Annotated in this window: 164 protein-coding genes, 3 tRNA genes and 6 pseudogenes; 104 read left to right on the top strand and 69 right to left on the bottom strand. The window is 73.9% G+C overall.

The genetic code is table 11. The features are described 5' to 3' along the window. Positions 1-67: 67 nt before the first annotated feature. The 3 genes from ACY34I_RS16915 to ACY34I_RS16905 all read left to right on the top strand — a co-directional run bounded on the left by ACY34I_RS16915 (position 68) and on the right by ACY34I_RS16905 (position 3,921). On the top strand, positions 68-1,069 hold the full coding sequence (locus tag ACY34I_RS16915) for an ABC transporter permease (protein WP_462755951.1): 1,002 nt from the start codon (positions 68-70) through the stop codon (positions 1,067-1,069). A 12-nt stretch (positions 1,070-1,081) separates the two neighbouring features. After that, positions 1,082-2,068 carry an ABC transporter permease gene (locus ACY34I_RS16910; protein ID WP_462755950.1) on the top strand — a complete coding sequence of 329 codons (987 nt, stop codon included), beginning with the start codon at positions 1,082-1,084 and terminating at the stop codon, positions 2,066-2,068. A gap of 107 nt (positions 2,069-2,175) precedes the next feature. After that, the gene (locus ACY34I_RS16905) at positions 2,176-3,921 is read left to right on the top strand and encodes an ABC transporter substrate-binding protein (RefSeq protein WP_462755949.1); all 1,746 of its coding nucleotides are present in this window, start codon (positions 2,176-2,178) and stop codon (positions 3,919-3,921) included. Positions 3,922-3,978: 57 nt separating this feature from the next. On the opposite strand, the gene ACY34I_RS16900 is transcribed toward ACY34I_RS16905, so the two are convergent. After that, a complete protein-coding gene (locus tag ACY34I_RS16900) occupies positions 3,979-6,123 on the bottom strand; it encodes a S9 family peptidase (RefSeq protein WP_462755948.1) in 2,145 nt (714 codons plus the stop codon). Positions 6,124-6,209: 86 nt separating this feature from the next. On the opposite strand from ACY34I_RS16900, the gene mshB reads away from it, so the two are divergent. From mshB to ACY34I_RS16885, 3 genes are all read left to right on the top strand, one after another. Then, positions 6,210-7,133 (top strand): N-acetyl-1-D-myo-inositol-2-amino-2-deoxy-alpha-D-glucopyranoside deacetylase, encoded by a 924-nt coding sequence (mshB, locus tag ACY34I_RS16895; RefSeq protein WP_462755947.1) that lies wholly within the window; start codon positions 6,210-6,212, stop codon positions 7,131-7,133. Positions 7,134-7,150: 17 nt separating this feature from the next. Then, complete coding sequence (locus tag ACY34I_RS16890) at positions 7,151-7,624, top strand: hypothetical protein (RefSeq protein ID WP_462755946.1); 474 nt, start codon at positions 7,151-7,153, stop codon at positions 7,622-7,624. 608 nt (positions 7,625-8,232) lie between these two features. Further along, on the top strand, positions 8,233-8,697 hold the full coding sequence (locus ACY34I_RS16885) for a hypothetical protein (RefSeq protein ID WP_462755945.1): 465 nt from the start codon (positions 8,233-8,235) through the stop codon (positions 8,695-8,697). A gap of 21 nt (positions 8,698-8,718) precedes the next feature. Here the strand turns inward: ACY34I_RS16885 and ACY34I_RS16880 are convergent, their stop codons facing one another. Beyond that, complete coding sequence (locus ACY34I_RS16880) at positions 8,719-9,693, bottom strand: GNAT family N-acetyltransferase (protein WP_462755944.1); 975 nt, start codon at positions 9,691-9,693, stop codon at positions 8,719-8,721. A 79-nt stretch (positions 9,694-9,772) separates the two neighbouring features. On the opposite strand from ACY34I_RS16880, the gene fdxA reads away from it, so the two are divergent. Next, a complete protein-coding gene (gene fdxA, locus ACY34I_RS16875) occupies positions 9,773-10,099 on the top strand; it encodes a ferredoxin (RefSeq protein WP_148795702.1) in 327 nt (108 codons plus the stop codon). After that, a complete protein-coding gene (dapC, locus tag ACY34I_RS16870; protein ID WP_462755964.1) occupies positions 10,096-11,205 on the top strand; it encodes a succinyldiaminopimelate transaminase in 1,110 nt (369 codons plus the stop codon). Before fdxA ends, dapC begins: the two co-directional genes overlap by 4 nt. A 158-nt stretch (positions 11,206-11,363) precedes the next feature. Here dapC and ACY34I_RS16865 read toward each other — a convergent pair whose 3' ends face one another. Beyond that, positions 11,364-13,205 carry a M48 family metallopeptidase gene (locus ACY34I_RS16865; protein WP_462755943.1) on the bottom strand — a complete coding sequence of 614 codons (1,842 nt, stop codon included), beginning with the start codon at positions 13,203-13,205 and terminating at the stop codon, positions 11,364-11,366. 280 nt (positions 13,206-13,485) lie between these two features. On the opposite strand from ACY34I_RS16865, the gene ACY34I_RS16860 reads away from it, so the two are divergent. Together ACY34I_RS16860 and ACY34I_RS16855 are read left to right on the top strand one after the other, a co-directional pair. Continuing rightward, positions 13,486-14,511, top strand: a complete 1,026-nt coding sequence (locus ACY34I_RS16860; RefSeq protein ID WP_462755942.1) for a prephenate dehydrogenase — start codon at positions 13,486-13,488, stop codon at positions 14,509-14,511. Positions 14,512-14,516: 5 nt separating this feature from the next. Next, complete coding sequence (locus ACY34I_RS16855) at positions 14,517-15,170, top strand: nucleoside/nucleotide kinase family protein (protein ID WP_462755941.1); 654 nt, start codon at positions 14,517-14,519, stop codon at positions 15,168-15,170. A gap of 12 nt (positions 15,171-15,182) precedes the next feature. Here ACY34I_RS16855 and ACY34I_RS16850 read toward each other — a convergent pair whose 3' ends face one another. After that, entirely contained in the window at positions 15,183-15,737 is a 555-nt protein-coding gene (locus ACY34I_RS16850; protein ID WP_462755940.1) for a sugar O-acetyltransferase, read from the bottom strand. 115 nt (positions 15,738-15,852) lie between these two features. On the opposite strand from ACY34I_RS16850, the gene ACY34I_RS16845 reads away from it, so the two are divergent. Next, a complete protein-coding gene (locus ACY34I_RS16845) occupies positions 15,853-19,221 on the top strand; it encodes a S8 family serine peptidase (RefSeq protein ID WP_462755939.1) in 3,369 nt (1,122 codons plus the stop codon). A 117-nt stretch (positions 19,222-19,338) separates the two neighbouring features. Here the strand turns inward: ACY34I_RS16845 and dapD are convergent, their stop codons facing one another. Further along, the gene (gene dapD / locus ACY34I_RS16840; RefSeq protein WP_462755938.1) at positions 19,339-20,298 is read right to left on the bottom strand and encodes a 2,3,4,5-tetrahydropyridine-2,6-dicarboxylate N-succinyltransferase; all 960 of its coding nucleotides are present in this window, start codon (positions 20,296-20,298) and stop codon (positions 19,339-19,341) included. 24 nt (positions 20,299-20,322) lie between these two features. Between dapD and dapE the strand changes: the two genes are divergently transcribed. Beyond that, positions 20,323-21,396 (top strand): succinyl-diaminopimelate desuccinylase, encoded by a 1,074-nt coding sequence (dapE, locus tag ACY34I_RS16835; RefSeq protein ID WP_462755937.1) that lies wholly within the window; start codon positions 20,323-20,325, stop codon positions 21,394-21,396. A gap of 68 nt (positions 21,397-21,464) precedes the next feature. Here dapE and ACY34I_RS16830 read toward each other — a convergent pair whose 3' ends face one another. After that, a complete protein-coding gene (locus tag ACY34I_RS16830; protein ID WP_462755936.1) occupies positions 21,465-21,626 on the bottom strand; it encodes a hypothetical protein in 162 nt (53 codons plus the stop codon). A 155-nt stretch (positions 21,627-21,781) separates the two neighbouring features. On the opposite strand from ACY34I_RS16830, the pseudogene ACY34I_RS16825 reads away from it, so the two are divergent. The 7 genes and pseudogenes from ACY34I_RS16825 to ACY34I_RS16795 form a co-directional block, all read left to right on the top strand. Further along, positions 21,782-22,615 (top strand): annotated as a pseudogene (locus ACY34I_RS16825) (LOG family protein); the annotation flags it as partial. A gap of 110 nt (positions 22,616-22,725) precedes the next feature. Continuing rightward, on the top strand, positions 22,726-23,271 hold the full coding sequence (locus ACY34I_RS16820) for an LOG family protein (protein WP_462755935.1): 546 nt from the start codon (positions 22,726-22,728) through the stop codon (positions 23,269-23,271). A 139-nt stretch (positions 23,272-23,410) separates the two neighbouring features. Next, positions 23,411-27,088 (top strand): ATP-dependent helicase, encoded by a 3,678-nt coding sequence (locus ACY34I_RS16815; RefSeq protein ID WP_462755963.1) that lies wholly within the window; start codon positions 23,411-23,413, stop codon positions 27,086-27,088. Between the two features lie 16 nt (positions 27,089-27,104). Beyond that, positions 27,105-30,602 carry an ATP-dependent helicase gene (locus tag ACY34I_RS16810; protein ID WP_462755934.1) on the top strand — a complete coding sequence of 1,166 codons (3,498 nt, stop codon included), beginning with the start codon at positions 27,105-27,107 and terminating at the stop codon, positions 30,600-30,602. 202 nt (positions 30,603-30,804) lie between these two features. Next, positions 30,805-31,008: a transcription antiterminator/RNA stability regulator CspE gene (gene cspE, locus ACY34I_RS16805; RefSeq protein WP_007464836.1), complete on the top strand. Its 204-nt coding sequence runs from the start codon at positions 30,805-30,807 to the stop codon at positions 31,006-31,008. 216 nt (positions 31,009-31,224) lie between these two features. Continuing rightward, positions 31,225-32,535 carry a DEAD/DEAH box helicase gene (locus ACY34I_RS16800; RefSeq protein WP_462755962.1) on the top strand — a complete coding sequence of 437 codons (1,311 nt, stop codon included), beginning with the start codon at positions 31,225-31,227 and terminating at the stop codon, positions 32,533-32,535. 168 nt (positions 32,536-32,703) lie between these two features. Continuing rightward, on the top strand, positions 32,704-32,895 hold the full coding sequence (locus tag ACY34I_RS16795; RefSeq protein ID WP_148795725.1) for a hypothetical protein: 192 nt from the start codon (positions 32,704-32,706) through the stop codon (positions 32,893-32,895). A gap of 23 nt (positions 32,896-32,918) precedes the next feature. Here ACY34I_RS16795 and ACY34I_RS16790 read toward each other — a convergent pair whose 3' ends face one another. From ACY34I_RS16790 to ACY34I_RS16775, 4 genes are read right to left on the bottom strand one after another with little or no spacing between them, the layout of a single operon-like run. Then, positions 32,919-33,362, bottom strand: coding sequence for an RrF2 family transcriptional regulator (locus ACY34I_RS16790; protein WP_462755933.1), 444 nt, complete (start codon positions 33,360-33,362; stop codon positions 32,919-32,921). Positions 33,363-33,364: 2 nt separating this feature from the next. Next, positions 33,365-34,249 carry an ABC transporter permease gene (locus ACY34I_RS16785; protein WP_148795730.1) on the bottom strand — a complete coding sequence of 295 codons (885 nt, stop codon included), beginning with the start codon at positions 34,247-34,249 and terminating at the stop codon, positions 33,365-33,367. Next, positions 34,239-35,018, bottom strand: coding sequence for an ABC transporter ATP-binding protein (locus ACY34I_RS16780; RefSeq protein WP_148795732.1), 780 nt, complete (start codon positions 35,016-35,018; stop codon positions 34,239-34,241). Before ACY34I_RS16780 ends, ACY34I_RS16785 begins: the two co-directional genes overlap by 11 nt. Next, positions 35,015-36,073 carry an ABC transporter substrate-binding protein gene (locus ACY34I_RS16775; protein WP_462755932.1) on the bottom strand — a complete coding sequence of 353 codons (1,059 nt, stop codon included), beginning with the start codon at positions 36,071-36,073 and terminating at the stop codon, positions 35,015-35,017. The genes ACY34I_RS16780 and ACY34I_RS16775 overlap by 4 nt, the downstream gene beginning before the upstream one ends. Positions 36,074-36,302: 229 nt before the next feature. On the opposite strand from ACY34I_RS16775, the gene ACY34I_RS16770 reads away from it, so the two are divergent. The 3 genes from ACY34I_RS16770 (at position 36,303) to nudC (ending at position 40,066) form a co-directional block, all read left to right on the top strand. After that, entirely contained in the window at positions 36,303-37,613 is a 1,311-nt protein-coding gene (locus tag ACY34I_RS16770; RefSeq protein ID WP_462755931.1) for a M16 family metallopeptidase, read from the top strand. Between the two features lie 109 nt (positions 37,614-37,722). After that, complete coding sequence (locus ACY34I_RS16765; protein WP_462755930.1) at positions 37,723-39,060, top strand: M16 family metallopeptidase; 1,338 nt, start codon at positions 37,723-37,725, stop codon at positions 39,058-39,060. A gap of 61 nt (positions 39,061-39,121) precedes the next feature. Then, on the top strand, positions 39,122-40,066 hold the full coding sequence (gene nudC / locus ACY34I_RS16760) for an NAD(+) diphosphatase (RefSeq protein ID WP_462755929.1): 945 nt from the start codon (positions 39,122-39,124) through the stop codon (positions 40,064-40,066). A 309-nt stretch (positions 40,067-40,375) separates the two neighbouring features. Here nudC and ACY34I_RS16755 read toward each other — a convergent pair whose 3' ends face one another. The 3 genes from ACY34I_RS16755 to ACY34I_RS16745 all read right to left on the bottom strand — a co-directional run bounded on the left by ACY34I_RS16755 (position 40,376) and on the right by ACY34I_RS16745 (position 42,144). Continuing rightward, on the bottom strand, positions 40,376-40,642 hold the full coding sequence (locus ACY34I_RS16755) for a hypothetical protein (protein WP_462755928.1): 267 nt from the start codon (positions 40,640-40,642) through the stop codon (positions 40,376-40,378). Between the two features lie 209 nt (positions 40,643-40,851). Then, the gene (locus ACY34I_RS16750) at positions 40,852-41,091 is read right to left on the bottom strand and encodes a DUF397 domain-containing protein (RefSeq protein WP_462755927.1); all 240 of its coding nucleotides are present in this window, start codon (positions 41,089-41,091) and stop codon (positions 40,852-40,854) included. A gap of 72 nt (positions 41,092-41,163) precedes the next feature. Further along, the gene (locus tag ACY34I_RS16745) at positions 41,164-42,144 is read right to left on the bottom strand and encodes a helix-turn-helix domain-containing protein (protein ID WP_462755926.1); all 981 of its coding nucleotides are present in this window, start codon (positions 42,142-42,144) and stop codon (positions 41,164-41,166) included. 225 nt (positions 42,145-42,369) lie between these two features. Between ACY34I_RS16745 and ACY34I_RS16740 the strand changes: the two genes are divergently transcribed. Continuing rightward, complete coding sequence (locus tag ACY34I_RS16740; protein WP_462755925.1) at positions 42,370-43,674, top strand: MFS transporter; 1,305 nt, start codon at positions 42,370-42,372, stop codon at positions 43,672-43,674. Between the two features lie 88 nt (positions 43,675-43,762). Here the strand turns inward: ACY34I_RS16740 and ACY34I_RS16735 are convergent, their stop codons facing one another. Further along, the gene (locus ACY34I_RS16735; protein WP_462755924.1) at positions 43,763-44,005 is read right to left on the bottom strand and encodes a mycoredoxin; all 243 of its coding nucleotides are present in this window, start codon (positions 44,003-44,005) and stop codon (positions 43,763-43,765) included. 91 nt (positions 44,006-44,096) lie between these two features. On the opposite strand from ACY34I_RS16735, the gene ACY34I_RS16730 reads away from it, so the two are divergent. From ACY34I_RS16730 to ACY34I_RS16720, 3 genes are all read left to right on the top strand, one after another. Then, positions 44,097-46,250, top strand: coding sequence for an ATP-dependent DNA helicase UvrD2 (locus ACY34I_RS16730; protein WP_462755923.1), 2,154 nt, complete (start codon positions 44,097-44,099; stop codon positions 46,248-46,250). A gap of 130 nt (positions 46,251-46,380) precedes the next feature. Further along, entirely contained in the window at positions 46,381-46,632 is a 252-nt protein-coding gene (locus tag ACY34I_RS16725) for a hypothetical protein (protein ID WP_462755922.1), read from the top strand. Positions 46,633-46,764: 132 nt separating this feature from the next. Next, positions 46,765-47,130 (top strand): WhiB family transcriptional regulator, encoded by a 366-nt coding sequence (locus tag ACY34I_RS16720; protein ID WP_148796457.1) that lies wholly within the window; start codon positions 46,765-46,767, stop codon positions 47,128-47,130. 291 nt (positions 47,131-47,421) lie between these two features. Here the strand turns inward: ACY34I_RS16720 and ACY34I_RS16715 are convergent, their stop codons facing one another. The 3 genes from ACY34I_RS16715 to ACY34I_RS16705 all read right to left on the bottom strand — a co-directional run bounded on the left by ACY34I_RS16715 (position 47,422) and on the right by ACY34I_RS16705 (position 50,259). Continuing rightward, positions 47,422-48,768: an ABC1 kinase family protein gene (locus ACY34I_RS16715; protein WP_148796453.1), complete on the bottom strand. Its 1,347-nt coding sequence runs from the start codon at positions 48,766-48,768 to the stop codon at positions 47,422-47,424. Between the two features lie 10 nt (positions 48,769-48,778). Next, positions 48,779-49,891 carry a TOMM precursor leader peptide-binding protein gene (locus ACY34I_RS16710; RefSeq protein WP_462755921.1) on the bottom strand — a complete coding sequence of 371 codons (1,113 nt, stop codon included), beginning with the start codon at positions 49,889-49,891 and terminating at the stop codon, positions 48,779-48,781. 200 nt (positions 49,892-50,091) lie between these two features. Further along, complete coding sequence (locus tag ACY34I_RS16705; protein ID WP_165945332.1) at positions 50,092-50,259, bottom strand: DUF5679 domain-containing protein; 168 nt, start codon at positions 50,257-50,259, stop codon at positions 50,092-50,094. A gap of 523 nt (positions 50,260-50,782) precedes the next feature. Between ACY34I_RS16705 and ACY34I_RS16700 the strand changes: the two genes are divergently transcribed. Both ACY34I_RS16700 and ACY34I_RS16695 read left to right on the top strand, forming a co-directional pair. Next, a complete protein-coding gene (locus ACY34I_RS16700) occupies positions 50,783-51,313 on the top strand; it encodes a M48 metallopeptidase family protein (RefSeq protein ID WP_462755920.1) in 531 nt (176 codons plus the stop codon). A gap of 274 nt (positions 51,314-51,587) precedes the next feature. Then, positions 51,588-52,205 (top strand): hypothetical protein, encoded by a 618-nt coding sequence (locus ACY34I_RS16695; RefSeq protein ID WP_462755919.1) that lies wholly within the window; start codon positions 51,588-51,590, stop codon positions 52,203-52,205. A gap of 66 nt (positions 52,206-52,271) precedes the next feature. Here ACY34I_RS16695 and ACY34I_RS16690 read toward each other — a convergent pair whose 3' ends face one another. Further along, positions 52,272-53,477 carry a zinc-dependent metalloprotease gene (locus tag ACY34I_RS16690; protein WP_462755961.1) on the bottom strand — a complete coding sequence of 402 codons (1,206 nt, stop codon included), beginning with the start codon at positions 53,475-53,477 and terminating at the stop codon, positions 52,272-52,274. 184 nt (positions 53,478-53,661) lie between these two features. Between ACY34I_RS16690 and ACY34I_RS16685 the strand changes: the two genes are divergently transcribed. The 7 genes from ACY34I_RS16685 (at position 53,662) to ACY34I_RS16655 (ending at position 60,036) form a co-directional block, all read left to right on the top strand. Further along, on the top strand, positions 53,662-54,675 hold the full coding sequence (locus tag ACY34I_RS16685) for a YlbL family protein (RefSeq protein WP_462755918.1): 1,014 nt from the start codon (positions 53,662-53,664) through the stop codon (positions 54,673-54,675). A gap of 125 nt (positions 54,676-54,800) precedes the next feature. After that, complete coding sequence (locus ACY34I_RS16680) at positions 54,801-57,782, top strand: UPF0182 family membrane protein (protein ID WP_462755917.1); 2,982 nt, start codon at positions 54,801-54,803, stop codon at positions 57,780-57,782. A gap of 150 nt (positions 57,783-57,932) precedes the next feature. Further along, complete coding sequence (locus ACY34I_RS16675; protein WP_462755916.1) at positions 57,933-58,442, top strand: RNA polymerase sigma factor; 510 nt, start codon at positions 57,933-57,935, stop codon at positions 58,440-58,442. Beyond that, entirely contained in the window at positions 58,432-59,346 is a 915-nt protein-coding gene (locus ACY34I_RS16670; protein WP_462755915.1) for a hypothetical protein, read from the top strand. The genes ACY34I_RS16675 and ACY34I_RS16670 overlap by 11 nt, the downstream gene beginning before the upstream one ends. 49 nt (positions 59,347-59,395) lie before the next feature. Beyond that, a tRNA-Met gene (locus ACY34I_RS16665) sits at positions 59,396-59,472 on the top strand. Between the two features lie 122 nt (positions 59,473-59,594). Beyond that, positions 59,595-59,668 (top strand) — tRNA-Met (locus ACY34I_RS16660). A gap of 116 nt (positions 59,669-59,784) precedes the next feature. Then, positions 59,785-60,036, top strand: coding sequence for a hypothetical protein (locus ACY34I_RS16655; RefSeq protein ID WP_462755914.1), 252 nt, complete (start codon positions 59,785-59,787; stop codon positions 60,034-60,036). Positions 60,037-60,090: 54 nt separating this feature from the next. On the opposite strand, the gene ACY34I_RS16650 is transcribed toward ACY34I_RS16655, so the two are convergent. Then, positions 60,091-61,410 carry an ABC transporter substrate-binding protein gene (locus ACY34I_RS16650; protein ID WP_462755913.1) on the bottom strand — a complete coding sequence of 440 codons (1,320 nt, stop codon included), beginning with the start codon at positions 61,408-61,410 and terminating at the stop codon, positions 60,091-60,093. A 160-nt stretch (positions 61,411-61,570) separates the two neighbouring features. On the opposite strand from ACY34I_RS16650, the gene ACY34I_RS16645 reads away from it, so the two are divergent. Together ACY34I_RS16645 and ACY34I_RS16640 are read left to right on the top strand one after the other, a co-directional pair. Continuing rightward, entirely contained in the window at positions 61,571-62,404 is an 834-nt protein-coding gene (locus ACY34I_RS16645; RefSeq protein WP_148796434.1) for a phosphoribosylaminoimidazolesuccinocarboxamide synthase, read from the top strand. A gap of 84 nt (positions 62,405-62,488) precedes the next feature. Next, the gene (locus ACY34I_RS16640) at positions 62,489-63,427 is read left to right on the top strand and encodes a ribose-phosphate diphosphokinase (protein WP_462755912.1); all 939 of its coding nucleotides are present in this window, start codon (positions 62,489-62,491) and stop codon (positions 63,425-63,427) included. Positions 63,428-63,514: 87 nt separating this feature from the next. Here ACY34I_RS16640 and ACY34I_RS16635 read toward each other — a convergent pair whose 3' ends face one another. Then, positions 63,515-63,949, bottom strand: a complete 435-nt coding sequence (locus ACY34I_RS16635) for an ATP-binding protein (RefSeq protein WP_462755960.1) — start codon at positions 63,947-63,949, stop codon at positions 63,515-63,517. A gap of 115 nt (positions 63,950-64,064) precedes the next feature. Here ACY34I_RS16635 and macS point away from each other — a divergent pair, with 115 nt between their 5' ends. Next, complete coding sequence (gene macS, locus ACY34I_RS16630) at positions 64,065-65,189, top strand: MacS family sensor histidine kinase (RefSeq protein ID WP_462755911.1); 1,125 nt, start codon at positions 64,065-64,067, stop codon at positions 65,187-65,189. After that, positions 65,186-65,839, top strand: a complete 654-nt coding sequence (locus ACY34I_RS16625) for a response regulator (RefSeq protein ID WP_462755910.1) — start codon at positions 65,186-65,188, stop codon at positions 65,837-65,839. The genes macS and ACY34I_RS16625 overlap by 4 nt, the downstream gene beginning before the upstream one ends. Position 65,840: 1 nt before the next feature. Here the strand turns inward: ACY34I_RS16625 and ACY34I_RS16620 are convergent, their stop codons facing one another. The 3 genes from ACY34I_RS16620 to ACY34I_RS16610 all read right to left on the bottom strand — a co-directional run bounded on the left by ACY34I_RS16620 (position 65,841) and on the right by ACY34I_RS16610 (position 68,347). After that, complete coding sequence (locus tag ACY34I_RS16620; protein ID WP_462755909.1) at positions 65,841-66,416, bottom strand: DUF5709 domain-containing protein; 576 nt, start codon at positions 66,414-66,416, stop codon at positions 65,841-65,843. Between the two features lie 111 nt (positions 66,417-66,527). Continuing rightward, positions 66,528-67,316 carry an ATP-binding protein gene (locus ACY34I_RS16615; protein WP_462755908.1) on the bottom strand — a complete coding sequence of 263 codons (789 nt, stop codon included), beginning with the start codon at positions 67,314-67,316 and terminating at the stop codon, positions 66,528-66,530. Next, complete coding sequence (locus ACY34I_RS16610) at positions 67,316-68,347, bottom strand: SDR family oxidoreductase (RefSeq protein ID WP_462755907.1); 1,032 nt, start codon at positions 68,345-68,347, stop codon at positions 67,316-67,318. The genes ACY34I_RS16615 and ACY34I_RS16610 overlap by 1 nt, the downstream gene beginning before the upstream one ends. A gap of 202 nt (positions 68,348-68,549) precedes the next feature. Here ACY34I_RS16610 and ACY34I_RS16605 point away from each other — a divergent pair, with 202 nt between their 5' ends. Beyond that, positions 68,550-69,746 carry a glycosyltransferase gene (locus tag ACY34I_RS16605; protein ID WP_462755906.1) on the top strand — a complete coding sequence of 399 codons (1,197 nt, stop codon included), beginning with the start codon at positions 68,550-68,552 and terminating at the stop codon, positions 69,744-69,746. On the opposite strand, the pseudogene ACY34I_RS16600 reads toward ACY34I_RS16605, so the two are convergent. The 4 genes and pseudogenes from ACY34I_RS16600 to aroA all read right to left on the bottom strand — a co-directional run bounded on the left by ACY34I_RS16600 (position 69,701) and on the right by aroA (position 73,930). Continuing rightward, a pseudogene (locus ACY34I_RS16600) lies at positions 69,701-70,638 on the bottom strand (hypothetical protein). The gene ACY34I_RS16605 and the pseudogene ACY34I_RS16600 overlap by 46 nt on opposite strands. 60 nt (positions 70,639-70,698) lie before the next feature. After that, positions 70,699-71,508 carry a histidinol-phosphatase gene (gene hisN / locus ACY34I_RS16595; protein ID WP_462755905.1) on the bottom strand — a complete coding sequence of 270 codons (810 nt, stop codon included), beginning with the start codon at positions 71,506-71,508 and terminating at the stop codon, positions 70,699-70,701. Between the two features lie 50 nt (positions 71,509-71,558). After that, positions 71,559-72,659, bottom strand: coding sequence for a ribosome small subunit-dependent GTPase A (gene rsgA, locus ACY34I_RS16590; protein ID WP_462755904.1), 1,101 nt, complete (start codon positions 72,657-72,659; stop codon positions 71,559-71,561). Further along, positions 72,629-73,930: a 3-phosphoshikimate 1-carboxyvinyltransferase gene (gene aroA, locus ACY34I_RS16585; RefSeq protein ID WP_462755903.1), complete on the bottom strand. Its 1,302-nt coding sequence runs from the start codon at positions 73,928-73,930 to the stop codon at positions 72,629-72,631. Before aroA ends, rsgA begins: the two co-directional genes overlap by 31 nt. A 102-nt stretch (positions 73,931-74,032) precedes the next feature. Here aroA and ACY34I_RS16580 point away from each other — a divergent pair, with 102 nt between their 5' ends. The 5 genes from ACY34I_RS16580 to rsrA all read left to right on the top strand — a co-directional run bounded on the left by ACY34I_RS16580 (position 74,033) and on the right by rsrA (position 77,780). Continuing rightward, positions 74,033-74,743, top strand: coding sequence for an SOS response-associated peptidase (locus tag ACY34I_RS16580; RefSeq protein ID WP_462755902.1), 711 nt, complete (start codon positions 74,033-74,035; stop codon positions 74,741-74,743). Positions 74,744-74,953: 210 nt separating this feature from the next. Next, a complete protein-coding gene (locus ACY34I_RS16575) occupies positions 74,954-75,346 on the top strand; it encodes a WhiB family transcriptional regulator (protein WP_462755901.1) in 393 nt (130 codons plus the stop codon). 385 nt (positions 75,347-75,731) lie between these two features. Further along, entirely contained in the window at positions 75,732-76,373 is a 642-nt protein-coding gene (locus ACY34I_RS16570; protein WP_462755959.1) for an alpha/beta hydrolase family protein, read from the top strand. 307 nt (positions 76,374-76,680) lie between these two features. Continuing rightward, positions 76,681-77,490 carry a sigma-70 family RNA polymerase sigma factor gene (locus ACY34I_RS16565; RefSeq protein WP_148796407.1) on the top strand — a complete coding sequence of 270 codons (810 nt, stop codon included), beginning with the start codon at positions 76,681-76,683 and terminating at the stop codon, positions 77,488-77,490. Between the two features lie 2 nt (positions 77,491-77,492). Further along, positions 77,493-77,780 carry a mycothiol system anti-sigma-R factor gene (gene rsrA / locus ACY34I_RS16560; RefSeq protein WP_462755900.1) on the top strand — a complete coding sequence of 96 codons (288 nt, stop codon included), beginning with the start codon at positions 77,493-77,495 and terminating at the stop codon, positions 77,778-77,780. A 111-nt stretch (positions 77,781-77,891) separates the two neighbouring features. Here the strand turns inward: rsrA and ACY34I_RS16555 are convergent, their stop codons facing one another. Further along, complete coding sequence (locus ACY34I_RS16555; RefSeq protein WP_369700219.1) at positions 77,892-77,966, bottom strand: 50S ribosomal protein bL37; 75 nt, start codon at positions 77,964-77,966, stop codon at positions 77,892-77,894. Positions 77,967-78,183: 217 nt separating this feature from the next. On the opposite strand from ACY34I_RS16555, the gene ACY34I_RS16550 reads away from it, so the two are divergent. Together ACY34I_RS16550 and ACY34I_RS16545 are read left to right on the top strand one after the other, a co-directional pair. Next, positions 78,184-78,399 carry a biotin/lipoyl-binding carrier protein gene (locus ACY34I_RS16550; RefSeq protein WP_073834949.1) on the top strand — a complete coding sequence of 72 codons (216 nt, stop codon included), beginning with the start codon at positions 78,184-78,186 and terminating at the stop codon, positions 78,397-78,399. Beyond that, entirely contained in the window at positions 78,396-78,908 is a 513-nt protein-coding gene (locus ACY34I_RS16545; RefSeq protein ID WP_462755899.1) for a GNAT family N-acetyltransferase, read from the top strand. Before ACY34I_RS16550 ends, ACY34I_RS16545 begins: the two co-directional genes overlap by 4 nt. Before the next feature lie 52 nt (positions 78,909-78,960). Here the strand turns inward: ACY34I_RS16545 and ACY34I_RS16540 are convergent, their stop codons facing one another. Continuing rightward, positions 78,961-79,530 carry a TetR/AcrR family transcriptional regulator gene (locus ACY34I_RS16540; RefSeq protein WP_148796402.1) on the bottom strand — a complete coding sequence of 190 codons (570 nt, stop codon included), beginning with the start codon at positions 79,528-79,530 and terminating at the stop codon, positions 78,961-78,963. Between the two features lie 114 nt (positions 79,531-79,644). Between ACY34I_RS16540 and ACY34I_RS16535 the strand changes: the two genes are divergently transcribed. Next, positions 79,645-81,234: an MDR family MFS transporter gene (locus ACY34I_RS16535; protein ID WP_462755898.1), complete on the top strand. Its 1,590-nt coding sequence runs from the start codon at positions 79,645-79,647 to the stop codon at positions 81,232-81,234. Between the two features lie 481 nt (positions 81,235-81,715). On the opposite strand, the gene ACY34I_RS16530 is transcribed toward ACY34I_RS16535, so the two are convergent. Then, the gene (locus ACY34I_RS16530; RefSeq protein WP_462755897.1) at positions 81,716-83,539 is read right to left on the bottom strand and encodes a tetratricopeptide repeat protein; all 1,824 of its coding nucleotides are present in this window, start codon (positions 83,537-83,539) and stop codon (positions 81,716-81,718) included. A 182-nt stretch (positions 83,540-83,721) separates the two neighbouring features. Between ACY34I_RS16530 and ACY34I_RS16525 the strand changes: the two genes are divergently transcribed. Together ACY34I_RS16525 and ACY34I_RS16520 are read left to right on the top strand one after the other, a co-directional pair. After that, positions 83,722-84,753: an SIS domain-containing protein gene (locus ACY34I_RS16525; RefSeq protein ID WP_462755896.1), complete on the top strand. Its 1,032-nt coding sequence runs from the start codon at positions 83,722-83,724 to the stop codon at positions 84,751-84,753. A 25-nt stretch (positions 84,754-84,778) separates the two neighbouring features. Next, on the top strand, positions 84,779-86,326 hold the full coding sequence (locus ACY34I_RS16520; RefSeq protein ID WP_462755895.1) for a sensor histidine kinase: 1,548 nt from the start codon (positions 84,779-84,781) through the stop codon (positions 86,324-86,326). A 25-nt stretch (positions 86,327-86,351) separates the two neighbouring features. On the opposite strand, the gene ACY34I_RS16515 is transcribed toward ACY34I_RS16520, so the two are convergent. Continuing rightward, positions 86,352-88,043: a glycosyltransferase family 39 protein gene (locus ACY34I_RS16515; RefSeq protein WP_462755894.1), complete on the bottom strand. Its 1,692-nt coding sequence runs from the start codon at positions 88,041-88,043 to the stop codon at positions 86,352-86,354. A 380-nt stretch (positions 88,044-88,423) separates the two neighbouring features. Between ACY34I_RS16515 and ACY34I_RS16510 the strand changes: the two genes are divergently transcribed. From ACY34I_RS16510 to ACY34I_RS16495, 4 genes are all read left to right on the top strand, one after another. Continuing rightward, entirely contained in the window at positions 88,424-90,130 is a 1,707-nt protein-coding gene (locus ACY34I_RS16510; RefSeq protein WP_462755893.1) for a nitrite/sulfite reductase, read from the top strand. A 76-nt stretch (positions 90,131-90,206) separates the two neighbouring features. Next, entirely contained in the window at positions 90,207-90,365 is a 159-nt protein-coding gene (locus tag ACY34I_RS16505; RefSeq protein WP_148796392.1) for an IS1 family transposase, read from the top strand. Then, positions 90,362-91,126: a phosphoadenylyl-sulfate reductase gene (locus ACY34I_RS16500; protein WP_462755892.1), complete on the top strand. Its 765-nt coding sequence runs from the start codon at positions 90,362-90,364 to the stop codon at positions 91,124-91,126. The genes ACY34I_RS16505 and ACY34I_RS16500 overlap by 4 nt, the downstream gene beginning before the upstream one ends. After that, positions 91,108-91,857 carry a sirohydrochlorin chelatase gene (locus tag ACY34I_RS16495; protein ID WP_462755891.1) on the top strand — a complete coding sequence of 250 codons (750 nt, stop codon included), beginning with the start codon at positions 91,108-91,110 and terminating at the stop codon, positions 91,855-91,857. Before ACY34I_RS16500 ends, ACY34I_RS16495 begins: the two co-directional genes overlap by 19 nt. Before the next feature lie 156 nt (positions 91,858-92,013). On the opposite strand, the gene ACY34I_RS16490 is transcribed toward ACY34I_RS16495, so the two are convergent. Together ACY34I_RS16490 and ACY34I_RS16485 are read right to left on the bottom strand one after the other, a co-directional pair. Continuing rightward, on the bottom strand, positions 92,014-92,271 hold the full coding sequence (locus ACY34I_RS16490) for a WhiB family transcriptional regulator (protein WP_073834718.1): 258 nt from the start codon (positions 92,269-92,271) through the stop codon (positions 92,014-92,016). Positions 92,272-92,816: 545 nt separating this feature from the next. Next, on the bottom strand, positions 92,817-93,767 hold the full coding sequence (locus ACY34I_RS16485) for a diacylglycerol/lipid kinase family protein (protein WP_148796387.1): 951 nt from the start codon (positions 93,765-93,767) through the stop codon (positions 92,817-92,819). 42 nt (positions 93,768-93,809) lie between these two features. Here ACY34I_RS16485 and ACY34I_RS16480 point away from each other — a divergent pair, with 42 nt between their 5' ends. Then, positions 93,810-94,199, top strand: coding sequence for a hypothetical protein (locus tag ACY34I_RS16480; RefSeq protein ID WP_462755890.1), 390 nt, complete (start codon positions 93,810-93,812; stop codon positions 94,197-94,199). Positions 94,200-94,232: 33 nt separating this feature from the next. Here the strand turns inward: ACY34I_RS16480 and ACY34I_RS16475 are convergent, their stop codons facing one another. The 3 genes from ACY34I_RS16475 to sodN all read right to left on the bottom strand — a co-directional run bounded on the left by ACY34I_RS16475 (position 94,233) and on the right by sodN (position 95,591). Continuing rightward, on the bottom strand, positions 94,233-94,637 hold the full coding sequence (locus tag ACY34I_RS16475; protein ID WP_148796487.1) for an ATP-binding protein: 405 nt from the start codon (positions 94,635-94,637) through the stop codon (positions 94,233-94,235). A 31-nt stretch (positions 94,638-94,668) separates the two neighbouring features. After that, positions 94,669-95,121 (bottom strand): N-acetyltransferase family protein, encoded by a 453-nt coding sequence (locus ACY34I_RS16470; protein WP_462755958.1) that lies wholly within the window; start codon positions 95,119-95,121, stop codon positions 94,669-94,671. A 65-nt stretch (positions 95,122-95,186) separates the two neighbouring features. Continuing rightward, complete coding sequence (sodN, locus tag ACY34I_RS16465) at positions 95,187-95,591, bottom strand: superoxide dismutase, Ni (RefSeq protein WP_148796383.1); 405 nt, start codon at positions 95,589-95,591, stop codon at positions 95,187-95,189. Between the two features lie 132 nt (positions 95,592-95,723). Between sodN and ACY34I_RS16460 the strand changes: the two genes are divergently transcribed. From ACY34I_RS16460 to ACY34I_RS16450, 3 genes are all read left to right on the top strand, one after another. After that, a complete protein-coding gene (locus ACY34I_RS16460) occupies positions 95,724-96,032 on the top strand; it encodes a S26 family signal peptidase (RefSeq protein ID WP_462755957.1) in 309 nt (102 codons plus the stop codon). A 140-nt stretch (positions 96,033-96,172) separates the two neighbouring features. After that, positions 96,173-97,348, top strand: a complete 1,176-nt coding sequence (locus ACY34I_RS16455; protein ID WP_462755889.1) for an NAD(P)-dependent malic enzyme — start codon at positions 96,173-96,175, stop codon at positions 97,346-97,348. 76 nt (positions 97,349-97,424) lie between these two features. Beyond that, positions 97,425-98,387 carry a zinc-binding dehydrogenase gene (locus ACY34I_RS16450; protein ID WP_462755888.1) on the top strand — a complete coding sequence of 321 codons (963 nt, stop codon included), beginning with the start codon at positions 97,425-97,427 and terminating at the stop codon, positions 98,385-98,387. Positions 98,388-98,431: 44 nt separating this feature from the next. On the opposite strand, the gene ACY34I_RS16445 is transcribed toward ACY34I_RS16450, so the two are convergent. The 3 genes from ACY34I_RS16445 to ACY34I_RS16435 all read right to left on the bottom strand — a co-directional run bounded on the left by ACY34I_RS16445 (position 98,432) and on the right by ACY34I_RS16435 (position 101,298). Further along, positions 98,432-99,391 (bottom strand): alpha/beta hydrolase family protein, encoded by a 960-nt coding sequence (locus ACY34I_RS16445; protein ID WP_462755887.1) that lies wholly within the window; start codon positions 99,389-99,391, stop codon positions 98,432-98,434. Positions 99,392-99,560: 169 nt separating this feature from the next. Then, positions 99,561-100,082, bottom strand: coding sequence for a nucleotidyltransferase domain-containing protein (locus tag ACY34I_RS16440; RefSeq protein ID WP_462755886.1), 522 nt, complete (start codon positions 100,080-100,082; stop codon positions 99,561-99,563). Positions 100,083-100,269: 187 nt separating this feature from the next. Beyond that, positions 100,270-101,298 carry an alpha/beta hydrolase family protein gene (locus tag ACY34I_RS16435; RefSeq protein ID WP_462755885.1) on the bottom strand — a complete coding sequence of 343 codons (1,029 nt, stop codon included), beginning with the start codon at positions 101,296-101,298 and terminating at the stop codon, positions 100,270-100,272. 158 nt (positions 101,299-101,456) lie between these two features. On the opposite strand from ACY34I_RS16435, the gene ACY34I_RS16430 reads away from it, so the two are divergent. Further along, a complete protein-coding gene (locus tag ACY34I_RS16430) occupies positions 101,457-101,627 on the top strand; it encodes a hypothetical protein (protein ID WP_462755884.1) in 171 nt (56 codons plus the stop codon). Positions 101,628-101,724: 97 nt separating this feature from the next. Here ACY34I_RS16430 and ACY34I_RS16425 read toward each other — a convergent pair whose 3' ends face one another. The 4 genes from ACY34I_RS16425 to ACY34I_RS16410 all read right to left on the bottom strand — a co-directional run bounded on the left by ACY34I_RS16425 (position 101,725) and on the right by ACY34I_RS16410 (position 106,298). Continuing rightward, positions 101,725-102,846, bottom strand: coding sequence for an acetate/propionate family kinase (locus ACY34I_RS16425; RefSeq protein ID WP_462755883.1), 1,122 nt, complete (start codon positions 102,844-102,846; stop codon positions 101,725-101,727). After that, a complete protein-coding gene (gene pta / locus ACY34I_RS16420) occupies positions 102,843-104,915 on the bottom strand; it encodes a phosphate acetyltransferase (RefSeq protein WP_462755882.1) in 2,073 nt (690 codons plus the stop codon). The genes ACY34I_RS16425 and pta overlap by 4 nt, the downstream gene beginning before the upstream one ends. A 68-nt stretch (positions 104,916-104,983) precedes the next feature. Then, complete coding sequence (locus ACY34I_RS16415; RefSeq protein WP_462755881.1) at positions 104,984-105,691, bottom strand: hypothetical protein; 708 nt, start codon at positions 105,689-105,691, stop codon at positions 104,984-104,986. A 103-nt stretch (positions 105,692-105,794) separates the two neighbouring features. Continuing rightward, the gene (locus tag ACY34I_RS16410; RefSeq protein WP_462755880.1) at positions 105,795-106,298 is read right to left on the bottom strand and encodes a GNAT family N-acetyltransferase; all 504 of its coding nucleotides are present in this window, start codon (positions 106,296-106,298) and stop codon (positions 105,795-105,797) included. A 49-nt stretch (positions 106,299-106,347) separates the two neighbouring features. Between ACY34I_RS16410 and ACY34I_RS16405 the strand changes: the two genes are divergently transcribed. After that, positions 106,348-106,923: a TetR/AcrR family transcriptional regulator gene (locus ACY34I_RS16405; protein WP_462755879.1), complete on the top strand. Its 576-nt coding sequence runs from the start codon at positions 106,348-106,350 to the stop codon at positions 106,921-106,923. A 19-nt stretch (positions 106,924-106,942) separates the two neighbouring features. Here the strand turns inward: ACY34I_RS16405 and ACY34I_RS16400 are convergent, their stop codons facing one another. From ACY34I_RS16400 to ACY34I_RS16380, 5 genes are all read right to left on the bottom strand, one after another. Next, entirely contained in the window at positions 106,943-107,122 is a 180-nt protein-coding gene (locus ACY34I_RS16400; protein WP_091347424.1) for a DUF6104 family protein, read from the bottom strand. Between the two features lie 90 nt (positions 107,123-107,212). Continuing rightward, positions 107,213-110,956 (bottom strand): multifunctional oxoglutarate decarboxylase/oxoglutarate dehydrogenase thiamine pyrophosphate-binding subunit/dihydrolipoyllysine-residue succinyltransferase subunit, encoded by a 3,744-nt coding sequence (locus tag ACY34I_RS16395; protein WP_462755878.1) that lies wholly within the window; start codon positions 110,954-110,956, stop codon positions 107,213-107,215. Positions 110,957-111,254: 298 nt separating this feature from the next. Continuing rightward, a complete protein-coding gene (locus ACY34I_RS16390; protein WP_462755877.1) occupies positions 111,255-112,067 on the bottom strand; it encodes an ABC transporter permease in 813 nt (270 codons plus the stop codon). Further along, positions 112,064-113,002, bottom strand: coding sequence for an ABC transporter ATP-binding protein (locus tag ACY34I_RS16385; protein WP_462755956.1), 939 nt, complete (start codon positions 113,000-113,002; stop codon positions 112,064-112,066). Before ACY34I_RS16385 ends, ACY34I_RS16390 begins: the two co-directional genes overlap by 4 nt. 158 nt (positions 113,003-113,160) lie before the next feature. Then, entirely contained in the window at positions 113,161-113,820 is a 660-nt protein-coding gene (locus ACY34I_RS16380; RefSeq protein ID WP_462755876.1) for a hypothetical protein, read from the bottom strand. Between the two features lie 242 nt (positions 113,821-114,062). On the opposite strand from ACY34I_RS16380, the gene ACY34I_RS16375 reads away from it, so the two are divergent. The 16 genes and pseudogenes from ACY34I_RS16375 (at position 114,063) to ACY34I_RS16300 (ending at position 132,236) form a co-directional block, all read left to right on the top strand. Further along, the gene (locus ACY34I_RS16375; RefSeq protein ID WP_462755875.1) at positions 114,063-114,881 is read left to right on the top strand and encodes a GNAT family N-acetyltransferase; all 819 of its coding nucleotides are present in this window, start codon (positions 114,063-114,065) and stop codon (positions 114,879-114,881) included. Further along, positions 114,878-115,696, top strand: a pseudogene (locus ACY34I_RS16370) (lysophospholipid acyltransferase family protein); the annotation flags it as partial. The gene ACY34I_RS16375 and the pseudogene ACY34I_RS16370, both read left to right, overlap by 4 nt. Positions 115,697-115,960: 264 nt before the next feature. Continuing rightward, positions 115,961-116,797, top strand: a complete 837-nt coding sequence (locus ACY34I_RS16365) for a DUF4097 family beta strand repeat-containing protein (RefSeq protein WP_462755874.1) — start codon at positions 115,961-115,963, stop codon at positions 116,795-116,797. Beyond that, the gene (locus ACY34I_RS16360) at positions 116,794-117,411 is read left to right on the top strand and encodes a PadR family transcriptional regulator (RefSeq protein WP_462755873.1); all 618 of its coding nucleotides are present in this window, start codon (positions 116,794-116,796) and stop codon (positions 117,409-117,411) included. The genes ACY34I_RS16365 and ACY34I_RS16360 overlap by 4 nt, the downstream gene beginning before the upstream one ends. An 85-nt stretch (positions 117,412-117,496) precedes the next feature. Next, the gene (locus ACY34I_RS16355) at positions 117,497-118,198 is read left to right on the top strand and encodes a response regulator transcription factor (RefSeq protein WP_073834697.1); all 702 of its coding nucleotides are present in this window, start codon (positions 117,497-117,499) and stop codon (positions 118,196-118,198) included. Next, positions 118,195-118,351, top strand: a pseudogene (locus tag ACY34I_RS16350) (two-component sensor histidine kinase); the annotation flags it as partial. The gene ACY34I_RS16355 and the pseudogene ACY34I_RS16350, both read left to right, overlap by 4 nt. A 287-nt stretch (positions 118,352-118,638) precedes the next feature. Further along, positions 118,639-119,751, top strand: a pseudogene (locus ACY34I_RS16345) (HAMP domain-containing sensor histidine kinase); the annotation flags it as partial. A gap of 62 nt (positions 119,752-119,813) precedes the next feature. Then, positions 119,814-121,457: a S1C family serine protease gene (locus ACY34I_RS16340; protein WP_462755872.1), complete on the top strand. Its 1,644-nt coding sequence runs from the start codon at positions 119,814-119,816 to the stop codon at positions 121,455-121,457. Between the two features lie 166 nt (positions 121,458-121,623). Beyond that, a complete protein-coding gene (locus tag ACY34I_RS16335; protein ID WP_462755871.1) occupies positions 121,624-122,295 on the top strand; it encodes a BON domain-containing protein in 672 nt (223 codons plus the stop codon). A 112-nt stretch (positions 122,296-122,407) separates the two neighbouring features. Further along, entirely contained in the window at positions 122,408-123,469 is a 1,062-nt protein-coding gene (locus tag ACY34I_RS16330) for a glycosyltransferase family 4 protein (protein WP_462755870.1), read from the top strand. A 168-nt stretch (positions 123,470-123,637) separates the two neighbouring features. Then, positions 123,638-124,471, top strand: a complete 834-nt coding sequence (locus ACY34I_RS16325) for a patatin-like phospholipase family protein (protein ID WP_148796352.1) — start codon at positions 123,638-123,640, stop codon at positions 124,469-124,471. Beyond that, entirely contained in the window at positions 124,471-125,505 is a 1,035-nt protein-coding gene (locus ACY34I_RS16320) for a 1-acyl-sn-glycerol-3-phosphate acyltransferase (protein WP_462755869.1), read from the top strand. The genes ACY34I_RS16325 and ACY34I_RS16320 overlap by 1 nt, the downstream gene beginning before the upstream one ends. A 35-nt stretch (positions 125,506-125,540) precedes the next feature. After that, positions 125,541-125,861, top strand: a complete 321-nt coding sequence (gene cutA / locus ACY34I_RS16315; RefSeq protein WP_148796348.1) for a divalent-cation tolerance protein CutA — start codon at positions 125,541-125,543, stop codon at positions 125,859-125,861. Between the two features lie 47 nt (positions 125,862-125,908). Next, positions 125,909-129,694, top strand: a complete 3,786-nt coding sequence (locus tag ACY34I_RS16310) for an SCO7613 C-terminal domain-containing membrane protein (RefSeq protein ID WP_462755868.1) — start codon at positions 125,909-125,911, stop codon at positions 129,692-129,694. 123 nt (positions 129,695-129,817) lie between these two features. Next, positions 129,818-130,870 (top strand): fatty acid desaturase family protein, encoded by a 1,053-nt coding sequence (locus ACY34I_RS16305; protein ID WP_462755867.1) that lies wholly within the window; start codon positions 129,818-129,820, stop codon positions 130,868-130,870. A gap of 217 nt (positions 130,871-131,087) precedes the next feature. Then, positions 131,088-132,236: an FHA domain-containing protein gene (locus tag ACY34I_RS16300; protein WP_462755866.1), complete on the top strand. Its 1,149-nt coding sequence runs from the start codon at positions 131,088-131,090 to the stop codon at positions 132,234-132,236. Positions 132,237-132,295: 59 nt separating this feature from the next. On the opposite strand, the gene rocD is transcribed toward ACY34I_RS16300, so the two are convergent. The 3 genes from rocD to ACY34I_RS16285 all read right to left on the bottom strand — a co-directional run bounded on the left by rocD (position 132,296) and on the right by ACY34I_RS16285 (position 135,137). After that, positions 132,296-133,510 carry an ornithine--oxo-acid transaminase gene (gene rocD, locus ACY34I_RS16295; RefSeq protein WP_462755955.1) on the bottom strand — a complete coding sequence of 405 codons (1,215 nt, stop codon included), beginning with the start codon at positions 133,508-133,510 and terminating at the stop codon, positions 132,296-132,298. Then, complete coding sequence (gene ddaH, locus ACY34I_RS16290; RefSeq protein ID WP_462755954.1) at positions 133,510-134,325, bottom strand: dimethylargininase; 816 nt, start codon at positions 134,323-134,325, stop codon at positions 133,510-133,512. Before ddaH ends, rocD begins: the two co-directional genes overlap by 1 nt. Positions 134,326-134,498: 173 nt before the next feature. Next, complete coding sequence (locus tag ACY34I_RS16285) at positions 134,499-135,137, bottom strand: NAD(P)-dependent oxidoreductase (protein ID WP_462755865.1); 639 nt, start codon at positions 135,135-135,137, stop codon at positions 134,499-134,501. A gap of 107 nt (positions 135,138-135,244) precedes the next feature. Here ACY34I_RS16285 and ACY34I_RS16280 point away from each other — a divergent pair, with 107 nt between their 5' ends. Further along, entirely contained in the window at positions 135,245-135,589 is a 345-nt protein-coding gene (locus ACY34I_RS16280; protein WP_462755864.1) for a winged helix-turn-helix transcriptional regulator, read from the top strand. A 118-nt stretch (positions 135,590-135,707) separates the two neighbouring features. On the opposite strand, the gene ACY34I_RS16275 is transcribed toward ACY34I_RS16280, so the two are convergent. Beyond that, positions 135,708-136,382, bottom strand: a complete 675-nt coding sequence (locus ACY34I_RS16275) for a thrombospondin (protein ID WP_462755863.1) — start codon at positions 136,380-136,382, stop codon at positions 135,708-135,710. Between the two features lie 160 nt (positions 136,383-136,542). On the opposite strand from ACY34I_RS16275, the gene ACY34I_RS16270 reads away from it, so the two are divergent. After that, a complete protein-coding gene (locus tag ACY34I_RS16270; RefSeq protein WP_462755862.1) occupies positions 136,543-137,352 on the top strand; it encodes an Fpg/Nei family DNA glycosylase in 810 nt (269 codons plus the stop codon). 142 nt (positions 137,353-137,494) lie between these two features. On the opposite strand, the gene ACY34I_RS16265 is transcribed toward ACY34I_RS16270, so the two are convergent. Further along, positions 137,495-138,331 (bottom strand): helix-turn-helix domain-containing protein, encoded by an 837-nt coding sequence (locus ACY34I_RS16265; protein ID WP_462755861.1) that lies wholly within the window; start codon positions 138,329-138,331, stop codon positions 137,495-137,497. 114 nt (positions 138,332-138,445) lie between these two features. Between ACY34I_RS16265 and ACY34I_RS16260 the strand changes: the two genes are divergently transcribed. After that, on the top strand, positions 138,446-139,039 hold the full coding sequence (locus tag ACY34I_RS16260) for an NADPH-dependent FMN reductase (protein ID WP_462755860.1): 594 nt from the start codon (positions 138,446-138,448) through the stop codon (positions 139,037-139,039). Between the two features lie 48 nt (positions 139,040-139,087). Here ACY34I_RS16260 and ACY34I_RS16255 read toward each other — a convergent pair whose 3' ends face one another. Continuing rightward, a complete protein-coding gene (locus tag ACY34I_RS16255; RefSeq protein ID WP_462755859.1) occupies positions 139,088-139,957 on the bottom strand; it encodes an aminoglycoside phosphotransferase family protein in 870 nt (289 codons plus the stop codon). Between the two features lie 89 nt (positions 139,958-140,046). Between ACY34I_RS16255 and ACY34I_RS16250 the strand changes: the two genes are divergently transcribed. Both ACY34I_RS16250 and ACY34I_RS16245 read left to right on the top strand, forming a co-directional pair. Next, positions 140,047-140,562, top strand: coding sequence for a SigE family RNA polymerase sigma factor (locus ACY34I_RS16250; protein WP_462755858.1), 516 nt, complete (start codon positions 140,047-140,049; stop codon positions 140,560-140,562). 2 nt (positions 140,563-140,564) lie between these two features. Further along, the gene (locus tag ACY34I_RS16245; protein WP_462755857.1) at positions 140,565-141,818 is read left to right on the top strand and encodes a hypothetical protein; all 1,254 of its coding nucleotides are present in this window, start codon (positions 140,565-140,567) and stop codon (positions 141,816-141,818) included. Positions 141,819-141,861: 43 nt separating this feature from the next. Here ACY34I_RS16245 and ACY34I_RS16240 read toward each other — a convergent pair whose 3' ends face one another. Continuing rightward, positions 141,862-143,283, bottom strand: coding sequence for a WGR domain-containing protein (locus ACY34I_RS16240; RefSeq protein ID WP_462755856.1), 1,422 nt, complete (start codon positions 143,281-143,283; stop codon positions 141,862-141,864). A 140-nt stretch (positions 143,284-143,423) separates the two neighbouring features. Then, positions 143,424-144,797 carry an FAD-dependent oxidoreductase gene (locus tag ACY34I_RS16235; protein ID WP_462755855.1) on the bottom strand — a complete coding sequence of 458 codons (1,374 nt, stop codon included), beginning with the start codon at positions 144,795-144,797 and terminating at the stop codon, positions 143,424-143,426. Between the two features lie 236 nt (positions 144,798-145,033). Here ACY34I_RS16235 and lysX point away from each other — a divergent pair, with 236 nt between their 5' ends. The 5 genes from lysX to ACY34I_RS16210 all read left to right on the top strand — a co-directional run bounded on the left by lysX (position 145,034) and on the right by ACY34I_RS16210 (position 152,878). After that, positions 145,034-148,357 carry a bifunctional lysylphosphatidylglycerol synthetase/lysine--tRNA ligase LysX gene (gene lysX, locus ACY34I_RS16230; RefSeq protein WP_462755854.1) on the top strand — a complete coding sequence of 1,108 codons (3,324 nt, stop codon included), beginning with the start codon at positions 145,034-145,036 and terminating at the stop codon, positions 148,355-148,357. Between the two features lie 130 nt (positions 148,358-148,487). Further along, positions 148,488-148,781 (top strand): DUF6412 domain-containing protein, encoded by a 294-nt coding sequence (locus ACY34I_RS16225; RefSeq protein WP_462755853.1) that lies wholly within the window; start codon positions 148,488-148,490, stop codon positions 148,779-148,781. Between the two features lie 125 nt (positions 148,782-148,906). Beyond that, positions 148,907-149,641 (top strand): YidC/Oxa1 family membrane protein insertase, encoded by a 735-nt coding sequence (locus ACY34I_RS16220; protein WP_462755852.1) that lies wholly within the window; start codon positions 148,907-148,909, stop codon positions 149,639-149,641. A 77-nt stretch (positions 149,642-149,718) separates the two neighbouring features. Further along, positions 149,719-151,134, top strand: coding sequence for a carbohydrate-binding protein (locus ACY34I_RS16215; protein ID WP_462755851.1), 1,416 nt, complete (start codon positions 149,719-149,721; stop codon positions 151,132-151,134). 187 nt (positions 151,135-151,321) lie between these two features. Next, complete coding sequence (locus ACY34I_RS16210) at positions 151,322-152,878, top strand: cellulose binding domain-containing protein (protein WP_462755850.1); 1,557 nt, start codon at positions 151,322-151,324, stop codon at positions 152,876-152,878. 12 nt (positions 152,879-152,890) lie between these two features. Here the strand turns inward: ACY34I_RS16210 and ACY34I_RS16205 are convergent, their stop codons facing one another. Further along, the gene (locus ACY34I_RS16205) at positions 152,891-153,562 is read right to left on the bottom strand and encodes a DedA family protein (RefSeq protein WP_462755849.1); all 672 of its coding nucleotides are present in this window, start codon (positions 153,560-153,562) and stop codon (positions 152,891-152,893) included. An 88-nt stretch (positions 153,563-153,650) separates the two neighbouring features. Continuing rightward, on the bottom strand, positions 153,651-154,250 hold the full coding sequence (locus tag ACY34I_RS16200) for a DUF1349 domain-containing protein (protein ID WP_462755848.1): 600 nt from the start codon (positions 154,248-154,250) through the stop codon (positions 153,651-153,653). 77 nt (positions 154,251-154,327) lie between these two features. Between ACY34I_RS16200 and ACY34I_RS16195 the strand changes: the two genes are divergently transcribed. Further along, positions 154,328-155,980 carry an alpha-amylase family protein gene (locus ACY34I_RS16195; protein WP_462755847.1) on the top strand — a complete coding sequence of 551 codons (1,653 nt, stop codon included), beginning with the start codon at positions 154,328-154,330 and terminating at the stop codon, positions 155,978-155,980. A 70-nt stretch (positions 155,981-156,050) separates the two neighbouring features. Further along, positions 156,051-156,809 carry a 3-oxoacyl-ACP reductase FabG gene (gene fabG / locus ACY34I_RS16190; RefSeq protein ID WP_462755846.1) on the top strand — a complete coding sequence of 253 codons (759 nt, stop codon included), beginning with the start codon at positions 156,051-156,053 and terminating at the stop codon, positions 156,807-156,809. Here fabG and ACY34I_RS16185 read toward each other — a convergent pair. Both ACY34I_RS16185 and ACY34I_RS16180 read right to left on the bottom strand, forming a co-directional pair. After that, positions 156,782-157,264: pseudogene (locus ACY34I_RS16185) on the bottom strand (hypothetical protein). The gene fabG and the pseudogene ACY34I_RS16185 sit on opposite strands and share 28 nt — an antisense overlap. Next, positions 157,257-157,652 carry a hypothetical protein gene (locus ACY34I_RS16180; protein ID WP_462755845.1) on the bottom strand — a complete coding sequence of 132 codons (396 nt, stop codon included), beginning with the start codon at positions 157,650-157,652 and terminating at the stop codon, positions 157,257-157,259. Before ACY34I_RS16180 ends, ACY34I_RS16185 begins: the two are co-directional and overlap by 8 nt. Positions 157,653-157,823: 171 nt before the next feature. Between ACY34I_RS16180 and ACY34I_RS16175 the strand changes: the two genes are divergently transcribed. Further along, on the top strand, positions 157,824-158,729 hold the full coding sequence (locus tag ACY34I_RS16175; protein ID WP_462755844.1) for a Gfo/Idh/MocA family protein: 906 nt from the start codon (positions 157,824-157,826) through the stop codon (positions 158,727-158,729). A gap of 426 nt (positions 158,730-159,155) precedes the next feature. Beyond that, positions 159,156-159,941 carry an ErmE/ErmH/ErmO/ErmR family 23S rRNA (adenine(2058)-N(6))-methyltransferase gene (gene erm, locus ACY34I_RS16170; RefSeq protein WP_462755843.1) on the top strand — a complete coding sequence of 262 codons (786 nt, stop codon included), beginning with the start codon at positions 159,156-159,158 and terminating at the stop codon, positions 159,939-159,941. A gap of 6 nt (positions 159,942-159,947) precedes the next feature. Here the strand turns inward: erm and ACY34I_RS16165 are convergent, their stop codons facing one another. Continuing rightward, positions 159,948-160,139: a DUF2795 domain-containing protein gene (locus ACY34I_RS16165; protein WP_148796297.1), complete on the bottom strand. Its 192-nt coding sequence runs from the start codon at positions 160,137-160,139 to the stop codon at positions 159,948-159,950. Between the two features lie 69 nt (positions 160,140-160,208). On the opposite strand from ACY34I_RS16165, the gene ACY34I_RS16160 reads away from it, so the two are divergent. Further along, positions 160,209-161,465: an erythromycin esterase family protein gene (locus ACY34I_RS16160; RefSeq protein WP_462755842.1), complete on the top strand. Its 1,257-nt coding sequence runs from the start codon at positions 160,209-160,211 to the stop codon at positions 161,463-161,465. A 22-nt stretch (positions 161,466-161,487) separates the two neighbouring features. On the opposite strand, the gene ACY34I_RS16155 is transcribed toward ACY34I_RS16160, so the two are convergent. The 3 genes from ACY34I_RS16155 to ACY34I_RS16145 form a co-directional block, all read right to left on the bottom strand. Continuing rightward, on the bottom strand, positions 161,488-163,662 hold the full coding sequence (locus ACY34I_RS16155) for an MMPL family transporter (protein ID WP_462755841.1): 2,175 nt from the start codon (positions 163,660-163,662) through the stop codon (positions 161,488-161,490). Positions 163,663-163,696: 34 nt separating this feature from the next. Next, positions 163,697-164,242 carry a TetR/AcrR family transcriptional regulator gene (locus ACY34I_RS16150; protein ID WP_462755840.1) on the bottom strand — a complete coding sequence of 182 codons (546 nt, stop codon included), beginning with the start codon at positions 164,240-164,242 and terminating at the stop codon, positions 163,697-163,699. A gap of 105 nt (positions 164,243-164,347) precedes the next feature. Continuing rightward, positions 164,348-164,743 carry a winged helix-turn-helix transcriptional regulator gene (locus tag ACY34I_RS16145; RefSeq protein ID WP_462755839.1) on the bottom strand — a complete coding sequence of 132 codons (396 nt, stop codon included), beginning with the start codon at positions 164,741-164,743 and terminating at the stop codon, positions 164,348-164,350. An 80-nt stretch (positions 164,744-164,823) separates the two neighbouring features. Between ACY34I_RS16145 and ACY34I_RS16140 the strand changes: the two genes are divergently transcribed. Continuing rightward, positions 164,824-166,356 (top strand): MFS transporter, encoded by a 1,533-nt coding sequence (locus tag ACY34I_RS16140; RefSeq protein WP_462755838.1) that lies wholly within the window; start codon positions 164,824-164,826, stop codon positions 166,354-166,356. Between the two features lie 191 nt (positions 166,357-166,547). Here ACY34I_RS16140 and pdxR read toward each other — a convergent pair whose 3' ends face one another. After that, positions 166,548-167,951, bottom strand: coding sequence for a MocR-like pyridoxine biosynthesis transcription factor PdxR (pdxR, locus tag ACY34I_RS16135; protein WP_462755953.1), 1,404 nt, complete (start codon positions 167,949-167,951; stop codon positions 166,548-166,550). Positions 167,952-168,004: 53 nt separating this feature from the next. Here pdxR and ACY34I_RS16130 point away from each other — a divergent pair, with 53 nt between their 5' ends. Genes ACY34I_RS16130 through ligD form a run of 3 tightly spaced genes read left to right on the top strand, consistent with a single transcriptional unit; the run spans position 168,005 to position 170,287 of the window. Beyond that, a complete protein-coding gene (locus ACY34I_RS16130) occupies positions 168,005-168,793 on the top strand; it encodes an isocitrate lyase/PEP mutase family protein (protein ID WP_462755837.1) in 789 nt (262 codons plus the stop codon). Further along, positions 168,790-169,269 (top strand): cupin domain-containing protein, encoded by a 480-nt coding sequence (locus ACY34I_RS16125; protein WP_462755836.1) that lies wholly within the window; start codon positions 168,790-168,792, stop codon positions 169,267-169,269. The genes ACY34I_RS16130 and ACY34I_RS16125 overlap by 4 nt, the downstream gene beginning before the upstream one ends. A gap of 58 nt (positions 169,270-169,327) precedes the next feature. Next, positions 169,328-170,287 carry a non-homologous end-joining DNA ligase gene (ligD, locus tag ACY34I_RS16120; RefSeq protein ID WP_462755835.1) on the top strand — a complete coding sequence of 320 codons (960 nt, stop codon included), beginning with the start codon at positions 169,328-169,330 and terminating at the stop codon, positions 170,285-170,287. Between the two features lie 54 nt (positions 170,288-170,341). Here the strand turns inward: ligD and ACY34I_RS16115 are convergent. The 4 genes from ACY34I_RS16115 to ACY34I_RS16100 form a co-directional block, all read right to left on the bottom strand. Then, positions 170,342-170,413 (bottom strand) — tRNA-Arg (locus ACY34I_RS16115). A gap of 163 nt (positions 170,414-170,576) precedes the next feature. Then, positions 170,577-171,272, bottom strand: coding sequence for a winged helix-turn-helix domain-containing protein (locus ACY34I_RS16110; protein ID WP_462755834.1), 696 nt, complete (start codon positions 171,270-171,272; stop codon positions 170,577-170,579). A 186-nt stretch (positions 171,273-171,458) separates the two neighbouring features. Beyond that, positions 171,459-172,127 carry a DUF305 domain-containing protein gene (locus tag ACY34I_RS16105; RefSeq protein ID WP_462755833.1) on the bottom strand — a complete coding sequence of 223 codons (669 nt, stop codon included), beginning with the start codon at positions 172,125-172,127 and terminating at the stop codon, positions 171,459-171,461. 10 nt (positions 172,128-172,137) lie between these two features. Then, positions 172,138-172,959 (bottom strand): DUF3105 domain-containing protein, encoded by an 822-nt coding sequence (locus ACY34I_RS16100; protein WP_462755832.1) that lies wholly within the window; start codon positions 172,957-172,959, stop codon positions 172,138-172,140. A 98-nt stretch (positions 172,960-173,057) separates the two neighbouring features. Between ACY34I_RS16100 and argS the strand changes: the two genes are divergently transcribed. The 9 genes from argS to ACY34I_RS16055 all read left to right on the top strand — a co-directional run. Then, positions 173,058-174,725 carry an arginine--tRNA ligase gene (argS, locus tag ACY34I_RS16095; protein ID WP_462755831.1) on the top strand — a complete coding sequence of 556 codons (1,668 nt, stop codon included), beginning with the start codon at positions 173,058-173,060 and terminating at the stop codon, positions 174,723-174,725. 2 nt (positions 174,726-174,727) lie between these two features. After that, a complete protein-coding gene (gene lysA / locus ACY34I_RS16090) occupies positions 174,728-176,113 on the top strand; it encodes a diaminopimelate decarboxylase (RefSeq protein ID WP_148796271.1) in 1,386 nt (461 codons plus the stop codon). After that, positions 176,110-177,429, top strand: coding sequence for a homoserine dehydrogenase (locus ACY34I_RS16085; protein WP_148796269.1), 1,320 nt, complete (start codon positions 176,110-176,112; stop codon positions 177,427-177,429). Before lysA ends, ACY34I_RS16085 begins: the two co-directional genes overlap by 4 nt. Positions 177,430-177,543: 114 nt before the next feature. Beyond that, positions 177,544-178,593: a threonine synthase gene (thrC, locus tag ACY34I_RS16080; protein ID WP_462755830.1), complete on the top strand. Its 1,050-nt coding sequence runs from the start codon at positions 177,544-177,546 to the stop codon at positions 178,591-178,593. Positions 178,594-178,769: 176 nt separating this feature from the next. Beyond that, complete coding sequence (locus ACY34I_RS16075; protein WP_462755829.1) at positions 178,770-182,030, top strand: efflux RND transporter permease subunit; 3,261 nt, start codon at positions 178,770-178,772, stop codon at positions 182,028-182,030. A 302-nt stretch (positions 182,031-182,332) separates the two neighbouring features. After that, positions 182,333-183,142, top strand: coding sequence for a polysaccharide deacetylase family protein (locus tag ACY34I_RS16070; RefSeq protein ID WP_462755828.1), 810 nt, complete (start codon positions 182,333-182,335; stop codon positions 183,140-183,142). A gap of 23 nt (positions 183,143-183,165) precedes the next feature. Further along, positions 183,166-184,410, top strand: a complete 1,245-nt coding sequence (locus ACY34I_RS16065) for an MFS transporter (protein ID WP_462755827.1) — start codon at positions 183,166-183,168, stop codon at positions 184,408-184,410. Positions 184,411-184,493: 83 nt separating this feature from the next. After that, a complete protein-coding gene (gene thrB / locus ACY34I_RS16060; protein WP_462755952.1) occupies positions 184,494-185,432 on the top strand; it encodes a homoserine kinase in 939 nt (312 codons plus the stop codon). A gap of 294 nt (positions 185,433-185,726) precedes the next feature. Further along, a partial coding sequence (locus tag ACY34I_RS16055) for a Rho termination factor N-terminal domain-containing protein (protein ID WP_462755826.1) occupies positions 185,727-186,854 on the top strand: 1,128 nt, incomplete at its 3' end.

The following is a 186,854-nucleotide window of genomic DNA, read 5'->3' as shown; positions in this document are numbered from 1 at the left end:
TCCCGGAGACGGGAACGATCAGCCAGGACTCCGGGCCGGTCGGCGCGACCGCCGAGGAGGTGTCGAAATGAGCCTGTCCCCGGTCGAGGGCGTGGCACTCGCCGAGATCGAGTCCACCGGTGAGGGTTCGGAGCAGAAGGGACTCGTCGGGCGTTCACCCGGCCAACTGGTCTGGAACCGGCTGCGACGCGACCGCACCGCGCTGGTCAGCGGCATCGTGCTGGTCCTGCTCATCCTGGCGGCGGTGGCGGCGCCGCTGATCTCGCGGCTCTACGGGACGTCGCCGAGCCAGCAGTTCGGGGACCTGCTGGACGCCACCGGCATGCCGCTCGGCTACGTCGGCGGGGTCAGCGGCGACCACTGGTTCGGACTCGAACCGGGCCTGGGCCGGGACATCTTCATCCGGATGATCTACGGCATCCGCACCTCCCTGCTGATCGCGCTCGGCGCCGCCGTGGTGACCACGACGATCGGCGTGGTGCTCGGGATCATCGCCGGCTACCTGGGCGGCGTGGTCGACGCGGTGATCGGTTGGTTCACCGACGTCGCGCTGGCGATGCCGTTCCTCGTCTTCGCGCTGGCCGTGGTGCCGACGTTCTCGCTGCGCTTCTACGGTCCCCGCGACGCGATCCCGACCTGGTTCGCGGTCACCACGCTGATCGTGGTCTTCGCCGCGTTCGGCTGGACCGGCACCGCCCGACTGGTACGCGGACAGGTGGTGTCGCTGCGCGAGCGGGAGTTCGTGGAGGCGGCCCGGGCCAGCGGGGCCGGGCTGTGGCACATGCTCTTCCGGCAACTGCTGCCGAACATCTGGGCCCCGATCCTGGTGGCGTTCTCGCTCGCCGTGCCGTCGTACGTGACGGGCGAGGCGGCACTGTCCTTCCTCGGCGTCGGGTTGCCCGAGTCGGTGCCCAGCTTCGGCCGGATGATCTACCGCAGCATCGACTACCTGCAGACCGACCCGGCGTACGTCTTCTTCCCCGGCATCACCATCTTCGCGCTCGTGCTGGCGTTCAACCTCTTCGGCGACGCGCTGCGCGACGCGCTCGACCCGAAGTCGTCACGGTAAGGGGTTCGGCACATGGTGCGGTTCCTGCTGAAGCGGCTGCTGCTGGCGGTCTCGGTGCTGCTCGCGGTGAGCGTCGTCAGCTTCCTGATGTTCTTCGCGCTGCCCCGCGATCCGGTGACCGGCATGTGCCCGAAGAACTGCAACGCCGAGCGCCTGGAGCGGGTGCGTACCGAGCTGGGGCTGAACGATCCGAAGCCGCAGCAGTACGTCAACTACATGAAGGGCATCTTCGTCGGCCGCGACCTGGGCAGCGCGCAGGGCGGCAAGTGCGAGGCGCCCTGTCTCGGCTACTCCTACGTCAACAGCGAGGCGGTCAGCGACACCTTCGCCCGGGTGCTGCCGGTGACGCTGAACATCGTGCTCCCGGCGGCGGTGCTGTGGCTCGCCATCGGGGTGGGGCTCGGGATGATATCGGCACTCCGGAGAGGTTCGCTGCTCGACCGCGTCTCGATCGGGCTCACGCTGACCTTCGCCTCGTTGCAGCTCTACTTCGTCGGGGCCGTGCTGCTGCTGATCTTCGTCTACTCGCTGAAGATCCTGCCGACACCGCGGTACACGCCGATCTTCGACAATCCGGTGGAGTGGGCCCGTGGGTTGGTGCTCGCCTGGTTGACCCTGGCCCTGCTCTTCTCCGCGATCTACGCGCGGCTGTCCCGGGCCCAGATGCTCGAGACGCTCTCCGAGGACTTCGTGCGGACGGCCCGGGCCAAGGGCGTGGCGAAGCGGAAGGTCTACGGGCGGCACGCGCTGCGGGCGGCGATCACGCCGATCGTGACGATCGCCGGCCTGGACGTGGGCGCCGCGCTCGGCGGCACCGTCATCACCGAGACCACCTTCGGCATCCAGGGGCTGGGGCGTACCGCGGTGGAGGCGGTCCGTCAGGGTGACCTGCCGACCATCATGGCCACCGTGTTGATCTCCGCGCTCTTCGTGGTCATCGCGAACATCGTGGTCGACCTGCTCTACGCGTTCATCGACCCGCGGGTACGCCTCGGCTGACCCCCCGTAGCCCGGGTGCCGATCGTTGTGCCCCCGTTATCTGCTCGAAATTTACCGCGAGCGAAAGCTAGGCGAAGCTTTCCTTCATCGGACCCGGAGGAGTGAGTATGCGAGCAAGACTCGCCACCGCCATGGGCGGTGCGATGGCACTGGTGGTTGCCCTCAGTGCATGCAGCAAGAACACCGGCGACAACGCCGACAGCGTGGACAACAACAAGCCGCGCACCGGCGCCATCGCGACCGACCCCAAGGACTCGCTCGGCCCGGCGCCGGAGGTGCCCGGCGCGGCCAAGGGCGGGACCTTCTACATCCTGCGGGAGAACAAGATCTCCCACCTGGACCCGCAGCGGGTCTACTCGTTCGCCGGCCTGATGGGGAGCCAGCTCTACGCCCGCTACCTCACCACGTTCAAGGACGACGGCAAGGGCAACGTGACCCTGGTCGGCGACCTGGCCGAGACCCCCGGCAAGAACGTCAACAACGACTGCAAGGTCTGGGAATTCAAGATCAAGCAGGGGGTGAAGTTCGAGGACGGCCGCCCGATCACGTCGAAGGAGATCGCGTACGGGATCGCCCGCTCGTTCGACCCGGACCTCACCGGCGGCCCGACCTACCTGCAGGAGTGGCTGGTCGACAGCCCGCAGTACGACACCAAGTGGAACTTCAAGGCCAACAAGACCTCGCTGCCGCCGGGCCTGACCACGCCGGACGACCACACGCTGCGCTTCGAGTTCAACAAGCCGCGCTGTGACCTGCCGTTCGCCGTGTCGCTGCCGGCCACCGCGCCGCTGCCGCCGGACAAGGACACCGGCGTCAACCTCGACCTCCAGCCGTTCTCGTCCGGGCCGTACAAGATCACCAGCCACAAGCCCGGCGTGGAGATGGTGCTCGAGCGCAACCCGAACTGGGACCCGGCGACCGACGCGGTGCGGCACGCCTACCCGGACAAGTTCATCTGGTCGTTGGGCGCGGACAACGCCACCCAGACCAACCGGGTGCTCGCTGGCACCGGCAACGACGCCGCGGCGGTGGCCACCGGTGGCGTTCCCTCCGAGCTGATCGCCAAGGTCACCGGCGACGCCACGCTCAAGGAGCGGATGATCGTCGCGGCGACGCCGAACGCGTACCGGCTGAGCATCAACACCTCGCGGGTCACCGACCTGTCCGTGCGGCAGGCGATCAACTACGCGATCGACCGCAGCAGCATCACCAAGAACCTCGGCGGCCCGTACGGCGCCGTGCCGCTGACCACGCTGCTGCCGCCCACCACGCTCGGCTACAAGAAGTTCGACGCGTACCCGGCCGGCGAGAGCGGCAACCCGGACAAGGCGAAGGAACTGCTCGCCGGCAAGACGGTGAACCTGGTGCTCGGCACCTCCGACGACACCCCGTCGCAGGAGACGGCGACCCAGGTCAAGAACGCCCTGGAGAAGGCCGGCTTCACCGTCACCATCAAGCCGATCCCCGAGGACGGCTACCTCGACTTCGTGAAGAAGAAGACCAACCCGTGGGACATCTGGGTCGACTCGTGGGCGGCGGACTGGCCCAGCGGCGCTTCGATCCTGCCGGTGCTCTTCGACGGCCGGAACATCAAGGCCGAGGGCAACAGCAACACGTCCCAGCTCAACAACGACGCCATCAACGCCGAGTTCGACCGGGTGCTCGCGGAGGACCCGTCGAAGCAGGCCGAGGAGTGGAGCAAGCTCGACGAGCGGCTCATGAAGGAGTCGGCGCCGGCGGTGCCGCTGTACAACGAGGTGGTCTCCGTCGCCCACGGCGAGAAGGCCGGCGGCCTCTTCATCGGCAGCATCTTCGGCTGGCCCAGCTTCGTGGACGCCTACGTGAAGCAGTGACGGCCTGAGAGAGGGGCCCCTACCTGACGCCCGGCGTCAGGGAGGGGCCCTTCTTCGTCACAGGTTCCGGCGGAGGAAGTCCAGCTCCAGGCGGAGCAGCCGTTCCGCGACGCCCCCGGCGGCCATGTGGCTGGCCCCGGTGAGCGGCAGCACGGCGTGCGGCCGGCCGGCGGCCAGCAGCGCCGCGGAGAGCCGCAGCGTGTGCGCGGCCACCACGTTGTCGTCGACCAGGCCGTGCACCAGCAGCATCGGCCGGGCCTGCGCCGGGTCGCCGACCGGTTCGGCGGCCAGCTCGACCAGCGAGTGGTGGGCGTAGACGTCCATCCCGTCGTCCGGCATGCCCAGGTAGCGCTCGGTGTACGCGGTGTCGTACAGCGCCCAGTCGGTGACCGGGGCGCCGACGATCGCGCAGCGGAACAGCTCCGGGTGGCGCAGCACCGCCAACCCGGCCAGCCAGCCGCCGAACGACCAGCCCCGCACCGCCACCCGGGCCAGGTCGAGATCCGGGTGCTTGCCGGCGAGCGCGGTCAGCGCGTCCACCTGGTCGCTCAGGATCACGTCGGCCACCCGGCGGTGGATCGCCTTCTCGAACGACGGGGCGATGCCCGGGGTGCCGCGGTTGTCGATGGTCACCACGGCGAAGCCCTGCTCCGCCCACCACTGCCGCTCCAGCCAGGCCGCCCGGGTGGCGATCACCTCCTGGTGCCCCGGCCCGCCGTAGACGTCCAGCAGCACCGGCAGCTTCGTGCCCTTGACGTGCTCGCCCGGGTAGAGCACCGCGCTCGGCAGCCGCCGGTCGGTCACCCGGACCATCATGGGCCGCGGCGCGTACGGCGGGACCGCGGCCAGCGAGCGCAGCTCGCCCACCTCCCGGTCGCCGTGCCACACCGACCAGCGGATGCCCGGGTGCTCCAGCGAGGCGGCACCGACCACCAGCGTGGCGCCGCCGATCGCGGCGGTGTGCCAGCCCGGGTCGCTGCCCATCCGGCGGGCGTCCACCCCGCCGCCGATCACCGTGCGCACCCGGTAGAGGTGGCGCTGGCTCGGCTCGCCCTCGCTCGCCTCCACCAGCAGGTCGGTCGGCCCGCCGCCGCTGGTGGGCAGCCGCCCCACCACCCGGCGTACGTAGAGCGAGGGCGGGGTGAGCAGGGTGCCGTCGGCGAACAGGCACCGCGCGTCGTACCCGTCGTGGGCCAGCTCGCCGCCGACCAGCACCCGGCCGTCCGGCAGGTGCGCCGGGGTGCCCGGGATCGGCTCCACCCAGCGCGGGTCGGCCAGCTCCGCGTGCACCTGCGTCTCCCCGGTACGCGGGTCGACCGCGAGCACCAGCCCGTGCTGCTGCGAGCGGCGCAGCACGGTGATCAGCGGCCCGCCGTCCGCCCAGTCGACCGAGGTCAGGTACGGGTAGGTCTCCCGGTCCCAGTGCACGTCGACCCAGCCGCCGTCGAGGTCGAGCAGGTGCAGGCTGACCTCCGCGTTCGGTCCGCCCGCCCGGGGGTACGCGACGGTCGTCGGTGGGCTCGCCGGGTCGGCCGGGTCGTGCAGGTGCCAGTGCGGCAGCCGGGACTCGTCCACCCGGGCGGCCAGCACCGAGCGCCCGTCCGGGGCCCACCAGTAGCCGCGGAACCGGTCGAACTCCTCCGCCGCGATGTGCTCGGCGAGCCCCCAGGTCACGCCGCTGTCCTCACCGGCGAGGAGGTTGTCGGTGCCGTCCGGCTCGACCACCCGCAGCTGGCCCCGGCGTACCCCCTCGGCGGCGTCGGTGACGTAGGCCAGCCGCTCGCCGGTGGGGTCGGGGCGGGGGTCGATCACCGGGCCGATCGCGGCCACCTCGACCACGTCGCCGTGCAGCAGGTCGGCCCGGAACAGGCGGCCGGCCAGCGCGAACGCGGCCACCCGGCCGGCGGCGTCCAGGGCGTACGAGCCGATGCCGCCGGCGGCGAGCCGCAGCCGCTCGCGCAGCGCCCGCTCGCCCGGGGCCAGCGCGGCCGGGTCGCTCTCCGAGCCGAGCAGCACCCCCGGGTCGGCGACCAGCCGCTCCTCGCCGGATGCGACGTCCAGCAGCCAGAGCGCGTCGGCCGGGTCCTCCGGCCCAGAGGAGCGCAGGAAGATCACCCGGGAGCCGTCGTCCGCGACGGAGACGGCGCGCGGCGCCCCGTGGCTGAACCGACGGGTACGGGCGGCCAGCTCGGGATAGTCCACGCCTCGGATCGTAGAGGCGCGCCGGGCGTGATGTGGCCGACCTGCGCGGACGCGCCAGCCTCGGTGGAGGAGGACCGCCGGATAGAGTGACGGTCGTGACGAAGCTGCCCGATCGACGCCTCCTGCTGGTCCACGCGCATCCCGACGACGAGTCCATCGGCACCGGCTCGACGATGGCCCACTACGCGGCCACGGGCGCTCACGTCACCCTGGTGACCTGCACGCTGGGCGAGGAGGGCGAGATCCACGTGCCGGAGCTGACCCAGCTCGCCGCGGCCGAGGCCGACCAGCTCGGTGGCTATCGGATCGGCGAGCTGAGCGCCGCCTGCGCCGCGCTCGGCGTCACCGACCACCGCTTCCTCGGCGGCGCGGGCCACTACCGCGATTCCGGCATGATGGGCCTGCCCACCAACGAGCACCCCCGGGCCTTCTGGGGTGCCGACCTCGACGAGGCCGCCGGCCACCTCCTGGAGATCATGCGCGAGGTCCGCCCGCAGGTCATGATCACGTACGACCCGAACGGCTTCTACGGCCACCCGGACCACATCCAGGCGCACCGGGTGGCGATGCGCGCCCACGAGCTGGCCGTCGCGGAGGGGATCGCCCCGGCCAAGGTCTACTGGACGGCGATGCCGCGCAGCGTGCTGGAGGCCGGCCTGGACGCCTTCACCGAGGCCTCGGACAACCCCTTCGCCGGCATCGACAGCGCCGACGACCTGCCGTTCGGCACGCCGGATCCGGAGATCGCCGCGCGGATCGACGCCACCGAGCGGCACGCCGCCAAGGAGGCGGCCATGCGCGCCCACGCCACCCAGATCCCGGCCACCTCCTGGCTCTACTCGATCGCCGGCAACTTCGGCGCCGAGTTCATGGGCGTCGAATACTTCACCCTCGCGGTCGGCGAGAAGGGCCCGGGCAACGGCCCGTACGGCTGGGAGGACGACCTCTTCGCCGGGCTCCCGCTGGACCGGCCGGACCGGTCCCCGGTCGCGGCGGCCGGCCTCCGGTGACGCTGCCGGCCGTACCGATGTCGGTCGCCCCCGAGCAGCAGCCCGCCGCGCCGCCGGCCCGGCCGGCGCGGGCACTGGACGTCGCCCTGCGCGTCGCCGGCGGCGTGGTGGCGGTCTGGGCCGGCGTGCTGGCCGCGGTGCTGGATCTGCTCTTCGCCACCTGGGCGTGGCAGGTGGTCAAGGGCCTGTCCGGCGGTGCGGCCAAGGGCCTGGTCGGCACGGCGCTCGCGGTGGGCGGAATCGCCGCGGTGGTGGTGCTGACGATGCTGGTGGCCTCGTTCGCCCACGCCGCGGTCGGCGCCCGCTGGGCGGTCGCGCTGCCGGCCCTGCCCTGGTTCGTGGTGATCGTCGCCGGCGGGCTCCGGACCACCGAGGGCGACCTCGGGCTGAGCGGCGACAACCTGCTCGGCGTGGCGCTGGTCGTGGCCGGCGCGATCACCTTCGCGGTGCTGGGTTTCCGGCAGCTCGTGGTGCCCCCGACCGCCCGCTGAGGCCGTCACCGCCTGAGATGAGCCGTGCGAGGTCGACGCGGCACGGATCGAGGGCGGGCAGCAGCGCCCCGTCCCGGTGGGCGCATCCGGCGGCCCGGCCCGGGCCGTAGATCGACGAAGCTCGGGGCGCGTCGGTGGGCGCGTCCGGTGGATCGGCCCGGGCTGCAGGTCGATGACGCTCGGTGATTTCGGAGTCGGAGAGGGCGGAAGGTCTTCGCTGCCTTTGCTCTGCAGCCATCGACGCAGCAGTAACGTTGCGTAACTTCGCTCGGGTCAGTGCGCGATCCTGCTTGCGACGGAAAGGCCAGTTCAGAGCGGTGCTGCGTCCGTGGCTGCAGAGCAAAGGGCCGAGAGAGGTCTTCCGGCTGCGATGCGGGCTCTCACGCTGAGTGATCGACAGTCGGTCGTTGCGGAGCGTAGTCGGTCACGGCGGCCGTGACGGGCGGAGCGGCCGACCCGACCGGCGCGGGCCCGGATCGGGCCGGCCCCGAAGACCCGGTGCGACGCACTTCGGCCCGGACGGGTGCAGACGTCGCACAGGCTGCGGTGGTAGATATTCCTGCCAGGGAGCCCGCCGCGAGGGCGGGCGCTACGGCGGGAGGCGTGCGATGAGGGAGCGGTGGCGCGCGGTCGGCGTGCTGGCGGCGGCGCTGTTCGTGGTCAACGTGGTGGCCCGGCTGGTGTCCAAGTTCGCGTTCCCGAACGACGACACCGCCAACGACCGGGTGTCCCTGGCGATGTTCATGGCGATCGGGCTGGTCCTCGCGGTGCTGGCCTTCCGCTGGGGTGCCGACCGGCCGCTGGGCAGGCTGGCCGGTGACCTGGGCGCCGCGGTCGCCGTGGCGCTGGCGCTGACCGTGTTCGTCGGTCCGCTGCTGGTCGGGGACAACCCGTTCGGCGGGGGCGCCGGGCTGTTCTTCGCCCAGATCTGGCTCTACCTGGCGGCCACCGTGGCCGGCGTGCTGGTGGGCTACCTGAGCCTCACCGCGCTGGGTCGGGACTACCGCTCGCAGCAGCTCAAGCGGTTCGCCGAGCTGAAGGCGGCCAAGCCGCGCAAGGTGGTCCGCCGCTGATCCTGGCCCCGCCCCGGCCGGTCAGGCCGAGGCGACCCGGGTCAGATAGGTGTGGTGGGTGGTGAAGCCGAGCCCCCGGTAGAGGTTCACCGCCGGGGTGTTGCGCTGCTCCACCTGGAGGAACGCGCGCGTGGCGCCCTCCGCCGCGCCCCAGTCGACCAGCGCTCGGATCACCCGGCCGGCGAACCCCTGCCGGCGCGCCTCGGGCAGCACCTCGATCAGGGTCAGGCCGAGCCAACGGCCCTCGCCGGTCACCGTGCCCCGGCCGACGGCGAGCAGCCGGCCGTCGGCGTACAGGTGGGCGAAGCGGATCTTCTCCACGGCGGTGAGCACGTGCCGGGCGGCATCCGGCAGGCCGCCCTTGCGGCCCGCGGCTATCGCCAGCCAGTCGTCCGACGGGCTCGGGGTGAGCTCGACCGGGGGCAGGCCGGCGCCGGCCCGCCGGGCGGGTGGCGCCGCGGGTGCGGCCAGCGCGGCGAGCGGGGCGGTCTGCACCAGCACCGGGGGTCGGGCCGCCCAGCCGCGGGCGTCCAGCTCCGCTCCGACCGGCGCGGCGAGCGGCAGCGGGGTGTTCACCAGGGCCGGCTGGCCGTGGTCGGCGTACCAGCGTTGCACGGCGTCCAGCGCGGCGGGCAGCGGACGGTCGGGATCGCCCACCGGCAGCGCCGAGTTGGCCCGGCCGGTCCAGCCCGCGGCGCTGCGCAGCAGCCAGTCGCCGAGCCGCCCGCGTACCGGGGCGGGCCAGGCCTCGTCGGCGGCCAGTTCCAACGCGGCCACCGCGGTGGCGGTGGGCCGGCGGGCCGCCGGAACCCGCTTGGCCCGGTGCACCTCGCCGACCGGGACCCGGAGCCGCCCCTGGTCGGTGGCCAACGTGATGTGGGTCTCGCTCAGCTCGACCAGATCGCCGAGCGCGTCGGAGAAGAGCGGTCTGCCCTCGCGAATCCCCACAATCCGGCGGACCACGATCCGGTGTCCTACGTCCTGCTGTCGGAGCACGATCGACCCCCTCCCCGGCGAGATACTAGGCTCTTACCGTCGCGGGTGATCGCGATGAGTCTTGCGGAGGAGAAGACCGGTGACCTACATCATCGCCGAGCCGTGCGTGGATGTGCTCGACAAGGCATGCATCGAGGAGTGCCCGGTCGACTGCATCTACGAGGGCAACCGGATGCTCTACATCCACCCCGACGAGTGCGTCGACTGCGGTGCCTGTGAGCCGGTCTGCCCGGTCGAAGCGATCTTCTACGAGGACGACGTCCCGGAGCAGTGGAAGGACTACACCGGGGCCAACTACGAGTTCTTCGAGGACCTGGGCTCGCCCGGCGGCGCCTCCAAGATCGGCAAGGTGGACAAGGACGCGACGTTCGTGGCCGCCCAGCCGCCGCGCGGAGAGGGCCACTGAACCGGCCCGCGCCGGTCTCGTCGCGGCTGCCCGAGTTCACCTGGGACACCCTGGACGCCGCGGCCGCGACGGCCGCGGCGCACCCGGACGGTCTCATCAACCTCTCCATGGGCACGCCCGTCGACCCGGTGCCGCCGGTGATCCGGCAGGCGCTGGCCGACGCGTCGAACGCCCCGGGCTACCCGCTCACCGCGGGCACCCCCGCGCTGCGCGACGCCATCGCGGCCTGGGTGGCCCGGGCCTGCGGTGCGGGCGTCGACCGGCTCGGAGTCCTGCCGACGATCGGCTCCAAGGAACTGGTCGCCTGGCTGCCCACCCTGCTCGGCGTCGGGCCGGGTGACGTGGTGGTGGTGCCGTCCATCGCCTACCCGACCTACGAGGACGGGGCCCGGCTGGCCGGCGCCACCACGATGCGCACCGACTCACTGACCGCGGTCGGCCCCACCCCCCGGGTACGGCTGGTCTGGGTCAACTCGCCCGGCAACCCGACCGGGCGGGTGCTGCCCGCCACCCATCTGCGCAAGGTCGTCGACTGGGCCCGCGAACGCGGCGCGGTGGTGGCCAGCGACGAGTGCTACCTGCCGCTGGGCTGGGACGCCGAGCCCGTCTCGATCCTCTCGCCCGAGGTCTGCGGCGGGTCGTACGAGGGGGTGCTGGCGGTGCACTCGCTCTCCAAGCGCTCCAACCTGGCCGGCTACCGGGCCGGGTTCGTCGCCGGTGACCCGGCGCTGGTGGCCGAACTGCTCAAGATCCGTAAGCACGCCGGCATGATCGTGCCCGCCCCGGTGCAGGCGGCGATGGTGGCCGCGCTCGGCGACCAGGCGCACGCCGACGAGCAGCGGGAGCGCTACCGCGCCCGGCGCGAGCGGCTGTACGCGGCGTTCACCGGCGCCGGCTTCACGGTCGAGCACTCGGAGGCCGGGCTCTACCTGTGGATGACCCGGGACGAGGACTGCTGGGAGACCGTCGACTGGCTGGCCCGGCGGGGCATCCTGGTCGCCGCCGGGATCTTCTACGGCCCCGCCGGCGCCCGGCACGTCCGGGCGGCGCTGACCGAGTCCGACGAGCACATCGCGGCCGTTGCCGATCGTCTCGCGCGGCCCTGACCGTCGCCGGGGCGGCCGCCGCATCGGTTGACTCAGCCGTCGCCGGGCGGCTCGCCCAACCCTGACCGTCGACCGCGGCCGGCCCCGCGTGGGATCCACGCGGCGGCCGGCCGCCCTCGCGCGGCGGCCGGCCCGCTGGGGTCGGCCGCCGCGTCCGGTCAGTCGTCGAACTGCTCGAACACCCGCAGCAGGGTGTCCCGGCTGTGCTTCTCCAGCAGCTCGCTGGCCATCAGCTCCTGCACCTGCACCGTCCGGCCGTCGTGCAGGGTCAGCGTCGCCTTCAGCGGCACCCGCTTGGTCACCTCCACCGAGCGGATCTCCTCGTACGGCAGGTACGGGTGGCGGCTGGCCAGCTCGGCGATCGGCGTCGCGCCGAGCACCTGCTTGAGCCGCTTCTCGCCCTCGTGGGACTTCCCCGGGTCGGGGACCAGGACCAGCCCGTTGTCCAGCACGAACACGTCGTGCTCCCGGCCGTCGATCTTGATGTTGGCGAGGGCGCCGATCAGGTCGGCGTTGCGCGCGGAGGCGCGAGCCTGCACCACCGTCGACTGCCGCACGTCGACACCGCGCTCGGCCAGGCGGGCGAGCGCCTCGTCCAGGGTCTCCGGGGAGACCGCCAGCTTCGCGATCTCGGCCAGGTCCCAGGGCTCGCCGGAGCGGCCGACCAGCTGAGCCGGACCGGACCAGGAGAGCTGCCAGTACGCCTGCCCGGAGCGGACGGCCGCGTTGTCGAGCAGTGTCTCCATCGGCCCGGCGAAGGCGGCCGCGGCCTCCTTGCGGGTGGCGCCGGTGAAGAACTGCTCGGCGAACTCGCCGAGCCGGCCGGCGCGGACCAGGTCCAGAATGGCCGGCAGCCCCGGCGACGGCGTACCGGTGAACCGGCCGGCCGCCCGGTAGAGGTGGTCCGCCCGCTCCTGCACCGAGGCGGCCACCGACTCCGCGGTGAACTGGGCCCAGGGCAACGAGCGCCGTGACCCGTACGCCACGACGGCGCCCTGCAGGGCGCGGCCGGCGGCGGCCACGTCGGCCAGCATGAGCGACGCGGGCCGGTCGTCCGGGGCCACCGGCACCGGGGCCATCTGGGCGATCGCGGCCACTCGAACCCCGACCGGCGGGTGGGTGTCCCAGCGGGACGGCTCCCGGTCCGGCGCGTTCTCCCGCAGCTCGTCGATCTCGTCGCGGCGGGCCTCGAGCAGGTGACCGAAACCGCCGAAGAAGTCGTCCGGCGCCAGCCCGGCCGCCCAGCCCGGGTCGATGTACCGGGTCTCGTAGAAGTTCCAGGCCGCGCCGAGCACGGGCAGCGTACGCAGCGCGGAGGTCATCGCCTCGTGGCCGGCGAGGCGCACCGCGGCCTGGTCCGCCTCCAGCTCCTGCCGCCGCACGTTGGCCCGGTCGACCAGCAGGTAGAGCTTCGAGTAGCCCTTGAAGACCCACCCGATCGGGTTGCGCGGGCTGATCCGCTCGATCGTCTCCTCGATGGCCAGGCGGCCCCGGTAGGCGACCCCGCCCAGGCGGGTGTGGCTGCCCGAGTAGTGGCCGAGCTCGTGGGCGAGCACCGCCCGGAGCTGGTCGACCCGCATCCCCTGCAGCAGCGGCAGGCCGACGTAGAGGGTGCGCCGGCCGCCGAGCAGGCCGAGCAGGCGGCTCTGCTCGCTGACCGCCGCGTTCACGTTCGGCACCAGGCGGATCTCGTCCGGCGCCCGGGTGCCGACCGCCTGCGCCAGCTCCCGTACGGTCGCCCAGAGCAGCGGTGCCCCCTGCTCGCTCAGGATCAGGCCGGGCGCCGGTTCGCTCTTGGTGCTGATCGCCTTCCACATCCCGACGGCCACCGCACCGAGGGCGAGCAGCAGCGGGAGCAGCAGCTTCACGGTCACCGCGCCGGTGGTGTGGTGGAACAACCACACGCCGAGCGCGGCCACCGCGGCGAGCTGCAGCAGCGCGACGACGTAGAAACCGATCAACATGACCACCGAGGCGAGTGCCCGGTACGTCGCGGACATGTGCTTCCTTTCCCCGTGAGAAGAGCCCGCCGTCGATGCCGGGCGGGTCGCCGGGGACCGTACGACGTACGGGCTGCGCGGACAACCCCCTTCCGTCCCCATCCGACCGCCCTTTGGATCTTCGAAGAGGATCACGGCGGGCCGATGGGCGGTTCGGGCACCGGGCCGGCGGCACGGTGCCGGGTGACCGGGGGTGGGGGCCGGGGCCCGGGCGATATCCTCGGCGGGACTTCCAGCGGGGCCGACCGGGCCCCGTACGACGGGACGCCGAGGTGGGCCGATGACGGGCGGGGTCGGCGGGCAGGTGCGGGTGGCGGTGGTCGGCACCGGCCTGATCGGTGGTTCGGTGCTGCTCCGGCTCCGGGACGCCGGCCTCGACGTGACCGGCTGGGACCCGGACCCGGCGATCCGGCGGTACGCCCACCGGCAGGGCGTCCCCGCCCCGGACACGGTGGAGGAGGCGGTCGCCGGCCGGGACGTCGTCTTTCTCTGCGGCCCACTGCCGACGCTGCCCGGCACGTTGGCCCGGGTGGCCACCGCCACCGACGACCGGTGCGTGCTCACCGACGTGGGCAGCACCAAGTCGGACGTCGCCACCGCCGCCATGATGCACGGGCTCGGGCACCGGTTCGTGCCCGGCCATCCGATGGCCGGCGCCGACCGGGCCGGCCTCGCCGCCGCCAGCCCGACGCTGCTCGACGGGGCCGCCTGGGTGCTCTGCCCGGGGCCGACCGGGCTGGACGCGTTCCGGCGGCTCGCCGCGCTGGTCATCGACGTCTTCCACGCCCGGGTGGTGCCGATGTCCGCCCCGGAGCACGACATCGCCGCGGCGCTCGCCTCACACGTGCCGCACCTGCTCGCCGCCGCGCTGGCCGGGGCGGTGCAGCGGTCCGCGCTGCGCGACGCGGTGCTCGCGCTCGCCGCCGGCAGCTTCTCCGACGGCACGCGGGTGGCCGGCGGCCCGCCCGAGCGGACCGCGAACATGCTGCTCGGCAACCGGGAGCGGGTGCTGATCGAGCTGGACGCGGTCCGGGACGTCCTCGACGAGCTCGCCGACGCGCTGCGGACCGGGGACGCCGGGGCGCTCGCCGGCCGGCTCGACGAGGGACGGGCGGCCCGGGCGGCGCTGGGTGAGCGTTCGTTCACCACGCACCGGTGCGAGTTCCCGGCCAGCGCGGAGCACGCGGGGGAGCTGGCCTATCTGCGGGAGCTGGGCGCGGCCGGCGGCCACCTGACCGGCTGCCGGGTCGAGGCCGGAGCGGTCACCTACACGGCGCATCTGCCAACTGCCGCGCCACTAGGGTGAGCAGCATGGCGGACGCTCCGGCGCAGGTGCTCCCCGTCGAGGAGCTGGTGGCCCGGGCACGTGCCCTCGCGGACGCCGGCCCACGACAGCTGCTCGGCATCGCCGGTGCGCCCGGTGCCGGCAAGTCGACTCTGGCCGAGCGGATCGTCGGCGAGGTCGGTCCGCTCGCCCGGCTGGTCCCGATGGACGGTTTCCACCTGGCCCAGTCGGCGCTGGTCGGGCTGGGCCGGGGCGGGCGCAAGGGCGCCCCGGACACGTTCGACGTCAATGGGTTCGTCACCACGCTGCGCCGACTGCGCCGGTTGGAGCCCACGTCGGTGTGGGCGCCGGCGTTCCGGCGCGACCTGGAGGAGCCGATCGCCGGGTCGATCGAGGTGCCGCCGGAGGTCCGCCTGGTGGTGACGGAGGGCAACTACCTGCTGCTCCGCGACGAACCGTGGGACGAGGTACGCACGCTGCTGCACGAGGTCTGGTTCCTCGACCTGGACGCCGAGCTGCGGGTGCGCCGGCTGACCGCCCGGCACGAGGCGTACGGGAAGACCCCGGAGCAGGCGCGGGCCTGGGCGCTCGGCAGCGACGAGACGAACGCCGCGCTGGTCGCCCGGACCGCCGGGCATGCCGACCTGGTGGTCCGGCTGGCCGACCCGCTGCCGGAGTGACGGGCCCGTCGGTCAGAGGGTGCGTACGGGGCGAGCGGGGTTGCCCACGGCCACCACGTTGGCGGGCAGGTCCCGGGTCACCACGGCGCCCGCGCCGACCACGGTGTTCTCCCCGATGGTGACCCCGGCCAGCACGATGGCGCCGCCCCCGAGCCAGGCGTTGTCTCCGATCGTGATCGGTTTCGCCGCCTCCCACTTGGCCCGCCGCGGTTCCGGCTCGATCGGGTGGGTGGCGGTGAGCAGCTGCACGTTCGGTCCGATTTGCACGTCCGCGCCGATGGTGATCCGGGCGACGTCCAGGAAGACCGCGTTGAAGTTGACGAAGGTACGCGGCCCGAGGTGGGTCTGCCAGCCGTAGTCGCAGTGGAACGGTGGCCGGACCCAGGCGCCCTCGCCCACCGAGCCGAGCAGTTCGCGCAGTGCGGCGAGCCGCCCCTCCGGGTCGTCGGCGGAGCTGCGGTTGAACCGTTCGGTGAGCCGGGCCGCCCGGTCCAGGTCGGCGATGATCTCGGGGTCGTCCGCGATGTAGAGCTCGCCGGCGAGCATCCGTTCCCTCATGGATTCCACCGGCCGATCATGCCCGGTTCGCCCTGCTTCTCGTGCGGCGACAGTCAGGTTGGCGACTTCCTTTTGCATACGCGGTATGTAATTCTGGCGGTTCGCATCGATGGATCCCTCATCGATGAAGACGCTTCCGGAGGAGGAATCGTTGCGCGGAAACAGAAGAAAACTGGCCGGCCTCGGCCTCGCCGTCGGACTGGTGCTCGGCGTGCCGGCGGCGGCCGGCGCCGCCCCGGCCGCGGTACCGACCACCCCGGCCGCCGGCGAGCGCGCGGCTACGACCGCCGGGCGCCCGGTCACCGTCACCCTGCTCACCGGTGACCGGGTCACCGTCACCGACACCGGCCAGGCTGCGGTACGCCCCGGCTCGGGCCGGACGGGCATGGAGTTCGTGGTCGGCCGGGACCGGGGCCACCTCTCGGTGGTGCCCCGGGACGCGCTGCCACTGATCCGCTCGGGCCGGGTCGACCGGCGGCTCTTCGACATCACCGAGCTGGTCTCCGCCGGCTACGACGACGCCCACCGGGACAGCCTGCCGCTGCTGGTCGCGTACCCCAAGGGGCTGGCCAGGCGGAGCGGCGCCCCGGTGACCGGCACCCGGGTGACCCGCGACCTCCCGGCGATCGGCGGCGCGGCGCTCAGCGCGGCGAAGTCCCAGGCGGGGACGGTCTGGGCCGCCCTCACCACCGGCGGAGCCGGCGCCCGGATCGACGCGGCGGAGGGTGTCGACCGGATCTGGCTGGACGGCCGGCGGAAGGTCACGCTGGACCACAGCGTGCCGCAGATCGGCGCGCCATCCGCCTGGGCGGCCGGCTTCACCGGAAAGGGCGTCACCGTCGCGGTACTCGACACCGGAGTGGACGCCACCCATCCGGACCTGGCCGGCAAGGTGGCCGACTCGCGCAACTTCAGCGAGTCCGACGCGGACGACACGGTCGGCCACGGCACCCACGTCGCCTCCATCATCGCCGGCAGCGGCGCCGCCTCCGGCGGGAAGTACCGGGGCGTCGCCCCCGACGCCACCCTGCTTTCCGGCAAGGTGTGCGAGGACTACGGTTGCACCGAATCCGCGATCCTGGCCGGCATGGAGTGGGCCGCCGCGGAGAAGCGGGCCACCGTGGTCAACATGAGCCTCAGCGGCTGGGACACCCCGGAGACCGACCCGCTGGAGCAGGCCGTGGAGACGCTGACCGCGCAGCACGGCACCCTCTTCGTCGTGGCGGCCGGCAACGACGGCTCGGACGGTTCGGTCGGCTCGCCGGCCACCGCCGACGCCGCGCTGGCCGTCGGCGCGGTCGACCGGGACGACGAGCTGGCCGTCTTCTCCAGCCGGGGGCCACGCGTCGGTGACGGCGGCCTCAAGCCGGACATCACCGCGCCCGGTGTCGACATCGTGGCCGCCCGGGCGGCCAAGGGCGCCATCGGCGACCCGGTCGGGGAGAAGTACGTGTCACTCTCCGGCACCTCGATGGCCACCCCGCACGTGGTCGGCGCGGCGGCGCTGCTGGCCCAGCAGCACCCCGGCTGGACGGCCGGGCAGTACAAGGCCACCCTGATGGCCTCGGCGAAGCCGCACCCGGACCAGACGGCGTTCCAGCAGGGCGCCGGGCGGGTCGACGTGGCGCAGGCGATCAACCAGCAGATCACCAGCGAGCCGGCCAGCGTCTCGTTCGGGTTGGCGGCCTGGCCGCACAACGACGACCAGCCGATCGCCCGGACCCTCACCTACCGAAACGCCGGTACCGCGCCGCTGACCCTCGACCTCGCGCCCGAGGTCACCGGTCCGGACGGGCGCTCCGCGCCGGCCGGCATGTTCACCCTCAGCGCGTCCCGGCTCACCGTGCCGGCCGGCGGCACCGCCCAGGTCACGGTCACCGCGGACACCCGCCTCGGGGTGGACGGCTACTGGACCGGGCGGATCCGGGCCCGCTCCGGCGGCCTGGTCGCGGTCACCCCGCTGGCCGTCAACCGGGAGGTGGAGAGCTACAACCTGACCGTCAGCCACCGCGACCGCGCTGGTGGCGCCCCCGAGTTCTACTTCACCACCCTGGTCGGGCTGGACGAATACCGCTCGGCCGACGTCTACGACGCCGACGGCGAGGCCCAGGTGCGCGTCCCCAAGGGCCGGTACGGCCTGAACAGCGTGATCTTCGAGACGGACGCGCAGGGCGAGCCGGCCGGTGCTGGCATGCTCGCGCAGCCGCAGTTGGTGGTGGACCGGGACCTGCGGATCACCGTGGATGCCCGATCCGCGAAGCCTGTCCTCGCCACTGTCCCGCAGCGTGACGCCAAGGTGGCGCTGATCGACGTGTCCGCCAACTGGTTCAGCGCGGATGCCATTTACGGCTTCACCCTGTGGTCGTCCGACTTCGAGGGGCTGACCAGCGGCCAGCTCGGCCAGGCGGCGACGGCCAGCACGTTCGTCGGCGCGATGAGCGTCCAGTGGGCCGACTGGGACGCGACGAGCAGCCCCTACCTCTACGCGACCAGCGAGGTCCTGCCGGGCCGGTTCCCGACCGGCTTCGTCAAGCACTACCAGCAGCGGGACCTGGCGACCGTGGTGCAGCGGTTCCGCGGCGGCTACCCGGGTCTGGCGGCCGAGCGCGTCGTCTTCCCCGAGAGTGACTACAACATCGGTGGCTCGGCGATCGTCCTGCCCACCACCGCACCCGGCCAGCGGGTCGAGCACTACAACACGGCCGGGATGAGCTGGAGCTCGGAGATCAACTTCGGGGCGCTGGACGAGGACGGCTGGCTGGTGCCGAAGGTCGGCCTCAGCTCGGTGCAGGCCGGCTACCGGCCGGCGCGTACCGTCCGGGAGGACTGGAACGCGGCGCCGTACGGGCCGTCCTTCCCCCAGCCGCGCCTCCCGTACCAGGGCATCACCCGCAACGGCAACACGCTGCTGGTCAGCCTGCCGGTGTTCAGCGACGCCGCCGGGCACGGCGGTGGGTCGCTGGTCGACACCGAGCGGACCGCCCTCTACCGCAACGGCACGCTGGTCGCGGAGCAGCCCTATCCCGGGTACGGCGAGTTCGAGGTGCCCCCGGGCCTGGCGAACTACCGGGTCGAGACCTCGGCCACCCGGAGCGTCACCGACCTGAGCACCGAGGTGTCGGCCGCCTGGACGTTCCGCTCCGGGCACGTCTCGGGTGAGGACTGGGCGCGGATGCCGGCCATGGCGGTCCGGTTCGCGCCGCCGCTGGCGGTCGACAACAGCGCGCCCGCCGGTCGGACCTTCACCATCCCGGTGACGGTCGAACGGCAGCCCGGCGCACCGGCCGCCACGGTCGCGGCGCTCACCGTCGACGTCTCGTACGACGGCGGCAAGACCTGGCGGAAGGCGGACCTGCACCGGCAGGACGCGGGCTGGGCGGCCACCGTCCGGCACCCGGCCGGCCCCGGCTACGTCTCGCTGCGCGCCACCGCCCGGGACAGCGCCGGCAACACGGTGTCCCAGCGGATCATCCAGGCGTACCGCCTGCGGTGAGAGACCCGTCCGGGTCCGCGGTCTCCCCGCCGCGGGCCCGGCCGGCGGACGGGCCGGGGCCAGCGGCCCCGGCCCGGGGCCGCTGGCGGCGGGGTCGAAACCCCGGCCCGGGCCGCGTCAGTCGTTGGCGTGCAGGGCCGCGTTCAGCTCGATGCCCCGGCCGGTACGCGGCTTCGCCTCCAGCGCACCGGTGACCGAGTTGCGCCAGAAGAGCAGGCCGTCCACCCCGGAGAGGTCGCGGGCCTTGACCACCCGGCCGTCCGGCAGGGTGATCTTCGAGGCGGCCGTGATGTAGCAGCCGGCCTCCACCACGCAGTCGTCGCCGAGCGAGATGCCCACGCCGGCGTTCGCGCCGATCAGGCTCCGCTCGCCGATCCGCACCTTCGCCGTGCCGCCGCCGGAGAGCGTGCCCATGATCGACGCACCGCCGCCGATGTCGGAGCCGTCGCCGACCAGCACCCCCTGCACGATCCGGCCCTCCACCATCGAGGTGCCGAGGGTGCCGGCGTTGAAGTTGACGAAGCCCTCGTGCATGACGGTGGTGCCGGAAGCCAGGTGCGCGCCGAGCCGGACCCGGTCCGCGTCGGCGATCCGCACGCCGGAGGGGACCACGTAGTCGGTCATCCGGGGGAACTTGTCCACCCCGTACACGGCGAGGTGGCGGCCGGCGGCCCGCTCGATGACGCGCAGCTCGTCCACCCGCTCCGGCGGGCACGGCCCGGCCGAGGTCCAGGCCACGTTGGCCAGCTTGCCGAAGATGCCGTCGAGGTTGAGCTCGTTGGGCCGGACCAGCCGGTGGGAGAGCAGGTGCAACCGGAGGTACGCGTCGGCCGCGTCCTTGATCGGGTCGTCCAGCGAACCGATCACCGTGGTCACCTCGACGGTACGCAGGCCGGGCAGCGCCCGCTCGCCGATCGCGCCGGGCGGCAGGTCGAGCACGTCGGCCTGGTCCTCCCCGGGCACCAGCGGCAGCTCGCCGAGTCCCAGCTTGCCGGTCGGGTACCAGGTGTCGAGCACCTGGTCGTCAGCGGTGATGGTGGCCAGGCCGATGCCCCAGGCGGGTTGTGCGGTCGTCACGAAATTGACGGTACCGTGCCAACCATGCAGAACCCGCTGACCCCCGAGGTCTTGGCAGATCCGGTGGCGCTGACCCGCGCCCTGGTCGACATAGAGTCCGTCTCCCTCAACGAGAAGGCCATCGCCGACTGCGTCGAAGCGGTGCTGCGGGGCGTACCGCACCTGACCACGTTCCGGCACGGCAACACGGTGATGGCGCGCACCGACCTGGGCCGGGCGCAGCGGGTGGTGCTCGCGGGCCACCTGGACACCGTCCCGCTCAACAACAACTTCCCGTCGACCATGCGCGGCGACCTGATGTACGGCTGCGGCACCTCCGACATGAAGTCCGGGGTGGCCTTCGCGCTGCACCTGGCGGTGACCCTGCCCGACCCGCGCTACGACGTCACCTACTTCTTCTACGAGGCCGAGGAGATCGAGTCGAAGTACAACGGGCTCACCCTCGTCTCCCAGGCCCACCCTGAATGGCTCCAGGCCGACTTCGCGGTGCTGCTGGAGCCGACGTACGGGATCGTCGAGGCCGGTTGCCAGGGCACCATGCGGGCGATCGTGTCGACCGCCGGCGTACGCGCCCACTCGGCGCGCTCCTGGCACGGCGTGAACGCCATCCACGCGGCCGGCGAGGTGCTCCGGCGGCTGCAGGCGTACGAGGCGCGGCGGGTCACCATCGACGGCTGCGACTACCGGGAGGGCATGAACGCGGTCCGCATCCACGGCGGGGTGGCCGGCAACGTGGTGCCGGACCGGTGCGAGGTCGAGGTCAACTACCGCTTCGCCCCGGACCGTACGCCGGAGCAGGCCGAGGCGCACCTGCGTGAGGTCTTCGCCGGCTTCGAGCTGGCGGTGACCGACGCGGCGGCCGGCGCGCCGCCCGGCCTGACGGCCGCACCCGCGCAGGAGTTCCTCGCGGCGGTGGGCGCCGCCCCGATCGGCAAGCTCGGCTGGACCGACGTGGCCCGGTTCGCGGCCATGGGCATCCCGGCGCTGAACTTCGGCCCCGGCGACCCGAACCTGGCCCACCACCCGGACGAGCACGTCGAGCTGACCAAGATCCGCGACGGTGCGGCCACCCTGCACCGCTGGCTCGCCCCCGCCTGACCCCCGGGTACGCGACCGGGGGGCCCGCGTCGGTGACGCGGACCCCCCGAGGTCGTTCCGGCGGACGGTCAGCCGGCCGTCGTCAGCGTGGTGTCCGGCTCGGTGGTCTCGCCGGTGAGGTCGGTGTGGTGGGTCTCCATCATGCGGGCGCGGCGGCGCTCGGCCACCACGTCGCGGATCCGCCGCTGCATCTGCCGGCGGATCCGGATCATCTCGGTGTTGCTGATCAACGCTTGCTCCCTCCCCCGAAGGTCGCGCCGGGGCATACCCCGTATGTGAATAGTAAGACGTACGAGCGACCGAATTAGTTGCCCAAGATCGCGAAGAATTTCTCCGGCTGGCCCGGCTCCGCACCGTGCCGTCGTGGCTCCACTACGGTGGCTCCATGAGTCAGAGCAACGGGCGGCAACTCGGCCGCGGGCCGAGCGCGGAGCGGCACCGGGGTGCCGTCACGCTGCGCAACCGGGCCATCCCGACCAGCACGGCGGATCAGCGGCTGCTGGACTCCCGGGGCCGGGGTGACTGGAAGACCAAGGACGCCTGGCGGGCGCTGCGGATCCTCTCCGAGTTCGTCGAGGGCTTCGACACCCTCGCCGACCTGCCGCCCGCGGTCAGTGTCTTCGGCTCGGCCCGGGCCAAGCCGGACAGCCCCGAGGGCCGGCTCGCCGAGGAGTTGGGCGCCGCCCTGGCCCGCGCCGGTTACGCGGTGATCACCGGCGGCGGCCCGGGGGTGATGGAGGCGGCCAACCGCGGGGCCAGCGAGGCGGGCGGGCTCTCCGTCGGGCTCGGCATCGAGCTGCCGTTCGAGCAGGGCATCAACGAGTGGGTCGACCTGGCCATCGACTTCCGCTACTTCTTCGCCCGCAAGACCATGTTCGTCAAGTACGCCCAAGCGTTCGTGGTGCTGCCCGGCGGCTTCGGCACCATGGACGAACTCTTCGAGGCGCTCACCCTGGTGCAGACCGGCAAGGTCACCCGCTTCCCGGTGGTGCTGATGGGCATCGACTACTGGCGGGGCCTGATCGACTGGCTGCGGGAGAGCATGGCCGCTGAGGGCAAGATCGGCCCGACCGACCTGGAGCTGATCTGCCTCACCGACGACGTGGACGAGGCGGTCCGGCACATCGTGGAGGCCGAGGCGGTGCTCTCCGCCGAGCAGGAGGCGATCCGCGAGGAGGCGGTCGCCCGGGCCGCCGCCGATCAGCAGGCCGCCGCGGAGAGCGCACCCGAACCCGCCCCCGAGTCGCCGGCCAGGGCTCCTGCCGAGCCGTCGGCCGAGACCCCGGCCGGGGACCAGCCCGGGTCGCGCCCGGCGGGGCGGGGCTGACCGTGGCCGCCATCTGCGTGTTCTGCGCCTCCTCCCGTACCCTCGACCAGCGCTGGCTGGACCTGGCGCGGGAGACCGGCGCGGAGCTGGCCCGGCGCGGGCACACCCTGGTCAGCGGCGGCGGCTGCGTCGGCATGATGGGCGCGGTGGCGGACGCCGCGCGGGCCGCCGGTGGCTACACCCTCGGGGTGATCCCGCAGGCCCTGGTCGACCTGGAGGTCGCCGACCTGGCCGCCGACGAGTTGCTGGTCACCGACGGGATGGCCAGCCGCAAGACCCTGATGATCGACAAGTCGGACGCCTTCATCACGCTGCCCGGCGGGCTCGGCACCCTCGACGAGTTGTTCGAGGTGTGGACCACGGCCACGCTCGCCCTGCACGCCAAGCCGATGGTGCTGGTTGACGCGGACGGCTTCTACCGCCCGCTGCTCGACTGGCTGCGCACCCTCGCCGACCGCCACTTCCTCAAGCCGGCGGGCCTGGACCTCCTCCTGGTCGCCGACTCGGTCCCCGCCGCCCTGGACCTCCTAGACACCCACCTCACCTGACCCACGCCCCCGGGGCCGCCCCGGTGATCATGAAGTTAGCGGCGAAGTCGATCTCCCTGAGTGCCGCCAACTTCATGATCACGCAGGAAGGGGCGGGTGGGGGCGGTGGGGTGTCGGAGGGGCGTGGTGGGATGAGGTGGTGCAGGCGTACCGGTTGGTGCGCCGGCCCGACGGGGCGGGGGCGGGGGTCGCCCACTCCGGCGGGGCGGGGCAGGGGGTCGGTCGACCCGGTGGGGCGACCGTGGCGGAGCCGCGATCCGGGGGGTCGGCGGGCGATCCCGCGCACCCGCCGCCACGCCGGCCCGACCCGGTGCAGGCCGAGGTGGTCGCGCACACCGACGGGCCGATGCTGGTCGTCGGCGGTCCGGGCACCGGCAAGACCAGCACCCTCGTCGAGGCGGTCGCCGCGCGGGTGGCCGAGGGCGTCGACCCCGAGCGCATCCTGGTGCTCACCTTCAGCCGGCGGGGCGCCACCGACCTGCGCCAACGGATCGAGGCGCGGATCGCCGGCGCGGGCCAGTTTTCCGAGACCGGGCGGGCGACCAGCAGTCCGCCGGCGGCGAGCAGCGCCGCGGCCCGGCCCGCCCGAGTGGTCCGCGAGCCGCTGGTCCGCACCTTCCCGGCGTACGGGTTCGGCCTGCTCCGCCGGGCCGCCGCCGAGCGGGGCGAGCCGTCGCCCCGGCTGCTCACCGGCCCCGAGCAGGATCTGATCATCCGGGAGCTGCTCGACGTGGTCGGTGCGGAGCCGGAGGACGATCCGGTCGGGTGGCCGGAGGATCTGCGTCCCGCGCTGCGCACCCGGGCGTTCGCGCAACAGCTGCGCGACCTGCTGATGCGCGCCGCCGAGCGGGGCGTCGGCCCGGTTGAGCTGGCCCGGCTGGGGGAGAAGCTGGGCCGCGCCGACTGGCCGGCCGCCGCCCGCTTCCTCCGGGAGTACGTGGCCGTCCTCGCCCTGCGCGACGTGAGCAACCGCGGTTCCATCGCGTACGACCCGGCGGAGCTGGTCCGGGCCGCCACTGGCATGCTGCGCGACGATCCGGAGCTGCTGGCTGCGGAGCGCCGCCGGCTGGCCCACGTCTACGTCGACGAGCTCGCCGACACCGACCCCGCCCAGCTCGAGCTGCTCGCCGTCCTGGTCGGCGGGGGCAAGTCCCTGGTCGCCTTCGCCGACCCGGACTCCTCCACGTACGCCTTCCGCGGCGCCGACCCGGCCGGCGTCACCACCTTCCCGCACCGGTTCCGCACCGCCTCCGGGGCGCCGGCCGCGCAGGTCGTGCTGACCACGTCCTACCGGGCCGGTCCGGAGCTGCTCGCCGCGACCGCCCGGCTGGCCCGCCGGCTGCGCGGCCCGGCGGCCCACCGGCGGCTGCGCCCGCTGCCCGACGCGCCACCCGGCACCGTCGAGGTTCGCACCTTCCGTTCGGCGACCAGCGAGTCCGCCTGGCTGGCCCACGCCCTGCGCGAGGCGCACCTGCTCGACGGGGTGCCCTGGTCCCGGATGGCGGTGCTGGTCCGCGCCACCGGCCGGCAGCTGCCGTCGCTGCAACGCGCCCTGCACACCGCCGGGGTGCCCACCGTGGTGCACGGCGAGGACCTGCCGCTGCACCTCCAGCCCGGGGTGGCCCCGCTGCTGCTCCTGCTCCGCTGCGCCCTGGAGCCCGACCGGCTGAACGAGGAGGCGGCGGTCGCCCTGCTGCACTCGCCGCTCGGTGGCGCCGACCCGCTCGCCGAGCGGCGGCTGCGCCAGGGGCTGCGCGCGCTCGCGCTGGCCGCCGGCGACCGCCGCCCGTCCGGCGAGCTGATCGTCGAGGCGCTGCGCGACCCGGCCGAGCTGGCCACCATCGAGCGGCGCTGGGCGGCGCCCGCGCAGGCGGTGGCGCACCTGCTGGCGACCGCCCGGCAGGCCGCGGCCACGCCCGGGGCCACCGCCGAGGACGTGCTCTGGGCGGTGTGGCGGGAGAGCGGGCTGGCCGAGCGCTGGGCCGGCGCGATCACCCGGGGCCGGGCGGCCACCGGCGAGCACGAGACCGCGCAGCGCTGGCGGGCGGAGGCCGCCGACCGGGACCTCGACGCCGTGCTGGTGCTCTTCGACGCGGCGGCCCGGTTCACCGACCGGCTGCCCGGTGCGCGTACCGAGGTCTTCCTCGACCACGTGCTCGGGCAGGACCTGCCGGCCGACACCCTGGCCGCCAGCGCCGACCGGGGCGAGGCGGTACGTCTGCTCACCGCGCACGCCGCCAAGGGCCTGGAGTGGGACCTGGTCGCGGTCGCCGGCGTGCAGGAGGGCGTCTGGCCGGACCTGCGGCTGCGCGGCAGCCTGCTCGGCTCGGAACGGCTGGTCGACGTGCTCGCCGGCCGGGCCGACGGCACCGGGGTCCGGGCCAGCCTGGTCGGGCAGACCTCGGCGCTGCTCGACGAGGAGCGGCGGCTGTTCCACGTCGCGGTCAGCCGGGCCCGGCATCGACTGCTGGTCACCGCGGTCGCGTCGGCGGCGGTGGGCGGCGACGACCATGAGGAGCAGCCCAGCCGCTTCCTGCACGAGTTGGGCGCCACCGAGCCGCCGACGACCGGCGGCGGCACCACCCCGGCCGGCCCGGATCCCGCGCCACGGCCGACCGGTCCGGGCGCTACCCGCCCGAAAGACGGCGCCGCGTTGGCTGAGCCCGGGACCCACCCGGCCGGCGGGCCGGGAGACGGCACCGCGTCGACCGGCGCGGGCGCCGCGCCGAGCGGGTCCGGTGGCTCGGACGGGCCGGTGCCGACCGTCGAGGAGGAGCCGCAGGACCCGCCGCCCGCCGCCCTGCCGGTCACCCTGCCGCCGCGCGGGCTCACCCTGTCCGCGCTGGTGGCGGAGCTGCGTACCGCGGTCACCGACCCGGCGGCGCCGTCCACCCGGCGGCACGCGGCGGCGGCCGAACTGGCCCGGCTGGCCGCCGCCGGGGTGCCCGGCGCGCACCCGGACGACTGGTGGGGGCTGCGCGGCCTCTCCGACGACCGGCCGCTGGTCGACGAGGGCGAACCGGTCCGGGTCACCCCGTCGGCGATGGAGAGCGCACTCCGGTGCAGCCTGCGGTGGCTGCTGGAACGGCATGGCGGCAGCGCCCCGGCCAGCGCCGCGCAGGGCGTCGGCAACCTGGTGCACGCCGCCGCGATGCTGGCCGAGGACGCCAGCGTCGACCGGACCGCCCTGCTGGACTACGTGGCCGCCCGGTTCGACGCGATCGAGCTGGCCGCCCGCTGGATGGTCGGCCCGGAACGCACCCGCGCCGAGGCCATGGTGGACAAGCTGCTCCGCTGGCTGGCCGGCAACCCGCGTCGGCTGCTCGCCATCGAGCACGAGTTCGCGGTACGCCTCGACGACCCGCACCGGCCCGTCGAGCTGACCGGCCGGGTGGACCGGCTGGAGGTCGACGCCGAGGGGCGGCTCGTGGTGATCGACCTGAAGACCGGCAAGTCGACCGCGGTCACCGAGCGGGAGGTGGCCGAGCACCCGCAGCTCGGCGCGTACCAGGCGGCGGTGGAGGCGGGGGCCTTCGCCGAGTTCGGCGACGAGCCCGGGGGTGCCGCGCTGGTGCAGCTCGGCACGTCGGCCAAGGACGCGAAGGAGCAGACCCAGGCCGCGGCGGGGGAGGGGCCGGAGGCCGGCTGGGCGACGGCGCTGGTCCGGCGTACCGCGGATACCATGGCCGCGGCCACCTTCGCCGCGGTCGCCAACTCGAAGTGCCGGGTCTGCCCGGTGCGGACGAGCTGCCCGGTGTCCGGGCAGGGGCGCCAGGTCGTGGAGCCGCCGACCAAGCCAGCGCCCGGGGACCAGTGAGCGCGAGGACGATGCCGTGACCCAGCCCGCGCTCTTCGGCGCCGCCACCACGCCGGCGCCGCGGACCGCCGACGCCGGCCCCCGCTACACCCCGCTCGAGCTGGCGAAGCTGCTGCGGCTGCCGGCGCCCACCCGGGAGCAGGCGGCGATCATCGCCGCACCGGTCGAGCCGCTGCTCGTGGTCGCCGGCGCCGGCTCCGGCAAGACCGAGACGATGGCCGCCCGGGTGGTCTGGCTGGTCGCCAACCACTACGTACGACCCGAGCACATCCTCGGCCTCACCTTCACCCGCAAGGCCGCCGGCGAGCTGGCGCACCGGGTGCGTACCCGGCTCGACCAGCTCATCCGCCGGCTGGGCCGGCAGGGTCGGGACCCGCACGACGACCCGCTCGCGGGGGAGCCGACCGTCTCCACCTACCACTCCTACGCCGGGCGGATCGTCACCGAGCACGGGCTGCGCGCCGGGTACGAGCCGACCACCCGGCTACTCACCGAGGCGTCCCGCTGGCAGCTCGTCGACCTGCTGGTGCGCAACTACGACGGCGACATGTCCGAGGTGGACCGGATGCCCAGCACCGTGACGGACGCCGTGCTGGCGCTCGCCGGGGAGCTGGACGAGCACCTGGTCGACCCGGACGCGCTGGCCGCCTGGACCGGCCGGTTCTTCGCCGAGGTGCAGTCCCGCCCCGGTCGGGTCTACGCCGACGTGCGCAAGGCGTTGCAGCTCCAGCAGACCCGGCTGAAGCTGCTGCCGCTGGTCCGCGCGTACGCCCGGCGCAAGGACGACTTCGAGGCGATGGACTTCGCCGACCAGCTCGCCCGCGCCGCCCGGGTGGCTCGGGACCATCCCGGCGTCGGGGTGATCGAGCGGGACCGGTTCCGGGTGGTGCTGCTCGACGAGTACCAGGACACCAGCCACGCTCAGGTGGTGCTGCTCAACGCGCTCTTCGGTGGCGGGCACCCGGTGACCGCGGTGGGCGACCCGTGCCAGTCCATCTACGGCTGGCGCGGCGCCAGCGCCGGCACGCTGGAGCGGTTCCCCACCGAGTTCGCCCGCACCGACGGCACCCCGGCCCAGGTGTTGAGCCTCACCACGAGCTGGCGTAACCGGCCGGAGATCCTCGGCGTGGCCAACGCGCTGTCGGTGCCGCTGCGCGCGGCCGGCGCCCGCGTCCCCGAGCTGCACGCCGCGTTCAGCGTCCGCGAGCCGATCCCGCACCGCAGCCCCCGTGGGCAGGCCGCCGGCACGGTGCACTGCGCGCTGCTGGAGACGTACGCCGACGAGGCCGAGTGGATCGCCGACAGCGTGCTCGCCGCCTGGCGCGGGGCGGCCGGGATGCCGGACGCGCTGCCCGAGCACATCCCGGTGTCCCAGCGACCTACCACCGCCGTGCTGGTCCGGCTGCGCAGCCAGATCCCCGCCATCGAGTCGGCGCTGCGTGCCCGGGGTCTGCCGGTCGAGGTGGTCGGGCTCGGCGGCCTGCTGGACACCCCTGAGGTCCGGGACGTGGTCTGCACGCTGCGGGTGCTCGCCGACCCGACCGACGGGGCGGCGCTGCTGCGGCTGCTCACCGGCGCGCGCTGGCGGATCGGGCCGCGCGACCTGGTCGCCCTGCACCGGCGGGCGAAGGCCATCGCCAAGGCCCGCCGGGACCTGGCCGGCGACGACGGGCCCGAGATCACCGTGGACGCGCTCGACGAGGCCACGCTGGTCGAGGCGCTCGCCGACCTGGGGCCGGCGCAGGCGTACTCGGCGGAGGGGTACGCCCGGTTGCGGTCGTACGGGATGGAGCTGGCGCTGCTGCGCTACCGCCTGGACCAGTCCCTGCCGGAGCTGATCGCGGACATCGAGCGGACCATCGGCCTGGACGTGGAGGTGGCGGTGCGCGCGGGCCGGGACGGCACCGGCGACGCCGGCCTGGCCCGCGGTCACCTGGACGCGCTCGGCGACGTGGCGGCCCGGTTCTCCGGCGAGACGCCCGGCGCGACCCTCACCGGGTTCCTCGCCTACCTGGCCGCCGCCGAGGACGAGGAGCGCGGCCTCACCCCCGGCGAGGTCGAGGTGGTGGAGGGCGCGGTGCAGATCCTCACCGCGCACGCCGCCAAGGGGCTGGAGTGGGATGTGGTGGCGGCGGCCGGGCTGACCCGGGGGGTCTGGCCGGGGCCGGTCCGCAACTCCGACCACTGGCTGGGCGGGCTGGGCGTGCTGCCGTTCCCGCTGCGCGGCGACGCCGACGGGCTGCCCGTGCTGGGCCTGGCCGAGGCGGAGGACCAGCGCGGGGTGGCCCGGGCGCTGGAGGACTTCACCGACGCCTGGCGGGCGCACGACGAGCGCGAGGAGCGCCGGCTGGCGTACGTGGCGGTGACCCGGCCCCGGCGGCTGCTGCTCTGTTCCGGCTACTGGTGGGGGGAGGGCACGAAGAGGTTCCGCGGCCCCGCGGTGTTCCTGCGTGAGGTGCACGACGCCTGCCTGGCCGGCGGCGACGGTCACCTGGTCGACGAGTGGGCGCCGGAGCCGGCCGGGGACGCGGTGAACCCGACCACCGAGACGGTGTCGCGGGCCGAGTGGCCGGCGGACCCGCTCGGCGCCCGCCGGCCCGCGCTCGCCGAGGCCGCCGCGCTGGTCCGCCGCTACCTCGCCGATCCCGAGGCGGCCCGCCGCGAGGCGGCACCGCCGGCGACCGCCGAGGTGACGGATGCCGGACCGGCGGGCGCGCCCAGGGACGGCGGGGCCGCATCGGCGGACGGGATCGGGCCGAGGGACGGCGGCCCGCCCTGGGGCCGGGCGGACGATCCCGAGGTGGCCCGCTGGCGGCGCGAGGCGGACCTGCTCCTCGCCGAGCGGGCCGAGCTCGCCCGCCGGGCCGAGGCGGTGGAGGTGGAACTCCCCGGCCATCTCTCGGTGACCCAGCTGGTGGCGCTGCGCCGGGACCCGGAGGCCCTGGCCCGGGCGCTGCGGCGACCGATGCCCACCGAGCCCAACCCGTACGCCCGGCGCGGCACCGCGTTCCACGCCTGGCTGGAACAGCGCTTCGGCGCCGACCGACTGCTCGACGTGGACGAGCTGCCCGGCGCGGCGGACGACGACGCCGCACCGGACGAGGCGCTCACCGAACTCCAGGAGCGTTTCCTGGCCAGCGAGTGGGCCGACCGGGTGCCGGTGGAGGTGGAGGTGCCGTTCGCCACCGTCCTCGCCGGCGTGGTGGTCCGGGGGCGGATGGACGCGGTCTTCGTTCGCCCCGGCGGCCGGTACGACGTGGTCGACTGGAAGACCGGCTGGCAGCCCGGCGGGCGGGAGGCCGACGCCGCCGCGGTGCAGCTCGCCGTCTACCGGCTGGCCTGGGCCGAGCTGGCCGGCGTGCCGGTGGAGCGGGTGGGCGCCGCCTTCCACTACGTCCGGGACGGGGTCACCGTCCGCCCGGCCGACCTGCTCGACGCCGCCGGGCTGACCGCGCTGGTCGCCGGAGTACCGGAAATTTCGGCGGACGGCCCGGCGTTCCCTAATTCGTGGTAGGTTAGGCGCGTTGCAGTTTTGGTTTCCAGAGACTCTGTGTGCGCCTGGCGGATTGTGGCCCCAGGCGCACTTTGTTGTGTCCGGAGTTCTCCGGGCGGGGCGACCAGCAGCGACAGGCGGTCCGCGCATCAGACGCGTGGGACGCTCCTCTTCGGCCCGCAACAGGTGCGGGTTCGAACGTTCCGTCAAGGAGACGAAACAGATGGCTATTGGCACCGTCAAGTGGTTCAACGCTGACAAGGGCTTCGGCTTCATCACCCCGGACGGCGGCGGCGCCGACGTCTTCGCCCACTTCTCGGCGATCCAGAGCTCCGGCTACCGGAGCCTGGACGAGAACCAGCGGGTCGAGTTCGAGGTGACCCAGGGCCAGAAGGGCCCGCAGGCGGAGAACATCCGCCCGCTCTGATCTTCGGATCGATCAGCAAGTAACACCCATCGCGCCCCCCGGGTGCGATGACGGGCCCGGTCCGCCGCGCCGCCCCTCCGCGGGACGGCATGCCGCGGTGGACCGGCCCGTACCCCTTCGGTTCGTGCTTGTGACCACCGGCGACGCCGGTGACGCGCTGCGCAGCAGCGCCCTTCCTCGACACGTGCCGCGTCGAGGAAGGCATTCCGCATGACCATGACCACCGTCGTTCCGTCGTTCGCCCGTACCGGGCTGGCTCCGGCGCTGCTCGCCGAACTCGCCGCCCAGGGCATCACCGAGCCGTTCCCGATCCAGTCGGCGACGTTGCCGGACTCGCTCGCTGGCCGCGACGTGCTCGGCCGGGGCCGTACCGGCTCCGGCAAGACGCTCGCCTTCGGGCTTCCGCTGCTCTCCCGCACCGCCGGTCGTCGGGCCCGTCCGGGCCGTCCGCTCGCCCTGGTACTGGTGCCGACTCGTGAGCTTGCCCAGCAGGTCGAGACGGCACTCGCTCCGTACGCCCGCGCCGTCGGGCTGCGCTGCGCCACGGTGGTCGGCGGCCTCTCCCTGCAGCGTCAGGCGGACGCGCTGCGCGCCGGTGCCGAGGTGGTCGTGGCCACCCCGGGTCGGCTGCACGACCTGATCAACCGGGGCGACGCCCGGCTCGACCAGGTCGCGATCACCGTGCTGGACGAGGCCGACCAGATGGCCGACATGGGCTTCCTTCCGCAGGTCGTCAAGCTGCTGGAGCAGGTCGCACCCGGCGGCCAGCGGATGCTCTTCTCCGCCACCCTGGACGGCGGCGTCGACAAGCTGGTCCGCCGCTTCCTGACCGACCCGGTGTCGCATTCGGTCGACCCGGGCACCGCCACGGTGACCGGGATGACGCACCACGTGCTGCACGTCGACGTGGCCGACAAGCCGGCCGCGCTGGCCCGGATCGCCGCCCGCGAGGGCCGCACCATCCTGTTCATGGGCACCAAGCACCGCGCCGACCGGCTCGCCCGCCAGTTGCTGGCCAAGGGGGTACGCGCCGCCGCGCTGCACGGCGGCAAGTCGCAGCCGCAGCGCACCCGGATCCTCGAACAGTTCCGTACCGGTCAGGTGACGGCGCTGGTCGCGACCGATGTGGCGGCCCGTGGCATCCACGTCGACGGGCTCGACATGGTCGTCAACGTGGACCCGCCGACGGAGGCGAAGGACTATCTGCACCGGGGTGGGCGTACCGCCCGGGCGGGGGAGTCCGGCACCGTGGTCACCCTGGTCCTGCCGGAGCAGCGCCGGGACGTGGCCCGGCTGATGAGCGCGGCTGGCATCAAGCCGCAGTCGAGGCAGATCCAGCCCGGCGACGAGGTGCTGGCCCGGGTGACCGGTGCCCGCGAGCCGTCCGGCGTGCCGGTGACCATCACCGTCCCGCAGCCGGCGCCCGCCCGCCGGCCCGGTAGGGCGGAGGGGGCCGCCGACGGCACCCGGTCCGCGCACCGCACCTCCAGCCGCTCCCGCCGTCCGCGCCGTCCCCGGACCGCCTGACCGCTCGGCGGCTGCGGGCCGATGGCCCGTCGGGATCCCGGGTCGCATCGCTGAGTCGGGGATCAGCGCCGGGTGCGTCCGATGGCCGACTGCGGCCCGCCGTCGGGCTCGCCATCCTGTCCCCCGAGCGCGGGTCGGGCGGGCCGGCCGGGCGCGGAAGGGGTGACCATGACGGGCGGGGCCCACTCGGAAGCGACGCGGGAGCTACTGCTGGTCCTCGCGGTCGCGGGTCTGGGCCTGGTGCTCGCCATGGCGGCCGCGTTCGGGCCCTGGCATCCGACCTCCGGCGATCCCGCCCGGGCCGGGCTGGTCGAGCTGCACAGCCCGCCCGGGCGGACCGTCGAGTCGACGGCGGGTTAGGCACCGGGACGGACCGCCGGGGGTCAGCCCGCCGGGGTGCGGTCGGTCAGCAGGTCGGCCAGGGTGGTGCGGTCCACCACCAGGGCGATCGCGCCGTCCACCGCCAGCCAGACGTCCCGCAGCCCGATGGCCACCCCGTGGTAGCCGGCCCGGTCGGCGGGCATGCCCCGGACACTGGTCAGCGCGCCGCCGACCGCGCGCAGGACGTCCCCCACGCTGATCTCCGCGGCGGCCCGGGTGAGGGTGTAGCCGCCCTCGGTGCCGCGGTGGCTGTGCAGCAGCCCGGCCCGACGCAGGTCGAGCAGGATGCCCTGGAGGAAGCTGAGCGGGATGTCCTGGCTCTCGGCCAGGCTCGCCGCCTTCACCAGCTCGCCGCCGCCGAACCCCCCGTCGCCGGTGGACCCGGCGGCGTCGGCGACGGCGAGCATGGCCCGGAGCGCGTAGTCGGCGCGCGCGGAGACGTACACCGTCAGTTGCCGGCCTGGTCCAGCACGCCCCACCGGCGGCGGATCGCCTTGTCCGCCGCGCCGAAGGCGGCGTCCACGAGCAGGCCCACCACCAGGATGACGATCATGATCGCCATCAGCCGGGGTGCCTCGTTCAGTTCCCGGGCGTAGGTGAGCTGCGCGCCGATCGACGTCCGGGTGGCGATGACCACCAGCAGCTCGCCGGCCATCAGGCTGCGCCAGGCGAACGCCCAGCCCTGCTTGAGACCGGCCACGATGGCGGGTAGCGCGGCCGGCGCGATCACGTACCGGTAGAGGTGAAGCCCGCGGGCGCCCAGGTTGCGGCCGGCCCGCACCAGCAGCGGTGGTACATAGTCGACGCCGTGGATGACGCCGTTGGCGACCGACGGCGCCGCGCCGAGCACCACCACGAAGAAGATCGCCTGCTCGCTGAGCTGGAAGAGCAGGATGGCCAGCGGGAACCAGGCGATCGACGGCATGGTCTGCAGCGCCGTGATCATCGAGCCGAGCGCGGCCCGCAGCACCGCCACCCGGGCCACGGCCAGGCCGAGCACCAGCCCGACGGCGACCGCGGCGGCGAAGCCCACGGCGGCCCGGCGGCCGGTGGTGGCCAGGCCGTCCCAGAGCGCCGAGCTGACCAGGTAGTGGCCGAGGTCCGCGAACACCGTCGCCGGACCGGGCAGTGCCCACGGGTCCTTCCACCCGGTCCAGACCACGACCTGCCAGAAGGCGATGGCCAGGGCCAGGGCGGCCAGCTTCGGCCACAGCGCCGACCAGGCCCGGCGTACCCGGGACGGTCCGCGCTGCCGGCCGGCGGTCTCCAGGGCGTCCAGCCCGGAGATCTCCGCGTCGGTACGCGTGGATCCGGTGAGCGTGTCACTGGCCATGGCGGCCCACCTCCGTACGCAGCCGGTCGGTGACCTCGGCGGCGATGGTCGCGATCTCCGGGGAGTCGATCCGCCGGGGCCGGGGCACGTCGACCCGGGTGGACCAGATGATCCGGCCGGGCCGGCTGGAGAGCAGGATGATCCGGTCGGCGAGCCGCGCCGCCTCGCGGACGTTGTGCGTCACGAAGAGCACGCTCAGCCGGCGTTCGGACCAGATCCGCTCCAGCTCGTCGTGGAGGATGTCCCGGGTCATCGCGTCGAGCGCGCCGAACGGCTCGTCCATCAGCAGCACCGGGGTGTCCAGGGCGAGGGTGCGGGCCAGCGCGACGCGCTGCCGCATACCGCCGGAGAGCTCGTGCGGGCGCTTGCGACCGAACTCGGCCAGGTGGACCGTACGCAGCAGGTCGGCCACCTTCGCCCGGCGCTCGGCGCGGGGCAGCCCTCGCAGCTTGAGCGGCACCTCGACGTTGGCCTCGACGGTGAGCCACGGGAACAGGGCCGGCTCCTGGAACATCAGGCCGGGGTTGACCCCCTCGCCCAGCTCGATCCGGCCGCCGCTGGCCCGGTCCAGCCCGGCGACCAGGTTGAGCAGCGTGCTCTTGCCGCACCCGGACGCGCCGACCAGGCAGACGAACTCGCCGGGGGCCACGTCCAGCGACACCCCGTCCAGGGCCAGCACGGCGTGCTCGCCCTGGCCGTACACCTTGGTCACGCCGCGCAGCGCGACCGAGCCGGTCGCGCTGCGCGGGGTCGTCGTGGTCGACGTCACGGCTGGGTGACCTCGGGCTTGCCCTGCGCCTTGAGCACCTCGTTGAGGAACTTCAGGTCGTAGAGGCCGTTCAGGTCGACCGGCTGGGTCAGCCCGACGGCGACGGCGTGGTCCAGGCCGGTCTTCAGCGAGGACGCGATCGGGTCGTTGGTGAACTCCAGGGTGGGCCAGGCCTGCTTGATCAGCTTGACGTCGAGCGGCTTGCCGGTGATCTTGCCGATGTGGTCGGAGATGGCCTGCTGTGCCTCGTCCGGCTTGGTGTTGACGAACTCGTTCGCCGCGACCTGCCCCTCGACCAGCTTCTTCACCACGTCCGGGTGGGCCTTGAGGAACTTGGTGCTGACCAGCAGGTTGGTGATGACGAAACTCCGGTCCGGCCAGAGGTCGCGCTCGTCCACCAGCACCTTGCCGCCGGCGTTGACCAGCCGGGAGACGTACGGCTCCGGCACCCAGGCGCCGTCGATCGCGCCGCTGGCGAAGGTGTCCACCGTCTGCGCGTTCTCCTGCGGGACCACCGTGACGTCGCCGCCGCCCTCCTTGGTGGTGTTGAGGCCCTTCTCCTTGAGCCAGTAGCGCAGCGCCACGTCCTGGGTGTTGCCGAGCTGCGGGGTGGCGATCTTCTTGCCGCGCAGCTGCTCGACCGAGGTGATGTCCGGCTTGACCACCAGCGCGACGCCGCCCGAGGCGGCGCCGGAGACCACCCGGACCGCCTCACCCTTGGACTTCGAGAAGGCGTTCACGGTCGGGTTCGGACCGATGTACGTGGCGTCGAGCGCGCCGGAGAAGACCGCCTCGATGGCCGCCGGGCCGGCGTTGAAGGTCTTGGTCTCCAGCGTGACGTCGCTGCCCAGCTTCTCCTTGAAGATCCCCTTCTCCACGCCGACCACGGCGGGCGCGTGGGTGATGTTGGGGAAGTAGCCGAGGCGCAGGGTCACCGGACCGGCGGCCGCCTCGCCGGTGTCGTCGCCGCAGGCCGCCGTGCTGCCCAGGGTCGCCGCGCCGACCACGGCGAGGGTGGCCAGGGAGACCAGTCGACGGAAGGGGAGCCGTCTCATCGTGTGTCCAATCCACAGTATTCCTACTTAGTTAGTAGGAAGAGTGGGGCAGGGTGGGAGCGGCGTCAAGACCCATCCACCATCCGGGACGGCTCACCTGGGAATTCTCGGCAATTCCCACCTGTTCGGTGGAGTATCTGACCCCGGACGGCCGACTGCCGGCGCGTCCGTCCGGGGCGCCGGGCCACACCGCCCGTGCGTCCGGTGCCGAGGGGCTAGATTCGATCTCGTGCCGACGCGGAGAACGAAGATCCCAGCGACGAAGTACCCGGTCGAGCGGTTCAGCCTCGACAACGGCCTGCGGGTGGTGCTCACCCCCGACCGCAGCGCCCCGGTCATCGGGGTGGCGGTGGTCTACGACGTCGGCATCCGGTCCGAGCCGGAGGGGCGTACCGGCTTCGCCCACCTCTTCGAGCACCTGATGTTCCAGGGCTCGGAGAACCTGGAGAAGCTGGCCCACTTCCGGCACGTCCAGGGCGCCGGCGGCACCTTCAACGGCTCCACCCACCTGGACTACACCGACTACTTCGAGACGCTGCCCAGCAACGCCCTGGAACGGGCGCTCTTCCTGGAGGCCGACCGGATGCGCGGCCCCCGCCTGACCGAGGAGAACCTGCGCAACCAGGTCGACGTCGTCAAGGAGGAGATCCGGGTCAACGTGCTCAACCGGCCGTACGGCGGGTTTCCCTGGCTGACCCTGCCGCCGGTGATGTTCGACACCTTCCCGAACGCGCACGACGGCTACGGCTCCTTCGACGACCTGGAGTCGGCGACCGTGGCGGACGCCGCCGACTTCTTCCGGCGCTACTACGCCAGCGGCAACGCCGTGCTGGCGGTCAGCGGCGACATCGACGTGACCGAGGCGACGGAGCTGATCGAGCGGCACTTCGGGGACGTGCCGGCCCGCCCCGCCCCGGCGCGGCCCGACTTCGCCGAGCCCGACCTGACCGCCGAGCGGCGCCGGTCGTACACCGACAAGCTGGCCCCGCTGCCCGCGGTGGCCGGGGCCTGGCGGGTGCCCGACCCGCTGACCGACTTCACCGGCTACCTGCCGTACGTGGTGCTCGCCGAGGTGCTCACCGACGGGGACGCGTCCCGGCTGGTCGAACGGCTGGTCCAGCGGGACCGCACGGTCACCAGCCTCGGCGGCTACCTCGGCTTCATGGGCGACCCGTTCGACGTACGCGACCCCACCGCGCTGCTGCTCCAGGCCCACCTGCCGCCCGGCGGCGACGTGGACAAGGTGCTGCGCACCATCGACGAGGAGTTGGACCGGCTCGCCACCGACGGGCTGACCGACGGGGAACTGGCCCGCACCCAGGCCAGGATGGCCACCCACCTGCTGCGGGACACCGACGCGGTGCTCGGCCGGGCGCTGCGGATGGCCGTCCTCGAACAGCAACGCGGCGAGCCGGGCCTGCTCAACGAGCTGCCCCGGCTGGTCGGCGAGGTCACCGAGGAACAGGTGGTCGCCGCCGCCGCCACCCTGCGGCCGGAGCGCCGCGCGTCCATCGAGGTCATCGCCGGAGGTGCCCGATGAGCGCGAGGAGTGGTTCGCGAGCCCCGCAGTCGCGAACGGAGGAGGTACCGGTGAGCGCGAGGAGTGAGCCGGGTTTGCGAGCCGCGCAGTCGCGAACGGAGGAGGTCCAGTGACGGCAACCGTGGAGACCGGGACGCGGCCGCTGCCGCCGCTCGGCCCCAACCGCAGGCTCAAGGTGCCGAAGCAGGCCGAGCGCACGCTCGCCAACGGGCTCACCGTGATCGCCGTACGCCGGAACGCGGTCCCGCTGGTCGAGCTGCGGCTCTGGATGCCGGCCGGGCGTACCCACCTGGCCCGGGGCGCGATGCTGGCCCAGACCATCCTCGCCGGCACGCCGACCCTCAGCGCGACGCAGATCGCCGCCGAGCTGCAGAAGGTCGGCGGCGCACTGTCCGCCGGGCTCGACCCCGACCGGCTGATGCTCTCCGGGGCGAGCCTGGGCACCGGCCTGGACCGGATGCTGGAGATCCTCGCCGACGTGCTCACCGGGGCCACCTACCCGGGCGACTGGGTGGAGACCGAGCGGGACCGGCTGGTCGACCGGATCCAGGTCGCCCAGAGCCAGCCCGCCCACCTGGCCCGGACCGCGCTGCTCAAGCGGATCTACGGCCGGCACCCGTACGCGGTCCAGACCCCGGAGCCCGACCAGGTGCGCGCGGTACGCCCGCCGGCCCTGCGGCGGTTGCACGCCGAACGCGTGCACCCGGCCGGCGCGGTGCTGGTGCTGGTCGGCGACGTGCAGCCGGAGCGGGCCGTGGACGCCGCCGAGAAGGCGCTCTCCGGGTGGAACGGCGCCGGGCACGCCGAGGAGCTGCCGCCGGCCCCGCCGCTGGAGCCGGGCCCGCTGCTGCTGGTCGACCGGCCCGGTTCGGTCCAGTCCTCGCTGCGGATCGCCCTGCCCGCGGTGCCCCGCACCCATCCGGACCACGCCGCGCTGCAACTGGCCAACCTGCTCTTCGGCGGCTACTTCTCCTCCCGCTGGGTGGAGAACATCCGCGAGGACAAGGGCTACACGTACGGGCCCCACTCGCTGGTCGAGCACTCGGTGGCCGGGTCGGTGCTGATCGCCGCCGCCGAGGTGGCCACCGAGGTGACCGCCCCCGCTCTGCTGGAGACCACGTACGAGCTGGGCCGGCTGGCCGCGCTGCCGCCGAAGCCCGAGGAGCTGGAGCAGGCCCGCCAGTACGCGCTCGGCACGCTCCAGCTCGGCATGTCCACCCAGACCGGGCTGGCGTCGCTGACCAGCGCGTACGCCGGCAACGGGCTGCGCCTGGACTTCCTCGCCGAGCACGCGTCCCGGCTCGCCAGGGCGACCGTGGACGACGTGGCCGAGGCGGCGGCCCGCTACCTCGCCCCGGCGAAGGCGGTCACCGTCGTGCTCGGTGACGCCGAGCGGATCGCGGATTCGCTGGCCACGCTCGGTCCGGTGCGGACGGAGGCGGCGTGAGCGAGCGAACCAGTTGGCTCAGCACCGTGGCGGGTCGCGCCGCCGGCGAGCGGAGCGAGGCGTGACCGGCGAGCCCGCCCCACCGCTGGCCCGGTCCACGCTGGACCGGGCGGCGCACCGGCGTACCGACCCGGACTGGCTCGCCGAGGCGTGGGAGCGGGCCCGGGTGCTGGTGCTGGACTCGGCCGACGACGGGCGCGCCCTGGTCCGCGGCACGGCGGCACCGCCGGAGCTGGTGCTGGTCGGCCCCGCCGAGCTGCCCGAGGTGCCCCGGTCGGTGCCGATGTTCCTCGGCGTCGAGCCCGACGGCGTACCGGTCTTCGCGGTGGACGCGCCGCTGCCGGAGCTGCCGGGCACCCGGCGGGTTAACCTGCGCGAGGTGGGGCATCTCCTGGCCGACCGGGACGCGGGCCTCTTCACCACCGCGCTGGCCCTGCTGAACTGGCACGTCCGGCACGGCTACTCGTCGGTCACCGGGCACCCGACGCAGGTCGACGAGGCCGGCTGGTCCCGGGTCGACCCGGGCGGCGACCGGGTCTGGCCGCGTACCGACCCGGCCATGATCGTGCTGGTCCACGACGGGGTGGCCGGCCCGGAGGGGCGGTGCCTGCTCGGCAACAACGCCACCTGGGCGCGTACCCCCGGCGAGCGCCGTTTCTCCTGCCTGGCCGGCTATGTGGAGCCCGGGGAATCGGCCGAGGCCGCCGTGCTCCGCGAGGTCCGCGAGGAGGTCGGCGTCGGGGTCGAGGAGATCGCGTACGCGGGCAGCCAGGCCTGGCCGTTCCCCGGCTCGCTGATGCTCGGCTTCCTGGCCCGCGCCGACGCCGACGAGCAGATCCGGGTGGACCCGGCCGAGATCGCCTACGCCCGCTGGTTCACCCGCCGGGAGATCGGCGCCGCGCTGGCCGGGGAGGCGGTCGACGTCGACGGCCACCGGCTGGCCCTTCCGCCACCCTCCTCCATCGCCCTGTTCCTGATCCACCGCTGGCTCGACGGCCACTGCTGACTGGCCGGGCCGACGGGATCTGACCGACCGGGTGGGGCGCCGCCACTTCGCCGACATGGCGGGGTTGCGGCGAGCGGGGCACCGCCACTTCGCCGAAGTGGCGTTGCTCACCGGCGACCGGCGACCGGCGACCGGCGACCGGCGACCGGCGACCGGCGACCGGCGACCGGCGACCGGCGGGGGCCGGACACGGTCCCGGCCCGTGGCCGTCGTTGCCGCGGCGGTCACGGGCCGGGAACACGGGCCGTCGTGGCCGGGTGAGGCAAGGAACGCGGCGGGGGAGCCGGTCCGACCACGACGGACGTCAGGTCACGTCCGGTTGATGTACCACGGGCCCGGGTCGGGGTCCTCGATCGGGAGCACCTTCACCCGGTGCCGGCCGGCACGTACCGCTCCGACGGACGCCAGCGCCCGGGCCAGCAGCAGGGCGGCGTCCCGGTCCTCGGCGTGGACGACCTGGCGGCGCGGCTCCGGCGCGGTGGTCTCGTCCCGCAGCCGGCCACCGTCGGCCCAGACGGCCGCGATGTCGGTGTCGGCGGCGGCTCGGATCTCGGTGCGGACGATCAGGAACCGCATGGCTGTCCCCCGGTACGGACGGACGGATACGCGATGGAACTTCCACGTCACTCAATCGAGATGTTACGCCTCGTGGTCGTCCCAGCAAGTGAACTCGACCGTCCTTCGCGCGCCCCGACCGATCGGGTGACCCCGGTCGGCACGGTTGTCGGGATGGGCAGGGGAAGGGGCCGCCGGCGCCACGCCGACGGCCCCGGTCACTCAGCTAATCAGTTCAGCGAGAACTGCCCGTTCTTCGCGCCGGCGATGAAGCCGAGCCAGCCGGCCCGGTTGAAAAGCAGCACCGGACCGCTCCGGTCCTTGCTGTCCCGCAGTGCCACCGCCGCCGGCCCGGTACGCAGCGGCGCGACCTCCACGCAGTTCGAGGTCTGGCTCCGGGTGCTCTTGCGCCAGGCGGCGCCGGCGAGTTGCGGCGCGAGGTCGGACGAGTTGTTGCGGATCTCGTTCATGGTTCTGCTCCTGGTCTGGAGTGCTCCGATGGGGACGAGTGACGCCGCAGGCCGGACGGCGCTCCCCGTGGATCACCGGTCCGTCGCCAGACGCCCCGAGTCGCGGCGGCGCTGGGCCGGCGCCGTTGCCGGCCCGTGCGCCACTGTGGACCCGGCCGCCGTGTCGGTCAGCCGTCCCGTCGCCTCGATGAGCCAGGAGAGGGTGTCCGATGCGGAGAGCGCCGCCGAGCATAGCCACTCGAACACCACTTTATAGCGATTTAGGGTGTTTGCCTCGGTCGACATGACGTCGGTGAACCCGCCTTCGATGGCCAGCGTCTCCGGATCGAGCGGATCGGCGAACCGGTAGACCGAGAAGGCGGTCGGCGGCAGGTACCAGTCACCGACCCGGGTGTCGCGCAGCAGCAGATGCAGCGTCACGTTCGGCAGCATGGCCAGCTCACAGAGGTGGACGATCTGCTCGTGCAGCACCTCGGGTGGACCGGCCCGGCGGCCGAGCGCGGCCTCCTCCAGCACGGCCGTGTAGCGGGGCGCGTCGGGCGAGCGGGTGAGCAGCGACTGACGGGCCTGCCGGGCGCGTACCTGGGTCTCCGGGTCCTCGACGTCCGGGTCGCCGGCCTCCTCCGCCACCTGGGCCGCCGAGCGGATCCGGTGCCGGGCGTACCCGGGGGTCTGCAGCAGGCCGGGGACCAGCACCGGGTTGTACTCGGAGATCTCCGCGCAGCCCGCCTCCAGCTCGGCGAAGCCGCGCTGCTGCTGGGTCATCACCGGGAAGTTCCGTAGCCAGCCGCGCATGTCGCCGGCCTCCTGGGTGATCCCCAGCAGCTCCTCGCGCAGCTCGTCGGTCGCGCCGTAGAGGGCCAGCAGGACGTCGACGTCGTCCGGGTCGGGGCGGCTGCGCCCGTTCTCCAGGCGGGACAGCTTGGACGCGGACGCCCAGCCGATCCGCTCGATGACCTGGTCGCCGGTGAGGCCGGCCTGCTCACGCAGCCGGCGCAGCTCGGTGCCGAGCCTGCGACGGCGCAGGATCGGGCCTGGTGCGGCAGGAGGCACGGTGTCCTCTTTCCGTCGACCGCCGCGAGAAGCGACGGTAACTGTATGGAATTCGCCCCCCACGGTCAGTATGGACGGCGCGGCCGGTGTCGGAGGTCCCGGCGGGGGCGTGTCTTGCGACAAAAAGAGGACCGTGGAGGTGGTCCGACCGGTCCGGACGAGGCCGTTCCGGACCCGGCACCGCCCCGTCGCGCCTCCGGGCGCACCCCCGCCGGAGGGAACCTGATGCGCACCGTCCTGGGCCGCCCCGACTTCCGCCTGCTCTTCGCCGCCGTGCTGGCCAGCATGGCGGCCGAGTCGATCCTGCTGCTGGCCCTCGCCGTCTGGGTGAAGGACCTGACCGGATCGGACGGCATGGCCGGGGCGACCATCTTCGCGATCATCGCCCCGATGACGCTGGCGCCGCTGGTCGGCTGGGTCGTCGACCGGTACCGTCGCCGGCCCTTCTTCGTGGCCGCCAACCTGGGGACGGCCGTGCTGCTCAGCCCGCTCTTCGCGGTCCGGGACCGCGGCGACGTGTGGCTCATCTACGTGGTGGCGGCGCTCTACGGCCTGTCGTACATCACGTTGACCGCGGTGCTGAGCGGGCTGATCCGGCACCTCGTGCCGAGCGAACTGCTGGCCGACGCGAACGCGGTGCTGCAGACCGTCCGGCAGGGCCTCCGGCTGGTCGGCCCCCTGGCCGGGGCCGGACTGTACGCCGCGGTCGGCGGCTGGCTGCTGACCGCCCTCGCCATGACCGGCTTCCTGACCGCCGCGGCCGTGGTCGGCCTGCTCCGGGTCACCGAGAGCACCCCGTCCGGGGCCGGCCTGCGCTGGCCGGCCGAGTTGAGCGCCGGGCTGCGGCACCTGGCCGGTGAGCCGGCGCTGCGCCGGGCCCTGCTCGGCTACGGGCTGGGCTCGCTGGTGATGGGCTTCACCGAGTCGCTGATCTTCGCGTACGTGGACCAGGGGCTGCGCCGGGACGCCGCGTTCGTCGGCGTGCTCGTCACCGTGCAGGGGATCGGCGGGCTGGTCGGCGGGCTCTTCTCGGCAACGGTGGTGCGCCGGACCGGCGAGGTGGGGACACTCGCCGCCGGGGTGATCTTCTTCGGCCCGGCCGCGCTGGCGCTGGCGTACCCGCGGCTCTGGCTGGGTGTGGTGGCGCTGCTGCTGGCCGGGATGTCGCTGCCGCTGACCATGGTCGGGCTCAACACGCTGGTCCAACGGCGTACCCCGCCGGGGCTGCTCGGCCGGGTCGCCGCCACCTCGGAGGCGCTGGTCAGCGGCCCGCAGGCGGTCTCCATCGGCGCCGGCGCCCTGCTCGTCGGCGTCCTCGACTACCGCCTGCTCTTCGCCCTGGTCGGGATGATCACCACGCTCGCCGGCGGCTACCTCTGGCAGGGCCGCCACCTGACCCCACCCCCACACCCCCGCCCCCGCATCCCCGCCCCCCGCCGCCCGGTGGCGGCCACCGCCCTCCCGCCCGCCCCGCCCACCGCCGTTGATCATGAAGTTGTTGTCGCGACACGCCGACGACGAGGGCAATAACTTCATGATCATCGGGGAGGGGGCGGGTAGAGACGGGAAGAGCGGCGCGCCCGGGTGGGGCGGCCGCTCTTCGGAAGGTGCTGGTGGGTCAGGCCGAGAGGGTGGCGAGGTGCTGCTTGACCTGGGTGATCGAGGGGTTGGTGAGGGCGCTGCCGTCGGCGAAGCGCAGGGTCGGGACGGTCTGGTTGCCGCCGTTGACGCTCATCACGAACTCCGCGGCCTTCGCGTCCTGCTCGATGTCGACCACCTCGTATGCGATGCCCTCCCGGTCGAGCTGCGACTTCAGCCGGTGGCAGTAGCCGCACCACGGGGTGGAATACATCGTCAACATGGTCAGGTCCTCCAAGGGGTGGCTCGCGCCCGGTCCGATCAGGCCAGGCTAACCGCTGCAACATCGCGGAGGGCTGCAATGATTCCTGGCTGTGGCGGTTCACTCAGCGGCGGAACGGGTGCTGGCCGGGCTGGATCCGGAGCAGCGGGCCGCGGTGACCGCCCCGGCCGGCCCGGTCTGCATTTTGGCCGGCGCGGGCACCGGCAAGACCCGGGCGGTGACCTCCCGGATCGCCCACCGCGCGCTGACCGGTGACATCTCCGCCCGGCACGTGCTGGCGGTCACCTTCACCGCCCGCGCCGCCGCCGAGATGCGGGCCCGGCTCACCGCGCTGGGCGTCGGCGGGGTGCAGGCCCGCACCTTCCACGCGGCGGCGCTGCGCCAGGTCCGCTACTTCGCCCCCCGGCTGCTCGAGGGGCGCGCCATGCCGGAGCTGATGGAGAGCAAGGTCCGGGTGGTCACCCTGGCCGCCGCCAAGGTCGGCCTGCGCGCCGATCGGGCCGCCGCCCGCGACCTCGCCGGTGAGATCGAGTGGGCCAAGTCGTCCCTGGTCGAGCCGGGCGAGTACGTGGTGGCCGCGGCCAAGGCGCTGCGCGAGACCCCGTACGAGCCGGCGAAGGTGGCCGAGGTGTTCGCCGCGTACGAGCGGCTCAAGCGCGGCAACGGGGTGATCGACTTCGAGGACCTGCTGCGCGCCGCGGTGTGGGGGATCGAGGAGCACGCCGACGTCGCCGAGCAGGTACGCGGCCAGTACCGGCACTTCGTCGTCGACGAGTACCAGGACGTCAACCCGCTCCAGCAGCGGCTGCTGGAGGCGTGGCTCGGCGGCCGGGACGACCTCACCGTGGTCGGCGACGCCAGCCAGACCATCTACTCCTTCACCGGGGCGACCTCGTCGTACCTGGTCGACTTCCCGCGCCGCCACCGCACCGCCACGGTGGTCCGGCTGGTCCGCGACTACCGCTCCACACCGCAGGTGGTCGGGCTGGCCAACGCGGTGATCTCGCAGGCCCGGGGCACCGAGGCCCGGCTGCGGCTGGAGCTGCACGGCCAGCGCCCGCCCGGCCCCGAACCCGAGTTGCGGATCTTCACCGACGAGCCGGCGGAGGCCAACGCGGTCGCCGCCCGCTGCCGGGTGCTGATCGACGGCGGCACGCCGGCCCGGGAGATCGCCGTGCTGTTCCGCACCAACGCGCAGTCCGAGGCGTACGAGAAGGCGCTCACCGAGGCGCAGGTGCCGTACGTGGTGCAGGGGGCGGAGCGGTTCTTCGAGCGGCCCGAGGTGCGGCAGGCGATGGTGGCGTTGCGCGCCGCCACCCGGTCGATCCCGGGGGAGACCCCGGTGCCGGCCGCCGTGGTGGAGGCGCTCGCCGCGGTCGGCTGGGCGCCCGACGCGCCCCCGGCCGGCGGCGCCGCGCGCGAGCGGTGGGAGGCGCTCGCCGCCCTGGTCCAGCTCGCCGAGGAGTACGCGGCGACGCCCGAGGTGGTGCCGATCGGCGAGGCGGCCGCGATCGAGCGCCGGGTGACGTTGAGCGACTTCAACGACGAACTGGCGCGGCGGGCCGCGCAGCAGCACGTACCCACGGTGGAGGGGGTGACGCTGGCCTCGCTGCACTCCGCCAAGGGCCTGGAGTGGGACGCCGTCTTCCTGGTCGGCCTCGCCGAGGGCACCCTCCCCACCACCTACGCGAAGACCCCGGAGCAGGTCGAGGAGGAGCGGCGGCTGCTCTACGTCGGGATCACCCGGGCCCGGGAGTGGCTGTGGCTGTCGTACGCCGCGGCCCGCTCGCCGGGTGGCCGGGCCCGGCGGCCCTGCCGGTTCCTGCCGCAGCTCGACCGCTCGGGGGGTACCGAGCGGGCCGGCGCCGGCGCGGTCCGGCGTACCGAGCGGCGGCGTCCCCAGGTGGTCTCCTGCCGGATCTGCGGCGCCACCCTGCTCGCCGGGGCGGACCGCAAGCTGGGGCGCTGCCCGACGTGCCCGTCCGACCTGGACGAGGAGCTGTACGCACGGCTGCGCGAGTGGCGGCAGCGGGTGGCCGAGGCGCAGAAGGTGCCGGCGTACGTCGTCTTCACCGACGCCACGCTCACCGCGCTGGCCGAGCGGAGGCCGGGGCGCAGCGAGGAACTGATCGCGATCGCCGGGATCGGCCCCCGCAAACTGGGACTTTACGGTGATACGGTGCTGGCCCTGGTGGGGGGCGCGACGGTGGACGACGTCTGCCCGCAGAAAAGTTTCGAAATCTAGCCGTAAATCGTTTGCCCTCGCACCGAGGCGAGGAATAGCCTCAGGACACACCTCGCGAGCGGCGCCATTCCGGCTGCTCACGGGGGATGAGTCCATGGTCGGCACGAGGAAAGTCAGGGAGGTGGCATCAATGGAGACCTACATCTACGAGCGTCCGCTGGCGATGCCAGCTGCCTGCGCTCCGCTGTCGGCTGTCCGGGTGGCCCTTGCCGCTCGACCGTCGGTCCCGCAGGTGCACCAGGTCCAGGTTCAGGCCGAGCTGAACCTGACCGTGGCGCCGCTGGCGGGGATCGAGGGGACCAGTGGCTTCACGGGCATGGGCATCGGCGTCAACAAGCGCACGGATGTCCGCGGTGTTCCACCTCGAGGTAGACCGGTCTGATCCACCAGACCACCGGCTCACCTCGAGGCCGCGGAACCCGCACACCGGGATCCGCGGCCTCAGTGTTTTTGCACCGCAAGTACGTCGGAAATGCGATCCACGAGATCGAAGTGAGAGAGAGGTGACCGGAGGATGAGTCTGGCGTTGGCCCCGCTCGACGTGAGCGTCGAGGTGGAGGCGAACCTGCCCTGCCGGAAGTTCGACCCCGACCTGTGGTTCTCCGACTCGCCTGCCGAGCTCGAGCTGGCCAAGTCGCTCTGCGGGGACTGCCCGCTGCGCGTCGAGTGCCTCGCCGGCGCGGTGGAGCGGGCCGAGCCCTGGGGCGTCTGGGGCGGCGAGATCTTCGAGCGTGGCGCGGTCGTCCCGCGCAAGCGGCCCCGTGGCCGTCCGCGCAAGGAGGACCTCGCCCGCGACGCGCAGCTCCGGGTCGAGGCCGAGGCGCGACTGGCGGCCAGTGGGCTGTCCGAGTCGCGCAACGCGGTCCGGCTGGCGGCCTGACACACCCCGTTCCAACGTCCCGCCGGTGAGCCCACCGGCCGCGAGAAAGTCGAAACCGATGCTGCACCTGCCGAACGGAACCGAGATGCAACTACTTCACGAAGCGTTGTCCCGGGCTCGAATGCCCCGGCCTCAGGCCGGTCGCACCACCACGAGCACTGAGGCAACCCGTTCCGCCCGTACCGTCGCGATGAAGAGCCGGCGCCAGTCGGCTCGCGACCTGGGCGCTCTCTAGATCACTACCCACACACACGGGGGCGGCGGCCGGATGGCCGCCGCCCCCGTGGCACGTCAGCCCACCGGGGCGAAGCCGGGCAGCCAGCGCTCCAGGATCGCCCGGTAGGGGGCCTTCGCCTCCAGCTGGCAGAGCACCCCGATCGAGCCCAGCGTGACTCGGTGGATCATCAGGTACGACGGGGGCAGGTTGAGCTGGCGGCTGAGCTGGTAGGCCGGCGACCGGGGGTTGGCCAGGCGGGCCGCCTCGGACCGCAGCCAGGCCCGGGTGAACCGGAACTCCTCGGCGGCGATCGGCTCCAGCATCGGGCGGAGGAAGTCCAGCACCGCCTCGGCGTCGATCGGCTCGGTGGGGCTGACGAAGCCCTCCTTCCGCAGGCCGGCCACCACCGCCTCCGCGTCGCCGCGCAACGACAGCGCGGCGATCCGGCCGATCGGCTCGGGGGTGCCCTCCGGCATCCGGGCCACCGCGCCGAAGTCGATCACGCCGAGCCGGCCGTCCGGGAGCAGCCGGAAGTTGCCCGGGTGCGGGTCGGCGTGCAGCAGCCCAGCCCGCATCGGCGCGGACAGGTGCAGCTCGGCCATCAGCCGCCCCGCCTCGTCGCGCTGCTCCTCGGTGCCCTCCCGGATGATCTCCGCCAGCGGCGTGCCCTCGACCCATTCGGTGATCAGAACCCGGGGCGAGGCGTCCAGCACCTCGGGGATATAGATGTCCGGGTCGTCGGCGTACGCGGCGGCGAAGGCGCGCTGCGACTCGGCCTCCAGCTCGTAGTCCAGCTCCTCGGTGATCCGCTCCCGCAGCTCGACCAGGAGCGGCTTGACGTCCAGCCCGGGCTGGATCGCGCGGAACATGCCGCCCAGCCGGGAGAGCTGCTTCAGGTCGGCGAGCAGGGCGTCGCCGGCGCCCGGGTACTGGATCTTCACGGCCACGTCCCGGTGGTTCGGGGCGCCGTTCGGGCCGTACCCCGGGTCCCGCCAGACCGCGCGGTGCACCTGGCCGATGCTGGCCGCGGCGGCCGGGGTGTCGTTGAACTCCACGAACCGGTCCCGCCAGTCCGGGCCGAGCTGCTCGACGAGGACCTTGTGCACGGTGGCCGCGGGCAGCGGCGGGGCGGCCTCCTGGAGCTTGGTGAGCGCCTGCCGGTAGGGGCCGGCGATCTCCTCCGGCAGCGCCGCCTCGAAGACCGACAGGGCCTGGCCGAACTTCATCGCCCCGCCCTTGAGCTGCCCGAGCACGCTGAACAACTGCTCGGCGGTGCGCTGCTGGATCTCGGCGGAGATGACCTCGGAGGCGAGCCCGGTGACCCGCTTGCCCATGCCGAGGACGGTCCGGCCGGCGAAGCCGAGCGGCAGGGCGGCGAGCTTGGCGGTCCGGGACACGGCCCGGCGCGGGATGTCGGTCACCCGGTCATTGTTACCGACTCGGAGGGCCCGCTGCTGCTACGAAGCCCGGACCGGTGGGCCTGACCCGGATCGGGCGACGCCCGGAGCAACCGCAGGACGGGTGCGGCGGCCACTGCCGGCGGCGGATTCGGCCCGCCCCGGCGACCTCGACGGCACAACCGAGGGTCTCCGGGGTGCCGCCGTCGAGGTGGGCCAGCGCCTCCGCCGCCGCGTACGCCACCGCCGCGAGCCGGGTGGTCGCGGCGCAGGCCCGTTCGGCGTCGTCGGCGGCGAGCTGGGCGGCGAGCGTGGGCCAGTCCGGGTCGCGGTCCACCCGGTGCAGGTCGAGGCAGTTCAGGCAGGGACCGACCGGCGGCCGGACCAGCGGGCCGATCACCGGCACGCCGCCCCGCAGGTCGACCACGAGGTGGGGCTGGCGGCGCTGGGCGTACCCGGTGGCCAGCAGGGCCGCCGGCCGGTCCGTGCCGAGCTGGACCACCAGGTCGACGCGGCCCCGGCGGAGCGGCCCGGTCTCCGTACCCGGGGCGGACCGGCCCAGCTCGGCGCGGACCGCCGCGGCCAGCGGCCGGCCCACCTCCGCGGCGGCCAGGCCGGTCCCGACCAGGTCGCCCGGGCGGACCGGACCGGGCAGCTCGGGTACGACGTGCCCGACGCCGGCCTGCGCCAGCGCGACCGCGATCGCGGCACCGAGCCGGCCGGCGCCGGTGACCAGCACGCGCGCCGCCCGGCGGCGACGCAGCACCTGGGCCGGGGTGCCGGGCAGGGCGGGGGTGGCCAGCGCCAGGGCGTCGGCCTCTCCGGCGAGCCGGGTCCGGACCGGCCCGGCGAGCTCCCGGGGGAGCAGGCTCTGCGCCGGTACGACGAGACCGGCGGCCCGCAGCGTGTCGAGCAGGACGCGGGCCTCGTCGGGCGCGACCCGCGCCGTGGCCGCGTACGCGAGGACGGCACGTTCGCTCCGGGTGCCGTCCAGCAGGTCGAGCAGGCGGGCGGCGCGGGGGTTCGTCACCTCGAGCAGGACGGCCCGGCCGGGCTCGATCCCGAGCTGGAGGGTGTGCCGGTCCCGCCAGAGGCGGGCCAGGCCCGGCAGAAGGGTGGGACGGGCGAGGGGTGTCGGGTCGGCCATGCCACGAATCGTGACCGTGTCCGCGCGCTCCGTCGATCGTTGTCCACAGGTGCGCCGGGCCTTGGCCAGGGTTGTCCACAGAAAAAGGCGGCTTTTCCACAACTCGGCGGTAACCGGTGTCGCTCAGCCGACAGTAGGGATCGAACGGACGCGGGGAGGGGTGGCCGTCGGCCACCCCTCCCCGCGTCGATCCGTACCGGTCAGACCTTGGCCTTGCCCAGGATGCGGTTCACTGTTGTGCCGCACACCGGGCACTTGCCCTTGGCCATGTTCATACCGGTCTTGGAGACCTCGATGCGCCCCTCGAAGTCCCGCTTCTCCTTGCACTTGACGCAGTAACCGTTGTAGGTCTGGGCCTGGTCGGCCACGGTAGCCCCTCCTCGTCTCGTCCGCCGGACACGCCGTCCCGGCGGTTCCCCGCGGCGGGCCACGCGGGGCACCGGCGCTGGGTCGTTCTCTGCGGCCACGCTCGTGACCGCTGGTTGGCGGACCCTACCCAGGTCTGGGCGGTTCCATGTCAGCTCAGCATCGACACTGTGAGCTAGTCGACGTCGAGAGTGTGCATGCCGAGCCACGTCGGATAAGTCAGTTCCGCAGGGACACGCCGGTCAAATGCCCTCAGATCGCCCTTCGAGCCGCCCCGACGCGACGTGCGTCCGTAGATCACTTAACGTGTGCGGGGCGGGCAGGTGACGGGCGGGGGGCCCGGCGGGGCCGCCACGAAGGGTAACCGGGCACGGTTCCGGGGCTGCCGCAAAGATTTTTTTTGGGACGCTGGGCGACCAACCACCATTTTCCGGGCGCGTGTCATCGGGTTGACTCTTGCGGACTCCTGGTCATTACGCATTAGCTTGCTGTCGTGACAGTCATCCGAGGCTGCGCGGGCCAGTGATGGCCGGGACGCGGAAGCCCGTCGTCGAGGTACGGCGCAGTCAGCGCCGGCGACGGACGGTGTCCGCGTACCGGGACGGGGAGCGCGTCGTGGTGCTCATCCCCGACCAGTTCTCGCGCGCCGAGGAGAGCGAGTGGGTCGACCGGATGCTGGCCCGGCTCGCCGCCCGGGAGGGCCGGCTCGCCCGCTCCGACGCCGAGCTGCTCGCCCGGGCCACCCGGCTGATCAACCTCTACCTGCCCGAGTACGGCGCCGCCGCCTCGCCGGCCAGTGTCCGCTGGGTCACCAACCAGAACGGCCGCTGGGGCTCCTGCACCCCCGCTGATCGCACCATCCGGATCTCCCACCGACTCCAGGACATGCCCGAGTGGGTGATCGACTACGTGCTCCTGCACGAGCTGGCGCACCTGATCGTGCCCAGCCACAACGCCCAGTTCTGGGCCCTGGTGGGCCGGTATCCGAAGACCGAGCGGGCCCGGGGCTACCTGGAAGGCGTCGCCTCGGCCTCCGGCCTCCCCCTCGCCGACTGAACCCGCCGCCGAGAACGCCTCGCTAGGACGACGGCCGGAGGCGGCCTGCGCTGGTCGCGTCGCCGAAGCCTACTCGGTCGGTCGGTGATTCATTCTCGTCATCAAGTTCGTAGCGTCCAGTTGTCCATCGGGCGGGCCCGGCGCTGGCAGCCCGTTCCGGCTGCCCGACCTGGTCGACCGGGCGCTGGCCAGGGCGTCGCCGCAGCAGCCCGCAGACGGCGGCCGGCGGCCGGCGGCGGTCCGATGTGGCTCCGGTGGGGGTTAGGGTCGGAGCGTGGCTCGACGTGTGGTGGTGGCGTTGCTCGCTCCGGTGGCGTGGACGCCGCCGGGAATCGACCCGACGCGGTGGCGCACGGCGCTCGCCGAGGACGTCGTGGACCTGCTCGCCACCCTCAACGAGGTGGAGACCGCGGTGGCGGTGACGCGCGGGGACCGCTGGCTGGCCGACGCCGTGGTGTGGCCCGGCACCGCCGTGTACGAGGTACCGGAACCCACCGTCAACGCGGTGTTCGCCGCGCTGGCCGGCACCGACCGGGCCCACTACGACCAGGCGGCCGTGGTGGTCGCCGACGCGCCCGACGTGCCCGGGCTCACCCTCGGCAAGCTGCTGCGGCCGCTCTCCAGTCGCCCGGTGGCGGTCGCCCCGGTGGAGGGTGGTGTCCCCGGTCTGCTCGGCGTGGCGGCCCGGCTGCCCGTACCGGACTGGCTGCCGGTGCTGGACCTGGAGACGGCCGCACCGGCCGAGGTGCGCGCGGCCGCCCCCCGCCCGGGGGACGTGGCCGTCACGGCCGGCTGGCGCCGGTTGCGCGGCCCGGCCGACCTGGCCATCCTCGACCCGGCCGTCGAGGGCTGGGAGGCGACCCGCGCCCTCCTCTCCGCCCAGCCCCACTGATCGCCACCGAGACACAGCCGGATCCGCACAACGTCCGGGGGGAAGTTGTGCGGATCCGGAAGGGCGTCAGGACTTCTTGTCGTCGTCCTCGCCCGGGGGCTGCTCCTCCGGCGCGCCGGGGGCGGTGAAGTCGAAGCTCGCCAGTTCCTCGTCCAGGTCACTGGTGGTGGCGGCGAACGCCTCCGGGTTGGCGAAGTCGTCGTCGGAGGGGAGCAGGTCGGGGTGACCCCACACGGCGTCCCGGCCGGCGATTCCCCGCTGCTCGGTCAGCGCCGCCCAGAGCACGGTGGCCTCGCGCAGCCGGCGGGGCCGCAACTCCAGACCGACCAGGGCGGCGAAGGTCTGCTCGGCCGGCCCGCCCGCGGCGCGGCGCCGGCGGAACGCCTCGCCGAGGCGTACGACGTTGGGCAGCCGCTCGCCCGCGGCACTGTCGACCACGTGGCACACCCAGCCTTCGACCAGGGCGAGCACGGTCTCCAGCCGGGCCAGGGACGCCTTCTGCGCCGGGGTGTCCTCCGGGGTGAAGATGCCCTCCAGGGCGATCGCCTGCATCGACTCCGGGTCGGTCGGGTCGACCCGGCCCATCGCCTCCTCGATCGCCTCCCGGTTGACCCGGATGCCCGCGGCGTAGTTCTCCACCGCGGTGAGCACGTGCCCGCGCAGCCACGGCACGTGCTGGAAGAGCCGCTGGTGGGCGGCCTCGCGCAGGGCGACATAGAGCCTCACCTCGTCCTCGGGCAGCTCCAGGCCCTCGCCGTACGCCCGGATGTTGGCCGGGATGAGCGCGGCGGTGCCGGCCGGGCCGAGCGGCAGGCCGATGTCGCCGGCGGAGAGCACCTCGGCGGCGAGCGAGCCGAGCGCCTGGCCGAGCTGGCCGCCGAAGAGCGCCCCGCCCAGCGTGGCGACCATCGACTGCATCGGGCCGAGCTGGGCCCGCGCCTCCGGCGGCACCAGGTCGCCCATCGCGCCGACCATCCGGCTGGCCACCGGGTCGCAGAGCTTGCGCCACACGTCCAGGGTCTTGTAGATCCACTCGTTGCGGTTCCAGGCGACCGAGCTCCGGATGCCGGAGGGCCACGACGTGGCCGGCTCCAGCCAGAGGTCGGCGATGCGCAGCGCCTCTTCCACCGCGTTGCGTTCGAACGGCGAGACCGCCGGGTCGCCGGTGGCGGCGAGCTGGCTCGCGGCCACCTGCCGGGCGAGGTCCCAGTTGACCGGCCCGCTGCCCGGCGCCGAGAGCAGGTGCTGCAACTGCGCCATGAACTGCTGCATCTGTGCGGGATCGTTGGGGTCTGGTGGTTGCCCACCCGGAAGCGCGAAGCCGAACGGAATATCAGGCACGAGGTCTACGGTACGCGTGCCTTGCCGCAGGTCGAGCCCGCTGGCGTTGCGCTGAGGGCGAAGTCCGCCGGTCGTCGCGCGGGACGCTTCCGCCCGGATCGGTACGCTCTGCCGCATGAGACGTCGCGGCGTGACCGTCCTCCTCGGTGCACTGCTCACCGCCCTGCTCAGCGTCGGGGTGCTGAGCGTGCCCATCCCGTACGTGGTGCTCGGTCCCGGCCCGACCGTCAACACTCTGGGCAGCGCGGACGGCAAGGAGATCATCCAGGTCACCGGGCGGCCGACGTCCACCTCCGCCGGGCAGTTGCGGCTCACCACCGTCGGGGTGCAGCCCACCGTCCGGCTCCGGTCGGCGCTGGCCGGCTGGTTCTCCAAGGACGAGGCGGTGGTGCCCCGCGAGCTGGTCTACCCGCCGGGCGAGTCGCGGCAGGAGATCGACAAGCGCAACGCGGAGGACTTCCAGAACTCGCAGACCAGCGCGGAGACGGCGGCCCTGCGCGAGCTGGGCTACCCGATCCAGGTGCTGGTGAAGGCGGTGACCGCGGGTGGGCCGTCGGTCGGCGTGTTCCGGCCCGGCGACGTGCTCACCTCGGTCGACGACCAGCAGGTCACCAGCGCGGCCAGGCTCACCGAGCTGATCCGGGCCAAGCCGGCCGGCACCGCGCGGAAGATCGGGTACCTCCGCGACGGGGTGGCCGCCACCGCCACGGTGACCAGCCGGGAGCAGGACGGCCGGCCGCGGATCGGCGTCGAGATCGACCAGCAGCAGCCGCACCCGTTCACCCTCAAGATCGACCTCGGGGACATCGGCGGGCCGAGCGCCGGGCTGATGTTCGCCCTGGGCATCGTGGACAAGCTGGAGCCGGCCGACCTGACCGGCGGAAAGATCATCGCGGGCACCGGCACCATCGACGACGAGGGCCGGGTCGGCCCGATCGGCGGCATCGCGCAGAAGCTGGTCGGCGCCAAGGAGGCCGGCGCGAAGGTCTTCCTGGTGCCCGCCGACAACTGCGCCGAGGCGGTGCGCAACCCGCAGCCCGACCTGCCGCTGCTCAAGGTGGCCTCGCTGGACGACGCGCTGAAGGCGTTGGAGACGCTGCGCGCCGGAGGGCAGCCGACCCGCTGCTGAGCCGGCCCGGTGGCCCCCGCGCGAGGATCGTGACGTGACCTTGACCCGACGTGTTCAGGAACACCCCGTACTCTGGGTGCCTGGTCGGAGCCGATCACATCGAGCGTGCGGAGCCAACAGTGGTCATGCGTAGCAGTCCCCTGCCGAGAATGAGCCGGCGCGGACGCGTCACCATCGGGGTCCTGATCGGGGTGTTCGTCCTCTTCACCCTGCTCGGGTGGGGAGTCAACGCCTGGACGGACTGGCTCTGGTTCGAGGAGGTCCGCTACACCCAGATCTTCACCGGGGTGCTCGCCACCCGGCTGCTGCTCTTCCTGGTGATCGGGTTCGGCATGGCGGTGATCGTCGCCGGCAACCTCTGGCTGGCGTACCGGCTGCGGCCGCAGTTGCGCCCGCACTCCGCCGAGCAGGCCACCCTGGAGCGGTACCGGATGCTGCTGACCCCCCGGCTCGGCACCTGGATCGCCCTGGTCGCCGCCGTCATCGGGCTCTTCGCCGGGCTGTCGGCGCAGAGCCGGTGGAGCCAGTGGCTGCTGTTCCGCAACGGCGGGAGTTTCGGCGTCAAGGACCCGGAGTTCGGCGTCGACGTCGGCTTCTACGTCTTCCAGTTGCCGTTCTGGCGCTACCTGCTCGGCGTCGGCTTCACCGCGGTGGTGCTCGCCCTGCTCGGCGCGCTGGCCATGCACTACGTCTTCGGCGGGGTGCGGCTGCAGGGCATCGGCGACCGGATGACCAGCGGCGCCCGCGCCCACCTGAGCACGCTGGTCGCGGTCTTCATCCTGCTCAAGGCGGTCGCCTACGTCCTCGACCGGCGGGCGATGCTGCTGGAGTACAACGAGGGCGCCAAGCTCTACGGCGCCGGCTACGCCGACGTGAACGCGCTGCTTCCGGCCAAGGAGATCCTGGCCTACATCTCGATCGTGGTGGCCATCGCGATCATCGTGTTCTCCAACGCGGTGATGCGGAACCTGGTCTGGCCCGGCATCTCGCTCGCCCTGCTCGGCGTGTCGGCGGTGGCGATCGGCGGCATCTACCCCTGGGCGGTGCAGACCTTCGAGGTGAAGCCGAGCGCCCGGGACAAGGAGGCGCCGTACATCCAGCGCAGCATCGAGGCGACCCGGGCCGCGTTCGGGCTGGCCGGGACCAAGACCACCCCGTACGCCGCGAGCAACCTCACCCCGCCGCCCAGCCTGGCCACCGACACCTCGGTGGTGGGAAACGCCCGGCTGCTCGACCCGCAACTGGTCTCCGAGACCTACACCCAGCTCCAGCAGGTGCGCGGCTTCTACGACTTCGGCCCGAAGCTGGACATCGACCGGTACGCCGTGGACGGCAAGACCTCTGACTACGTGGTCGGCGTCCGCGAGATCAACTACGACGAGCTGACCCCGCAGCAGAGCAACTGGATCAACCGGCACACCGTCTACACCCACGGTTACGGGCTGGTGGCGGCGCCCGCCAACCAGATCTGCGGCAACGGCATGCCGTACTTCGTCTCCGGCTTCCTCGGCGAGGCGGACAAGGAGGCGCAGGGCTGCGCGTCCCCCACCGAGGAGATCCCCGCCCAGCAGCCGCGGATCTACTACGGCGAGCGGATCAAGGCCGACGACTACGCCATCGTCGGACAGACCGGGGACCGCAACGTCGAGTTCGACCGACCGACCTCGACCGGGGGCGAGCAGTACTACACGTACACCGGCGAGGGCGGCGTCAAGATCGGTTCGTTCACCCGCCGGCTGCTCTACGCGATCAAGGAGCAGGAGTCGAACTTCCTCCTCTCCGAGGCGGTGAACAAGGACTCCAAGCTGCTCTACGTCCGCAACCCGCGGGACCGGGTGGAGAAGGTCGCACCGTTCCTCACCCTGGACGGCGACCCGTACCCGGCGGTGGTGAACGGCCGGATCCTGTGGATCGTGGACGGCTACACCACGGCGGCGACCTACCCGTACGCCGATCGGGTCAACCTGCAGGCCGAGACGGCCGACGAGCTGACCGGCCGGGGCACCTTCCAGCTCGCCCGGGAGAACGTCAACTACATCCGCAACTCGGTCAAGGCCACCGTCGACGCGTACGACGGCACGGTCAAGCTCTACGCGTTCGACGACACCGACCCGGTGCTCAAGGCGTGGAACAAGGCGTTCGGCGGCGACCTGCTGCTGCCGAAGGGCGACATCCCGGCGGAGCTGGCCGAGCACTTCCGCTACCCGGCGGACCTGTTCAAGGTGCAGCGGAACCTGCTCACCCGGTTCCACGTCACCGACCCGGGCGACTTCTACTCCGGCCAGGACTTCTGGCAGGTGCCGAACGTGCCGGACGCGCCGGACAGCGGGCAGAAGCAGCCGCCCTACTACCTCTTCACCCAGCTCCCGGGGCAGCAGGCGCCGCGCTTCCAGCTCACCTCGGCGGTCACCCCGAACGGCCGGCAGAACCTGGCCGCGTTGATCTCCGGGTCGTACATCGACGGCCAGCCGAGGCTGGAGGTGCTGGACCTGCCGGACCAGACCCGTACCGCGGGCCCGGTCCAGGTGCACCAGCAGATGACCAACGTCGGCGACATCCGGCAGCAGCTCAACCTGCTCTCGTCCAACCAGGCGCAGGTGCAGTACGGCAACCTGCTCTCGCTGCCGTTCGGCGACGGCATGCTCTACGTCGAGCCGGTCTACGTGAAGAGCAATCAGCAGGACGCGTTGACGCTGATGCAGCGGGTGCTGGTGTCGTACGGTGACGGCTCGTACGCGGTGCTGGCCAACAACCTCACCGACGGCATCAAGCAGCTCGTCGAGCAGGGCAAGCGCGCGCCCGGGGGCACCCCGCCCAGCACCGGTGGCGCCCCGCCGACGACGGGCGGCACCAGCCCGCCGGTGCTCACCGGTGCGCTCGCCGAGGCCGCCGGCAAGGTGCAGAGCGCGATCGCCGAGGTCAAGGCCGCCCAGACCTCCGGTGACTTCGAGCGCTACGGGCGGGCCCTGAAGGCGCTGGACGAGGCGATGACCGCGTTCCAGGAGGCGCAGGTGGCGGCCAACGCGTCGACCGCCCCGTCGCCCAGCGGCAGCCCGTCCGCGTCGCCGCCGGCCCCGCCCTCGTCCTCGCCGACACCGAACGGCTGACGCCGGCCCGACCACATCGAGCCCGTGCCCGGAGACCCGTAGTGGTCTCCGGGCACGGGCTCTGTCGTATACCGGACGGAACGCCCGCAACCCGACACCCGGCTCGCCCGTCATCAGTGCAGGTGGACCGAGGGGAGGCGGGATCTCCAGATGAGGGACACGAACAGTTTTGACGACTTCTACCGGAGCACGTCGGCGCGGGCGCTGCGGTACGGCTACGCGGTGGCCGAGGACCCCGGCGAGGCCCAGGATCTCGTCCAGGAGGCGTACGCCCGGGCCTGGCGCCAGTGGGGGACGCTGACCGCCCATCGGGCCCCCGAAGCCTGGCTGCGGTTGGTGATCAGCCGGCTGGCCACCGACCGGTGGCGGCGGTTGCGCGGCTGGCGGCTGGCGGTCAGCCGGACCGGCCCACCGGACGACGTCGGGCCTCCCGGGGAGGACAGCGTGCTGCTCGTCGGCGCGCTCCGGCAACTGCCGGTCCGCTATCGGCAGGCCCTCGCGCTGCACTACCTGTTCGACATGCCGGTGGCGGAGATCGCCCGGGAGGCGGGGGTCCCCACCGGCACCGTGAAGTCCTGGCTGTCCCGGGGTCGTACCCGCCTCGCCGAGCTGCTGCCCGGCCTGGCCACCGAGGAGCTGGAGGTCGACGATGTCGCGTGAACTGACCCGCCTCTACCGGGCGCTGGCGGCCGACACCGACCCGCGGGCGCTGCCGGATCCGGACCAGGTGCGCCGGCGGGCCGACCGCCGGGCGCGGAACCGGGCCACGCTGGGCGCGCTGACCGCCGCCGTGCTGGTCGCCGGCACGGCCGTCGGCGCCCGGCTCGTGCTCGCCGCCGGGCCGGACGTCCCACCCGGGCCACCCGCCGCCACGCCCACGGCCGGGGCGTCGACCCCGCCCGCCTCCGGCACGCCGTCGCCGAGCCGGAGCGCCTCCACCCCGTCCCGCACGCCCGCGGCTCCCCGGACCAGCGCCCGCCCCCCGGCCACCACCCCGACCAGCATCCCGGACCGGGCCTTCTTCGTCCTGCCCGCCGCCAACGACGCGGGCACGGGCAGCCAGTTCGTCCCCGGACCGGTGCTGCCGGCCCTGTGCGGCGCCACGCCCGGCGAGGCGCAGGTCGTGACGCGCCGGGCGCGGACGCTGGCGGTCAAGCTCGCGGGCGCGGCAGCGGATGCCGTGCCGGACGGCAGCTACCGGCAGAGCGTCACGGTCTACCGGGCCGGCCGGGCCGACGACGCGCTGCGCGAGCTGCGCCAGGCGGTCCGGGGCTGCCCCGAGCAGCCGCTCGCGGACGCGCCGGGCGCGACCGTCACCCAGCGGTTGCTCGACGGTGCCCGGTACGGCGACGAGTCGGTGCTGTTCGAGACCCGTACGCCGTACCGGGACGTCAACGGCGCGCCGACCGGCGGCGACGAGGTGCACCTGATCCGGGCGGTCCGGATCGGCGACGTGGTGACCGTGCTCTGGGAGCAGGGCTGGGAGGGCACGTCGACGGATCGGTCGCAGTTCGAGGCGGACAGCCGCCGGGCGACCGAGGCGGTCCGAAGGTGGCTGGGCTGACGGCCGTTTTGCGCCCCGTGGGGTCGGTGCGCTACGGTTGACGAACCGACGCGGGGTGGAGCAGCTCGGTAGCTCGCTGGGCTCATAACCCAGAGGTCGCAGGTTCAAATCCTGTCCCCGCTACCACGCCGGAACGGCCCCGAGGAATCCCTCGGGGCCGTTCTCGTTGTGCCGCCGGCGGTCGACGCGCCGTGATCGGGGGGCCGGCTGATCTCCCCGGCGGGAATGCGATAAGCTGTACAAGCCGACGCGGGGTGGAGCAGCTCGGTAGCTCGCTGGGCTCATAACCCAGAGGTCGCAGGTTCAAATCCTGTCCCCGCTACTCGTCACGAAAGGCCCCGGAGTCCGCTCCGGGGCCTTTCGCCGTTCTCCGGGCTCTTCCGTTCCGCCCGGCCCTGCGTCCTGCCCGGGTTGCACCGCTCGGCGAGGATGGGGGGCATGTCTGCTTGGAACAGGTGGTGGGGCCGGCTCGGCGCGGTCCTCGGTGCGGTCGTCCTCTCCGTGTTCGTGCCGGTCGCGGCCTGGGCGTCCACAGGTACCGGCGAACTGGTGGTGGAGGCGGCCCGGCGGCGGTCCCGGGGCGGGGGGTTCGGCTTTCTCGGGCTGCTCTGCTGCCTCGTGGTGGTCGGCGGAATCGTGCTGCTGGTGCTGCTGCTGACCCGCGGCCGGCGGAATCGCCCGCCGCGCTGACCGTCGTCCGTGCCGTCGTCCGCGTGCCGGGCCCGCGCTCCCGGGCCGGGCCCGTCACTCGGCCAGGGCCGCGTTCGCCTGCGCCATGAACCGGGAGGTCGCCGCCCGGGCCCCGGACCGCTTCGCCCGGATGCTCTCGGCGGCGGCGACGAGCAGGGTACGCACCCGCGCGTGGCCCCGGGGTGGCGGCGCCGGCGCCGGTCCGGTGACGCTGTCCAGGTCGACGCCGAGGGCCACCAACTGCTTCGCGGTCGGGTCGGTCAGGCCCGCCACCACCGACTGCCGGACCGGGACGCTGGCGTTCAACCCGCGTTCGGTGCCGAGGATGCGGCCGGCCTCCGTGTCGGTGGCCAGGAAGTTGATCACGTCGATCACCACCTCGGGATGACGGGTGCCCCGGAACGCGGCCCAGTACATCGACGCCCGGGGCCACTGCGCGGCCGGGCTGCCGGGGAAGCTGGTGAGGCCCAACTCGTCGCGGGTGCGGCTCTGCAGTTCCGGTAGCTCATGGGCCCAGGCGAAGGAGGTGGCCGCCTGCCCGGTCACCACGAGCTGGCGGTCCAGGTCGCCGGTGTCCGCCAGCTCCGTCAGCGCGATGCCGGGGGTGGCGCGGGAGTTGCGGGCCACCTCCCAGAACTCGAACCAGCGCAGCAGGTCGCCGGAGCCGAAGCCGAGCTGCCGGCCCCGGTAGAACTCGCCGCCCTGGCCGCGCAGCCAGAGCCAGAGGGCCCGGTAGTCGCCGGAGGGATCGGTGGTGCCGGCCACCCGGTTACCCGAGGCGCGGGTGAGCCGGGCGGCCCACTGCACGTACTCCGGCCACGGCATGCCGAGGCGCGGCTCGGGCAGCCCCAGGCGGCGCAGCACGTCGCGGTTGTAGACCAGCGCGGCGTAGGTCTGCGCGGCGGGGACGGCGACGGTCCGGCCGTCCACCTGCCCGTACCGGGCCAGGTTCTCCGGCAGGCCGCGCAGGTCGAGGCGGTGGTCCGCGACGTACCCGCTGAGATCGAGGACGATGTCCCGCCGGGCGTACTCGGTGAGCACGGTGTCGTCGATCTGGAACAGGTCGGGCACGTTGCCCCCGGTGGCCTGGGTGGCCAGCCGGTCGTAGTAGCCGGTGAGGCCCTGCGAGGTGACCCGGAACTGCACCTTCGGGTGCCGCGTCGAGTAGAGCCGCAGCGCCCGTTCGGTGGCCTCGGCCCGCGCCTTCCCGCCCCACCAGAACACCGACAGCTCGACGGGCCCCTCGTCGACCGGGCTCTCCTGCTCCGGGCCGCAGCCGGCCAGCCCGCCAGCCAGCAGCGGCACCCCCGCCAGCGCGCCGAGGAGCCGCCGCCGGTCGACGCCGGGGCGGGGTACGGACTGCGGAGCGCGCACGGGTTCTCCCTGGGGCACGGGCGGCTGCTGCGGACGGATCATTTACACAGGGCCCGGGCGAGGGTGTCAACGGCGGCGTCGTACGCCGTATCGACGGATGCCGGTGCGATGATCGGTGGCCGCGCCGGGCGGCGAGGCGGCGCGTGGTGTACTAGGCGCCGTGGAACTTCTGCACTCGGGCAAGGTCCGGGACGTCTACGCCGACGGCGACGAGCTGATCCTGGTCGCCTCCGACCGCATCTCCATCTACGACGTGCCGCTGCCGACCCCGATCCCGGACAAGGGTCGGTTGCTCACCGCACTGTCGCTGTGGTGGTTCGAGCAGCTCGCCGACCTGGTGCCGAACCACGTGATCTCCGCCACCGACGTGCCCGAGGAGTTCGCCGGCCGGGCGATCCGCTGCCGCCGGCTGGACATGGTCCCGGTCGAGTGCGTGGCCCGCGGCTACCTCACCGGCGGCGGCTTCGCGGAGTACCAGCGCACGGGGGCGGTCTCCGGCGTGGAGCTGCCGCGGGGGCTGGTGGAGGCGTCCATCCTGCCCGAGCCGATCTTCACCCCGTCGACCAAGGCCCCGAAGGGCGAGCACGACGAACCGATCACCTACGCGCAGGTCGTCGACAAGGTCGGCGCGGAGACCGCCGAGCGGCTGCGGCAGATCACCATCGACGTCTACCGGCGCGGCGCGGAGATCGCCGCCGAACACGGCGTGCTGATCGCGGACACCAAGATCGAGCTGGGCTGGGCGCCGGACGGCAGCCTGCTCCTCGCCGACGAGGTGCTCACCTCCGACTCGTCCCGGTTCTGGCCGGCGGAGTCGTACCAGCCGGGCCGTGCCCAGTTCTCCTACGACAAGCAGTACGTGCGGGACTGGGCCACCGAGAGCGGCTGGGACCGGCAGCCCCCGGCGCCGGAGGTGCCGGCCGAGGTGGTCGAGGCGACCCGGGCCCGCTACGTCGAGGTGTACGAGCGGCTCACCGGCAACACCTGGAGCTGACCCGGGCACCGACTCGCCAGCCCTACGGCCCGTCGACGATGCGGCCCCGCCCTGCCCGACGCCGGCCCCGTACGATCGGCAGTCGTGCGTGACATTGCCGTGTTCGGCGGGACCGCCCACCCCGACCTCGCCGCCGAGATCTGTGCCCACCTGGGCGTCCCGCTGCATCCGGTGCGGGTGTCCCGGTTCGCCAACGACTGCCTCGAGGTGCAGCTGCAGGCGAACTGCCGCGAGCGGGACGTCTTCCTGATCCAGCCGCTGGTGCCGCCGGTGCAGGAGCACCTGGTCGAGCTGCTGCTCATGATCGACGCGGCCCGGGGCGCGTCGGCCGGCCGGATCACCGTCGTGCTGCCGCACTACGCGTACGCCCGGTCGGACAAGAAGGACGCGCCGCGCATCTCCATCGGCGGCCGGCTGGTGGCCGACCTGCTCACCTCGGCCGGCGCGGACCGGGTGCTGGCGATGACCCTGCACTCGCCGCAGGTGCACGGCTTCTTCAGCGTCCCGGTGGACCACCTGCACGCGCTGCGCGAGCTGGCCGCCCACTTCCGGGGCCGTGACCTGAGCAACGCCGTGGTGGTCTCGCCCGACCTGGGCAACGCCAAGGAGGCGGCGGCGTTCGCCCGGATGCTCGGCACCCCGGTGGCGGCCGGGGCGAAGCAGCGGTTCAGCGACGACCGGGTCAAGATCAGTACGGTGATCGGCGACGTGGCGGACCGGGACGTCATCGTGCTGGACGACGAGATCGCCAAGGGCAGCACGGTGATCGAGCTGATGGCCCACCTGCGCGAGCGGAAGGCCCGCTCGATCCGGCTGGCCTGTACGCACGGGCTCTTCTCCAGCGGGGCGCTGGAGCGGTTGAGCGAGCAGGACGGGGTGCTGGAGATCGTCTGCACCAACACCGTGCCGATCCCGGCGGAGAAGCGGGTGCCGAAGCTGGAGGTGCTCTCGGTGGCGCCCGCCCTGGCCGAGGCGATGCGGCGGATCCACAACGGCGAGTCGGTGAGCGCCCTGTTCACCTGACCGCTGCGTCCGGGTGCCGGCAGCCGAGGCCGGCCGCACGTTCCTCACCGGCCGTCCGCCCTCACCGGCCGTCCGCGTCGAGCGGGCTCAGCCGACGGCCGTGGTGATCCGGACGATCGTGCCCGCCTGGCCGGTCTGGACCGCCATCGTGTCGCTCAGCTCCCGGGCCAGCCACAGACCCCACCCGCCGGCGATGTCCGGGGCGGGCCGGTTCCGGTCGCCGAGCCGCTGGGCGCTGATGCCTTGGCCGTGGTCGGCCACCTCGCAGACCAGCTCCCCGGCCTGGCACCACAGCCGCAGCCAGCCCTGGCCGCCGCCGTGCCGCACGGCGTTGGTGATCAGCTCGTTGATCGCCAGCACGAAGTCGTCCCGCCGCTGGCCGCTCAGCCCGGCGCCGTGCACGCAGGAGGTGACCGAGTGCCGTAGCTCGGTCACCTGGGCCTGATCGAAGGCCTCGGCGATGAGGAGGGTGGGTTCGATGGGCACAACCGTACGCGGTGCGGGGAATTCTGCATTCGTCATGGCCCCGTCCCGGCGGTCGATCTCGGCGATTTTCGCGGCATTTCCACCGTACGTCAGGGTTTCCCGGGTCGCACCCGCCACCCCGCTCGCGCCGGGCTGTGGCATGGTGTCGCGCATGCCGTCGTCCCCGGGGGGCCTGGAGGTCCCGCTCTGGCGGTCCATCGCGGTGTTCCGGTTCGCCTCGCTGGCGTACGTCGGGTTGCTGGTGCTCCGCGACGCCCACCGGTACGCCCACCCGCTCGCCGCGGGCGGCGTACTCCTCGGGATGCTGGCCTGGACCGGGGTGACCGCGGCCGGCTACGCGCGCCCGGCCGGGCGGCGCTGGCCGCTGCTCCTGGCCGACCTCGGTGTGGTGCTGGCGATCATGCTGGCCACCCCGTGGGTGGTGGGCCGCGCGGCGCTCGCCGCCGGCGTGCCCACCCTGACCGTCGCCTGGCTGGCCGGGCCGGTCCTGGCCTGGGCGGTCTCCGGCGGCCGGCGGCGCGGCGCGATCGCCGCGCTGGCGCTCGGCGGGGTCGACCTGGCCACCCGGACGCGGATCAGCCAGTCCTCGCTGACCGGGGTGATCCTGTTGCTGCTCGCCGGGGCGGTGGTCGGGCACGTGGCGCGGCTCGCCGTCACCGCCGAGGAGCGGCTGCAACGGGCGGTCGAACTGGAGGCCGCGACCCGGGAGCGGGAGCGGCTGGCCCGGCACATCCACGACTCGGTGCTCCAGGTGCTGGCGCTGGTGCAGCGGCGCGGTGCCCACCTGGGCGGCGAGGCGGGCGAGTTGGCCCGGCTGGCCGGCGAGCAGGAGGCCGCCCTGCGCGCCCTGATCGGCCGCGCCGGCGCCGCGCCGGCCGACGAGGGGGACACCCGGGACCTGCGCGACCTGCTCGACCGGTACGCCTCGGCGACGGTCGAGGTCGCCGCGCCGGCCACCCCGGTGCCGCTGCCCGCCCGGGTGGCCGCCGAACTGGCCGCCGCGGTCGGGGCGGCGCTGGACAACGTGGCCCGGCACGCCGGCGGGCCGGCCTGGGTGCTGATCGAGGACGAGGGGGAGACGGTGACCGTCTCGGTACGTGACGAGGGGCCGGGGATCCCGGCGGGGCGGCTCGCCGAGGCGGCGGCGCAGGGCCGGCTCGGGGTGGCGCAGTCCATCCGGGGCCGGGTGGCCGACCTGGGCGGCGAAGCGCGCATCGTGTCCGCCCCCGGGGCCGGCACGGAGATCGAGCTGAGCGTGCCGAGGAGCGCCCGATGAGCACCGGCGTACGGGTCATGGTGGTGGACGACCACCCGATGTGGCGGGAGGGGGTGGCCCGCGACCTCACCGAGGCCGGGCACCTGGTGGTGGCGACCAGCGGGGAGGGGCGGCAGGCGGTCCGGGTGGCCGCGGCGGTCCGCCCCGACGTGGTGGTGCTCGACCTGCAACTGCCCGACGTCTCCGGCGTCGAGGTGATCCGCGGGCTGCGCGCCGCGCTGCCAGACGTGCGGGTGCTGATGCTGTCGGCCAGCGGCGAGCCGCAGAGCGTGCTGGACGCGGTCAAGGCCGGGGCTACCGGTTACCTGGTCAAGTCGGCGGCGCCGGCCGAGTTCCTGGACGCGGTCCGCCGCACGGCCGCCGGAGAGCCGGTCTTCACGCCCGGACTGGCCGGGCTGGTGCTGGGGGAGTACCGGCGGCTGGCCAGCGGGCCGGTCGCCCCGCACGACCCGGCACCCCGGCTCACCGAACGGGAGACCGAGGTGCTGCGGCTGGTGGCCAAGGGCCTGTCGTACAAGCAGATCGCCGAGCGGCTCGGGCTCTCGCACCGGACGGTGCAGAACCACGTGCAGAACACGCTCGGCAAGCTCCAGCTGCACAACCGGGTCGAGCTGACCCGCTACGCCATCGAGCAGGGCCTGGACGACTGAGTCACGGGGTCGCCTCCGGCGGGCGGGTCTCGTGCACGGCCAGCTCCTCGGCGGTCGCCCCACCACCGGCCGCGCCCGCGTCGTAGCCGATGTTGTCCGTCTCCTGGTCGGTGTGCGCGCCCTGGTCCGGTTCGACCAGCCGGCCCACCTGATGGTCGGCGACGGCACCGAGCTGGCCGTGGTCGTAGAGCGAGACCGGCGAGTGCGGGTCGGAGGTGGGGCCCGGGTCCATCACGTCGGCGTCGAACTGGGCCTGCGCGGCGGCCTCGTCGCTGTCCGCCTCCGCGGCGATGTCCGGGTCGACCGGGCCGGCGAGCGGATCGTCGGCGGGCCGCTCGTACACCTCGCGCTCGAGCTTGTAGTCCAGCGACTCGCCGTCGAGCTGCTCCTCGGCGGTGGTCCCGAACCGGTCCACCGCCACCGGGTCGCGGTCACCCGGGAGCTGGGCCGGCTCGGGACCGTCCGCCTCCCGCCCGGTCAGCACGTCGTCCTTGGCCGTGGAGTCGTCGTCGGCGGTGTCGGGCAGGCCCTCCGCCTCCGGGTCGGACACGGGGGTGGGGTAGTCGTCGTCGCGCATGACCGGTCACTACCCACCGAGCTGACCGCATTAACCGGGTCCGGCGGCGTGGATCGGGAGGAACGGGCGGAAACGGGGCGACCCGGCCAGGATGCCGGGCCCGATCGTCGGTCAGCCGCGGAAGGCGGCCTCGTCCTCGGCGTGCAGGACGCACCAGACGACCTTGCCGTCCGGCAGCGGGGTGGTGCCCCACCGCCGGGCGAGCGTGTCGATGAGCAGCAGCCCGCGGCCACCGGTCGAGGTGAGCGGGGCCAGCCCGGCGTACGCGGGTCGCCGCGCCGAGTGGTCGCCGACCGCCAGGTGCAGGGCGCTGTCCCGCGGGGCCACCCGGACGGTCATCGGCGTCCCGGCGTGCGCGACCACGTTGTTCACCATCTCGGTGACCGCGATGCAGCCCGGCTCGGCCAGCTCCGGCACCCCCCACCGCGCGCAGCCGTCGGTGACCAGCGCGCGGACCTCGCGGGCCGACCCCACCACCGGGGACAGGTCCGCGGTCAGCACGGCCGCGAGCGGCGCGTCGGCCAACGCGGCCTGCGCTTCGTCCAGGGACGGGTAGACCGGGGCGGCGTCACCGCCGCGGCCCGTCGGGTCGAGCACCAGCACGCCGGCGGCCGGCCAGTCGGCCACCGTGCGGTACACGTCGTCGACGGCGGCGCGGGCCCCCGGCTCGGCGATCACGACCCCGGACAGGTCGACGATCACCGGGCCCGGCCGCTGCCAGAGCCGGGCGAGCAGCGCCTCCCGGACGGTGTCGACGCCGGCCAGGTCGAGCACGCCGGTCAGCCTGACGATCGCGGAGGATTCATCCGTCTCCACCAGGCAGCGCACATCCGTCGGCATGATCGTCCCATTGTGCATGCCCGGCCCGACCCCCGCATCCGGCCGGTCGGTGCGCTTCATCAGCGTTCCGCCCGTGCGCGCCGGGTCAGGGCGGCCAGGGTGCCCACGGCGGTGCCCGCCGCGGCCAGCCCGAACGCCGCCGTGATCCGGACCAGCTGGCGTCGCCGGCCGTGCCAACCGCCGGTCCGCTCGGCCGCCGCGTCCGGCGTGAACACGTTGCCGGTGCTGGGCAGGCGTACGCCCGGGCCGAACTGGGTGCGGGCGGTGTACCAGCCGAGCACCCGCTCGGCCAGCGCCGGCGCGAGCCGCCACTGCAGCCCGAACAGCCGGGCCGCGCCCCCGGCGAACGCCTCACGGCGGGGTCGGCGCAGTAGGCGCACGATCGTCTCGGCCACCACCTCCGGCGGGTAGACCGGTGGGGGCGGGGTCAGCTCGTGCCGGCTGTGGTTGGCGGCGTGCCGGAAGAACGGGGTGTCGATGCTGGCCGGCAGCACCGTGCAGATGGAGATGTTGCCCCGGCCGGTGACCCGCAGCTCCTGCCGGATCGTGTCGGCCAGCCCGCGGATGCCGTGCTTCGTCGCGTTGTACGCGGACTGGTAGGGCATCGCCACCTCGGCCAGCACGGACGCGTTGTTGACCAGGACCCCGCCGCCGGCCGCCTCGAGCCAGGGCAGCGCCGCCTTCGTCCCGTACACCGTGCCGAGCAGGTTCACCGCCACCACCCGGCGGAACTCCTCCACCGGGATCTCGTCGAAGAGCCCCACCGCGCTCACCGCGGCGTTGTTGATCCAGGCGTCGATCCGGCCGAACTCCGCGGCCGCCCGCGCCGCGAGCCGCTCCACGGCCACCGGGTCGGTCACGTCGGTGGGTACGACCAGCGCCTGCGCACCCAGTCTCCGGCAGCGCTCGGCGACCTGGCGCAGCGCCTCCTCGGTCCGGGCCGCCAGCACCACGTCGGCGCCCCGCCGGGCCAGCTCGTACGCGGTGGCCGCGCCGATGCCGCTGGACGCGCCGGTGATCACCACCGTGGCGTCGCCGAGGTCGCGGGTGAGCGGCATGCTCCGCCGGTACCCCCGGTCGGGGGCGATCATGCGGCCAGGACAGCCCGGATCACGGGTGCGCCGGGGCGGTTCCGGGCAGGAGTCGCGAAGCCGGCGGAACGTCCCGCTGGCCACCCTCGCGCCGGGTGCGTCGGTCCGATCCCGATCTGCCAGGTTTCGGCGCAGCAGGGCCGGGTTAATGGGACCCTCTGACCGGAGGACCACCGCTCGATAGAACGCATGGAGGTGCACCATGCGCGTCGGCCTTGTGTGCGCGCACGCCGGCCCGTCCGTCGACGGTCCCACCGTCGGCACCCACCAGCACATCGCGCGGGTGGCGGCCGAACTCGCCGCACGGGGTCACGACGTCCGGGTCTACGAGCGCCGCGACGAGCCGGGGCAGCCGGAGCGGGTCGAGCTGGACGGCTACCGGCTGGAGCGGGTGCCGGTCGGTCCGCCCACCTCGTTGCCCACCGTCGAGCTGGTGCCGCACGTGGCGGAGTTCGGTCGCTGGCTGGCGCAGCGGTGGTCGGATGACTGGACGCCCGAGGTGGTGCACGGGCACTACTGGGTCGGCGGCCTGGCCGCCGCCAACGCCGTACGGGAGACCGACATCCCGGTCGTGCAGACCTTCCACTCGCTCGGCGTCGAGCAACTGCGCCACCTCGGCCAGCGGTACGACGGGCCGGGGGAGCGGATCCCGCTGGAACGGGCGCTGACCCGGGCGGTGGACATCGCGGTCGCCCAGTGCAACGACGAGGTCGACGAGCTGACCCGGATGGGGCTGCAGCGCACCTCCGTGGCGATGGTGCCGACCGGGGTGGACACCGCGCAGTTCCACCCGGACGGCGAGGCGGCGCCCCGGGACCAGCGCTCCCGGATCCTCTCCGTCGGCGGGCTCTCCCCGGCCCACGGCCACGAGGACCTGGTCCGAGCGATGCGACTGGTCGGCGACGCCGAGCTGGTGATCGCCGGCGGCCCGCCCGCCGAGCGGCTCGCCGACCACGCGGAGGCGCGCCGGCTGCGCGAGCTGGCCGAGCAGACCGGGGTGGCCGAGCAGGTGAAGCTGGTGGGCACGGTCCCGCATGACCAGATGGCCACCTGGTACCGCTCCGCCGACGTGGTCGCCTGCACCCCGCACTACTCGTCGGCCGGGCGGGTGTCGCTGGAGGCGATGGCCTGCGGCGTGCCGGTGGTCGGCTACGCGATGGGCGGCATCGCCGACGCGGTGGTCGACGAGGTGACCGGGCGGCTGGTCCCGCCCGGCGACGTGCGGGCCCTCGGGGTCACCCTGCGCCGGCTGCTGGCCGACAACGCCGGGCGGTTCGCGTACGGGCACGCCGCGGTGGACCGGGTCCGGTGCAGCTACACCTGGGAGCGGACGGCCGGGGCGCTGGAGCGGCTCTACGAACGGGTGGTCGCCCGGCGCAAGCCGGTGGAGGCGGCCTGACTCAGCGGCCGGACTCCGGGCCGGCCCAGTGGCGGGGCCGGACGACGGCGCCGGCGCCGATCATGGGGCGCTCCCGGTCGCGGGCCACCGCGTGGTGGTGCTGCGGTTCGGCGTACCGGGTCAGGCCGACCACCGACACCAGGGTGGCCAGGAAGCCGATCCCGGCCAGCCACTCCCGCCCCGGCCAGATCCGGTCGTTGAGCAGCAGCAGGCCGATGATCGCCGCGGGGACCGCCCCGGCCGCGTCCATCGCGGCCACCGCCGCCGTGGTGGAGCCGCGCTGCATCGCCAGGCCGAGCAGCAGCTGCCCGACCACCGAGTGGGCGATCAGCAGGTAGAGCAGCGGGTCGCGGACGAACGCCTCCGCGGTGTCGGCCGAGGCGAGCGGCCGGGCGGCCACCGCCGCGGCGGAGAACGCCATCCCGGCCAGCGAGCCGAGCGCCACCGAGCCGGGCGCGCCGTGCAGCCGGGCGGCGAAGAAACCGAGCACACCGATCACGCCGAGCGCCGCCGCCAGGCCGATCAGCCCGGTGGCGCCGAGTTGTCGCGACGGCGCCGGCTGGGCGGCCAGCACCAGCGCGGTGATCCCGCCGAAGAGCAGCCCGAGCAGCGCGATCTCGGCAGCCGGCAGCCGCCACTTGAGCACCAGCACGCCGAGCAGGGCGGTCACCCCGAGGCCGGCCGCCACGCTGGCCTGGACCAGGAAGAGCGGCAGGTCGCGCCGGGCCAGGAAGGCCAGCACGAAACCGGTGACCTGGCACAGCAGGCCGACCAGGTAGGTGCGGTGGCTGGCCAGCCGGAGCAGCAGCCCGGGGTCGAAGGTGTGGTGCACGGTGGTCCGCGCCGCGGCCACCGACTGGAGGAGGTTGGCGAAGCCGTACGCGACGATCATGGCCGCGAGGAAGCACCAACCGGAGGACACCACCTGGCGAGGATAGAGGCTACCGGCGGGTCAGCGTACGGCCGGCCGGCCGAGCCGGGCCAGGATGTCGCCGTGCAGCGCTCCGTTGGTCGCGATCGCGCTGTTCTCCCCGCCGGCCGGCGCCGGGCGGTCGGACAGGTCCGTGAACGTCCCGCCCGCCTCGGTGACGATCGGGACCAGCGCGGCGATGTCCCAGAGCGACAGCTCCGGCTCCACCATCACGTCCACCGCCCCCTCGGCCAGCAGCATGTAGCCGTAGAAGTCGCCGTACGCCCGGCTGCGCCAGGCGTCCCGCATGACCTGCAGGACGGCGTCCAGCCGGCCCGACTCCTCCCACCCGGTGAGCGAGGAGTAGCAGAAGCTGGCATCAGCCAGCGCGCCCACGGCGGAGACCCGGATCGGCGCCCCGGTGGCCAGGTCGGGGCCGGCGTACGCGCCCGCGCCGAGGGCGGCCCACCAGCGCCGCCCCAGCGCCGGAGCGGAGACCAGGCCGAGGACCGGGCGGTCCCCCTCCAGCAGGGCGATCAGGGTGGCCCAGATCGGTACGCCCCGGACGAAGTTCTTGGTGCCGTCGATCGGGTCGACCACCCAGCGCCGCCCGTCCGGGCCGGTGGCGGGCTGCTCGCCGTACTCCTCGCCGAGCAGGCCGTCACCCGGCCGGTGCTCGGCCAGCAGGGCCCGGATCCGCCGCTCGACGGCGGTGTCCGCGTCGGAGACCGGGGTGAGGTCGGGCTTGGCCTCGACCCGCAGGTCGAGGGCGCCGAACCGGGCCGTGGAGACGGCGTCGGCGGCGTCGGCGAGCAGGTGGGCGAGGGCGAGGTCGTCGGCGTACCCGGTCATGCCGGACACGCTAACGGTCAACCGCCGCCGGGTCGCCGGGGCCCACCGGCTCACTCCTCGCCCCGCCGGCTCGGCTCGCGGGGGTCGACCTCGCCGCTGCGGGAGGCCAGCAGCCGGCGGTACGACGCCAGCCGGCGCGGGTCGGCCTTGCCGGCGGCCACCCAGGCGTCCAGCGCGCAGTCCGGCGCGTCGGCCGTGTGCGGGCAGTTCGGCGGGCAGTCGACCGTCGCCTCCACCAGGTCGGGGAAGCCGTGCAGCAGGCTGTCCGCGGAGACGTGCGCCAGCCCGAAGCTGCGTACCCCGGGGGTGTCGATGATCCAGCCCCCGGCGGCATCGGGCAGCCGCAGCGCCACGGCGCTGGTGGAGGTGTGCCGGCCCCGGCCGATGGCGCTGACCGTGCCGACCGCCCGGTCGGCCTCCGGCACCAGGCGGTTGACCAGCGTCGACTTGCCCACCCCGGAGTGGCCGACCAGCACCGAGACCCGCCCGGCCAGCAGCGCGCGCAGCGCGTCCAGCGGCGAGTCCGGCCGGATCAGCACGTACGGCAGTTCCAGCTCGGTGTAGTAGTCGAGGACCGCCTCGGGGCCGGCCAGGTCGGCCTTGGTGAGGCAGAGCAGCGGCTCGATGTCGGCGTCGTACGCGGCCACCAGGCAGCGGTCGATGAACCCGGTGCGCGGCGGCGGGTCGGCCAGCGCGCTGACGATCACGAGCTGGTCGGCGTTGGCCACCACCACCCGTTCCAGCCGTCCCTCGGCGGTGGTCGCGTCGTCCTCGGCGGTGCGCCGCAGCACGGAGGTGCGCTCGGCGATCCGGACGATCCGGGCCAGCGCGCCGGGCGCACCCGAGGTGTCACCGACCAGCCCGACCCGGTCACCCACCACCACCGACTTGCGGCCCAGCTCGCGGGCGCGCATCGCGGTGACGGTCGGGGCGTCCGGCCCGGCGTCGGCGAGCACGCAGGTATACCGTCCGCGGTCGACGGCGATCACGAACCCGTCGACCGCGTCCTCGTGCCGTGGCCGGGTCCGGGTACGCGGGCGCGAGGACCTCCCGGGTCGGACCCGGACGTCGTCCTCGTCGTACTCCCGCCGCCTGGTCGCCAGGACGTCCCCCCGTCGCGTCAGCTCTTGCCGGTCACCATCCCTGACCATAGTGCCGGGAACTCGGGCATGGTCTTCGAGGTGCACGCCACGTCGTCCACCTCGATGCCGGGGACGGCCAGCCCGGCGACCGCCGCGGCGTGCGCCATCCGGTGGTCGGCGTACGTCCGGAAGGTCCCGCCGCGCAGCGGGCGGGGCCGGATCTCCAGCCCGTCGGCGGACTCGGTGATGTCCGCGCCCAGCGCGGTGAACTCCTTGGCCAGGGCGGCGATCCGGTCGGTCTCGTGCCCCCGGATGTGCCCGATCCCGGTCAGCCGGGACGGCGAGTCGGCGAGCATCGCCAGCGCGGTCAGCGCCGGGGTCAGCTCGCTGACGTCGGAGAGGTCGGCGTCCAGGCCGTGCACGCTGCCGGTGCCCCGGACGGTCAGCCCGGCGGTGGTCAGTGTCACCTCGCTACCCATCCGGGTCAGCAGCGTGCGGAGCTGCTCGACCGGCTGCATGCTGCTGCGCGGCCAGCCCTGGAGGGTCACCTCGCCGCCGGTGACCAGCGCGGCGGCGAAGAACGGCACGGCACCGGAGAGGTCCGGCTCGATCTCCCAGCCGCGCCCGGTCAGCGGGCCGGGCTCGACCGCCCAGACGTCGGGGGTGGCGTCGTCGACCGCCGCCCCGGCGGCCCGGAGCATCTGCACGGTCATCCGCAGGTGCGGCGCGGACGGGACGGGCGGCCCCTCGTGCCGGACCACCACGCCCCGGTCGAAGCGGGGCGCGGCCAGCAGCAGCCCGGAGACGAGCTGGCTGGAGGCGGAGGCGTCGATCACCACCTCGCCGCCGGTGACCCGGCCGGCGCCGAGGACCGCCAGCGGCAGGCTGCCGGTCGGTGGGGTGTCGATGCGTACGCCGAGGGCGCGCAACGCCCCGATCAGCGGGCCGAGCGGGCGGACCCGGGCCTGCGGGTCGCCGTCGAAGGTGACCCGCCCCTCGGCGAGCCCGGCCACCGGTGGCAGGAAGCGCATCACCGTGCCGGCCAGGCCGACGTCGACGTGGGCGGGGCCGACCAGCCGGTGCGGCCGGATGAGCCAGCGCTCGTCGTCCGAGATCGACATGTGTGCGCCCAGCTCGCGCAGCCCGCCGGCCATCAGCTCGGTGTCCCGGGCGCGCAGCGGCCGGTCGAGCGTCGACGGGCCGCTGGCCAGCGCGCCGAGCACCAGGGCCCGGGCGGTCATCGACTTGGAGCCCGGCAGGCGCAGCGTGGCGCCGACCGGGTCGCTGGCGGTCGGTGCGGTCCACGGCTGCGGTCGCCGGGTCGCGGTAAGGTTCCCCACGCTCACATTCTGCCAAGTCCCGGGACCGGTGGAACCGCCCATCGTGCCTGCTCCCGGCTGGCGGGACAGCCGGAACCGGGGCGGCGCGTTAGCGTGTGCGCCATGTGCGGGAGGTACGCGACGACCCGGAGCGCGGGCGACCTGAGCGCGCTGTTCGAGTCGTCCGACGAGACCGGCGACGGGGTCGGCCCGGACTTCAACGTCGCCCCGACCGATCCGGTGCCGCTGGTCCGGCTGGCGCCGGAGGGGCACCGGCTGCTCTCCGTCGGCCGCTGGGGGCTGGTCCCGCACTGGTCCCGCAGCGCCGCCGGCGCCGCCCGCATGATCAACGCCCGGGTGGAGACGGTCGCCACCAGCCGGGCGTACGCCCCGTCCTTCGCCCGCCGGCGCTGTCTGGTGCCGGCCGACGGCTGGTACGAGTGGGTCCGTGAGCCGGGTGGCCGCCGGCAGCCGTACTACATGACGCCGACTGACGGGTCGGTGCTGGCCTTGGCCGGCATCTGGTCGCTCTGGGAGTCGGCGGGGCAGGACCTGCTCACCTTCAGCGTGCTGACCACCCCGGCGGTCGGCGAACTGGCCGAGGTGCACGACCGGATGCCGCTGCTGCTGCCCCGGGAGCGGTGGGCCGCCTGGCTCGGCGCGGGCGGCGAGCCGGCGGCGCTGCTCGCCCCGCCGGCCCCGGAGTGGCTCGCCGGGCTGGAGGTCCGCCCGGTCTCCCCGGCGGTCGGCGACGTCCGCAACGACGGTCCCGACCTCATCGCCCGGGTTCCGCTGCGCCGAGAGGAGAGCGTCTCGGAAATGACCTTGTTCTGATCACCGTCGGCACATTGTCGTGTGCTGATTTGCCGGGGTTACGCCTGAAACGTCGCCCGGTTGTTTAGCCATGTTTACGGCAGAGTCTTGTCCCCGTGTCCGGAAGTGCGATAAAACACAGCGCCGGCGTTGGGCGTCTGTTCGCACGGGGCGGATGACACCCATCGATCTCTCATGATCATTGCCGGTCCCACGGGGGAGGTGGGTGTATTGACACGGGCACGTATGCCCCGCCCGCACGAGGTGGCTGCCGCACGACGAGATCCGCGACTGTTGCGGGCTCTGCGCGAGCGGCGACACGACGACGCGTGGCGAACCAGAGGGACCTGCCAGAGTGTGGACCCGGAGACGTTCTTTCCGGCACCCAACGAACCGGCCGACGCGGCCGTGGCGCTCTGCCGCAGTTGTGACGTCCAGGGGTCCTGCCTGGCCTGGGCGCTGGAGGTGGGCGACTGCCACGGCGTCTGGGGCGGCACCACGCCGCGCGAGCGGCGGGCGATGCTCGTCGCCTGGCGCGACGAGGTGCAGCCGGACCCGGACGCGGTCGAGGAGGCCGGCCCACCGGTTCGGGACCGCCTGCTGACCCTGGTGCCGTCCCGCTGATGCAGTGCGCCGCCGCCCGCGTCCCCGCCGGGGACGCGGGCGACGGCGTTCCAGGGCCGCGGCCCGTGTCCCTGCCGGGGCACGGGTGGCGGCCTCTCAGGGCCGAGTGCCGGCCACGGGCCCCGTCCGGCCGGGCGGCGCCGGGCGCGGCCAGCACCTGCCCGCGATCTGGGGTGCCCGGCGCGGGGGTAAGCCACCCGTGCGTCGGGCGGAGGCCGCACGTCGCCGGGCTGGTCGGGGCGGGCGGGGTCGGCCAGCGGAAATGTGCTCGCGCTGGGCAGACGCCGGGAAGAAAGTGCTGCTCCGGGCGGGCGGGGTCGGCCACCCGGAAATGTGCTCACGTTGGGCGGAGACCGCGAAGAACGTGCCGGTCGAGGCGGGCGGGATGGGCCACGGCGAGAATGGGCGGGTGCGGCACAGCGACGAGATCGAGACGCCCCGCGGGCCGGCCCGGGCCGACACCGACCTGCCGGCCGGCCCGGTGGACACCCTGCTGGTGCTCGGGCACGGCGCCGGGGGCGACGTGGACGCCCCGGACTTGGTCGCGGTCCGCGACGCGGTGACCGGGGCCGGGGTGGGCGTGGTCCGGGTGACCCAGCCCTACCGGGTTGCCGGGCGGCGCGCTCCGGCCCCCGCCGGCCACTTGGACGAGGCGTGGACGGCGGTGCTGGCCGCCCTCCGGGCCCGCCATCCCGACGTCTCCCGCTGGGTGGTGGGTGGCCGCTCCAGCGGCGCCCGGGTCGCCTGCCGCACGGCCGCTGCCGTCGGCGCGGCCGGGATCGTCGCGCTGGCGTTTCCGCTGCATCCGCCGGGCCGTCCGGAGCGCTCGCGCGCCGACGAGCTGCGTACCGGCCTGCCCACCCTGGTGGTCAACGGCGACCGGGACCCGTTCGGCGTGCCCGATGCGGCGCCCGGCGTCGAGGTGGTGGTCCGCCCGGGGGAGCGGCACGACCTGCGCGTCGACCCGGCGGCCACCGCCGCGGTGGTCCGCGCCTGGCTGCACGCCCGGGGCTGGGCACCCGCCTGATCCCGGCACCCGGCCAGCTCACCGGACAAGATCCAGGACGGAGCGGCCGCTCGTCCGGTTGCGGCACCACTTCCCGGGCGATCGCGATCTTGCGAGGGCGTGACCGTCGGTGGCGGCGGGTCGTTGCATCGGATGGTGTCGGACGTCCGTTTTGGGCGTCCGAGGCCATCCTCCCAGGCCCTTCCTGGTCCCAGCGTCGGTTCGCGGCCGAGGCCGGGACCAGGAACGGCGGGTGGTGGCGGAATGCACCGGCCCACGCCGCGCGTTACTACCCCCGGACGCCATTTCCAGCCGAGGGGGGTGACCGGTGCCGACCGAGACGCGGAGCCGGGAGCGGGACGAACAGGACGCGCGGCAGCTCAGACAGCTGCTCGACGCGCCTGAGTGGCCCGCGGAGGTGCCGGCGATGGTGAGTGGCAGCACACCGGCCGGAAGTGAATCTGTGGGTAGGTCCGTACGCGTATCCTCGGCGGGGAAGCATCCGACGCGAGGGGATGTGCGGTTGACGACCGAGAAGACGGACGAGCGCAGGGCCCGCTTCGAGCGGGACGCGATGCCCTTCGTCGATCAGCTCTACGCTGCCGGGCTGCGGATGACGCGCAACCCGGCGGATGCCGAGGATCTGGTCCAGGAGACATACCTGAAGGCGTACGCCGCCTTCCACCAGTTCGAGCAGGGCACCAATCTGAAGGCCTGGCTCTACCGGATCCTGACCAACACCTACATCAACTCCTACCGGAAGCGGCAGCGCCAGCCGGTCCAGGCGCCCACGGACGAGATCACCGACTGGCAGCTCGCCGAGGCGGAGTCGCACACGTCCAGCGGGCTGCGCTCGGCCGAGACCGAGGCGCTCGACCGGCTGCCGGACAGCGACGTCAAGGAGGCCCTCCAGCAGTTGCCGGAGGAGTTCCGCCTGGCGGTCTACCTGACCGACGTCGAGGGCTTCTCCTACAAGGAGGTCGCCGACATCATGGGCACTCCGATCGGCACCGTGATGTCGCGGCTGCACCGCGGCCGTCGTAATCTGCGCAAGCTGCTCGAGCAGTACGCGGCGGAGCGGGGGTTCACCGCCGCGCCGTCGAAGGGTTCGACCGCCGCCGCCGGCCGGGAGGTGTGACCGTGAGCTGTGGAGAGCCGCACGAGACGGACTGCCGCGAAGTGCTCGCGGAGGTCTACCTCTACCTGGACCTGGAGTGTGGCGAGGAGCGGCGCGTCCTGATCCGGACCCACCTCGACGAGTGCGGGCCGTGCCTGCGCGAGTACGGCATCGAGCAGGAGGTGAAGGCGCTGGTCGCCCGCTGCTGCGGCAACGAGACCGCGCCGGATCAGCTGCGCGAACGGCTGCGGGCCCGCCTGACCGAGCTGGTGGTCTTCGAGACCACCGAGTCCCGCGAGCTCGCCGACTGAGCATCGCGCGACGAGTTGAAGACACCGGTGGCCCGGGTCCGAACGGACCCGGGCCACCGCTGTTTCCGGCCACCACGGCCGGTACGTCGCTGATCCGGCGTACGCCGACGATCAGGAGTTGGGGCGCTTGCCGTGGTTCGCGCCGCTCTTCTTGCGGGCCTTCTTCTTGCGGGCCTTCTTCGCCATGCTCTGCCTCCTTGTGCTGGTCACGGTCCGGCCGCGGCGAGCGCGGCGGAGGTCGTCGTGCCGGTGCTCCGGGCGCCGGAGACCGACCCGCTGATGCTAGTGCCGTCGGCGATCGCGCGGGTCCGGTGGGGGCGGCCCGGGCACGCCGCCCCGATCCGGGGCCGGGTCATGATTGGATACCGTTCGCAGAACAGCGGTGGAGAGGGAGGGCCCGGAGATGGCCGAGGAGATCCGCGCCGAGATGGTGGCGAACGTCTGGAAGGTCGTCGCGTCGGCCGGGGACACCGTGTCCGAAGGGGACACGCTGGTGATCCTGGAGTCGATGAAGATGGAGATCCCGGTGGTCGCCGAGTCCGACGGCGTCGTGCAGCAGATCGCGGTCAACGAGGGTGACGTCGTGCAGGACGGCGACCTGATCGCGGTGATCGGTTGAGCGGCGTCCTGGTCCGCCGGGCGGAGCCGGCCGAATACCCGGCGGTGGCGCGCCTGACGGTCGCCGCCTACGAGGCGGACGGCCAGCTCAAGGGCGAGCACGGCTACGGCGTGGTGCTCGCCGACGTGGCCACCCGGGCGGAGACCGGCGAGGTGCTGATCGCCGTCGACGAGGCCACCGGCGAGGCGCTCGGCTCGGTGACGTTCGTGCTGCCCGGCTCCCCGTACGCCGAACTCTCCGGCCCCGGCGAGGCCGAGTTCCGGATGCTCGCGGTCGACCCGGCCGCGCAGGGCCGGGGCGCCGGAGTGGCCCTGGTCCGGGCCTGCGTGGCCCGCGCCACCGACCTCGGCTGCACGGCCCTGGTGATCTGCGTACGCGCCGGCATGGCCGCAACCGCGCACCGGCTCTACGAGCGGCTCGGGTTCGTCCGGGTGCCGGAGCAGGACTGGTCCCCGCTGCCCGGCGTCGAGCTGCTGGGCCTGCGCCTGGAACTGCCCCCGCGCGGCTGACCCGGAGGCCGCCGCCCAGGCGCCCCGGAAGGCACGGCGGCCACCCGTCCGGTCAGCCGGCGTCGGCGATCTTCGCCAGCAGTTCGTCGGCCACGTCCAGGGCGATCTTCTTGCGCTCGTCCTCGGTGATGTGCGGGGCGCGGATCGCGAACCAGCTGGTGTGCACGGCGAACAGGGTCAGCGCGGCGCGGAGCTGGGCCTGCGGCGATTCGTCGCCCCGGCACAGCTCGTTGGCCAGCCGCAGCATCCGGTCCCGCATCTGCATCCCGGCGCTGAGGCTCTTCAGCACGGTCTGGTTCTGCTCGAAGAACCGCATCACCGACGGCAGTTCGCTGCTGAACATGGTGTCCGCGTACTTGGCGATGAGCGCGCGGCGGGTGGCCAGGGTGGCGGGCTGGGTTTGCGCCCACTCGATCAGCTCGTCCATCCGGCGCAGCCGGTCCTCGACGAAGCTGTTGACGATCTCGTCCTTGCTCTTGAAGTGGTAGTAGAGTGCGGCCTTGGTCACGCCCAGCCGCTCGGCGATCTCCCGTAGCGAGGTCTTCTCGTACCCCTGCTCGGTGAAGAGCTCCAGCGCGACGGCCTGGATGCGTTCCCGCGTGCCGCCTGTGCTCTCCCTCACCCTTACCACCTATCTCGCTTGACGGCTTTCCGACCACCAACTTACCGTGCGGCTAGTAAGGTAACTAGCCGGGCGGCAAGTAAGTCGGTCACAAATCTTCGGGGGAGCTTACCCATGAGTCAACCAGCCCAGGCGGTCGTGCGACCCAATGTCCGGGTCGTGCTGTTCGGCCTGATGATCGCGATGATGCTCGCGATGCTCGACAACATGATCGTCAGCACCGCGCTGCCGCGGATCGTCTTCGAGTTCGGCGGGGCCGACCACTTCACCTGGGTGGTCACCGCGTACGTGCTGGGCACCACGGTCTCCACCCCGATCTGGGGCAAGCTCGGCGACCTCTACGGCCGCAAGGCCGTCTTCCTGACCTCGGTGGTCATCTTCCTGGTCGGCTCGGCGCTGTGCGGCATGTCCGGCTCAAGCCTGCTGGGCGGCGTCAACGACGGCATGATCGAGCTGATCGCGTTCCGGGCCGTCCAGGGTCTCGGCGCCGGTGGCCTGATGGTCGGCGTGATGGCGATCATCGGTGACCTGGTGCCGCCCCGCGAGCGGGGCCGTTACCAGGGCATGATCGCCGCCATCATGGCCGTCGCCATGGTGGCCGGCCCGTTGGTCGGCGGCTTCATCACCGACCACCTCTCCTGGCGCTGGGCGTTCTACGTCAACCTGCCGCTCGGCGGCGTCGCGCTGCTGGTGCTGGCCACCACCATGCACCTGCCGAAGTACCGCACCGAGCACAAGATCGACTGGCTGGGTGCCGCGCTGCTCTCCGTCGGCATCACCGCGATCGTCCTGGTCACCACCTGGGGCGGCAACGAGTACGACTGGGTGTCCCCGCAGATCCTCGGCCTCGCCGCCCTCGCCGCGGTGACCCTGGCGGCCTTCGGCCTCGTCGAGCGGCGAGCGCCCGAGCCGATCCTGCCGCTGGGGCTCTTCGCCAACCGGAACTTCGCCCTCATCTCGGTGATCGGCTTCCTGCTCGGCTTCGCGATGTTTGGCTCGATGAACTTCCTGCCGCTCTACCAGCAGACCGTGCAGGGCGCCTCGGCCACCAACAGCGGCCTGCTGCTGCTCCCGCTGATGTTCGGGATGCTCGTGGTCTCGCTGGTGGTCGGCCGGGTCATCACCAAGACCGGTCGCTACCGCGCCTTCCCGATCGTCGGCGGCGTGGTGATGGCCGCCGGCATGGGCCTGCTGACCCTGCTCGACCTCGGCACCAGCAAGGTCGAGTCCTCGCTCTACATGATCGTGCTCGGCGTCGGCATGGGCTTCCTCATGCAGACCACGATGCTGATCGCGCAGAACAGCGTGGAGCAGAAGGACCTGGGCGCGGCGAGCGGGGCCGCCACCTTCTTCCGCTCGATCGGCGGCTCGTTCGGCGTCGCGCTGTTCGGCGCGATCTTCGCGAACCGGCTCGCCGACTCGGCCGCCGGTCCCGCGTTCGCCGGCGGGCAGGGTGGCGAGGGCGGTGCCATGGACCTGGAGAAGCTGAAGCAGCTCACCGGACCGATGCGCGAGCTCGTCCTCGGCACGCTCTCCGACGCCATCGCGCACGTCTTCTTCTGGGCGGTGTTCATCACCGTCGCGGTGCCGGCGCTCGCCTGGTTCATCAAGGAGGTCCCGCTCCGCTCGACGAACGACGCGCGCCCGGCCGCGACCCCCGAGGGCGAGGCCGAGGCCGCCCTCGGCAAGACCCCCGTCGCCTGACGCACCCGCCGCGGCCACGCCGACCCTTCCCGGGGTACGGCGTGGCCGCACCGCGTCTCCGCGTCTCCGCGTTGCCGACGTGGCCCGGTCGCCCCGCTTGATCGGCTCCAGGTCGGCGGTGTGGCGGGGTCATCGTGCTTGATCGACTCCATGTCGCCGATGGGGCGGGGTCGTGCTTGATCGACTCCAGGTCGGCGGTGTGGCCGGGTCGCCGTGCTTGATCGACTCCAGTTCCCCGGCATGAGGGTGTCGAGAGTGGGCTGATCGCGCCGGTTCGGCGATGTGGCGGACGGGTCGCCTTGATCCACACCGGCTCGGCGAGGTCGGGGTATCCGGGGCGAGTTGATCGCGCCACGTCGGCGATCCGGTGTGGATCTTGCCGAGGGCCGGCCCGGCGGCGGGGCGGGCCGGGCGGAGGGGCCGGCCGGGCGGCGGGGCGGGGCGGCGCGGCGGGGTGGGACGGGCCCGCCCGGGGCGTGGGTCAGGGGCGGCGGAAGAGGGCGGCGAGGCGGCGGCGGAGCCCCGCGAACAGACCCGGACGGGGTCCGGCGTCGAGGCCAGCGGTCAGCTCGCGGGCCAGGTCGCGGGTGGCCGGGTCCAGGTCCGGCGTGGCCAGCGCCAGGTGGGCCAGCGAGGCGGCGATCGGCACCCGCCGCTCGCGGGCCACGGCCGCCACGTCGGCGATCCGCTCGGCCACCACGGCGGCCACGTCGGGGCGTACGGAGGGGTCGACCCAGGCGGCGGTGACCAGGGCGAACAGCGCCGCCTCGGTGATCCAGTCCTCCACCCCCCAGACCAGCTCCACCAGCACCCGGCGGCGGGTCGACTCCGCCCACGGTTCGTCGGTGCGGTGGTGCAGCAGCCCGAGGCAGGCCCAGACCTGCACGCAGCGTACCCAGAGGGACGGGTCCTGACCGGCGAGCACCCGGCCCAGCGCGGTGGCCGGCGGCTCGGGCGGATGCACCAGCAGACCGAGCAGGTCGGTGACGTCCAGGGTGGCCAGTCCGACCGCCGCGTCGTACGCGGCCGGCGGGTGCGGCCAGGCCGGGTGGGCGAGCTGCCGGATCCGCTCCGCCGCCTCGGCCGACGGGGTGGGCAGGGTGGGCGCGGCGATCGTCCCCTCATAACGCCAGAGCTGGCAGGTGGTGGCCCGACGGGGTTCCCGCGGGTCCGGGCCGACGACGGCGACCACCTCCACGTCCAGCCCCGGAGCGGCCGCCGCCGCGGTCCGCATGGCGCTCGGCGGTTCGAGCGCGTCGAGGCGTACGGCGACCCGGGCGGCGCCCTCGGCGGCGAGGGCCTGCCGCAGCGCGTCCAGCACCGGCCCGCCGGCCGGGGTCACCTGACCGAGCCAGGGGCGGCTGCGGCAGCACTCGGCCAGGTCGCCGTGTTCGTGGGTGTCGTCGGGGTGGTCGCGGACGAAGTCGGCGAGGGCGACCAGGTGGGCGACGTCCCCGTCGCGCTGGAAGCGCAGCCGGTGCGCGGTGTGCACCGCGCAGTCGAACGTCGGGTCCCGGGTGAGCGCCCGGTCGATCCAGTCCAGCGCCTCGTCGAGCCGGCCGTTGTCGGCCAGGGTGCCGGCGATGTCGGCGTACACGGCGAGGTCGTCGGGGTCGAGTGCGACCGCCCGGCCGAGCGCCGCGAGCGCGTCTCGGGTCCGGCCGGCGCTGCGGTAGGCGTACCCGAGCCACACCTCGCCGAGTTTGGTGGGCTCCGCGCGTACCCCTCGGGCGGCCCAGGTGACCGCGAGGGCGACCTCGCCGACGCGCCGGGCCAGCGCGGACGCCGCGCCCAGCAGCAGCGCGTGCCCGGGATGCACGGTGACCGCGTTGCGGGCCAGCACGAGGTACGGCCGCAGCGGGTCGCGGAGGCGGCGGGGGGCCGGGTCGGGCACCGCCGCGCAGATCTGCATGAGGATCCGGGCGGCGCGTTCGGGATCGAGCCGTTCGGGCAGGTCGGGGGCGGTCACCCAAGGAACCCCGGCCCAGTCGGCGCCGGGCGCGTAGCCGGTCGCGGCGGCCAGCAGGTCGAGCCCCTCGGCGGGGCGCCCGGCGGCGGCGAGCAGGTGGGCGCGGGCCACCACCGCGCCGACGAAGGCGTGGTGCCCGAGGGGGAAGAGCTCCAGGTCGCCGCCGCTGGCCGCGGCCACCCGGGCGAGGGTCTCGTGCACCTCGGGCAGCGTCGGGGCCCGGACGAGGGCGGCGGCGACGTGGTCCGCGGCGTGCGGGAGGTCTCCGTCGGCCAGCGCCAGCCGGGCCAGCGTGAGCTCCTCCTCCGCGGCGAGCGCGGGGTCGTCCTCGGGCACGTCGTCCTCTCGATGGTCCGTCCACCAGCCGGGCAAGCCTAGGCGATCACCGGTCCCTCTGGTGATCTACTGCGCACTACTGCGCGTTCCGTTGCTCGTCACAGCCGAAAGATGCAAGACTGAGCACGGATCGCGCGGCAATCGCGCAGAAGGGGGCTTCCGTGACGCGTCCAGGGGCTGGCATGGCCGCCGACATCGAGGAGCAGCCGGCCGGTTACGACCGCCTGCTCTCCGCCGAGCACGCCGGGGCGATCGCCCGGGTCGCGGCGGTGATCGCCGAGCGCCGGCCCCGCCACGTGGTCTTCACCGCCCGGGGCACCTCCGACCACGCGGCGCTGTACGCCGCGTACCTGAGCGAGATCCGGCTCGGCCTCCCCGCCGGCCTCGCCTCGCCGAGCGCGATCACCGTCTTCGGCGCCCGGCCGGACCTGTCCGACGCCCTCGTGGTCGGGGTGAGCCAGAGCGGCGGCTCGCCCGACCTGGCCGAGGTGCTGCGGGTGGCCCGCGCCTCGGGCGCGCTCACCCTCGCCGTCACCAACAACCCCGACTCGCCGCTGGCCGGCACCGCCGAGCTGAGCGTGGACATCGCCGCCGGGCACGAGCGGGCGGTCGCCGCGACCAAGACGTACACGGCCGAGCTGCTCGCGCTGCTCATGCTGATCGAGGGGGTACGCGCCGGCGACGGCACGCTCCCCGCCGAGGAGCGGGCGGCCCTCGCCCGCCTGCCCGAGCTGGCCGAACGCACCCTGTCCGACGCCACCCCGGCGCAGCTCGCCCCGCGCTACCGGTTCGCCGCCCAGCTGGTCACCACCGGCCGGGGATACGCGTACCCGACGGCCCGGGAGGCCGCGCTCAAGCTGATGGAGACGTCCTACCTGCCGGCGCTCGCCTTCTCCGGCGCCGACCTGCTGCACGGCCCGCTCGCCATGACCGACCCGGACGTGCCGGTGCTCGCCGTGGTCGGCTCCGGCCCCGGCGGCGAGTCGATGCGCGAGGTGCTGCCCCGGCTCGGGGAGCGCCGTGCCGACGTGGTGGTGGTCGGCTCCGCCGACGTCGAGGTGACCGCCCGGATGGCCGTGCCCGAGGTCGACGAGCGGTACGCCCCGCTGCTGGACATCCTCCCGCTGCAGCGGATCGCCCTGGCCCTGGCCCTGGCCCGGGGTGAGGATCCGGACGCTCCGCGCGGGTTGAAAAAGGTCACCGCGACGATGTGACGCCCGGCGTGGCACGCTGGTCAGCGTGTCCACCCTGCGCGACCTCGCCGAGGAGCACACCCAGCTCCGGCCGACCGACATCGACCACCTGCACCGGATCGCCGGCGACTGGCAGCTCCTCTCCGACCTGTCCTTCGCCGACCTGCTGCTCTGGGTGCCCGTGGACGGCGACGGCACGTTCCTCTGCGTGGCCCAGGTCCGGCCCACGACCGCCCCGACCGCGTACCTCGACGACCAGGTCGGGCGGATCGTCGGCGGGCCGGAGGTGGCGCACCTGGAGGTGGCCCACCGGCAGGGGCGGATCTGGCGGGAGGGCGACCCGGTCTGGTATGGCGACGTGCCCGCCCGGCACGAGGCCATCCCGGTGCGGCTGCGGACCGCCGACGGGGAGTCCGGCGAGGTCATCGCCGTGGTCGGCCGGGACACCAACCTCTCCACCGCGCGTACGCCCAGCCAGCTCGAACTGAACTACCTGACCACCGCCGACGACCTGGCCCAGATGATTGCCGACGGCACCTTCCCGCCGCCCCGGCATCCGGGCGAGACCACCTCGGCGCCGCGGGTCGGCGACGGGCTGGTCCGGCTCGACGCCAACGGTCAGGTCACCTACGCCAGCCCGAACGCGCAGTCCGCGTACCGCCGGTTGGGCTACGCCTCCCACCTGGTGGGGGAGGACCTGGCCAAGCTGCACCGCCGGTTGGCCGGCGACCCGCTGGAAGGCACCGACGCCGGCAACGCGGTGCTGGCCGCGCTGCGCGGCGAGGCCCCGCCCCGGCGGGAGATCGACGCCCGCGGCGCCACCATGCTCACCCGCGCACTGCCGCTGATGCCGGCCGGCGTGCCGATCGGCGCGCTGGTGCTGGTCCGCGACATCACCGAGGTACGCCGCCGCGACCGCGCCCTGATCACCAAGGACGCCACCATCCGGGAGATCCACCACCGGGTGAAGAACAACCTGCAGACCGTCGCCGCGCTGCTCCGCCTCCAGGCCCGCCGGGTCGGCATGCCCGAGGCCCGGGTCGCCCTGGAGGAGTCGGTACGTCGGGTCGCCTCGATCGCGCTGGTCCACGAGACCCTCTCCCTGTCCAGCGACGAGGCGGTCGAGTTCGACGGGATCGTGGACCGGGTGGCCAGCGCGGCCACCGAGGTCGCGGCCACCGAGGTGACCGTCGGCATGCGCCGGCAGGGTAGCTTCGGCGTACTGCCCGCCGAGATCGCCACCTCGCTGGTGATGATCCTCAACGAGCTGCTGCTCAACGCCGTCGAGCACGGCTTCCCGCCGGCCGGGGAGGAGGGTGCCGCCGGCCCGCGGGACGGGGTGGAGCCCGAGGTGGTGGTCTCCGCGCACCGGTTCCGCAAGCAGCTGCACGTCTCCGTCACCGACAACGGGCGCGGCCTGCCCGAGCAGTTCGACGCCGAGCGCGGCGGCAACCTGGGCCTGCAGATCGTCCGGGCCCTGGTCACCGGCGAGCTGCGCGGCACCATCGAACTGCGCAACGGCGCCACCGGCGGCACCGAGGCCGTGCTGGTCGTCCCACTGGCCCGCGGCACCACCGACCGCCTCACCGCCTGACCCCGCACCCCCCGGCGGGCGGCGGTCAGCGGGTGAGGAGGGCGACCGTGATGCCGGCGCGGGGCCACACCTGTTCGACGGTGAAGCCGTCCCGGAGGGCTGCCCCCTTGGGGCCGGGCACCGCGGCCACCGGATCGGTCCGCCGGCCGGACACCACCAGCCAGAGTCGCCGTACCCCGGCCAGGCACTCCGCCGGCCGGTCGCACTCGCTGGCCCAGAGGTCCGCGCGCTGCCGCTGGTCGCGGACCACCAGCACGTCGCGGGGTCGCCGCGCCCCCAGGTGGTACGCCATGCCCAGGTCGAGGAAGAGCCAACTCTCCCGGGGCGAGTACGCGATCGCGTCGCCCGGCTGCTCGTGGTCGGCGATGATCCGGGCCGAGCCCCGGTAGTCGACGGGGGCGGTGCGCGGCCACTCGTGGGTGCGGCGCAGCGCCGCCTGGTCGGGCAGGCCGAGCACCCCGGCCAGGGTCACCACGGCGAGCGCCGGCGCCAGCCGTACGCCGGCCAGCGCCGCCCCGGCCAGCAGGCAGGCGAACGGCACGGTGAAGACCAGGTACCGGGTCACCCAGAGCGGCACGAGCGCCCCGGCGGCGAAGAGCAGCAGCACGGGCAGCAGGACCGCCGCGCCGGGCAGCAGGGCCCGCCGGCCGAGCCGCCCCGCGCCGAGCGCGGCGACGCCGACCAGCAGTCCACCCACCACCCCGCTCTGCGCCAGCCCGCCGGGCAGCGCCGCCAGGTCGCCCGGGCGGGCCAGGTGCACCCAGTCGAGCTGCCGGGACCGCTGGCCCCCGGCGAGCAGCACCAACGGCGTGACCAGCACGACGGCCGGCAGCAACGCGACCACCCACCGCCAGGCCGGCGCGGCGGCCGACCCGCCGGGTGGCGCAGGGCCGGAGCTGGTTCGGGGAGCCGGCCGGCGCTCGTCCGCCGGCCCAGCACCCCGGTCGTCGGCCGTCGGCCTGCCCACCGGCCGCCCGCCGATCGCGCGGCCGTCCGCCTGGGCGCCGGTGGCACGGTCGTCCGCCTGGTTGGCGGTCGTGTCGCCGCCGGCCTGGTCGCCGGGTGCGTGCGTGCTCGCCGGGTCCCGGAGGCCGGCCGCCGCCGAGCCCCGCCCTGCGGCGAGCAGCACCACGAGCCCGTGCGCGGCGAGCAGGGTGAGGGCGATCAGGTGGGTCAGGCCCAGGGCGGCGACGGCCAGGGCGTACCCGGTCCAGCGCCGCCAGGTCGGCCGGCGCAGCGCCCCGAGCAGCAGCAGCGTGGCGAGTGCGGCGAGGAAACTCGCGAGGGCGTACGGGCGGGCCTCCTGGCCGTACCGGGAGGTGCTCGGCAGGACGGCGAAGAGCAGCCCGGCGAGCAGCCCCACCCGGGCGGTGACCAGCCGTTCGCCGAGCCGGGCGGTGAGCGCGGCCGCCCCGGCCATGGCGAGCGCGGACGGCAGCCGCAGCGCGGTCGGTGAGGCCCCGGCCAGCGCCGTCCAACCATGCAGCAACAGGTAGTACGGCCCGGTCGCGGCGTCGATGGTGCCGGCCAGCCGGGCCAGGTCGCCGACCGGACGGGTGGCGGCGCTCCAGGTGGCCAGCTCGTCCCGCCACGGCTGCGCGTGCCCGATCCCGGCGAGGGTGACCGCCAGCGTGAGCAGCGCGGGTGCCGCCGTGACCCACCACGTCGGGCGCTCACCGGTGGTCCCGGCCGGGGTGGGCGACGCACGGGTGGTCACCTGTCGCAGCGTCACACAGGTGCGCATCATGGGTCCGCCGATTCGCGGTGCGGCCACCCGGTGAGCGGTACGGCGCGACAGTGGATCACCGTCGATGCCCGTGATGTGGGATCACACACTCGGACGTTGGCTGGTCATCCGGGGTTGTGGGAGCATATGGCCCATGACCGCCGCTGTCGTCCGCCGCTTCGTGGCCCGTCGCCACGTCGATTACGGCCGCGTGCGCAGCGCGATCTGTCCGGCCTACTGACGACGCCCGACCCATCCGTCTCGGGCGCGCTTCCGCGCCGGCCGTCATCGACATCGCCGTCCACGGCCCTTCGTAGGGCCGGCCGTCGCGTTTGCGTACCCAGGCACAGCAGACAACGGAGGACGCCGCGATGGCGGTCAGCAGCACCCCGACCCGCTCCGACAACCCACCCGCCACGCGGGCACCCCGCCGTGCCCGTGGCGAGGGACAGTGGGCGCTCGGGCACCGCGAGCCGCTCAACGCCAACGAGCGGATCAAGAAGGACGACGACCCGCTGAACGTGCGGGCCCGGATCGAGAACATCTACGCCCACCGGGGGTTCGCGTCCATCGACCCGCAGGACCTGCGCGGCCGGTTCCGCTGGTGGGGGCTCTACACCCAGCGCAAGGCGGGCATCGACGGCGGGCGTACGGCCGTGCTGGAGCCGCACGAGCTGGAGGACGAGTTCTTCATGCTCCGGGTCCGGGTGGACGGCGGCGAACTCAACCTGGCGCAGCTCCGGGTCGTCGCCGGCATCTCCCGCGAGTTCGCCCGGGACACCGCCGACATCACCGACCGGCAGAACATCCAGTTCCACTGGATCCGGGTGGAGGACGTGCCGGAGATCTGGCGCCGCCTGGAGGAGGTGGGTCTGCAGACCACCGAGGCGTGCGGCGACTGCCCCCGGGTCGTGCTCGGCAGCCCGGTCGCCGGGGTGGCCCAGGAGGAGGTTGTCGACCCGACCCCGGCGGTCGACGAGATCGTCCGCCGGTACGTCGGCGACAAGCGGTTCTCCAACCTGCCCCGCAAGTTCAAGACCTCAATCTCCTGGCTGGTCGACACCCCGTACGAGGCGAACGACATCGCTTTCCTGGGCGTGGTGCACCCGGAGTACGGTCCCGGCTTCGACCTCTGGGTCGGCGGCGGCCTGTCCACCAACCCGATGCTGGCCAAGCGCCTCGGCGTCTGGGTGCCGCTGGCCGAGGTGCCGGACGTCTGGGCCGGCGTGGTCGGCATCTTCCGCGACTACGGCTACCGGCGGCTGCGTAACCGGGCCCGGCTGAAGTTCCTGCTGGCCGACTGGGGCGTGGAGCGCTTCCGCGAGGTGCTGGAGAAGGAGTACCTGGGCCGGACGCTGCTCGACGGCCCGGCCGCGGAGCTGCCGGCGAAGCCGGTCGACCACATCGGCGTGCACCCGCAGCGCGACGGCCGCAACTACGTCGGCGCCGCCCCGGTGGTGGGTCGGGTCTCCGGCCCGCAGCTCGCCCGGCTCGCCGACGTGGTCGAGGCACACGGCAGCGACCGGGTGCGGCTCACTCCGTACCAGAAGCTGCTGGTGTTGGACGTGGCGCCGGAGCGGACCGACTCGCTGGTGGCGGAGCTGCGCCGGATCGGCCTGGAGGCCCGGCCGTCGGCCTGGCGGCGCGGCACCATGGCCTGCACCGGCATCGAGTTCTGCAAGCTCGCCATCGTCGAGACGAAGCGGCGCGGCGAGGAGCTGGTGGCCCGGCTGGAGGAGCGGCTGCGCGACTTCGACGCCGACATCTCCATCCACCTCAACGGCTGCCCGAACGCGTGCGCCCGCACCCAGGTGGCCGACATCGGGCTCAAGGGCCAGCTGGTGGTGGGCCCGGACGGCCGGCAGGTGGAGGGCTTCCAGGTGCACCTCGGCGGCGGCCTCGGCATGGCGCAGGGGCAGACCGCCGGCTTCGGCCGCAAGCTGCGCGGCCTGAAGACCACCGCCGAGGAGCTTCCGGAGTACGTGGAACGCCTGGCCCGCCGCTACCTGGCCGGCCGGACCGCGGGCGAGACGTTCGCCAACTGGGTGATCAGGGTCGACGAGGAGGAACTCCGATGAGCGAGCACAGCGAGCGAATCAGCCAGTTCAGCGTCCCGGTGACTCATCGTGGCGCCGAGCGGAGCGAGGTGGCGCGGTGAGTGAGACCCGTTCCGCGCCGCTGTACTGCCCGTACTGCGGGGAGGAGGACCTGCGGCCGAGCGAGGCCGGGCACGGCGCCTGGGAGTGCCACGCCTGCGCCCGGGTCTTCACCGTCAAGTTCACCGGCCTGCTCGGCCGGGCGGTGACCCGATGACCGGCCTGGTCTCCGCCGCCAACCTGGGCCTGGTCGGGGCCGGCGGCCCGACCGCCGCCGATCCAAGGCGGCGCGACCCCGAGGAGCTGCGCGCGCTGGCCGAGGAGGCCGGCCGGGAGCTGGCGGACGCCCCCGCGCTGGAGATCGCCCGCTGGGCCGCCGAGACCTTCGGCGACCGGTTCTGCGTGACCAGCTCGATGGCGGACGGCGTGCTGGCCCACCTGGTGTCCCGGGTCGCCCCCGGTGTCGACGTGGTCTTCCTGGACACCGGCCTGCACTTCCCGGAGACGCTCCGGGTCCGCGACGAGGTGGCCCGGCGGCTGCCGGTGAACGTCCGGTCGATCCGGCCCCGGATGACCGTCGGCCAGCAGGACGGGCAGTACGGCCCCCGGTTGTTCAACCGGTCCCCGGACGACTGCTGCCAGCTGCGCAAGGTCGAGCCGCTGGAGCGGGCGCTGACCGGATACGACGCCTGGGCCGCGGGGCTGCGCCGGGACGAGTCGCCGACCCGGGCCAACACCCCGGTGGTGGCCTTCGACGCCCGGCGCGGCAAGGTCAAGGTGAACCCGATCGCCGCCTGGACGCAGCGCGACGTGGACGCCTACGTGGCGCGTTACGACATCCCGGTCAACGAGCTGTTCGGCCGCGGCTACGGCTCGATCGGCTGCTGGCCGTGCACCCGGCGGACGAGGGCGGGGGAGGACCCGCGGTCCGGCCGGTGGGCGATGTTCGAGAAGACCGAGTGCGGGCTGCACACCTGACGGCCGATCCGCCGGTGGTGCTGGTCGCCCACGGCAGTCGTGACCCGCGGGCGGCCGAGGCGACCCGGGCGCTGGCCCGCGCCGTGGCGGCCGCCCGGCCCGGCAGCACGGTGCTGCCGAGCTGGCTGGACCACACCGAGCCCGGGCCGACCGCGGTGCTGCGGGAACTCGCCGCCGCCGGGCACCCCCGGGCGGTGCTGGTGCCGCTGCTGCTGACCGCCGCGTACCACCGGAAGGTCGACATCCCGGCGGCCGTCGCCGCCGCGCGCGCGGACGGACCGCCGATCGACGTACGGGTCGCCGACGTGCTCGGACCGGCCGTCGGACGGGTGGACGGCGGGCTGCTGGCCGGGCTGCGCCACCGGCTGGCCGAGGCGGCGCCGGGCGGGTACGACGCCCTGGTACTGGCCGCCGCGGGTACCCGGGATCCCCGGGCGCGCGGCTCGGTGGGCCGGGTGGCCGCGGCGCTCGGCGCCGGCCTCGGCGTTCCCTGTCGCGTGTCGTACGCCTCGGCGGCGCCCCCGGCGGTCGGCGTCGCGGTGGCGAAGCTGCGGGCGGGCGGGGCCCGCCGGGTCGGGGTGGCCGCCTACTTCCTGGCGCCGGGTCTGTTCCACGACGGTGTGCTCGCCGCCGCGCGGGACGCCGGAGCGGTCGCCGTCGCCGCACCGCTCACCGACGCCCCCGACCTGGCCGACCTGGTCCTCCGCCGCGCCGCCGCCCAGCTCGGCTGACGCCGCCCGGCTTGGCTGTCACGAGGTTGGCGGCGCTCGGCACTGTCCACATCGCCGTCAACCTCATGATCGACGTGGCGCGGCGGGCCGCCGGGTGGGGGTGGGCAGCAAGACGCCCCGGCGGGTGGACCCGGCCGGGGCGTGCTGTGCGTGCGATCAGGCGGAGTGAGCGCGCAGCACCCTGAGACCGCCGCGGCGCTTCACCGCGCGGCGCTCCTCCTCGCTCATCCCGCCCCAGACGCCGGCGTCCTGACCGGACTCCAGCGCCCACTGCAGGCACTGGTCGGTCACCGGGCAGCGCCGGCAGACGGCCTTGGCCTGCTCCACCTGCAGGAGGGCCGGACCGGACGTCCCGATCGGGAAGAACAGCTCCGGGTCCTCGTCGCGGCAGACGGCATCGTGGCGCCAGTCCATGGCGGCAACACTCCTCATTCTTAAGTGGGGGCCAGATAACGCTTCGTTGCTTTTCCTATATGCGTCCGCATTGCCGACTGGTGACGGTCAGCATCCACCAATTCGGCAGTGCGTGAGCAGGCTGCGGGCCCCGGGACCTGCTGGAACAGCTCAACCTGCCGAGCATATCCAGGCAATGTCCCGGTAACACAAGTTCGCTTGTGAATACTTTCACGAACTGCGGCGATGTCAAGGGTGCCGCTCGGAAAAACTCCGAACAGTGAGCGGACTCACCACCCTTTTGTCCGGGTTTCAGAGCGCTCTGGTTACCCGGCGTACCACAGTCGAGGATCAATATAGTACGGTCTGCGTGACATTGCTGACATTTCCGGCACCTTTCGTCGGTGTGGCTTGCGACGACCCCAGCTCGGCGCGTCTGCGCCACGACCTGAAGCCGTCGCCGACAACCCCAACTCGGCGCGTCCGACGTCGCGCCGCGACTGGAGCAATCGCCCACCACGGGAGTGCGGTGGGTCACCCGGTCAACCGACGGCAGTACCCGAGACCTAGCAGATTACTCTCAGTGCGGCCGGAATGGATGCGAATCTAACTTTCTCTCGCTCGCCCAGGTAGTCCCCGTCCAGCTGGAAGGCCAGCGGTCGGGCCGAGAGCAGGGTGAACTCCGCCACGTCGTGCAGCCGGAGCACCCGGCGGCCGTGCGGGTCGGGCGTACGGGAGAAGAACTGGGTCACCGTACGTGCCGTGCTGACGACGCGCAGTTGCCGCATCGCCAGCACGTCCAGGCCGAGGTCGAAGGACGCCTGTGGGTTCGGGTTGATCTCGCGCTCGCCCAGGTACGTCCAGGGCGCCGTGTTCTGGACGATGACCGTGCCCAGCTCGGCCTCGGCGGTCTCGCCCGGCCGCTCCAGGGTGATGCTGGGATGGCGCCGGTCGGAGGCCAGGAAGTACTGGCTGACCGTCGACCGGAGATAGAGCGCCGGCGTCGAGACCCGGCCCCGCTTGCGGGCCCGCTCCACCCGGTGGATCACCGCAGCGTCGATGCCGAAGCCGGCGCAGAAGGTGAAGTAGCGGTCGTCCGCCCGACCCAGGCCGATCGTCCGGGACCGGCCCAGGCGCAGCCCCTCCAGGATCATGCTGGTCCCGTCGGGCCACTCCCGGGGCAGGCCGAGCGCGCGGGCGAAGACGTTGGTCGAGCCGCCGGGCACGGTGGCCAGCGCCGGCAGCCGCTCCGCCGGCGTGCCCCCGGTGCGGAACGTCGGCGGCTCGGCCGTCATCAGGCCGTTCACCACCTCGTTGACCGTGCCGTCGCCGCCGAGCGTGACCACCAGGTCGACGCCCTCCGCGGCGGCCTCCCGGGCCAGGTCCACGGCGTGGCCCCGCCGGCGGGTGTACCGCACCGACAGGTCGACTTCGCTGCGCAGCGCCCGGACCAGGACGTCACGGCTGCGTTCACTGGTGGTGGTGGCCTTCGGATTGACCACCAGGACGGCCCGCATGGGCGGCACTGTACCGCGCCTACTCACGGGTATCGTGGCGCCGTGACGATCGACTCCGACCCGGTCCCCGCCCCGCTCCGCTGGGCGGTACACCTGCTCCGCGCCGAGGCGGTGGCGCTCGGCCTGGTCGCGGTGTGGCTGATCTGGTCCGACCTGACCGCGCCCGCCACCGACCTGACCTCGGCGCTGCTGGTGACGGTCTTCGCGCTCGGTGGGGCGGCCGCGCTCTGGGCCCTCGGCGGCGCGCTGGTACGCCGGAAGTCCGGTGCCCGGGCACCCGCCATCGTGCTCCAGCTCATGCTGCTGCCGGTCGGCTGGTACATGATCCAGGGCGGGCTGGGCTGGCTGGGCCTGCCGCTGATGGCCCTCGGTCTCGGGGTCACCGGGCTGCTGGTCAGCTCGCCGACCAACCGGGCGCTCGGCTTCCACTGACGCCTCCCCCGGCCCCGACCGGGGCGGCGGCCGTCAGTAGCCGGAGGCGCGGCGGGTCAGCAGGGAGATGGTGGCCCGACCGTCGGCGGCCCGGGCGGACGCCGCGGTCGTCAGCGCGGTGAGCACCTTCCAGGCGAAGGATGACTCGGAGGGCAGCGTCGCGCCCCGGACGGTCGGCACGGTGACCTCGACGGTGAGCGCGTCCTCGGTCACCGCGAACCGGCACTCCAGTTCGGCGTTGCGGGTGGCGATGGCGAGCAGCATGGCGCAGGCCTCGTCGACCGCGATGCGCAGGTCCTCGATCTCGTCGAGGGCGAACTGGAGCCGGGCCGCGAGCCCGGCCGTGGCGGTGCGGAGCACGCCGAGATACCCGCCGTCGGCGGGCACGGTGAGGTGCACGACATCATCACTCGTCGGCTGGCCGGTCAGTTGAGTCACCCTCATCCCCCTGGTGCGGGACTCTACCCGGTCAGCCGCCGGGGGATGTGACGGCCGTCGCCTGCGCGGCGAGGTCGTGCAACGCCGTGCCGGCGAGCCGGTAGGGGACCCACTCGTCCATCGGGGCCGCCCCGATGGCGGCGTAGAAGCGGGCCGCCGGATTCCAGTTGATCATCCACCACTCGAGCCGCCGGTAGCCGCGCTCGATACAGATCGCGGCGAGGGTGGCGAGCAGCAGGCGACCCGCGCCGGTGCCCCGGGCGGCCGGCCGGACGTACAGGTCCTCCAGGTAGATGCCGTGCACGCCCTCCCAGGTGGAGAAGTTGAGGAACCAGAGGGCGAAGCCGATCGGCTGGTCGGCCTGGTCCACCGCGACGTGGCCGAAGAGCGCCGGCGTGGGCGCGAACAGTGCGGCGGTGAGCTGCTCCTCGGTGAGGTGGCACTGCTCGGGGGCTCGCTCGTAGTCGGCGAGTTCGTGCACCATCGCGACGACGGCCGGCACGTCCTCGGGACGCGCCGGCCGGATCGTCGGTGCCGGAAGCGGCGGGGTCACGCCTGCTTGGTCTCCCAGAAGATCTTCGAGATCTCGTCGATCTTCGAGAGCAGCTCGTCGGCCTTGGTCGGGTCGGTGGCACCCTTGGCGCCGGCGGAGCCCGCGAGCTTGGTGGCCTCGTTGAAGAGCTGGTGCAGGTGCGGGTACTTCTCGAAGTGCGCCGGCTTGAAGTAGTCGGTCCAGAGCACCCAGAGGTGGTGCTTGACCAGCTCGGCCCGCTGCTCCTTGATCAGGATCGCCCGGGTGCGGAACTCCGGGTCGGTGTTCGCCTGGTACTTCTCGCAGATCATTTTGACCGACTCGGCCTCGATCCGGGCCTGCGCCGGGTCGTAAACGCCGCACGGCAGGTCACAGTGGGCACTGACGGTCACACGGGGCGTGAGGATGCGGGGAAGGCGCATCAGGGTCCTCCATGGGATGTTTGCGATGATCCAAGACGACATTACTCCTGGACATGCTCCCCGGCGGGCGGGAGGTGAAACCCGGTGCGGGCGGTGAACGGATCCGATCCGTGGGGCGTGCGCGGCCCGTTGATGCCGGTGCTGGTCACCGGGCCGTCCATGGCCCCGACCCTGCGGCACGGCGACGCGGTGCTGGTGCGTACCGGCGGTCGGCCGGTCCGTCCCGGCGACGTGGTGGTCGCGGTCTTCCGCAGCCGCCCCGACCTGCTCGTGGTCAAGCGCGCCGTCCGGGCACAGGACGGCGGCTGGTGGGTACGCGGCGACAACGACCTGGTCACCGACGACTCCCGGGCGTACGGGGTGGCGGACGTACGGGGCCGGGTGGTGGCCCGCTACTGGCCGCGTCCCGGGCTGGTCAAAGGTCGGCGGCGGTGGATATGACCCCGCTCACACCCGGGTGACGGGTGCGCCACTATGCTCGGAAAGTGCCCGGGTGACCCCCCGCACCGCCGCCCCGCTGGCCGCTGACCACGCGCGCCGAGCCGGGCCGGTCCGTCTGCTCGACAGATCCTGGAGTCACCATGTCTTCGTCCCCTCCGGACCCCGCAGATCCCGTCTTCCGGCTGCACCGCGGCGGCAAGATGGCCGTCGCCTCGACCGTGCCGCTGACCAGCCGGGAGGACCTCTCCCTCGCGTACACCCCGGGGGTGGCCCGGGTCTGCGAGGCGATCGCCGCCGACCCCGACCTGGTCGACGACTACACCTGGGTGTCGCACACCGTCGCCGTGGTCACCGACGGCTCCGCCGTACTGGGCCTGGGCAACATCGGCCCGCGCGCGGCGCTGCCGGTGATGGAGGGCAAGGCGGTGCTGTTCAAGCAGTTCGGGGGCGTGGACGCCGTGCCGATTTGCCTGGACACCCAGGACGTCGACGAGATCGTGGCGACGGTCCGGGCGCTCGCCCCGTCGTTCGGCGGGATCAACCTCGAGGACATCAGCGCCCCGCGCTGCTTCGAGGTGGAGCGCCGGCTGGACGAGGCGCTGCCGATTCCGGTCTTCCACGACGACCAGCACGGCACCGCGATCGTGGTGCTGGCCGCGCTGCGCAACGCGGCCACCCTGCTCAACCGCAAGCTGGGCGACCTGCGGGTGGCGGTCAGCGGGGCCGGCGCGGCCGGCGTCGCGGTGACCAAAATGCTGGTCGCCGGGGGAGTGAACCCGGACCAGGTGGTGGTCTGCGACTCCAAGGGCATCCTCGGCCGGCATCGCGAGCTGACCGGGACCAAGGCCGAGCTGGCCGAGACGACCAACGCGGACGGCCGGCAGGGCGGCATCGCCGAGGCGCTGCGCGGCGCGGACGTGCTGGTCGGCGTGTCGGGTGGGCAGATTCCCGAGGCGGCGGTGGCCGGGATGGCCCCGGGCGGCATCGTCTTCGCGCTGGCCAACCCCACGCCCGAGGTGCATCCCGAGGTGGCCGCCCGGCACGTCGCGGTGGTCGCCACCGGGCGCAGCGACTACCCCAACCAGATCAACAACGTGCTCGCCTTCCCCGGCGTCTTCCGGGGCGCGCTGGACGCCGGGGCCACCCGGATCACCGACGGGATGAAGGTGGCCGCCGCCGACGCCATCGCGGGGGTGGTCGCCGAGTCGCTGACCCCGGAGGCGATCGTGCCGTCCCCGCTGGACCCGCGGGTCGCGCCGGCGGTCGCCGAGGCCGTCGCCGAGGCGGCTCGCCGCGACGGGGTGGCCCGCCGCTGAATCGGGGGAAGGGGCCCTTCTTGTGGCGTTTTGCACTCCGAAGGGTCCCTTCTTAACGAGCGCTCAGCTTGTTACCGTGCCGATCATGCGTGCCGCCTATGCCTCCGCCTTCGACGCCGACAACCCGCTCGCCGCGCTCACCGTCGGCGACCGTCCCGAGCCGACCCGTCCCGAGCCGGACTGGGTCACCGTGCAGGTGCGGGCCAGCTCGCTCAACCACCATGACCTCTGGTCGCTGCGCGGGGTGGGCCTCAGCGGCGACCAGCTGCCGATGATCCTCGGCTGCGACGCGGTCGGCACCGACCCGGACGGCAACGAGGTGGTCATCTACCCCGTGGTGCCCACCCCGGGTGACCCGCGCGGGGTCTCCATCCTCTCCGAGCACTTCCCGGGCACCTTCGCCGAGCGGGTGGCCGTACCCCGGATGAACCTGCTGCCGCTGCCCGCCGGCCTGTCGGCGACCGACGCGGCCTGCCTGCCCACGGCCTGGCTCACCGCGTGGCGGATGCTCACCACCAAGGGGCGGGTCGCCGACGGCGAGTCGGTGCTGGTCCAGGGGGCCGGCGGCGGCGTGGCCACCGCGGCCGTCGCGCTCGGCGTCGCGCTCGGCAAGCGGGTGTACGCGACCAGCCGCGACGCCGCCAAGCGGGAGCGGATCACCGAGCTGGGGGCGACCGCGGTGGAACCCGGTGCTCGGCTGCCCGAGCGGGTCGACGTGGTGATCGAGACGGTCGGCGCCGCCACCTTCGACCACTCGCTGAAGTCCGCCGCGCCGATGGCCCGGATCGTCGTCTCCGGGGCCACCGCCGGGCACGAGCCCAAGGTCAACCTGCGCCGGGTCTTCGCCATGCAGCTGGAGATCCTCGGCACCTCGATGGGCACCCCGGACGAGCTCACCGAGCTCCTGGCGTTCTGCGCCGAGCACGAGGTGCGCCCGGTGGTCGACAGCGTGGTGCCGTTCAGCCGGATCCAGGACGGGTTCGCCCGCCTCGCCTCCGGCGACGTCTTCGGCAAGGTCGTCATCGACCACACCGCCTGACGGGGCGGGGCCGCGCCGCGCCGACGAGGGCGGCGCGGGCTGCCTCAGAGGTGGTCGTCGAGGGTGGCCAGGCCGCCGCGGGTGGCGTCGGCGGGGAGGCGCCGCTTCGCCGCCGCGTCGCCGTAGAGCGTCCAGCGCAGGAACTCGACGGTGGTGTCGGCGACCACCCGCAGCGCCGCGCCGTCGGTCAGCAGGGCCCGGCCGTGATCGCCCTTCGGCAGGCTGAGCAGCGCCTTCGGCCAGGGCACCGCGTCGTAGACCGCCTTGCCGGAGGCGTAGCTCACCACCTCGTCGGCCTCGCCGTGCACGAACAGCTGCGGAGCGGCCGCACCCGCGAAGGCGGTGCCGACGCCGAGCGCCGTACCGGCGAAGACGATGCCGGCGTCGAGTCGCTCGTCCCGGCTCGCGGTGAACAGCCCGATGGTGGTCACGCCGCCCGCGCTGTGCCCGGCCGCGGCCACCCGCTCGGTGTCCAGCCGGCCGTGCAGCGGGTCGTCCGCCTTCGCGTCGAGGGCGAGCACCTGGGTCAGCGCGTACGACACGTCGGCCGGCTGGTTGAGCACGTCGAGCACGTTGCCGTCGCCGCCGGCGCCGGTGTGCGGGAATCGCGGCGCGGCCACCACGAACCCGGCCGCCGCCCAGCGGCTGAGCAGCAGCTGGTAGTCCTCCGGCCGGGCGCCCAGCCCGTGACTGAACATCACCACCGGGAACCGCCCGGTCGCCGCCGGGGCGGACCGCTCCGGCGCACCACCGGCCGCGCCCCGCGCCGGGTACCAGACGGTCACCGGGAGGGCGCGGTCGTCGTGGTTCAGCTTGAGCTGGCGTACGCCGACGGCGAAGCTCTCGGTCGGCGCGTGCCCGGCGGGTACCCGCGGCGCCGGCGTGGTCGCCGAGGGTGGCGCGCTCGGTGCGGCCCGTCCGGTCGGGACGGTCCCGCCGGAGCAGCCGGCCAGACCCGCGCTGAGCAGGGCGGCGGTGATCAGGGCGGCGCGGCGACGGAACATGAACACGATTGTGCCCTGCGGGCCGGACCGGCCGGCCGGCCTTCGGTCACGCCGGCCGTGCTCGACGCCCGGGTCGGCGCCCGGTTGGGCCGTCGTGCTCGACGACAGCTCGGCGATGTGGCGGGGTTCCGGACTGGTCGATACCGCCAGGTCGCGGATGCGGAGCGAATCAAGAGCTGCCGCGGAGGCGGGCCAGGTCGGCGGCGTCCTTGGCGCGGCGGGGCCGGGCCGGCATCCAGACCGGGAACATCTCCTTGAGCTCGATCTGCGCGGCGACGCTGATGATCGGCGCGACCAGTGGACCGATCCGCCCCGGTCGGGCGTCCAGCATCCCGCCGGGCAGCGGGGTGCCGGCCCACGGCCCGGCCCCGACCACCACCCGCCCCTCGGCGTCCCGGTCCAGGTAGGCGAAGCTCAACTCGACGTCGTCGCGGAGCACGTCGAGCTGGGTCGTGGGCGGCATCCGCGGGTCGGGTCGCCAACCCGCCCCGGCGAGCCCGGCCGCCAGCGCGTCGGCGTCGCGCCGCCAGCAGTACCAGTCGACGTCCACGTGCGGGCGGGTCACCACGCCGAGGTGGAAATCCATCGCCCAGCCGCCGCGCAGCCACACCGCGATGCCGGCCCGGTCCGCCAGCGCCGTCACCTCGCGGATCGCGTCGAGTTGCCGGCCCGCCAGCCCGTCGGAGTCCACGCGGGCGACGCTATCGCCCATCGGCGGGCCACGCCGCCCCGTCGGGGCTTGGCAGGGCCGGCGGGCCGAGCCGTCACCGACGCCGGGTCGGCGATGTGGCGGGACCCGGGGCTGGTCGATACCGCCGAGCCGGCGATGTGGCGGAGTCCGGTCGCGGATCCGGAGTGGGCCCGGGGCGAGCGCGGGGTCAGCGGGGGAGCCGGCTGGTGAGCGTGGTGAGGCCGGGCAGGCGGGCGTCGGTGGGGAGGCGGCGCAGGGCGGCCGCGTCGTCGTAGAGCGTCCACCGGAGGAAGTCGATGGTGGTGGCGAGGACCTGCGGGAAGCCGGGGTGCCCCGGGATGAGGTACTCGCCGTGGCCCTGACCACGGAGGCTCAGGAACGCGGCCGGCCCGAGGGCGCGGGCGTACGCGGCCCGGCCGACCGACTCGGGCACGACCGGGTCGGCGGCACCGTGCACGAAGAGCAGCGGCGCCACCGGACCGGCGAAGCTGCCGGCCAGCCCGCCGCCGGCGAGCACGATCCCGGAGCGCAGCCGGGCCGAGTGTCCCGAGGTGAACATGCCGGCCGTGGTGAAGCCGCCCGCGGAGTGTCCGGCCGCGGCGATCCGGTTGACGGCCAGGTGCCCGGCGAACGGGTCGCCGCGGCGGGTGTCGAGGCGTACCAGGTGGCGGATCAGCCGCCAGCCGTCGGCGGGCTGGTTGCGGACGTCCGCCCGGGTGAAGTCCCGTGCCCGCAGGTTGGTACGCGGGAACGTCGGCGCGGCCACCACGAAGCCGGCGGCCGCCCAGCGGGCGGTCAGCGGGGCGTGCAGCTCCGGCAGGCTGTGCAACCCGTGGCTGTAGATCACCACCGGGAACCGTCCGGCGGCCACCCGCGCGCCGGCCCGAACGCTCGGGCCGCCCGCACCGGTCCGCGCCCACGGCGGGTCGGTCGCGGAGGCGGTGGGCGTCGACGGCGCTGCGGATGCCGACGGCGGGTCGGTCGCGGAGGCGGTGGGAGCCGACGGCGCCGCGGATGCCGCCGGGTACCAGACGGTGACCGGCAGGGGCCGAGGGCCGCCCGGGTCGACGACGAACTGCCGCACGCCGACCGGGTACGTCCCCTGCGGGGCGGGCCGGGAGGCGGGCGAGGTCGGACCGCGGGTCGTGGCGCTGGCCGGCGCACACCCCACGAGCAGCGCCGTCACCAGTGCGGCGACCAGCCGCTGCACCCTCACCTCTTCACGGTAGGCGGCCGGGTGGCCGGTGCGGCCCGGACGTCCGGACCAAGCGCCGCCACCACCCGGCCGACGCGGCTCCACCGGCCGGACGATGTTGTCGTCACCGGCCCGGCGGACGACCCTCCGGGTGGACGAGCTTCGCTATGGTCACGCGCATGTCTGAGAACTACACCGACCCCAGCGGCAACACCGCGCAGTTCCGTGCCTTCGTCGACTCGCCGGAGGCGGCAGCGGCGGCCGAGGCGCCGTCCCGGCTCCCGCTGATCGCCGGCATCGGCGTCGCCGTGGTGGTGGTCGCCGTGGTGGCCTGGCTGGCGCTGGCCTGACCCCCGCCGCCGGCTGCAGACGACCACCATCCGGTCCGCGCGGCCCTCGCCGGATTCGGCCACTCCAGCCGATCGGACAGCCGCAGGCCGACTGGCCTCAGCCGCGCGAGGCGATCACTTCCCGGGTCTCCCGGGCGATCTCGCGCTCCTCGTCGGTGCGGATCACGCAGACGGTGACCTCGGTGCCGGCGGGGGAGACCACCCGGTCGCCGCTGCCCTCGTTGCGCGCCGGGTCGACGGCGATCCCCAGCCGGTCCAGGCCGGCCAGCGCGGCGGCGCGGACCGGTGCCGCGTGTTCGCCGACCCCGGCGGTGAAGGTGACCGCGTCCACCCGCCCGAGCAGGGCGTAGTAGCCGCCCACGTAGCTCTTGATCCGTCGGCAGTAGACGTCGAAGGCGAGCGCGGCGGCGGGATCCCCGCCGTCCCGCCGGGCCAGCACCTCGCGCATGTCGTTGGCCCCGGTCAGGCCGAGCAGGCCGCTGCGGTGGTTGAGCAGGTCGTCGATCTCGTCCACGCCCATCCCCGCCTCGCGGCGCAGGTGGAAGATGACCGTCGGGTCGAGGTCCCCGCTGCGGGTGCCCATGACCAGACCCTCCAGCGGCGACAGGCCCATCGAGGTGGCCACACTCCGCCCGCCCCGGACCGCGCAGGCGCTCGCCCCGTTGCCCAGGTGCAGGGTGATGGTGTTCAGCTCCGCGTACGGCCGGCCCAGCAGTTCGGCGGTGCGCCGCGAGACGTACGCGTGCGAGGTGCCGTGGAAGCCGTACCGGCGGACGCCGTACCGCTCGGCGGTGTCCCGGTCGATGGCGTAGGTGGCGGCGGCCTCGGGCAGCGTGTGGTGGAACGCGGTGTCGAAGACGGCGACCTGCGGGGTGTCCGGCAGCGCCTCCCGGGCCACCCGGATGCCGGCCAGGTTCACCGGGTTGTGCAGCGGGGCGAGCGGGACGAGGTCCTCGATCGCGGCGAGCACCCGGTCGTCGATCAGTGTTGGCGCGCTGAACGTGCGACCGCCGTGCACCACCCGGTGCCCGACCGCGGTCAGCCCGTCGAGGTCGAGCCGGTCGAGGATCTCCCGTACCGCGCTCTCGTGGTCGGGCGGTCCGCCGCCCGGCTCGCCCACCCGCTCGATCTTGCCCTTGTCCCGGACCTCCTCGCCGTCGTACAGCCGGTACTTGACGGACGAGGACCCGCAGTTGAGGACCAGCACCCGGTCGGTCACGCGACCCCCTCCGACGACGCGGCGGCCTGGATGGCGGTGATCGCCACGGTGTTGACGATGTCCGGCACGGTGGCACCCCGGGACAGGTCGTTGACCGGCCGCCGCAGGCCCTGCATGACCGGGCCGACCGCCACCGCCCCGGCCGAGCGCTGCACCGCCTTGTAGGTGTTGTTGCCGGTGTTCAGGTCCGGAAAGATGAACACGGTCGCCCGCCCCGCCACCGGGCTGTCCGGCAGCTTGGTGGCCGCGACCTGCGGGTCGATCGCCGCGTCGTACTGGATCGGACCCTCCACCAGCAGTTCGTGCCGGCGCTCCCGGACCAGCTTGGTGGCCGCCGCGACCTTCTCCACGTCCGCCCCGAAGCCGGAGTCGCCGGTCGAGTACGACAGCATCGCCACCCGCGGCTCGATGCCGAACCGGGCCGCCGTGTCGGCCGAGGAGATGGCGATGTCGGCGAGCTGGGCGGCGTCCGGATCCGGGTTGACCGCGCAGTCGCCGTACACCAGCACCCGGTCGGCGAGCAGCATGAAGAAGACGCTGGAGGCGACGGAGACCCCCGGCACCGTCCGGATGATCTCGAAGGCCGGCCGGATGGTGGCCGCCGTGGTGTGGGTGGCGCCGGAGACCATCCCGTCGGCGCGTCCGGAGTGCACCATCATGGTGCCGAAGTAGTTGGGCTGGGCCACGATGTCGTGGGCCAGCTCGGGCGTGACGCCCCGGTGCGCGCGGAGCCGCGCGTACTCGGCGGCGAACTCGTCCCGCCACTCGCTGGCGGCCGGGTCGACCACCTGCGCACCGCCGATGTCGACGCCCAGCTCCCGGGTCCGCCGGGCGACGTCCGCCGGCCGCCCGAGCAGGGTCAGGTCGGCGACGCCCCGGTGCAGCAGGATCTCGGCCGCGCGCAGGATGCGCTCCTCGGCGCCCTCCGGCAGCACCAGCCGCCGGCGCCGCGCCCGGGCCCGGTCGATCAGGTCGTTCTCGAACATCAACGGGGTGACCCGCGCGGAGCGGCTGACCCGTAGCCGCCGGGCCAGGTCGACGGTGTCCACGCAGCGTTCGAAGGCGCCGAGCGCCGCCTCCACCTTGCGGGGGTTCGCCACGCTGGGCCGGCCCTCGATCCGGCTGGACTCCTCCACCGTGGCGTAGCTGTCGCTGGTCACCGACAGCACGGCCAACCCGGTGTTGAGCCGCTCGACCAGCCGCATCGCCCGCGGGTCCGGCTGCTCGCCGAGGGTGAGCACCAACCCGGCCACGGAGACCTGCCCGGCCACGTGCGCGGCGCTCGCCGCCACCAGCAGGTCGGCCCGGTCGCCGGGGGTGATCACCAGCGCGCCGTCGGTCAGGTGGTCCAGCAGGGTGGGCACGTGCGCCGCGCCCACCACGTAGTCGAGCACGTCCCGGTCCAGCGCAGTGTCGTCGCCGGAGAGCAGGGTGGCGCCGAGCGCCGCCGCCACCTCGGCCACCGTCGGCGCCGACACGGCCGGCACCTCCGGGATCGCGTACGCGGGGACGGGCAGCTCGGGCAGGGCCATCGGCGCGGGCACCCGGTTGGCGACCACCGCCACCACGGTCGCTCCCAGGTCGGCCAGGTCGTGGTACGCCCCGCGCACCGCTGCCGCGACCGCCTCGGGCGGCTGGTCGAAGCCGTCGACCACCGGCACCACCACGCTGCCGAACTCCGTCGCCAGCCGGGCGTTGAACGCGAGCTCGCGCGGGCCGGCACCGTCCCCGTCGGCGAAGTCGCTGCCCACCACGACCACCGCGGGGCAGCGCCGCTCCACCTCCCGGTAGCGGGCCACGATCCGGGAGATCAGCTCCTCCCGCCGGCCGTCCGCGACCAGCGTGGTGGCCTCGGCGTACGTCGCGCCGTGCAGCGCGTCGACCGGCAGCTCCACCCGGTAGCGCTCGGTGAGCAGCGCGAGGATGTGGTCGGGGCCCCGGCCGGCGACCAGCGGTCGGAACGCGCCGATCCGCTCGACCTGCCGGGACAGCAGCTCCGCCAGCCCGAGCGCGACGGTCGACTTGCCCCCGCCCGATCCCACGCTGGTCAGGTACACGCTGCGTGCCACGCACTCACGCTACAAGATCGCGGTGTCGGCCGCCCGGGTCCTTGTGCCCGGGACCGGCCCCTCGCCGATCAGGGCGAGGTCGGCGTGGCGGGCCGGGTGTCCTGGCCCACGTCGCTCTCGTCGACGGACTCGGCAGCCCGGAACAGCGCGTCGCTCTTCGCCACCCAGGCCGCCCCGAAGGCGAACACGGCCACCGTCTCGCACCACAACACCGGCTTGAGCGTGTGCCGTACGTCCGCGGGCAGTTGCGTGCTGGCCAGCGCGAGCGCGATCGCCGCCAGGATCAGCCCGCCGCAGACGCGGTAGAACCGGACGGCCGACGGGCGCGGCGGCACGCCGACCCGGTCCGGGCGGGTGAAGAGGAAGAGGCAGAAGGCCGCGAGGAGCACGAACAGCGCCGCGGCGGCGACCTGGTGCACCACGCCGACCAGCCGGTCGCTCTGGCTGGTGGTGCCGGCCGGCGCGCCCACCGTGGTGGGGAACAGGGCCACCGCCACCGCCAGCACCCCGGCTACGGTGCCCAGCGCGTCGTCCGGCCAGTGGTAGCGGTAGGCGATCAGGAACACTCCGACGGCGCACAGCGAGCCGACGAAGACGTCCCGCATCTCGGTGTGGTAGTAGCCGCTGAGCGAGTCGAGCAGGGTGAGCCGGCGGGCGACGACCAGGTGACCCACCACCAGCACGACCGGCAGTGCGATGCCGACGGATCCGATGCCGAGGCGCAGGTGGCGTACGGTCACCGCGTCCTGCGGCGGCTTGCGGAGTTCGGGATTCATCTCCGCCTCCCTGGCGTCGGCGGGGTGTGCTCCGACGCGTCCTGGTCGCTGGGGCGTTGCTCTCCAGTGGACGCGACCGGCACGGTCCGCGTCAATGGCCGGCTCACCCGTCGGCCGGCGCCAGCTCCCGTTCGTACACCTGCCCGGTCAGGTCCGCGCCGAAGCTGTGGTGTGGTTCCTCCTGCACCAGGCGGAAGCCGTGGGAGAGGTAGATCCGGCGGGCGGCGACCAGCGGGTGATTGGTCCAGAGCCGCATCCGGGTGTACCCCGCCCGGCGGGCGAAGGTGAGGCACTCGTCGACGAGCCGGCCGCCGACCCGCCGTCCCCGGGCTGCCGGGTCGACCAGCAGGATGCGGAGCTGTGCCGTCCGCTCGTCCGCCGCCACACAGAAGACGCAGCCCACCCGCTCGCCGGCCACCTCGGCGATCCAGGCGGCCTCGCGGGCCGCGTCGTGGCCGGCGGCGTAGTCCGCCACGATCCGGGCCACGAGCGCCTCGAAGCTGGTGTCCCAGCCGAACTCGGCGGCGTACAACTCGCCGTGGGCCATCACCACCCAGCCGAGGTCACCGGGACGGCCCAACGGACGAATGAGGATTTCCGCGCTCATCGACAGCCCTCCACAACTGAAACAGTCGTTTCAGTGGCAGAGTAGCGCTGTGACGCAGCACGAGCGACCCCCGAGTGCCCGCCGCGACGAACTCCTCGAGCGGGCGTACCGGTACGCGTTGGAGCACGGGCTGGCGGAGCTGTCGCTGCGCCCGCTCGCCGCCGCCATCGGGTCCAGCCCCCGGGTCCTGCTCTTTCTCTTCGGCTCCAAGGACGAGCTGATCCGCGCCCTGCTCGCCCGGGCCCGGGCCGACGAGCTGGCGGCGCTCCGGCAGGCCCGGGAGGCGACGGGCGCCGACGACTTCGCCGCGGCGGTGCGGGCGACCTGGGCATGGCTCGTGGCGCCGGCACACCGCCCGATGCTGGTCCTCTGGCTCCAGGCGTACGCCCGCTCGCTGAGCGAACCGGACGGACCGTGGGCGGGCTTCGCCCGGCAGACGGTAACGGACTGGCTCGGCCTGCTGGCCGACGCCCACGGCGAGGCCGGCGGCGGCACCGCGGATCCCGCCCTCGGTCTGGCGCTGCTGCGCGGCGCCCTGCTCGACCTGCTGGCCACCGGAGACGCCGAACGCACCACGGCGGTCGTCGAACGATACCTGTGCCTGGTGGGGACGATGGCCCGGTAACCCGGCCGGCCTTGCCGACCTACTCCTCGTCCTCGTCGTCCAGCCGGGCCAGCCAGGTGGCGAAGCGCTCGATCGGGGTCTCGAACTCCGGGTTCAGGTCCACGAAGTCGCGGAGCCGCTCGCCCAGCCACTCCATGCTGACCTGCTCGTCGCCCCGGCGCTCGACCAGCTCCTCGATGCCGCGGTCGGTGAAGTACATGATGAGTCCTCTCGGCAGAAAAGGGCCGCCACGCGACCGGGGCAGCGGCCGTCGTACGGTCGCTGCCCCGGCGCTGGCGGTGCGGTCAGGTCACGGGCGGGGGAGGGCCGCCTCGATCAGCGCGCCCTGCTCGACCTCGTGCATCTTCGCCGAGCCGACCGCCGGGGCGGCAGCGGTCGGGCGGGAGATGCGGCGCAGCCGGACGCCGTCCAGGTGCTCCAGCAGGTTGAGCGCGACGAACGACCAGGCGCCCTGGTTGGCCGGCTCCTCCTGGACCCAGGCGAAGTCCTCGGCGTTCGGGTACTGCGCCAGGGCGGCCCGGACCTCCTCGACGGGCAGCGGGTAGAGCTGCTCCACCCGGATGATCGCGGTGTCCGTGACGCCCCGCTCCTGCCGGGCCTGGAACAGGTCGTAGTAAACCTTGCCCGAGCAGAGCAGCACCCGCTTCACCTGCTCCGGTGCCGGAGCGGCGGTGTCCCGCAGGACCGGCTGGAAGGTGCCGATGGTGAAGTCCTCCACCGGCGACACGCAGAGCTTGTGCCGCAGCAGCGACTTCGGCGTGAACACCACCAGCGGCTTCCGCTTCGGCGAGAGGGCCTGGCGGCGCAGCAGGTGGAAGTAGTTCGCCGGGGTGCTCGGGATGGCCACCCGCATGTTGTCCTCGGCGCAGAGCTGGAGGAACCGCTCCGGGCGGCCGGAGGTGTGGTCCGGGCCCTGGCCCTCGTGGCCGTGCGGCAGCAGCAGGGTGACCGCGGAGCGCTGGCCCCACTTCACCTCGCCGGAGGAGATGAACTCGTCGATCACCGACTGGGCGCCGTTGACGAAGTCACCGAACTGGGCCTCCCAGCAGACCAGCGCGTTGACGTTCTCCACCGAGTAGCCGTATTCGAAGCCCATGGCGGCGTACTCGGACAGCAGCGAGTCGTGGACGAAGAAGCGGGACCGCTCGCCGTCACCGGTGAGCGACTGCAGCGGGAGGTAGTCGTCGCCGGTCTTCGCGTCGACGACCGAGGCGTGCCGCTGGACGAAGGTGCCACGGCGGGAGTCCTGCCCGGCGAGCCGGACGGTGACCCCGTCGTGCAGCAGCGAGCCGAACGCGATGATCTCGCCGTAACCCCAGTCAATGTTGCCCTCGACGGACATCTTCGCCCGGCGGTCGAGCAGCTGCTGGATCCGCTTGTGCGGGGTGAAGCCCTCCGGCAGGTTGACGTGCGCCTCGCCGATCGCCTTGACGACGGCCGCGTCGGTCGCGGTCTCCACCTGCGGCTCCGGCTCGACCAGCCGGGGCGGCCGGCTGAGCTGGCGCGGCGTGGTGGCGGCGTCCCGGGTGGCCTTGAAGACCCGCTCCAGCTGCGCCTGGTAGTCGCGCAGCAGCTCCTCCGCGTCCTCCACGGTGATGTCACCGCGCCCGATGAGCTCCTCGGTGTAGAGCTTCCGGACCGACCGCTTCGAGTCGATGATCCGGTACATCTGCGGGTTGGACATCGACGGGTCGTCGCCCTCGTTGTGCCCGCGCCGGCGGTAGCAGACCATGTCGATCACGACGTCCTTGTTGAACGCCTGGCGGTACTCGAAGGCGAGCCGGGCCACCCGGACCACGGCCTCGGGGTCGTCGCCGTTGACGTGGAAGATCGGCGCCTGGATCATCCGGGCCACGTCGGTGCTGTAGAGGCTGGACCGGCTGTATTCCGGGGCGGTGGTGAAGCCGACCTGGTTGTTCACCACCACGTGCACGGTGCCGCCGGTGCGGTAGCCGCGCAGCTGGGACAGGTTCAGCGTCTCGGCGACCACGCCCTGGCCGGCGAACGCGGCGTCACCGTGCACTGCCAGCGGCAGCACGGTGTAGCCCTCCAGCTTGAGGTCGATCCGGTCCTGCTTGGCCCGGACGATGCCCTCCAGCACCGGGTCCACGGCCTCCAGGTGGGACGGGTTCGCCACCACCGAGACCTTGACCGCGTGCCCGCCGTCCGGGGTGGTGAACTTGCCGTTCTGGCCGAGGTGGTACTTCACGTCGCCCGAGCCCTGTGTGGAGCGCGGGTCGAGGTGGCCCTCGAACTCGGAGAAGATCTTCTCGTACGGCTTGCCGACGATGTTGGCCAGCACGTTGAGCCGGCCGCGGTGGGCCATGCCGATGACGACCTCGTCCAGCCCGGCCTCGGCGGAGCACTCCAGCACCTCGCCGAGGAGCGGGATCAGCGACTCGCCACCCTCCAATGAGAAGCGCTTCTGGCCGACGTACTTGGTCTGCAGGAAGGTCTCGAACGCCTCGGCCGCGTTGAGCCGGTTGAGCACGTGCTTCTGCTCGTCCGGGGTCGGCTTCTCGTACTTGCGCTCGACCCGCTCCTGGAGCCAGCGCCGCTCCTCCGGGTCCTGGATGTGCATGTACTCGATGCCGACCCGGCGGCAGTACGAGTCGCGCAGCACGCCGAGGATCGAGCGCAGCTTCATCCGCTGCTTGCCGGCGAAGCCGTTGACCGGGAAGACCCGGTCCAGGTCCCACAGGGTCAGCCCGTGCTCCAGGACGTCCAGGTCCGGGTGCTTGCGGATGGTGAACTCCAGCGGGTCGGTGTCGGCCATCAGGTGGCCCCGGACCCGGTACGCGTGGATCAGCTCGTGCACCCGCGCGGTCTTGTTGATCTGGCCCTCGGAGTCGACGGCCACGTCGCGCACCCAGCGCACCGGCTCGTACGGGATGCGCAGCGAGGTGAAGATCTCGTCGTAGAAGCCGCGCTCGCCGAGCAGCAGCTCGTGCATCACCTTGAGGAACTCGCCGGACTGGGCGCCCTGGATGATGCGGTGGTCGTACGTGCTGGTCAGCGTGATGATCTTGCTGACCGCCAGCTCGGCCAGGGTCGCCTCGCTCATGCCCTGGTACGGGGCCGGGTATTCCATGGCGCCGACGCCGATGATGGCGCTCTGCCCCTGCATCAGGCGCGGGATCGAGTGGACCGTGCCGATGCCGCCCGGGTTGGTCAGCGAGATGGTGGTGCCGGCGTAGTCGTCCATGGTCAGCTCGTTGCGGCGGGCGCGCCGGACCACGTCCTCGTACGCCTGCCAGAACTGCCGGAAGTCCATCTGCTCGCAGGCCTTGATGGAGGGCACCACCAGGTTGCGGGAGCCGTCCGGCTTGGCCAGGTCGATGGCGATGCCCAGGTTGACGTGCTCCGGCCGGACCATCGCCGGCTTGCCGTCGACCTCGGCGTAGGAGTTGTTCATCTCCGGGTGCTCGATCAGCGCCCGGACCATCGCGTACCCGATCAGGTGGGTGAAGCTCACCTTGCCGCCGCGGCCGCGGGCCAGGTGGTTGTTGATCACGATGCGGTTGTCGACCAGCAGCTTCGCCGGGACCGCGCGGACGCTCGTCGCGGTCGGCACAGCCAGCGAGGCGTCCATGTTCTGGACGATCTTGGCGGCCACGCCGCGCAGCGGGGTGGTGCCGGCGGCGCTCACGGCGGGGGCCTTGGCGGCCGGCTTGGCCGGGGCGGCCTTGGCGGCCGGCGCGGGCTTCGCGGCGGCGGGCTTGGCGGGGGTCGGGGCGGCCTTGGCCGCGGCGGCCGGCTTCGCGGCGGGCTGCTCGGCGGCCGGCCGCTGGGTCACCGTGGCGACCGCCTCCTGCTGCTCGGCCGGCTCCGGCGCGGCGGCCGGCTTGGCATGGCCGTCGGGCCGCGGCGTGGCGGCGCCGGGGGCCGGCTTGTAGTCGGCGAAGAAGTCGTGCCAGGCCGAGTCGACGCTCGACGGGTCGGCGAGGTAGCGCTGGTACATCTCCTCGACGATCCACTCGTTCGGGCCGAAACCCGCCAGTGGGTTCTCCTGCGAAGTCTGCTGGGTCGACACGGCCGCTGATCGCCTCTTTCACGCGGGTTCGTAATGTCACGCGGTGTCGTCCGTGCCGCAACACCGGCGGACGGAAGACGGCTCCCAGGCTACGCCGTACGAATGCCGCAGGCATTCTCGCCTCCGGCCCGTGGTCCGTTTCACAGAAGATGCCAGAAGTTCGGCAAACCCTGCGTGTCGCGTTGACCCCTGCTAGTGGCTGTTTCGCCAGGCCATGCCCGGGATGAAACAGGCCCTGAGCGACGAACGGCCCCGGTCGGTGACGGATGGTCACCGGCCGGGGCCGTGCGGTTACGGCTCAGGCGATGTCGCGCCGTCGGGTGATCAGGACGCCGGTGATCCCGCTGACCAGGGCGTAGCCGACCAGCACCAGGCCGCCCACCCACCAGGCGGGCGTGAACTGACTGGGTTCCCCGCTGATCATCACCTGGGAGGCGACGGCCGGCCAGACGACCTGCCACTTGATCACGGCCTCGTTGTCGAGCCAGTTGGAGAGCAGGAAGAAGAGCAGCTGCACGACCTGCGTGCCGACCAGGTAGAGCACCGCCGCGGTGATCACCGCGCCGAGCTGGTTGGGGATCAGCGTCCCGATGCCCACCCCGAGACCGGTCCAGATCGCGTACGCCAGCAGGTTGAGCAGCAGGGCGCGCTGTACGTCCCACTCGCCGAGCTGGGTGCCGTGGCCGTCCAGGGACAGGAAGGCCGACCCGGCGAGCAGGTCGATCACCGTGGTGGCCAGCCAGAAGCCGAAGCCGAGCAGCGACGCGGCGCCGAGCTTGGCGAGGATCACCGAGGTGCGGCGTGGCGTGGTGAGGAAGGTGGTGGTCGCCGTCTGGTGGAAGAACTCGTTGGTGACCATCAGGATGCCGATGAGCATCACGAACAGCAGGCCGAGGTACTGCCCGGACGTGTAGAGGTTGGCCGCCTGGGCGGCCGCCGTCGCCTGTTCGCCGCTGACCCCGATCTCCTCGCCCCGGCCGCTCAGCGTGGTGTGCGCGAGCCAGGCGTTCACCGCGAAGGCCACCGCGGTGGCGAGGAACGCGCCGATCCCCAGCAGCCACCAGGTGCTGGTCGTACGGATCTTGAGCAGCTCGGATCGGACCAGGTTCATCGGATCTCCGCCTTTCCGGCCGTCAGTTCGAGGAAGACCCCCTCCAGGTCGGGGCGTTCGGTGGTCAGCTCGTGCAGCTCCACCTTGGCGGCCAGGGCCACCCGGCCCACGGTCGGCGCGTCCACCCCGGTGACCAGCAGCGCGCCCTGGCCGTCGGCGTCCACCGTGGCCGACTGCTCGCGCAGCGCCGCGGTCAGCTCCTCGGCCTGCGGGGTGCGTACCCGCACCCGCGCGCCGTGCGTCATCGAGCCGATCACCTGATCCACCGGCCCCTGCCGGACCAGCTTGCCGGCCGCGATGATCACCACGTCGTCGGCGAGCAGCTGCATCTCGGAGAGCAGGTGGCTGGAGACGAGTACGGTCCGCCCCTCGGCGGCCAGCCCCTTGAGGAAGCCGCGCATCCAGCGGATCCCCTCCGGGTCGAGGCCGTTGGCCGGCTCGTCGAGGATCAGCACCTGCGGGTTGCCGAGCATCGCGGCGGCGATGCCGAGCCGCTGCTTCATGCCCAGCGAGTAGCCCTTGAACTTGCGCTTCGCCGCCGGGGCGAGCCCGACCAGCGCGAGCGCCTCGTCGGCCCGGTGCCGGGGCAGGCCCGCCGCCGCGCAGATCACCCGCAGGTGGTTGATCCCGGTGCGGCCCTTGTGCGCGCTGGACGCCTCCAGCACCGCGCCCACCGAGCGCAGCGGGTCGGCCAGGTCGGCGTACCGGTGGCCGCCGATGGTGGCCTGGCCCGCGGTCGGGGTGACCAGGTTGAGCAGCATGCGCAGGGTGGTCGTCTTACCGGCGCCGTTCGGGCCGAGGAAGCCGGTCACCCGCCCCGGCTCGACGGTGAACGACAGATTGTCGACCGCCCGGACTGTCTTGTATTCCTTCGTCAGTCCGGACACCACGATCTGGCCGGTCCCGGCGCTGGGGCTCCACTGCCCGTCGGACATCATTCTCCTCTCCTGCCCCGGCGCGCGGACGCGCCGATGGGGACGCCGTTGCGGGGCGCCGTGGCACAGCCTGGCAACCCCGTGCAAGCCGGTCAATCAGGCGCGATGCGTACGCGCTCCTCCCTCGTGGGCAGGAGGCGATCATCCTGAGGGATGAGTCAGGCTGCCGGCGGCAGCGCGATCCACGTGGCGCGCGCGTATCCGAGCAGGGCGCCGTCCGGGCCGTAGAGGCTGGAGTGGACCTCGGCCTTGCGCCCCTGGGCGCCGATCATCGCGCCGGTCACCACGCACTCGTCGCCGGGACGCGGCAGCGCCGCGACCACCGCCGCGATCCGACCGAGGACGTACGGGCGGCCGGGCGCGATCACCGCCCAGCCGCCGGGGCAGTCGAGCGCCGCCCAGACCGTCGCGGGCACCACCTCGGCCGGGGCGCGGAACGGTGCCGCGGTCCGGCCGTCCGGCAGTCGGCCCGGGAAGATCCGCAGCCCGTCCGGGTTCTCCGGGCCGCAGACGTAGCAGCCGGGGAAGGGGTGCTCCACCAGCCCCGGGTACGCCTGCGCGGCGGCCGCCGCGGTGGGCCGGTCCACCGGCGGGACCACGGCGGTGAACTCCTCGACCCGGCGTACCTGGGCGATGACCTGGCCGTCCGGGGCGCTGACCGTGCCGTCCACCGCGGTCAGCGGGGTCTCCAGCGGAGGCGGCTTGCGCAGGGTGACCTCCACCGGCCCCCGGTCGTCGACCGCCGCCGCGAACAGCCCGGCGCTCCAGCCGCCGTTGCCCGAACCGGTCGGCCCGTGGAAGCGGGACTCGATGATCATGCAGCTCCTCCGCACCCGACTCGCGGCCCCGGCCCCCTCGCCGGCCCACCCCCGGCAGCCTCGCACGCCGCCCCGCGCCGGTTCCAGTGGTCCGATCATGAGGTTGGCGGTCGCGAACCGGGCGAAACGTGCCGCCAACTCCCTGATCGCCGCGCCCCGGCGGCGGGCGGTGGGGTGGCGTTCACCGGATCGACATCCGTCGTCCCCGGGGGCGGCAACCCGGGACCCTTACACAGGTAGCCATGGCTGTTCTGCACGCCGCTGGCGCACCCCTCACGACCAGCGGATACACCCTGCTGATCGCCGACGACCCGACCCTGGTCGCGGCCGCGCAACGCCTCCGTCACGAGGTGTTCGCCACCGAACTCGGCGCGGCCCTGCACTCGGGGGTCGCGGGGCTCGACACCGACGAGTTCGACGCCCACTGCGACCACCTGGTCGTGCTGCGGGAGGGCACCGACGAGGTGGTCGGCACGTACCGGCTGCTGCCGCCCGGCCGCGCCCAGCGCCCGTACGCCGACGGCGAGTTCGACCTGACCCCGCTCGCCCCGCTCCGGGACGACCTGGTGGAGGCCGGCCGCTCCTGCGTGCACCCGGACCACCGCTCCGGAGCCGTGATCAACCTGATGTGGGCCGGCATCGCCCGCTACCTGCACCTGCGCGGGTCGCGCTGGCTCGGTGGCTGCGCCTCGGTGCCGGTGACCGGCGGCGGGACCGCGGTCGCCGAGGTGTGGGCCCAGGCCACCGCCCGGCACCTCGCCCCGCCGCCGCTGCGGGTCACGCCTCGCCGCCCGTGGTTCGCCGAGGCGCCGGCCGCCGCCGATTCGGCCACCCTGGCCGACGGCTCCAGGGCGCAACGCGCCGAGCCGGAGTTGTCGTCGGCCGAGCGCCGCGCGCTGGTCCCGCCGCTGCTCCGCGGCTACCTGCGGCTCGGCGCCTGGGTCTGCGGGGAGCCGGCGTACGACCCGGACTTCGGCTGCGCCGACTTCTACGTGCTGCTCTCGCTGGACCGGATGAACCCCCGCTACCTGCGGCACTTCCTGGGCGGGGAGCCGGCGTGACCGCCCAGGAGTTGTGGCGGCCGACCTCGGGCTGCGGCTCGTGGTGCCTGCCCGCCGCCACCCGTACCACCGTGTCGCGCGCGCGCCGGCTGGCGCGGCTGCTCGGCGTGCTCGGGATGCTCCTGGCCGGGGTCGGGCTGGCCGCGCTGCTGCCGGTGCTGCCCGCCCGGCACCGGCGGGCCGCGCTGCGCGGCTGGGCGCGGGGGACGCTGCGCGCGCTCGGGGTGCGGCTGGTGGTCCGCGGCCGGACGCCGCGCCGGCGGGCCCTGCTGGTCGCCAACCACGTCTCCTGGCTGGACATCCTCGCGGTGCTCGCGGTCACCCCGGCCCGGATGCTCGCCAAGCGGGAGGTCCGGGATTGGCCGGTGGTGGGACCGCTGGCCGCCGCCGCCGGCACCGTGTTCGTGGACCGGGCGCGGCCACGGGACCTGCCGGGCACCGTCGCCCGGGTGGCCGCCGCGCTGCGCGCCGGGCGCCCGGTGGCGGTCTTCCCCGAGGGCACCACCTGGTGCGGCGAGGTCGCCGACTGCCGGCCGCGCGGCGGGTTCCGGCCGGCCATGTTCCAGGCCGCGGTGGACGCCGGCGCGCCGGTCGTCCCGCTCCGGCTCAGCTACCGGTACGCCGGCGACCCGACCACCCTGGCCGCGTTCCTCGGCGAGGAGACCCTCTGGGATTCGGTCCGCCGGGTGCTCGCCGCCCGGGACCTGACCGTGTCGGTGGTGGTGGCCGCCGCGCTGCACCCGGCGCCGGACGCGGACCGGCGGATGCTCGCCCGCGCCGCCGAGTCGGTGGTCCACCTCACTCCGGCCCGCCCGGTGGCCCTCGGCCGGACCGCCCCGGTGGGCGGTCTCCTGCCGACGTCGGTCGGGGTGCTGCCGTCCGGCCTCGGTCTCGCGGTGCCGGCCGGATCCGTGCCTGCGGTCCCGTCCGCCGCCGGGCGGGAGGCGAGGGAGGTGGTGCTCGACCGGGCCGCCTGACAGAGTCGCGACACTATCTTGTTCAGTCGCGATGTATCGCGTTATGCTCCTCCCGTCACTGGACGTGCCGTGGATCGGTACGTCACCGAGAGGGAGGACGCCATGGCCAGCTGGACGGTCGACAGCCCGCAGCGGCTCACCCTGGACGGGCCGGTCACCCGGCTCGAGGTACGGCTGGTCACCGGCCGGCTCAACGTGGTCGCCACCGACGGCCCGGCCCGGGTCGACGTCACCCGGGTCAGCCGGCGGCCGGTCATCGTGGAACACCGCGACGGCCGCCTGTTCGTCGGGCACCAACGACACCCCCGCTGGCCCGGCTTCCTCTGGTGGCTCGGCCAGCTCGGTCGCCGGTTCCGGGCCGAGGTCTCCGTCGCCGTGCCGGCCGACGTGCTGGCCGACCTGCGGCTGGTGGACGGCTCGCTGGTCGCCTCCGGCCTGCGCCGGGACACCCAGGTCGACGTCACCTCCGGCCAGATCACCCTGATGGGGCTGCGTGGCCGGACCACCGCGAAGGTCACCTCCGGCCCGGTGGAGGCGCTCGGCGTCGCCGGCGACCTGTCTCTGGAGACGGTCTCCGGCGAGGTGATCCTCGCCGAGAGCGCGCCCGGCCGGGTGCACGCGCACACCGTCTCCGGCTCGATCACCTGCGACCTGGACAACCCCCGGGGCAGCGAGATCCGGCTCAGCGCCATCTCCGGCAGCATCACCGTCCGGGTGCGGGAGGACAGCGACCTCACCGTCGACCTGCACACCGTCTCCGGCCGGATCACCAGCGGTTTCCCCCAGGTGCGCGGCCGCGCCGGGCTGGGCGCGATGAAGGACAGCCACGGGGTCCTCGGCACGGGCGGCGGTAAGCTCTGGGCGTCCGCGACCTCTGGCAGCATCGCGCTGCTCGCCCGGCCCGTCGAGGACGCCGACGACCTGGAGGAGCTGCCGTGACCGCCGTGTTCAGTCACGGGCGGCTTCGGCTCTACCTGCTCAAGCTCCTCGATGACGGCCCGAAGCACGGCTACGAGCTGATCCGGCTGCTGGAGGACCGCTTCCTCGGCCTCTACGCGCCCAGCGCCGGCACCATCTACCCCCGGCTGCAACGCCTGGAGGTCGAAGGACTGGTCACCCACACCGCCGCCGGCGGCCGGAAGGTCTACGAGATCACCGAGGCGGGCCGCGCCGAGCTGCGGCAGCGCGCCGACGAGCTGGCCGCCCTGGAGTCGGACATCACCGCCTCCGTCGAGGACCTCACCGCCCTGGCCGGCGAGATCCGGACCGAGGTACGCGGCTCGGTGCGCGACCTCAAGCGGGAGCTGCGCGAGGCGGCCCGGCAGACCCGGCGGGCGCACTGGGCTCCGCCACCGACCCGGCCCGCCGCCAACGGGGCGCCGGCCGCGGCCGGCGAGTCGCCCCTGCTCGCCGAGTTCGACCAGCGGCTCGCCGCGTTCACCGTCGAGGTCGGCGCGCTGGTCCGCGCCGGGCGGCTCACCGACACCCAGCTGCGGACGGCGATCCGGCTGCTCGACGGCGCGTTGGACGGGCTGCGCCGGCTGCTCCGCTGAGCCCGTCGCCAGCGCGGGCTGGCTCACAGGTTGTTTCCAGCATCCACCCAGCGCCGCCGCAGGCGGGGCGCGGATGATGGGTGCCATGGTGGCTACCCAGACCGAGGCCCGACTGCTGGTCGTCGAGGATGATCCCAACATCCTCGAACTGCTCTCCGCTAGCCTGCGCTTCGCGGGCTTCGACGTCGCCACCGCGACGAGCGGCAGCGCGGCCCTGAACGCCGCCAAGGACCACCGGCCCGACCTGGTCGTGCTCGACGTGATGCTGCCCGACCTCGACGGCTTCGAGGTCATCCGGATGCTCCGCGAGGGTGGTACGCGTACGCCCGTGGTCTTCCTGACCGCGCGGGACGCCACCGACGACAAGATCCGGGGACTGACCCTGGGCGGCGACGACTACGTCACCAAGCCGTTCAGCCTGGAGGAGCTGACCGCCCGGATCCGGGCGGTGCTGCGGCGTACCGCCACCGGCGAGCAGGCCCCCTCCCGGCTCACCTTCGCCGACCTGGAGTTGGACGAGGAGACCCACGAGGTGCACCGGGCCGGCCAGCGGGTGCAGCTGTCGCCGACCGAGTTCAAGCTGCTGCGCTACTTGATGCTCAACGCCAACCGGGTGCTCTCCAAGGCGCAGATCCTCGACCACGTCTGGAACTACGACTTCCGGGGCGACGACAACATCGTCGAGTCCTACATCTCCTACCTGCGGCGCAAGGTCGACAACACCGAACCCCGGCTCATCCACACCCTGCGCGGGGTCGGCTACGTGCTGCGTAAGCCGGCGGCGTGAACCTCGTCCACGACGCGAAGGGCCAGCTTCGGACCATCCCGCTGCGGGTCAAGCTGGTCGTCGCGGTTCTGGCCCTGGTCGCCGCCGCGCTTCTCGTGATCAGCTCGCTCACCGCCTACTTCCTGCACAGCTATCTCCTGGGTCGGGTCGACGACGAGCTGAGCGCCTACCTGGACCGGGTCGAGCAGACGCAGCTGACCAGCGTCACAGCCCAGAACAACACCCTGCCCAGCGACTACATGGCGTCCTTCGCCAGCCGGACCAGCGGCAAAGCCAATATCTACTACGACATAAGGCTCACTGAGGACGACCTGCCCAGCTCGCTCAACCAGTTTCCCTGGTATCAGCAGCATGCTGGCCGAGGCGCCTTCACCGCCGATGCGGCCGACAAGCACCTGCGCTGGCGGGTGGTGATCAAGAAGGTCGACGACGACCACTACATAGCGGTCGGGCAGCACATCACCGACGTGGACATGGCCGTCAAGCAGCTGATCTGGATCGACCTGCTGGTCGGTGGGGCGGTGCTGATCATCCTGGCGTCGGTGGGCGCGGGCATCGTGCGTACCAGTCTCAAGCCGCTGGTGGAGATCGAGCGGACCGCGGCGGCCATCGCGGGCGGTGACCTGACCCGACGGGTGCCCGACCCGGAGGAGGGGCGGGCCGTGCCGACCTCGGAGTTGGGCCGGCTCTCCCGGGCGCTGAACGCGATGCTCGCCCAGATCGAGGCCGCCTTCACCGCCCGGGCCGCGTCCGAGGCGGCCGCCCGCAGCGCGGAGGTCAGCGCCCGGGACGCCGCCGCCGCGGCTCAGGCGTCGGAGGCGCGGGCCCGCCGCTCCGAGGAGCGGATGCGGCAGTTCATCGCGGACGCCTCGCACGAGCTGCGTACCCCGCTGACCACCATCCGGGGCTTCGCCGAGCTGTACCGGCAGGGCGCGGCCCGCCAGCCGGAGGAGACCGCCGGCCTGCTGCGCCGGATCGAGGACGAGGCGGCACGGATGGGGCTGCTGGTGGAGGACCTGCTGCTGCTCGCCCGGATGGACCGGGAACGCCCGATCGCCCTGGCCCCGGTCGAGCTGCCGGTGCTGGCCTCCGACGCGGTGCAGGCGGCCCGGGCGGTCGAGCCGGAACGCCGGATCGAGCTGGAGATCGAGCCCGACGCCGGACCGCTGGTGGTGCTCGGCGACGACGCCCGGCTGCGCCAGGTGATCGGCAACCTGATGACCAACGCGCTCACCCACACCCCACCGGAGGCCTCGGTGACGCTGCGGCTGCGCGTCGAGCCGGGCAACCTGGCCGTGGTGGAGGTAGCGGACACCGGTCCGGGGCTCACTCCCGAGCAGGCCGAGCGGGTGTTCGAGCGGTTCTACCGGGTGGACGCGGCACGGACCCGCCGAGCCGGCGGGCCGATCAGCACCGGGCTCGGGTTGGCCATCGTCGCCGCGCTGGTGGCGGCACACCACGGCATGGTCGAGGTGGCCGAGACGCCGGGCGGCGGGGCCACCTTCCGGGTGAAGTTGCCGCTGCTGCCGGAGTCACCCGAGTCCGGCGAGTGACTTTCAGGGAAGATTCAGGCGCATTCCAGGCTGGTGACAGTGCCAAGGGGGAAGGTGGATCCATGACCGACCACGAGACCGATCCGCAGCGGTCGCCGGCTCCCGCCGACGCCGAGCCGTCGCACCCCACCGCCGAGCTGCCCCACGCCGAGAGCGGGCACCCGGACTCCACCGTCACCCCGGCCGCCGCGCCGGTTCCGGCCGACTCCCCGGCCGCCGGAACCCTGGCCGCCGCCGAAGCCGGTCGCACTGACACGCCGGCCGCGGACACCGTTCGCTTCGAGCCGGTCGCCGACGCTGGTCGCACCGACACGCCGGCCGCCGACACCGTTCGCTTCGAGGCGCCGGTTGCCGACGCCGGTCGCTCCGAGGCGCCCGACGGCGACGCCGGTCGCTTCGCGGCACCGGCCGCCCCCGCCAGCCCGTACGCGCCGTCGTACCCCGGCTCCGGGCAGCCGCAGCAGCCCAGCCCGTGGGCCGGGGGGCAGCAGCAGGGCGGCTGGGCCGCCGGGGCGCACCAGGCCGGCCCGGCCTACGCGCCGCACGGCGGGCCGGTTCCGCCGTACCAGCAGCACCAGCCGTACCCGGGCGCGCAGCCGCACCAGGCCGGCCAGCCGGTCCCGCCGTGGGGCGCGCCGCAGCCGGCGCCGCGGCCGAGCCGGGCGGGGAAGTTCATCGGCGCGGGGGCGCTGGCCCTGGCGCTGATGCTCGGCTCCGGAGTGGCCGGCGGCGCGCTCGCGCTCGCCGTCTCCGACGGTTCCGGCACCACCATCAACCGCACCTACTCGGCGGCGCCCGTGATCAACAGCGCCGACCTGCCGAAGATCGCCGCCGCCGTCCAGGACAGCGTGGTCTCGATCATGACGGACAGCGGTGAGGGCTCCGGGGTGATCCTCAGCGCCGACGGGTACGTGCTGACCAACAACCACGTGGTCGCCTCCGCCAGCGGCGACACGGTGAAGGTGGTCTTCGCCGACGGCAAGACCGCCCAGGCGAAGATCGTCGGCACCGACCCGAAGACCGACCTCGCGGTGGTCAAGGCCAGCGGGGTGAGCGACCTGAAGGCGGCCAAGTTCGGCGACAGCGACGCCATGCAGGTCGGCGACCAGGTGCTCGCCCTGGGCAGCCCGCTCGGCCTCCAGGGTTCGGTGACCGCCGGCATCCTGAGCGCTCGCGACCGCACCATTCAGGCCGGCGAGAGCGGGCAGCAGATGGACCCGCGGCAGGCCGCCAGCTCGATCTCCGGCCTGCTGCAGACCGACGCCCCGATCAACCCGGGCAACTCCGGCGGCGCGCTGGTCAACACCCGGGGTGAGGTGATCGGCATCAACACCGCCATCGCCACCGCCGGTCAGGGCAGCAACGGCAACATCGGGGTCGGCTTCGCCATCCCCAGCAACAAGGCCAAGGACGTCGCCGAGAAGCTCCAGCGCGGCGAGAAGGTCAGCCACCCGTCGCTCGGAGTCAGCGTGAACGCCGCCGAGGACGGTGGCGCCATGGTCGCCTCGGTCACCGCGGGCAGCGCCGCCGAGAAGGCCGGGATCCAGCGGGGTGACGTGATCACCAAGTTCGGCGACAAGGTGATCAACGACTCGAACGACCTGGTCGGCGCCGTCCAGGCGGGCAAGGTCGGCGACCGGGTCCAGGTGGAGTTCAAGCGCAACGGTTCCGCGCAGCAGACAACCGTGACGCTCGCCGAGTCCTGACAAACACAGAGACCTGCCTCCTCCACGGGCGGCGGGTGACGGAGTCAAGGGGGTTGGCTCCGTCACCCGCCGCCCATTTTCGTGCGCTCACCCGGCCCGGGTGAGCCCGGCTCACCCCGTCCGGCGGCACCCTCGACGCACGGGGAACCGCACGGGAGGGGACGCCATGACGACCACGACCGCCGTCCGTACCGACCAGGAGATCCAGCGGGACGTGCTCGCCGAGTTGGACTGGGATGCGCAGACCCAGCCGACCGAGATCGGCGTGACCGTCGCCGACGGGGTGGTGACGCTCACCGGCCAGGTGGACAGCTACGCCCGGCGCTGGGCGGCGGAGCGCTGCGCGCACCGGGTACGCGGGGTCCGCGCGGTCGCCAGCGACCTCGAGGTACGGCTGCCCGCCGCGGAGGAGCGTACCGACGCGGACATCGCCATCGCGGCGAGCCGGGCGCTGGAGTGGGACAGCTACGTCCCCGCCGACCGGCTGGACGTGACGGTCGCCAACGGCTGGGTCATGCTCCGGGGCGAGGTGGAGTACGGCTTCCAGCGGCGTACCGCCGAGCGGGAGCTGCGCCGGCTGCGCGGCGTACGTGGGGTCACCAACCTGATCGAGGTCCGTCCGCCGGCCCCGTCCAGCGACGAGCAGAACCGGCGTGACCTGCAACGGGTGCTGCTGCGACGGACCGGCACGGAACGGATCAGGGTGGGGGTCACCGGGGACACCGTGGTGCTCGACGGGGTGGTCCGCTCCTGGTGGCAGCGCGAGGAGGCGGAACGTGCCGCCTGGACCATGCCCGGGGTGCGCGAGGTGCACGACCGGATCGTGGTGGCCGCCTGATCCGTTTGCCGCCGATCGGGGCGGGAAACCGCCACCGATCACGGATGCCGACCGGAGAGGACTCGTGGCCGTGAATCACCAGCCGGATCGGGCACCGCCGTTGCGGATAGCGATGGTGGTACCGCCGTGGCTGTCGCTGCCGCCACCCGGTTACGGCGGCGTGGAGCAGGTGGTGACCGGGCTGGTCAACGGCCTGGTCGACCAGGGGCACCGGGTCACCGTCTTCGGCGCTGGCCGGGACCACGGCACCGCCGCCGAGTTCGTCTCCACCTGCGACGACCTCCAGTACGACCGGCTGGGCGAGTCACTGCCCGAACTGGCCCACCTCGCCCAGGTCAACCGCCTGGTGGACCCGACCGACTTCGACGTCGTCCACGACCACACCACCATCGGCCCGCTGGTCGCCGGCCGGCGGTCGGTGCCCACCGTGGCCACCGTGCACGGCAACCCGGTGGGGGAGTTCGGCACCATGCTCGGCATCGTCGACCAGGGTGTGGGCCTGGTGGCGATCTCGCACGCCCAGCGCCGGGCGAACCCGGGGCTGCCCTGGGTGGGCACGGTGCACAATGCGATGCCGCTGCGGGACTTCCCGCGCAAGCGCGCCCCGGGCGAGGGGCCGGTGCTCTGGCTGGCCCGGTTCAGCCCGGACAAGGGGCCCGACGTGGCGATCCGTGCCTGCCGGGCGGCCGGGCTGCCGCTCACCCTGGCCGGCAAGTGCAACGAGCCGGCCGAACGCCGCTACTTCGAGCAGGTGGTCGAGCCGCTGCTGGGCGACGACGTCACCCTGGTGCTGAACGCCGACCGCGAGGCCACCCTGCGGCTGCTGCTCGACGCCCGCTGCCTGATCATGCCGATCCAGTGGGAGGAGCCGTTCGGCATGGCCATGCTGGAGGCGATGGCGACCGGTACGCCGGTGGTGGCGCTGCGCCGGGGCGCGGTGCCGGAGCTGGTCCGCCCCGGGCTGACCGGGCTGCTCTGCGAACAGCCGGACGAGCTGCCGGCGGCGCTGCGCGAGTCGATCCGGCTGGACCCGGCGGACTGCGTGGCGCACGTCGCGGAGAACTTCTCGGCGGAACGGATGGCGCGCGGCTACGTGTCGGTGTACCGCAGCTTCCTCGCCGACCTGGGAGTGTGGGCCGGCCGGCCGGAGACGGCGCGGGCCGTCGCCCGATGACCGGCGAGCCGCCCACGCACGGCCGCGCCCGGGAATGGTGGCTCGTGGTCAGCTGCGGGCGGCGGTCGTCCAGCACCTAGCGCACGGTCCCGGTCGCGGGGTGACCGGGCGGGTTCGCCGCGGCGGCTCCGGCGGGCCGGCTTTCCGCCTCGTGCCAGGATGAACGCCATGGCAGGCGGTCCGGTGGCGTTCGTGCTCGGCGGCGGGGGAGTGCTCGGCGCGGTCGAGGTGGGCATGCTGCGCGCCCTGTTCCGCGCCCGGATCCGGCCCGACATGGTGCTCGGCACCTCGATCGGCGCGGTCAACGGCGCCCTGGTCGCCGCCGACCCGAGCGAGGCGGTCACCGACCGGCTGGTCCGGCTCTGGGCCTCGCCCGAGGCGAGCGAGGTGTACGGGGACTCGGTGGCACGGCAGCTGCGCCGCTTCGCCGCCCGTACGCACCTGCACTCACCCCGGCCGCTGCGCCGGCTGCTGGAGACCGAGCTGGGCGAGGAGACCACCTTCGCTGACCTGAAGGTGCCGTTCCGCTGCTGCGCGGCGAACATCGAACGGGCCGCCGAGCACTGGTTCCACAGCGGGCCGGTGGTGCCGGCCGTGCTCGCCTCCGCCTCGGTGCCCGGGCTGCTGCCGCCGAAGGAGATCGACGGCCAGCACTACATCGACGGCGGGGTGGTGAACTCCATCCCGGTCGGGGAGGCGGTCGCGCTCGGCGCGAAGCAGATCTTCGTACTCCAGGTGGGCCGAATCGAGCGTGAGCTCAGCCCGCCCCGCCGGCCCTGGGAGATCGCGCAGGTGGCCTTCGAGATCGCCCGCCGGCACCGGTTCGCCCGGGAGATGGCGGCCCTGCCCGAGGGGGTGGAGGTGCACGTGCTGCCCACCGGCGGGCTGGAGCCGCGCGAGGACAGCCCGTGGGCCTACCGGGACATGGCGGCGGTGGGACGGCGGATCAGCCGCGCGTACACCGCTTCCCGCCGCTACCTGGACACCCAGCTGGAGCGCTGATGCCACTGCCACCGCGGTGGGTACGCCGGTTGCTGCTGGCCCCCGGCGTGGTGCTGCTCGCGGTCACGGTGCTGGCCACGCTGCCGGCCTGGGCGGTGCTGGCGCTGGCCGCCTCGCCGCTGGTGCCGGGGCGGCTGCGGCCGCTGCGGCTGCTCTGGATCGCCACCGTCTACCTGGTCTGGGACGCCGCCGCACTGCTCGCCCTGTTCGCGCTCTGGGTGGCCGCCGGCTTCGGCGCGCGCAAGCGGTCACCGGCCTTCCAACGGGCGCACTACCTGCTCGCCGGCCACTTCCTGCGGGTGCTGTTCTGGCAGGCCCGCTGGGCGCTGCGGCTGCGGATCGACGTGGTGGGCGCCGACCCGGACACCGCCCTGCCCGGCCGCCCCGAGCTGGTGCTCTGCCGGCACGCCGGGCCCGGCGACTCGTTCATCCTGATCCACGCGCTGGTGAACTGGTTCCACCGGGAGCCCCGGATCGTGCTCAAGGCGACCCTCCAGTGGGACCCGGCGATCGACGTGCTGCTCAACCGGCTGCCCAACCGGTTCATCGCGCCCGGGTCGGACGGCCGGGAGACGATGCTCGCGCAGATCAGCCACCTCGCCACCGACCTGGACGACGACGACGCGTTCGTGATCTTTCCGGAGGGCGGCAACTTCACCCCGCGGCGGCGGTTGCGGGCCATCGCCCGGCTGCGGGCGCTCGGGCTGGACCGGATGGCGTCGCGCGCCGAACGGATGCAGCACGTGCTCGCCCCACAGCCCGGCGGGCTGCTCGCCGCCCTGGACGCCGCCCCGGACGCCGGGGTCGTGTTCGTCGCGCACACCGGGCTGGACCGGATGCTCACCGTGACCGACGTGTGGCGGGAGCTGCCGATGGACAAGCGGATCGTGATGCGGTTCTGGTCGGTGCCGCCGGAGGACATCCCGGCCGGGCGGCAGGACCGCATCGACTGGCTCTTCGACTGGTGGGCGCGGATCGACCGGTGGATCGCAGCCAACCGGGACGGTCCGGCGGGGGCACCGGCCCCGCAGTGAAGCGGGCTGCCAGGAATCCCACGTATGGTGCGCTCGTGGAGCAGATCTGCGTGGTGACGACGGTGGTGGACGCGCGGGCGGTCGCGGACGTCATGGCGGCCGCGGCCGTCGCCGGACGCCTGGCGGCGTGCGCCCAAGTGAGCGGACCGGTGGACAGCACCTACTGGTGGCAGTCCGCCATCCAGACCACGGCCGAATGGTCGGTGCAGTTCAAGACCGCACCGGACCGGGTGGACGCGCTGATCGACCAGCTCCGCGCCAACCACCCGTACGAGGTGCCGGAGATCCTGGTGACCCGGATGGAGAGCGGCAACCCGGACTACACGGCCTGGGTGCGGCAACACACCCGCCCCTAGGTACGCCTACTCTGTCCGCCCGGCCCGCCGGTCACGATGCTGGCCGGGTGGAGAACACCCGCTACCCCTGCCCCGGCTGCGGCGCCTCGGCCGATCTCGCCTCCGGCTGCCCCGGCTGCGGTCGTCCGCCGTATCCGCCGGCCGCCGAGGTGATGCGGCTGGACCGGGAGATCGCCGCCCTCACACCGCAGGTGGAGCGCGCCCGGGTGGCGTACCAGGAGTTGGCGGCCCGGCTCGGCACGGCCCGGCAGCACCGGGCGGAGCTGGCCGCGCGGATCCGGCGGGAGGTCCCGCCGCCGCGCCCGGTCGGGCCGGTGCCGTCACCGGTGCCCGCGCTGCCGGCCGTCGCGGTACGGCCCGGCGCGGCGGAGACCTCCACCCGGACCGTGCAGAGCCTCCTGTTCGTCCTCGGTGGACTGCTGCTCGGCACCGCGGCGGTGGTCTTCACGGCGGTCGCCTGGGCCGCGTTCGGGGTCGCCGGGCGGGCGGTGATCCTCCTGGGTTTCACCGCGCTCACCCTCGCCGGGCCGCTGGTGGCCCGGTGGCGCGGGCTGCGCGGCACCGCCGAGACGTTCGCCGCGGTGGGGCTGCTGCTGGTGCTCCTCGACGGGTACGCCGCCTGGTCGGTGGACCTGTTCGGGGTCACGGGCTGGCCCGGAAGCCGCTACGCCGCGCTGGTCGGGGGGATCGGCGCGGCGGTGGCGGTCGGATACGCGCGACTCAGCCGGCTCACCGTGCCGTGGTTCGCGGCGCTGCTGACCGCGCAGCCCGTGCTGCCGCTGGCCGTGGTGGCCGCCGAGCCGTCCGCCGCCGGCTGGGCACTGGTGTTCGCCGGGGTGGCGTTGGGCGATCTCGTGGTGGTGATCGCCCTGCGGAACCGGGTCACGCCGGCCGCGCTGCCGTCGAGGGTGGACGGCGCGGCGTCGGCGAGTGGGGGTGACCCGGGGCGGGGCGGGGTGGCCGGCGGGGGGCCGGTCCACCCCGACCCGAACGGGGAGGCGGCGGCCGGCGGGGGGCCGGCCGCCGCGCCCGGACCCGTTCCGGCCGCCGCGCCGGCCGGACCTCCGGTGGACCCGCGCTTCATGCCGGTGCCCGGCGGGTCGGCGGCGGTGCGCGCCGGGTGGGTGCTGGGCTGGACCGGGCACGCGGTCGCGCTCGCCGTCGCGGCCGGCTGCGCGCTGGTCCCGCTCGTGCTGGGGCGGGCGGCCGGCACGCCGCTGCTGGCCGGTGGTCCGCTGCTGGTGGTGGCGCTCGCCCTGCTGACCGGCGCGCTGGCGGCCGGTGGCCGGGCCTACCGGGCGGTCGCCGCGGGGCTGCTGGTGCCGGTGCTGGCCACCGCGCTGATCCGACCGGTCGCCGCGCTGCACCCGGGGCTGTTGCTGGTGGCGGCCGGGCTGGTGGCGGTCGGGCTGGCCGGTGCCGTGCGGGCGGTGCCGGGGCGGCTGCGTATCGGGCCGCGGGTGGGCGCGCTGGTGGTGGCGGCCGGGTCGGGGCAGGTCGCCACGATCCTCACCGCGCTGGTCAGCGGGTCCGCCGCGCTCGCCGCGTTCCCGGCCTGGCAGGGCGCGGAGCCGGTCCCGGCCCCGTCGTGGGGCTGGCAGCTGCCGGTGGCCGTGCTGCTCATCGCCGGGGCGGTGGCGTTGCTGGTGCCCCGGTCCGCGTGGCCGGTGGTCGGGGCGGCCGGCGGCGCGCTGGCCGTGCTCGCCGCGCCGGCCGCCGTGGCCACCCCCTGGCCGTTGGTGGTGGCGCTCGACCTGGTGGCGGCCACCGCGCTGCTGCTCGGCGCCGTGTTCCGGCCACGCCACCGGTATCCGGCGGTGCTGGTCCCCGCCCTGGCCGCGGCGGTCCTGTTCGGCCACGCCCTGCTGGTCGGCTGCGCCGCGCCGGCCGGTGCGGCCACGGTCTTCGCCGTCCTGGCGATCGCCGGGGTGGCGGTCGCGGCGCGAGGCCGCCGGGGCGAGGGGGCCCAGCCGGCCGTCGCCGGGGTGGCGCTCGGCGCGGCGTTGCTCGCCGTACCGGCGGGGGTGGCGGTCGCGCTGGTCGGCTTCGACGCGGCGCCCTGGTGGCGGCTGCGGGGCGCGTCCGCCGCCGTCGTGGTGCTGGTGGTCGCCGTCCGTGCGGTCCGTCGACACTGGCCGGACCTGCACGGGTACGCCTCGACCGGCTTCGCCGTCGCGCTCGCCTCGGTCGGGGTCGCGCCGCTGGTCGTACCGGGCGCCGAGCGGGTGTCGCTCTACGCCGCGGCAGGGGTGCTGCTGGCGCTGGCCGCCGGCGGGGGTGCCCGGCCGGCGGACGCCCTCCGGGTGGTCGGCACCGGACTGGCCGGCCTGGCCCTGGTCGCGGCCGCCCCGGCGGCCCTGCGGGTGCTCCTGGAGCTGCCGGTCCGGCCCTGGTCCGGGGTGCCCGCCGGCGGGCCGGTGCCCGGCGCGGTCCCCGCCGGCCTGGCGCTGCTGCTGCTCGGCACGGCTGCCGCGGCGTACGCCCGGATGGCGACGGCCCCGGGTCGCGGCATGGTGTCAGACCGGCCGTCATTCGGTCCGGAACGCCGCCTGGCGGCGTGGAGGCCGAATCATGGCCGCCAGCCGAACTGGACGTTGCCGGCGCTGGCCGCGCTCCCGTTCGGCGCGGTCGCCCTGCCGGTGCTGCTGGCGGCGGCCGGCGCTCCGTGGCCGGCGGTTCCCGCGCTGGCGTTCGGTACGGGGGTGGCCGCGCTGCTGGTGGCCGCGCTCGCCGCGCCGCGCCCGGCGCTGCTGCCGGTCACCGGGCCGCTCGGGCTGGCGCTCACCGTGCCCGGGCTGGGCGGGCTGGCCGCCACCCGGGCCGGGACGCTCGTCGGGCTGGGCGCGTTGGTCGTCGCGGCCGCCGTCGTCGGAGTGGCCGGCCGGTGGGAGGCCGCCCGGCTGGCCGGCTGGCTGTCGGCCGTGGCGGCGGCCACCGGGTTCGCGCTGACCGCGTCGCTGGCCGGCGGGCTGCCGCTGCGGACCGCCGCCTTCGCGGTCCTGGCCGTGGCGGTGGCGGCCCTGCACGCCGGACCGCTGCTCCGCCCCGCTGCGGCGCGGCGGGCGGGTACGGTGCCGCAGGCCGGCCCGGCCGACGATGCGCCGGCGGTCCCCGGGGGCGTGCCGGTGGGGGCGCCTGCCACGCTGGCGGGTCCGCCCGGGACACGGGACCGCGTGGCCGGCGCGGTGGAGGCGGCGGCGCAGGCGGTGGCCCTGCTGGCGCTGCTGCTCACCGGCGGCGCACTGCGGCACGCGGCGGCGGTCTGCGCGCTGTGGGGCGCGGTCGTGGCGGTACGGGTGCTCCGCCGGGGCGAGCCGACCGGCCGGCGGTGGGCTCTCGCCGGTGTGGCGGGCGGCAGCGAACTGCTCGGCGGCTGGCTGCTGCTCGCCGCAGGCGGGGTGGCGGTGCTGGAGGCGTACAGCGTGCCGGCGGCGGCGCTCGCCCTCGGCGCCGGCTTGGCGGCGCTGCGGACCCGGCCGGGCCTGAACAGCTGGCTGGCGCTCGGCCCGGGGCTCGCGGCGGCGCTGCTGCCCAGCCTGGTGTCGGTGCTGGCCGGGCCGGACCCGCAGCCGTGGCGCCGGCTGGCGCTCGGGGTCGTCGCGCTCGGCGCGGTGCTGGGCGGGGCGGTCCGGCGCTGGCAGGCACCCGTCGTGCTCGGCGCGGCCGCCCTGGTCCCGCTGGCGCTGCACGAGCTGGCCCGGGGCTGGGACTTGCTGCCCCGGTGGATCTACCTGGGCCTGGGCGGCCTGGCGCTGATCGCCCTCGCCGCCACCTACGAGCGCCGCCGGCGCGACCTGGCCCGGCTGCGGGCCGCGGTGGGCCGGATGGGGTAGGGCTAGCACCACCCGCGGCTGGGGGGCTGGCTGGATTACCCAGCGCAGTCGATCAAGGCATGCTTGGTTACGGAGAGTCGCGCCGCCCGGTGTGACGTACCGACCGAGGGGACGGAAACCGGCATGACCTCATCGACGTTGACGGCGCCACCGAACCGGCGGGGCAGCGACTACGCGCGGCTGTCCCGGCGGGTCGCCGAGGCGGGCCTGTTCGACCGGCGGCCGGCCTGGTACGCCGTCCGGATCGGGCTCACCCTGGGCGCCTTCGTGGCCGGTTGGGTGCTGGTGGCCGCGGTGGGTGACTCCTGGGTGCAACTGCTGCTGGCGGTCGGGATGGCGGTGGCCACCACCCAGGTGGCGTTCCTCGGGCACGACGCCGGCCACCGGCAGATGTTCCGCCGGCGCGGCGCGAGCGAGTTCGCCGGCCTGATCGCCGGCAACCTCGCGGTCGGGCTGAGCTACGGCTGGTGGGTGGACAAGCACAACCGCCACCACGCCAACCCGAACCACGAGGACGAGGACCCGGACGTCGGGGCGGGCGCGCTGGTCTGGACGTACGAGCAGGCGGCGGCGACCCGCGGGCTGGGCCGGTGGCTGGCCCGGCGGCAGGCGTGGCTGTTCTTCCCGCTGCTCCTGCTCGAAGGGCTGGCGCTGCACGTGGCGAGCGTGCAGGCGCTGGTCGGCCGGGAACCGGACGGGCGGTGGCGCACCCCGGTACGGCACCGCGCGGTCGAGGGCCTGCTGCTTTTCGCGCACGCCGCCGGTTACCTCGGTCTGCTGTTCGCGGTCATGTCGCCTGGGAAGGCCCTGCTCTTCGTCGCCATCCATCAGGGGCTCTGGGGGCTCTACATGGGCTGCGCGTTCGCCCCGAACCACAAGGGCATGCCGATGCCCGGCGCCGACGACGACCTCGACTTCCTGCGTAAGCAGGTGCTCACCTCGCGCAACGTGCGGGGCGGCCGGTTCGTGGACGTGGCGCTGGGGGCGCTCAACTACCAGATCGAGCACCACCTCTTCCCGAACATGCCCCGGGTCAACCTGCGGCGGGCCCAGCCGATCGTCCAGGCGTACTGCGCCGAGCAGGGCATTCCGTACACGGAGACCGGGCTGATCGAGTCGTACCGGCAGGCCCTGGGGCACCTGCACGAGGTCGGCCGCCCGCTGCGGGCCGGCTGAGCGGCCCCGGGCGGGGCGCGTGCCGCCCCGCCCGCCCGGCGGCCAGCCGCCGCCACCGACCGACGAAGGTCGATTGCCGGCATGCGTGGACCGGCCTCGATCGGCGCTGCCGGTAGGGTCGGGTCATGACAGACGGGCGCACCGCGGCGGCGGTGCGGAACGAGCCGGGCGGGCAGGCCCCGACCCGGCGGATCGACGGCATCGTCCGGAGCGCGGCATGAGATTCGAGATCAGCAAGGTGCTCGACGCCATAGAGGGGCGGGTCTGCACCGACCCCGCACTGGCCCGGGCCGTGGTGGACCTGGCCGAGGTGATCCGCTGGCAGAACCTGGACGGCGGGCGACCGGCCAGCCTGCTGCGGCTCGGCATGGTGATCGACGCCCTGTCCCGGCAGCTCGGGGAGGACAGCGTCCCGGTCTACGCCATCGTGCACCGGGCCCTCCTCTCCGACGCGGACCTGACCTCCAACGAGCGGATGGTGGTCCGGCGCTGGGCGGACGACGGGCTGGTGGAGGTGCTGGACCACCCCGGCGATCGGATGCTGGAGGTGGCCGACCTGCTCGGGCTGCCCGTGCTCAGCCGGGTCCGGTTCAACGGGCTGGGCGGCCGGTTCCCCTGGCTCGGGCAGGCCGGGCGGGTGCTCGCCCCGGTGCCCGGCGCCGGTGGACCGGTGTTCATCGCACATGTCGGCGGCGGGCAGGACCCGGCCTCGGGCAGCCGCTCACCGGTCGGCGCGAAGCTGCTGGCCCGGCAGTGGCGCTGCCCCGAGCCCGGGTGCGCGCTCTTCGGTGACGGTGGGGGCGGTGGCGCCTTCGCCGACCTGGCCCGGGTGGACCGCGCCCCGGCCGGCCAGCCGCCGCCCACGCTGCGCAACGGGGTGCCGACCTGCCCCCGGCACGGGGTCCGGCTCGGCGACGCCGGGCCGCGGCCGCGTACCGAGGTGCTGGCCGTCCGCATCGGCGGGCTGGTGCGGCGGCGGTTCGTGCTCACCGAGACCCAGCCGGTGCTGGTCGGGCGGGCGCCGGACTCCGCCGGCGGGATCGTGCTCGGCCAGTGGCTCAACGACGAGGCGCGGCGCTGGATCAGCCGCAGCCACGTCCGGTTCGAGCTGCGGGTCGGCGAGGTCATCGCCACGGACACCAGCACCAACGGCTCGGGCGTCCGGCCGGGCGGCTCGATGGCCGAGCCGGATCGGATCGCCCTGGCCCCGCAGCAGTCCCGGGTGCTGGGCGAAGGCGACATCATCGAGCTCTACCCGGGCGTGCAGGTCGGCCGGGCCGACGAGTTGCCCAGCGACGCGAAGTTCACCCCCACCTCGGTCATGGCCGAGGCCCCCACCATGGCCATGCGGCTGCCGCGCCCCTGAGGCCGACGACGAAGGGCGCCGGGACCGTCGCGGTCCCGGCGCCCTTTCGCGTACGGCGGTCAGCCGGCCAGCACGGCGGCGAGCTGGGCCACCGCGTGGTCGATCTCCTCTTCGGTGATCACCAGCGGCGGGGCGAGCCGGATGGTCGAGCCGTGGGTGTCCTTGGCCAGGACGCCCCGCTCCATCAGCCGCTCGCAGGCCTGCCGGCCGGTCATCAGCGCCGGGTCGATGTCCAGGCCGGCCCAGAGGCCCCGGCCCCGGACGGCGACCAGGCCCTTGCCGATCAGGCCGCGCAGGCCGGCGTGCAGCCGCTCGCCCAGCTCGGCCGAACGACGCTGGAACTCGCCGGTGGCCAGCAGCCGGACCACCTCGGTGGCGACGGCGCAGGCCAGCGGGTTGCCGCCGAACGTCGAGCCGTGCTGGCCCGGCTTGAGCACGCCGAGCACGTCGGCGTTCGCGGCCACCGCGGAGACCGGCACGATGCCGCCGCCGAGCGCCTTGCCCAGCAGGTACATGTCCGGCACGATGCCCTCGTGGTCGCAGGCGAACGTCGCGCCGGTACGCCCCAGACCCGACTGGATCTCGTCGGCGATGAAGAGGACGTTCCGCTCGGTGCAGACCCGACGGACGCCCGGCAGGTAACCCTCCGGCGGCACCACGACACCCTGCTCGCCCTGGATCGGCTCGAGCAGCACGGCGACCGTGTTCTCGTCGATCGCGGCGGTCAGCGCGTCCAGGTCGCCGTAGGGGACGACCGTGAAGCCCGGGGTGTACGGCCCGAAGTCGGCGCGCGCGTCCTCGTCGGTGGAGAAGCTGACGATGGTGGTGGTCCGGCCGTGGAAGTTGCCCTCGGCGACCACGATGTTCGCCTGGCCCGGGGTCACCCCCTTGACCTGGTAGCCCCACTTGCGGGCGACCTTGATGCCGGTCTCCACCGCCTCGGCGCCGGTGTTCATCGGCAGGACCAGGTCCTTGCCGCACAGCTCGGCCAGCTCCCGGCAGAAGTCGGCGAACTGGTCGTGGATGAACGCCCGGCTGGTCAGCGTGAGCCGGTCGAGCTGCGCGTGCGCGGCCTCGATCAGCTTCGGGTGCCGGTGGCCGAAGTTCAGCGCCGAGTAGCCGGCCAGGCAGTCCAGGTAGCGGCGGCCGTCCACGTCGGTCAGCCAGGAGCCCTCGGCTGACGAGATCACCACGGGCAGCGGGTGGTAGTTGTGCGCCGTGTGGCGCTCCGCGTCCCGTACGGCGGACGGCGTCCGCAGCATGTCGTCGATGATCACTTGTCTGCCTTTCCCTGACGGAGTCGCAACGTGCAGCACTTCGGTCCGCCGCCGGCCTTGCGCAGCTCGGACAGGTCGATCCCGATGGTCTGGTAGCCCCGGTCGCGCAGCTTGGCGGCGAGGTCGGTAGCCTGGGCGGGCAGCACCACGTGCCGGCCGTCGCTGACCGCGTTCAGCCCCAGCACCTCGGCGTCAGCCATGGTGGCGTGGATCGCGTCCGGGAAGAGCCGGCGGAGCACCGCCCGGCTGCCCGGCGAGAACGCCTCCGGCAGGTACGCCACGGTCCGCTCGTCGAGCACGGTGAGCGCGGTGTCCAGGTGGTAGAAGCGCGGGTCCACCAGCTGCATCGTGATCACCGGGTAGCCGAAGACCTCCTGCAGCTGGGCGTGTGAGGGGTGCGCGGTGCGGAACCCGGTCCCGGCGAGCAGGTGGTCGCCGGCCAGCAGGATGTCGCCCTCGCCCTCGTTGACGTGCTTCGGGTCGTACATCTCGAAGCCGGCGGCCTCGAACCAGGCCCGGTAGGCGGGGGCCTCGTCGGCGCGCTGCGGGTCGCGGAACTGCACCGCCATGGCCTTACCGTCGATCACCGTGCCGCCGTTGGCGGCGAAGACCATGTCCGGCAGCCCGGCCACCGGGTCGATCAGCTCGACCTCGTGGCCCAGGTCGACGTACGTCTGGCGGAGCTGCTCCCACTGCCGGATCGCCAGGTCGGCGTCGACCGGGGCGGTGGGGTCCATCCACGGGTTGATCGCGTAGTCGACCGCGAAGTACGTCGGCCGGCACATCAGAAAGCGCTGGCGGGTGGCGTCCATCGTCATGTCGTGCTCCCAGGGGTCGGGCGCGCCCGGCCACGGTCGGCCCACGGGCTGGCGCCGTAGTCCAACGTTAGGTGGCGCGGGCCGGCGACATCCACCGCGAGAAGTTGCGTTCGGCGTCGGATCGTTGCGTCTGGCGCTCATCCCGCGGTGGATCGTTGCGTCGCCGCTCAGGCACGCTCCACCCCGAGGTGGAGCTGTCGGTGCCGGGGCGTCTCGATCTCGTCCAGCAGCGCCACCGCGAGGTCGGCGTACGTGATCCGGCTCGCGGCCTCGGCCGGCGCGAACCGGTACCGGCCGGTCGGCGCGCCGCCGTGGTCGAAGTCCCCGGCGGGGCTGAGCACCAGCCAGTCGACGGCCGCGCCGTCCTGCCGCAGCACCTCGGTCCCCGCCGCGTGTCCCAGGCAGAAGGCCCGGTACTCCTGCGGGTAGTCCGGCGTGTTCAGCAGCGGCACGCCGGCGACGGTCGGCAGCACCGAGGCGAGCCCGACCACCAGCAGCCGGTCTACCCCGGCCCGGCCGAGCCCGCCCAGCAGCGCCCGCGCCGCCGCCGGGAAGAAGACGTCGGCCGGCGCGGTCAGGTCGGCCGCCGCGTGGACCGCCGCGTCGTGCCCGGCGGCCAGTTCGGCGACCCGGTCCGCGTCGGTGACGTCCCCGGTGACCACCATCACCTGCCCGTCGGCGGACAGGTCGGGGTGGCGGGCCGGGTCGCGGAGCACCGCGGTGACCCGGTGCCCCCGGTTTCGCGCCTGGTGGACCGCGGCCCGGCCGGCCCGGCCGCCGGCGCCGAAGACGATGATCCTGCTCATCGACGTACCCCTCATCACCCGTTGGCCGGCGTGGTCGCCGGCCGGTCGGGGCGGACGCTATCCGGGCGGCCGGTTTCCACCGGGATACCGACTACGGTGGGCGGCATGTGTTCGACGAAGTCTGCCCGACGGACCTGACGCCGATCCGGTTCGGAGACAAGTGGGCCGGCATGATCATCCGCTGCCTGGAGGGCGGCCCCCGGCGGTTCTCCGAGCTGCGGGTGCCGCTGCGGGCCGTCACCCCCAAGGTGCTCACCCGCTCGCTGCGGAAGTTGGAGCAGGACGGGCTGATCCGTCGCACGGTCCACGTCGCACCCACCCGCCGGGTCGAGTACGCGCTGACCCCGCTGGGGCACAGCCTGCTCGGCCCGATCGAGGTTGCCTGCGCCTGGGCCCGGGAGCACTGGGACGAGCTGATCGACGCGCGCGAGGGCGTCGTCGCGGCGGACTGAACCGGGAAACGCTTCGGGGGCGGCGAACCGCCGCCCCCGAAAGAGGATGTGCCCTGCTGGTGAACCACCAGGCTGGTAGGGCTCGCCGGCGCACCGCCGGCGGGCCGATCAGTGCCCGTCAGAACGTCGCGGCAAACTGTGAGTCAAGCCACTCCCGGAACCGGCCGACCCACTCGCCGTCGGTGGTCGGCCAGTCGAATTGGCCGGTCATGGCGACGATGCCGAGCACCACGGCGGCGAGGCCGACCAGCACGCCGATCAGCGCGTCGGTGGTGCCGGCCACGTGCCGCCGGCGGGTGGCGACCAGGCCGAGCACGGCGAGCACCGCACCGACCGCGCCGAGCCCGATGCCGTACCCGGCGAGGGCGCCGCTCAGCACGAACAGCGCGCCGACCACCGAGACGATCAGGCCGAGGGTGGCCAGCAGGCTGGCCCGGGGCTTCGGACCGAGGGCCACGGGAGCCATCCGGCCGTCGGCGTCGGCCTGCGGCCGGTCCGGCCGGCCGTCCCGGTCCAGGTCGACGGTGCGCTCCAGGCTCGGGTCCGGGTCGACCGTCGTGCCGGTGCGCCGCGCCTTCGTGGCGAGCGCCCCGTCGGCGGTGGCCCGGTCCGCCCGCCGCTCGCCGTCGGTCGCGGTGTTCCGGTACGCGGTCCGCTCCTCGTCGCGGTCGGTGACCTCGGGCCGGGCGTCCGCCCGGTCCGCGACGGCCGTCCGGTCGCGGGCGTCCACGACGCCGTCGCCGTTCACGTCCTCATGGCGCGCCGGGCCGGTCCGGCGGGACAGGATCTTCATTTCGACACCTCCTGATCTGGTGCGTGGAGGCCGGGGGAAACGCAGTGGCAGCCACGCGTGACACCCAGGAGGTACCCGGCCGCCGGAAAGTCGACACTTGTCGACGGGTGGCCGGGACTCCGCGGCGGCGTCGCCGGGCTCCCGGGCTACCGTTGCCGGCGTGCCAGAGGGACACACCATCCACCGCCTGGCGGCCCGACACGCCGAGCTCTTCGCCGGCGACAAGGTGCACGCCGCCAGCCCGCAGGGCCGCTTCGCCGAGGGCGCCGCGCGGCTCACCGGCACCGTCCTGGACGGCACCGAGGCGTACGGCAAGCACCTCCTGCACCACTACGCCGGCGAGCTGGCCCTGCACGTGCACCTCGGGCTGTACGGCAAGTTCGCCGACGGGCCCGGCGAGCCGCCGCCCCCGGTCGGCCAGGTCCGGCTCCGGCTCGCCAGCGACACGCACTGGCTCGACCTGCGCGGCCCGACCGCGTGCGAGCTGCTCACCCCGCCCGAGGTGGCGGCGCTGCGCGACCGGCTCGGCCCGGACCCGCTGCGCGCCGACGCCGACCCGGACCGGGCGTACGCGCGGATCCGCCGCAGCGCCACCCCGCTGGCAGCGCTGCTGCTGGACCAGTCCGTGGTGGCCGGCACCGGGCTGATCTTCGTGACCGAGGCGCTGTTCCGGGCCGGGCTGCCGCCCACCTTGCCCGGGCGGGCCCTCACCCCGGCCGGCTGGGCGGAGCTGTGGGCGGACCTGGTCGCGCTGATGACCCGCGCCGTCGAGCGGGGCCGGATCGACACCGTGCGGGACGAGCACCTGCCGGAGGCGATGGGCCGCGCGCCCCGGGTCGACCGGCACGGCGGGGAGGTGTACGTCTACCGCCGCCCCGGCGCGCCCTGCCACGTCTGCGGCGCCGGGGTCAGCCGGGGCGAGCTGGCCGGCCGCAACCTCTACTGGTGCCCCACCTGCCAGGCCGGCTGACGCCGGACCCGGTGGCTGGCCCACCCCGGGTGCTGCCGCTCAACGATCCCGGCCGCGTCCTCCGACCTGCCGACGGTGACCCTGAGCGCGTCGGCAGGGTGGACGGTGAGCCGGGCGGCGTACGGGCCGGCGAACCCCTGCGTCAACCGACCGCGCGAAGAACCCGGGTCTGGTGACGGAGCCGCTCGACGGCCTCCGCCGTCCCCCCGTCCGCGGGTAGGAGGACGACCAGCTGCTGGGCGTCGGTGCTGGGCAGCTCCAGCCGCTCCCGGTGCCAGCGCAGCTCGTGCCCGGCGGGATGGTCGAGCCGCAGCGGGACCTGCGGCGGGGGCAGGTGGTGGTTGAGTCGTCGGGTGAACTCCTGCCCGGCGACGGGGGCGAGTTCCGCCTTGAACCACTCGGACGTCTCGGCGGACGGCCCGAGCCACAGGTCGAAGGCCTGTTCGTCGGCCACTTGGTCCCAGTCGGGGAAGAACGCCCGGGCGCGCGGGTCGGTGAACACGTAGCGGGTCAGGTTGGGCGACTCGGTGTCGAGCAGCCCGGTCTCGCGCATGACCAGCTCGAACCCGCTCGTGTACGCGAGCACGTCGCCCAGGCGGTTGGTGACGAACGCGGTGCCGGGTTCGAGCAGCCGGAGCATCTCCCGCACGGTGGGCCGGACCTCGCGGTTGGGCGGCGACGGCCGCCGGTACGCGGAGCAGGCCCCGCCGGTGATCTTCGCGAGGTAGCGCAGGTGGTGGCGCTCCCCGGCATCCAGGCTCAGGGCGTCCGCGAGCGCGTTCACCACCGAGGGAGACGGGTTGCGGTCCCGCCCCTGCTCGATGCGGGTGAGGTACTCGACGCTGATCCCGGCCCGCGCTGCCAGGTCCGAGCGGCGCAGGCCCGGGGAGCGGCGCCGGCCACGATCGGGCAGACCGAAGGACTCCGGCTGGATGCTGTCGCGCTTCGCCCGGACGAAGTCGCCCAACGGCGTACTCATGGATCGAGAGTCTAGGGCGGATTCCGGCCGCCGCCGACGTCGTAGCCTGGCCCTACGGGGGCCAGCCTGCGCCCGGTCTGGTTGCCGTCGCTCCGACGGCGGACCGTGGATGGCATGAGCGAGAAGCACAAGTTGGTCATTGTCGTGGGAAGCGTCCGCGAGGGCCGGTTCGGTCCGGTCGTCGCGTCCTGGGTCGCCGAGCGGGCGCGCGAGCACGGCGGGTTCGACGTGGATGTCGTCGACCTCGCGGAGATCGAGATCCCGTTGTCGTTGCCGGCGATGTCACCGAAGTACGCCGGCGACATGTACCCGCGCCCGGCCGGGATGGCGCCCCTGACCTCCCGGCTCGCGGACGCGGACGCCGTCATCCTGGTCACCCCGGAGTACAACCACAGCTACCCCGCCTCCCTGAAGGCGGCCATCGACTGGCACTTCACCCAGTGGACGGCCAAGCCGGTCGCCTTCGTCAGCTACGGCGGGGCCGCCGGCGGCCGGCACGCCGTCCTGCACCTGGAGAACGTCCTCACCGAGCTGCACGCCGTGACGATCCGCGACGGCCTGGCCTTCCCGAACTACTTCACCAACTGGGAGGACGGGCGACCGCTGGATCCCCAGGCGCCGGGATACGCCAAGACCCTGCTGGACCAGCTCGCCTGGTGGGCTGCGGCCCTGCGGACGGCACGGGACGGGGCCCCGTACCCGGCCTGAGCGCCGGACCTCGTGGAGTGACCGACCCCGGCGGCTCCCCGGGATCGGTCACCCCTCGCCGAGCAGCCAGCGGACCACCTCGACCTGGTTCGGGAAGACCTGGTCCCCGCCGATGCTCCAGGCCGTGGTGTGCACGATTGTCCAGCCTCGGACCCGCTCCCGGTCCAGGCCCAGCTCGGCGCTGAGCCGGTCCAGCCGATGACGGACCGCCTCGGGCGAGTGCCCCAGCTCCGGGCCGCGCACCATCGGCACCGGCGCGAACTCCCGCTCGCCGACCAGCGGCTTCGGGTCGATGGCCAGCCACGGTACCCGGGTCGCCCGGAGCACGTTGCCGGCGTGCAGGTCCTGGTTGACCAGCACCTGCCCGCCCTGGCTGGGCACCAGGTCGGCGAGCAGCCCGAGCGCGGTGTCCAGCAGCCGCCGCTCGTACGGGCGGTTGGCCCGCTCCCAGTTCGCCGGCAGCTGCTCCGCCCAGCCGGCCGCCTCCTCGGCGAGCGGGGTGAACGGGGGGCCGGCCGGCACGCCGAGCCGGGGGAGCAGCTCGACCACCACGTCCAGCGCCGCATCGAGGGGCAGTTCGTGCAGCGGGGTGCCGGGCAGGCAGCGCTCCACCAGCAGCGCCCGCCGCTGCGGGTCGTGCGCCAGCAGCCGGATCGCGCCCCGGCCGGCCCAGTGGGCCAGCGCCGCCGCCTCGTCCCGGCTGTCGTCGTCCGGGTACTGCAGCTTGAGCACAGCCGGCGTGCCGTTCGTCAACTCGACCGGCAGGGCCAGCGAGGCGAACGCGTACCCGAACGGGGGTCCCACCACCCGCAGATCCCAGTGCGCGACGCACTCCGCCAGCCGGTCCGGTAGCAGCGCCCGCCAGGCCCGGCCCGCTGGGAGCCGTTCGGTCCACCGCAGGCTCTCCGGAATCTCCACCCGGCCATCCTCACGGCTGGGCCCGGATCACGTACAACCGTTTCCGGCACGGTGCCGTCTGGAAGAGCGAAACCCACGGAGGTGGCCGGATGCCGGACGCATCGGACCAGGAATATGTCGAGTACTTCACCGCGCGCCTGCCGGCGCTGCGCCGGCTCGCGTACGCGCTGTGCGGCGACGCCGACCAGGCCGACGACCTGGTGCAGGAGACCGCCACGCGGCTCTACCTGCGCTGGGCGCGGATCGCTGAGGTCGAGCAGCTCGACGCGTACGTCCGCACGGTGCTGGTGCGGCACTTCCTGGACACCCGGCGGCGCGGCTGGTGGCGGGTGCACCTGTTCGGCGGGCCACCCGACGTGCGGTCCACCGAGGACCGGGGCGTCGAGGAGCGGACCGTGCTGCGCGACGCCCTGGCGAAGGTGCCGCCCCGCCAGCGAGCGGTGCTGGTGCTGCGTTTCCTGCACGACCTGCCGGTGGAGGAGGTGGCCCGGACGCTGGGCTGCTCGCCCGGCACGGTGAAGAGCCAGACCTCGCACGGCCTGGCGGCGATGCGACGGCTGCTCGGGGACCGCGAGATGGCCGGCCGGACCGGAAAGGAGCGGTGAGCATGAGGACCGATGACGAGCACGTCGCCGACCGACTGCGGTGGCTGGACGACGAGCCGGCCGGCCCGCCGCGGATCGACCTGCCGGGGGCGATCCGGGAGGCCCGCCGGCGGCGGCGCAACCGCCGGGTGGCGGCGGCCGGGGCGGCCGCGCTGGGTGTGCTGGCGATGGCCGCGCTGCCGGCGGCGCTGGGCGGGGACGGGCGGGCGGCGCCGGCGCCGGCCGCGAGCCCCAGCCCGTCGATGCCGTCGCCGGAACCGCGGCCGACCGGCCCGTGGCAGGGGGTGTGCACGGCCACACTGCTGCCCGTGCCGGGCGATCCACGGGCCGCGGTCACCGGCGGTGACCCGGACGGCCGGTGGCTGATGGGCCGCCGGGCCCCGCAGGGGCAGGGCCGCATGGATTTCGGCCTGCTGATTTGGGAGGGGGACCGGGTCGGGGAGGTCAAGCTGCCGGGCTCGATGCAGGAGTTGACGGATGTGAACCGGGCCGGCCTGGCGGTGGGTTCGTCGTTAGGGGCCGGCAACGAGTGGCGGGCGTGGGCGGTGCGCAACGGTGAGGTCATCGGTCTGCCCGTGGTGACGTCCGGGGGCGCGACGGCCGTCAACGACGCCGGCCGGATCGTCGGCTACCGCAATCTGGTTCCCGGGAAACCCTGGATCCAACGGCCGGTGGTCTGGGACTCATACCGGAGCCAGCCGGTCGACCTGCCACTGCCCGGCCCGCAGTGGGAGGGCACGGCCATCGACATCGACGAGGACGGCACCATCCTGGCCGCGATGTCCGACGGGCACCCGGACAAGCCCACCCGCGCGGTTGTGTGGCGTCCGGGCGCCGCCCGGCCGGAGGTGCTGCCGTTGCCGCAGGTGCCCGGCGGGCAGGCCGACCGGTTCCTGCCCCTGTCGTTGGCCGGTGGCTGGGTGACCGGCACCGCCGAACGCGACACCAAGGTGGTTCCCCGGAACGGCATAACCAGGTACCCGGTGCGGATCAACCTGCGGACCGGGCAGGCGGACGTACTGAAGGGCGCCCTCTGGTCCGGGACCGGCAACGGTCGGGGCTGGATGGCCGGTTGGGTCTCCGATGACGTCCCCGCCGTGATCACCGACACGAGGTCGGTGAAACTGCCCGTGCCGGACGGCTGGCGCGGCGAGCGGCAGGGCGGGGTGACCAGTTTCAGCGACGACGGCCGGGTGCTCGGCGGGAAGCTCGAGTCCGACGACCAGGTCCGGCCGGTGCGCTGGACCTGCCGGTGACCGGTCCGGGGGCGGTCCCGCACCGCCCCCGGACCGGAGCCATTCAGCGGAGGCGGCGGATGTCGCCGTACGCCCGGTAGAACCCGCCCCGGCCGGACTCCCGGACCTCGGTGACCAGGTAGCGCGCCCCCGGCTCCCGGATGCCCTTGGGGAACTGCACCGACCAGTCCCGGCGGTAGCCGTCCGAGAGCACGCGGATGCGCAACTGGCCACCCCGGTCGACGCACTCCACCACCACACCGGACCGGTCGTCGGTGGCCACCTCGACCGTGGTCCAGGCGGCCGGCTCGGGCAGCCGGACCGGTGCCTTCACGTCGACCACCTCCGGCACGCTGCCCGCCTCGGCGGCCCGGATCGCCGGCTCGCTGGCGTCGATGCAGGCCAGGTAGCCGCTGGTGGTGACCACGTAGAGCCGCTCCTCGTGGTACTGCATCGAGTAGGCCGAGCCGCAGCCGGTGCCGAGCTTCCACAGCCGGTTGCCGGCCTCGTCGAAGCAGTAGATCGAGGACGCGCTGTCCCCGGCGAAGACGTACCGGCCGCCCTCGGCGGTGGCGCAGGAGAAGACCGCGGAGTCGCAGCGGTACGTCCGCTCGGCTCGCCCGTCCTTGCGCAGGCGCACCACCTCGCGGGTGCCGGTGCCGGCGAACACGGTGTCCCGCTCCTGCCAGCCGAACAGCACCGCCCCGGTGCGGGTGTGCCAGAGCTCCCGCCCGGTGCGCCAGTCGTAGCCGGTCACCCCCTGCGAGTGGCCGTGGTAGAGCGCGTCGGTGTCGCAGCGCACCATCCAGGCCGAGCGGCCCCGCCCCGGCCGGCGCCAGAGGAACTCGTCCTCGTGGTCGACCGCGGCAATGCCGCCCTCGCGGTCGGACACGCCCAGCACGCCGTCGTGGATGTCCAGCCAGTAGATGTCGATGTCCGGGGCGATCGCGTACGCCACCCGGGGCACCTTGCCGGAGAGGTCGTAGACGTTGCCGTCGTCGCAGCCCGCGTAGATCCAGGCGTCGTCGGCGACGATGCACTTCACCCCGTCGGGGAGCCGGACCTGGTTCAGCACCCGGGCGTCGTGCCCCAGGGTGGTGATCACGCCGTGCTCGTTGCCCACCATGCAGCTCTGCCCGTCGATGAAGATGCCGAACGCGGGCGCACCCGAGTCGTACCGCCAGAGCACCGGGGCGGTGCGGGCGGTGGAGCGGGTGCTGACGATCTGCCGGCGGGAGACCGGCCGCTTCTGCCGCCCGCCGCGCACGGCCGGGGCGTACCCCTTGCGGACCTTCTCGCCGATCTTCTTCGCGGCGGCGCCCCGGGCGCGGGCGTTGTCCGGGTAGGTGGTGGTCTTCACCTGGCCCTGGTCGCCGATCCGGCCGTAGCGCACGGTCATCACGGTGTCCGCCACCACGACCTCGTAGAACTTGTGCGCTCCTCCGTCCACTTCGGACAGTTCGAGGTAGGTCGTCTCCTGCGACATGTGGATGCCTCCGAGGGGAAAAGGCGCCGGACCCGGCACCGCGACAGCGTCCACACGCTAACCGCGCCCCCCGACAAAGAACTCTGGGTGCATCTGTTGTCGTCCCGGCGACAAGAACTGCACCCAGAACCGGCAGCCGCTCAGCGGTGGCCGAGGGCGTCGACGGCCCGGCGGGCGGCGATCAGGATCGGATCCCAGACCGGCGCGTACGGCGGGGCGTAGCCGAGGTCCAGCGCGGTCATCTCGTCCACCGTCATGCCGTTCCACAGCGCCACGGCCAGCGGGTCGATCCGCTTGGCCGCCTCGGACCAGCCGACGATCTGCGCCCCGAGCAGCCGACCGCTGGGCCGCTCGGCGATCAGCTTCACCGTCATCGGTCGGGCGCCGGGGTAGTAGCCGGCCCGGTTGGTCGACTCGGCCCGTACCGTGACGAACTCGAAGCCGGCCGCGATGGCGTCCGGCTCCCGCAGGCCGGTCCGGCCCACCTCCAGGTCGCACACCTTGGTCACCGCCGTGCCGACCACGCCGGGGAAGGTCGCGTACCCGCCGCCGATGTTGATCCCGGCGACCCGGCCCTGCTTGTTTGCGTGGGTGCCCAGCGGGATGTGCACCGGCAGGCCGCTGACCCGGTGCAGGGTCTCCACGCAGTCGCCGGCCGCCCAGACCCCCGGCACCCCGGGCACCCGCATCCGCAGGTCGGTGCGGATCCCGCCGGTGGGGCCGAGCGGCAGGCCGGCGGCCGCGGCGAGGGCCGTGTTCGGGCGTACGCCGAGACCCAGCACCACGACGTCGGCCGGGATCGGGCCCTCGGCGGTGACGACCGCGGCGATCCGCCCGTCCCGTTCCCGGAGGCCGGTGACCGACAGGCCGGTACGGATGCCGATGCCGACCTCGCGCAGGGCGGCGGCGACCAGCTCGCCCATGTCGGCGTCCACCGTCGACATGGGCTGGGCGCCCTGCTCGACCAGGTCGACCGAGAGCCCGTGCTGGAGCAGCGCCTCGGCCATCTCCACGCCGATGTAGCCGCCGCCGACCACCACCGCGCGCCGGGGCCGGGGCTCGCGGTCCAGCCAGTCCAGCAGGGCCGCGCCGTCGTCGAGGGTCTGCACGCCGAAGACCCCGGCGACGCCGCCGCGCGCCCATTCGGGCTGCACCGGACTCGCGCCGGTGGCGTACAAGAGGGTGTCGAAACCCGCGCGGACCTCGCCGCCGCCGTCCAGGTCGCGGGCGACCACCTCACGGCGGTCCAGGTCGATGGCGGTGACCTCGTGCCGCAGCCGCACGTCGATGTCAAATTGGGTGCGGAAGGTGGCCGGGTCACGGGCGATGAGCGCATCCCGGTCCGGCACCACCCCGCCGATCCAGTACGGGATGCCGCAGGCGGAGTATGAGGTGAAGTGCCCGCGCTCGAAGGCCACGATCTCCAGGTCGGCCCGATCACGGCGCCGTCGGGCCTGGGACGCCGCCGCCATCCCGGCCGCGTCCCCGCCGACGACGATCAGCCGTTCCGCCACGTCGTTCATCCTGTCACGCGAAGATCCTCCGGCGGGCCCGGTCAGCCGCGGGCCTGCCGGGCGACGTCCTCGACCACGTCGACCAACCGGCCGGTACGCGCGAACACCGCCGCTGCCGCTGCCGTGCCGGCGCGGCCCGCCCGGCAGATCGGTCACCTGATCGAGGGAGGGAGAACGGTTCCGGGGCCTACGATGAGGCCGCCCGACGTCCACCGCCGGCAGCGAGGGAGGCCGCGTTGACCTTGAACACCAGGTCGCGGACGGTGACCGACGGCCGGGACTGGCACGGCCAGGTGCCCCGAGCCTTCGCCACCCTGCTCTGGGTGGTCGCGGTGGTCTGCGCGCTCGCCGCGTTGAGCAGCGCCTTCCGCACCGGCGTCCAGCCCGTCCGCACCGCCATCGACGCCCTGCTGGTGCCCGCGCCGGCCAACCTGGCGTACGCGGTCTTCCTCGGCACCCTGGCCTCGGCGGTGCTGCGCCGCAAGCGGCTCGCGTACTGGGTGCTGGTCGTGTACTTCAGCCTCACCCTGGCGTTCAGCCTGGTGGCCGGGGGGCTGCTGCTGACTGTGGGCAGCAACGACCTCACCGACGACGCCGGTGAGCGGATCTTCGGCGCCCTGGAGACGGTCGGGGTGTGGGTCGGCTTGGGCTTCGCCGCCGGCGCGCTGGCCCTGCTGATCGCCGCACGGCGGGAGTTCTACGCCAAGGTGCGCAGCGGCAGCGTCTGGCGGGCCCTCGGCGTCCTCCTCGGCCTGGCGGCGGTCTCCGTCGGGCTCGGCTACCTGCTGCTCCTGGTCGAGCCGGGCAGCCTGCACACCTGGTCGGACCGGCTCGGGTACGCGGTCGAGAAGGTCTTCGGCGGCGCGATCATGGTCGACGTGACCCGGAAGGGTCAGGCCCCCGGCTGGGTCAACCTGCTGCTCGGCGGGTTCGGTGCGATCGCCTTCGTCGCCGGCCTGTTCACCCTGGTCCGCTCGCAGCGGGCGAACGCGGTGCTGCACCCCGACGCGGAGGAGCGGATCCGCGAGCTGCTCGCCCGGTACGGCGAGCGGGACTCGCTCGGCTACTTCGCCACCCGGCGGGACAAGGCGGCCCTCTTCTCGCCGAGCGGGAAGGCGGCGATCACCTACCGGGTGGTCAACGGGGTCAGCCTGGCCAGCGGCGACCCGATCGGCGATCCGGAGGCGTGGGGTCCGGTCATCGCCGCGTGGCTCGGTCAGGCCCGCGAGTACGCCTGGACCCCGGCGGTGATCGGGGCCAGCGAGGCCGGGGCGCGGGCCTACCAGCGGCACGGGCTCAAGGTGCTGCAGCTGGGCGACGAGGCGATCCTGCTGACCCGCGACTTCGACCTCGACGGCCGCGACATGCGCCCGGTCCGGCAGGCGGTGCACCGGGTGGAGCGGGCCGGCTACACCGCCCAGGTACGCCGGCACGCGGAGATCCCCCCGGAGGAGCTGGCCGGCCTGGCCGACCTGGCCACCACCTGGCGGGACACCGAGCACGAGCGGGGCTTCTCGATGGCGCTGGGCCGGCTCGGCGACCCGGCGGACGGCGAGTGCGTGCTGGTGGAGGCCCGGGACGGCGAGGGCCGGGTACGGGCGTTGCTGTCGCTGAGTCCGTGGGGCGCGCACGGGCTGTCGCTGGACCTGATGCGCCGGGACCGCACCGCCGAGAACGGGGTCATCGAGTTCATGGTGGTGTCGCTGCTGACGGCGGGCCCCCGTCTCGGCGTCGAGCGGGTGTCGCTGAACTTCGCGGCGTTCCGTTCGGCGTTCGAGCAGGGCGCCCGGATCGGCGCCGGCCCGGTCATCCAGCTCTGGCGGCACACGCTGCTCTTCTTCTCCCGCTGGTGGCAGCTGGAGTCGCTCTACCAGTCGAACGCCAAGTACCAGCCGCACTGGACGCCCCGCTACCTCTGCTTCGGGGAGCGCCGGGAACTGGCCCGGGTCGGCCTCGCCGCGGCGGCCGCCGAGGGCTTCCTCGCCCTGCCCGGCGGCCGGCCCACCCCGCTGTACGGGGTGCCGCCGGCCGGCGGCGCCGTCCGCTTCGTGCCGCCGGCCGCCGCGACGGTCCGGGCCGTCCCGCCGGAGCCGGCCCCGGCGCACCGCCCCGAGCAGGTCCGGGTACGCGTGGCGAAGCTCGACCGGCTGCGCGCCGAGGGGGTCGACCCGTACCCGGTGGGCTATCCCCGCACCGAGCGCTGCGCCGCGGTGCGGGAGCGGCACGCCGGGCTGGCCCCGGACACCGGGACCGGCGAGACCGTGGCGGTGGCCGGCCGGGTGATGCTGGTGCGGGACCACGGCGGGGTGCTCTTCGCCACCGTCCGGGACGGCAGCGGCGACCTCCAGCTCATGCTCGAGCGCGACCTGGACCGGTGGCGGGGCGCCGTCGACATCGGCGACCACGTCGGGGCCACCGGCGAGGTGTACGCCACCCGGCACGGCGAGGTGTCGGTGCGGGTCGCCGACTGGCGGCTCACCGCCAAGTGCCTGCGTCCGCTGCCGGACAAGCATCACGGGCTGGCCGACCCGGAGGCCCGCGTCCGGCAGCGCTACCTGGACCTCGCCATCAACCCCGACGCGCGGGAGCTGCTGCGGGCCCGAGGCGCGGTCCTGCACAGCCTGCGTGCCGCGCTGGTCGGGCGGGGCTTCCTGGAGGTGGAGACGCCGATCCTCCAGCGGGTGCACGGCGGGGCCAACGCCCGCCCGTTCGTCACCCACAGCAACGCGTACGACCTGCGGTTGAGCCTGCGGATCGCGCCCGAGCTGTATCTGAAGCGGCTCGCCGTGGGCGGCGTCGAGCGGGTGTACGAGCTGGGCCGGGCGTTCCGCAACGAGGGCGTCGACCACAGCCACAACCCGGAGTTCACCGTGCTGGAGGCGTACCAGGCGTACGCCGACTACCACGTGATGCGCGAGCTGGCCCGGGAGCTGATCGTGGCGGCGGCGGTGGCGGTGCACGGGGCGCCGGTGGTCCGCCGCCCGGGCAGTGAAGAACTGGTGGACGTGGGCGGCGAGTGGCCGGTGCGCACGGTCGACGAGGCGATCTCCGCCGCGCTGGGCGAGGAGGTCACCGCCGACACCGACCTGGCCGCCCTGCGCAAGCTCTGCGACTCCGCCGGGGTGTCGTATGACCCGCGCTGGGGGCGTGGCGCGGTGCTGCTGGAGCTCTACGAGCGGCTGGTCGAGGCGCGCACCGAGCTGCCCACGTTCTACCTGGACTTCCCGACCGACGTGTCGCCGCTGACCCGGCAGCACCGGCACGACCCGCGGCTGGCCGAGCGGTGGGACCTGGTGGCGTTCGGGCTGGAGCTGGGTACGGCGTACACCGAGCTGGTCGACCCGACCGAGCAGCGGCGCCGGCTCACCGAGCAGTCGCTGAAGGCGGCCGGCGGCGACCCGGAGGCGATGGAGCTGGACGAGGACTTCCTCACCGCGCTGGAGTACGCCATGCCACCCACCGGTGGCCTCGGCCTCGGCGTGGACCGGCTGGTGATGCTGCTGACCGGCCGGTCGATCCGGGAGACCCTGCCCTTCCCCCTGGTCCGCGAGGGCTCCTGATCGGGCGGGTAGCGCCAGGTCGCCGATCTGGCGGGGTCGCGCTCAGTGGGATGCCGCCACATCGCCGATCTGTCGGTGCGACCCGGGCGACTCGGCCGGGGGCGTGACAGCGGGTTCTAGCCTGATCGGCGTGCCGGGGATTCTGGTGGCGGTGACGGGGACGTGGGCGTACGCCCTCGCCCAGCTCACCGTGCTCGCGGACCGACCGGTGGAGCTGCTCGCCGGCGCGGCGGTGGCCGCCGCGCTGCTGCTGGCCACGCTGCTCGCGCTGCGGGTGCGGACGCTGCCCGACCCGCCCGGCGGGCGACACGCGACCGCGTTGCGGGCCCGGGCCCGCGGTCGCCGGGTGCCCCGCCAGGCCGACCCGGACGCCGCCGGCCGGCCGCGTCCCCGCGCACCCGGCCTGCACCCCTCGGTCGCGTAGCGCCCCGCCATCCCCGGCTGCGCCGGGCCCGGGCGGATGGTCGCGCGGCCGATTCCGTCGTCACCCGTCGCGCCGGGACGTGTCGTTTCGTCGGGACATCCGGGTATCGGACCGAGGGGTTCCCCATGCTCGCCTTCGCACCACTGCACACCGCGGCGTCCGCCGCCGCCACCGTCGTCACCTGGCTCGCCGACACGCTGGTCCCGCTGACCGGCGGAGCCGCCACGGCCGCCGCGATCGTCCTGTTCACGATCGGGGTCCGGCTGCTGATCTCGCCGCTTACCGTGGCGCAGGTCCGCGGGGAGCGGCGCCGCGCGGCGCTCGCTCCCGAGGTCCGCGACCTCCAGCGGCGGTACGCCGACGACCCCGCCCGCCTGCAGAGCGAACTCTTCGCGCTCTACCGGCGGGCCGGGGCCAGCCCGGTCGCGGGCTGCCTCCCGGCGCTGTTGCAGGCGCCGTTCTTCCTGGTCATGTACCGCCTCTTCGCCACCGGCGACGGGACCGGTGGTGGCCTGCTCGACGAGCGGCTGGCCGGCGTACCGCTGGGCTGGCACCTCGGGGACGGGCTCTCCGGTCCGGTGCTGGCGGTCTTCGGGGTGCTGCTGGCGGCGCTGCTCGCGCTGGCCTGGTGGTCCTCCCGGCGGGCCCGGCGGGCGGCCACGGCCGCCGGTACGCCCACCGCGGGCCCGGGCGGCGCACTGCTGGGCCGGTTGGTGCCGTTGCTGCCGTACACGACGCTGCTGGTGGCGCTCGTGGTGCCGCTGGCGGCGGTGCTCTACCTGGTCATCAGCACCGGCTGGACCGCCCTGGAGCAGGCCGTACTGCGCCGACCGCAGCCGGAAGGCATCGACGTGCATTGACAAATGCGGGGACGGGCGCGTAGAAATCGCCCTCAGAGAGCGCTCTCTCGCACCCGTCCCCGCAGAGAGGCACCCCGATGAATCCTGTCCCGGCGGCGTCTGCCGCCCCCTCCGCCGTGCGCCCGTCGCGCCGGCGGCTCGCCCTCACGGCGGCCGTGCTCGCCACCACCACCGCGCTGGCCGCCGTCTCGCTGACCGCCCAGGCCGCCGTCCCGCCGCCCCCGTCCGGCTGGAGTCTGGTGTGGAGTGACGACTTCACCGGCGCGGCCGGCACCCTGCCCTCGTCCGCCAACTGGATCATCGACACCGGCACCAGCTACCCGGGCGGTCCGGCCAACTGGGGCACCGGCGAGATCCAGACGTACACCTCGAACACCGCCAACCTCAGCCAGGACGGCGCCGGCAACCTGCGGATCACCCCGCTCAAGGACGGCGCCGGCCGGTGGACCTCGGCCCGGATCGAGACGGTCCGGACCGACTTCAAGCCACCGGCCGGGGGAGTCCTCGCCCTAGAGGGGCGGATCCAGATGCCGAACGTCACCGGCGCCCAGGCGGAGGGCTACTGGCCGGCGTTCTGGGCGCTCGGCTCGCCCTACCGGGGCAACTACCAGAACTGGCCGGGCATCGGCGAGTTCGACGTGATGGAGAACGTCAACGGGATCAACTCGGTCTGGGGGGTGCTGCACTGCGGCGTCGCCCCCGGCGGCCCGTGCAACGAGTTCAACGGCATCGGCAACTCCCGGGCCTGCCCGGGCAGCACCTGCCAGTCGGCGTTCCACACGTACCGCTTCGAGTGGGACGCCTCGGTCAGCCCCCAGCAGCTCCGCTGGTACGTGGACGGCCAACTCTTCCACACCGTCAGCCAGACGCAGGTCGGCGAGCCGTACTGGGGGCAGATGACCAACCACGGCGGCTACTTCCTGCTGCTCAACGTGGCGATGGGCGGCGGCTTCCCGAACGGGGTGGCCGGCTACTCGACGCCGACCTCCGCCACGGTCTCCGGCCGGCCGATGCTGGTCGACTACGTGGCCGTCTACAGCCGGGGCGGCGGCAACCCGCCACCGACCACCCCACCGCCGGGCGGCGCGGTGGACGCGTACTCGACCATCCAGGCCGAGGCGTTCAGCGCCCAGTACGGGGTGCAGGTGGAGGCGTGCGCCGAGGGCGGCCAGAACATCGGCTGGCTGAGCAACGGTGACTGGGTCCGCTACGACAACGTGGACTTCGGCGCCACCCCGCCGCGGGACTTCGTGGCCCGGGTCGCCTCCGGGGCGCCGGCCGGGGTGAGCGGGCTGGTCGAGGTCCGGGTGGACAGCCCGACTAGCGCGCCGATCGGCAGCTTCGCGATCGCCAACACCGGCGGCTGGCAGAGCTGGCGCTCGGTGCCGGGCAACGTCGGCGCGGTGACCGGCCGGCACGCCGTCTACCTGACCTTCAGCAGCGGCCAGGGCGCCGACTTCGTCAACGTCAACTGGTTCACCTTCCGCCGCTGACCGTAAGGAAGGGCTCCTTCTCGACGCCTCGCGCAGCGGAAGGGGCCCTTCCGGACGCACAGGTCCCCTCTGGACAGAAACAGTTAACACTCTTAATAATGGGCGCAGACGTCGACGGTCATGGATACCCTCCACGTCGGTCCGCGCAGGCCGGCACCCCCCACCACAACGGTCCCTGGAGGACGCCGTGAGACTCCGTTCCGCCCGGGTGGCGACGTTCGCCGCCGCGCTCGCCGCCGCCCTGATCGCGACCACCGTCGTGGCCGCGCCACCCGCCTCCGCCGCCACCGCCACCTTCGTCCGCGTCACCAGCTGGGACACCGGGTACGAGGCGAAGTTCACCGTCACCAACGACAGTTCGGCCAGCATCTCCTCGTGGAACGTCCAGTTCGACTTGCCCACCGGCAGCACCCTCGGGGCGTTCTGGGACGCCCGGCTGACCACCTCCGGCCAGCACGTCACCGCGGTCAACCAGTCCTGGAACGGCACCCTCGCCCCGGGCGCCAGCACCACCTTCGGCTTCAACATCAACGGCACCGGCAACCCGACCAACTGCACCGTGAACGGCGGCCCGTGCACCGGCGGCGGGACCCCGGGGGCCCCGGCCACCCCGGGTGGCCTGCGGGTCACCGGCACCACCAACACGTCGGTCTCGCTCGCCTGGAACGCCGTCTCCGGCACGGTCACCGGCTACCGGGTGTACGAGGGCACCAGCGTGAAGGCCACCGTCACCGGCACCTCGGCCACCGTCTCCGGCCTGGCCGCCTGCTCGGCGCACAGCTACACGGTGACCGCGTACAACGGCAGTGGGGAGTCGGCGAAGTCGGCGGCCGTGTCGGCCAGCACCACCGGGTGCACGGGCGGGGGCGGCGCGATGGCCGCCGCGCCCTACCTCTACCCGGGCTGGGGTGACCCGCCCGCGCCGTCCACCGTCATGGGCGCGACCGGGATCAAGTGGTTCACCATCGCGTTCGTGCTCTCCGGCGGCGGCTGCACGCCGGCCTGGGACGGCAGCGGCCCGCTCACCGGCGGCGCGCACGCGAACACCATCGCCGCGATCCGGGCGGCCGGCGGTGACGTCATCCCGTCCTTCGGCGGCTGGAGCGGCAACAAGCTCGGCCCGAACTGCTCCTCGGCCAGCGCGCTGGCCGGCGCCTACCAGCAGGTCATCAACGCGTACGGGCTGAAGGCCATCGACATCGACATCGAGAACAGCGACGAGTTCGAGAACGAGGTGGTGCAGGACCGGATCCTCGGCGCCCTGAAGATCGTCAAGCAGAACAACCCCGGCATCCGGACGATCGTCACCTTCGGCACCACGACCTCCGGGCCGTCCTGGTGGGGCACCCGCCTGATCAACCAGGCCGCCGCGCTCGGCGCCAACATCGACACCTTCACGATCATGCCGTTCGACTTCGGCGGCGGGGCGAACATGTACCAGAGCACGGTCAACGCGGCCGAGGGGCTGAAGAACGCGCTGAAGACGGCGTTCGGCTGGTCCGACGCCACCGCGTACGCCCACATGGGGATCTCCGGCATGAACGGCCTCTCCGACCAGCAGGAGCTGACCTCCCCGGCCACCTGGACCCAGATCCGGGACTGGGCCAAGGCCCGCGGGCTGTCCCGGTTCACCTTCTGGTCGGTGAACCGGGACCGGGCCTGCCCGGGCGGGGGCGTCGTCTCCAACTGCTCCGGCATCGCCCAGAACACCTGGGAGTTCACCTCGATCACCGCGAGGTACTGAGCGGCGTCGCGGTCAGCGGCCGGCGGTCACCGACTGCCGGCCGCGCCGGGCGCGACGGCGACGGATCTTCTTCGTCGCCCAGCTCGCGATCATGAGGCCGAACACCGCGAAGATCGCGTAGTTGAACCAGTCGCTGTATCGGTCGACCTGCTGCCAGCGGGAGCCGAGGGCGAAACCGAGCCCGACGATCAACGTGTTCCACACTCCGCTGCCCAGCGCGGTGAGCAGCAGGAACTCGCCCAGCGGCAGCCGGTTGGCGCCGGCCGGGACGGACACCAGGCTGCGCACCACCGGCACCAACCGGCCGACCAGCACCGCCCACCTGCCGTACCGCTCGAACCAGCGGTCGGCCTTCTCCAGGTCATCCCGGTCCACCAGCGGGATGTGGTCCAGCCAACGCTTCAGCCGTTCCTCGCCGAGCGCCGCACCGAGCCAATACAGCACCACCGCGCCGAGCAGCGACCCGGCCGTCGCGGCGAGCACGATCAGCACCACGTTGAACCGGCCCTCGGCACAGAGGTAACCCGCCATCGCCAGCACGATCTCGCTCGGGATCGGCGGGACGACGTTCTCCAGGGCGACCAGCAGCGCCACCCCGAGCGCGCCCAGCGAGTCGATGACGCCCGCCACCCACCCGGTCAGTCCGGTGAACTGGTTCGGGTCGACGCTCTGGGCGAGGGCCATGGCCGTCCTTCCGCGCGGGGGATCCGAGGGTGGTACCCGGGCCCCGCGCCGTCACACCTGAGGTGACCGGCCCCACCGCCCAGCGCGCTCAGCCCGCCGGGTGCAGGGCGGCGTCCGCCGGGCCCCGCCGCCACCCGGTGAAGCGGACCACCAGCCCGCCCCGGCTGGGCGAGCAGCAGTACGGACCGGCCGACGCCTCGGCCGCCGGGTCCAGCGGGGCCACCCGGACCAGCCGCCACGGCTCCCGCGCCACCCGCGCCCGTACGGTCAGCGCGTCGCCAGCCCGGCTGACCCGGACCGTCACCTCCCGCCCCGACCACTCCGGCACCGGGGCAACGGACCAGTCCGACCGTTCGTCGGTGACCACCGCCCCGACCTGCGGCTGGCCGTCGCTGACCTCCACCCCCGCCTTGGTCCACCGCCGCTCGTCCACCCGGACCAGCACCCCCGCCTGGTCGAACTGCGCGGCGTAGTCGAGCCGGAAGCCCACCTCCACGGCACTGTCCACCGGGAACGGTGCGAGCAGCGCCGACCCGTCGTCGTGCACGAAGCCGTAGCTGGTCCGCCGCCAGAAGTCGCTGCCCGCACGCGGCTCGACCAGCAGTCCGTCGGCGGCCTCCTCGGCCCGCTCGGGCGGATTCAGCCAGGTGCCGGCGGACCAGTCGACGGGGTGGGTGTCGGCGCTCATGCCGGCACCGTACCGGCGGGGCGAGCCGGGCAGGACCCGGGTTTGCCGGACGGGCGGAGCGGAGAAGTAATCCGGACATGGGCGACAGGTGGTATCAGGAGGCGGTCGTCTACTGCCTCGACATCGACACGTTCGCGGACTCCAACGGCGACGGGGTGGGCGACATCCGGGGCCTCATCGGCCGCCTGGACTACCTGGCCCGGCTCGGCGTGACCTGCCTCTGGCTGCATCCGATCCACCCGTCCCCGCGCCGCGACGGCGGGTACGACGTCACCGACTTCTACAACGTGGACCCGCGCCTGGGCAGCCTGGGCGACTTCGCCGAGCTGCTGCACCAGGCGAGGAACCGGGGGATCCACGTGGTCATCGACCTGGTGGTCAACCACACCTCCGACGAGCATCCCTGGTTCCAGTCCGCCCGCTCCTCGCCCGACTCGCCGTACCGGGACTGGTACGTCTGGTCCGACGAGGAGCCGCCGGACCGGCACCAGGGCATGGTCTTCCCCGGCGAGCAGAACGAGACGTGGAGCTACGACCGCACCGCCAAGGCCTGGTACTACCACCGCTTCTACAAGTTCCAGCCGGACCTCAACATCGCCAACGCCGAGGTCCGCGCCGAGATCAAGAAGATCGTGTCGTTCTGGCTCCAGCTCGGCGTCTCCGGGTTCCGGATGGACGCCGTCCCGTTCATCATCGAGCTGACCGAGCCCGGCGATTCGGATTCACCGAAGGACATGGACTTCCTCACCGAGCTGCGCCAGCACGTGCAGTGGCGACGGGGGGACGCGATCCTGCTGGCCGAGGCGAACGTCGAACCCGACCAGCTCCCGACGTACTTCGGGGACAGCGGCGGCTCGGCCAACCGGATCCACATGCTCTTCGACTTCATGCTCAACGGGCGGCTGATGCTCGCCCTGGCCCGGCAGGATCCGGAGCCGGTGATCGAGGCGCTGCGGGACACCCCGGCGCTGCCCGAGGGCGGCCAGTGGGCGACCTTCCTGCGCAACCACGACGAGATCGACCTGTCGCGGCTCACCGCCGAGCAGCGCAACCAGGTGTACGAGCAGTTCGGCCCCGACGAGGACATGCGCCTCTACGGCCGGGGCATCCGCCGCCGTCTCGCCCCGATGCTCGGCAACGACCGCCGGCGCATCGAGCTGGCGTACGCGCTCCAGTTCTCGCTGCGCGGCACGCCGGTGCTGCGCTACGGCGAGGAGATCGGCATGGGCGAGGACCTGTCGCTGCCGGGCCGGGAGGCGATCCGTACCCCGATGCAGTGGTCGTACAAGGAGAACGGCGGCTTCTCCGCGGCGGATCCGGAGAAGCTGGTCCGCCCGGTGGTGGACAAGGGGGAGTACGGCTACCAGCAGGTCAACGTGACGGCGCAGCGCAAGGACCCGAGGTCGCTGCTGGGCTGGTTCGAGCGGATGATCCGTACGCTCCGGGAGGCCCCGGAGATCGGCTCGGGCAGCACCACCCACATCGACGTGCCGATGCCATCCGGGGTGCTCGCGCACCGCGCCGACGGGCCGACCGGGACCATGGCCTTCCTGCACAACCTCGGCACCGAGGACGTCGAGGTCGACCTGAGCATGCTCGCCCCCGAGGCGGACCTGCCGATCGACGTGCTCACCGACCGCAACTACGAGGAGGTCGGCAAGCTGGACCGGCTCAAGCTCGCCGGCTACGGCTACCGGTGGATCCGGATCTGCCGGGGCAGGAGGCTGTGACGACGGGATTGGTCCCGCGTACCCCTGGGTTAAGCTCCTTCGATCGAGCCTAAGTTACCGGGAGGTAATCATGTCGGAGGAGCCCCGCGTCGCCATCGTGACCGGAGCCGCGCGCGGTATCGGCGCCGCCACCGCCCGCCGGCTGGCCGCCGACGGCATGGCCGTCGCCGTGGTCGACATCGAGGAGTCGGCGACCAAGGAGACCGTGGACGCCATTGCCGCGGCCGGCGGCCGGGCGCTCGGGGTCGGTGCCGACGTCTCCGACCGGGCCCAGGTGGAGGCCGCCGTCGAGCGGGTCGCGGCCGAGCTGGGTGCGCCGACCGTGCTGGTCAACAACGCCGGGGTGCTCCGGGACAACCTGTTGTTCAAGATGACCGACGCCGACTGGGACACCGTGATGAGCGTGCACCTGCGGGGCGCGTTCCTGTTCAGCCAGGCGGCCCAGCAGCACATGGTCGAGCGGAAGTGGGGCCGGATCGTCAACCTCTCCAGCACCTCCGCCCTGGGCAACCGGGGCCAGGCGAACTACGCCGCGGCCAAGGCGGGCCTGCAGGGCTTCACCAAGACCTTGGCCATCGAGCTGGGCCCGTTCGGCGTGACCGTCAACGCGGTCGCGCCCGGCTTCATCGTCACCGACATGACCGCGGCCACCGCGGCCCGGATGAAGGTCGACTTCGCCGCGCTCCAGCAGCACGCCGCCGCCGAGATCCCGGTCCGCCGCACCGGCCGGCCCGAGGACGTCGCGCACACCATCTCGTTCCTGGTCAGCGAGGGCGCGTCCTTCGTCTCCGGCCAGGTCATCTACGTCGCCGGCGGCCCCAAGGACTGACCTCCGACGCGTCCCGCCCGAGCCCGGGGCGGGACGCGTCAGGACGCGTCGTGGCGGGTGCGCCAGAGCCAGTAGAGGCCGAGCATCGGCAGGACCAGCGGGATGTAGCCGTAACCGCTGCCGAACCCCGACCAGACCGTCTCGTCGGGGAAGAGCGCCCGGTCGGCCAGGCTGAGGATGCCGACCGCGACCACCCCGACCAGCTCCACCGAGCAGCAGGCCAGCGCGACCCGGCGGCCGGCGTGCCCGGCCCGGGCCAGCCCGACCGCCGCCACGATGTAGATCAGCGCGGCCGCCGCGGAGAGCAGGTACGCCACCGGCGCCTCGTCGAACTTGGTGGCGATCTGCAGGCCGGCCCGCGAGGTCGCGGCGATGGCGAAGAGGATGTAGACGGCGATCAGCAGCCGGCCCGGGCCCCGGTTGGTGGTGCGCTCGGGCGCTCGGGTCTCAGCCACCGACGACCTCCCAGGTCTGCTGCAACCGGACCACCACGACCGGGGTGACCAGGCAGACCGCGCAGACGATCGCCGAGCCCCAGCGGGTCGGCTCCATCCGGGCCAGCACCCAGGCCAGCGGCGGCAGGCAGACCAGCGTCACCAGGTAACCGAAGAAGGCGCCCGGCTCGCCCGGCCGCTCGCCGCCGCCGAGCGCCACCAGCGCCAGCACGGCGAGCGCGAGCAGCGCCACCTCCAGCGCGGCCAGGCCGACGAACTGGAGCCGGTCCGGCGCCTGGTGGCGCAGCGCCGCCACCAGCGCCCAGAGCGCGAGTACGAGCGACAGCACGATCGCGGCCGTCGCGAGGATCCCGTCCACCGGCGAGCCGGCCGCCGCGGCGCTGGTCATCGACGCCCTCCCGGCGCAGTCCGATTCACCGGCACAGACTACTAAGCGTCGTAGTAACCACCGTCGCCCGGCTCTCCCGTCCGGTCGAGGGCGCGTCGACCCGACCGGACGACTAGCGTGGATCACGGCCACCGGCGTACGCCGTGGCGGACGACGACGGCAGGGGGACCCGTGGTGCGGTTCGGCTTGTTCGGCACCGGTCACTGGGCGGCGGAGACACACGCCGCGGCCATCGAGGCGCACCCGCAGGCCGAGCTGGCCGGGGTCTGGGGTCGAGACCCGGCGAAGGTGGGGGCGCTGGCCGCGCGGCACGGCGTACCGGCCTTCGACGACGTGGACGCGCTGCTCGGCGCCTGCGACGCGATCGCCGTCGCGCTGCCGCCGGACATCCAGGCCGAGATCGCCGTCCGGGCCGCCACCGCCGGGCGGCACCTGCTGCTGGACAAGCCGCTGGCGCTGAGCCTCGCCGAGGCCGACCGGGTGGTCGCCGCCGCGCAGGCGTCCGGGGTGGCCTCTGTGGTCTTCTTCACCCAGCGGTTCCACCCGAACGTCACCGGCTTCCTCGCCTCGACCGCGGCGGCCGGCGGCTGGCAGCACGCCCGGGCCACCATGTTCGCGTCCATCTACCAGCCCGGGAACCCGTACGGGAACTCGCAGTGGCGGCGCGACCAGGGCGCGCTGTGGGACATCGGCCCGCACGCGTTGTCGCTGATCCTGCCGGTGCTCGGCCGGGTCACCCGGGTCGCCGCGATGGACGGCCCCAGCGGCCTGGTGCACCTGCTGCTCACCCACGACGGCGGCGCCACCAGCAGCCTCTCGCTCACCCTGGAGGCGCCGACCGAGGCGGTCACCCGGGATTTCGTCTTCTTCGGCGAGAACGGCACCGAGACCGTCCCACCCGGCGACGGGAGCGCGCTCCAGGCGTACGGGACGGCGATCGACCAGCTGCTGGAGGAGGTCGAAGCGGGCACCCGTGACCACCGGTGTGACGTCCGGTTCGGCCGGGAGGTGGTGGCGGTGCTCGACGCCGCCGAACGGGCCCGCGCCGAGGGCCGCACCGTCGACCTGCCCGCCTGACCGGGCCGGTCAACGCGCGGCGAAAACCGGTCGACGGGGAGGCTTCCCCTGGCTAGCCTCGCCGCATGGCGCACGCCCTGATCGACGTGGCCGGCACGCCGGCCGCCTGGGCCCCGTTGCTGGTGGCCCGCCCGCGGATCCGGCGTCCGGCCCCGGCTGGCCGGAACGCGACCCGCTGCTGACCGCCCGCCGGCGATCCGCCCCTTCGGGGGCCGCCGGCGGTGACACCACACCCCGCCCCACCGACCCGCCCCGCGCCGTGCCCCGACGCGGTGAGCCGCCGGTCGGGTGGTGGGTGCTGGCCGCGTACCGCCCGTGCCGTGGGCCGTCCGAGTCCCCATCCGCTCGGACAGGCCCGATCGCCGGCTGCCCGCCGGCCGCCTGTCCGTCCCGTCGCCGCTCGGCGACAGACAGGACGACGACGCCATGGCGCCCCGCCGTACCGAACGCGACCGGTCCCGTCGCGTGCTCTCCCAGAACTTCCTCGCCGACCCGGCCGCCGTCGCGCGGATCGTCCGGGCGGCCCGGCCCGACCCGGACGTCCTCCTCGTCGAGGTGGGCGCCGGCCGGGGCCGGCTGACCGTGCCGCTGGCCGCCCGGTGCCGGCGGCTGGTCGCGTACGAGATCGACCCGGTGGCCGCCGCGGACCTGGCGGCGGCCTGCGCCGGCCGGCCCGGGGTGGCGCTGCGCCGGGCCGACTTCCTGGCCGCCGCGCCGCCCACCGAGCCCTTCGACCTGGTCGGCAACATCCCGTGGTCGCTGACCGCCGCGGTGGTCCGCTGGTGCCTGGCCGCCGACCGGCTCCGCGCGGCCACCCTGCTCACCCAGCGGGAGTACGCCCGCCGGCGCACCGGCCACGGCGGCCGGTGGAGCCGGCTGACGATCCTGACCTGGCCCGAGTACGCCTGGCGGTCGGTCGGCACCGTGCCCCGGACGGCGTTCCGCCCGGTGCCCCGGGTCGACGCCGGCATCCTGCGGATCGAGCGGCGGCCGGAGCCGCTGCTGTCCCCCGCCGAGCTGCCGGCCTACCGGCGGCTGGTGGAGGCCGGCTTCGGCGGGGTGGGCGGGTCCCTGTCCGCCTCGCTGCGCCGGCACCAGCCGCGGGCCCGGGTGGACGCCGCGCTGCGCGCCCTCCGGCTGCCGCCCGACACGCTGGTCGGCGAGGTCTGGCCGGAGCAGTGGCTCACCCTGTTCCGGCTGCTCCGGGTCTGACCCGGCTCAGCCGAGCGTCTTCAGCGCGTCGGCCAGCTCGGCGGGGGAGTCGAAGTCCTCCGCCGGGAGGGCCTTGAGCAGCTGTAACGTCTCCGTGCTGGCGCCGTTCTCCTGGCACCAGCGGATCAGGTCCTCCCGGGAGACCGGGTAGTCGAGCCCGGCCAGGAACTCCTGCAACTGCACCCCGGTCACGGTCATGCCACGCGGCTACCCGCTCCGCCGGAGGGCATGCCGGTTTGTCCGACGGGTCCCCGGGTAGCCGCGGGCATGCTGGTACAGCGACTCGGCGCGCCGAGCGACTTCGACCCGCTGCTGGACAGCGTCCGGGACGCCCGGATCGTCATGATCGGGGAGGCGACGCACGGCAGTTATGACTACTACCGGCTGCGTGAGCAACTGACCCGGCGGCTCATCGCCGAGCAGGGCTTCGACTTCGTCGCGGTGGAGGGGGACTGGCCCGACTGCGACCGGGTGCACCGGTCGGTGGTGGCCGCCCCGGGCGGGCTGGCCGATCCGCAGACCGCGTTGGAACGCTTCGAACGCTGGCCCACCTGGATGTGGGCGAACGCCGAGGTGGCGCGCTTCTGCCGCTGGCTGCGGGCCTGGAACCTGGAACGCCCTGAGGGGGACCGGGCCGGCTTCCACGGGCTGGACGTCTACAGCCTGTGGGAGTCGATGCAGGCGATCTTCGACTACCTGGGCGAGGAGGACCCGACCTCGCTGGAGGCGGCGCAGGAGGCGTACCGCTGCTTCGAGCCGTACGGCAAGCGGGTCGAGGAGTACGGCACGGCCAGCCGGTTCGTCTCCGCCCGGTGCGAGGAGGAGGTCGTCCGGCTGCTGGCGCGTACCCGGGAACAGGCCGCCGCGGACGGCCCGGAGTGCTTCTCGGCCTGGCAGAACGCGGAGGTGGTGGCCGGCGCGGAGCGCTACTACCGGGCGATGGTCGGCGGCGGCCCGGAGTCGTGGAACGTCCGCGACAGCCACATGGCCGACACGCTCGACCGGCTGCTCGACCACTACGGCCCGGAATCCCGGGGCATCGTCTGGGCGCACAACACCCACGTGGGCGACGCCCGGGCCACCGACATGCCGGCGGACGGGATGGTCAACATCGGTCAGCTCGCCCGGGAACGGCACGGCGGGGACGCGGTGGCCCTGGTCGGCTTCGGCAGCTACCGGGGCACGGTGATCGCCGCACCGCGCTGGGGCTCGCCGGCGGAGGCCGTGGTGGTGCCGCCGGCCCGGGAGGGCTCGGTGGAGCGGCGGCTGCACGAGCTGATGCCGGAGCGGGCGGTGCTGGTCTTCGGCGGCCCCGACCAGCCGGACTGGGTGACCGGGACGGCCGACCACCGGGCCATCGGGGTGGTCTACGACCCGAGCTTCGAGGCCTGGGGCAACTACGTGCCCACCCGGCTCGGCGAGCGCTACGACGCGTTCATCTGGTGCGACGAGGCCACCGCCCTGCACCCGCTGCCGGCGCTGAGCGCTCCCGGTGAGATGGAGACCTACCCGGCCGGGGTCTGACCGGCCGGGCAGGTCCCGGTGGTCACACGCCGGCGGTCTCCCGCTCGGTCAGGTGGGTACGCAGCCCCTCGCCCTCGACGTCCACGTTGGGCAGGATCCGGTCCAGCCAGCGGGGGATCCACCAGGCGGCGGTGTTGAGCAGCGACATCACCGCCGGGACGATGGTCATCCGGACCACGAATGCGTCGATGGCGACCCCGATCGCGAGCGCGAAGCCCATCGACTTGATCACCGGGTCGTCGAGGAAGACGAAGCCGCCGAACACCGAGATCATGATCAGTGCGGCGGCGGTGACCACCCGTGCGCCGTGCCCCATCCCGTTGATGGTCGCCCGCCGGGCGGTGTCGCCGTGCACGAAGTCCTCCCGCATCCGGGAGACCAGGAACACCTCGTAGTCCATGGCCAACCCGAACAGGATGCCGACGAGCAGGATCGGCAGGAAGCTGACCAGCGGGCCGGGGGTGTCCAGCCCGATCAGGTCGGCCAGGTGGCCCTGCTGGAACACCGCGACCGTGATGCCGAAGGTGGCCGCCACGGTGAGCAGGAAACCCAGCGCCGCCTTCACCGGCACCAGGACCGAGCGGAACACCAGCATCAGCAGCAGCACGGACAGGCCGACGACCAGCAGCAGGTAGACCGGGAGCGCGTCGGAGAGCTTCTCGGACACGTCGATGCCGATCGCGGTGGCGCCGGTCAGCAGCACGTCGGCGTTCCGGATGCCGTCGACCTGGTGGCGGATGTCGTGCACCAGCGTCTCGGTGGCCTCGTCGGTCGGGCCCTCCTTGGGGATGACCCCGAGCAGCGCCGTCCGCCCGGTCGGGTCGAGCTGCGGCGGGGCCACGGCCAGCACGCCGGGCGTCTTCTGGACCAGCGCGGTGACCTGCGGTACGGCGGCCTGGGTCGCCTGCGGCGAGTCGGCGGTGACGACCACCGCGAGGCGGCCGGTGAAGCCGGGGCCGAAGCCCTCCTGGATCAGGTCGTTGTTGACCCGGGCCGGGGTGCCCTCGGCCGCGGTGGCGGCGTCCGGCAGGGACAGGCGCATGTGCTGGGCGGGGAGCGCGAGCAGGCCGAGGCCGAGCAGGCCGACCAGGATGACCGGGATCCGCAGCTTCGTCACCCAGTGCGCCCAGCGGAACCCGAAGCCCGAGCGGTCCTCGGCGCCGGCGGAGCGGACCGCCTCGGGGTTGCGCAGCCTGCGCGGGAGCACCTTCCGGCCGGCGAAGCCGAGCAGCGCCGGAGCCAGGGTGATCGCGACCAGCACGGCCACGGTGACCGTACCGGCGGCGGCCAGACCCATCACGGTGAGGAACGGGATGTTCACCACCGCCAGGCCGGCGAGCGCGATGACGACCGTGGCGCCGGCGAAGAGCACGGCGGAACCCGCGGTGCCGACCGCCCGGCCGACCGCCTCCTCCGGGGAGAGCCCGTCGCGCAGGTTCTGCCGGTGCCGGGAGGTGATGAACAGCGAGTAGTCGATGCCGACCGCGAGGCCGAGCATCAGCGCCAGGATCGGCGCGGTGCTGGTCAGCTCGACCGCGCCGCTGAGCGCGTACAGGCCGGCCATGCCGACGCCGACGCCGATCAGCGCGTTCAGCATGGTCATGCCGGCCGCCACCAGCGAGCCGAAGGTGACGATCAGAACGATCGCCGCGACCAGCACACCGAGTGCCTCGGTCGAGCCGACCTCCGGCTCGGCGTTGAGCACCTCACCGCCCGGGGCGATCTGCCACCCCTGCGCCTCGGCCTGCGCGCCGACCTTCTCGTACGCGGTGCGCTGGGCATCGGTCACCTCGTCCGCCCGACCGTTGAACTGCACCTGGATCAGCGCGTACCGGCCGTCCGGGCTGAGCGCCTTGACCTGGTACGGGTCGACCGCACCGACCACCCCGGGCAGGGCGGCCGCCTCCTCGGTGACCTGCTTGACCACGGCCTGCCCCGCGGGCGTGCCGAGCTGGCCGGCCTGGGGTGCCTTGACGGCGATGGTGCCGGTGGCTCCGCTGGCCGCCGGGAACCGCTCGGCGAGCAGGTCGATCGCGCGCTGCGACTCGGTGCCCGGCATGCTGAAGTTGCTCGCCGTCGGGCCCTTCAGGGTGAGCGCGGCGGCGCCGAGGCCGACGAGCACGACGAGCCAGACGACGGCGACGAGTCGCCGGCGGCGCAAGGATGCCCGGCCGAGCCGGTAGAGCAGGGTCGCCATGAGGTTTCCTTGTCCTCGGGGTCGTGAACTGGGATCAGGTGGCGGGCTCGAGGGCCCGCCGGACGACGGCCAGCAGCGCGGGCCGCAGCTCCTCGTCGGGGATGGCGATGAACTCGGCGCACGTCTCGGCGATGCCGGCGAGCACGACCAGCGCGGCGATCCGCGCGGACGGGCGGTCGGACTGGCCGGCGAAGGCGTCGATCAGCCGTTCGGAGATCTGCTGGACGTGCGCGAAGGCGGGCTGCTGGAGCAGGTCGGGGAACTCGCCGCGGAGCAGCGCGATCTCGCGGCGGAAGCGGACCGCGAGGTCGACGAAGCCCTCGGCGGCGACCCGCTGGGCGGCCCCGCCGCGGTGCGCGGCGATCCGCGCGTCGAGCGCCTCCAGCACCGCGATGGCGGGCGCCATCAGCTCACCGAGCAGGGCTTCCTTGTTGGCGAAGTGGTAGAGCACCGTGGCCTTGGAGCAGCCCACCTCGCGGGCGATGTCCTGTAGTGAGGTGCCCTTGTAGCCGGTGACGGCGAATCGTCGCGCCGCCGCGGCGAGGATCTCCTGGTGGGTCTCCGGGACCGGTCGTGCCATGTCCTCCAGCATGCCTGACCGATCGGTCAGCACCTGACCGATCGGTCAGACCGACTGCGTGGCCTTCGCCACAGCGCGGCCACCACCGGTTGGGCCAGCGCAGCCTCAGCCGGCCGGGGCCCCGTGCTCCCGGTCGTACGCCGCCCGGGCCGCGCTGATCGCCGTCCGGTGCCGTTCCGCCCACGCGGTCAACGCGACCAGCGACTCGTAGAGCTCCCGGGCCATCGGGGTGGCGGTGTACTCCACCTTCGGCGGGACGGTCGGGTGGACGTGCCGGTGCAGCAGGCCGTCCCGCTCCAGGTTGCGCAGGGTCAGCGTGAGCATCCGCCGGCTGATCCCCTCGACCTGCCGCTCCAGCTCGGTGAACCGGATCGGGCCCTGCGACGCGGCGATCAGGATGCCGATGCTCCACTTGCCGCCGACCCGGTCCAGCGCCTCCCGGACGGTGCAGGCGCGCGCCTGCTGGGCGGTCACGGACACACAGTTGTTCCCCTGGGACACCAAAGTGCCTCCTTCCGCTCGGTCTGATGGTCACAGACGATGTCCTCGGTAACAAACCGTGCACCAAGGAGGCGTACCCGATGACGGGGTCCCACCGCTGGCCGGCGCTGCTCGTACTCTGCGCCGGCAGCCTGATCATCATCCTGGACGGCAGCATCGTCGCCGTGGCGCTGCCGGCCGTCCAGGCCGACCTGGGCTTCCAGGGCGCCGGGCTGGCCTGGGTGGTGAACGCCTTCCTGGTCGCCTTCGGCGGCCTGCTCCTGCTGGCCGGGCGCCTCGGCGACCTGCTCGGCCGGCGCCAGGTCTTCCTGGCCGGGGTGGCGCTGTTCACCCTCGCCTCGCTGCTCTGCGCGGTGGCCACCGGCCCGGCGACGCTGGTCGCCGCCCGGTTCGCGCAGGGGGTCGGGGGTGCCCTGGCCACCGCGGTCAGCCTCGGCATGATCGTCCGGCTCTTCCCCGAGCCGGCCGAGCGGGCCCGGGCGATCGCCGTGTTCAGCTTCACCGGCGCGGCCGGCGCCTCGATCGGCCTGCTGGTCGGGGGAGTCCTCACCGACCTGGCCGGCTGGCGGTCGATCTTCCTGATCAACCTGCCGATCGGCGCGCTGATCCTGGCCGCCACCGTACGGCTGATCGCGCCGGACCCCGGCGTCGGCCTGCGGGCCGGTCTGGACCTGCTCGGGGCGGTGCTGGCCACCGCCGGCCTGATGGTGGCCGTGCTGGCCATCGTCGGCGCCGGAGAGCACGGCTGGACCTCGGCGCGCACCCTCGGCGCCGCCGCGCTGGCCGTGGTGCTGCTCGCCGGCTTCGCGGTCCGGCAGCGGAGCGCCCCGACCCCGCTGCTGCCCCCGCGGGTGCTGCGGGCGCCCGGCCTGGTCGCCGCCAACGTCGTGCAGTTCCTCATGGTGGCCGCGTACTTCGGCTTCCAGTTCCTGCTCGCGCTGCACCTGCAACTCGTCCTCCGGTTCGAGCCGGCGGCCACCGGCTTCGCCTTCCTGCCCGCCCCGCTGGTGATCGCGCTGGTCTCGCTGGGCCTGGCCGGCCGGCTGGTGGCCCGGTACGGCGCCCGGACGGTGCTGGTCGGCGGGCTGGCGCTCGCCGTGGTCGGCTTCCTGCTGCTGGCCCGCCTCCCGGTGGACGCGAGCTACGCCCGTGACGTGCTCCCGGCCATGCTGGTCTTCGGCGTCGCGGGCGGGCTGACCCTCCCGGCGGTCACCACCCTGGCCATGGCCGGTGCCGCGCCTGACGACGCCGGGCTCGCCTCCGGACTGGCCAACACCACCCAGCAGGTGGGCGGAGCCCTCGGGCTGGCCGCCCTCGCCACCCTGGCCGCGGTCCGCACCGACGCGTCGCGCGCCGCCGGCGTGGACCAGGTGGCCGCCCTCGCCGCCGGCTACCGGTCGGCGTTCGAGGTGGCCGCCGCACTGGTCACCGCCGCCCTGCTGGTCGCCCTGGTGACCACGGGGAAACGGCGGCCGGCGGCGGCTCCGGCGGGCGAGGCGTCCCCGACGAGCCAGCCGACCGCGGCGTTTTCGAGGTCTGCGGCGCGGTCGGCGGCCCGCACAGCCGCAGCGGCTCCGGCCGGCTTGCGGCGGCCCGCCCGGTCCGTTGACTGATCTCCTCGGGTGCCGGCGCCGCCGGGCACGGGCTGGCGCGCAACGGCCGGAAGGGGATCAGCGGCAGCCCCCAGCGGCGCCGGCTCCGCTCCACTGACGGCGGCCGGGCCCCACCTGGCGCCAGCGGGCCGGGCCCGGGGGCGGGGCGTCGGCCTCGCCGGCCGGACCACCACGGGCCGGCCAGGCCGCGGTCAGCGGCGGTCGGCCGTCCCCAGCACCTCGGCCAGCAGGTGCACCGCCGCCGGGTACGCGTGCGACGGTGGCCTGGCGTAGCCGACGACCAGGCCGCCCGGCTGCCCCTCGGGGTGGTGCCGGTGCGGGGCCAGCCCGCCCAGGGCGAGGCCACGCGCGGCGGCCGCCGCCAGCACCTCCGCCTCGGTCGGGCCGTCCGGCACCAGGTGCAGGGTGGCGTGCAGGCCCGCCGAGATCCCGCCCAGGCCGGTCCACCGTCCCAGCCGGTCCAGCAGCAGGTCCCGCCGCTGCCGGTAGCGGCGCCGGACGGTCCGGATCTGCCGGTCGTAACCGTGCGTGCCGATCAGGTCGGCGAGGGCGAGCTGGCCGATGGTCTCCGTGTGCAGGTCGAGGTGGCGTTTGGCATCCACCACCGGATCCACCAGCCGGGCCGGCAGCACCAGCCAGGCCAGGCGCAACGCCGGCCCGAGCGTCTTCGCCGCGGTGCCCACGTAGGCGACCTGCTCCGGGGCGGTGCCCTGGACCGCGCCGACCGGCTGCCGGTCGTACCGGAACTCGCCGTCGTAGTCGTCCTCGACGACCAGGCCGCCGGTCGTCCGGGCCCAGTCGGTCAGCGCGTGCCGGCGGGCCGGGTGCAGCGTCACCCCGGTCGGGAACTGGTGCGCCGGGGTCACCACCGCGGCACCCACCCGGGCGAGGCGCCCGCTGCCGAGCAGGTCGGCGCGCGCGCCCCGGTCGTCGACGGGCAGCGGCAGCACGGTTCCGCCGTGCCGGCGGACCACCTCGCGGTGGAAGGAGAGCCCCGGGTCCTCCATCGCCACGACCGGCGTACCGGCGTCGCGCAGCACGGTGGTGAGCAGCACCAGCGCCTGGACGTACCCGGTGGTGACCACGATCCGCTCCGGATCGGCGAGCACGCCGCGGGCCCGTCCCAGGTAGCCGGCGAGCGCGGACCGCAGCTCCGGCCGGCCCCGCGGGTCGCCGTAGCCGTACGCGTCGGCGGGGGCCACGGCCAGCGCCCGACGGGTGGCCCGCAGCCAGGCGGTGACCGGGAAGAGCCCGACGTCGGGGCTGCCGGGGCGGAGGTCGTACCGGAAGGGCGCCGCCCCGGGCGGCGGCGGGACCGGTGCCGGCGCGGCCCGGCGCAGCGGGCTGACCTCGGTGCCGGCGCCGATCCGGGCCACCAGCCAGCCCTCGGCGACCAGCTGGTCGTAGGCGGCGCTGACCGTGCCTCGGGACAGCCCGAGTTCGGTGGCGAGGGTGCGGGTGGCCGGCAGGCGGGTCGACGGCGGCAGCCGGCCGTCGCGGATCGCCTCGCGCAGGGCCCGTTCCAGCCCGGCTCGCCGGCCGCCGCTCGCGTCCAGCTCCAGGTGCAGGTCGACGCCGAAATCGGCCCAGTCCATCGGCACGGAATTGGAGCTTAGGGGGCGGCCACCGCACCGGCGAGAATCCCCGCATGACCGAGCTGAGCCAGCGGGCCGCCGCGCTGCGCGCGCTGCACCGCCCCGGAGATCCGCTGATCCTGCCCAACGCCTGGGACCCCGGGTCGGCCCGGGACGTGGTCGCCGCCGGCTTCCCGGCCGTCGCCACCAGCAGCGGCGCGGTCGCCGAGGCGCTCGGCCACGCCGACAACGAGGCCACCCCGGTGGACGAGATGTTCGCCGCGGTCGCCCGGATCGCCGCCGCGGTGCCCGTCCCGGTCACCGCCGACCTGGAGCGGGGGTACGGGCTGCGCCCGGCCGAGCTGGTCGAGCGGTTGCTCGCCGCCGGCGCGGTCGGCTGCAACCTCGAGGACTCCGACCCGCGTACCCGGGAGCTGTGCGACGTCGAGGAGCAGGCCGACCTGATCGCCGGGGTCCGCGCGGCGGCCCGGGAGGCCGGGGTGGACCTGGTGCTCAACGCCCGGGTGGACGTCCACCTGCGGGCGTACGGGCCGCCGGAGGGGCGGCTCGCCGAGGCGGTCAGCCGGGCCCGCCGCTACCGGGCGGCCGGAGCGGACTGCGTCTATCCGATCGTGCTGGCCGACCCGGCGGCGATCCGGACCCTGGTGACCGAGGTGGACGCCCCCGTCAACGTGCTCGCCCGACCCGGCGCGCCGGCCGTGGCCGAGCTGGCCGGGCTGGAGGTGGCCCGGATCAGCTTCGGTTCCGGGCTGTACGCGGCCGCCCGCGCCCGTACCGTCGAGATGCTCGCCGCGATCCGGGCGGGCGAGGAGGTGTTCCCGACCGGAGGGGAGGCACGGTGACCTATCCGCCGCCGCGCTACTCAGGAGACTGGGGTGAGCCGACCGCCACCCACCGCCGGGCCGACCAGCCCCCGGAGCTGGTCTACCCGAGCGGCGGTACGGCCCACTACCTGGCCACCGGCGCGTCGACCAACGGGCAGTTCGGGCTCTACCGCTGGGAGATGGGGCCACAGCCGAGTGGCCCCGACCCGCACTTCCACCGGTCCATCTCGGAGTCGTTCTTCATCCTGTCCGGCACGGTACGCATCTACGACGGGCGGGGGTGGATCGATACGGTGCCCGGCGACTTCGTGCACGTCCCCGAGGGCGGCGTCCACGCGTTCCGCAACGAGTCCGGCGAGCCGGCCTCGATGCTGCTGCACTTCGCCCCCGGCGCGCCCCGCGAGGGCTACTTCGAGGGCCTGCTGGACCTGGCCGACAAGACCGAGGAGGAACGGACGGAGTTCTTCCTGCGGCACGACACGTTCTGGATCTGACTCCCGCGGCGGCCGTGTCGGGGTTGCCGGCACAGCCGCGGACCGGGAAGGTGAGCGGATGGGTGCCGCTGACGAGACCCGGGACGGGGTGTCGCTGACCAACCTGGACCAGCCGCTGTTCGACGGGGCCGGGGCGACCAAGCGCGACCTGGTCGACTACCTGGACGCCGTCCACGAGCGGATCCTGCCGGAGTTGCGCGACCGGCCGCTCTCGGTGGTCCGGGTGCGGCCCGGGCAGGACCCGTTCATGCAGAAGAACCTGCCGAAATACACCCCCGACTGGGTGCGCCGCACCTCGGTCTGGGCGGAGGCGTCGCGCCGGCGGATCTCGTACGCCCTCTGCGACGACCGGCGGACGCTGCTCTGGTTGGCCAACCAGCGGGCGGTGGAATACCACCCGACGCTGGGCCTGGCGGGCCACCCGGAGCACCCCACCCATCTGGTGCTCGACCTCGACCCGCCGCCGGGGGACTCGTTCGGCATGGCGGTGCGGGCCGCGCTGCTGGTCCGGCAGGCGCTGGCCGACGTCGGGCTGGCCGGGGCGGTGAAGACCAGCGGCGCCAAGGGCGTGCACGTGATCGTGCCGGTGGACGCCGAAACCACCGCCGAGGAGGCGGCCGCCGTGACCCGGGCCGTCGCGGCCCGCGCCGAACGCCTCGACCCGGCGCTGGCCACCACCGCCTTCATCGTGGAGGACCGGGGCGGCCGGGTGTTCGTCGACTCGACCCGGGCGCACGGGGCGACCGTGGTGGCGGCGTACAGCCCCCGGGTGCGGCCGGGCACGCCGGTGTCGTACCCGGTCGGCTGGGCCGACCTGGAGTCGGTGACGCCCGCCGACTTCACGGTGCGGACCGTGCCGGCGCTGGTCGCCGAGCGGGATCCGTGGGCGGCGGCGCTGCCCGCCCCGCAGCGGCTCCCGGCCGACCTGGTCGCCGAGGGGCGGACCATTCCGGTGGCCCGGGTGCAGGCCATGCACGAGGGCAAGCGCCGCGCGAAGGCCCGCCGCGAGGCCGGCTGACTCGTCCGACATGCTGAGAAGCCCGAGCCGTCGGCCCGGGCTTCTGTGTGTCTGTGCCCCCGGCAGGATTCGAACCTGCGCCCCCGCCTCCGGAGGGCGGTGCTCTATCCCCTGAGCTACGGGGGCTCAGCGACCCGAGAAGAGTAGCAAACCCCCTCCCGGATCACCCAATCGGTATCCGGCGCGCCGCCCAGGTCCACCGTTGCCGCTGATCATGAGGTTGGCGGCAGCGATGGAGATCGTCATCGCCGTCAACCTCATGATCAGCGGGAGTGGTTGGTGGTCGGGGTCAGGCGGCGGCCAGGGGGCGGCCGCAGCTGGGGAGCGGGTGCAGGACGATCCGGCGCGGTAGGCGGCGCGGCCACTCGTTGCGCGGCCACGAGCCGTCGACGATCAGGTGCACGGTCCGCTCCTCGGCGCCGCTGAGCCGCAGCACGAAGTCGCGCGGGAGCGGCGGGTCGACCGACGGCGTGGTGATCATGAAGCGGACCCGGCCCCGGGAGGAGACCGCGGAGATCACGTCCGCCGCCGGCATGGTGCCGCGCAGGCGTACCCGGCCGATCCAGTAGACCTCCGCCGCGTGCTCCTGGGCGGCCCGGGTGATCGACGGGTACTCGCTGCGTACCCAGCGCTCGACCGCGCCCACGCAGAGACCGCAGGCCCGCTCCCGCGGCTCCCGCGGACCCAACCCCCAGGCCCGCAGGTACGCCCCGACCGTGCCGGCGTCCATCGCCAGGTCGAACCGGCGCTGGATGAGGGTGGTCAGGCTCTGTCGCGTCCAGAGCTCCTCGTCCAGGCCGAACTCGTCGGGGTGGACGCCCCGCAGCACGTCGATCAGTTCGAGTTCCTGTTCGCGGCTGAGCGCTCCCGACTCGCCCGGCCGCTGTCCGCGACGGACGGCTGCCACCGCCCCGTCACCGCCGATGGTGTGACGTCGGCACCAACTGGTCACCGACCTGCCTGCGTCTCTGAGTGCAACCCCCACGTCTTGCGCAACGAGCCCGAATCGCAACTGGTCACGATATGTGGGGAGAAAAGTCTCCAAGGCACGCTATGGGTCGGAGACTGCCAAAACGTTATAAACGGGCATAACGGGCTGGTATGAGGCTGGCCATGCGAAGGGCCCGCGTCGTTCCCGACGCGGGCCCTTCGGCGCAGGCGTGCCGGCGGTTCAGCCGCCGAGCCGCTTGAGCGCGGCCTGGAGGTTGGTCAGGTCCGTCTGCTGGGTGTTCTTCATGATCTGGGCCACCGCCAGCACGTCCTTGTCGTGCCCCTGATCGAGGATCCCCTGGATCATGTGGATCCCTCCGAGGTGGTGGCGGATCATCATCTGGAGGAACAGCACGTCGAACTCGCGGCCCTGGGCGGTCCGCAGCTTCGCCATCTCGTCCGGCGTGGCCATGCCCGGCATCAGGCCGTTCTTGACCAGGCCGGTGCCGTCCGGCATCCAGGCCATCGGCGGCTGGTCGCCGGTCGGGTCGAGCTGCCACGACCGCAGCCAGGTCTGCATGGTGCCGATCTCGCCCTGCTGGCCGGTGGCGATGTCGCCGCCGATCTGCCGTACCTCCGGGTCCTGGCCCTGCTGGAAGGCCATCAGCCCCATGGCCACCGCCTGCGCGTGGTGGGTGGTCATGTCCCGGGCGAAGCCGGCCTCGGCGGAGTTGGTGCCCGGACGGGTGAAGGTCGGGGTGAGCAGGCCGCCCGCGTACCCGAGCAGGAGACCGACCACGATGGCGGCGGCCAGGGCCAGGACGCCGAAGCGGCGCACGGCCCCCCGGTCACCGTCATCGGTGACCGGGGCCTCGTCGAGGTCGGTGTCCGTTGTCACGGCGGCGGTCATCGCGGCGTCCTCACTGGGTGGGCTGCTCGGGCATCTGGTTGCCCAGGTTGTCCCGCGGGGTGGTGCCGGTGGCGGTGATGCCCTGGTCGCAGTTGGCATTCGGGCCCTCGACGGAGGCGTTCACCCGCAGCGTCTTGATGAAGTCGTCGATCCGGCTGTCGTCGGCGTTGTCGACCTTGAGCTGGAAGCCCCAGGCCTGCAGCGAGATCGGCTTGTCCAGCCCCTCGAACGGGCTGAGCATCAGCTTCTCCTTGCCCTCGACCTTGGCCTTGAGCTTGGCCACCTGGTCGGCCGGCAGGTCCGGGCGGTAGGTGATCCAGACCGTGCCGTGCTCCAGGCTGTGCACCGCGTGCTCGTTGGCGATCGGAGCGTCGTAGACGTCACCCATGCAGTTCTGCCAGGCCGCGTTGTGCGGGCCGGCGACCGGCGGGAGGATGTCGTACTTGATCGGGCCCGTCTGGTGGTTGCCGCCCGCGACCAGGTCCTTGTCCTTCTTGCGGAAGTCGACCACGCCCTTGATCGCGTCGGCCCGCTCCTGCCACGGCTGGGAGCCCCGGTAGGCGGCGAAGGCGCCGTAGCCGATGATGCCGACCGCGAGCACGCCAACGGCGACGAAGAGGGCGATCGGACCCCAGGACCGGCCCTGGCTGACCTTCACCGGGGCGACCGGCTTGCGGCCCTTGCCGCCGCCGGTCGGCTTCGGGCCCTTGCCGGACCCGGCCTTGCCGCCGGCGGGCTTGTCGGCAGCGGCCGGCCGGCCGGCCGCCGGCTTCTTGCCGGTGCTGACCACGGTCGGACGGCGCTCCGGGCCGCCCGGGGTGCTGATGCTCATCGTGCCTCGTCAGGTCGGTCGGTCAGAGAGCCGGCGGGTCGGGTTCACATGCTGGTCGCCGCCGCGGTGCCCGAGTCTACCCCCGATAACATGGTTCGGTGACTCCCGCAGAACTCGCCGACGTAGTCCTCGCCGCTGCCCACGCCGTCTTCGAAGACCGGGGCCTGGACCGCTCCGCGCTGCCCGCGCAGACCACCGTCGAGCGACCCCGTAACCCCGAGCACGGCGACTACGCCTCGACGCTGGCGCTGCAGCTCAGCAAGAAGGTGGGCGTACCCCCGCGGGAGTTGGCCGCCGCCCTGGCCGAGCAGCTCGGCCGGGGGTCGGGGATCAAGTCGGTGGAGATCGCCGGCCCGGGCTTCCTGAACATCCGGCTCGACTCGGCCGCCGCCGGCCAGCTGGCCAGGGTCATCGTCGAGGCCGGCCCGGCGTACGGCCGCAGCGAGACCCTCGCCGACCAGAAGATCAACCTGGAGTTCGTCTCGGCGAACCCGACCGGCCCGGTGCACATCGGCGGGGTCCGCTGGGCGGCCGTCGGCGACGCGCTCAGCCGGCTGCTCCGCGCCACCGGCGCCGACGTGGGCACGGAATACTACTTCAACGACGCCGGCTCCCAGATCGACCGGTTCGCCCGCTCCCTGCTCGCCGCCGCGAAGGGCGAGCCGACCCCCGAGGACGGCTACGGCGGGGCCTACCTCGCCGAGATCGCGGACGAGGTGTGCCGGCGCCGGCCGGAGGTGCGCGAGCTGGACGACGCCGCCGCCCAGGAGGTGTTCCGGGTCGAGGGCGTCCAGCTGATGTTCGAGGAGATCAAGGCGTCGCTGCGCGACTTCGGCGTCGAGTTCGACACCTACTTCAACGAGAAGGACTTGCACGACCGGGGCGAGCTGGACAAGGCGCTGGCCCGGCTGCGCGAGCAGGGGCACGTCTACGAGGCCGAGGGCGCCACCTGGCTGCGCACCACCGACTTCGGCGACGACAAGGACCGGGTGCTGCGCAAGTCCAACGGCGAGTGGACCTACTTCGCCGCCGACTGCGCCTACTACCTGGACAAGCGCGAGCGCGGCTTCGAGCGCGTGGTGATCATGCTGGGCGCCGACCACCACGGCTACATCGGCCGGATGAAGGCCATGGCCGCCTGCTTCGGCGACGACCCGGACCGCAACCTGGAGATCCTCATCGGCCAGCTGGTCAACCTGGTCCGCGACGGGCAGCCGGTGCGGATGAGCAAGCGGGCCGGCACCGTGGTCACCCTGGAGGACCTGGTCGACGCGATCGGCGTGGACGCCTCCCGGTACGCGCTGGCCCGCTACTCGGCCGACTCGCCCATCGACATCGACGTGGAGCTGTGGACCCGGGCCAAGAACGACAACCCGGTCTACTACGTGCAGTACGTGGGCGCGCGGACCGCCGGCATCTCGCGGCAGGCCGCCGAGGCGGGGCTGACCCGGGGCGCGGCGGCGGGCTTCCGCCCCGAATTGCTCGCCCACGAGAAGGAGCACGAGCTGCTCAAGGCCCTCGCCGGGTTCCCGGCCGTGGTGGCCACCGCCGCCGAGCTGCGCCAGCCGCACCGGCTCGCGCACTACCTCGAGCGCGAGGTGGCCCCGGCGTTCCACCGGTTCTACGACCAGTGCCGGGTCACCCCGCAGGGCGACGAGGAGATCACCGACACCCACCGGGCCCGGCTCTGGCTCAACGACGCCACCCGCGTGGTCATCGCCAACGGCCTGCAGCTGCTCGGCGTCTCCGCGCCGGAAAGGATGTAACCATGCGCGCGCACGAAGCCGGTGCCCTGCACGGCGACATCGGCAACCGTGGGCCGGCCTGGCTGCGTACCCCGGTCGACGTCAACGCCCTGGTGCCGCAGCTGTGGCCGCGTAACGTGGCGCGGGGCGGGAGCGGCGCGCTGGAGGTCGCCGGGCTGGACGTCCGCGACCTGGCCGCCGAGTTCGGCACCCCGGTGTATGTGCTGGACGAGGACGACCTGCGCTCCCGCTGCCGGGAGTTCCAGGCCGCTTTCCCGGACGCCGACGTCTACTACGCCGGCAAGGCCTTCCTCTGTCGGGCGGTGGTCCGCATGATCGCCGAGGAGGGCCTGTTCCTCGACGTCTGCACCGGCGGCGAGCTGGCCACCGCGCTGTCGGCGGGGATGCCGCCGGAGCGGATCGGCTTCCACGGCAACAACAAGTCGGTGGCCGAGCTGACCCGGGCGGTGGACGCCGGGGTGGGCCGGATCATCGTCGACTCGTTCGCCGAGATCGACCGGCTCACCGCGCTCGCCCGCGAGCGTGGCGTACGCCCCAGGGTGCTGGTCCGGGTCACCGTCGGCGTGGAGGCGCACACCCACGAGTTCATCGCCACCGCGCACGAGGACCAGAAGTTCGGCTTCTCCCTCGCCGGCGGGGCGGCCGCGGCAGCCGCCTTCAAGATCCTCGACGAGGACGTGCTGGAGCTGCGCGGGCTGCACTCGCACATCGGCTCGCAGATCTTCGACGCCAGCGGCTTCGAGGTCTCCGCCCGCCGAGTGCTCGGCCTGCAGGCGCAGATCCGCGACGCCCGCGGGGTGGAGCTGCCCGAGCTGGACCTGGGCGGCGGGTTCGGCATCGCGTACACCACCCAGGACGACCCGGCCGCGCCGAGCGACCTGGCCAAGCGGCTGCGCAAGATCGTCGACGGGGAGTGCTTCGCCGAGAAGCTGCGGGTGCCGCACCTGTCCATCGAGCCGGGCCGGGCCATCGTCGGCCCCGCCGTGTTCACCCTCTACGAGGTGGGCACGGTCAAGGACGTGGACGGCCTGCGAACTTACGTCAGCGTCGACGGCGGGATGAGCGACAACATCCGCACCGCGCTCTACGACGCGTCCTACTCGGCCACGGTGGCGAACCGGGCCTCGACGGCGGAGCCGCTGCTCGCCCGCGTGGTGGGAAAGCATTGTGAGTCCGGGGACATCGTGGTGAAGGATGAATTCCTGCCCGCTGACGTGCAGCCCGGAGATTTTGTCGCGGTGCCCGGCACCGGGGCGTACTGCCGGAGCATGGCCAGCAACTACAACCATGTCCCGCGGCCCCCGGTCGTCGCCGTCCGTGACGGTCGGGCCCGGCTGATCGTCCGCCGGGAGACCGAAGAGGACCTGCTCGCATTGGATGTCGGATGACCTCACCCGTTCGCTTGGCGCTGCTCGGCTGCGGCACGGTCGGCAGCGACGTGGTGCGGCTGCTGCACGAGCAGTCGGCCGACCTCGCCGCCCGGATCGGCGCCCCGCTGGAGATCGCCGGCATCGCCGTACGCCGGCTCGGCCGGGACCGCGGCGACCTGCCGGTCGACCCCGCCCTGTTCACCACCGACCCGCTCGGGCTGATCAAGCGGGACGACGTGGACATCGTGGTGGAGGTCGTCGGCGGCATCGAGCCGGCCCGGAGCTGGCTGGTCGAGGCGCTGCGCGCGGGCAAGAGCGTGGTCACCGCCAACAAGGCGCTGCTCGCCGAGGACGGCGCGGCGCTGCACGACGCCGCCGCCGAGGGCGGCGCCGACCTCTACTACGAGGCGAGCGTCGCCGGGGCCATCCCCCTGCTGCGCCCGCTGCGCGAGTCGCTGCACGGCGACCGGATCAACCGGGTCACCGGCATCGTCAACGGCACCACCAACTTCATCCTCTCCGCCATGGACGCCACCGGCGCGGGCTTCGCCGAGGCGCTAGAGGAGGCCACCGAGCTGGGATACGCCGAGGCGGACCCGACGGCCGACGTGGAGGGCTTCGACGCCGCCGCCAAGGCCGCCATCCTCGCCTCCCTGGCGTTCCACACCCGGGTCACCGCCGCCGACGTGCACCGCGAGGGGATCACCGAGGTGACCGCCGCCGACGTGGCCAGCGCCAAGGCGATGGGTTGCACGATCAAGCTGCTCTGCATCGCCGCCCGGGGCACCGACGCGGCGGGCCGCGAGACGGTCAGCGTGCGGGTGCACCCGGCGATGATCCCGCTGGCCCACCCCCTGGCCAGCGTCGGCGACGCGTTCAACGCGGTCTTCGTCGAGGCGGAGGCGGCCGGGCAGCTCATGTTCTACGGGCGCGGCGCGGGCGGCGCGCCGACCGCCAGCGCGGTGCTCGGCGATGTGGTGGCGGTGGCCCGCAACCGCCTCGCCGGGGTGCACGCGCCCAGCGAGTCGGCGTACGCGGACCTGTCGGTGCGGCCGATGGGGGAGGCGCTCACCCGCTACCACATCAGCCTCGACGTGACCGACCGGCCGGGTGTGCTGGCGGCGGTGGCCGGGGTCTTCGCCCGGCACGAGGTCTCCATCGCCACCGTCCGGCAGGGCCCGGCGGGCGGCGGGGGCGGGGGCGCGGACGCCGAACTGGTCATCGTCACCCACGTCGCGCCGGACGCCGCGCTCGCGGCCACCGTCCGGGAGCTGCGCGGGCTGGAGATCGTCCGCTCGGTGACCAGCGTGCTGCGGGTCGAGGGCGGGGCGTAGCCGCCCGTCCCGCCTGATGGTTAACCCCAGGTGTGCCGGCGGTCGGTCCCGGAGGCTGGTTCACGCTGGTAGAAGCCCCGATGCGACCGGGGCGGTCGAGGCGAGGAGAACGACATGTGGCGGGGTCTGATCGAGACGTACCGGGACCGGCTGCCGGTCACCGACGCCACTCCGGTCGTCACGCTGCATGAGGGGAACACCCCGCTGCTGCCGGCGCCGGTGCTCTCCGCCCGGGTCGGCGCCGACGTCTGGCTGAAGGTGGAGGGCGCCAACCCCACCGGCTCCTTCAAGGACCGGGGCATGACGGTCGCCGTCTCCAAGGCCGTCGCGGCGGGTGACAAGGCGATCATCTGCGCCTCCACCGGCAACACCAGCGCCTCCGCCGCGGCGTACGCGGCCCGCGCGGGGATCACCTGTGCGGTGCTGGTGCCGCAGGGCAAGATCGCGCTGGGCAAGCTGGCCCAGGCGCTGGTGCACGGCGCCAAGCTGCTCCAGGTGCAGGGCAACTTCGACGACTGCCTGGCGCTGGCCGGCAAGCTCGCCCAGGACTACCCGGTCGCCCTGGTCAACTCCGTCAACATCGACCGGCTGCACGGCCAGAAGACGGCGGCGTTCGAGATCGTCGAGGCGCTGGGCGACGCGCCGGACATCCACTGCCTGCCGGTCGGCAACGCCGGCAACATCTCCGCCTACTGGATGGGCTACTCGGAGGATCTCTCCGCCGGCAACGCCACGAAGGCCCCGAAGATGTACGGCTTCCAGGCGGCCGGCGCCGCCCCCCTCGTCACCGGTCAGGTGGTGCCGGAGCCGTCGACCATCGCCACCGCCATCCGGATCGGCAACCCGGCGAGCTGGACCAAGGCGATCGACGCCCGGGACGCCTCGGGCGGGCTGATCTCGGCGGTCAGCGACCGAGAGATCCTGTCGGCGTACCGGCTGCTGGCCCGCGAGGTGGGCGCCTTCGTCGAGCTGGGCAGCGCGGCCAGCGTGGCCGGTCTGCTCCAGCAGGCCGCCGCCGGCCGGGTGCCGGCCGGGTCCACCGTGGTCTGCACGGTCACCGGCCACGGCCTCAAGGACCCGGAGTGGGCCATCTCGACGGCTCCCGCCCCGGTCACGATCGCCAACGACCCCCTCTCCGCCGCCCGCTCCCTAGACCTGGCCTGACCCGGTTCCCGCGCGTCGGCGATCATGAGGTTGGCGGCACGTGAAAGCGCTCTCTTCGCCGCTAACCTCATGATCAACGGGGCTACGGGCGGGGGTGGGTGGGTGCGAAGTGGAGGGAGGGGGTGGGGCAGACTTTGGGCACCCCGCAGACCCCATCCCAGGAGTGAGCCACGCCGATGTCGCTGCTCGCCAGATTCAGCCTCGCCAACCGAGGGCTGATCGCTCTCATCGCGCTGGTCACCACGGCGTTCGGGGCGTTCGCCGTACCGTCGCTGAAGCAGCAGCTCCTGCCGTCGCTGGAGTTCCCCGCCGCGTTCATCGTGGCGGCGTACCCGGGCGCCGCGCCGGAGATCGTGGAGTCCCAGGTCACCGAGCCGATCGAGAACAGCCTCCAGGGCATCCCGGGGCTGGAGAAGGTCACCTCGACCTCCCGGGAGGGCTCCACCACGGTCCAGGTGCAGTACGCGTTCGGCACCGACCTCGACGACGTGGTCAACAAGATGCAGACCGCGTTGAACCGCATCGACGGGCAGCTGCCCCAGGGGGTGGACCCGCAGGTCATCGCCGGCAGCACCGACGACCTGCCCGCCGTGGTGGTGGCCGCGACCGGCGGCGCCGACGAGCAGGCGCTGGCGGAGCAGCTGCGCCGGACCGTCGTACCCGAGCTGGAGGGGCTGGACGGGGTCCGGACGGTCGCGGTGACCGGCACCCGCGACCAGGTCGTGCTGGTCACCCCCGACCCGGTCAAGCTGGCCGCGGCCCGGCTGGCGCCCACCGCGATCGCCCAGGCGCTCAAGACCAACGGCGTCGCGGTGCCGGCCGGCGCGGTGGCCGACGGGAGCCGGTCGCTCCCGGTCCAGGTCGGCACCCCGATCCGGACCGTGGACGAGCTGCGCGGCATCGTGCTCAGCACCGCCCCCGCCGCCCCGGTACGCCTCGGCGACGTGGCCCGGGTGGAGCAGCAGCTCGCCCCGGCCACCGGGTTCACCCGGACCAACGGCAAGCCGAGCCTCGGCATCGCCGTCACCGCCACCCCGGACGGCAACGCGGTCGGCATCTCGCACGACATCCGGGACCGGCTCGACGCGCTCTCGGCCGCCTCCGGCGCCGACCTCACCGTGGTCTTCGACCAGGCCCCGTTCGTCGAGCGGTCCATCGAGAGCCTCACCACCGAGGGCCTGCTCGGCCTGCTCATGGCGGTGGTGGTGATCCTGGTCTTCCTGCTCTCGATCCGCTCCACCGTGGTCACCGCGGTCTCCATCCCGCTGTCGGTGCTGGTCGCGCTCATCGTGCTCTGGGCCGGCGACCACTCGCTCAACCTGCTCACCCTCGGCGCGCTGACCATCGCCGTCGGCCGGGTCGTCGACGACTCGATCGTGGTGCTGGAGAACATCAAGCGGCACCTGGAGTACGGCGAGCCGAAGCGGGAGGCGATCCTCGGCGCGGTCCGCGAGGTGGCCGGCGCGGTGACCGCCTCGACGCTCACCACGGTCGCCGTGTTCGCGCCGATCGCGCTGGTGGGCGGCTTCGTCGGGCAGCTCTTCGCGCCGTTCGCGATCACCGTGACGGTGGCCCTGCTCGCCTCGCTGCTGGTCTCGCTGACCGTGATCCCGGTGCTGGCGTACTGGTTCCTGAAGCCCCGGGCCGGCGGGGTGGACGACGCCGCGGCCCGCCGGGCGGCCGAGGAGAAGGAGCTGCGCAGCCCGTTGCAGCGGGCGTACCTGCCGGCGATCGGCTTCGCCACCCGCTCCCGGGGCACCCGCTGGGCCACCGTGGGTCTGGGCCTGCTGGTGCTACTCGGCACGTTCGGCCTGGCCCAGAAGCTGGAGACCAACTTCCTGGACGACTCCGGCCAGGACACCCTGGCCATCCGGCAGGAGCTGCCGGCGGGCACCGGGCTCACCGGCACCGACCAGGCCGCCGCGCGGGTCGAGGAGGTGCTCCGGCGTACGCCGGGGGTGAAGACCTACCAGGTCAGCGCGGGCGGCACCGACAACCCGTGGGCGGGTGGCGGCGGCAACAACACCGCCTCCTACTCGGTGGCGCTCACCGCGGACACCGACGCCGCGAAGGTCCGGCGGACCCTCCGCGCGGAGTTCGACGCGCTCGGCCCGGAGGTGGGCGAGCTGAGCTTCGGCGCCGGGCAGAACGCCGGCTCCGGCAGCCAGCTCGAGGTGGTCGTGCAGGCCGCCGACCAGGAGACGCTGACCCGGGCCGCCGAGGCCGTCCGGGACGCGATGGCCGGTACTCCGGGCGTCGAGGACGTCGCCACCAGCCTCGCCAGCCGGGTGCCCCGGGTCGAGGTGACCGTGGACCGGGTCGCCGCGGCCCGGGCCGGGCTCACCGAGGCGGCCGTCGGGCAGCTCGTCGCGCAGGCGTACCGGGGCGCCCCACTGGGGCAGGTCACGCTGGACGGCCAACCGCTGAACGTGGTGCTCAGCACCGGCGCCCGGCCGCCACTGAGCCTGGCCGAGCTGCGGGCGCTGCCGGTCGGCCCGGTGAAGCTGGACGCCATCGCCGACGTCAACCAGGTCGAGGGCCCGCAGCAGGTGACCCGGATCGACGGCGAGCGGAGCGTCTCGGTCACCGGTACGGCCACCGGCGCCAACCTCGGCGCCACCACCCAGGAGCTGCAGAAGCGGCTGGACGCGCTGGACCTGCCGGGGGCGACGGTCGCCATCGGCGGCGTCAGCGCCGACCAGAAGGACGCCTTCGCCGACCTGGGGCTGGCCGTGCTGGCCGCGATCGCGATCGTCTTCCTGATCATGGTCGGTACCTTCCGCAGCCTGACCCAGGCGCTGATCCTGCTGGTCTCCGTGCCGTTCGCGGCCACCGGCGCGATCGCGCTGCTGCTGGCCAGCGGGACGCCGCTGGGCGTACCGGCGCTGATCGGTGTGCTCATGCTGGTCGGCATCGTGGTGACCAACGCGATCGTGCTGCTCGACCTGGTCAACCAGTACCGGGCCCGGGGGATGGGCGTCACCGAGGCGGTGGTCGAGGGCGGCCGGCGGCGGCTGCGGCCGATCCTGATGACCGCGGTCGCCACGGTGTTCGCGCTGCTCCCGATGGCCTTCGGCCTCACCGGCGAGGGCGGCTTCATCTCCCGGCCGCTGGCGATCGTGGTGATCGGCGGCCTGATCAGCTCGACGCTGCTGACGCTGATCCTGGTGCCGACCCTCTACACGATGGTGGAGCGGACCAAGGAGTCGCTGCGCGCGGCTCGGGTCCGCCGTCGGGGCACCCCGGAGCCGGCGCGGGAGCCCGTCCCGGTGCCGGTCCCGGTCGGTGCCGGCGCGCCGCCGGCCGAGGCTCCCGCGCCGGCCGCCGCGCCGCCGGCCCGGCCGGCCCCGTCCGCCGCGCTGCTCGACGGTACGGACCAGTTCGAGGTGCTCCGGCTCCCGAAGAGCCGCCGCTCCCCCCTCCCACCCACCGACTGACCGCCGCGACACCGGGCCTTCGGGCCCGGGCACGCGCAGCTTCCCGGAAAGAGTGGCCATCCCGCGTCGGCTGGCCACTCTTTCCGATCGGCACCGTCCGGGGCGCCCACCCTTGCCCGCCACGTCCACCCGCCGCTCGGGGCCAGAGGCGGGCGGACGGCGGTTTCTTTCCGGGTCAGCGGCGGACGGCGGCGCGAGGGGACCGTGGACGGCGACGTCGGGCTGTACCGTGAGTGAGTTGACACGTACTGCGCGTGTCGGCCGCTCCCGCTTCCGCGGCCGGCCGGAGCGGGGGCGGGGCCATGGCGGACGGCGTGGGCCGGTGGGACCGGCGGGCGGTGCTGCGTCGTACCGCCCTGCTGGCCGGGGGTGCCGCGCTGGGCGTCGCCGGGACCTCGCAGACCACCTGGATCGCCGACCGCCGGCTGCCGATCGCCGGCGGGCCGGCCAGCGCCACGCTGGGCAGCCGCCACCAGGAGGTCGGCTCCGGCACGGTCGAGGTCGTCTGGGGCGTACGCACCACCGAGCGCCTGATCGCGCTCACCTTCGACGACGGGCCGCTGCCACAGTGGACGCCGATGGTGCTCGACACCCTGGAGAAGTACGCCGTCCCGGCCACCTTCTTCCTGGTCGGCGTGCGGGCCCGGGAGCACGCCGCGCTGGTGCGCGGCCGGCTCGGTCGGCACGAGGTGGGCAACCACAGCTGGGCCCATCACGACCTGGCCCGGATGGACGCCCACACCGCGTACGACGACCTGCGGCGCAGCCACGAGGCGATCGTCCAGGCGACGGGGGTGGCACCCCGCCTGATCCGCCCGCCGTGGGGGCACCTGGGCGGAGCGGTGCTGCACGCCGCCGCCCGGCTGGACTACCGGCTGGTGCTGTGGACGTTGCAGATGGTCGAGGGGGAGTTCCCCAACGACCCGGCCGGGCACGCCCGGCGGATCGTCGCCGACGTGCAGCCCGGCACCATCCTGCTCGGCCACGACGTCGGCACACAGCGGCGGCTGGTGGCGCTGCGCGGCCTGCCCGACATGATCAACGGGCTGCGGGCCCGCGGCTACACCTTCGTCACGGTCTCCCAACTGCTCCGCCACGCGGCCGTGGTCTGACCGGCCGGGGGTAGGGTTCCGGCGTGTCACCCACCGTCTCGGTCCTCGTTCGCAACCGTGACTTCCGCAACCTCTTCCTCGCCGAGCTGGTGGTGTTCGGCTCCGACTGGTTCGTCATGGTGCCGCTGCTGGTCCTCCTGCCGGAGCTGACCGGCAGCGGGGTCTGGGGCGCGCTGGTGCTCGCCGTGGACACCGGCATGACCGCGCTGCTGCTGCCGTACACCGGCACCATCGCCGACCGGTTCGACCGGCGGAAGATCATGATCGCGGCGAACCTCGCCGCGCTGGCCGGCGTCCTGCTGCTGCTCGGCGTCCGCGGCCCCCGGACGGCCTGGCTGGCCCTGGTGGCGATCGCGGCCATGGCGGTGGCGAAGGCGTTCTACTCGCCGGCCGCCCAGGCCGCCCTGCCCAACGTGCTCGACCCGGCGGACCTGGCCGCCGGCAATGCCGTGGCGGGCTCCGCCTGGGGCACCATGACGGTGGTCGGCGCCTCGCTCGGCGGCATGATCAGCGCGGCTGCCGGCGCGTACGTCAGCTTCTGGGTGGCGGCAGGCGGCCTGGTGGTGGCGGCCGGCCTGGCCACGCTGATCCGCCGGCCGTTGCAGGCCCCCCGCGACCCGGCGCAGGCGCCCGCACGCACCTGGCCGGCGATCCGCGAGGCGCTGCGTTACATCGCGCAGCGGCCCCGGGTGCTCGCCCTGGTCACGGTGAAGTCGGCGGTCGGCCTGGGCAACGGCGTGCTGACCGTCTTCCCGCTCCTCGCCGGGTTGTACGGCGTCGGGGCGGTCGGCACCGGGCTGCTCTTCGCCTCCCGGGGCGCCGGGGCGCTGATCGGCCCGATCCTGATGCGCCGGGTGCTCGCCAACCGGGCCTGGCTGCTCACCGGGCTGGCGCTGTCCATGTCCCTCTACGGTCTGGCCTACCTCGGGGTGTCGGTGGTGGCCTGGTTCCCGCTGGTGCTGGTGCTGGTCTTCCTGGCCCACCTCGGTGGGGGCAGCAACTGGGTCCTGTCCAACTACGCCCTCCAGGGCGAGGTGCCGGACCACCTGCGGGGGCGGGTCTTCGCCACCGACATGATGCTGGCGACGCTCGCCATCTCGGTCAGTCAGCTGGCGGTGGCCCTCGTGGTGGACAAGGTCAGCGAGCGGACCGTGCTGGCCGGCTGCGGCCTGGTCACCGTGGTCTACGCGCTGGGCTGGCGGCTCGCCACCCGGCGGCTCTCGCTCACCGACCCGGCGGCGGAGCCGGAGCCCAGCCGCACTCCCTGACCGGTGAGCGGAGCTGATCACTTCCCACGGTCCGGGCGAATCGGCGCGTTGTCGGGGCGGGGTCCTAGCATGAGCCGGTGCCGATGACTCTCGCCTCCGGTCCCGTACGGGTCCGGGTGCCCGCGACCAGCGCGAACCTGGGCCCCGGCTTCGACTCGCTCGGGTTGGCCCTGGGGCTCTATGACGACGTGGCGGCCGAGGTGACCGCCGGCGGGGTCCAGGTGGTGGTGACCGGGGAGGGCGCCGGCGAGCTGCCGGACGGCGACCGGCACCTGGTGGTACGTGCCATGCGCGCCACCTTCGACGTGCTGGGCATCCAGCCGCCCGGGCTGTCCCTGGAGTGCGTCAACCGGATCCCGCAGGCCCGGGGCCTGGGTTCCTCCTCGGCGGCCATCGTCGCCGGAGTGCTGCTGGCCCGCGCGCTGGTCGACGACGGCGCGGCGATGCTGGACGACGACGCCGCGCTCCGGCTGGCCGCCGAGATCGAGGGCCACCCCGACAACGTCGCGCCCTGCCTGCTCGGTGGCTTCACCGTCGCCTGGACCGAGCCGGGCGGTGCCCGGGCGGTGTCGCTGCCCGTGGCGGACGGCGTCCGCCCCACCGTCTTCGTGCCCGGCGAGCGCGGCCTGACCGCCGTCGCCCGGGCCGCGCTGCCGGCCACCGTGCCGCACGCCGACGCGGCCCTGACCGCCGGACGCGCGGCCCTGCTGGTGCACGCGCTGACCGCCGATCCGGCGCTGCTGCTGCCGGCCACGGTCGACCGGCTGCACCAGGACTACCGGGCCGGGGGGATGCCGGCGACGGCCGCCCTGGTCGCCGCGCTGCGTGAGGCGGGTGTGGCGGCTGTGGTCAGTGGGGCGGGCCCCACGGTCCTGGCCCTGACCGAGGTGCCGGCGGGATTCCAGGCGGGAACAGATTGGCAGTGCTGGGAGTTGCCCATAGACGTCAGCGGTGCCCGGGTCGCCCGGGGTAGACTTGGACACGCCGAGCGGGACCCTGTTGCCGCAGGTCGGAAGAGTTGATTACGCTCTAGACTCAGCACAGCCGCGAAGCATGCGATCTCCTGCGGGGCGGCGCACCCCCGAAGCTCTCGGCGGTCAGCCCGTCACCCCTGCCAAAGGCCTACGCCGCACCGCAGTTTCCACAGGTCGCCGCAGACGGCGAGACCTGCTCACCGCCGCTGGTGAGTCGGGAAACCGACCGGCTGCTGTGTCACAGACTCCCGCGACGCGTCCATGCGAGGCGGGTGCACCGAGGCCGCCCGGCCACCTGGTTTCGACTCCGGGCAGCCCCGGCCTATCGAGGGAAGGAATCCATTGAGCGACACCACCGACGTGACGTCGGATGTTTCCAACGTCGCTGGCGAAGCCACCACCGCGGCCCCCACTCGCCGTCGGCGCAGCGGTACCGGCCTTTCGGCGATGCTGCTGCCTGAGCTGCAGAGCCTGGCCGCGTCGCTCGGCATCTCTGGTACGGCTCGCATGCGCAAGGGCGAGCTGATCAGCGCGATCACCGAGCGGCAGGGCGGCGCCGCCGCCGGCACCCCTCGACCGCGGGCCGAGGTCGCCGCCGCGGCCGCTCCGGCCCGGGAAGAGGTGCACGCCGAGGTCCGCGAGGAGCGGGCCGAGACCGAGCGCCGCCCGGCCGAGCAGGCGCCCGCCGCCGAGGCGACTGAGGGTCGCACCCGGAGCCGGCGTGGCCGGGCCGCCGCGACCGCCGCGACCACCGAGGCGGGGCCGGCCGAGCCGCGTGCCGAGGAGGCCCCCGCCGAGACCGGCGAGCGGGCCGAGCGCGGCGAGGGACGTGGCCGGGAGCGCGGCGGCGAGCGCGGCGAGCGTGCTGAGCGGGGCGAGCGTGCTGAGCGGGGCGAGCGTGCCGAACGCGGCGAGCGCGCCGAGCGGGGCGAACGTGCCGAGCGGGGCGAACGTGCCGAGCGGGGCGAGCGCGCCGAGCGCGGCGAGCGGGGTGAACGTGCCGAGCGCGGCGAGCGTGCCGAGCGCGGCGAGCGGACCGAGCGCGGCGAGCGGACCGAGCGGGGCCAGCGCGCCGAGCGCGACAACGACGGCGACGAGGACGGCGAGGGCGGCGGCCGGCGCGGCCGGCGCAGCCGGTTCCGTGACCGCCGGCGTGGCCGCGGCGAGCGCGCCGAGGGCGGCGACGGCGGCCGCGAGCCGCAGGTCGGCGAGGACGAGGTCCTCGTACCGGTCGCCGGCATCATCGACGTGCTCGACAACTACGCCTTCGTCCGGACCACCGGCTACCTGGCCGGCCCGAACGACGTGTACGTCTCGATGTCCCAGATCAAGAAGTACGGCCTGCGCCGCGGTGACGCGATCACCGGCGCCGTGCGGGCCGCCCGGGAGGGCGAGCAGCGGCGCGACAAGTACAACCCGCTGGTCCGGCTGGACACCATCAACGGGATGGAGCCGGACGAGGCGAAGCGT

The organism is Micromonospora sp. RTBAU3-60 (assembly GCF_054963695.1).
This window is presented reverse-complemented; position numbering and strand designations above follow the sequence as displayed.

What these genes read in the sequence shown, in the direction of transcription:
- pdxR (WP_462755953.1), bottom strand. Translation starts at nt 167,951, where the DNA reads ATGGACTGGGCCGATTTCGGCGTCGACCTGCACCTGGAGCTGGACGCG.
- ACY34I_RS16285 (WP_462755865.1), bottom strand. Translation starts at nt 135,137, where the DNA reads ATGAGCAGGATCATCGTCTTCGGCGCCGGCGGCCGGGCCGGCCGGGCC.
- ACY34I_RS16305 (WP_462755867.1), top strand. Translation starts at nt 129,818, where the DNA reads ATGACCTCATCGACGTTGACGGCGCCACCGAACCGGCGGGGCAGCGAC.
- ACY34I_RS16525 (WP_462755896.1), top strand. Translation starts at nt 83,722, where the DNA reads ATGGCCGCCGACATCGAGGAGCAGCCGGCCGGTTACGACCGCCTGCTC.
- ACY34I_RS16860 (WP_462755942.1), top strand. Translation starts at nt 13,486, where the DNA reads ATGACGGGCGGGGTCGGCGGGCAGGTGCGGGTGGCGGTGGTCGGCACC.
- ACY34I_RS16580 (WP_462755902.1), top strand. Translation starts at nt 74,033, where the DNA reads ATGTGCGGGAGGTACGCGACGACCCGGAGCGCGGGCGACCTGAGCGCG.
- ACY34I_RS16685 (WP_462755918.1), top strand. Translation starts at nt 53,662, where the DNA reads ATGAGACGTCGCGGCGTGACCGTCCTCCTCGGTGCACTGCTCACCGCC.
- ACY34I_RS16500 (WP_462755892.1), top strand. Translation starts at nt 90,362, where the DNA reads ATGACCGGCCTGGTCTCCGCCGCCAACCTGGGCCTGGTCGGGGCCGGC.
- ACY34I_RS16410 (WP_462755880.1), bottom strand. Translation starts at nt 106,298, where the DNA reads ATGAGCGCGGAAATCCTCATTCGTCCGTTGGGCCGTCCCGGTGACCTC.
- ACY34I_RS16390 (WP_462755877.1), bottom strand. Translation starts at nt 112,067, where the DNA reads ATGAACCTGGTCCGATCCGAGCTGCTCAAGATCCGTACGACCAGCACC.
- ACY34I_RS16785 (WP_148795730.1), bottom strand. Translation starts at nt 34,249, where the DNA reads ATGGCCAGTGACACGCTCACCGGATCCACGCGTACCGACGCGGAGATC.
- ACY34I_RS16620 (WP_462755909.1), bottom strand. Translation starts at nt 66,416, where the DNA reads ATGCGCGACGACGACTACCCCACCCCCGTGTCCGACCCGGAGGCGGAG.
- ACY34I_RS16180 (WP_462755845.1), bottom strand. Translation starts at nt 157,652, where the DNA reads ATGACCAGCGCCGCGGCGGCCGGCTCGCCGGTGGACGGGATCCTCGCG.
- ACY34I_RS16885 (WP_462755945.1), top strand. Translation starts at nt 8,233, where the DNA reads ATGAGGGAGCGGTGGCGCGCGGTCGGCGTGCTGGCGGCGGCGCTGTTC.
- ACY34I_RS16445 (WP_462755887.1), bottom strand. Translation starts at nt 99,391, where the DNA reads ATGTTCCGTCGCCGCGCCGCCCTGATCACCGCCGCCCTGCTCAGCGCG.
- ACY34I_RS16700 (WP_462755920.1), top strand. Translation starts at nt 50,783, where the DNA reads ATGGCCGGGACGCGGAAGCCCGTCGTCGAGGTACGGCGCAGTCAGCGC.
- ACY34I_RS16300 (WP_462755866.1), top strand. Translation starts at nt 131,088, where the DNA reads ATGAGATTCGAGATCAGCAAGGTGCTCGACGCCATAGAGGGGCGGGTC.
- ACY34I_RS16490 (WP_073834718.1), bottom strand. Translation starts at nt 92,271, where the DNA reads ATGGACTGGCGCCACGATGCCGTCTGCCGCGACGAGGACCCGGAGCTG.
- ACY34I_RS16845 (WP_462755939.1), top strand. Translation starts at nt 15,853, where the DNA reads ATGAAGACGCTTCCGGAGGAGGAATCGTTGCGCGGAAACAGAAGAAAA.
- ACY34I_RS16605 (WP_462755906.1), top strand. Translation starts at nt 68,550, where the DNA reads ATGCGCGTCGGCCTTGTGTGCGCGCACGCCGGCCCGTCCGTCGACGGT.
- ACY34I_RS16680 (WP_462755917.1), top strand. Translation starts at nt 54,801, where the DNA reads ATGCGTAGCAGTCCCCTGCCGAGAATGAGCCGGCGCGGACGCGTCACC.
- fabG (WP_462755846.1), top strand. Translation starts at nt 156,051, where the DNA reads ATGTCGGAGGAGCCCCGCGTCGCCATCGTGACCGGAGCCGCGCGCGGT.
- ACY34I_RS16215 (WP_462755851.1), top strand. Translation starts at nt 149,719, where the DNA reads ATGAATCCTGTCCCGGCGGCGTCTGCCGCCCCCTCCGCCGTGCGCCCG.
- ACY34I_RS16690 (WP_462755961.1), bottom strand. Translation starts at nt 53,477, where the DNA reads ATGCAGCAGTTCATGGCGCAGTTGCAGCACCTGCTCTCGGCGCCGGGC.
- ligD (WP_462755835.1), top strand. Translation starts at nt 169,328, where the DNA reads ATGGGTGCCGCTGACGAGACCCGGGACGGGGTGTCGCTGACCAACCTG.
- ACY34I_RS16260 (WP_462755860.1), top strand. Translation starts at nt 138,446, where the DNA reads ATGAGCGAGAAGCACAAGTTGGTCATTGTCGTGGGAAGCGTCCGCGAG.
- ACY34I_RS16380 (WP_462755876.1), bottom strand. Translation starts at nt 113,820, where the DNA reads ATGATCATCGAGTCCCGCTTCCACGGGCCGACCGGTTCGGGCAACGGC.
- macS (WP_462755911.1), top strand. Translation starts at nt 64,065, where the DNA reads ATGCCGTCGTCCCCGGGGGGCCTGGAGGTCCCGCTCTGGCGGTCCATC.
- ACY34I_RS16795 (WP_148795725.1), top strand. Translation starts at nt 32,704, where the DNA reads ATGACGGGCGGGGCCCACTCGGAAGCGACGCGGGAGCTACTGCTGGTC.
- ACY34I_RS16105 (WP_462755833.1), bottom strand. Translation starts at nt 172,127, where the DNA reads ATGACCGCCGCCGTGACAACGGACACCGACCTCGACGAGGCCCCGGTC.
- ACY34I_RS16140 (WP_462755838.1), top strand. Translation starts at nt 164,824, where the DNA reads ATGACGGGGTCCCACCGCTGGCCGGCGCTGCTCGTACTCTGCGCCGGC.
- ACY34I_RS16205 (WP_462755849.1), bottom strand. Translation starts at nt 153,562, where the DNA reads ATGGCCCTCGCCCAGAGCGTCGACCCGAACCAGTTCACCGGACTGACC.
- ACY34I_RS16415 (WP_462755881.1), bottom strand. Translation starts at nt 105,691, where the DNA reads ATGAATCCCGAACTCCGCAAGCCGCCGCAGGACGCGGTGACCGTACGC.
- lysA (WP_148796271.1), top strand. Translation starts at nt 174,728, where the DNA reads ATGCGCGCGCACGAAGCCGGTGCCCTGCACGGCGACATCGGCAACCGT.
- ACY34I_RS16195 (WP_462755847.1), top strand. Translation starts at nt 154,328, where the DNA reads ATGGGCGACAGGTGGTATCAGGAGGCGGTCGTCTACTGCCTCGACATC.
- ACY34I_RS16365 (WP_462755874.1), top strand. Translation starts at nt 115,961, where the DNA reads ATGGCCAGCTGGACGGTCGACAGCCCGCAGCGGCTCACCCTGGACGGG.
- ACY34I_RS16855 (WP_462755941.1), top strand. Translation starts at nt 14,517, where the DNA reads ATGGCGGACGCTCCGGCGCAGGTGCTCCCCGTCGAGGAGCTGGTGGCC.
- ACY34I_RS16910 (WP_462755950.1), top strand. Translation starts at nt 1,082, where the DNA reads ATGGTGCGGTTCCTGCTGAAGCGGCTGCTGCTGGCGGTCTCGGTGCTG.
- ACY34I_RS16670 (WP_462755915.1), top strand. Translation starts at nt 58,432, where the DNA reads ATGTCGCGTGAACTGACCCGCCTCTACCGGGCGCTGGCGGCCGACACC.
- dapE (WP_462755937.1), top strand. Translation starts at nt 20,323, where the DNA reads ATGCAGAACCCGCTGACCCCCGAGGTCTTGGCAGATCCGGTGGCGCTG.
- ACY34I_RS16375 (WP_462755875.1), top strand. Translation starts at nt 114,063, where the DNA reads ATGGCTGTTCTGCACGCCGCTGGCGCACCCCTCACGACCAGCGGATAC.
- ACY34I_RS16710 (WP_462755921.1), bottom strand. Translation starts at nt 49,891, where the DNA reads ATGGCCGACCCGACACCCCTCGCCCGTCCCACCCTTCTGCCGGGCCTG.
- ACY34I_RS16085 (WP_148796269.1), top strand. Translation starts at nt 176,110, where the DNA reads ATGACCTCACCCGTTCGCTTGGCGCTGCTCGGCTGCGGCACGGTCGGC.
- ACY34I_RS16865 (WP_462755943.1), bottom strand. Translation starts at nt 13,205, where the DNA reads ATGTCCGCGACGTACCGGGCACTCGCCTCGGTGGTCATGTTGATCGGT.
- ddaH (WP_462755954.1), bottom strand. Translation starts at nt 134,325, where the DNA reads ATGGACGCCACCCGCCAGCGCTTTCTGATGTGCCGGCCGACGTACTTC.
- ACY34I_RS16330 (WP_462755870.1), top strand. Translation starts at nt 122,408, where the DNA reads ATGGTGGTACCGCCGTGGCTGTCGCTGCCGCCACCCGGTTACGGCGGC.
- ACY34I_RS16355 (WP_073834697.1), top strand. Translation starts at nt 117,497, where the DNA reads ATGGTGGCTACCCAGACCGAGGCCCGACTGCTGGTCGTCGAGGATGAT.
- erm (WP_462755843.1), top strand. Translation starts at nt 159,156, where the DNA reads ATGGCGCCCCGCCGTACCGAACGCGACCGGTCCCGTCGCGTGCTCTCC.
- ACY34I_RS16615 (WP_462755908.1), bottom strand. Translation starts at nt 67,316, where the DNA reads ATGAAGCGCACCGACCGGCCGGATGCGGGGGTCGGGCCGGGCATGCAC.
- ACY34I_RS16635 (WP_462755960.1), bottom strand. Translation starts at nt 63,949, where the DNA reads ATGACGAATGCAGAATTCCCCGCACCGCGTACGGTTGTGCCCATCGAA.
- ACY34I_RS16150 (WP_462755840.1), bottom strand. Translation starts at nt 164,242, where the DNA reads ATGGCACGACCGGTCCCGGAGACCCACCAGGAGATCCTCGCCGCGGCG.
- ACY34I_RS16550 (WP_073834949.1), top strand. Translation starts at nt 78,184, where the DNA reads ATGGCCGAGGAGATCCGCGCCGAGATGGTGGCGAACGTCTGGAAGGTC.
- ACY34I_RS16905 (WP_462755949.1), top strand. Translation starts at nt 2,176, where the DNA reads ATGCGAGCAAGACTCGCCACCGCCATGGGCGGTGCGATGGCACTGGTG.
- ACY34I_RS16460 (WP_462755957.1), top strand. Translation starts at nt 95,724, where the DNA reads ATGCCGGTGCTGGTCACCGGGCCGTCCATGGCCCCGACCCTGCGGCAC.
- ACY34I_RS16200 (WP_462755848.1), bottom strand. Translation starts at nt 154,250, where the DNA reads ATGAGCGCCGACACCCACCCCGTCGACTGGTCCGCCGGCACCTGGCTG.
- ACY34I_RS16245 (WP_462755857.1), top strand. Translation starts at nt 140,565, where the DNA reads ATGAGGACCGATGACGAGCACGTCGCCGACCGACTGCGGTGGCTGGAC.
- ACY34I_RS16510 (WP_462755893.1), top strand. Translation starts at nt 88,424, where the DNA reads ATGGCGGTCAGCAGCACCCCGACCCGCTCCGACAACCCACCCGCCACG.
- ACY34I_RS16340 (WP_462755872.1), top strand. Translation starts at nt 119,814, where the DNA reads ATGACCGACCACGAGACCGATCCGCAGCGGTCGCCGGCTCCCGCCGAC.
- ACY34I_RS16720 (WP_148796457.1), top strand. Translation starts at nt 46,765, where the DNA reads ATGAGTCTGGCGTTGGCCCCGCTCGACGTGAGCGTCGAGGTGGAGGCG.
- ACY34I_RS16335 (WP_462755871.1), top strand. Translation starts at nt 121,624, where the DNA reads ATGACGACCACGACCGCCGTCCGTACCGACCAGGAGATCCAGCGGGAC.
- ACY34I_RS16070 (WP_462755828.1), top strand. Translation starts at nt 182,333, where the DNA reads ATGGCGGACGGCGTGGGCCGGTGGGACCGGCGGGCGGTGCTGCGTCGT.
- sodN (WP_148796383.1), bottom strand. Translation starts at nt 95,591, where the DNA reads ATGCGCCTTCCCCGCATCCTCACGCCCCGTGTGACCGTCAGTGCCCAC.
- ACY34I_RS16155 (WP_462755841.1), bottom strand. Translation starts at nt 163,662, where the DNA reads ATGGCGACCCTGCTCTACCGGCTCGGCCGGGCATCCTTGCGCCGCCGG.
- ACY34I_RS16455 (WP_462755889.1), top strand. Translation starts at nt 96,173, where the DNA reads ATGTCTTCGTCCCCTCCGGACCCCGCAGATCCCGTCTTCCGGCTGCAC.
- ACY34I_RS16655 (WP_462755914.1), top strand. Translation starts at nt 59,785, where the DNA reads ATGTCTGCTTGGAACAGGTGGTGGGGCCGGCTCGGCGCGGTCCTCGGT.
- ACY34I_RS16325 (WP_148796352.1), top strand. Translation starts at nt 123,638, where the DNA reads ATGGCAGGCGGTCCGGTGGCGTTCGTGCTCGGCGGCGGGGGAGTGCTC.
- ACY34I_RS16385 (WP_462755956.1), bottom strand. Translation starts at nt 113,002, where the DNA reads ATGTCCGACGGGCAGTGGAGCCCCAGCGCCGGGACCGGCCAGATCGTG.
- ACY34I_RS16735 (WP_462755924.1), bottom strand. Translation starts at nt 44,005, where the DNA reads ATGTTGACGATGTATTCCACCCCGTGGTGCGGCTACTGCCACCGGCTG.
- ACY34I_RS16165 (WP_148796297.1), bottom strand. Translation starts at nt 160,139, where the DNA reads ATGACCGTGACCGGGGTGCAGTTGCAGGAGTTCCTGGCCGGGCTCGAC.
- ACY34I_RS16725 (WP_462755922.1), top strand. Translation starts at nt 46,381, where the DNA reads ATGGAGACCTACATCTACGAGCGTCCGCTGGCGATGCCAGCTGCCTGC.
- ACY34I_RS16610 (WP_462755907.1), bottom strand. Translation starts at nt 68,347, where the DNA reads ATGATCGCCCCCGACCGGGGGTACCGGCGGAGCATGCCGCTCACCCGC.
- ACY34I_RS16775 (WP_462755932.1), bottom strand. Translation starts at nt 36,073, where the DNA reads ATGAGACGGCTCCCCTTCCGTCGACTGGTCTCCCTGGCCACCCTCGCC.
- hisN (WP_462755905.1), bottom strand. Translation starts at nt 71,508, where the DNA reads ATGACCGGGTACGCCGACGACCTCGCCCTCGCCCACCTGCTCGCCGAC.
- cspE (WP_007464836.1), top strand. Translation starts at nt 30,805, where the DNA reads ATGGCTATTGGCACCGTCAAGTGGTTCAACGCTGACAAGGGCTTCGGC.
- ACY34I_RS16755 (WP_462755928.1), bottom strand. Translation starts at nt 40,642, where the DNA reads ATGCGGTTCCTGATCGTCCGCACCGAGATCCGAGCCGCCGCCGACACC.
- ACY34I_RS16130 (WP_462755837.1), top strand. Translation starts at nt 168,005, where the DNA reads ATGACCGAGCTGAGCCAGCGGGCCGCCGCGCTGCGCGCGCTGCACCGC.
- ACY34I_RS16570 (WP_462755959.1), top strand. Translation starts at nt 75,732, where the DNA reads ATGGGCCACGGCGAGAATGGGCGGGTGCGGCACAGCGACGAGATCGAG.
- ACY34I_RS16100 (WP_462755832.1), bottom strand. Translation starts at nt 172,959, where the DNA reads ATGAGCATCAGCACCCCGGGCGGCCCGGAGCGCCGTCCGACCGTGGTC.
- ACY34I_RS16400 (WP_091347424.1), bottom strand. Translation starts at nt 107,122, where the DNA reads ATGTACTTCACCGACCGCGGCATCGAGGAGCTGGTCGAGCGCCGGGGC.
- ACY34I_RS16890 (WP_462755946.1), top strand. Translation starts at nt 7,151, where the DNA reads ATGTCGGTCGCCCCCGAGCAGCAGCCCGCCGCGCCGCCGGCCCGGCCG.
- ACY34I_RS16240 (WP_462755856.1), bottom strand. Translation starts at nt 143,283, where the DNA reads ATGTCGCAGGAGACGACCTACCTCGAACTGTCCGAAGTGGACGGAGGA.
- ACY34I_RS16485 (WP_148796387.1), bottom strand. Translation starts at nt 93,767, where the DNA reads ATGCGGGCCGTCCTGGTGGTCAATCCGAAGGCCACCACCACCAGTGAA.
- thrC (WP_462755830.1), top strand. Translation starts at nt 177,544, where the DNA reads ATGTGGCGGGGTCTGATCGAGACGTACCGGGACCGGCTGCCGGTCACC.
- ACY34I_RS16740 (WP_462755925.1), top strand. Translation starts at nt 42,370, where the DNA reads ATGCGCACCGTCCTGGGCCGCCCCGACTTCCGCCTGCTCTTCGCCGCC.
- ACY34I_RS16220 (WP_462755852.1), top strand. Translation starts at nt 148,907, where the DNA reads ATGCTCGCCTTCGCACCACTGCACACCGCGGCGTCCGCCGCCGCCACC.
- ACY34I_RS16430 (WP_462755884.1), top strand. Translation starts at nt 101,457, where the DNA reads ATGTCTGAGAACTACACCGACCCCAGCGGCAACACCGCGCAGTTCCGT.
- ACY34I_RS16160 (WP_462755842.1), top strand. Translation starts at nt 160,209, where the DNA reads ATGCTGGTACAGCGACTCGGCGCGCCGAGCGACTTCGACCCGCTGCTG.
- thrB (WP_462755952.1), top strand. Translation starts at nt 184,494, where the DNA reads ATGACTCTCGCCTCCGGTCCCGTACGGGTCCGGGTGCCCGCGACCAGC.
- ACY34I_RS16535 (WP_462755898.1), top strand. Translation starts at nt 79,645, where the DNA reads ATGAGTCAACCAGCCCAGGCGGTCGTGCGACCCAATGTCCGGGTCGTG.
- ACY34I_RS16800 (WP_462755962.1), top strand. Translation starts at nt 31,225, where the DNA reads ATGACCACCGTCGTTCCGTCGTTCGCCCGTACCGGGCTGGCTCCGGCG.
- ACY34I_RS16750 (WP_462755927.1), bottom strand. Translation starts at nt 41,091, where the DNA reads ATGAACGAGATCCGCAACAACTCGTCCGACCTCGCGCCGCAACTCGCC.
- ACY34I_RS16915 (WP_462755951.1), top strand. Translation starts at nt 68, where the DNA reads ATGAGCCTGTCCCCGGTCGAGGGCGTGGCACTCGCCGAGATCGAGTCC.
- rsgA (WP_462755904.1), bottom strand. Translation starts at nt 72,659, where the DNA reads ATGGTCAGGGATGGTGACCGGCAAGAGCTGACGCGACGGGGGGACGTC.
- ACY34I_RS16470 (WP_462755958.1), bottom strand. Translation starts at nt 95,121, where the DNA reads ATGGTGCACGAACTCGCCGACTACGAGCGAGCCCCCGAGCAGTGCCAC.
- ACY34I_RS16320 (WP_462755869.1), top strand. Translation starts at nt 124,471, where the DNA reads ATGCCACTGCCACCGCGGTGGGTACGCCGGTTGCTGCTGGCCCCCGGC.
- ACY34I_RS16625 (WP_462755910.1), top strand. Translation starts at nt 65,186, where the DNA reads ATGAGCACCGGCGTACGGGTCATGGTGGTGGACGACCACCCGATGTGG.
- ACY34I_RS16250 (WP_462755858.1), top strand. Translation starts at nt 140,047, where the DNA reads ATGCCGGACGCATCGGACCAGGAATATGTCGAGTACTTCACCGCGCGC.
- ACY34I_RS16275 (WP_462755863.1), bottom strand. Translation starts at nt 136,382, where the DNA reads ATGAAGATCCTGTCCCGCCGGACCGGCCCGGCGCGCCATGAGGACGTG.
- ACY34I_RS16265 (WP_462755861.1), bottom strand. Translation starts at nt 138,331, where the DNA reads ATGAGTACGCCGTTGGGCGACTTCGTCCGGGCGAAGCGCGACAGCATC.
- ACY34I_RS16075 (WP_462755829.1), top strand. Translation starts at nt 178,770, where the DNA reads ATGTCGCTGCTCGCCAGATTCAGCCTCGCCAACCGAGGGCTGATCGCT.
- ACY34I_RS16675 (WP_462755916.1), top strand. Translation starts at nt 57,933, where the DNA reads ATGAGGGACACGAACAGTTTTGACGACTTCTACCGGAGCACGTCGGCG.